This is a genomic window from Mesorhizobium sp. BHscii, assembly GCF_053848065.1.
This window is the reverse complement of sequence record NZ_JBSPKW010000005.1, coordinates 111235-341920: the sequence shown is the minus strand read 5'-3', so window position 1 is coordinate 341920 and position 230686 is coordinate 111235. Positions and strand designations below refer to the sequence as shown.

206 protein-coding genes, 2 tRNA genes and 8 pseudogenes (2 of these 216 running past the window's edge) are annotated in these 230686 nt (G+C 62.7%); 110 read left to right on the top strand and 106 right to left on the bottom strand.

Going from position 1 to position 230686, the window contains the following annotated elements:
* A protein-coding gene (locus tag ACWTU7_RS10765; protein ID WP_029357039.1) for an ABC transporter substrate-binding protein crosses the window boundary here: on the bottom strand, positions 1-190 show its 5' portion. 1403 nt of this gene lie to the left of the window's left edge; only the first 190 of its 1593 coding nucleotides appear in the window; the start codon lies at positions 188-190; its stop codon lies beyond the left edge, outside the window.
* A 427-nt stretch (positions 191-617) separates the two neighbouring features.
* Here ACWTU7_RS10765 and ACWTU7_RS10760 point away from each other — a divergent pair, with 427 nt between their 5' ends.
* Together ACWTU7_RS10760 and ACWTU7_RS10755 are read left to right on the top strand one after the other, a co-directional pair.
* On the top strand, positions 618-2471 hold the full coding sequence (locus ACWTU7_RS10760; RefSeq protein WP_455839938.1) for a long-chain-fatty-acid--CoA ligase: 1854 nt from the start codon (positions 618-620) through the stop codon (positions 2469-2471).
* Between the two features lie 86 nt (positions 2472-2557).
* A complete protein-coding gene (locus ACWTU7_RS10755) occupies positions 2558-3217 on the top strand; it encodes a class I SAM-dependent methyltransferase (RefSeq protein ID WP_455839955.1) in 660 nt (219 codons plus the stop codon).
* A 10-nt stretch (positions 3218-3227) separates the two neighbouring features.
* Here the strand turns inward: ACWTU7_RS10755 and ACWTU7_RS10750 are convergent, their stop codons facing one another.
* Both ACWTU7_RS10750 and pgi read right to left on the bottom strand, forming a co-directional pair.
* Positions 3228-3950 carry an HAD family hydrolase gene (locus tag ACWTU7_RS10750; protein ID WP_455839937.1) on the bottom strand — a complete coding sequence of 241 codons (723 nt, stop codon included), beginning with the start codon at positions 3948-3950 and terminating at the stop codon, positions 3228-3230.
* A 5-nt stretch (positions 3951-3955) separates the two neighbouring features.
* Positions 3956-5599 (bottom strand): glucose-6-phosphate isomerase, encoded by a 1644-nt coding sequence (pgi, locus tag ACWTU7_RS10745; RefSeq protein WP_455839936.1) that lies wholly within the window; start codon positions 5597-5599, stop codon positions 3956-3958.
* A gap of 316 nt (positions 5600-5915) precedes the next feature.
* Between pgi and pdxR the strand changes: the two genes are divergently transcribed.
* Both pdxR and ACWTU7_RS10735 read left to right on the top strand, forming a co-directional pair.
* Positions 5916-7409, top strand: coding sequence for a MocR-like pyridoxine biosynthesis transcription factor PdxR (gene pdxR, locus ACWTU7_RS10740; protein ID WP_029357044.1), 1494 nt, complete (start codon positions 5916-5918; stop codon positions 7407-7409).
* A 186-nt stretch (positions 7410-7595) separates the two neighbouring features.
* On the top strand, positions 7596-9185 hold the full coding sequence (locus ACWTU7_RS10735) for a trimethylamine methyltransferase family protein (RefSeq protein WP_455839935.1): 1590 nt from the start codon (positions 7596-7598) through the stop codon (positions 9183-9185).
* 21 nt (positions 9186-9206) lie between these two features.
* Here the strand turns inward: ACWTU7_RS10735 and ACWTU7_RS10730 are convergent, their stop codons facing one another.
* Genes ACWTU7_RS10730 through ACWTU7_RS10720 form a run of 3 tightly spaced genes read right to left on the bottom strand, consistent with a single transcriptional unit; the run spans position 9207 to position 11875 of the window.
* Positions 9207-9605, bottom strand: a complete 399-nt coding sequence (locus tag ACWTU7_RS10730) for a hypothetical protein (protein ID WP_455839934.1) — start codon at positions 9603-9605, stop codon at positions 9207-9209.
* Between the two features lie 54 nt (positions 9606-9659).
* Complete coding sequence (gene chrA, locus ACWTU7_RS10725; protein ID WP_455839933.1) at positions 9660-11063, bottom strand: chromate efflux transporter; 1404 nt, start codon at positions 11061-11063, stop codon at positions 9660-9662.
* Positions 11060-11875, bottom strand: coding sequence for a chromate resistance protein ChrB domain-containing protein (locus ACWTU7_RS10720; protein WP_455839954.1), 816 nt, complete (start codon positions 11873-11875; stop codon positions 11060-11062). The genes chrA and ACWTU7_RS10720 overlap by 4 nt, the downstream gene beginning before the upstream one ends.
* 192 nt (positions 11876-12067) lie before the next feature.
* On the opposite strand from ACWTU7_RS10720, the gene ACWTU7_RS10715 reads away from it, so the two are divergent.
* Entirely contained in the window at positions 12068-12487 is a 420-nt protein-coding gene (locus ACWTU7_RS10715) for a GFA family protein (RefSeq protein ID WP_455839932.1), read from the top strand.
* 107 nt (positions 12488-12594) lie between these two features.
* Here the strand turns inward: ACWTU7_RS10715 and ACWTU7_RS10710 are convergent, their stop codons facing one another.
* Positions 12595-14400 (bottom strand): IlvD/Edd family dehydratase, encoded by a 1806-nt coding sequence (locus ACWTU7_RS10710; protein ID WP_287335649.1) that lies wholly within the window; start codon positions 14398-14400, stop codon positions 12595-12597.
* Between the two features lie 157 nt (positions 14401-14557).
* On the opposite strand from ACWTU7_RS10710, the gene ACWTU7_RS10705 reads away from it, so the two are divergent.
* The gene (locus ACWTU7_RS10705) at positions 14558-15019 is read left to right on the top strand and encodes an SRPBCC family protein (protein ID WP_455839931.1); all 462 of its coding nucleotides are present in this window, start codon (positions 14558-14560) and stop codon (positions 15017-15019) included.
* Positions 15020-15155: 136 nt separating this feature from the next.
* On the opposite strand, the gene ACWTU7_RS10700 is transcribed toward ACWTU7_RS10705, so the two are convergent.
* A complete protein-coding gene (locus ACWTU7_RS10700) occupies positions 15156-16349 on the bottom strand; it encodes an Mrp/NBP35 family ATP-binding protein (RefSeq protein ID WP_455839930.1) in 1194 nt (397 codons plus the stop codon).
* 240 nt (positions 16350-16589) lie between these two features.
* Between ACWTU7_RS10700 and ACWTU7_RS10695 the strand changes: the two genes are divergently transcribed.
* Positions 16590-16967 (top strand): VOC family protein, encoded by a 378-nt coding sequence (locus ACWTU7_RS10695; RefSeq protein WP_455839929.1) that lies wholly within the window; start codon positions 16590-16592, stop codon positions 16965-16967.
* 42 nt (positions 16968-17009) lie between these two features.
* Here the strand turns inward: ACWTU7_RS10695 and ACWTU7_RS10690 are convergent, their stop codons facing one another.
* Both ACWTU7_RS10690 and ACWTU7_RS10685 read right to left on the bottom strand, forming a co-directional pair.
* Entirely contained in the window at positions 17010-18014 is a 1005-nt protein-coding gene (locus ACWTU7_RS10690) for an anion permease (protein ID WP_455839928.1), read from the bottom strand.
* A 3-nt stretch (positions 18015-18017) separates the two neighbouring features.
* Positions 18018-18659, bottom strand: a complete 642-nt coding sequence (locus tag ACWTU7_RS10685) for a DUF47 family protein (protein ID WP_455839927.1) — start codon at positions 18657-18659, stop codon at positions 18018-18020.
* 166 nt (positions 18660-18825) lie between these two features.
* Between ACWTU7_RS10685 and ACWTU7_RS10680 the strand changes: the two genes are divergently transcribed.
* The 7 genes from ACWTU7_RS10680 to ACWTU7_RS10650 all read left to right on the top strand — a co-directional run bounded on the left by ACWTU7_RS10680 (position 18826) and on the right by ACWTU7_RS10650 (position 26612).
* Entirely contained in the window at positions 18826-19725 is a 900-nt protein-coding gene (locus tag ACWTU7_RS10680; RefSeq protein ID WP_455839926.1) for a LysR family transcriptional regulator, read from the top strand.
* A 134-nt stretch (positions 19726-19859) separates the two neighbouring features.
* A complete protein-coding gene (locus tag ACWTU7_RS10675) occupies positions 19860-20339 on the top strand; it encodes a formate dehydrogenase subunit gamma (protein ID WP_455839925.1) in 480 nt (159 codons plus the stop codon).
* Positions 20336-21892, top strand: a complete 1557-nt coding sequence (locus tag ACWTU7_RS10670; protein ID WP_455839924.1) for a formate dehydrogenase beta subunit — start codon at positions 20336-20338, stop codon at positions 21890-21892. Before ACWTU7_RS10675 ends, ACWTU7_RS10670 begins: the two co-directional genes overlap by 4 nt.
* A gap of 12 nt (positions 21893-21904) precedes the next feature.
* Positions 21905-24817 carry a formate dehydrogenase subunit alpha gene (fdhF, locus tag ACWTU7_RS10665; RefSeq protein WP_455839923.1) on the top strand — a complete coding sequence of 971 codons (2913 nt, stop codon included), beginning with the start codon at positions 21905-21907 and terminating at the stop codon, positions 24815-24817.
* 2 nt (positions 24818-24819) lie between these two features.
* Positions 24820-25650 (top strand): formate dehydrogenase accessory sulfurtransferase FdhD, encoded by an 831-nt coding sequence (fdhD, locus tag ACWTU7_RS10660; protein WP_455839922.1) that lies wholly within the window; start codon positions 24820-24822, stop codon positions 25648-25650.
* Entirely contained in the window at positions 25640-25954 is a 315-nt protein-coding gene (locus ACWTU7_RS10655; protein WP_455839921.1) for a formate dehydrogenase subunit delta, read from the top strand. The genes fdhD and ACWTU7_RS10655 overlap by 11 nt, the downstream gene beginning before the upstream one ends.
* Before the next feature lie 475 nt (positions 25955-26429).
* Complete coding sequence (locus ACWTU7_RS10650; RefSeq protein ID WP_455839920.1) at positions 26430-26612, top strand: alpha/beta fold hydrolase; 183 nt, start codon at positions 26430-26432, stop codon at positions 26610-26612.
* Between the two features lie 159 nt (positions 26613-26771).
* Here the strand turns inward: ACWTU7_RS10650 and ACWTU7_RS10645 are convergent, their stop codons facing one another.
* The 7 genes from ACWTU7_RS10645 to ACWTU7_RS10615 form a co-directional block, all read right to left on the bottom strand.
* Entirely contained in the window at positions 26772-28199 is a 1428-nt protein-coding gene (locus ACWTU7_RS10645) for a gamma-aminobutyraldehyde dehydrogenase (RefSeq protein ID WP_455839919.1), read from the bottom strand.
* A 29-nt stretch (positions 28200-28228) separates the two neighbouring features.
* Complete coding sequence (locus tag ACWTU7_RS10640; RefSeq protein WP_455839918.1) at positions 28229-29044, bottom strand: ABC transporter permease; 816 nt, start codon at positions 29042-29044, stop codon at positions 28229-28231.
* Entirely contained in the window at positions 29034-29999 is a 966-nt protein-coding gene (locus ACWTU7_RS10635) for an ABC transporter permease (RefSeq protein WP_455839917.1), read from the bottom strand. The genes ACWTU7_RS10640 and ACWTU7_RS10635 overlap by 11 nt, the downstream gene beginning before the upstream one ends.
* 226 nt (positions 30000-30225) lie before the next feature.
* Positions 30226-31224 carry an ABC transporter ATP-binding protein gene (locus ACWTU7_RS10630; RefSeq protein WP_455839916.1) on the bottom strand — a complete coding sequence of 333 codons (999 nt, stop codon included), beginning with the start codon at positions 31222-31224 and terminating at the stop codon, positions 30226-30228.
* A gap of 186 nt (positions 31225-31410) precedes the next feature.
* Positions 31411-32562 (bottom strand): ABC transporter substrate-binding protein, encoded by a 1152-nt coding sequence (locus ACWTU7_RS10625; protein ID WP_455839953.1) that lies wholly within the window; start codon positions 32560-32562, stop codon positions 31411-31413.
* 126 nt (positions 32563-32688) lie between these two features.
* Positions 32689-33615 (bottom strand): LysR substrate-binding domain-containing protein, encoded by a 927-nt coding sequence (locus ACWTU7_RS10620; protein ID WP_065005986.1) that lies wholly within the window; start codon positions 33613-33615, stop codon positions 32689-32691.
* Between the two features lie 76 nt (positions 33616-33691).
* Positions 33692-34468, bottom strand: a complete 777-nt coding sequence (locus tag ACWTU7_RS10615; protein WP_455839915.1) for a DeoR/GlpR family DNA-binding transcription regulator — start codon at positions 34466-34468, stop codon at positions 33692-33694.
* A gap of 434 nt (positions 34469-34902) precedes the next feature.
* Here ACWTU7_RS10615 and ACWTU7_RS10610 point away from each other — a divergent pair, with 434 nt between their 5' ends.
* The 3 genes from ACWTU7_RS10610 (at position 34903) to ACWTU7_RS10600 (ending at position 39624) form a co-directional block, all read left to right on the top strand.
* A complete protein-coding gene (locus ACWTU7_RS10610; RefSeq protein WP_127318217.1) occupies positions 34903-35787 on the top strand; it encodes a phosphotransferase family protein in 885 nt (294 codons plus the stop codon).
* The gene (locus ACWTU7_RS10605; protein WP_455839914.1) at positions 35784-38237 is read left to right on the top strand and encodes a GcvT family protein; all 2454 of its coding nucleotides are present in this window, start codon (positions 35784-35786) and stop codon (positions 38235-38237) included. Before ACWTU7_RS10610 ends, ACWTU7_RS10605 begins: the two co-directional genes overlap by 4 nt.
* Positions 38238-38631: 394 nt before the next feature.
* Positions 38632-39624 (top strand): class I SAM-dependent methyltransferase, encoded by a 993-nt coding sequence (locus tag ACWTU7_RS10600; protein ID WP_455839913.1) that lies wholly within the window; start codon positions 38632-38634, stop codon positions 39622-39624.
* Between the two features lie 262 nt (positions 39625-39886).
* On the opposite strand, the gene ACWTU7_RS10595 is transcribed toward ACWTU7_RS10600, so the two are convergent.
* Positions 39887-40519, bottom strand: a complete 633-nt coding sequence (locus ACWTU7_RS10595; protein WP_455839912.1) for a class I SAM-dependent DNA methyltransferase — start codon at positions 40517-40519, stop codon at positions 39887-39889.
* Between the two features lie 158 nt (positions 40520-40677).
* On the opposite strand from ACWTU7_RS10595, the gene ACWTU7_RS10590 reads away from it, so the two are divergent.
* On the top strand, positions 40678-41580 hold the full coding sequence (locus tag ACWTU7_RS10590) for a phosphotransferase (RefSeq protein ID WP_455839952.1): 903 nt from the start codon (positions 40678-40680) through the stop codon (positions 41578-41580).
* A gap of 121 nt (positions 41581-41701) precedes the next feature.
* On the opposite strand, the gene ACWTU7_RS10585 is transcribed toward ACWTU7_RS10590, so the two are convergent.
* From ACWTU7_RS10585 to ilvD, 4 genes are all read right to left on the bottom strand, one after another.
* The gene (locus tag ACWTU7_RS10585; RefSeq protein WP_455839911.1) at positions 41702-42622 is read right to left on the bottom strand and encodes a DMT family transporter; all 921 of its coding nucleotides are present in this window, start codon (positions 42620-42622) and stop codon (positions 41702-41704) included.
* 245 nt (positions 42623-42867) lie between these two features.
* Entirely contained in the window at positions 42868-43122 is a 255-nt protein-coding gene (locus tag ACWTU7_RS10580; protein WP_292183716.1) for a hypothetical protein, read from the bottom strand.
* A 112-nt stretch (positions 43123-43234) separates the two neighbouring features.
* Positions 43235-44527 carry an amidohydrolase family protein gene (locus tag ACWTU7_RS10575; protein ID WP_455839910.1) on the bottom strand — a complete coding sequence of 431 codons (1293 nt, stop codon included), beginning with the start codon at positions 44525-44527 and terminating at the stop codon, positions 43235-43237.
* Between the two features lie 232 nt (positions 44528-44759).
* Positions 44760-46604, bottom strand: coding sequence for a dihydroxy-acid dehydratase (ilvD, locus tag ACWTU7_RS10570; protein ID WP_455839909.1), 1845 nt, complete (start codon positions 46602-46604; stop codon positions 44760-44762).
* A 273-nt stretch (positions 46605-46877) separates the two neighbouring features.
* Between ilvD and ACWTU7_RS10565 the strand changes: the two genes are divergently transcribed.
* The gene (locus ACWTU7_RS10565) at positions 46878-47351 is read left to right on the top strand and encodes a VOC family protein (protein WP_455839908.1); all 474 of its coding nucleotides are present in this window, start codon (positions 46878-46880) and stop codon (positions 47349-47351) included.
* 183 nt (positions 47352-47534) lie between these two features.
* Here ACWTU7_RS10565 and ACWTU7_RS10560 read toward each other — a convergent pair whose 3' ends face one another.
* Positions 47535-49142: a peptide chain release factor 3 gene (locus ACWTU7_RS10560; RefSeq protein ID WP_455839907.1), complete on the bottom strand. Its 1608-nt coding sequence runs from the start codon at positions 49140-49142 to the stop codon at positions 47535-47537.
* A 121-nt stretch (positions 49143-49263) separates the two neighbouring features.
* Here ACWTU7_RS10560 and ACWTU7_RS10555 point away from each other — a divergent pair, with 121 nt between their 5' ends.
* On the top strand, positions 49264-50337 hold the full coding sequence (locus tag ACWTU7_RS10555) for an NAD(P)/FAD-dependent oxidoreductase (protein WP_455839906.1): 1074 nt from the start codon (positions 49264-49266) through the stop codon (positions 50335-50337).
* On the opposite strand, the gene ACWTU7_RS10550 is transcribed toward ACWTU7_RS10555, so the two are convergent.
* The 4 genes and pseudogenes from ACWTU7_RS10550 to ACWTU7_RS10535 form a co-directional block, all read right to left on the bottom strand.
* Complete coding sequence (locus tag ACWTU7_RS10550; protein WP_455839905.1) at positions 50331-51326, bottom strand: amidase; 996 nt, start codon at positions 51324-51326, stop codon at positions 50331-50333. The genes ACWTU7_RS10555 and ACWTU7_RS10550 overlap by 7 nt on opposite strands.
* Positions 51277-51705, bottom strand: a complete 429-nt coding sequence (locus ACWTU7_RS10545) for an amidase family protein (protein ID WP_455839904.1) — start codon at positions 51703-51705, stop codon at positions 51277-51279. Before ACWTU7_RS10545 ends, ACWTU7_RS10550 begins: the two co-directional genes overlap by 50 nt.
* A gap of 165 nt (positions 51706-51870) precedes the next feature.
* Positions 51871-52670: pseudogene (locus ACWTU7_RS10540) on the bottom strand (class II glutamine amidotransferase).
* Positions 52671-52684: 14 nt separating this feature from the next.
* Positions 52685-52939, bottom strand: coding sequence for a DUF6356 family protein (locus tag ACWTU7_RS10535; protein ID WP_065005999.1), 255 nt, complete (start codon positions 52937-52939; stop codon positions 52685-52687).
* 112 nt (positions 52940-53051) lie between these two features.
* Here ACWTU7_RS10535 and ACWTU7_RS10530 point away from each other — a divergent pair, with 112 nt between their 5' ends.
* From ACWTU7_RS10530 to ACWTU7_RS10505, 6 genes are all read left to right on the top strand, one after another.
* Positions 53052-53522, top strand: coding sequence for an Lrp/AsnC family transcriptional regulator (locus tag ACWTU7_RS10530; RefSeq protein ID WP_065006000.1), 471 nt, complete (start codon positions 53052-53054; stop codon positions 53520-53522).
* A gap of 84 nt (positions 53523-53606) precedes the next feature.
* Positions 53607-54092, top strand: a complete 486-nt coding sequence (gene dut, locus ACWTU7_RS10525; protein WP_065006001.1) for a dUTP diphosphatase — start codon at positions 53607-53609, stop codon at positions 54090-54092.
* 12 nt (positions 54093-54104) lie between these two features.
* Positions 54105-54761, top strand: coding sequence for an HAD family hydrolase (locus ACWTU7_RS10520; protein WP_455839903.1), 657 nt, complete (start codon positions 54105-54107; stop codon positions 54759-54761).
* Positions 54762-54846: 85 nt separating this feature from the next.
* Complete coding sequence (locus ACWTU7_RS10515; RefSeq protein ID WP_455839902.1) at positions 54847-55695, top strand: hypothetical protein; 849 nt, start codon at positions 54847-54849, stop codon at positions 55693-55695.
* A 69-nt stretch (positions 55696-55764) separates the two neighbouring features.
* The gene (locus tag ACWTU7_RS10510; RefSeq protein WP_029347760.1) at positions 55765-56568 is read left to right on the top strand and encodes an isocitrate lyase/PEP mutase family protein; all 804 of its coding nucleotides are present in this window, start codon (positions 55765-55767) and stop codon (positions 56566-56568) included.
* Positions 56565-57560: a proline racemase family protein gene (locus ACWTU7_RS10505; protein WP_455839901.1), complete on the top strand. Its 996-nt coding sequence runs from the start codon at positions 56565-56567 to the stop codon at positions 57558-57560. The genes ACWTU7_RS10510 and ACWTU7_RS10505 overlap by 4 nt, the downstream gene beginning before the upstream one ends.
* A 144-nt stretch (positions 57561-57704) precedes the next feature.
* Here the strand turns inward: ACWTU7_RS10505 and ACWTU7_RS10500 are convergent, their stop codons facing one another.
* Entirely contained in the window at positions 57705-58400 is a 696-nt protein-coding gene (locus tag ACWTU7_RS10500) for a sulfate transporter family protein (protein ID WP_029347756.1), read from the bottom strand.
* 195 nt (positions 58401-58595) lie between these two features.
* On the opposite strand from ACWTU7_RS10500, the gene ACWTU7_RS10495 reads away from it, so the two are divergent.
* On the top strand, positions 58596-59588 hold the full coding sequence (locus ACWTU7_RS10495) for an adenosine kinase (protein ID WP_065006006.1): 993 nt from the start codon (positions 58596-58598) through the stop codon (positions 59586-59588).
* 58 nt (positions 59589-59646) lie between these two features.
* On the opposite strand, the gene ACWTU7_RS10490 is transcribed toward ACWTU7_RS10495, so the two are convergent.
* The gene (locus ACWTU7_RS10490) at positions 59647-61926 is read right to left on the bottom strand and encodes an NADP-dependent malic enzyme (protein ID WP_455839900.1); all 2280 of its coding nucleotides are present in this window, start codon (positions 61924-61926) and stop codon (positions 59647-59649) included.
* A 141-nt stretch (positions 61927-62067) separates the two neighbouring features.
* On the opposite strand from ACWTU7_RS10490, the gene mutS reads away from it, so the two are divergent.
* On the top strand, positions 62068-64818 hold the full coding sequence (gene mutS, locus ACWTU7_RS10485; protein WP_455839899.1) for a DNA mismatch repair protein MutS: 2751 nt from the start codon (positions 62068-62070) through the stop codon (positions 64816-64818).
* A gap of 51 nt (positions 64819-64869) precedes the next feature.
* On the opposite strand, the gene ACWTU7_RS10480 is transcribed toward mutS, so the two are convergent.
* From ACWTU7_RS10480 to ACWTU7_RS10470, 3 genes are all read right to left on the bottom strand, one after another.
* Positions 64870-65715, bottom strand: coding sequence for an aldo/keto reductase (locus ACWTU7_RS10480; RefSeq protein WP_455839898.1), 846 nt, complete (start codon positions 65713-65715; stop codon positions 64870-64872).
* Positions 65716-65793: 78 nt separating this feature from the next.
* Positions 65794-66195 (bottom strand): CopM family metallochaperone, encoded by a 402-nt coding sequence (gene copM / locus ACWTU7_RS10475; protein ID WP_455839897.1) that lies wholly within the window; start codon positions 66193-66195, stop codon positions 65794-65796.
* 43 nt (positions 66196-66238) lie between these two features.
* Positions 66239-68743: a heavy metal translocating P-type ATPase gene (locus ACWTU7_RS10470; protein ID WP_455839896.1), complete on the bottom strand. Its 2505-nt coding sequence runs from the start codon at positions 68741-68743 to the stop codon at positions 66239-66241.
* Positions 68744-68984: 241 nt separating this feature from the next.
* Between ACWTU7_RS10470 and ACWTU7_RS10465 the strand changes: the two genes are divergently transcribed.
* Entirely contained in the window at positions 68985-71786 is a 2802-nt protein-coding gene (locus ACWTU7_RS10465; protein WP_455839895.1) for a [protein-PII] uridylyltransferase, read from the top strand.
* A gap of 46 nt (positions 71787-71832) precedes the next feature.
* Positions 71833-73446, top strand: coding sequence for a murein biosynthesis integral membrane protein MurJ (gene murJ, locus ACWTU7_RS10460; protein ID WP_455839894.1), 1614 nt, complete (start codon positions 71833-71835; stop codon positions 73444-73446).
* 18 nt (positions 73447-73464) lie between these two features.
* On the opposite strand, the gene ACWTU7_RS10455 is transcribed toward murJ, so the two are convergent.
* Positions 73465-73650: a type II toxin-antitoxin system VapB family antitoxin gene (locus ACWTU7_RS10455; protein WP_455839893.1), complete on the bottom strand. Its 186-nt coding sequence runs from the start codon at positions 73648-73650 to the stop codon at positions 73465-73467.
* 206 nt (positions 73651-73856) lie between these two features.
* On the opposite strand from ACWTU7_RS10455, the gene trpS reads away from it, so the two are divergent.
* The 3 genes from trpS to ACWTU7_RS10440 all read left to right on the top strand — a co-directional run bounded on the left by trpS (position 73857) and on the right by ACWTU7_RS10440 (position 76489).
* The gene (gene trpS, locus ACWTU7_RS10450; protein ID WP_455839892.1) at positions 73857-74969 is read left to right on the top strand and encodes a tryptophan--tRNA ligase; all 1113 of its coding nucleotides are present in this window, start codon (positions 73857-73859) and stop codon (positions 74967-74969) included.
* Between the two features lie 91 nt (positions 74970-75060).
* Positions 75061-75552 (top strand): universal stress protein, encoded by a 492-nt coding sequence (locus ACWTU7_RS10445; RefSeq protein ID WP_029347740.1) that lies wholly within the window; start codon positions 75061-75063, stop codon positions 75550-75552.
* A gap of 367 nt (positions 75553-75919) precedes the next feature.
* Positions 75920-76489 (top strand): NifU family protein, encoded by a 570-nt coding sequence (locus ACWTU7_RS10440; protein WP_029347737.1) that lies wholly within the window; start codon positions 75920-75922, stop codon positions 76487-76489.
* Positions 76490-76688: 199 nt separating this feature from the next.
* On the opposite strand, the gene ACWTU7_RS10435 is transcribed toward ACWTU7_RS10440, so the two are convergent.
* Positions 76689-77306 (bottom strand): L,D-transpeptidase, encoded by a 618-nt coding sequence (locus ACWTU7_RS10435; protein ID WP_455839891.1) that lies wholly within the window; start codon positions 77304-77306, stop codon positions 76689-76691.
* 226 nt (positions 77307-77532) lie between these two features.
* On the opposite strand from ACWTU7_RS10435, the pseudogene cueR reads away from it, so the two are divergent.
* Positions 77533-77954, top strand: a pseudogene (gene cueR / locus ACWTU7_RS10430) (Cu(I)-responsive transcriptional regulator).
* Positions 77955-77996: 42 nt separating this feature from the next.
* Here cueR and ACWTU7_RS10425 read toward each other — a convergent pair.
* Positions 77997-78323, bottom strand: a pseudogene (locus tag ACWTU7_RS10425) (GYD domain-containing protein).
* 151 nt (positions 78324-78474) lie between these two features.
* On the opposite strand from ACWTU7_RS10425, the pseudogene ACWTU7_RS10420 reads away from it, so the two are divergent.
* The 3 genes and pseudogenes from ACWTU7_RS10420 (at position 78475) to ACWTU7_RS10410 (ending at position 79565) form a co-directional block, all read left to right on the top strand.
* Positions 78475-78773, top strand: a pseudogene (locus ACWTU7_RS10420) (DUF1330 domain-containing protein).
* A 96-nt stretch (positions 78774-78869) separates the two neighbouring features.
* Positions 78870-78943 (top strand) — tRNA-Cys (locus ACWTU7_RS10415).
* A gap of 121 nt (positions 78944-79064) precedes the next feature.
* Positions 79065-79565 carry an MmcB family DNA repair protein gene (locus ACWTU7_RS10410; RefSeq protein ID WP_029347732.1) on the top strand — a complete coding sequence of 167 codons (501 nt, stop codon included), beginning with the start codon at positions 79065-79067 and terminating at the stop codon, positions 79563-79565.
* A 134-nt stretch (positions 79566-79699) separates the two neighbouring features.
* Here the strand turns inward: ACWTU7_RS10410 and nhaA are convergent, their stop codons facing one another.
* The 4 genes from nhaA to hrpB all read right to left on the bottom strand — a co-directional run bounded on the left by nhaA (position 79700) and on the right by hrpB (position 85664).
* Positions 79700-80896, bottom strand: coding sequence for a Na+/H+ antiporter NhaA (gene nhaA, locus ACWTU7_RS10405; protein WP_455839890.1), 1197 nt, complete (start codon positions 80894-80896; stop codon positions 79700-79702).
* Between the two features lie 204 nt (positions 80897-81100).
* Complete coding sequence (locus ACWTU7_RS10400; RefSeq protein ID WP_455839889.1) at positions 81101-81664, bottom strand: ActR/PrrA/RegA family redox response regulator transcription factor; 564 nt, start codon at positions 81662-81664, stop codon at positions 81101-81103.
* 64 nt (positions 81665-81728) lie between these two features.
* A complete protein-coding gene (locus ACWTU7_RS10395) occupies positions 81729-83054 on the bottom strand; it encodes an ActS/PrrB/RegB family redox-sensitive histidine kinase (RefSeq protein ID WP_455839951.1) in 1326 nt (441 codons plus the stop codon).
* A 33-nt stretch (positions 83055-83087) separates the two neighbouring features.
* Entirely contained in the window at positions 83088-85664 is a 2577-nt protein-coding gene (gene hrpB, locus ACWTU7_RS10390) for an ATP-dependent helicase HrpB (RefSeq protein WP_455839888.1), read from the bottom strand.
* Positions 85665-86083: 419 nt separating this feature from the next.
* Between hrpB and ACWTU7_RS10385 the strand changes: the two genes are divergently transcribed.
* The 13 genes from ACWTU7_RS10385 (at position 86084) to dhaK (ending at position 97055) form a co-directional block, all read left to right on the top strand.
* Complete coding sequence (locus ACWTU7_RS10385) at positions 86084-86773, top strand: PIG-L deacetylase family protein (RefSeq protein ID WP_455839886.1); 690 nt, start codon at positions 86084-86086, stop codon at positions 86771-86773.
* Positions 86774-87006: 233 nt separating this feature from the next.
* Positions 87007-88338, top strand: coding sequence for an ABC transporter substrate-binding protein (locus tag ACWTU7_RS10380; protein WP_029347721.1), 1332 nt, complete (start codon positions 87007-87009; stop codon positions 88336-88338).
* A gap of 124 nt (positions 88339-88462) precedes the next feature.
* The gene (locus ACWTU7_RS10375) at positions 88463-89410 is read left to right on the top strand and encodes a carbohydrate ABC transporter permease (protein ID WP_036267555.1); all 948 of its coding nucleotides are present in this window, start codon (positions 88463-88465) and stop codon (positions 89408-89410) included.
* The gene (locus ACWTU7_RS10370; protein ID WP_029347718.1) at positions 89407-90357 is read left to right on the top strand and encodes a carbohydrate ABC transporter permease; all 951 of its coding nucleotides are present in this window, start codon (positions 89407-89409) and stop codon (positions 90355-90357) included. Before ACWTU7_RS10375 ends, ACWTU7_RS10370 begins: the two co-directional genes overlap by 4 nt.
* Entirely contained in the window at positions 90354-90560 is a 207-nt protein-coding gene (locus tag ACWTU7_RS10365) for a hypothetical protein (RefSeq protein ID WP_029347717.1), read from the top strand. The genes ACWTU7_RS10370 and ACWTU7_RS10365 overlap by 4 nt, the downstream gene beginning before the upstream one ends.
* Positions 90561-90563: 3 nt before the next feature.
* Positions 90564-91676, top strand: a complete 1113-nt coding sequence (locus ACWTU7_RS10360) for an ABC transporter ATP-binding protein (RefSeq protein ID WP_455839885.1) — start codon at positions 90564-90566, stop codon at positions 91674-91676.
* Positions 91669-92688, top strand: coding sequence for an ABC transporter ATP-binding protein (locus ACWTU7_RS10355; protein WP_095521028.1), 1020 nt, complete (start codon positions 91669-91671; stop codon positions 92686-92688). The genes ACWTU7_RS10360 and ACWTU7_RS10355 overlap by 8 nt, the downstream gene beginning before the upstream one ends.
* A gap of 29 nt (positions 92689-92717) precedes the next feature.
* Positions 92718-93320 carry a dihydroxyacetone kinase subunit DhaL gene (gene dhaL / locus ACWTU7_RS10350; protein WP_455839950.1) on the top strand — a complete coding sequence of 201 codons (603 nt, stop codon included), beginning with the start codon at positions 92718-92720 and terminating at the stop codon, positions 93318-93320.
* Positions 93317-93706: a dihydroxyacetone kinase phosphoryl donor subunit DhaM gene (gene dhaM / locus ACWTU7_RS10345; protein WP_027151568.1), complete on the top strand. Its 390-nt coding sequence runs from the start codon at positions 93317-93319 to the stop codon at positions 93704-93706. Before dhaL ends, dhaM begins: the two co-directional genes overlap by 4 nt.
* A 21-nt stretch (positions 93707-93727) precedes the next feature.
* The gene (locus ACWTU7_RS10340; RefSeq protein WP_095521149.1) at positions 93728-94030 is read left to right on the top strand and encodes an HPr family phosphocarrier protein; all 303 of its coding nucleotides are present in this window, start codon (positions 93728-93730) and stop codon (positions 94028-94030) included.
* On the top strand, positions 94014-95600 hold the full coding sequence (ptsP, locus tag ACWTU7_RS10335; protein WP_455839884.1) for a phosphoenolpyruvate--protein phosphotransferase: 1587 nt from the start codon (positions 94014-94016) through the stop codon (positions 95598-95600). Before ACWTU7_RS10340 ends, ptsP begins: the two co-directional genes overlap by 17 nt.
* A gap of 8 nt (positions 95601-95608) precedes the next feature.
* The gene (locus ACWTU7_RS10330) at positions 95609-96034 is read left to right on the top strand and encodes a hypothetical protein (protein WP_065006028.1); all 426 of its coding nucleotides are present in this window, start codon (positions 95609-95611) and stop codon (positions 96032-96034) included.
* A gap of 34 nt (positions 96035-96068) precedes the next feature.
* Positions 96069-97055: a dihydroxyacetone kinase subunit DhaK gene (gene dhaK / locus ACWTU7_RS10325; protein WP_455839883.1), complete on the top strand. Its 987-nt coding sequence runs from the start codon at positions 96069-96071 to the stop codon at positions 97053-97055.
* 369 nt (positions 97056-97424) lie between these two features.
* On the opposite strand, the gene ACWTU7_RS10320 is transcribed toward dhaK, so the two are convergent.
* A complete protein-coding gene (locus tag ACWTU7_RS10320; RefSeq protein WP_455839949.1) occupies positions 97425-98177 on the bottom strand; it encodes a DUF2259 domain-containing protein in 753 nt (250 codons plus the stop codon).
* Between the two features lie 206 nt (positions 98178-98383).
* Here ACWTU7_RS10320 and ACWTU7_RS10315 point away from each other — a divergent pair, with 206 nt between their 5' ends.
* Positions 98384-100291 (top strand): propionyl-CoA synthetase, encoded by a 1908-nt coding sequence (locus ACWTU7_RS10315; protein WP_455839882.1) that lies wholly within the window; start codon positions 98384-98386, stop codon positions 100289-100291.
* A gap of 96 nt (positions 100292-100387) precedes the next feature.
* On the opposite strand, the gene ACWTU7_RS10310 is transcribed toward ACWTU7_RS10315, so the two are convergent.
* Entirely contained in the window at positions 100388-100702 is a 315-nt protein-coding gene (locus ACWTU7_RS10310) for a hypothetical protein (RefSeq protein ID WP_455839958.1), read from the bottom strand.
* On the opposite strand from ACWTU7_RS10310, the gene ACWTU7_RS10305 reads away from it, so the two are divergent.
* Positions 100593-101288, top strand: coding sequence for a hypothetical protein (locus tag ACWTU7_RS10305; RefSeq protein WP_455839948.1), 696 nt, complete (start codon positions 100593-100595; stop codon positions 101286-101288). The two genes, ACWTU7_RS10310 and ACWTU7_RS10305, sit on opposite strands and share 110 nt — an antisense overlap.
* A complete protein-coding gene (locus ACWTU7_RS10300) occupies positions 101260-101469 on the top strand; it encodes a hypothetical protein (RefSeq protein WP_455839881.1) in 210 nt (69 codons plus the stop codon). Before ACWTU7_RS10305 ends, ACWTU7_RS10300 begins: the two co-directional genes overlap by 29 nt.
* A gap of 296 nt (positions 101470-101765) precedes the next feature.
* Here the strand turns inward: ACWTU7_RS10300 and ACWTU7_RS10295 are convergent, their stop codons facing one another.
* The 6 genes from ACWTU7_RS10295 to ACWTU7_RS10270 all read right to left on the bottom strand — a co-directional run bounded on the left by ACWTU7_RS10295 (position 101766) and on the right by ACWTU7_RS10270 (position 109474).
* Positions 101766-104147 carry a polysaccharide biosynthesis tyrosine autokinase gene (locus ACWTU7_RS10295; RefSeq protein WP_455839880.1) on the bottom strand — a complete coding sequence of 794 codons (2382 nt, stop codon included), beginning with the start codon at positions 104145-104147 and terminating at the stop codon, positions 101766-101768.
* A gap of 268 nt (positions 104148-104415) precedes the next feature.
* Positions 104416-105312: a UTP--glucose-1-phosphate uridylyltransferase gene (locus ACWTU7_RS10290; RefSeq protein ID WP_455839879.1), complete on the bottom strand. Its 897-nt coding sequence runs from the start codon at positions 105310-105312 to the stop codon at positions 104416-104418.
* A 57-nt stretch (positions 105313-105369) separates the two neighbouring features.
* Positions 105370-106338 carry a glycosyltransferase family 2 protein gene (locus ACWTU7_RS10285; protein WP_029347698.1) on the bottom strand — a complete coding sequence of 323 codons (969 nt, stop codon included), beginning with the start codon at positions 106336-106338 and terminating at the stop codon, positions 105370-105372.
* Positions 106328-107278, bottom strand: a complete 951-nt coding sequence (locus ACWTU7_RS10280; protein ID WP_095517313.1) for a glycosyltransferase — start codon at positions 107276-107278, stop codon at positions 106328-106330. The genes ACWTU7_RS10285 and ACWTU7_RS10280 overlap by 11 nt, the downstream gene beginning before the upstream one ends.
* Positions 107278-108276, bottom strand: a complete 999-nt coding sequence (locus ACWTU7_RS10275) for a glycosyltransferase family 2 protein (protein ID WP_455839878.1) — start codon at positions 108274-108276, stop codon at positions 107278-107280. The genes ACWTU7_RS10280 and ACWTU7_RS10275 overlap by 1 nt, the downstream gene beginning before the upstream one ends.
* Before the next feature lie 25 nt (positions 108277-108301).
* Positions 108302-109474 (bottom strand): glycosyl transferase family 1, encoded by a 1173-nt coding sequence (locus ACWTU7_RS10270; RefSeq protein ID WP_455839877.1) that lies wholly within the window; start codon positions 109472-109474, stop codon positions 108302-108304.
* A gap of 309 nt (positions 109475-109783) precedes the next feature.
* On the opposite strand from ACWTU7_RS10270, the gene ACWTU7_RS10265 reads away from it, so the two are divergent.
* From ACWTU7_RS10265 to ACWTU7_RS10250, 4 genes are all read left to right on the top strand, one after another.
* Positions 109784-111073 (top strand): glycosyltransferase, encoded by a 1290-nt coding sequence (locus tag ACWTU7_RS10265; RefSeq protein WP_095517315.1) that lies wholly within the window; start codon positions 109784-109786, stop codon positions 111071-111073.
* Positions 111074-111222: 149 nt separating this feature from the next.
* Positions 111223-111540 carry a hypothetical protein gene (locus ACWTU7_RS10260; protein WP_455839876.1) on the top strand — a complete coding sequence of 106 codons (318 nt, stop codon included), beginning with the start codon at positions 111223-111225 and terminating at the stop codon, positions 111538-111540.
* Between the two features lie 89 nt (positions 111541-111629).
* A complete protein-coding gene (locus tag ACWTU7_RS10255) occupies positions 111630-111782 on the top strand; it encodes a hypothetical protein (RefSeq protein ID WP_455839875.1) in 153 nt (50 codons plus the stop codon).
* A gap of 245 nt (positions 111783-112027) precedes the next feature.
* Positions 112028-112822 (top strand): family 16 glycosylhydrolase, encoded by a 795-nt coding sequence (locus tag ACWTU7_RS10250; RefSeq protein WP_455839874.1) that lies wholly within the window; start codon positions 112028-112030, stop codon positions 112820-112822.
* A 74-nt stretch (positions 112823-112896) separates the two neighbouring features.
* Here the strand turns inward: ACWTU7_RS10250 and ACWTU7_RS10245 are convergent, their stop codons facing one another.
* From ACWTU7_RS10245 to ACWTU7_RS10220, 6 genes are all read right to left on the bottom strand, one after another.
* Positions 112897-113976: a glycosyltransferase gene (locus ACWTU7_RS10245; protein ID WP_095517317.1), complete on the bottom strand. Its 1080-nt coding sequence runs from the start codon at positions 113974-113976 to the stop codon at positions 112897-112899.
* A gap of 126 nt (positions 113977-114102) precedes the next feature.
* Positions 114103-115434, bottom strand: coding sequence for a UDP-glucose dehydrogenase family protein (locus ACWTU7_RS10240; RefSeq protein WP_029347687.1), 1332 nt, complete (start codon positions 115432-115434; stop codon positions 114103-114105).
* A 61-nt stretch (positions 115435-115495) separates the two neighbouring features.
* A complete protein-coding gene (gene exoK / locus ACWTU7_RS10235) occupies positions 115496-116365 on the bottom strand; it encodes an endo-1,3-1,4-beta-glycanase ExoK (RefSeq protein WP_455839873.1) in 870 nt (289 codons plus the stop codon).
* Positions 116366-116528: 163 nt separating this feature from the next.
* Positions 116529-116927 (bottom strand): hypothetical protein, encoded by a 399-nt coding sequence (locus tag ACWTU7_RS10230; RefSeq protein WP_455839872.1) that lies wholly within the window; start codon positions 116925-116927, stop codon positions 116529-116531.
* 264 nt (positions 116928-117191) lie between these two features.
* Positions 117192-118205 carry a glycosyltransferase family 2 protein gene (locus ACWTU7_RS10225; protein WP_455839871.1) on the bottom strand — a complete coding sequence of 338 codons (1014 nt, stop codon included), beginning with the start codon at positions 118203-118205 and terminating at the stop codon, positions 117192-117194.
* A 429-nt stretch (positions 118206-118634) separates the two neighbouring features.
* On the bottom strand, positions 118635-118907 hold the full coding sequence (locus tag ACWTU7_RS10220) for an exopolysaccharide production repressor exox (protein ID WP_287335776.1): 273 nt from the start codon (positions 118905-118907) through the stop codon (positions 118635-118637).
* A 602-nt stretch (positions 118908-119509) separates the two neighbouring features.
* Between ACWTU7_RS10220 and ACWTU7_RS10215 the strand changes: the two genes are divergently transcribed.
* From ACWTU7_RS10215 to ACWTU7_RS10205, 3 genes and pseudogenes are all read left to right on the top strand, one after another.
* Positions 119510-120184 carry a sugar transferase gene (locus ACWTU7_RS10215; RefSeq protein ID WP_455839870.1) on the top strand — a complete coding sequence of 225 codons (675 nt, stop codon included), beginning with the start codon at positions 119510-119512 and terminating at the stop codon, positions 120182-120184.
* A 172-nt stretch (positions 120185-120356) separates the two neighbouring features.
* Positions 120357-121565: a polysaccharide biosynthesis/export family protein gene (locus ACWTU7_RS10210; protein WP_455839869.1), complete on the top strand. Its 1209-nt coding sequence runs from the start codon at positions 120357-120359 to the stop codon at positions 121563-121565.
* 518 nt (positions 121566-122083) lie between these two features.
* A pseudogene (locus tag ACWTU7_RS10205) lies at positions 122084-122238 on the top strand (acyltransferase); the annotation flags it as partial.
* 44 nt (positions 122239-122282) lie between these two features.
* On the opposite strand, the gene ACWTU7_RS10200 reads toward ACWTU7_RS10205, so the two are convergent.
* Positions 122283-123545, bottom strand: a complete 1263-nt coding sequence (locus tag ACWTU7_RS10200) for an O-antigen ligase family protein (RefSeq protein ID WP_455839868.1) — start codon at positions 123543-123545, stop codon at positions 122283-122285.
* Between the two features lie 352 nt (positions 123546-123897).
* Between ACWTU7_RS10200 and ACWTU7_RS10195 the strand changes: the two genes are divergently transcribed.
* The 3 genes from ACWTU7_RS10195 (at position 123898) to ACWTU7_RS10185 (ending at position 127238) form a co-directional block, all read left to right on the top strand.
* Complete coding sequence (locus tag ACWTU7_RS10195) at positions 123898-124932, top strand: TIR domain-containing protein (RefSeq protein WP_455839867.1); 1035 nt, start codon at positions 123898-123900, stop codon at positions 124930-124932.
* A gap of 164 nt (positions 124933-125096) precedes the next feature.
* Positions 125097-125849, top strand: a complete 753-nt coding sequence (locus ACWTU7_RS10190) for an SDR family NAD(P)-dependent oxidoreductase (protein WP_455839947.1) — start codon at positions 125097-125099, stop codon at positions 125847-125849.
* Positions 125850-125900: 51 nt separating this feature from the next.
* Positions 125901-127238: a glucoamylase family protein gene (locus ACWTU7_RS10185; protein WP_455839866.1), complete on the top strand. Its 1338-nt coding sequence runs from the start codon at positions 125901-125903 to the stop codon at positions 127236-127238.
* Between the two features lie 137 nt (positions 127239-127375).
* Here ACWTU7_RS10185 and ACWTU7_RS10180 read toward each other — a convergent pair whose 3' ends face one another.
* A complete protein-coding gene (locus ACWTU7_RS10180; RefSeq protein ID WP_455839946.1) occupies positions 127376-128812 on the bottom strand; it encodes an aldehyde dehydrogenase family protein in 1437 nt (478 codons plus the stop codon).
* Between the two features lie 175 nt (positions 128813-128987).
* Between ACWTU7_RS10180 and ACWTU7_RS10175 the strand changes: the two genes are divergently transcribed.
* Positions 128988-130019, top strand: a complete 1032-nt coding sequence (locus ACWTU7_RS10175; protein WP_455839865.1) for a hydroxyacid dehydrogenase — start codon at positions 128988-128990, stop codon at positions 130017-130019.
* Between the two features lie 27 nt (positions 130020-130046).
* Here the strand turns inward: ACWTU7_RS10175 and ACWTU7_RS10170 are convergent, their stop codons facing one another.
* The 11 genes from ACWTU7_RS10170 to ACWTU7_RS10120 all read right to left on the bottom strand — a co-directional run bounded on the left by ACWTU7_RS10170 (position 130047) and on the right by ACWTU7_RS10120 (position 143529).
* Entirely contained in the window at positions 130047-130532 is a 486-nt protein-coding gene (locus ACWTU7_RS10170; RefSeq protein WP_455839864.1) for a hypothetical protein, read from the bottom strand.
* Positions 130533-130635: 103 nt separating this feature from the next.
* The gene (locus ACWTU7_RS10165) at positions 130636-133437 is read right to left on the bottom strand and encodes a nitrate reductase (RefSeq protein ID WP_455839863.1); all 2802 of its coding nucleotides are present in this window, start codon (positions 133435-133437) and stop codon (positions 130636-130638) included.
* Between the two features lie 2 nt (positions 133438-133439).
* Complete coding sequence (gene nirD, locus ACWTU7_RS10160) at positions 133440-133769, bottom strand: nitrite reductase small subunit NirD (protein ID WP_455839862.1); 330 nt, start codon at positions 133767-133769, stop codon at positions 133440-133442.
* Between the two features lie 63 nt (positions 133770-133832).
* Complete coding sequence (nirB, locus tag ACWTU7_RS10155; RefSeq protein WP_455839861.1) at positions 133833-136283, bottom strand: nitrite reductase large subunit NirB; 2451 nt, start codon at positions 136281-136283, stop codon at positions 133833-133835.
* A 19-nt stretch (positions 136284-136302) separates the two neighbouring features.
* Entirely contained in the window at positions 136303-137544 is a 1242-nt protein-coding gene (locus tag ACWTU7_RS10150) for an MFS transporter (RefSeq protein WP_455839945.1), read from the bottom strand.
* 115 nt (positions 137545-137659) lie between these two features.
* Complete coding sequence (locus tag ACWTU7_RS10145) at positions 137660-137851, bottom strand: hypothetical protein (protein WP_236392143.1); 192 nt, start codon at positions 137849-137851, stop codon at positions 137660-137662.
* Positions 137852-138248: 397 nt separating this feature from the next.
* Entirely contained in the window at positions 138249-139046 is a 798-nt protein-coding gene (locus tag ACWTU7_RS10140) for an ABC transporter ATP-binding protein (RefSeq protein WP_455839860.1), read from the bottom strand.
* A gap of 10 nt (positions 139047-139056) precedes the next feature.
* A complete protein-coding gene (gene ntrB, locus ACWTU7_RS10135) occupies positions 139057-139953 on the bottom strand; it encodes a nitrate ABC transporter permease (protein WP_455839859.1) in 897 nt (298 codons plus the stop codon).
* A gap of 66 nt (positions 139954-140019) precedes the next feature.
* The gene (locus tag ACWTU7_RS10130; protein WP_455839858.1) at positions 140020-141336 is read right to left on the bottom strand and encodes a CmpA/NrtA family ABC transporter substrate-binding protein; all 1317 of its coding nucleotides are present in this window, start codon (positions 141334-141336) and stop codon (positions 140020-140022) included.
* 352 nt (positions 141337-141688) lie between these two features.
* Positions 141689-142927 (bottom strand): CmpA/NrtA family ABC transporter substrate-binding protein, encoded by a 1239-nt coding sequence (locus tag ACWTU7_RS10125; RefSeq protein ID WP_455839857.1) that lies wholly within the window; start codon positions 142925-142927, stop codon positions 141689-141691.
* 2 nt (positions 142928-142929) lie between these two features.
* Positions 142930-143529, bottom strand: coding sequence for an ANTAR domain-containing response regulator (locus tag ACWTU7_RS10120; protein ID WP_455839856.1), 600 nt, complete (start codon positions 143527-143529; stop codon positions 142930-142932).
* Between the two features lie 365 nt (positions 143530-143894).
* Here ACWTU7_RS10120 and ACWTU7_RS10115 point away from each other — a divergent pair, with 365 nt between their 5' ends.
* Entirely contained in the window at positions 143895-144167 is a 273-nt protein-coding gene (locus ACWTU7_RS10115) for a hypothetical protein (RefSeq protein ID WP_455846510.1), read from the top strand.
* 510 nt (positions 144168-144677) lie between these two features.
* Here the strand turns inward: ACWTU7_RS10115 and ACWTU7_RS10110 are convergent.
* Positions 144678-144929: a hypothetical protein gene (locus tag ACWTU7_RS10110; RefSeq protein ID WP_455839855.1), complete on the bottom strand. Its 252-nt coding sequence runs from the start codon at positions 144927-144929 to the stop codon at positions 144678-144680.
* A gap of 397 nt (positions 144930-145326) precedes the next feature.
* On the opposite strand from ACWTU7_RS10110, the gene ACWTU7_RS10105 reads away from it, so the two are divergent.
* The 3 genes from ACWTU7_RS10105 to ACWTU7_RS10095 all read left to right on the top strand — a co-directional run bounded on the left by ACWTU7_RS10105 (position 145327) and on the right by ACWTU7_RS10095 (position 147118).
* Entirely contained in the window at positions 145327-146094 is a 768-nt protein-coding gene (locus ACWTU7_RS10105; protein WP_455846513.1) for a class I SAM-dependent methyltransferase, read from the top strand.
* Between the two features lie 188 nt (positions 146095-146282).
* Complete coding sequence (locus ACWTU7_RS10100; protein WP_455839853.1) at positions 146283-146582, top strand: KTSC domain-containing protein; 300 nt, start codon at positions 146283-146285, stop codon at positions 146580-146582.
* Positions 146583-146608: 26 nt separating this feature from the next.
* Complete coding sequence (locus ACWTU7_RS10095; protein ID WP_455839852.1) at positions 146609-147118, top strand: DUF2243 domain-containing protein; 510 nt, start codon at positions 146609-146611, stop codon at positions 147116-147118.
* A 748-nt stretch (positions 147119-147866) separates the two neighbouring features.
* Here the strand turns inward: ACWTU7_RS10095 and ACWTU7_RS10090 are convergent.
* Entirely contained in the window at positions 147867-148049 is a 183-nt protein-coding gene (locus ACWTU7_RS10090) for a hypothetical protein (RefSeq protein WP_455839851.1), read from the bottom strand.
* An 89-nt stretch (positions 148050-148138) separates the two neighbouring features.
* On the opposite strand from ACWTU7_RS10090, the pseudogene ACWTU7_RS10085 reads away from it, so the two are divergent.
* Positions 148139-149010: pseudogene (locus ACWTU7_RS10085) on the top strand (ATP-dependent DNA ligase).
* 23 nt (positions 149011-149033) lie between these two features.
* Here ACWTU7_RS10085 and ACWTU7_RS10080 read toward each other — a convergent pair.
* On the bottom strand, positions 149034-149246 hold the full coding sequence (locus tag ACWTU7_RS10080; RefSeq protein WP_455839850.1) for a hypothetical protein: 213 nt from the start codon (positions 149244-149246) through the stop codon (positions 149034-149036).
* Positions 149247-149775: 529 nt separating this feature from the next.
* Here ACWTU7_RS10080 and ACWTU7_RS10075 point away from each other — a divergent pair.
* The gene (locus ACWTU7_RS10075) at positions 149776-150093 is read left to right on the top strand and encodes a hypothetical protein (RefSeq protein ID WP_455839849.1); all 318 of its coding nucleotides are present in this window, start codon (positions 149776-149778) and stop codon (positions 150091-150093) included.
* Positions 150094-150264: 171 nt separating this feature from the next.
* Here the strand turns inward: ACWTU7_RS10075 and ACWTU7_RS10070 are convergent, their stop codons facing one another.
* Both ACWTU7_RS10070 and ACWTU7_RS10065 read right to left on the bottom strand, forming a co-directional pair.
* A complete protein-coding gene (locus ACWTU7_RS10070) occupies positions 150265-150474 on the bottom strand; it encodes a hypothetical protein (protein WP_455839848.1) in 210 nt (69 codons plus the stop codon).
* A complete protein-coding gene (locus tag ACWTU7_RS10065; protein WP_455839847.1) occupies positions 150452-150658 on the bottom strand; it encodes a hypothetical protein in 207 nt (68 codons plus the stop codon). The genes ACWTU7_RS10070 and ACWTU7_RS10065 overlap by 23 nt, the downstream gene beginning before the upstream one ends.
* A gap of 148 nt (positions 150659-150806) precedes the next feature.
* Here ACWTU7_RS10065 and ACWTU7_RS10060 point away from each other — a divergent pair, with 148 nt between their 5' ends.
* Together ACWTU7_RS10060 and ACWTU7_RS10055 are read left to right on the top strand one after the other, a co-directional pair.
* On the top strand, positions 150807-150962 hold the full coding sequence (locus tag ACWTU7_RS10060) for a hypothetical protein (RefSeq protein ID WP_455846509.1): 156 nt from the start codon (positions 150807-150809) through the stop codon (positions 150960-150962).
* Positions 150947-151177, top strand: a complete 231-nt coding sequence (locus ACWTU7_RS10055) for a hypothetical protein (protein WP_455839606.1) — start codon at positions 150947-150949, stop codon at positions 151175-151177. The genes ACWTU7_RS10060 and ACWTU7_RS10055 overlap by 16 nt, the downstream gene beginning before the upstream one ends.
* Before the next feature lie 138 nt (positions 151178-151315).
* On the opposite strand, the gene ACWTU7_RS10050 is transcribed toward ACWTU7_RS10055, so the two are convergent.
* Positions 151316-151391: transfer RNA gene (locus ACWTU7_RS10050), tRNA-Ala, on the bottom strand.
* A gap of 170 nt (positions 151392-151561) precedes the next feature.
* The gene (locus tag ACWTU7_RS10045) at positions 151562-151951 is read right to left on the bottom strand and encodes a TIGR02300 family protein (protein ID WP_095517696.1); all 390 of its coding nucleotides are present in this window, start codon (positions 151949-151951) and stop codon (positions 151562-151564) included.
* 195 nt (positions 151952-152146) lie between these two features.
* Between ACWTU7_RS10045 and aroA the strand changes: the two genes are divergently transcribed.
* From aroA to rpsA, 4 genes are all read left to right on the top strand, one after another.
* On the top strand, positions 152147-153505 hold the full coding sequence (gene aroA, locus ACWTU7_RS10040) for a 3-phosphoshikimate 1-carboxyvinyltransferase (protein ID WP_455839607.1): 1359 nt from the start codon (positions 152147-152149) through the stop codon (positions 153503-153505).
* A gap of 189 nt (positions 153506-153694) precedes the next feature.
* Positions 153695-154207: a hypothetical protein gene (locus ACWTU7_RS10035; RefSeq protein WP_455839608.1), complete on the top strand. Its 513-nt coding sequence runs from the start codon at positions 153695-153697 to the stop codon at positions 154205-154207.
* The gene (gene cmk, locus ACWTU7_RS10030) at positions 154204-154848 is read left to right on the top strand and encodes a (d)CMP kinase (RefSeq protein ID WP_455839609.1); all 645 of its coding nucleotides are present in this window, start codon (positions 154204-154206) and stop codon (positions 154846-154848) included. Before ACWTU7_RS10035 ends, cmk begins: the two co-directional genes overlap by 4 nt.
* 206 nt (positions 154849-155054) lie before the next feature.
* Positions 155055-156752, top strand: coding sequence for a 30S ribosomal protein S1 (rpsA, locus tag ACWTU7_RS10025; RefSeq protein WP_029347639.1), 1698 nt, complete (start codon positions 155055-155057; stop codon positions 156750-156752).
* A gap of 92 nt (positions 156753-156844) precedes the next feature.
* Here the strand turns inward: rpsA and ACWTU7_RS10020 are convergent, their stop codons facing one another.
* The 3 genes from ACWTU7_RS10020 to ACWTU7_RS10010 all read right to left on the bottom strand — a co-directional run bounded on the left by ACWTU7_RS10020 (position 156845) and on the right by ACWTU7_RS10010 (position 160139).
* The gene (locus tag ACWTU7_RS10020; protein WP_029347638.1) at positions 156845-157552 is read right to left on the bottom strand and encodes an SDR family NAD(P)-dependent oxidoreductase; all 708 of its coding nucleotides are present in this window, start codon (positions 157550-157552) and stop codon (positions 156845-156847) included.
* Positions 157553-157713: 161 nt separating this feature from the next.
* Positions 157714-159294, bottom strand: a complete 1581-nt coding sequence (locus ACWTU7_RS10015; RefSeq protein WP_455839610.1) for a 5-guanidino-2-oxopentanoate decarboxylase — start codon at positions 159292-159294, stop codon at positions 157714-157716.
* Positions 159291-160139, bottom strand: a complete 849-nt coding sequence (locus ACWTU7_RS10010) for a dimethylarginine dimethylaminohydrolase family protein (protein ID WP_455839718.1) — start codon at positions 160137-160139, stop codon at positions 159291-159293. The genes ACWTU7_RS10015 and ACWTU7_RS10010 overlap by 4 nt, the downstream gene beginning before the upstream one ends.
* Before the next feature lie 219 nt (positions 160140-160358).
* On the opposite strand from ACWTU7_RS10010, the gene ACWTU7_RS10005 reads away from it, so the two are divergent.
* From ACWTU7_RS10005 to ACWTU7_RS09975, 7 genes are all read left to right on the top strand, one after another.
* The gene (locus ACWTU7_RS10005) at positions 160359-161171 is read left to right on the top strand and encodes an ABC transporter ATP-binding protein (protein ID WP_095517697.1); all 813 of its coding nucleotides are present in this window, start codon (positions 160359-160361) and stop codon (positions 161169-161171) included.
* Between the two features lie 54 nt (positions 161172-161225).
* Complete coding sequence (locus tag ACWTU7_RS10000; protein WP_029347631.1) at positions 161226-162020, top strand: transporter substrate-binding domain-containing protein; 795 nt, start codon at positions 161226-161228, stop codon at positions 162018-162020.
* Positions 162021-162211: 191 nt separating this feature from the next.
* A complete protein-coding gene (locus ACWTU7_RS09995) occupies positions 162212-162877 on the top strand; it encodes an ABC transporter permease (protein WP_287335773.1) in 666 nt (221 codons plus the stop codon).
* Positions 162877-163689 carry an ABC transporter permease gene (locus tag ACWTU7_RS09990; RefSeq protein ID WP_455839611.1) on the top strand — a complete coding sequence of 271 codons (813 nt, stop codon included), beginning with the start codon at positions 162877-162879 and terminating at the stop codon, positions 163687-163689. The genes ACWTU7_RS09995 and ACWTU7_RS09990 overlap by 1 nt, the downstream gene beginning before the upstream one ends.
* 35 nt (positions 163690-163724) lie before the next feature.
* A complete protein-coding gene (locus ACWTU7_RS09985) occupies positions 163725-164726 on the top strand; it encodes an Ldh family oxidoreductase (protein ID WP_029347626.1) in 1002 nt (333 codons plus the stop codon).
* A 333-nt stretch (positions 164727-165059) separates the two neighbouring features.
* On the top strand, positions 165060-165512 hold the full coding sequence (locus tag ACWTU7_RS09980) for a DoxX family protein (RefSeq protein WP_029347625.1): 453 nt from the start codon (positions 165060-165062) through the stop codon (positions 165510-165512).
* Between the two features lie 118 nt (positions 165513-165630).
* Entirely contained in the window at positions 165631-166605 is a 975-nt protein-coding gene (locus tag ACWTU7_RS09975) for a complex I NDUFA9 subunit family protein (RefSeq protein ID WP_455839612.1), read from the top strand.
* A 15-nt stretch (positions 166606-166620) separates the two neighbouring features.
* On the opposite strand, the gene ACWTU7_RS09970 is transcribed toward ACWTU7_RS09975, so the two are convergent.
* Entirely contained in the window at positions 166621-167991 is a 1371-nt protein-coding gene (locus tag ACWTU7_RS09970) for a cytochrome P450 (RefSeq protein WP_095517369.1), read from the bottom strand.
* A 323-nt stretch (positions 167992-168314) separates the two neighbouring features.
* On the opposite strand from ACWTU7_RS09970, the gene gyrB reads away from it, so the two are divergent.
* Together gyrB and ACWTU7_RS09960 are read left to right on the top strand one after the other, a co-directional pair.
* On the top strand, positions 168315-170786 hold the full coding sequence (gene gyrB / locus ACWTU7_RS09965) for a DNA topoisomerase (ATP-hydrolyzing) subunit B (protein WP_455839613.1): 2472 nt from the start codon (positions 168315-168317) through the stop codon (positions 170784-170786).
* A gap of 251 nt (positions 170787-171037) precedes the next feature.
* Positions 171038-171955, top strand: coding sequence for a hypothetical protein (locus tag ACWTU7_RS09960; protein WP_455839614.1), 918 nt, complete (start codon positions 171038-171040; stop codon positions 171953-171955).
* A gap of 105 nt (positions 171956-172060) precedes the next feature.
* On the opposite strand, the gene ACWTU7_RS09955 is transcribed toward ACWTU7_RS09960, so the two are convergent.
* From ACWTU7_RS09955 to ACWTU7_RS09905, 11 genes are all read right to left on the bottom strand, one after another.
* Complete coding sequence (locus tag ACWTU7_RS09955) at positions 172061-173566, bottom strand: hypothetical protein (RefSeq protein ID WP_455839615.1); 1506 nt, start codon at positions 173564-173566, stop codon at positions 172061-172063.
* A 169-nt stretch (positions 173567-173735) separates the two neighbouring features.
* On the bottom strand, positions 173736-175133 hold the full coding sequence (locus tag ACWTU7_RS09950; protein ID WP_455839616.1) for an NAD(P)(+) transhydrogenase (Re/Si-specific) subunit beta: 1398 nt from the start codon (positions 175131-175133) through the stop codon (positions 173736-173738).
* 6 nt (positions 175134-175139) lie between these two features.
* Complete coding sequence (locus ACWTU7_RS09945; RefSeq protein ID WP_029347614.1) at positions 175140-175565, bottom strand: NAD(P) transhydrogenase subunit alpha; 426 nt, start codon at positions 175563-175565, stop codon at positions 175140-175142.
* Positions 175565-176836: a Re/Si-specific NAD(P)(+) transhydrogenase subunit alpha gene (locus ACWTU7_RS09940; protein WP_455839617.1), complete on the bottom strand. Its 1272-nt coding sequence runs from the start codon at positions 176834-176836 to the stop codon at positions 175565-175567. Before ACWTU7_RS09940 ends, ACWTU7_RS09945 begins: the two co-directional genes overlap by 1 nt.
* Before the next feature lie 85 nt (positions 176837-176921).
* Entirely contained in the window at positions 176922-177146 is a 225-nt protein-coding gene (locus ACWTU7_RS09935) for an aa3-type cytochrome c oxidase subunit IV (protein ID WP_029347610.1), read from the bottom strand.
* A 188-nt stretch (positions 177147-177334) separates the two neighbouring features.
* Entirely contained in the window at positions 177335-177484 is a 150-nt protein-coding gene (locus ACWTU7_RS09930) for a DUF3096 domain-containing protein (RefSeq protein WP_065006071.1), read from the bottom strand.
* A 190-nt stretch (positions 177485-177674) separates the two neighbouring features.
* Positions 177675-178454 (bottom strand): N-acyl amino acid synthase FeeM domain-containing protein, encoded by a 780-nt coding sequence (locus ACWTU7_RS09925; RefSeq protein ID WP_455839618.1) that lies wholly within the window; start codon positions 178452-178454, stop codon positions 177675-177677.
* Positions 178455-178602: 148 nt separating this feature from the next.
* Positions 178603-180915: a putative bifunctional diguanylate cyclase/phosphodiesterase gene (locus ACWTU7_RS09920; RefSeq protein WP_455839619.1), complete on the bottom strand. Its 2313-nt coding sequence runs from the start codon at positions 180913-180915 to the stop codon at positions 178603-178605.
* Positions 180916-181048: 133 nt separating this feature from the next.
* Positions 181049-184528 (bottom strand): indolepyruvate ferredoxin oxidoreductase family protein, encoded by a 3480-nt coding sequence (locus ACWTU7_RS09915; RefSeq protein WP_455839620.1) that lies wholly within the window; start codon positions 184526-184528, stop codon positions 181049-181051.
* Positions 184529-184749: 221 nt separating this feature from the next.
* Positions 184750-185280, bottom strand: a complete 531-nt coding sequence (locus ACWTU7_RS09910) for a hypothetical protein (protein WP_065006075.1) — start codon at positions 185278-185280, stop codon at positions 184750-184752.
* Entirely contained in the window at positions 185273-185881 is a 609-nt protein-coding gene (locus tag ACWTU7_RS09905; RefSeq protein ID WP_455839621.1) for a CGNR zinc finger domain-containing protein, read from the bottom strand. The genes ACWTU7_RS09910 and ACWTU7_RS09905 overlap by 8 nt, the downstream gene beginning before the upstream one ends.
* A 150-nt stretch (positions 185882-186031) precedes the next feature.
* Between ACWTU7_RS09905 and ACWTU7_RS09900 the strand changes: the two genes are divergently transcribed.
* From ACWTU7_RS09900 to ACWTU7_RS09885, 4 genes are all read left to right on the top strand, one after another.
* On the top strand, positions 186032-186937 hold the full coding sequence (locus ACWTU7_RS09900; protein WP_065006077.1) for a branched-chain amino acid ABC transporter permease: 906 nt from the start codon (positions 186032-186034) through the stop codon (positions 186935-186937).
* Positions 186938-187314: 377 nt separating this feature from the next.
* Positions 187315-187899: a TRAP transporter small permease subunit gene (locus ACWTU7_RS09895; protein ID WP_065006078.1), complete on the top strand. Its 585-nt coding sequence runs from the start codon at positions 187315-187317 to the stop codon at positions 187897-187899.
* The gene (locus tag ACWTU7_RS09890; RefSeq protein ID WP_455839622.1) at positions 187896-189665 is read left to right on the top strand and encodes a TRAP transporter large permease; all 1770 of its coding nucleotides are present in this window, start codon (positions 187896-187898) and stop codon (positions 189663-189665) included. The genes ACWTU7_RS09895 and ACWTU7_RS09890 overlap by 4 nt, the downstream gene beginning before the upstream one ends.
* A 19-nt stretch (positions 189666-189684) precedes the next feature.
* Positions 189685-190707, top strand: a complete 1023-nt coding sequence (locus ACWTU7_RS09885; RefSeq protein WP_455839623.1) for a zinc-dependent alcohol dehydrogenase family protein — start codon at positions 189685-189687, stop codon at positions 190705-190707.
* Between the two features lie 62 nt (positions 190708-190769).
* Here ACWTU7_RS09885 and ACWTU7_RS09880 read toward each other — a convergent pair whose 3' ends face one another.
* Positions 190770-191879: a TRAP transporter substrate-binding protein gene (locus ACWTU7_RS09880; protein ID WP_455839624.1), complete on the bottom strand. Its 1110-nt coding sequence runs from the start codon at positions 191877-191879 to the stop codon at positions 190770-190772.
* A gap of 289 nt (positions 191880-192168) precedes the next feature.
* Between ACWTU7_RS09880 and ACWTU7_RS09875 the strand changes: the two genes are divergently transcribed.
* Positions 192169-192942 (top strand): gamma-glutamyl-gamma-aminobutyrate hydrolase family protein, encoded by a 774-nt coding sequence (locus ACWTU7_RS09875; protein WP_455839625.1) that lies wholly within the window; start codon positions 192169-192171, stop codon positions 192940-192942.
* A 21-nt stretch (positions 192943-192963) separates the two neighbouring features.
* On the opposite strand, the gene ACWTU7_RS09870 is transcribed toward ACWTU7_RS09875, so the two are convergent.
* The 5 genes from ACWTU7_RS09870 to ACWTU7_RS09850 form a co-directional block, all read right to left on the bottom strand.
* Positions 192964-193362 (bottom strand): hypothetical protein, encoded by a 399-nt coding sequence (locus tag ACWTU7_RS09870; RefSeq protein WP_455839626.1) that lies wholly within the window; start codon positions 193360-193362, stop codon positions 192964-192966.
* A gap of 83 nt (positions 193363-193445) precedes the next feature.
* Positions 193446-194429 carry a 2-hydroxyacid dehydrogenase gene (locus ACWTU7_RS09865; protein ID WP_455839627.1) on the bottom strand — a complete coding sequence of 328 codons (984 nt, stop codon included), beginning with the start codon at positions 194427-194429 and terminating at the stop codon, positions 193446-193448.
* Positions 194426-195448 carry a LacI family DNA-binding transcriptional regulator gene (locus ACWTU7_RS09860; protein ID WP_084831271.1) on the bottom strand — a complete coding sequence of 341 codons (1023 nt, stop codon included), beginning with the start codon at positions 195446-195448 and terminating at the stop codon, positions 194426-194428. Before ACWTU7_RS09860 ends, ACWTU7_RS09865 begins: the two co-directional genes overlap by 4 nt.
* Positions 195449-195570: 122 nt before the next feature.
* Positions 195571-196455, bottom strand: coding sequence for a DMT family transporter (locus ACWTU7_RS09855; protein WP_455839628.1), 885 nt, complete (start codon positions 196453-196455; stop codon positions 195571-195573).
* 153 nt (positions 196456-196608) lie between these two features.
* A complete protein-coding gene (locus ACWTU7_RS09850) occupies positions 196609-197016 on the bottom strand; it encodes a DUF2000 family protein (protein ID WP_455839629.1) in 408 nt (135 codons plus the stop codon).
* A gap of 35 nt (positions 197017-197051) precedes the next feature.
* Between ACWTU7_RS09850 and ACWTU7_RS09845 the strand changes: the two genes are divergently transcribed.
* Positions 197052-197930 (top strand): AraC family transcriptional regulator, encoded by an 879-nt coding sequence (locus tag ACWTU7_RS09845; protein ID WP_455839630.1) that lies wholly within the window; start codon positions 197052-197054, stop codon positions 197928-197930.
* Positions 197931-197946: 16 nt separating this feature from the next.
* Here the strand turns inward: ACWTU7_RS09845 and ACWTU7_RS09840 are convergent, their stop codons facing one another.
* A complete protein-coding gene (locus ACWTU7_RS09840; RefSeq protein ID WP_455839631.1) occupies positions 197947-198417 on the bottom strand; it encodes a MarR family winged helix-turn-helix transcriptional regulator in 471 nt (156 codons plus the stop codon).
* Between the two features lie 217 nt (positions 198418-198634).
* Positions 198635-199360: an intradiol ring-cleavage dioxygenase gene (locus ACWTU7_RS09835; protein WP_455839632.1), complete on the bottom strand. Its 726-nt coding sequence runs from the start codon at positions 199358-199360 to the stop codon at positions 198635-198637.
* 197 nt (positions 199361-199557) lie between these two features.
* Here ACWTU7_RS09835 and ACWTU7_RS09830 point away from each other — a divergent pair, with 197 nt between their 5' ends.
* The 4 genes and pseudogenes from ACWTU7_RS09830 to ACWTU7_RS09815 all read left to right on the top strand — a co-directional run bounded on the left by ACWTU7_RS09830 (position 199558) and on the right by ACWTU7_RS09815 (position 202584).
* Positions 199558-200616: a CobW family GTP-binding protein gene (locus ACWTU7_RS09830; RefSeq protein ID WP_065006088.1), complete on the top strand. Its 1059-nt coding sequence runs from the start codon at positions 199558-199560 to the stop codon at positions 200614-200616.
* Positions 200617-200688: 72 nt separating this feature from the next.
* Positions 200689-200966 (top strand): annotated as a pseudogene (locus ACWTU7_RS09825) (type II toxin-antitoxin system TacA family antitoxin).
* Positions 200963-201488: pseudogene (locus ACWTU7_RS09820) on the top strand (GNAT family N-acetyltransferase). The pseudogenes ACWTU7_RS09825 and ACWTU7_RS09820 overlap by 4 nt, the downstream one beginning before the upstream one ends.
* Before the next feature lie 121 nt (positions 201489-201609).
* Positions 201610-202584 carry a WD40 repeat domain-containing protein gene (locus tag ACWTU7_RS09815; RefSeq protein WP_455839633.1) on the top strand — a complete coding sequence of 325 codons (975 nt, stop codon included), beginning with the start codon at positions 201610-201612 and terminating at the stop codon, positions 202582-202584.
* Positions 202585-202595: 11 nt separating this feature from the next.
* On the opposite strand, the gene ACWTU7_RS09810 is transcribed toward ACWTU7_RS09815, so the two are convergent.
* Complete coding sequence (locus tag ACWTU7_RS09810) at positions 202596-203048, bottom strand: hypothetical protein (RefSeq protein WP_455839634.1); 453 nt, start codon at positions 203046-203048, stop codon at positions 202596-202598.
* Between the two features lie 166 nt (positions 203049-203214).
* Here ACWTU7_RS09810 and ACWTU7_RS09805 point away from each other — a divergent pair, with 166 nt between their 5' ends.
* The 3 genes from ACWTU7_RS09805 to ACWTU7_RS09795 all read left to right on the top strand — a co-directional run bounded on the left by ACWTU7_RS09805 (position 203215) and on the right by ACWTU7_RS09795 (position 206844).
* Positions 203215-204597, top strand: a complete 1383-nt coding sequence (locus ACWTU7_RS09805) for an aspartate aminotransferase family protein (protein WP_455839635.1) — start codon at positions 203215-203217, stop codon at positions 204595-204597.
* 49 nt (positions 204598-204646) lie between these two features.
* On the top strand, positions 204647-206032 hold the full coding sequence (locus ACWTU7_RS09800) for a glutamine synthetase family protein (protein WP_455839636.1): 1386 nt from the start codon (positions 204647-204649) through the stop codon (positions 206030-206032).
* 71 nt (positions 206033-206103) lie between these two features.
* Positions 206104-206844, top strand: a complete 741-nt coding sequence (locus ACWTU7_RS09795; RefSeq protein WP_455839637.1) for a UdgX family uracil-DNA binding protein — start codon at positions 206104-206106, stop codon at positions 206842-206844.
* A gap of 2 nt (positions 206845-206846) precedes the next feature.
* Here the strand turns inward: ACWTU7_RS09795 and ACWTU7_RS09790 are convergent, their stop codons facing one another.
* From ACWTU7_RS09790 to ACWTU7_RS09770, 5 genes are read right to left on the bottom strand one after another with little or no spacing between them, the layout of a single operon-like run.
* Positions 206847-208112, bottom strand: coding sequence for a glycerate kinase type-2 family protein (locus tag ACWTU7_RS09790; RefSeq protein WP_455839638.1), 1266 nt, complete (start codon positions 208110-208112; stop codon positions 206847-206849).
* A complete protein-coding gene (locus ACWTU7_RS09785) occupies positions 208109-208612 on the bottom strand; it encodes a heme-degrading domain-containing protein (RefSeq protein ID WP_029347573.1) in 504 nt (167 codons plus the stop codon). The genes ACWTU7_RS09790 and ACWTU7_RS09785 overlap by 4 nt, the downstream gene beginning before the upstream one ends.
* A 47-nt stretch (positions 208613-208659) precedes the next feature.
* The gene (locus ACWTU7_RS09780) at positions 208660-209394 is read right to left on the bottom strand and encodes an aspartate/glutamate racemase family protein (RefSeq protein ID WP_455839639.1); all 735 of its coding nucleotides are present in this window, start codon (positions 209392-209394) and stop codon (positions 208660-208662) included.
* Between the two features lie 20 nt (positions 209395-209414).
* Positions 209415-210740 carry a guanine deaminase gene (gene guaD, locus ACWTU7_RS09775; RefSeq protein WP_455839640.1) on the bottom strand — a complete coding sequence of 442 codons (1326 nt, stop codon included), beginning with the start codon at positions 210738-210740 and terminating at the stop codon, positions 209415-209417.
* A gap of 2 nt (positions 210741-210742) precedes the next feature.
* Positions 210743-211960 (bottom strand): urate hydroxylase PuuD, encoded by a 1218-nt coding sequence (locus ACWTU7_RS09770; RefSeq protein ID WP_455839641.1) that lies wholly within the window; start codon positions 211958-211960, stop codon positions 210743-210745.
* A 139-nt stretch (positions 211961-212099) separates the two neighbouring features.
* On the opposite strand from ACWTU7_RS09770, the gene ACWTU7_RS09765 reads away from it, so the two are divergent.
* The 3 genes from ACWTU7_RS09765 to ACWTU7_RS09755 all read left to right on the top strand — a co-directional run bounded on the left by ACWTU7_RS09765 (position 212100) and on the right by ACWTU7_RS09755 (position 215386).
* A complete protein-coding gene (locus tag ACWTU7_RS09765) occupies positions 212100-213020 on the top strand; it encodes a LysR family transcriptional regulator (protein WP_455839642.1) in 921 nt (306 codons plus the stop codon).
* Positions 213021-213095: 75 nt separating this feature from the next.
* Positions 213096-214118, top strand: coding sequence for an LLM class flavin-dependent oxidoreductase (locus tag ACWTU7_RS09760; protein ID WP_455839643.1), 1023 nt, complete (start codon positions 213096-213098; stop codon positions 214116-214118).
* Positions 214115-215386, top strand: coding sequence for an LLM class flavin-dependent oxidoreductase (locus ACWTU7_RS09755; RefSeq protein ID WP_455839644.1), 1272 nt, complete (start codon positions 214115-214117; stop codon positions 215384-215386). The genes ACWTU7_RS09760 and ACWTU7_RS09755 overlap by 4 nt, the downstream gene beginning before the upstream one ends.
* Before the next feature lie 25 nt (positions 215387-215411).
* On the opposite strand, the gene xdhC is transcribed toward ACWTU7_RS09755, so the two are convergent.
* The 4 genes from xdhC to uraH form a co-directional block, all read right to left on the bottom strand.
* Positions 215412-216482 (bottom strand): xanthine dehydrogenase accessory protein XdhC, encoded by a 1071-nt coding sequence (xdhC, locus tag ACWTU7_RS09750; protein WP_455839719.1) that lies wholly within the window; start codon positions 216480-216482, stop codon positions 215412-215414.
* 73 nt (positions 216483-216555) lie between these two features.
* The gene (gene xdhB / locus ACWTU7_RS09745; RefSeq protein ID WP_455839645.1) at positions 216556-218904 is read right to left on the bottom strand and encodes a xanthine dehydrogenase molybdopterin binding subunit; all 2349 of its coding nucleotides are present in this window, start codon (positions 218902-218904) and stop codon (positions 216556-216558) included.
* Entirely contained in the window at positions 218904-220385 is a 1482-nt protein-coding gene (gene xdhA / locus ACWTU7_RS09740) for a xanthine dehydrogenase small subunit (protein WP_455839646.1), read from the bottom strand. The genes xdhB and xdhA overlap by 1 nt, the downstream gene beginning before the upstream one ends.
* A gap of 3 nt (positions 220386-220388) precedes the next feature.
* Positions 220389-220763: a hydroxyisourate hydrolase gene (gene uraH / locus ACWTU7_RS09735; RefSeq protein WP_029347558.1), complete on the bottom strand. Its 375-nt coding sequence runs from the start codon at positions 220761-220763 to the stop codon at positions 220389-220391.
* A gap of 192 nt (positions 220764-220955) precedes the next feature.
* On the opposite strand from uraH, the gene puuE reads away from it, so the two are divergent.
* The 9 genes from puuE to ACWTU7_RS09690 all read left to right on the top strand — a co-directional run.
* Positions 220956-222389, top strand: a complete 1434-nt coding sequence (gene puuE, locus ACWTU7_RS09730) for an allantoinase PuuE (RefSeq protein WP_455839647.1) — start codon at positions 220956-220958, stop codon at positions 222387-222389.
* 47 nt (positions 222390-222436) lie between these two features.
* The gene (locus tag ACWTU7_RS09725) at positions 222437-223300 is read left to right on the top strand and encodes a bifunctional allantoicase/(S)-ureidoglycine aminohydrolase (protein ID WP_455839648.1); all 864 of its coding nucleotides are present in this window, start codon (positions 222437-222439) and stop codon (positions 223298-223300) included.
* Positions 223297-223800 carry an ureidoglycolate lyase gene (locus tag ACWTU7_RS09720; RefSeq protein ID WP_029347553.1) on the top strand — a complete coding sequence of 168 codons (504 nt, stop codon included), beginning with the start codon at positions 223297-223299 and terminating at the stop codon, positions 223798-223800. The genes ACWTU7_RS09725 and ACWTU7_RS09720 overlap by 4 nt, the downstream gene beginning before the upstream one ends.
* Positions 223800-224393 carry a nucleoside deaminase gene (locus tag ACWTU7_RS09715; protein WP_455839649.1) on the top strand — a complete coding sequence of 198 codons (594 nt, stop codon included), beginning with the start codon at positions 223800-223802 and terminating at the stop codon, positions 224391-224393. Before ACWTU7_RS09720 ends, ACWTU7_RS09715 begins: the two co-directional genes overlap by 1 nt.
* 83 nt (positions 224394-224476) lie before the next feature.
* Positions 224477-226462, top strand: a complete 1986-nt coding sequence (locus tag ACWTU7_RS09710) for a CocE/NonD family hydrolase (protein ID WP_455839650.1) — start codon at positions 224477-224479, stop codon at positions 226460-226462.
* A 156-nt stretch (positions 226463-226618) separates the two neighbouring features.
* Entirely contained in the window at positions 226619-228205 is a 1587-nt protein-coding gene (locus ACWTU7_RS09705) for an ABC transporter substrate-binding protein (RefSeq protein WP_029347549.1), read from the top strand.
* A 16-nt stretch (positions 228206-228221) separates the two neighbouring features.
* Positions 228222-229181 carry an ABC transporter permease gene (locus ACWTU7_RS09700; RefSeq protein ID WP_029347547.1) on the top strand — a complete coding sequence of 320 codons (960 nt, stop codon included), beginning with the start codon at positions 228222-228224 and terminating at the stop codon, positions 229179-229181.
* A gap of 10 nt (positions 229182-229191) precedes the next feature.
* Positions 229192-230016: an ABC transporter permease gene (locus ACWTU7_RS09695; RefSeq protein ID WP_287333039.1), complete on the top strand. Its 825-nt coding sequence runs from the start codon at positions 229192-229194 to the stop codon at positions 230014-230016.
* Positions 230016-230686, top strand: partial view of an ABC transporter ATP-binding protein gene (locus ACWTU7_RS09690; RefSeq protein WP_455839651.1) — the beginning only. Its footprint extends 982 nt past the window's final position; only the first 671 of its 1653 coding nucleotides appear in the window; it begins with the start codon at positions 230016-230018; its stop codon lies beyond the right edge, outside the window. The genes ACWTU7_RS09695 and ACWTU7_RS09690 overlap by 1 nt, the downstream gene beginning before the upstream one ends.

Below are 230686 nucleotides of genomic sequence, written 5' to 3'. Positions count from 1 at the left end.
GTTCGAACTCGACCAAGCGCGAATAGATGGTGCGCGACGACGCGTCGAAGTCGTTGCCACCGCTCCACGGCGACGGGTCGAAGCCGGCCGGCGACGCCTCCGAGCAGTAGACCAGCTGTTTCGCATTGGCCATGCCGCCGAGGACGCTTGCGGCCAGCAACGCGGCCGCAAAAGTCAGTTTCTTTTTCATGAAGGACTCCCTGATGTTCTTCCAAGCCCCTCTATCAGGCTCGCGAAGCGCGCATATAAGCACCGTTTTTCCGGCTTTGGAACACCCCGTTTGCCTACCCCATGGGAAGCAGAATTTAGTTCTACTGAATCCTCTAAAAAGAGAATGAAATGTCAATTTCTGCCGATCACGGTATTATTAACGACCGCATTTTTTTATTGATCTTCAACCCGGCGTTGGTGAGGAACGGCGACCATCGGCTTGTCATTGGCGCGGGATTTCTTTCCAGTCTTGCCGCAGGGTCAGACTTGCACGGCTGCCGATAGTCGCAATAGATAGATGGCAAGCTGGATTTCCTGGATGCCGGCAGCAGCGGAGGACGTCTCTGTCATTCGGAGGCAACGCGGCGGGCAAGCAGAGACAATAAGAACAACCGAGGGAGGGACAGGTGGCAAAAGCACCAAGGACAACGGCCCCCGCGAAAGCGAGGGCCAAAACTGCCGCAAAACCGGCCAACTCCGACAAGCCAAAGGCGCCGACGGCCAAAGCCGTTGCCAAGCCGAAAGCGGCACCGACATCGACTTCGAAGCCGGGTCCGGCCGAGAGATTGCCGAAAGCAGTTGGCGCCGGATCGCCGGAAAGGCCTTGGCTCAAGAGCTACCCGAAGGTCGTTCCTGCCGAGATCGGCGCCCTGCCCTTCGGCTCCATCGGCGATCTGCTCGCCGACGCCTGCAAGCAGTATGCCAGCCGGCCGGCCTTCACTTGCATGGGCAAGACCATCACCTATGCGGAAGTCGAGCGGCAATCGGCCGCCTTCGCCGCCTTTCTGCAGTCTACGGGACTGCAGAAAGGCGCACGCGTGGCGGTGATGATGCCGAACGTGCTGCAATATCCGGTGGCGATGATGGCAGTGCTGCGTGCCGGCTATGTCGTGGTCAACATCAACCCGCTCTACACGCCGCGCGAGCTGGAACATCAGCTCAGGGATTCCGGCGCTCAAGCCATCGTCATTCTCGAAAATTTCGCCAACACCTTGCAGGCGGTGATCGCCAAAACGGCTGTCAAGCATGTCGTGGTCGCGGCGATGGGCGACATGCTTGGCGGCCTGAAAGGAACGATCGTCAATCTCGTCGTGCGCCGCGTGAAGAAGATGGTCCCGGCCTGGTCGCTGCCGGGCCATGTCAAGTTCAACGCGGCGTTGAAAGCAGGCACCGGCATGAATTTCAAGCCGGTGAAGGTCGCTGCCGACGATGTCGCCTTCCTGCAATATACCGGCGGCACCACCGGCATCTCGAAGGGCGCGGTACTGCTGCACAGCAATGTGCTGGCCAATGTGGCGCAGAACGCGCTCTGGATCGAGGACGCCTTCACGGTCAAGCCGAAACCGGCGCATCTCAACTTCATCTGCGCGCTGCCGCTCTACCATATCTTCGCGCTGACGGTGAACGCACTGATGGGCATGCAGCTCGGCGGCCAGAACATACTCATTCCCAATCCGCGCGACATTCCCGGCTTCGTCAAGCAACTCGGCAAATATCCGATCCACATCTTTCCAGGCCTCAACACGCTGTTCAACGCGCTGCTCAACAATGAAGATTTCCGCAAGCTGGACTTCAAGCCACTGATCCTGACGCTGGGTGGCGGCATGGCGGTGCAGAAGGGTGTTGCCGAACGCTGGAAGGCGTTGACCGGCTGCCCGGTCACCGAGGGCTACGGGCTTTCGGAAACCTCGCCGGTGGCCACCGCCAACACATTCAGCAATGGCACCTTCACCGGCACGATCGGCCTGCCGCTGCCCTCGACCGAGATCGCCATCCGCGACGACGACGGCAACGATTTACCGCTCGGCGAAGTCGGCGAGATCTGCATACGCGGACCGCAAGTGATGGCCGGCTACTGGAACCGGCCGGACGAGACCGCCAAGGTGATGACCAAGGATGGTTTCTTCAAGTCGGGCGACATGGGCTTCATGGACGAGCGCGGCTACACCAAGATCGTCGACCGCAAGAAGGACATGATCCTGGTGTCCGGCTTCAACGTCTATCCGAACGAACTCGAGGAAGTCGTGGCCCTGCATCCGGGCGTGCTCGAAGTGGCGGCGATCGGTGTGCCGGACGAGCATTCAGGCGAAGTGCCGAAGCTGTTCGTAGTCAAGAAGGACCCGTTGCTGACCGCTGAGGTGCTGACCGTCTATTGCCGCGAGAACCTGACCGGCTACAAGCGGCCAAAATACATCGAGTTTCGGACCGAACTGCCGAAGACGCCGGTGGGCAAGATTCTGCGGCGGGCGTTGCGGGTATAGGGATAATTTTGGGCGATTGCCTTACTGTAGATGACACGGTGGACACGCTTTCCCGTCACGATCCGCAGACATTCATCAAGGCGAACATGCGTATCGCCCCTGTTCCTGCGCTTCCCGAAATCCGGCTTTATGCAACGCACCCCGCGAGCGGTCTGTGGCGGCTCACGCATCAAGAAGGACAAGCAGCCGAGCCGGAAGAAGAAGGAACCGAAGCCGACGAGGACGGGCCCGAGCCGCAGCCACCTTACTGGGCCTATGCCTGGGCCGGCGGCGCGGTGCTTGCCCGCTACATCCTCGATCGGCCGGAGTCCGTGGCCGGGCTTCGCGTGCTCGACCTCGGCGCCGGGTCGGGCCTCGTCGGCATCGCCGCGGCAAAGGCCGGAGCGCGCGAAGTGCTCGCGTCCGAGATTGACCGCAACGGCGTCGCCGCGCTCGGTCTCAATGCGGCGGCGAACGGCGTCGCAATCACAGTCGTCGGCCAGGACATCACCGCTGGTCCGCCGCCGCCGGTGGATGTCGTGGCAGCCGGCGACTTGTTTTACGGGCAAGATCTCGCCGACCGGGTTATCCCCTTCCTCGACCGCTGCCTGGCCGCACGCATCAATGTGCTGATCGGCGACCCGGGCCGGGCCTACCTGCCCCGCTCGCGGCTTCGGCTGCTGGCCGAATACCGCGTGCCGGATGTCGGCGAAGCAAAAGGCGCGGCGATGAAGCCGAGCGGTGTCTTCTCGTTCGAGCCGGAGTAGCCCTGCGAGTTCAGGTCGTCTCCTTGACCCTTGCCGAAAGAAAGTCGGGCAGGTCGGCAACCGAATCCAGAATGACGTCGGCGATCTGCGATAGCGATTCCCGCGTGCCGGTGCCGGAGAGCACGCCGATTGCCAGACCGCAGCCGCCGGCCCGCGCCATCTCCAGATCGTGGCGATTGTCGCCGACCATGGCGATCGCGGTCGGCCTCAGGCCGGTAAGGTCCGAGAAGGCAAGGATCGTATCCGGCGCCGGTTTCGGATTGGCCACCGCGTCGTAACCATAGGCGGCTTCGAACAGCTGCGCGACGCCGAGCGTCAGCAATGTCTTTTCCGCGCCAGTGGTCGAATCGTTGGTGGCGACGCCGAGCCGGTAGGATTTCCTGTGAAGAACACCGAGCGTCTCGACGATGCCCGGCAGCGCCACCGCCATCGCCGAGCCCTGCACCGAGGTGATCTCGTTGAAGCGGGCGACGGCAAGCATCTGGTCTTCATCCGACAGGCGCGGAAACCAAAGCTCGACGACATCCATGTTGGTGCCGGAAGCAAAGATGGAGTCGGGCTTGAAGCGTTTGGTGGCGAAATCGTAGCCCGCCGCGGCAAGCAGCCTGTCGGCCTTCCAGCGGTCGCCCTCCGACGCATCCATCGCCATGAAATCGGCAACGCCGAGCCATGTTGCGTTGAAGTCGACAAGCGTACCGTCCTTGTCGAACAATATTCCTTTGATCTCGGCCAAGCCGCTTACTCCGATCCGCGCAGTCGGTGGATGTGTTCCACCAGCCCGGCGGTCGAAGCGTCCCGCTTTGCGGCATTCTCCTTGCCCTCCACGACAGGCAGCAGTCCGGTCGCCAGTTCCTTGCCCAGTTCGACGCCCCACTGGTCGAAGGAATTGATGTTGAAGAGCGTGCCTTCGACGAAGACGCGGTGCTCATAGAGCGCGATCAGCCGTCCGAACGTATGCGGATCGAGTTGTCTGTAGAGGATCGTCACCGAGGGCCGGTTGCCGGAGAAAACGCGGTGCGGGGCGATCCTGTCGACCTCGGCGGGCGCCATGCCTTTCGCCAGCATCTGCGCGCGCGCTTCCTCCAGCGTGCGGCCCTTCATGAAAGCCTCCGACTGCGCCAGGCAGTTGGCGAGCAACAGATCGTGGTGATGCTTGAGGTCCGGCTCATGGCCGATGGCCGCTGCGAGGAATTCGACCGGAATGAAATCGGTGCCCTGGTGCAGCAGCTGGAAGAAGGCGTGCTGGCCATTGGTGCCGGGCTCGCCCCAGACCAGTGGGCCGGTTGGCGTGGTCACAGCGCCGCCGTCGAGGGTGACGCTCTTGCCGTTCGATTCCATGTCGAGCTGCTGCAGATAGGCCGGCAGCCTCGACAGGCGCTGATCGTAGGGGATGACGGCGCGAGCGGGGTATTTACAAATCACCCGATGCCACCAGCCGACCAGCCCCATCAGCGCCGGCAGGTTCCTGGCCAGCGGCGCAGTCTGGAAATGCTCGTCCATCGCATGCGCGCCGTCGAGAAAGGCGCGAAAATTCTTCGGGCCGACGGCGATCATCACCGGGAGGCCGATCGCGCCCCAGACCGAATAGCGTCCGCCGACCCAGTCCCAGAAGCCGAAGACGCGGTCGGACGCGATGCCGAACTTGGCCACCAGCTCCAGCGCCGTCGAGACGGCGGCGAAATGCTTGCCGACCGCTTCCTTGCCGAGCGCCTTCTGCACCCATTCGCGTGCCGTCTCGGCATTGGTCATCGTCTCGACCGTGGTGAAGGTCTTCGAGGCCACGATGAACAGCGTGGTTTCGGCGGAAAGGCCCATCAGCGTGTCGTGGATATGAGCGCCGTCGATGTTGGACACGTAGTGCGTGCGCGGCCCGTCGTGATATGGCGCCAAAGCCAGCGTCGCCATGGCCGGGCCAAGGTCGGACCCGCCGATGCCGATGTTGACGATGTCGGTGATCTTCTTGCCTGTGGCGCCGGCCGCCTTGCCGGAGCGCACGGCATCGGCGAAGACGCCCATCGCGTCGAGCACGGCGACAACCTCGGCCTTCACATCCTGACCGTCGAGCACGATGCCCTTGCCGTTCAGGTTGCGCAGGGCGGTGTGCAGCACGGCGCGGCCTTCGGTGACGTTGATCTTCTTGCCTGAGAACATCGCGGCGCGCCGGCCTTCGAGATCGGCGGCTCCCGCCAGCTTCTCCAGCATATCCATCGTCTGCGCATCGACCGCGCATTTCGACCAGTCGAGCAACAGGTCGCCGTCGGTGGCGGAGAATTTTTCGAAGCGCTGCGGATCGGCGGCGAAAGCCTCGCGCATGCTGCCCGATCTGGCCGCACGGTGATCGCGCAGGGCGTCGAGCTGTTTTTGAAAGGACGATTGATCCACTGCCTCACTCCGAGCCTTGAAATCCCAACATAACAGACCGGATGTTTCCGGCGCGTGTCGTCGCGTCCAAACTATCTAGCCGAAATCAACTGGTTTCAATGCGCAGCGATGACGCACGGCGTCAGGCCAGGGGATGACGCGTTGCGTCACGCTGGGATGACGCGTTGCGTCACGCCAGGGATGACGCGTTGCAGCGAAGGATCACTGGCGTAAATCCCAGCGATCAGAAAAATTGATTGGCGCAACAGCTTGTGCCACCGGTACATTCGACTGGTCCAGCCAAGTGAAAAAAGCTGGCCATCGAGGAACATCTTCCATGCCACAGCGAAACGACACGGCCATATGGTCCGGCCTGTTCCGGATTTCGGCGGAATCCGGCCAGACCCTGCAGGCACAGATCCGTCAAGCGATCGTCGCCGCCATCCTCGACCGGCAAATCGCCGCCTCGATGCCGCTTCCGTCCTGCCGGATCCTGGCCGAGAAACTCGGCGTGGCGCGCGGCACCGTGGTGCTGGCCTTCCAGCAACTCGTCGACCAGGGTTTCCTTGTGGCGCGCGAACGGCGCGGCCATTTCGTCAATCCGGACGTGCTGGCGACGCCGGCCAAACCGCACCAGAAGGCGCCCGACCAGGCCAATGAGATCGACTGGAAGGCGCGCCGACAGATCGCGGCCAGCGACATGCCGCCGCCGGCCAAGCACGACAACTGGATCAAGTCGTCCTACCCCTTTGTCTATGGCCAGTTCGATCCGGCACTGTTCCCGACCGCCGAGTGGCGCGAGTGCAACCGCATGGCGCTCGCCGTGCTCGAGATCCGCAACTGGGCGTCCGACATGGTCGACCGCGACGATCCGCTGCTGATCGAGCAGATCCAGGCGCGGCTGTTGCCGCGGCGCGGCATCTTCGCCAACCCCGATGAGATCATCGTCACGCTCGGCGCGCAGAATGCGCTCTACATGCTGGCGACGCTGCTGATGACCAAAGGCTCCAAGGTCGCCATGGAAGACCCCGGCTATCCCGACGCACGCTCGATCTTCCGGCTGGCGGGCGCCGACGTCACACCGGTCCCGGTCGACCACTCCGGCATCGTAACCGCTTCTATTCCCAGTGATTCCGGCTTCGTCTTCGTGACGCCCAGCCACCATTGCCCGACCATGGTGCCGCTGTCGGCGGAGCGCCGGCAGGACCTGCTGGCGCGCGCCAATCGTCACAACCAGATCATCATCGAGGACGGCTATGACAGCCAGCTTCTGGACGAAGCGCCGCAGCAGGCGCTGAAGAGCCTCGACCGCTCGGGCCGCGTCATCTATGTCGGCTCGATGTCGAAGACGCTGGCTCCGGGCCTTAGGCTCGGCTACATCGTGGCCTCGGCCGGGCTGATCTCCGAGCTTCGCGCGCTACGCCGCTTCATGCTGCGTCATCCGCCGGCCAACAACCAGCGCGCGGTCGCACTGTTCTTGTCGCTTGGCCACCATGAGGCGCTGGTGCGGCGGCTGTCGAGCGCTTTCGACGAACGGCGCAAGCGTCTGATCCATGCAATTTCCGCTTTCCTGCCGGAGTGGCGCTCGACCGATTCCGCCGGTGGCGCGTCGCTCTGGCTCGAAGGGCCGCGCGGCACCGATTCGCGCGGGCTGGCCGAGGCCGCTGCCTCGCGCAGCGTCATCATCGAGCCTGGCGACCGCTTCTTCGACCGCACCGAAAAGCCGTCGCGCTTCATGCGGCTGGGCATCTCCTCGATTGCGCTGCAGCACATCGAGCCCGGCATCCGCGAACTGGCGACGGCGGCCGGGCGCAGGCCGGCGGCGGCTTGATGCCTCGGTCGGGGCGTGACAGAGACCGGCCGCCATTCTTTAGCGCTCTGGCATATGTGACGGGACCGTCTGGCTCATAGGCTGCACCAATGCCGGCGGCATAGTTCGAGGCATAAGGGGACGAAGCACGCCGATGGTGGACCAACCACCGCCGCCCGCTTCGCAGCTAAAGGTGGAGTGCCTCCCATGTCAGTGGCTGTTGAGAAGCCGGATATGCCCTCGGACCAACGTTCGCGGCGTTCCGGGGGGCGCGAAGCGCGCCGCGCCATGCGGGCGGCGCCGCTTGCCGACGATATCAAGCCGGTGCGCGCCGGCCTCGAAGGCGGAAGCTACGGGCCGCTCAGCGAAAACGACCGCGAGCGCATCCACGAAGCGGTGCTGACGCTGCTTGAAACGGTCGGCTTCGCCAATGCTATCCCATCCTGCATCGAGGCGCTGACCAAGGCCGGCGCCACGCTCGGCGAGGACGGCCGCATTCGTTTTCCGCGCGCGCTCGTCCTCGACACCATCAAGAAGGCCGCACGCCACTTCACCCTGCATGGCCAGGATCCCAAGCACGACATGCTGATCCAGGGCAAGCGCGTGCATTACGGCACGGCGGGCGCCGCCGTGCATCTGGTCGACGTCGAGAAGCGCGAGTATCGAGAGTCGCTGCTGCAGGACATCTATGACGCGGCCCGCATCGTCGAAGGGCTCGACAACATCCATTTCTTCCAGCGGCCGATGGTGCCGCGCGACATTCCCGATCCGCTCGACATGGATTTCAACACGCTCTACGCCTGCGTGATGGGCACGTCGAAGCATGTCGGCACGTCGTTCACGGTGCGCGAGAACGTCAAGCCGGCGCTCGACATGCTCTACGCCATTGCCGGCGGCGAAGAGAATTTTCGCGCGCGGCCTTTCGTCTCCAATTCGAACTGTTTTGTGGTGCCGCCAATGAAATTCGCCGAGGACGCTTGCGGCGTGCTCGAGGCCTGCGTCGAAGGCGGCATTCCGATCCTGTTGCTGTCGGCCGGCCAGGCAGGCGCCACAGCGCCGGCGGCGATCGCCGGCGCGGTGGTGCAAGCGGTGGCCGAAGTGCTCGCCGGCCTCGTCTATGTCAACGCCATCAAGCCGGGGCATCCGGCGATCTTCGGCACCTGGCCGTTCGTCTCGGATCTCAGGACCGGCGCCATGTCAGGCGGTTCGGCCGAGCAAGCGGTACTGACGGCTGCCTGCGCCCAGATGGCGCAGTTCTACGACCTGCCCGGTGGTTCGGCCGCCGGCATGACGGATTCGAAACTGCCTGATATCCAGTCCGGTTACGAAAAGGGCATCACCGACGTTATGGCGGGCCTTGCCGGCCTCAACCTCGTCTACGAATCGGCCGGCATGCACGCCTCGCTGCTCGGTTTCTGCCTGGAAAGCCTGATCATCGACAACGACATGCTTGGCCATTGCCTGCGCTGCGTGCGCGGCATCGAGGTGACCGATGAGTCGCTGTCGATAGACACCATCGCCGACGTCTGCCTGAAGGGGCCGGGTCACTATCTCGGCAACGAGCAGACACTGCGGCTGATGCAGACGGAATATTTCTACCCGGCGGTTGGCGACCGGTTTTCGCCGAAGGAGTGGAACGAGAAAGGCAGGCCCGACATCTTGCAGCGGGCGATCATCGAGAAGAAACGCATCCTCGCCGAGCGCTTCCCGCGCCATGTCCCGAAGCTGGTCGACGACAAGTTGCGCGCCCGCTTCGGCAATCTTATCCATCTGCCGCGCAGCGGCATGGGCGGCTGAGAACGCTTCTCGTCAAAACGGTCAGTCGGTCCTCAACCCATAGCGCTCGACGACCTCGCCACTGATCAGCTTGGCATGCAGCGTCATCAGTATGATTTGCGCATCGAAGCTGTCGCCGGCCTCAAGTGCCGCCTCCAGCCGGCGCTCCGCATCCAGCCTATGTTGAAGGCCGTTGGATTGCTCGAATGCTTCCGGCCCGGCAACACAATAGCCAAATAGCTGCGCCACCGCTGGATAGGCTTGTAGTGGCGGCTCGTCAGACCAGTGGTCCTTCATCAGATTGACGATGGTGAGCTTTGCTCCCTCCGGCACAAGGGCGGGATGAAGGTCGACGCCGCGTAACGCGGCGTCGAGTTGCCTGAGGTCGCCTGATCGGCCGAACATTCCGAGGAAGCCTGGGGAAGAGCGTTGTCTCGCCATGATGTTCCTATCCGAATGCCCGAACTACAATGAAGCGACGGCTGCACGCAGCCGCTATCCACTCGCCGCCAGCAACAAAACACCGGCGAGGGCCGATCCCGCAAGCGTCGGCAGCATGCCGATCTTCAGCTTCAGAATGGCGATCATGGCAGCACACGACAGCAGGGCCGCGCGCCAGTCGATGGATGAGAGCACCGGCACGTCCATTCCAAGCCCGATGTTGCGCACTTCGCCGAAGATGACGTGCAAGCCGAACCACAGAGCGAGATTCATGATGACGCCGACGACGGCGGCAGTGATCGCGGTCAGCGCCGCCGATAGCGCCTTGTTGCCGCGCAGGGCTTCGATGTAGGGCGCACCGAGGAATATCCAGAAGAAGCAAGGCGTGAACGTCGCCCATAGGGTGAGCATCGCCCCAAGCGATCCTGCAAGCAGCGGGCTCAACGATCCGGATTGGCGGAACGCCGCAAGAAAGCCGACGAACTGCAGGACCAGAATGAGCGGACCAGGCGTGGTTTCGGCAAGCCCGAGGCCATCGACCATTTCACCGGGTGCGAGCCAGCCGAAGGACTCGACCGCTGCCTGCGCGACATAGGCAAGGACCGCGTAAGCGCCGCCGAAGGTGACGACCGCCATGACGCTGAAGAAGCCACCGATCTCAGTCCACACGCTGGTGGATCCGGTGAACGCCCAGATCAGCAGCACGGGGCCGAGCCAGATCGGCAGCCAGATCGCAATGATGCGCGGCGCATGCCATCGTGTCGGCCTGGTGTGGGCCAGCTCGCCGCGCTCGAACATCAGGTCGACCGCGCCCTTGATGTCGGGAACCGCGTCTTTGCCGTGTGCCGCACCGGAAAAAAGGGCCGGCGCAACACGGTTTCCAATCCAGCCCGTCACGCCGGCAAGCAGGATGATGAGCGGAAACGGCAGGTTCAATGCATAGATGGCAATGAAGGCGGCGAGCGCGATCGAAACCATGACCCGGTTCTTCAGGGCCCGACGTCCGATCCGGATCATCGCCTCGATCACGATGGCGAGCACGGCCGCTTTCACCCCGAAAAACAGCGCCTCGACGAGGGGAGCGTCGCCGTATAGCGCATAGAGGATGCTCAAGGTGAGCATCACAAGCGCGCCCGGCGCGACGAACAGGATACCGGCGACCAGGCCGCCGATCGTCCGGTGCAACAGCCAGCCGATATAGATGGCGAGTTGCTGGGCTTCAGGGCCGGGCAGCATCATGCAGTAGTTCAACGCATGCAGGAAACGTTGCTCGCCGATCCAACGCCGTTCCTCGACCAATTCCTTGTGCATGAGCGCGATCTGGCCGGCCGGCCCGCCGAAGCTGAGCAGGCCGATTTTCGCCCAGAGCTTTACGCCTTCGCGGAAGGTTGGCGCAGCCGGCGCTTCGACGATCTCGCCCCCCGAAGCCTCCGTTCCGTCAGAAACCGGGGCGCTCATGGCTTGCTCACGCTTGGCCAGTTGTGCGTCTCCTCGGTGGCGTCGCGGCACCATCGGTAAAACGCATCGTAGAGCAGCATGCCTGCCTCCAGCTGTTCCAGATCGTCGCGAAACATCCGCGACAGGCCAAGCGAGGCGGCCAGGAATCCGGCCGCCTGGGGAACCAGATCGAGACTTGCAGTGTCGGCTGCGCGCACAATCATGGCTAGGCGATCGAGCGGTTCGGATTCGAGCCCGAACTCTTCGATCATCGTGTCGAAGGTGCAGCGTTCGCCGCGGTGCGACCAGAACACATTGTCGATGTCGAAAGGCACGGCCTGAAAGCGATCCGCAGTGGCCAACACTTCGGCCGCCTCGACAAAGAGAAAAACAGCGCTCGGATCGATGAAACGCCGGATCAACCAGGGGCAGGCGATGCGATCGACCTTCGGGCGGGCCCGCGTCACCCATACGGTGCGGCCATTTCCATCGCGGGGCGGCAACTTGCCGGCATCGACCAAAAGCCCCTTGGCATCGCGCCAGGCCTCGAAGCCACCTTCGAGGGATTCGGCACTGACGCCCTCATGCCGCAGCCATGCGGCCACGCCTTGCGAGAGCTTTTGTCCTCTTTGGCAGATGACCGCCACTCGGCTGCCGGCGTATTCGGACGCCCAGGTAGAGACGGTTTTGAAATCACGCCGGCTTGAGGCCGGGAGCAGGCGCGGATCGGCGTTGTAATCATCTTCGATACGAACATCGACGATCGCGGGCGCACCCGGCAGACCAATCAGACGGGATAGTTGCGATACGGTGATAGCGGTTGTCGACGGCATGGCGTCCACCTCCTTGACAGAGAAGCTTGGACGCGAACGTTGGGCTGACGCCTCACGGGGTCGTCGCGATGCACCCCTTGCCATGATCGTGGATTTGTTGCGCCCGCTTGTCAAGCGTCATGCCTGAAGCAAAGGATGCTCCGGCTCCGGCGGCCGGTTTGGCGGAGTCAGAACACGTCTGGGAGGAAAACCATGAAAAAGACCTATCACGGCAGCTGCCATTGCGGTGCGGTGCGTTTCGAAGCCGAAATCGACCTCGCCGAGGGTATCCGCAAATGCAATTGCAGCTTCTGCTGGAAACTCGGCTACCGGAAATCCTTCGCAGCCTATGAAGCCGTGCGGGTGACGGACGGCCGCGACCGGATGCGGGAATACAAGGCGACGCCGTCGAACTGGCCGGAAGGCGACATCAACCACTATATGTGCCCGAACTGCGGCGCGAATTTTCTCTCGCGCGGCTATCTCGACTTCATGGGCGGGAACTTCTGGGCGGTGAACGTCGCCTGCCTCGACGACGTCACCGAAGAGGAACTCGCCGCAGCACCAATCGTCTACGAGGACGGCAAGCGCGACAGGCAGGACCAGGCGCCGGAGATCACAGGATATTTGTGAGCGGCGACTTCAGGCAGGCCAGGGCAGAACTGCGCTATAGGACTGACGGCGGCTTGATCCCGAACAAGCCGCCGGTTGCCCGTTGCGGAAAGCGCCCTGCCCGGCGTTCAGTGATTGTCCCGCGGCACGCCGCGGGTGTGCGCCACATCCTGGTATTTCACCGCCGGCTTCAGCACCATGCCTTCGGAAAACTGGTCGACCATGCCGCGCTGGATCTCCTGCCACGGCGTCTGGTGCTTGGGGTAGTGATAGCCGCCACTGTTCTGCAGCTCGGCGCGACGGCGCGTGATCTCGTCGTCGGTGACGAGAATGTCGGCGGTGCCCTTGCGCAGGTCGATGCGGACGCGGTCGCCGGTCTTCAACAGCGCAAGCCCGCCGCCTATGGCGGCTTCGGGCGAGGCGTTGAGGATTGACGGCGAGCCCGACGTGCCCGACTGGCGGCCGTCGCCGATGCAGGCCAGCGCATGAATGCCCTTCTTGATGAGATGGGCCGGCGGCTGCATGTTGACGACTTCGGCGCCGCCCGGATAACCGATCGGACCGGCGCCGCGCATGAACAGGATCGTGTGCTCGTCGATGCCTTGCGCCGGATCGTCGATGCGGGCGTGGTAGTCTTCGGGCCCGTCGAAGACCATGGCGTTGCCTTCGAAGGCCTCGGGGTCCTTCGGGTTCGACAGATAGCGTTCGCGGAATTCGGGCGAGATACCGCTGGTCTTCATAATCGCCGAATCAAACAGATTACCCCTAAGATTGATGAAGCCGGCATTGACTTTCAGCGGCTCGGCGACGGTGCGGATGACATCGAGATTCTCGTTGACGGCCCCACTGCAATTGTCGCCCATCGTCTTGCCGTTGACGGTCATGGCGTCGGGATGGGGCAACAGCCCGGCCTTCATCAGTTCGGCCACCACCGCCGGCACGCCACCGGCATGATGATAATCCTCGCCGAGATATTCGCCCGACGGCTGCAGGTTGACGATGAGCGGTATTTTGAGGCCGACCTGCTGCCAATCGTCATTGTCGAGCGGCACGCCGAGATGGCGTGCGATGGCGTTGAGGTGGATCGGCGCGTTGGTCGAGCCGCCGATGGCCGAATTGACGACGATGGCATTCTCGAAGGCCTGTCGGGTCATGATGTCGGAGGGCTTCAGATCCTCATGCACCATGTCGACGATGCGTTTTCCCGTCTCATAGGCGATCTGGCCACGCTCGCGATAGGGAGCGGGGATCGCGGCCGAGCCAGGCAGCTGCATGCCGAGCGCCTCGGCCAGCGAATTCATCGTGGTGGCGGTGCCCATGGTGTTGCAATAGCCGGTGGACGGCGCCGAGGAGGCGACGATGTCCATGAACTCGTCATAGCCGATTTCGCCTGCCGACAGGCGCTGGCGCGATTCCCAGACGATGGTACCGGAGCCGGTGCGCTTGCCCTTGTGCCAGCCGTTCAGCATCGGGCCGACCGACAGCGCGATAGCCGGAATGTTGACGGTGGCCGCTGCCATCAGCAGGGCCGGCGTCGTCTTGTCGCAGCCGATGGTGAGCACGACGCCGTCGAGCGGGTAGCCGTAGAGCACCTCGACCAGGCCGAGATAGGCGAGGTTGCGGTCGAGTGCGGCGGTTGGGCGTTTGCCCGTCTCCTGGATCGGGTGGCATGGGAACTCGAAAGGGATGCCGCCCATCGAGACGATGCCCTCGCGCACGCGCTTGGCCAGCTCGATATGATGGCGATTGCAGGGCGACAGATCCGAGCCGGTCTGGGCGATGCCGATCAGCGGCTTGCCCGACATCAGTTCGGCACGCGTCAGCCCGTAATTCAGATAGCGCTCGAGGTAAAGCGCCGTCATCCCCGGATTGTCGGGATTGTCGAACCACTCCTGCGAGCGAAATTTCTTTTTCTGCGTGGGGGCGCCGGCCATCATGGTCTCCGTATTTGTATGACAAATCGATATGACAACGCGCGAGAGCAGGCAAGAGGCACGCGCCATCCGATTCCGGACTTTGGTGCGATAGACATGCGTCTACCCTCACGCTAGACCGCATCGGGGCCTGTCAGTTTGTATCCTGGAGATTTTGATGGCTTTGGTGATCGAAGGCGAGGAACGCATCGCCGCACCCCTGCAAAAGGTGTGGGAAGCGCTGAACGACCCGGACGTTCTGAGGCAGACCATTCCGGGCTGCCAGAGCCTCGAAAAGAAGTCGGACACCGAGATGGGAGCGACCGTGGTAGTCAAAATCGGCCCCATCAAAGCGACGTTCAACGGCGAGGTGACGCTGGGGAACCTCAACCCGCCGCATTCCTACACCATCCAGGGCGAGGGCAAGGGTGGCATCGCCGGCTTCGCCAAAGGCGGCGCCGATGTGACCCTGACCGCCGATGGCCCGGAGGCGACGATCCTGAGATATGCGGCCAAGGCCGACGTCGGCGGAAAGATCGCCCAGCTCGGCAGCCGGCTGATCGAATCGACATCGAAGAAGCTTGCCGGGCAGTTTTTTTCGTCGTTCGGCGAGAAGGTGGGCGGCTCCCCTCCCCCTTGAGGGGAGGGTGCCTCGCGAAGCGAGGCGGGAGGGGTCACCTCAACTGCCCCGACCTTCAACTGAGGCTAAGAGAGGCGGAGCGCGTTGCCGCGGACCCCACCCGGCCCTGCGCCACCCTCCCCTCAAGGGGGAGGGATCACTCGAACACGATGCTCGGCACGGCGGCTTCAGCCGCGCCGCGTTCTTCGTTGACCCTGCCCCAGACGTTCGAGGCGATGTCGCGGTAGATCTTCGCCTCGGCGCTATCGGGCTTCGAGACCACCACCGGCGTGCCGGCATCCGAGCTTTCGCGGATGCCCATTTCGAGCGGCACTTCGCCGAGGAAGGTGACGCCGAGACGCTCGGCCTCGCGGCGCGCGCCGCCATGGCCGAAGATGTCGTAGCGCTTGCCGGTGTCGGGGGCGAGGAAATAGCTCATATTCTCGACGATGCCCAATACCGGCACGTCGACCTTCCTGAACATGTTGAGGCCTTTCCGGGCATCGATGAGGGCCAGGTCCTGCGGTGTCGAGACGATAACGGCGCCGGCCAGCGGCACCTGCTGGGCCATGGTCAGTTGCGCATCGCCGGTGCCGGGCGGCATGTCGACGACGAGCACATCTAGCGGACCCCACTCGACCTCGCGCAGCATTTGCGTCAATGCCGACATCACCATCGGCCCGCGCCAGATCATCGGCGTCTCCTCATCGACGAGGAAGCCCATCGACATGACCTTCAGGCCGTAATTCTCCATCGGCTTCAGGACTTTGCCGTCGACGGTCTGCGGCCGGCCATGGATCTTGAGCAGCCGCGGCATGGACGGGCCGTAGATGTCGGCGTCGAGCACGCCGACCCTCAGGCCTTTGGCGGCGAGGCCAAGCGCGATGTTGACGGCAGTGGTCGACTTGCCGACGCCGCCCTTGCCGGAAGCGACAGCGATAATCGCCTCGATGCCGGGCACGCCGCGCTTGCCCTGGCTGTGCGAGGCCGGAGCATGCGGGGCCGGACGTGGCGCGGCAGCGGGTGCGGCCGGCGGCGCGGGCCTGGAGGCGGGTCTCTGCGGAACCGGAGCCTCCATGCCGCCACCTTTCCTTTCCGCCGTCAGCGCAACCACGGCGCCGGCGACACCGGGGATCGCTTTGACGACACGCTCGGCGGCGGCACGCAACGGCTCCATCTCCTGGGCCCGGGCAGCCGGCACCGTGATCGAGAAGAAGACCTTGGAATCGGCAATGAAAATCTCGGAAACCATGCCGAGGTCGACGATGTTGCCGGTGAAGTCCGGTCCGTTGACCGTCTTCAGGCGCTCGATGACGATTTCCTTGGTAACGTTTCCCTGGACGGCGGGCATCAGCTTTTCCTCTGCTTTCCGCTTGAGATAATGCAGTTCCCGAACATAACCAAGCGGCGGAACGACACGCACCGGGCATGACATCAAAACTCGCGTCTGCTCGTAGGGATTTGCGGGAGGCGAAACGTCCTTACGGAAGAGGCACGCCGATAGCGCAAGCTGCGGTCGCCGGAAGACGAAGCAGCCCTATCTTGTTGCAGGGCTTCGGACGTGCTCGCCAGCAAGGAAAGGAGACCAATCATGCTCGCAAACAGCAACGCAACGGCCAATCTCGCGGTGAAGGACCTGGCCAAGGCCAAGGCCTTCTATGAAGACGTTCTGGGGCTGACGGAGCTTCACAACGAGGGTGGCGAACTGATCGTCTACAAATGCGGCGACACCAGCATCAATGTGTATCACTCGAAATTCGCCGGAACCAACAAGGCGACGGCGGTGACCTGGATGGTCGGCGACGAAATCGAAAAAATTGTCAGCGGGCTAAGGTCGAAAGGCGTTGTTTTCGAACATTACGACATGCCTCACACAACGGTCGAAGGCGACATCCACCTCGGTCACGGCATGAGGGTCGCCTGGTTCAAAGATCCAGACGGTAACATCCTGAACCTTGTGGACAGGTAGATTTCGCTCTGCCGCACCCATGCGACCCAACCGCCACCCACGTCACGTCGGCAGGCTGACCGCGAAGTAGGTGAGGGCCGAAATCGCAGCCGTGGCCGGCAGAGTGACAATCCAGGCGATGACGATGTTGCCGGCGATGCCCCAACGCACGGCCGAGACGCGGCGGGCGGCGCCGACACCGATGATGGCGCCGGTGATCGTATGCGTCGTCGACACCGGAATGCCGAGCCAGGTGGCGGCGAACAGGGTGATCGCACCGCCGGTCTCGGCGCAGAAACCCTGCATCGGGTTCAGCCGGGTGATCTTCGAGCCCATCGTGTGGACGATGCGCCAGCCGCCGAACAATGTGCCCAACGCCAGCGCCGCCTGACACGTGATGACGACCCATAGCGGCACGTAGAAATTTTCTCCAAGCATGCCCTGCGAATAGAGCAGCACGGCGATGATGCCCATGGTTTTCTGTGCGTCGTTGCCGCCATGGCCGAGCGAATAGAGCGAGGCAGAAACGAACTGCATGACGCGGAACGTGCTATCCACGGCAAATGGTGTCTTGCGCACGAATACCCAGGAAACTGTAAGGATCAAGACAAGCGCCAGCAGAAATCCGGTCGCCGGCGAGAGGACGATGGCCGCAATGGTCTTGCCGAGCCCGGTCCAGACGATGGCGCCGCCGCCTGCCCTTGCAACGCCGGCGCCGACCAGTCCGCCGATCAGCGCATGCGAACTGCTGGAGGGGATGCCGACGAGCCAGGTGACGATGTTCCAGACAATGGCGCCGACAAGCGCGGCGAAGATCACCCCCGGGGTGACGATGGTGGCGTCGATGATGCCCGTTCCTAGCGTCTCCGCAACATGAAGACCGAAGAACAGGAAGGCGATGAAATTGAAGAAGGCCGCCCACAGCACCGCATTGTGCGGCCTCAGCACACGCGTGGAGACGATGGTGGCGATGGAGTTGGCGGCATCGTGCAGGCCGTTGAGAAAATCGAAGAACAGCGCAACGGCGATGAGCCCGACCAACACGGGAAAGGCGATGGCGGCTTCCATTGGCTAAACGTTCTCGATGACGATGCCGCTGATCTCGTTGGCCACGTCCTCAAAGCGATCGACCACCTTTTCCAGCTCGCCATAGATCTCGCTGCCGATCAGGTAGGCCATCGGGTCGCTGCGGCCATGTCTCTTGAACAGGTCTTTCAGGCCCTGCTCGTGCAGATCGTCGGCCCGGCCTTCCGCGCGCATGACCTCTTCCGCGATCGCGTTGAGGCGCACGCTGTGGGCCCCAATCTTGCTGAGCAATGGGATGGCCTCGGCGATCAGCTTGGCTGCAATGACGATGATGCCGCCCATTTCCTGCATCAGCGGGTCGAATTCCTTCTTCTCGAACAGCTTCACCGTCTTGACGGTCTTGTGCATCATGTCGATGGCGTCATCCATCGACTGGATCAGGTCCTTGATGTCACCACGATCGAAAGGAGTGATGAACGAGCGCCGCACAGAAAGCAGGACTTCCGCGGTGATGTGATCGGCCTGGTCTTCAAGATCGATGATCTTCTGGCACCAGCGATCGATGTCCTTGCCCTGGAGAAGCTGCTCGAGTGCCTCGGCGCCATCGACCACCGTACGGGAGTGTTGCTCGAACAGGTCGAAGAAACGATCTTCGCGCGGCAGCAGTTTGCGGAACCAGCCCAGCATGTTCAATCTCCGGTCGCCCCACGATCTTATTTCACCCACATAGCGCCGCATGCCGCCTCCGGAAACAGTAAGCCGGCTGAAAGATGTGGATGCAGCCGATTGCACGTGCGGCTTGCGGTGGCACGCAATTTCCCCGACCTTGTGCGCGACGCACCGGACAGATGGCATGATCGACAAGCTGGAATTCTTTATCGCGCTGGCCAGGGAAGAGCATTTCGGCCGAGCGGCGGAGGTGTGCGGTGTCACGCAGCCGACGCTTTCGGCCGGCATCAAGCAGCTGGAGGGCCAGCTCGGCGTGATGCTGGTATTACGCGGATCGCGCTTTCAGGGGCTGACGCCGGAGGGAGAGCAGGTGCTGGTGTGGGCGCGCCGCATCGTCGGCGACACCCGCACGATGCGCGAGGAGATGCGGGCGGCGCGTCACGGCCTTTCGGGGCGCATCCGTATCGCCGCCATCCCGACAGCTCTGGCTATGGTGGCGCGGCTGACGACACCTTTTCGGGCAAAACATCCCGGCGTCACCTTCTCGGTGCTGTCGCGCACCTCGATCGAGGTGCTGTCGCTGCTCGGCAATTTCGACATCGACGCCGGCATCACCTACCTCGACAACGAGCCGCTGGGGCGGGTGACCAGCGTGCCGCTCTATGACGAGCGCTATCAGCTGATCACCGCGGTCGGAAACCCCTATTCCGACCGCGACAAAGTGACATGGGCGGAGCTCAGCCAGCTGCCGCTCTGCCTGCTGACGCCCGACATGCAGAACCGCCGCATCATCGACCAGCATTTGGCCGAAGCCGGCACGCAGGTGCGGCCGACGCTCGAATCCAATTCGATGATCGTGCTGTTCTCCCATATCCGTACCGGCAAATGGTCGTCGATCATGCCGCTCAACCTATCGGAAACATTCGGCTTTTCCGAGCCAATCCGGGCCATTCCGATTGTCGAGCCGGATGCCAGCCACACCGTCGGGCTGGTGGCGACGCCGCGCGAGCCGCACACGCCGCTGGTCTCGGCGCTGCTGGACGAGGCGATGGCGTTGGCAGACGATTTCCGCGCCCGCCACTGAGCTAGAGATTGCAGGCTGAACGGCATCGATAGAAGATTTCTATCGAGCAACGGATCAGCTTTATTGATTTGGTGGGTTTCCTCTGATTTTTTAATCACTTAGCGGAAGATTACTACGACCAGGGAGGGCGCTGCATGACAATGCAGCCTGCAAGTACCGAGATCGCGTCGCGCACGGCGGTGATCGTCCAGGAGCTGAAGGGCCTCGAAGGCCCGCTGTTGCCGATCCTCCACGGCATCCAGGAAGAGTTCGGTCATGTGCCGCAGGACGCGCTGCCGGTGATCGCCGAGGCGTTGAACATCTCCAAGGCGGAGGTGCACGGCGTCGTCACCTTTTATCATGACTACCGCCGCCACCCGGCCGGGCGGCATGTGCTGAAGCTTTGCCAGGCGGAAGCCTGTCAATCGATGGGCTCGGACTGGATCGCCGCCAAACTCAAGCAATTGCTGGGCATCGGCTTCCACGAGACGGCCCGCGACGGTTCGGTGACACTGGAACCAGTCTATTGCCTCGGCCTTTGCGCCTGTGCGCCATCGGCAATGCTGGACGGCGAGGTGATCGGCCGGCTCAATGACGAAAAGCTCGACGAGATCGTTGCCGAGGTACGTTCATGATCCCGCGCATCTACATTCCCGGCGATTCCGGCGCCCTGGCGCTCGGTGCGGAGAAGGTCGCCAAGGCGGTTCGTGCGGAACTGGCCGATCGCGGCATTGAGGCCAAGATCGTGCGCAATGGTTCGCGCGGCGCTTATTTCCTCGAGCCGATGGTCGAAGTGGCGACAGATAAGGGCCGCGTCGCGTACGGGCCGGTGAAGCCTTCCGACGTCAAAAGCCTGTTCGACAGCGGCTTCCTCACCGGCGGCTACCACAAGCGCTGGCTGGGCGCACCCGACAAGATCCCGTTCCTGGCCAAGCAGACGCGCCTGACTTTCGCGCGTTGCGGCGTCACAGATCCGTTGTCGCTCGACAATTACAAGGCGCATGGCGGGCTGAAGGGCTTGCAAAACGCGGTGGCCATGACGCCGGCCGATGTCGTCAGCCAAGTGACCGAGTCCGGCCTGCGCGGACGTGGCGGCGCCGGCTTCCCGACCGGCATCAAATGGAAGACGGTGCTCGATACCACGGCCGACCGCAAATATATCGTCTGCAATGCCGACGAGGGTGATTCGGGCACATTCGCCGACCGCATGATCATGGAAGGCGACCCGTTCGTGCTGATCGAAGGCATGACCATTGCCGGCATCGCGACGGGCGCTACCAAGGGTTTCATCTATATCCGCTCGGAATATCCGCACGCGGTAGCGGTCATGCAGAAAGCCGTCGCGATCGCCCGCAAGGCCGGCCTGCTCGGCCTCAACGTGCTGGGTTCTCCAAATACCTTCGACATGGAAGTCCGTGTCGGTGCCGGCGCCTATGTCTGCGGCGAGGAGACCTCGCTGCTCGACAGCCTCGAAGGCAAGCGCGGGCAGGTGCGAGCCAAACCGCCGCTGCCGGCGCACAAGGGCCTGTTCGGCAAGCCGACGGTGATCAACAACGTCATCTCGCTGGCTTCGGTGCCTGTCATCATGGATAAGGGCGCAGCCTTCTACAAGGATTTCGGCATGGGCCGTTCGCGCGGCACCATCCCGATCCAGATCGCCGGCAACGTCAAATATCCCGGTCTCTATGAGGCTGCGTTCGGCATGACGCTGGGCGAGATCGTTGATGATATCGGCGGCGGCACCGCGACAGGACGTCCGGTCAAGGCCGTGCAGGTCGGCGGCCCGCTCGGCGCCTATTTCCCGCGCGCGCTGTTCGATACGCCGTTCGACTACGAAGCGTTCGCCGCCAAGGATGGACTGATCGGCCATGCCGGGATCGTCGCGTTCGACGACAGCGCCGACATGCTGAAGCAGGCGCGCTTCGCCATGGAATTCTGCAGCATCGAAAGCTGCGGCAAGTGCACGCCCTGCCGCATCGGCTCGACGCGCGGCGTCGAGGTGCTGGACCGGCTCGCCCAGAACATCGAACCCGAGAAGCAGATCGCGCTGGTCACCGACCTTTGCAACACGATGAAGTTCGGCTCGCTTTGCGCTCTGGGCGGCTTCACCCCTTATCCGGTGATGAGTGCACTCAACCATTTCCCCGACGACTTTCGGCCGACGCCGGTCGCCGAAGCAGCGGAATAGGAGCGGACAGGTATGAACGCGGCATTCGACATCAAATCGCTGGTCCAGGAAATCGACTACGGCACGCCCGCTTTGGAAGCGGAACAGCAGGTGACGCTGACGGTCGACGGCAAGTCGGTGACCGTGCCGGCGGGGACCTCGATCATGCGCGCTTCGATGGAAGCGGGCGTCGAAATCCCCAAACTCTGCGCGACCGACATGCTGGACTCGTTCGGCTCCTGCCGGGTCTGCCTCGTCGAGATCGATGGACGCGGCGGTACGCCGGCCTCTTGCACGACGCCGGTCGGCGAAGGCATGGTCGTGCACACGCAAACCGACCGCCTCAACGCCATCCGCCGCGGCGTGATGGAACTCTATGTCTCCGACCACCCGACCGGCTGGAACGAGAAGGCCGGCACAGGCGCCAGCGAGTTCGACAAGGTCGCCAACACGGTCGGTCTGACCGAGAACCGCTATGGCGTTGACGGCCGCAACCACGTCAAGCAGGAGAACGGCGTAGCGCCCGGCCATGGTTCGCTGGCTGTCGACTACATCGCCCGCGATGAATCCAATCCTTATTTCACCTATGATCCCGCGCAATGCATCGTCTGCTCGCGTTGCGTGCGGGCCTGCGAGGAGGTGCAGGGCACCTTCGCGTTGACCATTGAGGGCCGCGGCTTCGAATCACGCATGGTCGCCGGCATGCACGAGGATTTCATCGCTTCCGAATGCGTATCCTGCGGCGCCTGCGTGCAGGCCTGCCCGACCGATGCGCTGCGCGAGAAAACGGTCCTTGCCAAGGGCCTGCCGGAGCGCTCGGCCGTCACCACCTGCGCCTATTGCGGCGTCGGCTGCTCGTTCAAGGCCGAGGTCAAGGGCGACGAGGTCATTCGCATGATGCCCTACAAGGAGGGCAAGGCGAACCACGGACATTCCTGCGTGAAGGGCCGTTTCGCTTACGGCTATGCGACCCACAAGGATCGCATCCTGTCGCCGATGATCCGGGAAAAGATTACCGACCCCTGGCGGGAGGTGAGTTGGGAAGAGGCGATCGCCCATACGGCCAAGGAATTCCGCCGTATCCAGTACCAGTATGGACGCACCGCGATCGGCGGTATCACCTCCTCGCGTTGCACGAACGAGGAAACCTATCTCGTCCAGAAGCTGGTGCGGCAAGGCTTCCGCAACAACAATGTCGATACCTGCGCGCGCGTCTGCCATTCGCCGACCGGCTACGGGCTCGGCCAGACCTATGGCACCTCGGCCGGCACGCAGGATTTCGACTCCGTCGATTACACTGACGTCGCCGTCATCATCGGCGCCAATCCCGCTTCCGCCCATCCGGTGTTCGCCTCGCGGCTGAAGAAGCGGCTGCGCCAGGGCGCCAAGCTGATCGTGCTCGATCCGCGTCGCACCGAGATGGTCAAGTCGGCACATATCGAAGCGGCCTATCACCTGCCGCTGAAGCCCGGCACCAATGTGGCGGTGCTGACGGCGCTGGCGCATGTCATCGTCACCGAAGGTCTTTTCAACGAGGCCTTCGTCCGCGAACGCTGCGACTGGGCGGAGTTCCAGGACTGGGCTTCTTTCGTCGCCTTGCCGGAAAACAGCCCAGAAACCGTCGGCAGATTGTCCGGCGTCGATCCCGAGCTGATCCGCGGCGCGGCGCGTCTCTATGCCACCGGCGGCAATGGCGCGATCTATTACGGCCTCGGTGTGACAGAACACAGCCAGGGCTCAACCACGGTGATGGCGATCGCCAACCTCGCCATGGCCACCGGCAATATCGGCCGGCCGGGCGTCGGCGTGAACCCGCTGCGCGGCCAGAACAATGTGCAGGGCTCGTGCGACATGGGCTCCTTCCCGCACGAACTGCCCGGCTATCGCCATATCTCCGGCGAAGCCGTGCGCGACATCTATGAAAGCCTGTGGGGCGTGAAGCTGGACGATGAACCGGGCCTGCGCATTCCCAACATGCTGGATGCCGCCGTCGACGGTAGCTTCAAGGGCATCTACATCCAGGGCGAGGACATTCTGCAGTCCGACCCTGATACCAAGCATGTCGCGGGCGGTCTTGCGGCGATGGAATGCGTCGTCGTGCACGATCTCTTCCTCAACGAGACCGCGAACTATGCGCATGTGTTCCTGCCGGGCTCGACCTTCCTCGAGAAGGACGGCACCTTCACCAATGCCGAGCGCCGCATCAACATGGTGCGCAAGGTTCTGGAGCCAAAGGCGCGCTACGCCGACTGGGAGGCGACGCAGGAGCTTGCCCGCGCGATCGGGCTGGACTGGAACTATCAGCATCCTTCCGAGATCATGGAGGAAATCGCCAAGACGACGCCAAGCTTCGCCAACGTCTCCTTCGAGCTGCTCGACCGTGTCGGATCGGTGCAGTGGCCCTGCAACGAGAAGGCGCCGCTCGGCACCCCGATCATGCATGTCGATGGTTTCGTGCGCGGCAAGGGTAAGTTCATCCGCACCGAATATGTGGCGACGGATGAGCGGACCGGGCCGCGTTATCCGCTGCTGCTCACCACCGGCCGGATCCTCTCGCAGTACAATGTCGGCGCCCAGACGAGGCGCACCGAGAATGTAATGTGGCACGCCGAGGACCGGCTGGAGATCCATGCGCACGACGCCGAGAACCGCGGCATCCGCGAAGGCGACTGGGTGCGGCTGGCGAGCCGTTCCGGCGAGACGACGCTGCGCGCGCTGATCACCGACCGGGTGTCGCCGGGCGTCGTCTATACGACCTTCCATCACCCAGACACGCAGGCGAATGTGATCACGACCGACTTCTCGGACTGGGCAACCAACTGTCCGGAATACAAGGTCACCGCCGTGCAGGTGGCGCCGTCCAATGGCCCGACCGACTGGCAGAGGGACTATAACGAGCAGGCCCGCCAGAGCCGGCGCATCGCCCCGCTGGAAGCGGCGGAGTAGTCTTGGCCGCGCGCCGCAAAGCAACGACGCAGATATCGCGGCTGGCACACCGCGCCAGCGGCACTGCGGCCGTCAACCGCATGGTGCCGGAAGAGACGCCGGTGGCGTTCTCCTTCGCCGGCACCACGCATGCGGTGATGATGGCGAGCCCGGCCGACTTCGAAGATTTCGCGCTCGGCTTCTCGCTCACCGAGGGCATTATCGCTGCGCCAGAAGAGATCGAGGCGATCGAGGTCGAGGATCTCGGCGCCGGGATCGACATCCAGATCCGGTTGAAGGACCGGGCCAACGCGCGCTTCCAGGCGCGGCGCAGACGGCTCGCCGGCCCCGTCGGCTGTGGGCTATGCGGTATCGAGTCGATCGAGGAAGCGATGCGTTCGGTCGATGCGGTCGGTTCGTCCAAGCTTACGCTTGGTGTCGAGGACATCACCCGCTCGGTCAAGCTCTTGTCGAAGGTGCAGCCGCTGCACACGGAGACCGGAGCGGTACATGCCGCCGGCTTCTACGTGCCCGGCAAGGGCATCGTCATGGCGCGCGAGGATGTCGGCCGCCACAACGCCCTGGACAAACTCGCCGGTGCGCTGGCGAAAGCCGGTATCTCAGGCGCGTCGGGCGCGGTCGTGGTGACGTCGCGTGTCTCGGTGGAGATGGTGCAGAAGACGGCCGCCATCGGTGCTGCCATCATCATCGCCGTTTCGGCGCCGACCGCCCTTGCCATCCGCACGGCCGAGACCGCCGGAATGACGCTGGTGGCGCTGGTGCGCGGCGATGATTTCGATATTTTCACCCACCCTGACCGGGTGGTTTGCGGAGTTGCCAAGCATGTCGCATGACGAGGACCACATCACCAGCACCAGGGAAAAGCTGGTGCGCATGGCCAACCAGATCGCGGCCTTTTTCCATTCCAAACCGCGCGAAGAAGGCATTGCCGGCGTGGCCGAGCACATCAACAAGTTCTGGGAGCCGAGGATGCGGCAGCAGTTCTTCGAGATGCTGGACAGCGGCACCGAGAATTTCGACGAGCTCGTGGTGGCCGCTTCGGCCAGGATCAAGCGACCAAAGACGCCCGAGCAGGCTGACATGAGCCTTGGCTACACCCAGCCTACGCAGGCCGAAAGCGCGGGCCCGCTGAAATAGCCTAAAGCGCGTCGCATTTGAACAGATTCATGCGACGCGCTTTAACTTTTTGTTTTTGGCGCATGTCGTTATCGCAAAACCGCTGCGCACTTTTGCGCGACATGCACTAGGAGCCGCCAAAGGGTCCTATATTCCAGTCCTCTAAACTTTGGCTGCCGCAAACGGCTTGGCTCTGCTATGGTTGACGATAGGAAATCGTCTGGCCGGGCGGGGTCGTTGCGTGAGGCCGATCGAGACCAGATATGCCCGTAGCGGTGACGTGCGGATCGCCTATCAGGTGGTCGGCCGGGTTCGTTCGATCTCGTTTTCGTGCCGGGCTTCATTTCCAATCTCGACCTGCACTGGGAAGACGAAGGCTAGAGCCGGCTGCTGAAGCGGCTTTCAGCCTTCTCGCGGCTGATCCTGCTCGACAAACGCGGCACCGGTCTGTCGGACCGCATCGATACTAATCACCTACCTAGCCTTGAAAACACGCATGGACGACGTGCGCGCGGTGATGGGCGCCGCCGGCAGCAGGCGTGCGGCATTACTCGGTGCTTCGGAAGGCGCGCCGATGGCGATGCTGTTCGCCGCCACCTATCCGGAGCGGATGCGGGCGCTGGTGCTCGAGCTTCGACGGACCAGCGCGCGCCATACGCTGCGCGGTGGCGCTGCGTGATGCGGCACAGGGGATCGGCGTGGCCAGCGCGCAGAGCGTGCATGTTGGCGAGATTGAATCGCGCGGGCCGCCAACGGGGCTGACCGCGCGCGTGACGATGCAGCTCGCCGCCCAGGCCGCCCGCGGCAACATCCTGGCCGTCAACGGGAAGAAGGGAGACTACCCGTGCGCAACCATCACATGGCGGACGGCCGTGTAGTCTTCCAAGGCATATAGTGACATGTCCTTGCCGTAGCCGGACTGTTTCAGCCCGCCATGCGGCATCTCATTGGTCAGCATAAAATGGGTGTTGATCCAGGTGCAGCCATATTGCAACCGAGCGGCTGTCGCCATGGCGCGCGAGACATCCTTGGTCCACACCGAGGACGCGAGGCCATAGTCGCTGTCATTGGCCCAGTTCACCGCCTCGTCGACCTCGGAAAAGCGGGTAACGGAGACAACCGGCCCGAATACTTCGCGGCGCACGATCTCGTCTTCCTGCAGCGCGCCGGCGACGACGGTTGGCTGGTAGAAGAAGCCGGAGCCCTCGCCCGGCTTGCCGCCGGTGGTGATCTCGATGTGCTTCAGTTCCGAGGCGCGCTCGACGAAGCTCGAGACGCGGTCGCGCTGGCGACGTGAGATGAGCGGCCCGATCTCGTTCTCGGTGTCGTCGGAGCGGTTGTATTTGATGGTCGAGACGGCGGAGGAAAGGTCGGCGACGAGCTTGTCGTAGATCTTCTTGCCGGCATAGATGCGGCAGGCGGCAGTGCAGTCCTGGCCGGCATTGTAGTAGCCGAAGGCGCGCAGGCCATTGATCACCGCGCCGAGGTCGGCATCTTCGAAGACGATGACCGGCGCCTTGCCGCCGAGTTCGAGATGCGTGCGCTTGACCGATTTGGCTGCCGCCTGCAGCACCTTCTTGCCGGTGGCGACGTCGCCGGTGATCGAAATCATGTTGACTTTCGGGTGGTTGATCAGCGTGTTGCCGACGCTGTCGCCGCGGCCGAGCACAACGTTGACGACACCTTCCGGCAGGATTTCAGCGAGGATCTTCGCCAGCTTCAGCGAGCTCAGCGGCGTCTGCTCCGAAGGCTTGAAGACGACGGTGTTGCCGCCGGCAATCGCCGGCGCCAGCTTCCAGGCCATCATCATCAGCGGATAGTTCCAGGGCGCGATCGAGGCGACGACGCCGATGGCATCGCGGCGGACCATCGAAGTGTGACCGGGGATGTATTCGCCGGCGACCTGGCCGGGCATCGAGCGGACAGCGCCGGCAAAGAAGCGGTAGCAGTCGACGATCGCCGGGATCTCGTCGTTGAGCACGGCATTGATTGGCTTGCCACAATTGAGCGCCTCGAGGGCAGCGAAATCTTGTGCCGCGGCCTCGACGCGATCGGCGATTTTTAGGAGATAACCGGAGCGCTGCGCCGGTGTGGTGCGCGACCAGGTGACGAAGGCCTTTTCGGCCGCCAGCACCGCTGCCTCGATCTGCGCCTGGCTCGCTTCGGGCAGGTTGAGGATGGTCGCCCCGGTCTTCGGATTGAGGATTGGTTCCTCGGTTTCGGTGCCCTTCTCGAATTTCGAGCCGATCAGCATCTTGGTGTCCATGGAAGTCTCTCCCTTATGGATTCTTGACGTCATTTGCCCGAACCGGCGATCTGGTCGCCGTCGCGGGTGAGGTAATAGGCGACGAGGATGGGCAGCAGCGTCACCAGCACGACGACCATGGCGACGACATTGGTGACCGGGCGCTGGCGCGGACGGATCAGTTCTTCCAGCATCCAAATCGGCAGCGTCTGCTGCTGGCCGGCGGTGAAGGTGGTGACGATGACCTCGTCAAACGACAGCGCGAAGGCAAGCATGCCGCCGGCGAGCAGGGCGGTGGCGATGTTGGGCAGCACGACATGGCGGAAGGTCTGGAAGCCGTCGGCGCCAAGGTCCATCGATGCCTCGATCATCGAGCCGGAGGTGCGGCGAAAGCGGGCGACAGCGTTGTTGTAGACAACGACGACGCAGAAGGTGGCGTGGCCGAGCACGATCGTCCAGAACGAGAACGGAATCTCGGCCAGCGAAAAGGCTGAACGCAGCGCGATGCCGGTGATGATGCCGGGCAGCGCGATCGGCAGGATGACCAGCAGCGAGATGATTTCGCGGCCAAAGAACTGTGTTCGCGACACGGCGGCCGCGCAGAGCGTGCCGAGGACCAGGGCGACGAGCGTCGAGATAGCGGCGACACGCACTGACAGCGACAGCGACTGCCACACGTCCGGGCGGTTCCAGGTGACGGCGAACCATTGCGTCGTCAGCCCCGGCGGCGGCCAGACGAAGCTCCTTTCCTCGGTCGTGAAGGCATAGATGAAGATCAGGAATATCGGCAGATGCAGGAACAGCAAGCCGCAGGCAGCGGCGATCTTCAGGCCGAGAGGAGCGGATGGTGAGCCATCAGAGCGCATCGAAGGCCCCCATGCGCTTGGCGCCCCAGAGGTAGAAGCCCATGATGACGATGGGCACCACGGTGAAGGCGGCGGCGAGCGGGATGTTGCCGGCGGTGCCCTGCTGCGAATAGACGGCCTGGCCGATGAACAGCCGCGAGGTGCCGATGATCTGCGGGATGATGTAATCTCCGAGCGTCAGCGAGAAGGTGAAGATCGAGCCGGCGACGATGCCCGGGAGCGCCAGCGGGAACAGCACGTTGCGGAAGGTCTGGCCGGGCGAGGCCCCGAGATCGGACGAGGCCTCGACCAGATTGCCGGGCACGCGCTCGAGTGCCGCCTGCACCGGCAGGATCATGAAGGGCAGCCAGACGTAGACGAAGACGATGAAGGTGCCGGTGGACGACACCGACAGGGAATTACCGCCGACGATCGGCAGCGACAGCCAGGCATCGAGCAGCCATAGAAGATGCAGCTTGGCGAGCAGCCAGGTCAGGATGCCTTCCTTGGCGAGGATGAGCTTCCAGGCGTAAATCTTGACCAGATAGCTCGACCACAGCGGCAGCATGATGCCGAGATAGAACAGCGCCTTCCAGCGGCCGCGCGCATAGCGCGCCGTGTAATAGGCGATGGGAAAGGCGATGATCGCGGAGGCGAACGTGACCAGGGCCGCCATCGTCACCGTGCGCAAGATGATGTCGAGATTTGCGGCCTGCAGCAGATCGCCATAGGTCTTCAGCGTGAATTCACGGTTGATGAGGCCGGAGAATTCGTCGATCGAGAAAAAACTCTGCAAGAGCAGTGCGAACAGCGAGCCGATATAGACGATGCCGAGCCACAGCACCGGCGGCAGCAGCATCAACAGCAGCAGGAGCTTGGGCCTGCGCCAGAACAGGTCCGACAGCGCGCCGCGCAAGCCGCGCGCGCGAGGAAGGAGGGCTGGGGCAGGTTTTGCCTGGGCCGCGGTCAGAGTCATGGTTTCTTCGACCGGTTGCGTTCCTTCGCGCCCCCCTCTGTCCTGCCGGACATCTCCCCCACAAGGGGGAAGATCGGATCTCGCGACCACTTTCGCCAATCACCAACGTTGCAGAAGAGGCGCCACTGGCGAAGCTGCCGATCTCCCCCCAAGTGGGGGAGATGTCCGGCAGGACAGAGGGGGGCGCCGTGAAGCGCCTTGTCTTGGCTATTAGCGACAGTTGCCATCATGCCGGCTCGTCCATAAGATGCAAATGCTCGCGGTTGAAGGTGAGCACGACCGCCTCACCTTCCTTCGGCAAGGCGGCACCGGCCGGCACGATCGCGTGCAGGCGCAAGCCGTCGGCGTCGAGCGCCAGTCTGGTCGTGGCGCCGAGATAATTGGTCGAGACGAGACGAGCGGCAACGCCATCGCCCTTCGCCGCCCGGCCGATGCGAATGGATTCAGGGCGCAGGCTGCCCCAGCGATGCTGGCCGGAATAACGCTGGACGAAATCCGGCGGCAGCACATTGGACGAGCCGACGAAATCGGCGACGAAGCGCGTCTTCGGGCGCTGGTAGATGTCCTCCGGCGTGCCGATCTGCATGATCTTGCCGTCGTTGAAGACGGCGACGCGATCGGCCATCGACAGCGCCTCGCCCTGGTCGTGGGTGACGAAGACGAAGGTGATGCCGAGCGCCTTCTGCAGCGACTTCAGCTCCTCCTGCATGTTCTCGCGCAGTTTGAGGTCGAGCGCGCCAAGCGGCTCATCGAGCAGAAGCACCTTGGGCTGGTTGACCAGCGCGCGGGCGAGCGCGACGCGCTGGCGCTGTCCGCCAGAAAGCTGGCTGGGACGCCGGGCGCCGTAGCCGGGAAGCCGGACCAGCGAGAGCGCCTCCTCCGCCGCCTTCTGCCGCTCGGGCTTGCCGACGCCCTTGACCATCAGGCCGTAAGCGACGTTGTCGAGCACGTTCAGATGCGGGAACAGCGCGTAGTCCTGGAAGACGGTGTTGACGTTGCGGCGATAGGGCGGGACGCCTTCGGCGCGTTCGCCGAAAATGGAGATCGACCCCGATGTCGGCTGCTCGAAGCCGGCGATCAACCGCAGGCAGGTCGTCTTGCCGGAACCTGAAGGTCCAAGCATGGCGAAGAACTCGCCCGGCGCGATATCGAGGTCGACCACGTCGACGGCGCGCACGCTGCCGAAATGGCGCGAGACTCTGGTGAACGAAACGGCGGACGTCATGGGCTGTCCCAGGCTGATCAAATTCAGGCGACGGCGCTGCCCCTCATCCGCCTGCCGGCACCTTCTCCCCGTATAGTGACGGAGAAGGGGCTAGCCGCAACGCTCGCGATCCCCCTCTCCCCGTTCTTCACGGGGAGAGGGTAAGGGTGACGGCAGGGCTGCGCTCTCACAACGAGCGAGACGAACTCACCGCCCGCCGATGACGCCGATATAGTCCGACACCCAGCGATAGTAAGGCACGCACTGGTCCTGGGTGGCGCACTTCGACACCGGCGTCTTCCAGAACTTGATTTTTTCGAAGTTGTCGTAGCCGTTGGTCTTGCAGCCTTCGTCGCCGAGCAATTCGTTGCCCTTGCAGGCAGCCGGCACCACTGGGAGCGAACCGAACCAGGCGGAGACATCGCCCTGCACTTTCGGCGACAGCGAGTGCTCCATCCACATATAGGCGCAGTTCGGGTGGGCTGCGTCGGCCGCCAACATGGTCGTGTCGGCCCAGCCGGTGACGCCTTCCTGGGGAATGGTCGAAGCGACGGGCTTCTTGGCGGCAATCAGCGTGTTGACCTGATAGGGCCATGAACCGGAGGCGACGACGCCTTCGTTCTGGAAGTCATCGACCTGGATGGCAGCGTCATGCCAGTAGCGTCCGACCAGCGTGCGTTGGACGCGCAGCAGATCGAGGGCGGCCTTGTACTGATCCTCGGTCAGCTCGTAGGGATCCTTGATGCCGAGCTCCGGCTTGTGGAACATCAGATAATTGGCAGCGTCGGCGATGTGAATCGGCCCGTCATAGGCCTGGACGCGGCCCTTGTTCGACTTGCCGTCAGGCAAGGTCATCTCCTCGAAGACGACGTTCCAGCTCTTCGGCGCTTCCTTGAACACCTCAGTGTTGTACATCAGCACATTCGGTCCCCACTGGTAGGGGGCGCCGTAGTGGACGCCGCCAACCGTGAACCACGACGCATCCTTCAGCCGGTCGTCGACCGTGCTCCAGCTCGGGATGAGATCGGTGTTGATCGGCTGGACCCGCTTGCCGGCGACGAGGCGCAGCGAAGCGTCGCCCGAGGCGGTGACGAGGTCGAAGCCGCCCTCATTCATCAGCGCGACCATCTCGTCGGAGGTGTTGGCGGTCTTGATGTTGACCTTGCAGCCTGTGTTCTTCTCGAAAGACGTGACCCAATCATAGTTCTTGTCGGTTTCGCCGCGTTCGATGTAACCGGGCCAGGCGACAATGTTGACCTGGCCTTCGCCCTTGCCGAGTTCCTTGACTTGGCCGATCGCCTGGCCGGAGAAGGCCAGCGCGACCGTCAATGCAGTGCACGACTTCAGGAATGAGTTCATCATCGATCTCCCATTTGAGGGGCCGCACTCTCGCGGCGGCTTTGGTCCCTGATTGTGAAAGTGCTGTGAAATTTCCGGTTTCGCAAATTCATTTATCAGAATGGCGATATCGATTTTTCCGATAGATTAACGACCAATCTTCTCCGGCCGCTGACGGACCATCCGCTGCGACTGTGCAAGCCCGATGAAGTCGCGCGCGGCCTGGGGCAGGCCGGAGCCGCGCCGCCAGACCGTGCCGACCTGAACAACCGGCAAGGAGCCCGAAATATCGCGCGATTCGATGCGGTCGCCTTCGAGCGACCATGGCCGGTAGACGAGGTCGGGCAGCAGCGCCACGCCGGCGCCGGTAGCGACGAGGCTGCGCACCGCTTCGACCGAGCGGGTGCGGAAGGCGACGTGCGGCTTAGCGCCGATCGCCGCCAGCAGTTTTCCGGTATTCTCCTCGATCTCGTCGACGGTCAGCATGATCAGCGGCTCCGAGGCGATATCGCCAATGCCGATGATGTCGGCGCCGGACAGCGGATGGCCAAGCGGCAGCCATAGCCGATAGGCCGAGACTTCGAGAATTTCGGACTGCAGGGCGGTGCGGTCGCGCAGGTTCGAGGTGACCATGACGGCGATGTCGAGCTTGCCGCCGATCAGCAGATGTTCGAGGTAATCGCCATTGTCCTCGATGGCCGAAATCTCAACGCCCGGATAGGCGCGGCGATAGCGGGCGAGAAGGTCCGACAGCACATAGCCGGCGACCAGCGAAGTGACACCGAGTTGCAGCCGGCCGCCCGCCGCCGCTTGCTCGCCGAAGAAGGCGCGGCGCGCGTCGGAAACGTCGGCAAGTATCTTTGTCGCGTGGCGCAGGAACTGATGGCCCTTGTGGGTGATGTTCAGGCCGCGCGGATGGCGCTCGAACAGTTCGACGCCGAGATCGCCTTCGAGCTCCTTGATCGCCTCGGTGACCGATGATTGCGAGATGGACAGATTCTGCGCAGCACCCGAGACCGTGCCTTGCTCGGCGACGGCGATGAAGAATTGCAATTGGCGGATTGTGAAGGCCATCGCCGAACTAAACACCGGGACAGCAAGGAAGAAAAGCCGCCGATCTCAGGCTCACCGCTTTACTGCTCTGGCCAGGTCAGGTCCCGCTATCGTCACCGGCAATGCTGAGCCGTGCGCCCGCTTGCCCAAGGGCGGAGGCGATGGCGCGCGGCGGCGGCCGATCGGTGACGAGTTCGGAAAAACCGTCGAGGCCGCAAACCTGGACGAGGCCCTGGCGGCCGAACTTGGTGTGGTCAGTGATGACGAGCGAGCGCTGGCCGCGCGACAGCACCATGCGGGCGAATTCCGCCTCTTCCAGATCATAGTCCATCACGCCCGTGACGGCATCGACCGCACCGGTGGAGATCACCGCATGGCTGACGGAAAAGCGGCTGACGAATTCGATGGCCGAGACGCCGAAGGCGGCGCCCGAATCGCTGCGCAGTTCGCCGCCGGCCATATAGACCTTGTTGCCGTTGACGGTGGCCAGCGTGCGGGCGATATCCGAAGAGTTGGTGACCACCGTCAACCGCCGGTGGCCGAGCAGCTCGCGGGCTAGGAAAGATGTGGTGGTGCCGGTGTCGAGCATGATCGATTCGCCGTCGCGGATGGTTGCGGCAACCAAGCGGGCAATGGCGCGCTTGGCATCGGCATTCTCGCGCATGCGCCGCTCGAATGGCGCCTCGCCGGCCATCGACGGCAGGCCGACGGCGCCATGCATCTTCAGGATCGAACCGTCAGTGGTCAGCGGCTTGACGTCGCGGCGCACGGTCTCCAGCGAGACGCCCAGCCGGTCGGCCAGGCTGGCGATGGTGACGGTGCCCTCTTCCTGCAGGACACGCAGGATTTCGCCATGTCGTTTGGAATGGATCATCGGGTTCGCCCAATAGGATTGTTGCGCTACTGACTGCTTCTAAGGCAAATCGGCCACAGTTCGCAAGGAATCCTAAAGCATTCGGGCAAGAAGACACAAAAAGCCACAAGTTTTCGTTGACAAGCCGGATCACATGGCGTGACACTGGCTCGTGACAGGCTCGGAACTGCCACGGGAGAACGATGGCAGAGCCGCACCAAAATTCGCCTGCCCGAACGTCTGGAAAATCGTCTGACGTAAGGGAAAAGGACTGTTTCGAATCCGCGGGGGCGGATGCCGGCGTCGAAGAACCCGGCACAGGGGCTCGTCGGTGCGGTGCGGGATACCGATCCTGGCATCCCGCACCGACGAGATTTTCGCATTGCTCCCTCCTGCCGGCCGCCATCTTTGTCTCGCCCGCGGCGTCTTGAACCCCGCCAACGAGGGATGAACCTGTGACCGCCGAAGACCGCATCCGCGCCCTGCCCTGCTGGACCGGCAGCATCGAGATTGCGCCGCTGCCGGGCGGCCTGAGCAACGCCAACTATCTGGTCAAGGACGCAGCTGGGCGGCATGTCGTGCGCTTTGGCCAGGACTTTCCATTCCACCACGTCTTTCGCGAGCGCGAGGTGATGACCGCGCGCGCGGCGCACGCCGCCGGCTTCGCGCCTGCGGTCCACCATTCCGAGCCCGGCATCTTGGTGACGGAATTTCTCGGCGCCAAGACCTATGTCGCGGAAGACGTACGCGCCAATATCGGCCGCGTCGCCGCCCTGATGCGCGGCTTCCATCGGGAGATGCCGAATCATGTCTCCGGCGCCGGTTTCATGTTCTGGGTGTTCCATGTCATCCGCGACTATGCGCGCACGCTGGAGGAAGCCGGCAGCCGCATGCGAAGCGAGTTGCCGCGGCTGCTGACGCTTGCGGACGAACTCGAACGGGCGCAGAAACTGCTGCCGATCGTCTTTGGCCACAACGATCTCTTGCCGGCTAATATTCTCGACGACGGCCATAGACTGTGGCTGATCGACTTTGAATATGCCGGCTTCAACACGGCGATGTTCGACCTCGCCGGCGTCGCCTCGAACGCCAGCATGAACGACGAGGAGTCCTTCGCCTTCCTGACTGCCTATTTCATGAAGGAGCCGGACGAGGCGATCCGCCGCTCGCATGCGGCCATGCAATGCGCATCGCTGCTGCGCGAGGCGATGTGGAGCATGGTTTCCGAACTTTATCTCGACGCGCCCGGCATCGACTACGTTGCCTATACCGACGAAAACCTGACCCGGCTCGATGCCGCGCTGGAAAACTACCGAACGAAATACGGACAGAAATCATGACATTGCCCGCTCACGCCGAGATCGTCGTCATCGGCGGCGGCATCATCGGCTGTTCGACGGCCTATCATCTGGCGCGTGACCACAAGGCCGATGTCGTGCTTTTGGAACAGGGCAAACTGACTTCGGGCTCCACATGGCATGCGGCGGGGCTGGTCGGCCAGTTGCGGTCTTCGGCCTCTATCACCCGCGTGCTCAAATATTCGGTCGATCTCTACAAGGGGCTGGAAGCCGAAACCGGGCTGGCCACCGGCTGGAAGATGACCGGGTGCCTCAGGCTCGCTACCAATGCCGACCGCTGGATCGAGTATAAGAGGCTGGCGACGACGGCGAAAAGCTTCGGCATGGATATGCAGTTGCTGTCACCGGCCGAGGTCAAGACAATGTGGCCGCTGCTGGAGGCCGGCGATCTCGTCGGCGCCAGCTGGCTGCCGACCGACGGGCAGGCAAGCCCTTCCGACATCACGCAATCGCTGGCCAAAGGCGCGCGCATGCATGGCGCCAGACTGTTCGAGGATGTCCGCGTTACCGGCTTCGACATGAAGGATGGCCGCATCACCGCGGTAAAGACCAACAAGGGGGATATCGCCTGCGGCAAGGTGGTGAACTGTGCCGGACAATGGGCGCGGCAGGTAGGCGCCCTTGCCGGCATCAACGTGCCGCTGCAGCCGGTGAAGCACCAGTACATCGTCACCGAAAGAATAGACGGGTTGGCGAGCGATGCGCCGACGATCCGCGACCCCGACCGCCGCATTTATTTCAAGGAGGAGGTCGGCGGGCTGGTGATGGGCGGCTATGAGCCGAACCCGCAAGCCTGGACGACCGGTCTTCCCGGCGACGATGTCCCTGATGACTGGGAGTTCCGGCTGTTCGACGACGATTACGATCATTTCGAGCAGCATATGAACCAAGCGATCGCGCGGGTTCCGGCGCTCGAAACCGTCGGCGTCAAGCAGATGATCAACGGGCCGGAGAGTTTTACGCCGGACGGCAATTTCATTCTCGGCGTGGCGCCCGAATGCGCCAACATGTTCGTCGGCGCCGGCTTCAACGCCTTCGGCATCGCGGCGGGCGGCGGCGCCGGCTGGGTGCTGGCGCAATGGGTGGTCGACGGCGAGGCGCCACTCGATCTGTGGGTGGTCGATATCAGACGCTTTTCCGACCTGTACCGCGACCGGCAATGGGTCCGCGACCGCACGCTGGAAGCCTATGGCAAGCACTACACGATCGGCTTCCCGCATGAGGAGTATGTCACGGGCCGGCCGCGGATCGTGTCGCCGCTCTATGAACGGCTGCAAAAGCACCGCGCCGTGTTCGGCTCCAAACTCGGTTGGGAGCGGCCGAACTGGTTTGCGCCCGAAGGCGTCGAGCCGAAGGACATCTATTCGATGGGCCGGCAAAACTGGTTCGCGCCGGTCGGCGACGAGCACCGGCACGTGCGCGAGAACGTCGGAATTTTCGACCAGTCGTCCTTCGCCAAATACGAAATGACCGGTGCGGATGCGCTGAAGGCGCTCGACTGGATCTGCGCCAACGACGTCGCCAAGCCGGTCGGCCGGCTCACCTACACGCAGCTTCTCAACACGCGCGGCGGTATCGAGGCCGACTTGACCGTGGCGCGGCTCGGCGAAGAACGATTCTACGTCGTCACCGGCACCGGTTTTAGGACGCATGATTTCTCGTGGATCGGCGACCATGTCGGCAGCGAGCTCGACGTGACGCTCACCGATGTCACCGAGGATTTCGGCACGCTTTCGCTGATGGGGCCGCGCGCCCGCGACGTGCTGGCTGCGGTGACCGATGCGGACGTGTCGAACACCGCTTTCCCGTTCGGACATGTGCGGGAAATCTCCATCGCCGGCCACACAGTTCGGGCGCTGCGCGTCACCTATGTCGGCGAGCTCGGCTGGGAGCTGCATGTGCCGATCGCGGCGACGGGCGAAATCTTCGACGCGCTGATGGCGGCGGGCGAGAAGCACGGCATTCGCCCGGTCGGCTACCGGGCGCTGGAATCGCTGCGGTTGGAAAAAGGCTACCGCGCCTGGGGCTCCGACATCACGCCCAATGACACGCCGCAGGAGGCCGGCCTCGGCTGGGCGGTGAAGCTTCGCAAGAATACCGATTTTCTCGGACGGCGGGCGCTGGAAAAGATCAGCGGCGCTGCGTTGAAAAAACGCTTTGCCGGCTTCACGGTCGAAGATTGCGAGGTCGTGCTGCTCGGGCGCGAAACGATCCTGCGCAACAGCGAGCCGGTCGGCTACCTGACCAGCGGCGGCTATGGCTACACGGTCGGCAGGAACATCGGCTACGGCTATGTGCGCAACGCCGATGGCGTCAGCGACGATTTCCTCGCCTCCGGCGACTACGAGCTGGTGGTGGCGATGGAGCGGACGCCGGCAAAAATCCATCTCGAGCCGCTTTACGATCCGGCGGGAGCAAGAATCAGAGCCTAATGCATGTCGCGCAAAAGTGCGCAGCGGTTTTGCGATAACGACACGCATAAAAACAAGAACCTAAAGCGCGTCGCATGAATCCGTTCAAATGCGACGCGCTTTAGACCAGCTCACGCGCAGAACGAGGCCGCGGCTCGGCACGGTGTCCGCCTCGCCCGGCATGGAGACATAGGGCGACGTCTCCTCGGCACGCGTGACGACGCGCTTCGTCTCGAGGTCGGCGACCGCGCGGCAAAACCGGCGCCTATAAGCACCGAGCTTGAGTCCGTACGTCAGATCGAGAACCGCTCTAGGGTTACTGAGATAAAACGCTATTCACTTTTCCTGAAACTTGTCTAGCGTTTCACCTGGATTCTACACATTCGAGACTGTTTTTCTATGACGAGGGCACAATATGCAAATAAACGAAATCAAGGAGAAAAAGCAGAAGATTATCGAAAGGTTCGGCCCCTGGACGGCAGGTTCCATCCATCTGGCCGATCAAATTGACACGTTCGATGAGCCGCACTGGGACGCCCGATTGAGGCGCTTCGTGCAGATCGCTGCAGATCTTGCGGGGAAGCCGTTGGAGAAGCTTCGCGTTCTGGACCTGGCGTGTCTCGAGGGGCAATACGGGATCGAGTTCGCGCTCCATGGGGCCGACGTGCTCGCCATCGAGGGTCGGGAGGCGAACCTTGAGAAGGTGCACTTCGCTAAGGAGGTACTCTCCCTGGACAACCTCGAACTCGCCCTAAATGACGTGCGCAACCTCGACGAGGAGCGCCATGGTCGTTTCGATGTTGTTCTATGTTTGGGGATCCTTTACCACTTGGATACTCCGGATGTCATGGACTTCGTGGAGAGAATCTCGAAGGTTTGCGGAAAAATATCAATAATCGATACCCATATCAGCCTCAGCGACGAAGCGTCGTACACTTGGAAGGGGAAGACCTACTGGGGCAGGTATAGCAAGGAACACGATACTGATGCGACCTCCGAGGAGAAGCTGGCAGCGCTCTGGAACTCGCTTGACAACCCGAAGGCCTTCCTCTTCACGCGTGCATCGCTCTGCAACCTACTCCGACACGTGGGCTTCACGTCCGTCTACGAGTGCTTGAACCCCTACGAGTATCATAATCCCAAATGGCCGCTGGCTGCAGAAGGGGACAGGCATGTCGTCTGGAGGGATCGCATCACCCTGGTTGCTATCAAAGGGCGGAGTCAGCCACTGCTCTCCTCGCCCATTACGGACGCATCGCCCGAGATCGATCGCCCCGAAAGGCCAGAGTATATCGAGCAGCTCCCGTGCATTACCGGAGTGCGCAGAAGGTCGAGAGGTCTGCGGTCGCGATTGAGCAGGTTCCTGCCCGGCCCTGTGAAGGCAGTGCTGAGGAGGATAATCCAATGAAATGTCGGACAGACGCCGGCGTTGACGCACCTTCACCGACGGCTGCAAGCCGCCTGACTTCCCGGAGGCGTAAAGGAGGTCGGCTCTTGGGCACTTTTGATACTGCTGGCGAAGTCGGAAATAAGCCCAGTTCGGGGGCAACATGTTGCTTGTAAACTCGGGCTGTCAATTGTCTAGCCGCGGCCAAATTGGCTTCGCCAGCAGTATCACTTTTGGTGACATCGAGCGCACGGGAACCTTAACGAGGGGAATGGAAGAATGATCAGTTCACGCGCAGAACGAGGCCGCGGCTCGGCACGGTGTCCGCCTCGCCCGGCATGGAGACATAGGGCGACGTCTCCTCGGCACGTGTGACGACGCCCTTCGCATCGAGGTCGGCGATCCGCGCGGCAAAACTGGCGTCCCACAGCGTTTTCTTGACCGTCAGCACGATTATCCCGCCCGGCCGGCAAATGCGGATCAGTTCGTCGAGCCCCTCGGCGCCGACATGGCCCGAGGTGAAGACGCCGGCCGATATGATCCCGGCATAGGCATTATCGGCGAAAGGCAGCGGGCCGCCGAGCGCCAGGCAGTGAAGCGCCGAATAGACGCCCTTGCGCTCCGCTTTGGCCAGCATGCCCGCCGAGATGTCGAGTGCCTCGACCTGCGGATAGCCCGCGATCTTCAGCCACTCGCCGATGAGCCCGGTGCCGGCACCGGCATCGAGGAGCGGTGCCGCGCCGCGCGGCAAGTGGCGGGCAAGCAGGGCGAGGCAGATGGTCGGATGGCGATAACCGGCCGCCGACATGTCGGCGTCGTAGGTGTCGGACCAGCGGTCGTAGAGCGCCGCCACTTCTTCAGGCCGCTTCGCTGCATAGGCCGCGGCGAGCGCGCCTTCATTTTTCCTGTCCGCCATCGCAGTCCCGTCCGCAAAATCAAAGTGCAGCAGCGTCCTTCCGCGTCCGATAGGACCGTGCGGCGCTGGAGTGAATCGCATGCCGCCGATGATAGCCAAACGGCGAAATTTGTGGAACCGTCGTGGCCACAAATAAAGACGCAAAGAGGGCGGAAGCGATGGTGGACGAGGAAGCACGTGCGGCGCTTGCAGTCATTCCGGGGCTGGCCGGTTACGAGGGACCCTTGGAGCGGCTTGGCGGCCTCACCAACCTCGTCTTCAGGGCTGGAGATGTCTGCCTGCGGATTCCCGGCAAAGGCACCGAGGAGTATATCAATCGCGCCAACGAGGCGGTGGCGGCGCGGGAAGCCGCCAAGGCCGGCGTCAGCCCCGAGTTGCTGCATGTCGACGGCGAAACAGGTGTGATGGTGACGCGCTTCATCGCCGGCGCCGAGACGATGTCGCCGGAAAAATTCAAGACGCGGACGGGCAGTCCGGCGCGCGCTGGCAAGGCCTTTCGCATGCTGCACACATCCGGCGCGGTGTTTCCCTTCCGCTTCGAGCTGTTTGCGATGATCGACGACTACCTGAAGGTGCTGTCGACCAAGGCCGTTGCCCTGCCCGCCGGCTATCACGACGTGGTACGCGAGGCGGAAAGCGTGCGCTCGGCGCTTGCCGCGCATCCGCTGCCTCTTGTCGCCTGCCACTGCGATCCGCTGTGCGAAAACTTCCTTGATACGGGCGACAGGATGTGGATCGTCGATTGGGAATATTCCGGAATGAACGATCCGCTCTGGGATCTCGGCGACCTCAGCGTCGAAGGACAATTCGACATCGCGCAGGAGGAAGAGATGATGCACGCCTATTTCGGTGGCGAGCCGACGCCGGCGGAGCGGGGCCGCGTCGTCATCTACAAGGCGATGTGCGATCTCTTGTGGACGCTGTGGGGGCTGATCCAGCTTGCCAACAGCAATCCGGCCGACGATTTCCGCGCCTATGCCGACGGTCGCTTTTCACGCTGCAGAGCACTAATGGAGACGGCCGATTTCTCAAGGCATCTGACGGCGGTGCGCGCGGGTTAGGCGCCAGAAATCTGGAACCTTAAAGCACGCCACGTGATGGGATTCACGCGGTGTGCTTTAAGTCCTTGTTTTTATGCATGTCGTTGCCCCAAAACCGCTGCGCACTTTTGGGCGACATGCATTAGTTGACGCCTTTCGGCACGTTTTCCGGCGGCACAGTGTCCACCACCTTCTGGCGATGGAAGATGAACAGGCCGGCCAGTACGATGATGGCCGAGCCGATCAGGATGCGCGGACCGGGCATGTCGCCGAAGAAGGCCAGCCCGAAGATCACGGCCCACAGCAGCAGGCTGTAATGCAACGGCGCCAGCGTCGACGCCGGCGCCAGCTTCAGCGCCCTGGTGATCATCAGATGCGCGCCGCAGGAGACGATGCCAAGAAGCAGCATGGCGCCGAAATCGAGCGAGGACGGCGTCTGCCAGTTGCCGATGGTGAGAAACCCGCCGACCAGCAGCGTGCCGATGGTTTGCCAGGTAACCAACGAGGTGTCGCTGGTGCCACGCAACCGCCGGTTGAGGATGATGGCGAAGGCGAATGAAATGCTTCCGGCCAGCGCGAAGGTCGACGACAGCGAAAACGCGGCCGAGGACGGTTTGAGCATGATCAGCACGCCGCAGAAGCCGACCAGGATCGCCATCCAGCGGCGCCAGCCGACCTTTTCACCGAGCAACAGGTGCGACAGCGCCGCCACGTAGATCGGTCCGGCCATGTAGAAGCTCATGACGTCGGCGAGCGGCAGGTAGACGACGGCGGCATAGAACAGCGCCGTGTCAAGCGTGGTCATGACGACGCGCAAGACCTGCAGTTCCAGGCGCTCCATGCGGAACAGATTGGCCGCACCTTGACGCGCGATCATCGGGCCGAGCACGAAAAACGCGCCGATGGAACGGATCAGCACGACCTGGCCGACGGAAAAGCTGGTGACCAGCCATTTGCCCATCGCATCGTTCAACGCAAACAGGAAATCGCCGGCCAGCATCAGCAGAATGCCGGCCAAAAGCACATTCCTGATCGTCGAATTCTGGGCTGGTGGCTGTGCCATGCCGATGTCGCTTCCTCCCGCATGAAAGCTCGGTAAGCAGCGTCGTAGACGCAAGCAGCCGCTTTGACGAGCGGAAATCGGAAACCCCGGCCGGACCAGAGCCGGAAATCGGCTAGGCCTACACTAGGGCGGCGGACTTTCAAATCGAATCGTACCGCCGCTCCATCTTTTTATTGGAGCATCGAATTTTCCCAAAACCGGTACCCACTTTTGGGTGCGATGCTCTAGATCGCCGCTTGAACGGCCTACTTTGGCCGTGACCGAATGATGACCGGACGATAGATCACCGGCCGGTCCCAGGGATCGAAAACCGACGCACTTCTCAGCTCAGCGCGGCGCGCCAGATCGATGCGCTGCAGACATTCGGCGAAGGCATCATTTTTTCTGACGAAGCCGTAGGACCGGCATTTCGCCTCGTCCGCGGCACGACGGTCTTCGGCCGTCATGCAGCCTGCACAGGTCGCCGCCAACGCGACCACCGTAGCCGTCTTGTACCACATGGTGGCTTCCTCGACATAAAACTGGAGGTTGATTGTAGACTTGCGGTCAGGACCTATCAATCTGATCGACGCGCGGCCTGATGCAGGTCCAACGTCTTATTGGGCCTGCCAACTATTGGACATGAAGTGGCGGGCGATGCCTGCGGTTCACCGTTTCCGGCCGTCCCGCGATCGAAAGCCGAGTTTCCTGCCTGGCCCGCTCGGCCACCACCTTGCCCCTGGCGATGACGCAGAGGCGCTCGGGACGCAGGCGCAAGGCCTCGACCGGGTCGCCGGCATCGAGGACGACGAGACTGGCGCGCTTGCCGACCGCCAGGCCGAGATGGTCGAGGCCCATGATGGCGGCGTTGACGTTGGTGACCATGTCGAAGCAGCGCGCCATGTCGGCCGGGCTCGACATCTGGGCGACGTGAAGGCCCATGAAGGCGACGTCGAGCATGTCGGCGGTGCCCAGCGAATACCAGGGGTCGAGCACGCAATCCTGGCCCCAGCCGACGCGGATGCCGTGGGCAAGCATTTCCTTAACCCGCGTCAGGCCGCGGCGTTTGGGGAATGTGTCGTGCCGGCCCTGCAGCATGATGTTGATCAGCGGATTGGGGATCGCCGAGACGCCTGCCTCGGCGATCAGCGGCAACAGCTTCGAGACATAGTAATTGTCCATCGAGTGCATCGAAGTGAGATGCGAGCCGGCGACCCTGCCCTGCAGGCCGAGGCGTTGCGTCTCATAGGCCAGTTGTTCGATATGGCGCGACAGCGGATCGTCGGTCTCGTCGCAATGCAGGTCGACCATGAGGCCGCGTTCTGCCGCGATTTCGCACAGTTCCGTCACCGAACGCGTGCCGTCGGCCATGGTGCGCTCGAAATGCGGAATGCCGCCGACGATGTCGACACCCATGTCAAGCGCCCGGATGGTGTTATCGCGCGCCGTCGGCGAGCGATAAAACCCGTCCTGCGGGAAGGCGACCAGTTGCAGGTCGATATAGGGCGCGACCGTTTTCTTCACATCGAGCAGGGCTTCGACCGCCAGCAGCCTGGTATCGCAGACATCGACATGGGTGCGGATGGCGAGCAGGCCCATGGTGACAGCCCAGTCGCAATAGGCGAGCGCGCGCTCGCGCACCGCTTCGTGCGTCAACAGCGGCTTCAGTTCGCCCCACAGCGAAATGCCTTCCAGCAGTGTGCCCGACGCGTTGATGCGCGGGATGCCCAGCGAGAGCGTGGCGTCCATGTGAAAATGCGGATCGACGAAAGGCGGCGAGACCAGATTGCCATGGGCGTCGATCGCCGTGCCTGCGGTAACGTTCAGCTCGGGCTCGATGGCCGCGATCGTCTCGCCGACGATGCCGATATCGGCGATCGTGCCGTTGGGCAGCATGCCACCGCGGACGATAAGGTCGAAATCCATCTGAAGCCACCTCGTTCAAAAAGCCGTTTCTTTCCGTGCAGCGTGCTGCCGCAAGGCGGACCCTCCAGGCGCGGTTCTTCCTTCTCCCCTTGTGGGAGAAGGTGGCCGCGAAGCGGCCGGATGAGGGGTGTTCCAGCTTGGCACCGACGGCACTCCGTCCAGCACCCCTCAACCGTCTTGGCGCTACGCGCCAATCCACCTTCTCCCACAAGGGGGAGAAGGAAAAGCGAACCTATTCCGGCACATACCTTACCGCACCCTTGGCAGCACTGGTCGCCATTGATGCATAGGCGCGCAAAGCCATCGTCACCTTGCGCTCGCGCTTTTCCTCTGGTTTCCAGGCGGCAGCTCCCTTGGCCTCCATCGCTGCGCGGCGGGCGGCCAGTTCGGCATCGTCGACGGCAAGCCGGATGGTGCGGTTCGGGATATCGATCTCGATCGTGTCGCCCTCATGCACCAGCCCGATCAGCCCGCCTTCCGCCGCCTCGGGAGAGGCATGGCCGATCGACAGGCCCGAGGTGCCGCCGGAAAAGCGGCCGTCGGTGACCAGCGCGCAAGCTTTGCCGAGGCCCTTCGATTTCAAATAGCTGGTCGGGTATAGCATTTCCTGCATGCCGGGGCCGCCGCGTGGCCCTTCGTAGCGGATGACGACGACATCGCCGGCCTTGACCTCGTTGGACAGGATCGCCTTGACGCTGGCGTCCTGGCTTTCGAACACCCTGGCCGGGCCGGTGAATTTCAGGATCGATTCATCGACGCCCGCGGTCTTCACGATGCAGCCGTCCAGCGCAAGGTTGCCCTTCAGCACGGCCAGGCCACCGTCCTTTGAAAAAGGATATTGGGCCGAGCGGATGACACCCTTCTCCCGGTCGAGATCGAGTTCGTCCCAGCGGCGATCCTGGCTGAAGGCGACCTGCGTCGGCACGCCGCCCGGGGCCGCCAGAAAGAAGTCGCGGACATTCTGGCTTGACGTGCGCGAGATATCCCAATGGTCGAGCGCTTCGCCGAGCGTTCGCGTATGTACGGTCGGCAGGTCGCGGTTGATCAGTCCGGCGTTATCGAGCTGACCGAGGATCGCCATGATGCCGCCGGCGCGGTGGACGTCTTCCATGTGCACATCCGCCTTGGCGGGGGCAACCTTGCATAACACCGGCACCTTGCGTGACAGTGCGTCAATGTCGTCCTGATCAAAATCGATCTCGCCTTCATGCGCGGCAGCCAGGATGTGCAGCACGGTGTTGGTCGAGCCGCCCATGGCGATGTCGAGGGTCATGGCGTTCTCGAAGGCGCCTTTCGAGGCGATGCTGCGCGGCAGCGCGGTGTCGTCGTCCTGCTCGTAGTAGCGCTGGGCGAGATCGACGATCAGATGGCCGGCCTCGACGAACAGCCGCTTGCGGTCGGCATGCGTGGCCAGCGTCGAGCCGTTGCCGGGCAGCGAAAGCCCGAGCGCCTCGGTCAGGCAGTTCATCGAATTGGCGGTGAACATACCTGAGCAGGAGCCGCAGGTCGGGCAGGCCGAGCGCTCGATGGTCTTGACGTCCTCATCGGAGACCTTGTCGTCAGCAGCCGCGACCATGGCGTCGACCAGATCGAGCGCCTGCGTCTTGCCGGCGAGCACCACCTTGCCGGCTTCCATCGGCCCGCCGGAGACGAAGACGGTCGGGATGTTGAGGCGCAGCGACGCCATCAGCATGCCCGGCGTGATCTTGTCGCAATTGGAGATGCAGACCATCGCGTCGGCGCAGTGGGCATTGACCATGTATTCGACCGAGTCGGCGATGAGCTCGCGCGACGGTAGCGAATACAGCATGCCGTCATGGCCCATGGCGATGCCGTCGTCGACCGCAATGGTGTTGAATTCCTTGGCGACAGCGCCGGCCTTTTCGATCTCGCGGGCAACCAGCTGCCCAAGGTCCTTGAGATGGACGTGGCCCGGCACGAACTGAGTGAAGGAGTTGACCACCGCGATGATCGGTTTGCCGAAATCGGAATCCTTCATGCCGGTGGCGCGCCACAGGCCGCGGGCGCCGGCCATGTTGCGGCCATGTGTGGTGGTGCGGGAGCGATAGGCGGGCATAGACTGTCCTTGCTGTCTGCGCCGCGCCCGGACAGGCGCGGAAAACCGGAATTGAGCGGCGTTATATACGCCGCGGTCTGCTCTGGCCACGGTTTTGCGATGCGCCGGGATCTTGAGCCAAAGACGGTAAGCCGGCCCAGGCAGTAAAAAAGTCAGAGGTGCTGTCGGATTATGTTTTGCCCGAGCGTCCTTGGGCAGACGGCGCGGACGGGCATCAATCGCCAGCCGGCCGTTTTACGAGTGACAACAAAAACCAGCCCGAGGAGCAAGCAAATGCAAAAGATCACCCCCTGCCTGTGGTTCGACGACCAGGCCGAGGAGGCCATGAACCATTACATCTCCATCTTCAAGAACTCGAAGGTGCTGAGCGTGATGCGCTGGCCCAAGGGCAGCGGCGATCGTGAGGGCAAAGTGCTGGTAACCTATTTCGAGCTCGACGGCGTTCAGTTCCAGGCGCTCAACGGCGGGCCGCAATTCAAGTTCACCGAGGCAGTCTCGCTGTCCATCGACTGCAAGACGCAGGAGGAGGTCGACTATTTCTGGGACAGGCTCATCGAGGGCGGTGGCGAGCCCAGCCAGTGCAGCTGGCTGAAGGACAAATTCGGCGTCTCCTGGCAGGTCGTTCCCGAGCAGTTGCCGAAGCTGCTGCAGGACCCCGACACGGAAAAGGCCGGCCGTGTCATGCAGGCGATGATGCAGATGACCAAGATCGACATCGCCAAGATCGAAGAGGCGGCCAGGGGGTGATCGAGCCGTCCGATCTTCCCTTCTCCCTTTGTTGTGGGAGAAGGTGGCCGAGCGAAGCTCGGTCGGATGAGGGTGTTCCAGCTTGGCGCCGCCGGCACTCTGTGCAACACCCCTCATCCGGCTCGGCTCTCCGTGTCAATCCACCTTCCCCACAAGGGGGGAAGGGAAGGCGCTGAGTCTAGTTCAAGCCGCCTTGTCGCGGACCTGGTAATCCTTGACCGCGGCGAAGCGAATCGCCTTCCAGCGCTCGGCCTCGTAGTTGAGCGAAAAGGCGTGCTGGGCCAGGAACACCGGGTCGTTGTCGAGATCGCGGGCAATGTCGCCGCGATGCGCCTCGATAAAGCGATGCACCTCGGCCTTGTCGTCAGCCGATATCCAGCGGCACACGGAAAAGCGCGACATCTCGAAATCGACGGGCAGCGTGTATTCGAAGTTCAGCCGCTCCTTCAGCACGTCGAGCTGCAGCGCACCGACGACACCGACGATGGCCGGTGAACCATCCTCCGGCGAGAACAGTTGCACGACGCCTTCCTCGGCCATCTGGTGCAGCGCTTCCTTCAGCTTCTTGGCCTTCATCGCGTCGCCGAGGCGAACGCGGCGCAGGATTTCCGGCGCGAAGTTCGGCACGCCGCGAAACAGGATCTCCTCGCCCTCGGTCAGCGTGTCGCCGATGCGCAGCGTGCCGTGATTGGGGATGCCGACGACGTCGCCGGCGAAAGCCTCGTCGGCGGTGACGCGGGTGCGAGCGAAGAAGAATTGCGGCGCAGACAGGCTCATCGGTTTTCCCGTGCGCACCAGCTTGGCCTTCATGCCGCGCTCGAGCTTGCCCGAGCAGACGCGGACGAAGGCGATGCGGTCGCGGTGGTTGGGATCCATGTTGGCCTGAATCTTGAAGACGAACGAGGTCATCTTGTCCTCGGTCGCCTCGACCTTGCGGGTATCTGCCTCCTGGGCGCGCGGCGGCGGCCCGTAGGCGCCAAGCGCCTCGATCAGGTCGCGCACACCGTAATTGCGCAGCGCCGAACCGAAATAGACCGGCGTCAAATGACCCTCGCGGAAGGAATCGATGTCGAGCCGACGGCAGGCTTCGCGCGCCAGCTCCAGCTCCTCGATAAAGCCTTCGCGCTCGTTTTCCGGCAACAGGCCGGCGACGCGGTTGGAATCGGGACCGTTGACCGGCGTGCGGTCCTTCTCGGCGTCGCCCTTGCGTACCGCGTTCAGCGCCAGATGATAGGTACCGGAAAAGGTTTTGCCGCGGCCGATCGGCCAGGTGATCGGCGCGGTGTCCAGCGCCAGCTTCTGCTCGATCTCGTCGAGGATCTCGAACGGGTCGCGGCTTTCGCGGTCCATCTTGTTGACGAAGGTGATGATCGGGATGTCGCGCAGCCGGCAGACTTCGAACAGTTTCAGCGTGCGCGGCTCGATACCCTTGGCGGCGTCGATGACCATGACCGCCGCATCGACTGCCGACAGCGTGCGATAGGTATCGTCGGCGAAATCCTCGTGGCCGGGCGTGTCGAGCAGGTTGAAGACGTTGTCCTCATACTCGAAGGTCATCACCGAGGTGACGACCGAAATGCCGCGCTCGCGCTCGATCTTCATCCAGTCCGACCGGGTCTGGATGCGATCCTTCTTGGCCTTGACCTCGCCGGCAAGCTGGATGGCGCCGCCGAACAAAAGCAGCTTTTCGGTCAGCGTCGTTTTGCCGGCGTCCGGATGCGCGATGATCGCGAAAGTGCGGCGGCGCGCCACCGCGTTCGTGATGTCTTCAGCCAATTTATGGAATCCCATGTGGTGCGCGGGCTTCTAGCAGCGCTTTTGCAGCCTGTCGAACAATTTTGGGCGGATGGCCGGTCTTGAGATAGGGTCGCCGCAACGACATCAGAAGACCCGATTCGACAAAGGACCATCCATGAGCGCAGCCAAGCAAGTCATCGTCGTCGGCGCCGGCATCATCGGCGCGTCTGTCGCCTGGCATCTGGTGAAGGCCGGCGCGAACGTAACGGTGGTTGCCGACAGCGGCGCCGGCGGCGCCACGCCGAATTCCTTTTCCTGGATCAATGCCAGTTGGGGCAATCCAGAGCCGTATTTCCGGCTGCGTACCCGTTCGATGGCCGAATGGACGCGGCTTGCGCATGACGTGTCCGGCATTCCGTTGGAATGGTGCGGCGGCCTGTGCTGGGACCTGCCGCCGGCCGAGTTGGAAGCCTATGCAGTCGAGCATTCTGCCTGGGGCTACGGCATCGAACGCGTCGACCGCATGGGAGCCGCACGGATAGAGCCCAATTTGACCAAGCTTCCCGATTTCGCCCTTCACGTGGCAGAGGAGGGCGTCGCCGAGCCGGTCGCGGCCACGCAGGCGCTGCTGGTGGATGCCGAGCAGCGCGGCCTGCGGGTGATGGGCGGAACGGCTGTGACCGCGTTGGTGCAGACCAATGGCAGGATTACCGGCGTGGATATGTCAGGCGGACGGATCGTTGCCGACGAGGTGGTGATCGCAGCGGGCGCCGGCTCTCCGGCAATTGCGGCGACGGCTGGGTTAAAACTGCCGATCGAGACGCCGCCCGGCCTGATCGTCCATTCACGCCCCTACGAAAAGCTGCTCAACGGCTTGGTGATCGGCGATCGGCTGCACATGCGCCAGACTGCCGAGGGCCGCATCATCGCCGGCTCGGATTTCGGCGGCGCCGATCCGGGAATGGATGCCGCAGCCACCGGTCGCGAGCTGTTTGCGGCGATGAAGAGCATGCTGCGCGACGCCGACCGGCTGGAACTGGATTTCCACTCCGTCGGCTATCGGCCGACGCCGATCGATGGCTTTCCGATCATCGGACGGGCTGAAGGCCTGAGCGGCCTTTATGTCGCGGTCATGCATTCCGGCATCACACTGGCCCCAGCCGTCGGCCTGTTCGCCGCCCGGGAAATCCTCGACGACGCGCGCGACCCGCTGCTTGAGCCGTATGGGCTGACGCGGTTTGCTCAATAGCCGCGCGGACGGCGAAAACCGCCGCTCAGCAGCGCTATTGCCGTGGCGACGCCGAGCAGCCGCGCTTCCGACCAGCGGCGGCCGACCAGCTGCAGGCCGATGGGCAGGCCGTCGCGGTCCTGCCCACAGGGCATCGACAGTGCCGGCTGGCCGCTGTAGTTGAACACCGCGCCGTAGGCCGGCAGCATCCAGTAGCTCTGCTCCCTGTCATCGACCTTGATCGGTGTTCCCGGCTCGCAATGCGGGAAGGCCGTGGTCATGGCGACGGGGCAAAGCAAGACATCGCAACCTTCGAAAAAACGGTCCCAGGCAAGAATTGACTGGTCGCGGCGGGCGAGCGCCTCGAACCAGCGCGGGACCGGTGTCAGTTCTTCTGGCGGCTCCGGCTGCGCAGCCTCCAGCATCATGCCGATCAGCGCGCCGCCTTGCGTCAGATCGTCATGCAGGTCGAGCGTCGGCAGTCTTGCTTCCTCGACAGTCGCGCCTGCAGACTGAAGCTCCCTTGCCAGATTCTCGACCGCGGCCCTGATCTCGCCGGCCACCGGAAACCCCGGAAAGGCCGGCGCGAAAGCGATGCGCAGGGTCTTGAGATCAAGCTTCGGCATGTCCTCGACAGGCACCGGCGCAAGATCTGTGTCGCTGCCATCCGGCCCTGCTATGATCCGCAGGATCAGCGCCAGATCTTCGACGTTGCGGGCCAGCGGACCGATACAGGACATCAGCCGCACGCTGCGCGGCGCACCGGTGGGATCGGGAAAGACGCCGGCCAGGGAGACGCGGTGCTCGGTCGGCTTGAGGCCGTAGACGCCGCAAAAGGCTGCAGGCAGGCGGATCGAATCCTGCATGTCGGTGCCGATCTCGAATGGTGTCATGCCGGTGCTGAGCGCTGCCGCGGCGCCGCCGCTGGAGCCGCCGGCGGTGCGCGATAGATCCCAGGGATTACTGGTGCGGCCAAACAGCGGATTGTTCGACTGCCAGTCGCCCAGCATCGTTGCGACATTTGTCTTGCCGCACCAGCACGCCGCCGGCCGCCTTCAACCTGAGAACGACCGGGCTGTCTTTTCTCGCCACATAGTCGGCAAAGGCCGGGAAGCCGACCGTGGTCTTTATGCCTGACGTTTCGTGCGTGTCCTTCAGCGTGAACGGCACACCGTGGAGCGGCCCGACAGCGTCGCCGCGCGCCTGGGCTTCGTCGGCTTTCTTCGCTCGAGCGCGAGCCCCTTCCCTGTCGAGCGTGACGACGGCGTTGACCGCCTCATTTTGCCTGTCGATCTCAGCCAAATGCGCGTCCAGCGCTTCCACGGCGGAAATCTTGCGGTCGCGGATCGCGGCGGCGAGTTCGATGGTCGAGGAAAAGACGAGGTCCATGACGAATGCTCCGGCTTGCTAGCGGCGCCAGCCTCACCAAATGGCGGGCTACGGCGCGTCTTCAAGCCGAGTTCAGCACTCGAGTAAAGGCGGTGCTTGATCGGAATTGCGCTGCGAGGCCTGCTGAGGGGACTGTCCCGCGATGTTGCCGGGATAGCGAGGGATCTACACGGCCAGCGCCAGTCTTACCGGTTCCGGCGCAAACGGGCGAATGGTCATGCCGTCTCTGGTGATGGTGACGAAGCTAGAGGGCGGGATCGGCTGCCAGTCGCCGCCATCACGGTCGAAAGGCTCCGACATAAGGCATCGCCCGCCGCCATTGCCGAAGACGGAGGTGTAGAGCGTCGGCGCGTGGGCATCGGACGCATAGCGCACCGCATGGAGCGATTCGCCGCCCGACAGGGCGGCGGTAAGTCTCAGCGCCGGTTCGAAGCCGGCCCGGCGCGAGGCGTCCATAACGCGGCTGGTGGCGCGGAGAACAGCGCCCTCCGCATCACCCGACAGCCCTTCGTCGATCATCAGGAGAAAGAAGAGTTCGGAATCGGTGGTGCCTTCGCGCTGGGCGAAGACCGCGTCAGACAGCGAATTTTCCAGCGCGCGGCGGATTGTTTCGAAGCCACCGATCCGGCCGTTGTGCATGAACGACCAGCGGCCGGCAGTGAAGGGATGACAGTTCATGCGGCTGGTGGCGCCGCCGGTCGAGGCGCGCACATGGGCAAGGAACAGGCTGGACCGGATCTGGCGACACAGGCTCTTCAGATTGGGATCGGACCAGGCCGGCAGGATGTCGCGATAGAGACCCGGTTCGGGCCGGTCGCCGTACCAGGCGAGGCCAAGCCATCGCCATTGGTCGGCGACCTGGCTTCCTGGGCGCAATGACTCTGGGCGATGAGCGAATGGCAGGGCGCCGTGACGATGTCTTCGAGGAAAACCGCTTCGCCAAGATAGGCCGCCCAGCGGCACATCGCTTAATCTTCCCTCAGGCGCGATCCATGAAAGCCGCAGGCTCCTTGATCGCGTGTGTGCCTCTGTTGTGCGTGCGCTCATAGAGCTCGCGAACGATTCGGCTGGCCGTGGTCTCAAACAGAAACGGCAAGAAAGCGTGAATGAGCGCGGCGAACGCTGCCATGAACAGGCGCGAGCAGAACCACGCCGCGAAGGCCATATGGCTGAAATAGGTCTCGCCCACCTTGGCCGGGTGCGAGGTAAAGAGCCTTGCAAGCCGTATCGTCATGGTGTCCTCCTACCGGGAAAAGCCCCGATGCTGAGTATTCTGGCACGAGCTTTTGGTTCATCGGTCCCAAAATATCCTTGTATTTTGCCAATCATTGGGACAAACATCCCACATGCCGCTGGAAATCGATGAGATCGACCGAAGATTGCTGGCCGAGCTGCAACGCGACGGTACACTGTCGGTCGACCAACTGTCGGAAAGGGTGTCGCTGTCGCGCAACGCCTGCTGGCGCCGGGTCAAGCGGCTGGAAGAAGACGGCGTGATTACCGGCCGGGTGGCGCTGGTCGATGCGGACAAGCTCGGCCTCGGCCTTTCGGTGTTCGTCCTGATCCGGACCTCCAATCACGATCCGAACTGGCTGCAAAAATTCCGGGCGGCAGTCACCGGTTTTCCCGAGATCACCGGCGTCTACCGGATGTCCGGCGACCTCGATTATGTGCTGCGTGCCCGCGTCGCCGACGTGAAGGCGTATGACCGGCTCTATCAGCGACTGATCGCCAAGGTGGCGCTGTCGGATGTTTCGGCCTCCTTCGTCATGGAGGAGATCAAGGAAACGACGGTCGTTCCCGTAGAACTGCGCTGAAGTGGAACTGCGCTGAAAGAAAGCCGTTGATAGCATTGCCGCCGAGTTGACCGAATCGGCGTTGGTAGCGATAGGATCAGCCTCATGCGCGCAGCCCTCTATACTTCCTCCGTCATCGGTCCGGCCGTCGGCTTCGTCAGGCTGCCGCATGGCGAGGGCCTGCCGCTTCCCGCCTATGAAAGCCCGGGCGCCGCCGGCATGGATCTGCGCGCCGCGGTGCCGGACGACCGGCCGCTGCTGATCCTGCCGGGAAAACGCGCGCTGGTGCCGACCGGACTGATCCTGGAGATCCCGGAGGGCGTGGAAGGTCAGGTCCGGCCGCGCTCGGGCCTCGCCTTCAAGCATGGCCTCACCTGTCTCAACACGCCGGGCACCATTGACAGCGACTATCGCGGCGAGGTCAAGGTGCTGCTGATCAATCTCGGCGACGAAGATTTCGCAGTGACGCGCGGCATGCGGATCGCCCAGATTGTCTTTGCGTCCGTGATGCAGGCGACGGTCGAGGAGCGCACATTGGCCGGCGGCACGGCGCGCGGCTCGGGCGGCTTCGGATCGACCGGCACGGCCTGATGAGCATAGTGAATGAGAATACCCAAACTCGTCATCTTCGATTGCGACGGGGTTCTGGTCGACACCGAGAACCTGGCCAATCGACGCCTCGCCGAATGGCTCAGCACTGCCGGCTACCCGGCCAGCTTCGAATATTGCCGTAAGAATTTCTCCGGTCGCTCCATGGTATCGGTGCAAAAGGAGGTCGAGGCGACCGGCGTGAGCCTCGGCGCCGATTTCGTCGAGAGTTGGAACGCCGGCCTGCCGGACCTGTTCGCGCATGGCGTCGAAGCCGTCCCCTATGTCAAGGAGTTCGTCGAAGCCGTGCACGCTGCCGGCATCGCAACTTGCGTCGCTTCATCGGCACGGGTTTCGAAAATGCACATCACGCTCGGCCAGACCGGGCTGCTGCAGCTGTTCGAGCATGCGCTGTTCAGCTCGACCATGGTTTCGCGCGGCAAGCCGTTTCCCGACCTGTTCCTGCATGCTGCAGGCACGATGGGCTTCGCGCCCGCCGATTGCATCGTCATCGAGGACAGCGTCGCCGGGACGCTAGCCGGCATTGCCGCCGGCATGCGCGTATTTTCCTACTACGGCGACCCGCATTCCGACCGCGACGGCCTGACCGAGGCCGGCGGCATCCTGTTCGACGACATGCGCGAACTTGCCGGGCTGGTGCCGATCCACTGATCTGATCTTCAGGCTTCCCATCCGGCTGGATGCCTCGGTCGTCCGTGCTAGTTTGCGAACGTTCGACAGTGGGAGGCGCCAGCATATGAATTCCATCCTGCTTCGCTTCATTCTCGCCTGGTTGCTGCTGCCGTGCCTGTGGACTGCGGCCGGCGCCCAAGGCGTCAGTTTCCCGGACCTTGGCAGCGCCGTTCCCGGCCACAAAGACACGATCTATCTCGACCTCGCCAGGATGGTCATTCCCGATCTGGCGGCGGACAAGGACGGCTTCTATCGGGGCTCCATGCCGATCGAGATGCGCCATATCGAGGGTCCGGATAGCGGTGGCTCGCCGCCCGTAACGTCGGGCTTTTCCGATGCTGGCGTGCTCCAGATCAAGGCAGACGGCAAGGATCGGCTGGCCATGCTGTTCGACCTCGGGAGCTCCTCCGACAGCGCCGAGGGTTTTGCGGTGCTGGCGCTCTACGATCTTGCCAGCAGGCCGAGACTGCTCGACGCTGTCAATGTCGCCGTCGACCGGAGCACCTACTTCCGCGATCCCGGCAAGCTGCCGATCGGGCCCAGCGATGACGCCATCATCACCCTGAGCACGCATTTCAATTCGAGCCAGGGCTATGTAAGCACGCCGCTGATCCTGGTCCGCGACGACAGGTTCGAACTGATCGACATGATCTACACGTTCGACGAGTCACTGTGCGCCTACAAGCGCACGCAGGAGTTGGCGTTTCAGACCATTGCGGACGGCCAGCCCTATGCGGCCATCAAGGCGACGGTGACCGATGCCACCGTGCCGAATGGCGAAAGCTGCGGCGAACCGGCGCCCGAGCCTTCCTCGCGCGACATCTCGGTCACCTACCATTGGGACGGGACCGCATACGTCAAGGAGTCCGACGCACTGGACAAATTGGCAGGAGAGAACGCCAATCGCTTCTGAGCCAATCGCATTCGTTTGCCCGGCGGGCAGTGGCGGGATAAAATGCGCTTCGCACTCTGGGGAGCATCCATGGACAAGGGCAAAATCTTTCGCGACCTGCACAGCTCGATCTTCGTCATGCCCAACCCTTGGGACGTCGGCACGACGAAACTGCTGGCTTCATTCGGTTTCAAGGCGCTGGCGACGACCAGCGCCGGCTTTGCCTTTTCGCGCGGCCTGCCCGACGGCGCGGTGACCTTCGAGGCTATGATCCACCACTGCCGCGAGGTGGCGGCGGCAACCGGCCTGCCGGTCTCGGCCGATCTCGAAAAGGGCAAGGGCGACAGCGCGACAAGTGCATCCGAAACCATCTTCGCGGCCGAGGCCGCGGGCCTCGCCGGCTGCTCGATCGAGGACCACACCGGCGAGCCCGACAAGCCGATCTATGATTTTTCGCATGCCGTCGAGCGCGTCGCCGCCGCAGCGGAGGCGGCACGGGCGCTGAAGCACGATTTCGTCTTCACCGCGCGGGCTGAGAATTTTCTATGGGGCAAGCCCGACATCGACGACACGATCAAGCGGCTGCAGGCCTTCGAGAAGGCCGGCGCCGACGTGCTCTACGCGCCGGGCATCAGTGACATCGAAACGGTGCGAACCGTCTGCTCGGCGCTGACCAAGCCGGTCAACGTCATGGTGAGGCCCGGCTTCACCATCGCCGATCTTTCCCTGGCAGGCGTCAAGCGCATTTCGCTCGGGCCCTGGCTGACCAATTTCGCCTTCGGCATGCTGGAGACGGCGGCGCGCGAGATCCAGCAGGACGGCACCTTCGGCTTCACCCGCACCGCCATGCCTTTCGGCAAGCTGCAGGCGTTGTTTGCCGAACCCAACGCATGACGCTCACCGTCGTCGACATGCACACCGGCGGCGAGCCGCTGCGGATCGTCACCGGCGGCTATCCCAAGATTCCTGCAGGCACGATCCTGGAAAAGCGCGCCTATGTGCGCGACCACCTCGATCATCTCAGGAAGATCCTGATGTTCGAGCCGCGCGGCCACTACGACATGTATGGCGCGCTGCTGGTGGAGCCCGACCTGCCCGGCGCCGACCTCGCCGTGCTTTTCATGCACAATGAGGGCTATTCGACGATGTGCGGCCACGCCATCGTCGCGCTCGGCCGCTACGCCGTCGATGAGAGGCTGGTGGCGCGGCAGGAGCCGGTGACGACAGTCAATATCGAAGCGCCGTGCGGGCTGGTCGTCGCCTCGGTCGAGGTGCAGGGCGGCAAGGCCGGCGCGGTGTCGTTCGAAAGCGTGCCGGCCTTTCTGTTCGCCCGCGACCAGGAGATCGAATTGCCGGGCTTCGGTTCGATCGGCTTCGACATCGCCTATGGCGGCGCCTTCTATGCGCTCGCCGATTGCCGCCAGTTCGGGCTGGAATTCGGCAGGAACCGCGTGCGCAATTTCGTCGATGCGGCGACAATGCTGACCGGGAAACTGAAGGCCGAGTTTCCGCTGTCGCATCGCGACCATGCCGACCTTGCCTTTCTCTACGGCACCATCCTGACCGACGGACAGGACGCATTTTCCGATACCCCGACCAAAAACATCTGCGTCTTCGCCGAGGCCGAGGTCGACCGTTCGCCGACCGGCTCGGGCGTCACTGCGCGGCTGGCGGCAATGCATGCCAAGGGCGAAATCGCCGGCCAGACGCGGCTGTTCGAGAGTGTTGCAGGCTCGCGCTTTTCCGGCAGCGTGGCGAGGACCGCGAAAGCCGGGCTGCATGACGCCATTATCGCCCGAGTCGGCGGCCGCGCCTACTACTGCGGCCGGGCCGAATTCATCGTCGAACCCGACGACGAGTTGGGACGCGGTTTTCTTTTACGCTAGCGCCGGGGGTGTGCTGAGATTCGGGTCAGCCCGTGCTGAGAACGGTGGGTTCCGAGAACCGGAACGGAGCGTAACGTTTGGGTGCTTACCGGAAGCACAGGAACCGCCATTCGCAAGCCGGCATCACCCGAATATCAGCACCCCCTAAGCCGCTTCCCGCGCACTGATCGCCTTGTGCAAATGCACCATCATGGCGGCGGCGAAGAGCGGCGTCAGAAGGTTGAGCAGCGGCACGGCGAGGAAGGCAGCGATGACCAGCCCGGCGAGGAACACCGTGACGGCATGTTTTTTGCGCAATGCCCGTGCCTCGGCCTCCGGGCGAAAACGCATGGCGGCGAACTCGAAGAACTCACGCCCCAGCAGATAGCCGTTGACGATGAAGAAGGCAGCGATGTTGATGCCCGGCACCAGCAGAAGCAGCAAGGCCACGATGTTGCCGACGATGACGACGCCGAAGAATCTTATCGCCAGCACCATCGAGCGCAGTGCCGGCATGGCGCGGCCGGGCGGGTCATTGGGATAGTCGGTGCGCTCGACCACTTCGGCGACGTCGTCGAGGAACAGGCCGGCGATGATCGCCGTCACCGGCGCGATCAGCAGCGCCAGACCCAACGCAAGACCGATACCGGCGACGATGAAGCCCAGCCATCCGGCCCAGGACGGCAGGCTGGGCAGCCATGCGTCGATCCATGGCCAGGCCAGCCATTCGAACAGGCCCTCGATGGCGAACCACAGCGCGGCGAGCGCCAACAAGGTCAGGCCCAGCGTTTTTGCGAACACCGAGCGGAATTCGGGCGAGAACAATCGGCTGGCGGCGGCGCGGGCGGCGCTAGAGATCACGGCGTTTCCAATTCCATGGCTGGTATCTCCGAGGCAGGCGGAGACAGGCAAGACACAGGCGGACAGCGCGTTGCAGCGCATCTGCCGTTCGACGAGATTAATAGATCCCGACCCTAGGCAAAGCCGCATCAAATCGCTAGACCCGCCCGCGGCCGGCGTGCCAGAAAGCCGGTGGTTTTCGCGGAGACATCATTGATGCCGAACTATGACGTGCTTTGTATCGGTAATGCCATCGTCGACATCATCGCCCAGTGCGACGAGGCATTTCTGGAAACGAACGGCATCATCAAGGGCGCGATGAACCTGATCGACACGAGGCGCGCCGAGCTCCTTTACAGCCGCATGGGCCCGGCCATCGAAGCCTCCGGCGGCAGCGCCGGCAACACAGCGGCAGGTGTCGCCAGCTTCGGCGGTCGCGCCGCTTTCTTCGGCAAGGTCTCGAACGACACGCTCGGCGAAATCTACGCCCACGACATGCATGCGCAGGGCGTCGCCTTCGACACCAGGCCGCTCAACGGCGAACCGCCGACGGCGCGCTCGATGATCTTCGTCACGCCGGACGGCGAGCGCTCGATGAACACCTATCTCGGCGCCTGCGTCGAGCTCGGGCCGGAGGATGTCGAGGCCGACAAGGCCTCGGGCGCCGCCGTCACCTATTTCGAGGGCTATCTGTGGGACCCGCCGCGCGCCAAGGAAGCGTTCCGGCAGACGGCGAAGCTCGCCCATGCCGCCGGGCGCGAAGTGTCGATGACGCTGTCGGATTCGTTCTGCGTCGACCGCTATCGCGACGAGTTTCTGGAGCTGATGCGCTCAGGCACCGTCGACATCGTCTTCGCCAACAGCCACGAGATCAAGTCGCTTTACCAGACCGCCTCCTTCGACGAGGCGCTGGCGCAGATCCGCAAGGACTGCAAGATCGCCGCCGTCACCCGCTCGGAAAAGGGCTCGGTAATCGTGCGCGGCGACGAGACCGTCACCATCGATGCGACCAAAATCCGCGAATTGGTCGACACCACCGGCGCCGGCGACCTCTATGCGGCCGGCTTCCTCTACGGCTACACGCAAGGGCGCAGCCTGAAGGATTGCGGCGACCTCGGCTCGCTCGCGGCCGGACTGGTCATCCAACAGATCGGACCAAGGCCGCGGCAGAATTTGCGCCACGAGGCTGAGCAGGCAGGGCTGCTGTAGGGCTCGACGTCGTCTCTTCCTTCTCTCCGTTATGGGAGAAGGCAGAGACGTCCGCTCCTCACGCCCCCGCCGTATACGCCGCGATCGCCGCCATGTTGACGATGTCGCTGTCCTTGGCGTTGAGCGAGACGATCTGGACCGGCTTGTCCAATCCGACCAGCAGCGGGCCGATGACCGTCGAGCCGCCGAGTTCCTGCAGCATCTTGGTCGAGATCGAGGCCGAGTGGAAGGCCGGCATGATCAGCACATTGGCAGGGCCGGTCAGCCGGATGAACGGGTATTGCGCCATGGCGCGCGCATTGAGCGCCACGTCGGCGGCCATCTCGCCGTCATACTCGAAATCGACGCGCCGCTTGTCGAGGATGCGCACCGCTTCCTGGACGCGCTCTGAGCGCTCACCCTGCGGATGTCCGAAGGTGGAATAGGCGAGCATGGCGAGCCTTGGTTCATAACCCATGCGGCGGGCAAAGCCGGCGGCTTCCTCGGCGATGTCGGCGATCTGTTCGGCATTGGGCATGTCGTGCACGGCGGTATCGGCGACGATCACGGTTCGGCCCCGCGCCAGCACGATCGAAACGCCAATGACGCGGTGGCCGGGCTTGGCGTCGATGACACGGCGGATGTCGTCGAGCGCCGTGGAGTAGTTGCGGGTGACGCCGGTGACGATGCCGTCGGCATCACCCAGCGCCACCATGCAGGCGGCGAAATGGTTGCGGTCGTTGTTGATCAGGCGCTGGCAGTCGCGAAACAAGAAGCCCTTGCGCTGCATGCGCTCGTAGAGATAGTCGGTGTAGACGCCATTGCGGCGCGACAGCCTGGCGTTGATGATCTCGATGCCTTGCTTGTTCAGCTCGATGCCGGCGTTCCTGGCGTTCTCCTTGATGATGTCGTCGCGGCCGAGCAGGATGGCGGTGCCGAGCCGCTGGTTCACGTAGGAGACGGCGGCGCGCATCACCTGCTCCTCCTCGCCCTCGGCGAAAACGATGCGCTTGGGCTGGCGGCGCACGCGGTCGTAGATGCGCTGCAGGGTCGAGGCGATCGGATCGCGGCGGGCGGAGAGCTCCTGCGCGTAACGGTCGAGGTCGAGGATCGGCTTGCGCGCGACGCCGGACTCCATCGCTGCCTTGGCAACCGCGATCGGAATGGCCGAGATCAGGCGCGGATCGAACGGCACCGGGATGATGTAGTTGGGGCCGAATTTCGGCCGCATGCCCTGGTAGGCGGCGGCGACGTCGTCGGGCACATCCTTGCGCGCCAGTTCGGCCAGCGCCCGCGCCGCGGCGATCTTCATGTCGTCGTTGATGGTGGTCGCCCGCACGTCCAGCGCGCCGCGGAAGATGTAGGGGAAGCCGAGCACGTTGTTGACCTGGTTCGGATAGTCCGAACGCCCGGTGGCCATGATGGCATCGGTGCGGATTTCGGCGACTTCCTCCGGCGTGATCTCCGGATCGGGATTGGCCATGGCGAAAATGATCGGCTTCTCGGCCATCGACTGCACCATCTTGGTGGTCAGTGCGCCCTTGGCGGACAGGCCGAGAAACACGTCGGCGCCGTCCAGCGCCTCGGCTAGCGAGCGCGCGTCGGTCTTGACGGCGTGCGCCGACTTCCACTGGTTCATGCCTTCTGTGCGGCCCTGGAAGACGACGCCTTTGGTGTCGCACAGAATGATGTTTTCAGGCGCAAAGCCCATTGCCTTCATCAGCTCGATGCAGGCGATGCCAGCCGCACCCGCGCCGTTGCAGACCATTTTCGTGGTCTTCATGTCGCGGCCGGTGATTTCCAGCGCGTTGATCAGGCCGGCGGCCGAGATGATGGCGGTGCCGTGCTGGTCGTCGTGGAAGACCGGTATGTCCATCAGTTCGCGCAGCCGCTGCTCGATGATGAAGCATTCCGGCGCCTTGATGTCTTCCAGGTTGATGCCGCCGAAGGAGGGCCCGAGGAAGCGCACGCAGTTGATGAACTCGTCGGCATCCTCGGTGTCGACCTCGAGATCGATGGAATCGACATCGGCGAAGCGCTTGAACAGCACCGCCTTGCCTTCCATCACCGGCTTGGCGGCCAGCGCGCCGAGATTGCCGAGGCCGAGGATGGCGGTCCCGTTGGAAATGACCGCGACCATATTGCCGCGCGCCGTGTAGTCGAATGCGCGGCTGGGATCCTCGGCGATGGCGAGGACCGGAACCGCGACACCCGGCGAATAGGCGAGGCTCAAGTCGCGCTGGGTGGCCATCGGCTTGGTGGCGACGATCTCCAGCTTGCCGGGACGGCCCATGGCGTGGAATTCCAGCGCCTCCTGCGCACTGACGGAGGGCCCGGGGTTTTCGGTTTTCCTGGCCATGATGCTTTCGATTTCCTCACCCGTGCAGCACCTCGTCGAGACGGGCGCAATGCTTTCTTTTGTGGAACGTTCGGGATTAAGGCTACACTTCGCCGCTGTAAACCGCCAAGCAGATAGCTCGGGAATTTTGGAAGCAGCTTCTTGAACGACGAAACGCCCATTCGCAGCGACAGCGCTACGCCGGCCTTTGCGCCGGCGACGCCGATGATGGAGCAGTATATCGAGATCAAGGCGGCGAACCCGGATTCGCTGCTGTTCTACCGCATGGGCGATTTCTACGAGCTGTTCTTCGACGACGCCGAGAAGGCGAGCCGGGCGCTCGGCATCGTCCTGACCAAGCGCGGCAAGCACCAGGGCCTCGACATCCCGATGTGCGGCGTGCCGGTGCATGCCGCCGACGACTACCTGCAGAAGCTGATCGGACAAGGGTTCCGCGTCGCCGTCTGCGAGCAGATCGAGGATCCGGCCGAGGCGAAGAAACGCGGCGGAAAGTCGGTGGTGCGCCGCGACGTGGTGCGGTTGGTGACGCCCGGCACCATCACCGAGGACAAGTTGCTAGCGCCGTCGGAATCGAGCTTTTTGATGGCGCTTGGCCGGGTCAAGGGCGGGGCCGAGCCAAGAGGCGGGGAGCGCGGCAGCGCGACAGGGACCCAAGGAAGTTTTGCGCTGGCCTGGATCGAGATCTCGACCGGCGCCTTCCGCGTTGCCGAGACCACCGCAGACCGGCTGCTCGCCGATGTCTTTCGCGTCGACCCGCGCGAGCTGATTGTCGCCGAGCCGGTGTTTTACGATCCCGAGCTGAAACCGGTGTTCGACGTGCTCGGCCGGGTCGCCAATCCGCAGCCGCCGAGCCTGTTCGACTCGGCATCAGCCGCCGGGCGCATCGCCCGTTTCTTCGAGGTGGCGACGCCGGACAGTTTCGGCGCGTTTTCCCGCGCCGAGCTATCGGCGATCTCAGGCGCTATCGCTTATGTCGAAAAAACGCAGAAGGCCGAGCGGCCGCCGCTGTCGCGGCCCGAGCGCGAGGAGCAGGGTTCGACGCTGTTCATCGATCCGGCGACACGCGCCAATCTGGAGCTGCTGCGCACCCTTTCCGGCAGCCGCGAGGGCTCGCTGTTCAAGGCGATCGACCGCACGGTGACCGGCGGTGGGGCGCGACTGCTCGCCGACCGGCTGATGGCGCCGCTGACCGATCCGGCAGCAATTGGTGCAAGGTTGGATTCGGTGTCGTTCTTCCGGTCGGAGACACGACTGTGCCAGGCGGTGCGGGCGAGCCTGAAGAGCGTCGCCGACATGCCTCGCGCCCTGTCGCGGCTGGCGCTCAACCGCGGCGGCCCGCGCGATCTCGGCGCGCTGCGTGCCGGGTTCGAGGCTGCCGGCACTATTGCCGAACTGTTCGGGGCGACCGCCCTTCCGCAAGAACTGGCGGCGGCGCTGGCGGCGATCGAGGCGCTGCCACGTCCGCTGGCCGAGCATCTGACGCAGGCGCTCAGTGACGAGCTGCCGCTGCTCAAGCGCGACGGCGGCTTCGTCCGCAGCGGCTACCACGTTGAGCTCGACGAAATGCGGGCACTGCGCGATGAATCGCGCAAGGTGATTGCCGGGCTGGAGCGCTCGCTGATCGAGGAAACCGGCATCCGCTCGCTGAAAATCCGGCACAACAATGTGCTTGGCTATTATATCGAAGTCACCGCCAACCACCATGCGATCATGACGAGCAGCGATGGAGCGAAGGCGCGCTTCATCCATCGTCAGACCATGGCCAATGCCATGCGCTTCACCACGACCGAACTCGCCGAGCTGGAATCGAAGATCGCCAATGCCGCCGACCGGGCGCTGGCGATCGAGCTTGCCGCCTTCGACAGGCTGACGGCGGAAGCGGTCGGCCAGGCGGACAAGATCCGCGGCGGCGCAGAAGCGCTTGCCGTGCTCGACGTGTCGGCGGCACTTGCGCTGCTTTCCGAAAGCGAAGCCTGGTGCCGGCCCGTGGTGGACGCCAGCCTCGCCTTCGCAATTTCGGGCGGACGGCATCCGGTGGTGGAACAGTCTCTGCGGCGTTCGGGCGAAGGATCGTTCGTCGCCAATGATTGCGATCTATCGCCGGAAGGCGATGCCAAGAACGGCGCGATCTGGCTGCTGACCGGCCCCAATATGGGCGGCAAATCGACCTTCCTCAGGCAGAACGCGCTGATCGCCATCCTCGCCCAGACCGGCTCCTTCGTGCCGGCGGCATCAGCCCATATCGGCGTCGTCGACCGGCTGTTTTCACGTGTCGGGGCCTCGGACGATCTGGCGCGCGGCCGCTCGACCTTCATGGTCGAGATGGTCGAAACGGCGGCGATCCTCAACCAGGCCGGCGAACGCGCGCTGGTGATCCTGGACGAGATCGGCCGCGGCACAGCTACCTTCGACGGCCTGTCGATCGCCTGGGCGGCGGTCGAGTATCTGCACGAGAAGAACCGTTGCCGGGCGATCTTCGCCACCCACTTCCACGAGATGACGGCGCTGGCCAGCAAGCTCGCTCGGCTGCACAACGTCACCATGCGGGTCAAGGAATGGGAGGGCGACGTGGTCTTCCTGCACGAGGTCGGCAAGGGTGCCGCCGACCGCTCCTACGGCGTGCAGGTGGCGCGTCTGGCCGGCTTGCCGGAAGCGGTGGTCGGGCGGGCCAGGGAAGTGCTGCACCAGCTGGAAGCGGGCGAGGTTTCGGGCAAGGCAAACCGGCTGGTCGACGATCTGCCGCTGTTTTCGGTGGCGGTGAAACGAGAGGCGCCGAAGCCGGCAAAGAGCGATGGACTGAGCGCGGCGCTAGGGGAGATCAATCCCGACGAGATGACACCGAGGGAGGCGCTGGAAGCGCTGTATCGGCTGAAGGGAATGGCGGGGAAGTAGTCAGGCTTCGTACGATAGCGCAGGGAACGCGACCCTAGCTCCTGCGCCACCTCAAATCATCTGCAGCCCGCGCTTGCGGGTCGGTGGCGGGAAGGCACGGTCGATTTCTGCGGAATCTTCCGAGGTGAGCTCGATGTCCAACGCAGCGACATTCTGGCGGACATGCTCTTGCCTGCCGGCCTTTGGGATGGCGATGACGCCGTCCTGTGCCATCAGCCAGGTCAGCGCCAACTGAGCCGCCGTGGCATTATGGCGGGCGGCGATGGCTTCGACCGTGGTATTGCGCGCCAATACGCCCTGATCGACCGGCGAATAGGCCATCAGCGGAATGCCGCGTTGCCGGCTCCAGGGCGCAAGGTCGAATTCGGGGCCGCGCTGGGACAGATTGTAGAGGATCTGGTTGGTCTGGACGCTGTCGCCGGCCGGCAGGCTGACCAGTTCCTCCATCTCATGGGTGTCGAAATTGCTGACGCCCCAGTGGCGGATCTTGCCGGCCTTTTTCAACGCGTCGAAGGCCTCGACCGTTTCCGCCAGAGGCAGGCTGCCGGGCCAGTGCAGCAGATAGAGATCGATACGGTCGGTGCGCAGATGCCTGAGGCTTCTGTCGCAGGCCGCCGGAACGCCGATGCGCGAGGCGTTGGACGGCAGCACCTTGGAGACCAGGAACACCTCGTCGCGGCGCCCGGCAATGGCATCCGCCACCACCTCCTCGGCCCCGCCGCTGGCATACATTTCGGCGGTGTCGATCAGCGTCATGCCGAGATCGAGCCCGAGCTTCAGCGCGTTGACCTCATCGGCATGGCGGCTGAAATCCTCGCCCATCTTCCACGTGCCTTGACCCAGCACGGGAAGGGCTTCGCCCGAGGGCAATGTGGTGGTTCTTATCGTTGATGGCATGGCGCGCTCCAGTCGACGCCCGATGGCAGCACACCCTTCGGGAGAAATCCACCCGGATTTCCCGCGAGCTGCCTGGTGCTACTCCACCGGATGGGCGGCCAGCCAATCCTGCATCTGCTTGATCTCGGCTTCCTGCGCCGCGATCACCGCTTCGGCCATTTTGCGCATTTCCGGATCCTTGCCATTGGCAAGCTCGACCTTGGCCATGTCGATTGCGGCCTGATGATGCGGGATCATGCCGCGGGCGAAATCGACATCGGTATTGCCGGAAGGTTCGATCGCCATCATGGCGGTGTGCATCTTGTCCATCGCCGCCTTGTACCCGTTGGTCGAGGGGCTTTGCGCGCCCATCGCGCCCACGTCGTGCGCCCCCTTGTCGTGTTTCATCTCCTGGGCTTGCGACGGAATGCTTTCGAGGAAAACGGCAAGCAGCATTCCGGCCGCCATCAGCAGCAGCACGATCTTCTTGGCCAAGGTCATTCATGATCTCCTTTTTGAACGAATTTCTATCTGGAGGCTTGGCTCAGAGTCTCAACGTCCTGAGCCGCAACGCGTTGGTGATGACCGAAACCGAGGACAGGCTCATCGCCGCTGCCGCAATCATCGGCGACAATAGCGTGCCGGTGAGCGGATAGAGCACGCCGGCGGCAACTGGCACGCCAAGCACGTTGTAGAGGAAGGCGAAGAACAGGTTCTGGCGGATGTTGCGGATCGTCGCCTGGGCGAGCGTGCGGGCCCGGACGATGCCGTTGAGATCGCCCTTGACCAGCGTGATCCCAGCGCTTTCGACCGCTACATCGGCGCCGGTGCCCATGGCGATGCCGACATCGGCGGCGGCCAGCGCCGGCGCATCGTTGACGCCGTCGCCGGCCATGGCGACGCCGGCGCCCCTGGCGCGCAATTCCTCGACCAGCTCACTCTTCTGTTCCGGCAGCAGGCCGGCACGCACCTCGTCGATGCCGAGTTTGCTGGCGATGGCTTTCGCCGTGCGTTCGTTATCGCCGGTCGCCATGATGATCTTGAGGCCGCGGTCGTGCAGCGCCTTGATCGCTTCTGATGTCGTTGCCTTGATCGGGTCGGCGACGGCGACGATGCCGGCCAGTTTCTTGCCGACGGCGACGAACATCGCGGTCTTGCCTTCGGCCTGCAGCGCTTCGGCGCTGGTCGAGATGGATGCGATATCGATGCCGAGATCGGCCATCATCGCGGCGTTGCCGAGCGCGACGTTCTTTCCCGACACCGTGCCGGAAACGCCCTTGCCGGTCACCGCCTCGAAACCGCCGACGTCGGGAATCTTTACCCCGCGTTCACGGGCGCCTTCGACGATCGCCTCGGCCAGCGGATGCTCCGAGCCTTTTTCGAGGCCGGCGGCAAATGCCAACAGATCATCCTGCGTTATGCCTTCGGCCGCGACGAGGTCGGTCAATCTCGGCCGGCCTTCGGTCAATGTGCCGGTCTTGTCGACGATCAGCGTGTCGACCGAAGCAAAGCGTTCGAGCGCCTCGGCATCCTTGATCAGCACGCCGGCATGCGCGCCGCGCCCCGTGGCGGTCATGATCGACATAGGCGTGGCAAGCCCCAGCGCGCAAGGACAGGCGATGATCAGCACCGAGACCGCAGAGACGATGGCAAAGACCAGGCTGGGTTGCGGCCCGAAGATCGCCCAGGCGATGAACGCAACAATCGCAACCACCACGACGGCCGGGACGAAATAGAAGGAGACGCGGTCGGCCAGACCCTGGATCGGCGCGCGCGAACGCTGCGCCTTGGCGACGAGCTCGACGATCCGCGCCAGCGTGGTTTCGGCGCCGATCCTCTCGGCGCGCATGATCAGCGAACCGTTCTTGTTGAGCGTGCCGCCGGTAAGGGGGTCGCCTTCGGTCTTTTCGACCGGCAGCGGCTCGCCTGACAGCATCGATTCGTCGATGGAAGAGCGGCCTTCCAGCACGATGCCGTCGACCGGCACGGCATCGCCGGGGCGGATGCGCAGGCGATCGCCGGCCTTGACCGTGTCGAGCGGCACGTCGTTTTCGGAACCGTCCTCGCCGATCAGCCGCGCGGTCTTCGGCGCGAGGTCGAGCAGCGCGCGGATCGCCGAGCCGGTCTTCTCACGGGCGCGCAACTCCAGCACCTGGCCGAGGAAAACCAGCGCCACGATGACGGCGGCCGCCTCGAAATAGACCGGCACCGTGCCCTCATGACCGCGGAACTGGTGCGGAAATATATCCGGGAACAGCGCGGCGACGACGCTGTAGAGATAGGCCGCACCAACGCCGAGCGAAATCAGCGTCCACATGTTGGGGCTGCGGTTGAGAACCGAATCCCAGCCGCGATGGAAGAAAGGGAATGCCGCCCACAGCACAACCGGGCTGGCCAGCGCCAATTCCACCCAGATCTTCGCCGAATCCTCGATGAAGGCGCTAAACGTCACGCCGAGCATTGGCGCCATGGCGAATATCAGCAATGGCACCGACAACACGGCGCTCACCCAGAACCGCCTCGTGAAGTCGACCAGTTCCGGGTTCGGCCCCTCATCGCCGGTCGGCACGCCCATCGGCTCCAGCGCCATGCCGCAGATCGGGCAGGCGCCCGGCTTGTCGCGGACGATTTCGGGATGCATCGGGCAGGTGTATTGTGTGCCTTTCGGCATCGCCTGCGGCTCTGGCTTGTCGCCAAGATACTTTGCCGGCTCCGCCTCGAATTTCCCCTTGCAGCCGGCCGAACAAAAATAGAAGCCCTGGCCTTCATGCCGGGAAAAGTGCTTCGCGGCGGCGCGGTCGACACGCATGCCGCAGACCGGGTCGGTGGCGGTAAGGTACTTTTCCGGCTCGGCCGTGAATTTTGAACGGCAGCGCTCGCTGCAGAAATGATAGAGATGGCCGCCATGCTCGGCTGTCGGCTTGCCGGCGGCCGGATCGACGGTCATGCCGCAGACCGGATCGCGAATGACGGCGTCGGCGACGGACGGAACAGCTTTTGCCGCGCAGCAGCCGCTATGGGCGTGATGGTCATGGTCGGAATGCGTCATGCGGAAATGCCCCTGTGTCTCGGTTCTGAAACGGAGGTAGTGCTTCCAGTGACTGGAAGGTCAAGGACCAATTTCTGTTTTTCTTGCCGAGGCGCGCGCCAAACCGCCGGCGGACAATCCCGCATCCAGCCGCCGCCGCATGCATCGACGACTCCGTGGAGAGCGTGTCCGTCCGCCCCATACCCAGCGCCGCGAAAACGCGCTATAGACGCCGCCAAAATGGCGAGGCCGAACGGCACTTATGGCAAGAATCTCTCTAAAGCTCGATGAACTGATCGACAGCCAAGCCTTGCGCTGCGAGATGACGGCGCTGACCGCGGCCACGGCAGGCGACGGCTCCGGCAAGGCTGCGCGCGCCGGTGTTCTCCAGCTTCTCAAGGGCAGGCTGACCGCCGGCCGCAGCATCGCCGAACGCATGCTGATGGACGACGGCAGTGGCACCGCCTGCGCCGCCCGGCTGTCGCATCTCATGGACGAGATCATCCGCGCGCTCTACGATTTCGCCGCCAGCCATGTCTATCGCGTCAAAAACCCGTCATCGGCCGAACGCATGGCCGTCGTCGCAGTCGGCGGCTATGGCCGCGGCACGCTGGCGCCGGGATCCGACATCGATCTCCTCTTCCTGCTGCCCTACAAGCAGACGCCATGGGGCGAGCAGATCGTCGAATACATGCTCTACATACTTTGGGATCTGGGGCTGAAGGTCGGCCACGCCACCCGCAACATCGACGAATGCCTGCGGCTGTCGCGCACCGACATCACCATCCGCACCTCGATCCTGGAAGCGCGTTTCCTGTGGGGCGAGCAGAAGCTCTATGACGAGCTCTTGCAGCGTTTCGACCGCGAGGTGGTGCGCACGACCGGGCCCGAATATGTGCAGGCCAAGCTTGCCGAACGCGACGAGCGCCATGCCAAGGCCGGCGAAAGCCGCTATCTGGTCGAACCCAACGTCAAGGACGGCAAAGGCGGCCTGCGCGACCTGCAGACGCTGTTCTGGATCGGCAAGTATTTCTACCGGGTGCGCACCGGCGAGGAGCTGGTCGACAAGGGCGTCTTCACCGGCACCGAATACCGGGAGTTCCAGAAGGCCGAGGATTTCCTGTGGGCGGTGCGCTGCCACATGCATTTCCTCACCGGCAAAGCCGAGGAACGGCTGCATTTCGACATCCAGCGCGAGATCGCCGAGCGGCTGGGCTACACCACACATCCAGGCCTGTCGGCGGTCGAGCGCTTCATGAAGCATTACTTCCTCGTCGCCAAGGATGTCGGGGATCTCACCCGCATCTTCTGCGCTGCACTCGAGGAAGAGCAGGCCAAGCATGTGCCGGGCTTCAACCGCATCTTCCTCACGTTCTCGCGTCGCAAGCGCAAGCTTGCCGGCACGTCCGATTTCATTATCGACAACCATCGCATCAACGTCGCCGACGACCTGGTGTTCGAGCGCGATCCGGTCAATCTCTTGAGGCTGTTCTGGTTCGCCGACAAGCACGCGCTGGAATTTCACCCCGATGCGCTGAAGCTGCTGACCCGTTCGCTCGGCCTCGTCGGCAAGGCGCTCAGGCGCGACGAGGAAGCCAACCGGCTGTTCCTCGACATATTGACGTCGGACCGCAATGCCGAACTCAATCTCAGGCGCATGAACGAGGCGGGACTGCTGGCAAAGCTGATCCCGGATTTCGGCAAGATCGTCGCCATGATGCAGTTCTCGATGTACCACCACTATACGGTGGACGAGCACCTGATCCGCTGTATCGGCGTGTTGGCCGAGATCGAGCGTGGCGACGGTGAAAAGATCCACCCGCTCGCCCACACGCTGATGCCGGGGCTGAAGAAAAGCCGCGAGGCGCTCTACGTCGCGGTGCTTTTGCACGACATCGCCAAGGGACGGCCCGAGGACCATTCCGAGGTGGGGGCCCGGATCGCGCGGCGCATCTGCCCGCATATGGGGCTGTCGGCGGCCGACACCGAAACAGTTGCCTGGCTGGTCGAGAACCACCTCGTCATGTCGATGACGGCACAGACCCGCGATCTCAACGACCGCAAGACAATCGAGGATTTCGCCGCGATCGTGCAGTCGGTCGAACGGCTGAAGCTGCTGCTCATCCTCACCGTCTGCGATATCAGAGGCGTCGGGCCGGGCGTCTGGAACGGCTGGAAAGGCCAATTGCTGCGCACGCTCTACTATGAGACCGAATTGCTGTTGACCGGGGGATTTTCGGAAGTGTCGCGCGCCGAGCGAACGGCGGCGGCACGCGAGCGGCTGGCCGAAGCGCTTGCCGATTGGTCCGAAAAAGCCCGCAAGCGCTATGTCGGCCTGCACTACGAGAACTATCTGCTGACGGTCGATCTCGCCGACCAGCTTCGCCACGCCGAATTCATCCGCGAGGCGGATGCGGCGGGCAAGAAGCTCGCCACGATGATCAAGACCCATCAGTTCGAGGCGGTGACCGAGATCACCGTGCTGGCGCAGGACCATCCCCGCCTGCTTTCGGTCATTGCCGGGGCATGTGTGGCGGCCGGCGGCAACATTGTCGACGCGCAGATCTTCACCACCGCCGATGGCCGCGCGCTGGACACCATCCTGATCTCGAGGGAATTCGACCGCGACGAGGACGAACGCCGCCGCGCCGGGCGCGTCGGCCGCCTGATCGAGGATGTGCTGTCGGGCAAGAGCTGGCTGCCGGAGATGATCGAGAAGCGCACCAAGCCGCGGCGCGGCGCCAAGGTCTTCCGCATCCCGCCGCGCGCCGAAATCCGCAACACGCTTTCGAACCGGTTCTCGGTGATCGAGGTCGAGGGGTTGGATCGGCCGGGCCTGCTGTCCGAGATCACCGGGGCGTTGTCCGACCTGTCGCTCGACATCGCGTCGGCACACATCACCACCTTCGGCGAAAAGGTCATCGATACCTTCTATGTCACCGATCTCACCGGCCAGAAGATCGACAGCCCGACGCGCATGGCCGCCATCCAAAACAGGCTGGTCGCGGTTCTCGAAGGCACCGTGCCGGAGCGCGGCGGCAAGGGCAAGGCCGCGGCCGAGTGACAACCACCATTTATTTGTCCCAATCCTGCAGGCAGTCTCCAGACGCATGAGCCTTGTCAAAAAGTTCGCGACGGTCGCTTCCGGCACGCTGATGAGCCGTGCCCTCGGCTTCGGCCGCGAGATGCTGATGGCGGCCGCACTCGGCACCGGGCCGATTGCCGACGCCTTCAACGCTGCGTTCCAGTTTCCCAATACCTTTCGCCGGCTGTTTGCCGAAGGCGCCTTCAATGCCGCCTTCGTGCCGCTGTTCGCCAAGGAAATCGAGACCCACGGCACCGATGGCGCCAAGCGCTTTTCGGAAGAGGTGTTCGGCGTGCTGTTCACGGCGCTGCTGGCGCTGACGATCGCCATGGAACTGGCGATGCCGCTGATCGTGCGCTACCTGGTGGCGCCGGGCTTTGCCGACACGCCGGGAAAGTTCGAGATGACCGTCCGGCTTGCGACCATCATGTTTCCCTACCTGATCTGCATGTCGCTCGGCGCCATGATGGCCGGCATGCTGAATTCGCTGCGCCGCTATTTCGCCGCCGCGGTGGCGCCAGTGTTCCTCAACATCATCCTGATCGGCGTGCTCGCCTATTCCTGGCACAAGGGATCGGACGCGCGCACCGTCGGCTTCGCGTTGGCCTGGGGCGTACTGGCGGCGGGGCTGGTGCAACTGGCGATCGTCTGGGTGGCGGTGCGCCATGCCGGCATCTCGATCGGTTTCCGCAGGCCAAAGATGACGCCCAATGTCAAGCGGCTGCTGATCCTGGCGCTGCCGGCGGCAATCACCGGCGGCATCACTCAGATCAACCAGCTGATCGGCACCGCGATCGCCTCGGCGCAGGACAGTGCGGTGTCGTCGCTCGCCTATGCCGACCGTATCTACCAACTGCCGCTCGGCGTCGTCGGCGTCGCCGTCGCCATCGTGCTTCTGCCCGAACTGTCGCGGGCGCTGAAGTCAGGCAATCTGATCGAAGCGGCCAATCTGCAGAACCGGTCGGTGGAGTTCACCTTGTTCCTGACCTTGCCGGCGGCGGCGGCACTGCTGGTCATGTCGGAGCCGATCGTGGGGCTGGTCTACGAACGCGGGGCATTTGCCGCCAACAACTCGACGCCAATCGTGGCGGCAATCCTGGCATTCTTCGGCTTGGGTTTGCCGGCCTTTGTGCTGATCAAGGCGTTCACGCCCGGCTATTTCGCCCGCGAAGACACGCGCACGCCGATGATCTTCGCCGCCATCTCGGTGGCGGTGAACATCACCACCGCGCTGACGCTGTTTCCGCAGATGGGCGCGCCGGGCATCGCCGTCGCCTCGGCCGTCGCCGGCTGGGTCAATGCGCTGATGCTGCTCGGCGTGCTGATCCGGCGCGGTCACTGGGGCCGCGACGTACCACTCATGAGACGCATCCCACGGCTGGTGCTGTCGGCGGCGGTGATGGGGGCGGCGCTCTATTTTGCCGAGCACTGGTTTGCCGCCCAACTGGCCTCGGGCTCACCGCTGGTCGTCAAGGCTACGACGCTTCTCGCGCTGGTTGCCGGCGGAGCGTTGCTTTATTTCGTCACCGCCTTCGCCACCGGCGGCGCCGATTTCGGCATGATCCGGCGGAATGTCAGGCGGAAAGGATCGCCGCCTGTCGGTGAGTCGAACGATAGCGGCTCTGTCGACAAGCATTAGTCTTCACAGGACAGTTGGTCATAGACCAAGCGCGGCAGCGGGGCGCGCTTGCTTGCTAAGCTCAATCCCGAACTCGGCCCGAAGCCGTGCCGCCGTTTCCAGCAGCGTCTCTCGATTGCGCCAGCGCTCAACAGCTTCACGCATGGCAATCACAATCGCCTCGGTGATGCCGACGCCTTCGACCTTGACGAAGGCTCGCGTCAACCTGTCCGTCGGCCTGTCAAGCCGAGCGACAAGCGCAACAAGCGCGATGCCTCAAACAGTATGGAACAAGCAATCTGGCCCGAAGCGATTCTCCCCGCCGTGCTAGCCGACAACCTCTTGATCCGCTCCCCGCTCTCGTCCATAAGCGCGCCGTCGAAAGACTTTCGCCGCGTGCGAAACGGCCCTCCACAAGCCAGGGAAACACCATGACTGACCCCAATCAGCCCGCCTTCAATCAGCCTGCCTTCAATCAGCCTGCCTTCAAGCCACTTGTCTTTTCCGGCGTCCAGCCGACCGGCAACCTGCATCTCGGCAACTATCTCGGCGCCATCAAGAAATTCGTCGCCCTGCAGGACACCTCCGATTGCATCTATTGCGTCGTCGACCTGCATTCGCTGACCGCGCAGCTTGTCCATGACGATCTCAAGGACCAGACACGCTCGATCACCGCGGCGTTTCTCGCCTCCGGCATCGACCCGAAGAAGCACATCGTCTTCAACCAGTCGCGGGTCATGCAACACGCCGAGCTTGCCTGGATCTTCAACTGCGTGGCCCGCATCGGCTGGATGAACCGGATGACGCAGTTCAAGGACAAGGCCGGCAAGGACCGCGAGAATGCATCGCTCGGGCTGCTTGCCTATCCGAGCCTGATGGCGGCCGACATCCTCGTCTACCGCGCCACCCACGTGCCGGTCGGCGATGACCAGAAGCAACATCTGGAGCTGACACGCGACATCGCGCAAAAATTCAACAACGACTTTTCGGACCGCATCGCCGGCCTTGGCGTCGGCGTCGAGATGAAGGTCGGCGAGGAGACGGTGAACGGTTATTTCCCGCTGACCGAGCCGATCATCGGCGGACCGGCGGCGCGCATCATGTCGCTGCGCGACGGCTCCAAGAAGATGTCGAAGTCGGACCCGTCGGATCTATCGCGCATCAATTTGACCGATGATGCCGACAGCATCTCGAAGAAGATCCGCAAGGCCAAGACTGACCCCGAGGCATTGCCAAGTGAATTGGACGGCCTTGCCGGCCGGCCGGAAGCCGAAAACCTGGTCGGCATCTATGCGGGTCTGGCCGAGATATCGAAGGAGGCGGTGCTGAAAGAGTTCGGCGGCCAGCAGTTTTCGGTGTTCAAGCCGGCGCTGGCCGACCTTGCCGTTGAAAAGCTGGCGCCGGTCGCCGGCGAGATGCGCCGCATTTCCGACGACCGCGCATATGTCGACGCGGTGCTGAGGGATGGCGGCGAACGGGCCGGCGCCTTGGCCGAGGCGACGATGAAGACGGTGCGCGACATCATCGGCCTGCTGCAAGGCTGATCTGCACCCAACATCGCTGCATCCGCCGGGTCGCTTGCGGCCGGGCTGTGGCGGTGGCAGATTGCGACCGAAACCATCGAACAGGGTGAATATGGTCTCCAAACGCCTAAGCCGCGAAGCCGGCCATCGCCGCAAATTCCTGGCGATCATCGACGACACGCCCGAATGCGAGCGGGCCGTCGCCTACGCCTCGAAGCGCGCGCAGAGCACCAGCGGCGTGCTTGTGCTGCTCTATGTGATCGAACCGGACGATTTCCAGCATTGGCTGGGTGTCGAGAAGATCATGCGCGAGGAGGCCACCGCCACCGCGCGGGCGGCGCTTGATGCGTACGCCAACAAGGTGCGCCAAAAGCTCGGCATCGAGCCGGAACTGGTGGTGCGCGAAGGCAAGCCGACGGAAGAGATCCACAAATTGATCGAGGAAGACCAGGATATCGCCATCCTCGTGCTGGCGGCCGGCGCCGGTAAAGAGGGCCCGGGGCCATTGGTCGGCGCGGTCGCCGGCAAGGGCGCCGCCTTTCCCATCCCGGTGACGGTGGTGCCGCAGAACCTGTCGGACGAAGAGATCGACAGCCTCGCCTAAGGTATGTTGATATTCAGGTGATGCCGGACTGCGAATGGCGGTTTCCTGCGCTTTCGCTGCTCACGTACCCAAAAGTACGCTCCGCTCCGGTTCTCGGAAGGCACCCAGTCTGGTCGCTTCGCGCCCGTCTTCGACTCCGACGCGGCCTGACCTGAATCTCAACACACCTTGGAGCAAAATCCCTAACCTAACGCAAAATCAAAGTGCTGAGCGTCCTTTGCGCCTCCAATTGAACGCGCGGCGCGGTAGAAGAAAATTCATGCTCTCGGGCGGCCGTTCCGGCGATGGCTTTGGCTTGAATGTCCCGCCGATAAGGCCTATTTAGAATTATTCCAAACTATCTGCCCGAATGGGCACGGAGACATCCATGTTCATCCAGACCGAATCGACGCCAAATCCGGCGACATTGAAGTTCCTGCCCGGCAAGGAAGTGCTTGTCGAAGGCACCGCCGACTTCCGCGATGCCGACAGCGCCGCTACGGCTTCGCCGCTGGCCGGCCGGCTGTTCGAGATCCCCGGCGTCACCGGCGTCTTCTTCGGCTATGATTTCATCACCGTGACCAAGGACGGGCCCGACTGGCAGCATCTGAAGCCGGCGATCCTCGGCGCCATCATGGAGCACTTCATGTCCGGCGCGCCGGTGATGGCCAAGGCAGGCCCCGCTGCCGAGACCAGCCAGACCGGTGAATTCTACGACAAGGCCGACGAGGAATTGGTCATCACCATCAAGGAACTGCTCGACACGCGGGTGCGCCCGGCCGTCGCCCAGGACGGTGGCGACATCACCTTCCGCGGCTTCGAGAACGGCACCGTGTTCCTGCACATGAAGGGCGCCTGCGCCGGCTGCCCGTCATCGACGGCGACGCTGAAGCACGGCATCCAGAACCTGCTCCGGCATTTTGTTCCCGAGGTGCAGCAGGTCGAACAGGTCTCTTAGAGACCCGGCTCAAAGAACGCCAATCCGCCTTCGCGCGATAGCCAGGGCAATCGCTTCGGGTTTGCGCTGCCAGGATCGACAACTGGTCTTTTGTCTAAAGCGATTGTTCTGGCGCGATAACAAAAAACCGGGCCAAAGTGCCCGGTTTTCTGTTCTGCGACGTCCATTTGTTGCCTAGACGGTCCGCGTATGAAAGTTTTTACAAGACTATCACTTTAGCGCCGACCGAGGTGCGGTCGTAAAGGTCGATAATGTCTTGATTCATCAGCCGAATGCAGCCCGACGACATCGCCTTGCCGATCGAGTTCCACTCCGGGCTGCCATGCAGCCGGTAGCCCGAATCGCCGCCCTTGTTGAACAGATACAGGGCGCGCGCGCCGAGTGGGTTGGTCAATCCCGGCTCCATGCCGCCGGCAAACTTGGCGAGCTCCGGCTGGCGCTTGATCATCGCCGAAGGCGGCGTCCAGGTCGGCCATTCGCGCTTCAGCGCGATACGGGCGGTGCCGCGCCATTCAAAACCCTCGCGGCCGACGCCGATCCCGTAACGCATCGCCTCGCCGCCGCCCATGACATAATAGAGAAACTTGTTCTGCGTATCGACGACGATGGTACCCGGCTTTTCATCGGTGGCGTAGCTAACGACCTGCCGGCGATACTTGAACGGCACCTTTTCGATCGGAATGCGCGGCAGTTGATAGCCCGCATCGGTCATCGGGCCATAGTTGTTGGTGAATATCTGCGAGCCGATGGTGCTGCAACCAGCAATAGCCGTCGACAGCGCAAATGCGGCGACGATCGCGAATGACTTCATGCGCATGAAAAGGTCCGATGCCCCGCCCGAAATAGAGCGGCTCGAGACGGCCGCTTTGTCGCCATCATTCATGCTGGCATTTGCTTTGGTTGCCAAGCGCGCGATGCCGATATGCAGGGGCTTACATGCCGGTAAGTCCTCAACTGTGGCTTTTCGGCAACGGCGATCGTAAGATTATGTAGGAAATTCAATGGGGCGGCCCGCCAAGCCGCCGGAAGTCAAGGAACTCATCATGAATGTCGGAGATGCCGCCCAGCGTTCCGGCCTGCCGGCCAACACCATTCGCTACTATGAGGAGATCGGCCTGATCCGGCCGCAGCGCGCCGGCAACGGCTACCGCGACTATTGCGGCGACGACATCCACCGGCTGACTTTCCTGCGCCGCGCGCGCAATCTCGGCTTTCGATCGACGACTGCCGCCAGCTGATGGCGCTCTACCGGGACCGCAGCCGCGCCAGCCATGACGTGCGCGAGATCGCCGCCGCGCATGTGACTGCAATCGAGGAGAAGGTGCGCGAGCTGCAGTCGATGCGCTCGACCTTGCAGAAGCTGATCCATGCCTGCCACGGCGACGACCGGCCGGACTGCCCGATCCTGGAGGATATTGCGGGGGCTGCGCAGGCTGGAGATAAAATCGCTTCCGCGGCGGCATGAGCGACTAGCCTCCGACACTCCGCGAGGCCGCAAAGGGGGCCCTTACGACCCCGGCGGGCGATACCGGATCGACCTTGCCTTCCCAAGCGCTTGCATCGTCTCTTCGACGCTTAGGAGGACGGTGGTCTCGTACGAGCTGAGCGCCCCGCCCGCACCGATAGCCAGCATGACAGATGCCATCGAAACGTTGTCTGGAGCCTCCCATAGATTCCAGCCATCGTGCTCTCCGAAGGCGTACCAGAATCCGTGTAGCTATCCGCCCACCGACTCGATGTAGGTGCGGGCTGCCTCGCGTCTATCCTCGGGGTTTTCGATCAAGCGCGCCCAGGTTTCGGGCGTATAGCTGAATTGCGTGAGATACATCGGCATGGTTCGTCTCCTCCCAGAGCTGCCCCCAACGAATGTAGTAAAGCGCCCGATACAGGGAGAGGCGAGTCGTTTCCGAGGCGTAGTACCGCTGGCTTAGTTGTGGGGCCGCTAATGGAGCTGCTTCACTGGCTTTCTTCAAGGAGTAAGGCCAATGGCAGCGTATCTCATTGCTGATGTAGACATAACCGATGCCGCCGTTTTCGAGGAATACCGCCGGGATGTGCCAGCAACCGAAGCGCGCTATGGGGGACGGTACATCGCTCGTGGCGGAGCCACCAAAGTGCTGGAAGGCGATTGGGAACCTCATCGCCTGGTCATTGTCGAGTTTCGGACATGGCCTCCCTCATGGCATGGTACGGCTCTCCAGAGTACAGCCGGCTCAAAGCTGTCCGTGAACGCTGTTCAAAGACGAGGATCATTGCTCTGGAGGGCGTGATCCCCGCTGGGTAAAGGCCGGGTTTGCTAACCGGATAATCGCCCAGAGAAAGGACATCCGGGCGTCGACAGGTTGACTAAGCGCTGATGGATTAGGCATAGAGGCAACAAGGTCTGAGGGCGGGACGGTGACGCATCGGTCTGCAAAACCGACGTAGTGGGTTCAATTCCCACTCAGACCTCCAGCCGCCCACTGGCGCTGATTTGTTCCGCTGTAGTCGATTGTTTCCCGTTGGGTTTGTCAGCCAGATAATCGCCTGAAGAAAACGGGTTCAAACCGTGAACAAAGTCTGGCATGGTGCTCCCATGCCAATCATCTCGCCTGTCCCTCTCAACCCCCTTATCGACGGCCGTCAGTCGGAGCGCGCCATGCTCGTGCGGCGCGGCGTGCAGCGGCTGCTCAAGGAGATGGGCGCGCATGTGCTGCCCGAACTGTCACTGGCGACCGGGCGTCGCGCCGACCTCGTCGCGCTGACCCGGCAGGGCGACATCTGGATCATCGAGATCAAATCCTCGATCGAGGATTTCAGGGTCGACCGCAAATGGCCGGACTACCGGCTGCATTCGGACCGCTTCTTCTTCGCCACGCATCCCGGCGTGCCCTCGGAGATCTTTCCCGAGGAATGCGGTTTTATCCTTTCCGACGGCTATGGCGCCGAAATCCTGCGCGATGCGCCCGAGCACCGCATGGCGGCGGCGACACGCAAGGCGCTGATGCTGAGGATCGCGCGGGCCGGTGCATCGAGGCTGCTCGCGGCGGAACTCGCCGGCGTCTCGGTGCCGGCGCTGGAGGGGGAGAGTGAGTAGGGTTTCAACGTCGGGCGCCTGTCCCTCACCGGCTCTGACTTCGCGGATGTCGCGCCCCCTCTCCGTCCCGGCTTCGCCGGGCCACCTCTCCCCCGCTTCGCAGGGGCGAGGAACCCAAGAGCTGCAAACCGTCTCTACTCTTCTTCCTCGTCCGCCCCATTCGCAGCCGGCGCCACCAGCAGCACGGCGGCGCCGAGTATCGCGGCGATGAAGGAGCCGGCAAGGATGCCGACCTTGACCGCGTCCTGCAGCTCGACATTGCTGGCGAAGGCGAGCAGGCCGATGAACAGGCTCATGGTGAAGCCGATGCCGCAGAGCAGCGAAATGCCGATCATGTGCAGCCAGCCGGCATTGACCGGCAGGTCGGCGAAGCCGAGCCGGATGGCAAGCGCGGAAGAACCGAACACGCCGACCAGCTTGCCGGCGACGAGGCCGGCGGCGACTCCCAGCGTCAGCGGCTCGACCAGGGCGGCTGCGCTCAGGCCGGCGAGCGAAACGCCGGCATTGGCGAAGCCGAAGATCGGGATGACGACGAACGGCACTATTCTGTGCAGGCCGTGCTCGAGCCGGTACAGCGGCGAATGGTCGAGATCATGCCCGATGCCCGGGGAGACTTTCGAAGGTATGGTCAGGGCCAGCGCCACGCCGGCGAGCGTGGCATGGACGCCCGATTTCAGCACCAGCACCCACAGGACGACACCGAGCAGGATGTAGGGCACCAACGTCAGCACCTTCATGCGGTTGAGCACGATCAGCAGAGCAATGACCGCGATGGCGGCGCCGAGATAGACGAGCGACAGGCCGGTCGTGTAGAACACCGCGATGATGATGACCGCGCCGAGGTCGTCGATGATGGCGAGCGCGGTGAGGAATACCTTCAGCGACCCCGGCACGCGGCTGCCGAGCAGCGACAGCACGCCGAGCGCAAACGCGATGTCGGTGGCGGTCGGGATCGCCCAGCCGGACAGAGCGGCCGGGTTGTCGCGGTTGATGGCGACATAGACAAGTGCCGGCACCAGCATGCCGCCGGCGGCGGCGATGCCGGGAAGGGCGCGCCGTGGCCAGGTCGAGAGCTGGCCATCCAGCATCTCGCGCTTGATCTCCAGGCCGACCAGCAGGAAGAACACGGCCATCAGGCCGTCATTGATCCAGTGCGATACGCTGAGCGGTCCGAGATAGGCGTGAAGGGCGTCGAAATAGGCTTCGGCCAGCGGCGAATTGGCGACGATCAGGGCCAGTGCCGCGGCTGCCATCAGGACGATGCCGCCTGCCGCCTCGCTGTCGAGGAATTCGCGAAAAATGGAGACCGGCCGTTGCTTCTGGTCCTGCATGTCGTCTCCGTCGCGTCGCCTACCCGCCGGCAGGGCCAACATCACCCGATGCGATGATGCGCAAACACCAATGGCAGGGGCAAGTCTCTACAGCGCTGCGTATCCTTTGGGGCGCGCAAAGCACGCTGTAGCACTTTGAGTTTGCGCGTGATCCCCAGCGAAAACCGATTCCGCCATTCGCCGACACGAACCTTCGGTCAGGCGTCAGCGCGGCGCGCGCTTGGCCAGTATCCGCTGCAGCGTGCGGCGATGCATATTAAGCCGGCGCGCGGTCTCGGAGACATTGCGGTCGCACATTTCGTAGACGCGCTGGATGTGCTCCCAGCGCACGCGGTCGGCCGACATCGGGTTTTCAGGCGGTGCGGCGCGTTCGCCCGCCGTGCGGGTGAGTGCGGCGAAAATGTCGTCGGCATCGGCCGGCTTCGACAGGTAGTCGATGGCCCCCAGCTTCACCGCCGTAACCGCGGTGGCGATGTTGCCGTAGCCGGTGAGGATGATGGCGCGGGCGTCGTCGCGCTTCTCGCGGATGGCGGCAACGACGTCGAGGCCGTTGCCGTCGGCGAGCCGCATGTCGACGACGGCATAGGCGGGCGGGTTGGCGCGCGCCTTGGCCACCGCCTCCTCGACGCTCTCGGCCGTCTCGACCACGAAACCCCTGGTTTCCATGGCGCGAGCAAGGCGCGTGAGGAACGGCTTGTCGTCGTCGACGATCAGCAGCGAGGTGTCCTCGCCTTCAACTATTGCGCCAATCGTTTCGTCGCCGTTCATCGTCTTCTAAATTCCTGCTGCCCGATTTTTACGCAGATATAGTTTTGGAGCGCTATTGTCCAATTCAAGCCGTGTCAAACATGGTGGCCGAAGCCGATTCAGGGTTGAGGAAGACGCTGCGCGGCCACGATATCTGCACGATGGCGCCCTCGCCCGGTTCGTTTGAATTGCGGAAATCGAGCGTGGCCCCCGAGCGTTCAAGCAAGGTCTTGGCGATGAAAAGCCCCAGACCCAGGCCGCCGCCGGCCTCGGTGCCCTGGCGCGTCGACATATAGGGCTCGCCGATGCGGTCGATGATTTCGGGAGGGAAACCCGGCCCGTCGTCGGTGATCGAGAAGGTGACGGCGGCCTCGTTCCAGCTCCAGCGCACGGTGACGCTCTTACGGGCAAAGTCGACGGCATTCTCGACCAGATTGCCGAGGCCGTAGATGACGCCGGGATTGCGCCGCCCGACCGGTTCGGGGCCGATGCGCTCGCCAGGGCGAAGCTTGATCGAGATGCCGAAATCGCGGTGCGGGGCCGTCATCTCCTCGACCAGCGAAGTTAGCGGCATGCGGGAGAGATGCGCCTCGGCCTCCGAAGACAGGCTGGTCAGGCGCTTGAGGATTTCGCGGCAACGCTCACTCTGCGAGCGCAGCAGCGTCACGTCCTCGCCGTATTTTGGATCGTTGCGGAGCGCCTTCTCCATCTCCTTGGCGACAAGCGTGATGGTGGCAAGCGGCGTGCCCAGCTCATGCGCGGCGGCGGCGGCAAGGCCGTCCAGTGCCGACAAATGCTGCTCGCGCTGCAGCACCAGCTCGGTGGCGGCAAGCGCGTTGGCGAGCAGCCGGGCTTCCTCGGCCACGCGGAAGGCATAGATCGCGGTGAAGGCGATCGAGGAAAACACCGCCATCCACATGCCGGCGACATAAATGAACGGCATCTCCAGCGGCGCGCCCTCGTACCAGGGCAGCGGCAGATGGAAGAACACCAGCAGGCTCGCCGCCACCATCACCAGCGCGCCGAGGATGGCGGTCAGGCGCAGCGGCAGCGACGTCGCCGAGATGACCACGGGCACGGTGACCAGCACTGAAAACGGATTGGTGAGGCCGCCCGTCAGGTAGAGCAGGCCGGCAAGCTGCAGGCTGTCGATGGTCAGGATGGCGAAAGCCGGCAGCGGGGTCAGCCGATGCGCCGCCGGATAGCGGAAGGTCAGCAACAGGTTCATCCAGGCAGAACAGGCGATCAGCGCGAAGCAGGGACTGACGGGCAGCGGGAACTTCAGCCCATAGGCAACGACGATAACCGCCAGGCTCTGGCCCACGATGGCAAGCCAGCGCAGCCTGATCAGCGTGTTAAGGCGCAGCCGCTGGCTTTGCTGGAAGTCGGGCGCCCGCAGGATGTTTATCATGGCCAAGGATTTATAGCCGGAAATGGGTAAAGGCTAGGTCCCCCGCGGTTTGGCGCGGCTGGTGGCTGTGGCGAGAAGCGGGTTCTCCGGCCAGACGTGCTTTGGGTAACGACCACGCATGTCGGCCCGCACATCGGCCCAGGAGCCGCGCCAGAAACCGGGCAGGTCGCGGGTCGTCTGGATCGGCCGGTGCGCCGGCGATAAAAGCTCGAGCGTCAGCGGCACGGTGCCACTGGCGATCGCGGGATGGCGGTCGAGACCGAACAACTCCTGGACGCGGATCGCCAGCACCGGCCATTCGCCATCATAGCGGATCGGCACGCGGCTGCCGGACGGAGCGTCGAAATGGGTCGGCGCCAGTGCCTCGATCCTGCGCTGGAGATCGTGCGGCACCAATGCCATAAGGCCGGCCGAAAGCACGCCCGGATCGATCGCCGCAAAGGACGCCGCGCCGGAGAGATACGGCAGCAGCCAGTCGTCGAGGCTATCGTCGAGCGCGGCGTCGGAAACATCGGGCCAGGGCGGGCCGAGGCCGCGATGCAGCCAGCCGAGCCGTTGACGCAGCGTTTCAGCCTCCTTACCCCACGGCAAAAGCGACAGCCCGTGTTGGCGCAAGCCGTCGAGGATGGCGCGATCCGCCTCAGTGCCGGCCGGCGGCGGCAGCATACGTTCGGACACCGTGATGGCGCCAAGGCGAACGGTTTCGCGCGCGCGCACCGCGCGCCTGTCGCGGTCGAAGCTGGTTTCACGGCTTGTCTCGATTTTTTGCGCAAGCGTAGCGCGAATGTCGGTCTCATTTATCGCCGCTGCTGCCGTGATGCGGGCGTTCTGCGCCTTGCCCTGCAGATCGGCGACGACGAGCCAGGCCGCGCCCGCCAGCGGGTCGGCGGCGTCGAGCATGGCGCCCGAACCGTTGGCCAGCACGAAACGGCCGCGCTCGCCGCGCGCCTTGGCGACGCGATCCGGCCAGGCATGGATGAGGAGCGCGCCGGCCCTACGCTCCCCCTCGAGGGGAGGGTCGATCCGCGAAGCGGAGCGGGGTGGGGGATCGGGCACGCCATCGGCGATACCACCCCGTCTCCCTCGCTTCGCTGCGCTCGGCTCGCTCGCCAGCCCTCCCCTCGAGGGGGAGGCGGAGGCCTGTTTCGCCAATCGCTCGGCGAGCTGCCGCGCGGCGGTGGCGCGCGGCGATCTTTCGGATCGGAACCGCATCAGCCGCCGTTCGAGGTCGGCGCCATCGCCGCCAAGGCCACGCTCGGTGAGCAGCACGGCGAGCATGGCCGCTTCGAACGCCTGGCCGGTCTTTGCCGCGTCGGCGACCATGTGGGCCAGCCGCACCGGCAGCGCCAGCCTGCGCATCGCAGCACCCGATTCCGTCAGGCGCCCTGCCTCGTCGATGGCGTCGAGCGCACGAAGCAGCGACCTTGCCTCGTTGAGTGCTGGGGCCGGCGGCGGATCGAGGAACGAAAGGCTCACCGGGTCGACGACACCGAAGGCGGCGCAATCGAGCATCAACCCCGACAGATCGGCTTCGAGGATTTCCGGCGGGGTGAAGGCGGGAAGCGCCGCCGTCTGCTCTGCCCGCCACAGCCGGATGGCGACGCCCGGCTGCGTGCGCCCGGCGCGGCCGGCGCGCTGGTCGGCCGAGGCTTTGCTGACCCGCACCGTCTCCAGCCGCGTCAGGCCGCTGGCCGGTTCGTAGCGCGGCAGGCGCGACAGGCCGGAATCGATGACGACGCGCACGCCGTCGATGGTGATCGAGGTCTCGGCGATCGAGGTCGCCAGCACCACCTTGCGGCGGCCGGACGGCGCCGGCTTGATCGCGGCGTCCTGCGCCTTGTTGTCGAGCATGCCGTAGAGCGGCACGATATCGGTGTCGGCACTGACGCGGCCTTGCAGCCGCTCGGCGGTGCGCTCGATCTCGCGCTGGCCGGGCAGGAAAGCGAGCACGCTGCCGCTCTCATCGGCAAGGGCCGTGCGGATCGCCTTGGCCATGGCGTCTTCGATGGCGATGCCGGCCGGCCGCTCGTCGTAGCGGATGTCGACGGGAAAGGCGCGGCCTTCGCTCTCGATCACCGGGGCGCCGGAAAGCAGCCGCGAGACTCGCCCGCCGTCAAGCGTCGCCGACATGACCAGCAATCGCAGCTCGGGCCTCAGCGCACCTTGCACGTCGAGCGCCAGCGCCAGCCCGAAATCGCCGTCGAGCGAACGCTCATGGAACTCGTCGAAGAATACCGCCGAGACACCGGGCAACTCCGGATCGTCGAGGATCATCCGCGACAGCACGCCTTCTGTCACGACGAGGATTTTGGTCCTCGCAGAAGTGCGGTTTTCCATGCGCATGGCGTAGCCGACTGTTTCGCCGGGTTCCTCGCCGAGCAGTTCGGCCATGCGGCGGGCGGCAGCGCGGGCAGCGAGCCGGCGCGGCTCGAGCAGAATGATCTTTCCCGTGCCGAGCCATGGCGCGTCGAGCAGCGCCAGCGGCACCAGCGTCGTCTTGCCGGCGCCGGGCGGCGCCACCAGCACGGCGCTGTTGCCTTGGCCGAGCGCTTCGCTGAGCGCCGGCAGCACGGCGGAGACCGGAAGCTCCGGCAAGGGTTTTCTGGTCATTGTTCCAAGGATGCATCCATCCAATTGCGGCGGATTCGCAGCGCCCGCATATCAGCGGTGGCGGTCGCCGCGCAACTCAAAGCCGGGTCCGCGAGAACGGGTTCCAGCGCACCGTGCCGAGCCTCACATCCTCGCGCACCATCGTCAAAAAGGCCGAAGCCGCCAATGACGGCGAGGCCGACAAGCGACAGAAGACCTGGCGACAGAAGATCTGGCGACAGAAGATCTGGCGACAGAAGATCTGGATATTTCTGAAGAACGCGCCCAGGATCACTGGCCCGAGTATCTGCGAATAATGCGTCGGCGCGATCCGCCCAGGCTTTTGACAACGGCATCGTTGCATGAACAGCTTGCATAGGGGAGCTGGGCGAGCAGAATTCCGTTCGTCCACGTTATTCCAGTTCCAGGGAGAACGCACAGTGAAGATACTGGCGCTCGGTGCGCATCCGGACGATATCGAGATCTTCATGTTCGGTACGATGGCGGCCTATGCCGCACAAGGCGCAGAATTGGTTTTTGCAATAGCCACGGACGGCGCCAAGGGCGGGAAGGGCGATCCGGAATTACTCGCCCGCGCTCGCCGCGAGGAAGCGGCTGTGGCGGCGGACCTGCTTGGCGCAACTCCGCACTTCCTCGGCTTTCCGGATGGCGCGCTGGTTGCCGATGCCGCGCTGATCACGGCGCTGAAGGCGCTGATTGGCGACCTGAAGCCAGATCTGGCGATCACCCATGCGCCGAACGACTACCATGGCGACCACCGTGCGCTGTCGGACGGCCTGCGCATCGCGGCATCCTTCACTGTCCCGGTGCTGCATGCCGATACGCTCGGTGGCACCGGCTTTTCGCCGACGCATTATGTCGATATCTCCGGGCATTTCGAGCTCAAGGCGATGGCGATCCGGGCGCACCAGTCGCAGGACCCCGAACGTTTCGTCGATGCGGCGCGCACGCAGAATGCGTTTCGCGCCGGCCAGTGCAATGGCGCGGCCGGTTCCTTCGCTGAGGCCTTCCGCTTCGAACCGATCTTCCCCTTCGCCGATATCCGCGCCCTGCTGCCGCCGGCCCCAGTGATCCGGCCGGTGACGGTGAGCACGAAAATGGTCAAGTGAGCCGGCGCCCGCGCGCCGGACGATCTGACACCCGCCATTTCTGAACCAAGCAACCCATGCGCCATGCTGCAGCGCAGCGACGAATTCGCTTGCCTTGTTTAGTAAAAATTGCATCACTAAACAAATTACTAAACACCCGACGCTCAACCGCGTCGCCATGTTTGGACCCCTGAGGAGGGGGGTTGAGGTTTTGAAACCGTCATCCGGACGCGTTTCGTAAATGGGAGGAAGGCATGAAATCGACCTTGAAACTGACGTTGGGACTGACCTCGGCGATGTTTGCGTCGACCGCCGTTTCGAACGTCGCGCAGGCGGAAGATCTGACGCTTTGCTGGGCAGCTTGGGACCCGGCCAACGCGCTTGTCGAATTGTCCAAGGATTTTACCAAGGAAACCGGCATCGGCATGAAATTCGAGTTCGTGCCGTGGACCAACTATGCCGATCGCTTCCTCAACGAGTTGAATTCGAAGGGCAAGCTGTGCGACCTGATCATCGGCGACAGCCAGTGGATCGGCGGCTCAGCCGAGAACGGCCACTACGTCAAGCTGAACGACTTCTTCGATAAGGAGAAGATCAGCATGGACGACTTCGTGCCGGCGACCGTCGTCGGCTATTCGGAATGGCCGAAGAACTCGCCGAACTACTGGGCGCTGCCGGCCATGGGCGATGTCGTCGGCTGGACCTACCGCAAGGACTGGTTCTCCAAGCCGGAACTGCAGAAGGAATTCAAGGAAAAATACGGCTGGGATCTCGCCGCGCCGACGACCTTCGACCAGTTGAAGCAGATCGCCGAGTTCTTCCAGAAGCGCGAGATCGACGGCAAGACGGTCTATGGCGCGTCCATCTATACCGAGCGCGGCTCCGAAGGCATCACCATGGGCGCCATGGACGTGCTCTACAGCTTCGGCTTCAACTATGAGAATCCCGACAAGCCCTACGAGATGGACGGCTTTGTCAACTCCGAGAAATCGGTGAAGGGCCTGGAGTTTTACAAGGCGCTCTATGACTGCTGCACGCCTCCCGGGGCCTCGAACAGCTACATGGGCGAAGGCGTCGACGCCTTCAAATCCGGCCAGGTGGCGATGCACATGAATTTCGCCTTTACCTGGCCCGGCCTGCAGAAAGACGAGAATGTCGGCGGCGACAAGATCGGTTATTTCGCCAATCCCAAGGGACCCGACGGCGATCAATTCGCCCAGCTCGGCGGCCAGGGCATTTCGGTGGTGTCCTATTCCGACAAGCAGGAGGCCGCGCTCAAATACATCAAGTGGTTCGCCAACAAGGACGTGCAGGCCAAATGGTGGTCGCTCGGCGGCTTTTCCTGCCTCAACGCAGTCGTCAAGGATCCAGGCTTCCCGGCCAGCCAGCCTTACGCGCAGACCTTCCTCGACTCCATGGCCATCGTGAAGGATTTTTGGGCAGAGCCCAGCTATGCGCCGCTGCTGCAGGCGTCGCAGAAGCGCTTCCATGACTATGTCGTCGCCGGCCAGGGTTCGGCCAAGGATGCGCTCGACGGCCTGGTCAAGGACTGGACCGAGGTCTTCCAGGACGATGGCAAGATGTAGTTGGGGCAGATGTAATCGGCTCCTCCCGAGCCATGCCGCGTGTCCCGTGCCGCCCTTGGCACGGGACACAGTTCAGATAAATTTCCATTGTCGAGACGACCAAGTGACCGAAGCGGGACTGACCATGCTCAATCGGACTGCGGACAGCGTTGCCCGGGCTACGCCTGAGCCGTTGGCCCGCAAGGTCCGGGGCATCAGCGACAAGGGCCTCGCCTGGCTGTTCATCTCGCCGACGATCCTGTTGCTGCTCGCCATCAACATCTTCCCGCTGTTCTGGGCGATCTATCTCTCCTTCACCAATTACCGCGCCAATCGCCCCAACGAGGTGGTCAGGAACGTCGGGCTTGCCAATTACAAACGCATCCTCGGTGACCAGGACATCTGGATCGCCATGCAGACGACGGCGCATTTCGTGTTCTGGACCATCCTGCTGCAGACGCTGATCGGCTTCACGCTGGCTTGGCTGATAGACCGGAAGTTTCGCGGCCACGCCTTCTGGACGACCATCATTCTCGTGCCGATGATGCTGTCGCCGGCAGTTGTCGGCAATTTCTGGCGCTTCCTCTACGAGCCGCAGATCGGTCTGTTCGCCTATGCCGTCTCGTTCGTCACCGGCATTCCGGCAACGCAGATCGGCATGCTCTCCAACGTGTCGCTGGCGCCGTGGTCGATCGTCATCGTCGACACCTGGATGTGGACGCCTTACGTGATGCTGATCTGTCTCGCCGGGCTGCGCTCGATCCCCGAATACATCTATGAGGCGGCCGAGGTCGACCGCGCCTCCAACTGGCGGCAGTTCTGGTCGATCACGCTGCCGATGGCGCTGCCCTTTATCATGCTGGCGGTGCTGTTCCGCGGCATCGAGAACTTCAAGATGTTCGACATGGTCAACCTGCTCACCGGCGGCGGACCGGGCTCGACCACCGAAGTCGCCTCGATCACGCTGAAGCGGCAGGCCTTCGAAAGCTGGCGGACGGGTTATTCCTCAGCCTTCGCCATCATCCTGTTCGTTGCGGTGTTCGGGCTGGCCAATATCTACGTCAAGGCGCTTAACAAGGTGAAGCAGAGATGAGCCTGACGTCAGCCCATTCAGTCGTCGCACCCTCGGCCACGTCGAAGCGCGTCGCCGGCACGATCATCGTGCTTTACGCGCTGATCTCGATCGTGCCGCTGCTGTGGATCTTCGCCACCAGCTTCAAGACGCCGCCGGATTCGATCGCCTATCCGCCGAAGATCCTGTTCCAGCCGAGCCTCGAGGGCTACTGCAATCTGTTCTCGACCCGCACCCGGCAGACACCGGAATACATCAACTCGCTGGGACCGGCGACGGGCGTCTGCGACGAGACAGTGCGCAAGCGCAACATGGTGATCGCCGGGCCGTCCAACTTCATGCCGCGCTTCATAAACTCGCTGATCATCGCCTTCGGCTCGACCTTCTGCGCGGTGTTCCTCGGCACAATGTCGGCCTATGGCTTCTCGCGCTTCAAGGTGCCGTTGGCCGACGATCTGCTGTTCTTCATCCTGTCGACGCGGATGATGCCGCCGATCGCGGTCGCTATTCCCATCTACCTGATGTACCGCGAGCTCGGCCTGTCGGACACCGCACTCGGCATGATCCTGCTCTACACGGCGGTCAACGTGTCGCTGGCCGTGTGGCTGCTCAAGGGCTTCATCGACGAGATCCCGCGCGAATATGAAGAAGCGGCGATGATCGACGGCTATACGCGGCTGCAGGCCTTCTGGCGCACCGTGCTGCCGCAGGCGACCACCGGCATTGCCGCGACGGCCATCTTCTGCCTGATCTTCGCCTGGAACGAGTATGCGTTCGCCGCACTGCTGACCTCGGGCACGGCGCAGACCGCACCGCCCTTTATCCCGACCATCATCGGCGAAGGCGGCCAGGACTGGCCGGCCGTCGCCGCGGGCACGACGATCTTCCTGGTGCCGATCCTGGTGTTCACCATCCTGCTCCGCAAGCAGTTGCTGCGTGGCATCACCTTCGGCGCGGTGCGCAAATGAGCCTGACCCAACCCGCAAAACGCAAGTCGCGCTGGCCGGCATGGGCGAGGCGCGGCCTGATGGAGAATATCGCGACGGTGATCATAGCCATTGGCTTCCTGATGTTGTTCCAGCCCTTCGCGCTGTCGCTCTATACTTATTCGTTCATCACCATGCTGGCCGGCACGGCGATGTTCATAATCGTCTCGAAATTTCCGGAGTAGACGATGGCGGAGATCAGGGTCGAGCATCTGAGAAAGGCATTCGGCGATTTCGTCGCCGTGCAGGATTCCAGTTTCGTCGTTAGAGATGGCGAGTTCTTCGTCATGCTGGGACCGTCGGGTTGCGGCAAGACGACGACCTTGCGCATGATCGCCGGCCTGGAATTGCCGACCGGCGGCAAGATCCTGCTTGGCGGCGAGGACGTCACCATGCGGCGTGCCCGCGAGCGCGACATCGCCTTCGTCTTCCAGCTGTTCGCGCTCTATCCGCATATGAATGTGCGCAGGAACATCGGCTTCCCGCTGCTGGCGCAAGGCATGCCAGGCATCGAAATCCGCCAGCGCGTCGAGGAGACGGCGAAGCTGTTGCGCATCGACCATCTGCTCAACAAATCAGTCTCCGGCCTTGCCGGCGGCGACCGCCAGCGCGTGGCGCTCGGCCGCGCCATCGTGCGGCGGCCAAAATGCTTCCTTATGGACGAGCCGCTCGGCACGCTCGACACCGAATTCCGCGATCTCATGGTCCATGAGCTGCGCGAACTGCACAACCGCATCCATGCCACCACCGTCTACGTCACGCATGACCAGATGGAAGCGATGTCGATGGCCGACAAGATCGCGGTGATGAACCATGGCGTCATCGAACAATTCGGCACGCCACGCGAAATCTACGATCGGCCGGCGACGATGTTCGTCGCCGATTTCATCGGCTCGCCGCCGATGAATTTTCTCGGCTTTGGCGGCGGGCTTTCAAAGGGCGCCAGGGAGATCGTGGTGCAAGGCGCCAAGGTGGCAGTGCCGGAGGTGCGCGAGGATATCGCGTCGACCGACATGGCGCTCGGCATCCGGCCGGAACACATCCGTTTCGACGACGGCTCGAAGCTGCGCGGCGCCATCTATGGCACCGAATATCTCGGCACCACGCAGATCGTTGCGGTGGAGACATCAGGCGGCATCATCAAGGCGCGGGTGCCGGCCGAAATCCGGCTCAATGCGGGCGACCATGTCGGCCTGGCGCTGAGCAGCGCACGGCTGTCGCTGTTCGAGAAGGGATCCGGCCGCGCGGTGCGAACCGCAATCCATGACGCGGCCTCCCAGGGAAAAGCGCATCATGGCTGACGTGCACATCAAAGGCGTGACAAAAGCCTTCGGCGACCATGTCGCCGTGGACACTCTCGATCTGCACGTCGCCGATGGCGAATTCGTCGTGCTGCTCGGCCCGACCGGGGCCGGCAAGACGACGACGCTCCGGCTTGTCGCAGGATTGGAACGGCCGGATACGGGCTCAATCCATATCGGCGGCCGTGATGCGACAATGTTGTCGCCGGCCGAGCGCGACACCGCCTTCGTCTTCCAGCAATATTCGCTCTATCCGCATCTGTCAGTCTACGACAACCTGGCCTTTCCGCTGCGCTCGCCGGCGCGGCGGCTGAGCGAGGACGAGGTGCGCCGCCGCGTCGAGGATGTGGCCAAGATGGTGCGTATCCACCACAAGCTCTCCAACCGCTCCACCAAACTTTCCGGCGGCGAGATGCAGCGCGTCGCCATCGGACGCGCCCTAGTGCGCAAGCCCTCGATCTACCTGATGGACGAGCCGCTGTCGTCGCTCGATGCCAAGCTGCGCGCCGATCTCCGGCTTGAGCTGAAGCGCATTCAGGCCGAGGTCGGCGCTACCATGCTTTATGTCACGCACGACCAGATCGAAGCGATGACGATGGCCGATCGGATCGGGATTCTCGCCGATGGCGTTCTGGTGCAGATCGGCACGCCGCGGACGATCTATTCCGAGCCGGCAAACCTTCATGTCGCCGCAAGGCTCGGCCAGCCGGCGATCAATCTGTTGCCGACCGGCCTGCTGCCCGATGGCGACATGCCGGCGGGAACCAGGACGATCGGTGCGCGTACAGAACATCTGTCGATCGGCAAGGCATCGAACGGCCCCGCCGACGGCGTTGTTGACTGGGTCGAACATCTGGGCGACCAGAATCACCTGCATGTGACGGTGGGAAGCAAAAAGCTGGTGACGCTGACCGACCCCGACACGCAATTGGAAAGAGGCGACAGGGTGGCTATTCGTTACCGGGCGCCGCTGTTCTTCGACCAGGCCGGCAACAGGATTGCAAACCGATGAGCCCTGGGACGCTGGACAAGACTGGGACGATGGACAAGGTTGACCTGAAGACGCTGATATCAGCCACCGCCGACACGATTGCAGCTCACGCGGACGAGCTGACCGCGCTCGACCAGGCGATCGGCGACGGCGACCATGGGCTCAATATGAAGCGCGGCTTTGAGGCGGTGCGAGCTGAGGCCGAGGCGTTCGCGGCAAAGCCATTGCCGGAGGCGCTGAAGGCGATCGGCACCAAGCTGGTGATGACGGTCGGCGGGGCGTCGGGACCGCTGTTCGGGACGCTGTTCATGGCGCTCGGCAAGGGGATTTCCGCTGAGCCGGATCACGCCAATCTGGCGGCGGCTTTCGGTAAGGCAATCGAGGCGGTGGCAGCCAGGGGCAAGTCGCAGGTCGGGCAAAAGACCATGCTCGACGTGCTGAAGCCGGTGCATGACGCCCTGCTGCAGGGAAAAACCGGGGTGGAAATCGCCGATGTCGCGGACAATGCGGCCGCTGCCACCGTGCCGATGAAAGCCTTGCGCGGACGCGCCTCGTTTCTCGGCGACCGCTCGATCGGCCATATGGATGCCGGCGGGCGCTCGGTCGCGCTTTTGGTGCGGGCCGTCGTCGAAAGCATCGAGGGGCAAGCATGAGCAATGTCGGCATCGTCATCGTATCGCATTCACCGCTGGTCGCCGAAGGCACGGCCGATATGGTGCGCCAGATGGTCGGCGACGAAGTGCCGCTTGCATGGTGCGGCGGAAACGGCCATGGCGGGCTGGGAACCAATGTCGAGGCGATCATGGGCGCCATCGACAAGGCCTGGTCGGAGGCGGGCGTCGCCATACTTGTCGATCTTGGCGGCGCCGAGACCAACAGCGAGATGGCGGTCGAGATGATCGGCGAGCCGCGCGCGCACAAGATCATCGTCTGCAATGCGCCGATCGTCGAAGGCGCGGTGATGGCGGCGACGGAGGCGTCCGGCGGCGCCTCGCTCAGGGAAGTGGTGGCGACGGCACACGAATTGTCGCCATCGTGAATGAACAGGAATTTTGACAGCATGTCCGCATCCGCCGAAGCCACAGTCCTGATCACCCATGAGGTCGGTCTGCATGCGCGCCCTTCGGTGAAGTTTACCAAGCTCGCCAAGACATTTTCAGCCGAAGTCGAAGTGGCGCTCGCCGCCAACGGGCCTTGGTTCGACGCCAAGAGCATCGTCAAGGTGATGGCGGCCAAGGCGCCGAAAGGCACGGTGCTGCATATCCGAGCGAGGGGTGACGGCGCCGGCGAGGCGGTCGGCGCGCTAGTCGAGCTGGTGCGGCGCGACTTCGACGAGGGCGTGGACCATGCCCGAACCGCTTAGGCTGAAGGGGATTTCGGCTTCGGCCGGCTATGCCGAAGGGCCGCTGTTCAACCTCGATCCGGTTGTCGCGCGCTATAACCGTAAAGCGACCGCCGCTGACGAGAGGCTCGCGCTCGGAACGGCAATCAAGGCAGCGACCGGCCGACTTGCCACGCTCGTCGAAGCGACCGAGGGCGATGCAGCCGAAATTCTCGAATTCCAGCTCGCCATGCTGGAGGACGATGCACTGACCGGCCCGGCCTTTGCCGCGATTGCCGTCGGCCAGCCGGCCGATACGGCATGGCGGCAGGCGCTCGACGCCGAAATTGTGGGCTACGAGACGTCCGATCAGGACTATTTCCGGGCGCGCGCCGCCGACATACGCGACATACGCGACCAGGTGCTGCGTACACTGACCGAAGAGAGCGAGGCTGCGGCGCCGGCAGGAGCCATCTTCTATGGCGAGGACATCGCGCCGACGCGCTTTCTCGAAACCGACTGGAGTTCCGGCGGCGGCATTGCGCTGAAAGCGGGCAGTGCCGCCAGCCATGTCGCCATGCTGGCGCGCTCGCGCGGCGTGCCGATGATCGTGGGGCTCGGTGCTTCGCCGGCTCATCTTGCCGGCGTCGCCCTGCTTGATGCCGAGCATGGCGGCATCATATTGGCGCCATCAAGGGCAGAGGTCGAGGCGTTCCGGCGAAAATCGTCCTCTTTCGCGGCACGTCGCGACCGGGCGGAAACTTTTTTGACCCGGCCGGCAGTGACGAATGCCGGGACGGCGGTGCGGGTGCAGGTCAACATCGCCGATCCGTCCGATGTCGACAGCATCGATGTCTCGACCTGCGACGGCGTCGGGCTAATGCGGACCGAATTCCTGTTCGGCAAGACGCTGCCGGATGAGGAAGCGCAATATCGAGCTTACCGCAAAGTGCTCGAATGGGCTGAAGACAGACCGGTGACAATTCGTACCGTCGACGCCGGCGGCGACAAGCCGGTGCCGGGCTTCACCGTCGACGAGGGCAATCCGTTTCTCGGCCTGCGCGGCATCAGGCTATCGCTGGCACGGCCGGAGGTTTTTCGGGTACAGATCCGGGCGCTGCTGCGCGCCGCCATTCATGGCAATCTCAAGGTGATGTTCCCGATGATCGCCGTTGTGGACGAATATCAGCGTGCCGCCGCCCTGTTCGCGGAAGAGAAGGCCGCGCTTGCCGCGCGCGGCGTCGCGCAAAAAATGCCGCCGCTCGGCATCATGGTCGAGGTGCCATCGGTGGCGATCGCTCCCGAGGCTTTTGCCGAGGTCGCTTTCTTGTCGATCGGCTCGAACGACCTGACCCAGTATGTGATGGCGGCGGCGCGCGACAATGCTTCGGTTGCGCATCTCAATTCGATCAGGCATCCGGCCGTGCTTCGGCTGATCGCCTCGGTTGCGGCATTCGGCCGCGCGCAAAAGATTCCGGTCAGCTTGTGCGGCGACGCCGGCGGCGATCCGGCGGCGATCCCGGCGCTGATCGAGGCCGGCCTGCGTGACCTTTCCGTGGTTCCCGCCCAACTCGCAATGGCCAAGGCGGCCATTGCGGACGTTTCGATCTAGGCGCGGGCATGGCCGAGAAGACACCCGAACCCGGCTCCGAAGAGGCGATCCGCGCCTATAAGATGATCCTGTCGCAGGTCCTCGACCAGCGCCCGTCCGGCATGCGCCAGCGCTTGGCCGATGCGCTCGGCAAGCACCGCAGCTTCGTCACGCAGATTTCCAGCCCGGCCTATTCGATCCCGATCCCGTCGAAACATTTGCCGGCTATTTTCTCCGTCTGCCATTTCAGCCCGGCCGAACGCGACCATTTTCTTGCCGCCTACCATCAGGCGCATCCCGGAAAAATGTCGGTGGCATCAGGCATGCGCAAGACGCGGCATGTCTCGCTGATCGTTCCCGATTTCGGCGACGACAAGCAGAATGCAGCGCTCGACCGGGCGGTCAACGATTTCATCCAGAAAATAACCAGCATCGCCGGCAAGGGCGGGACATAGTCGCGCCACGCCTGGCCATTTCGGAAGGACGGTCATGAAGAAATTTCTGAATTCGGTCGACACGGTGCTGGCCGAAAGCCTCGACGGCTTCGTCGCCGCGCACTCCGACATACTGGTGCTGGGCGACGATCACAAATTCGTTCGCCGCAAGGCGCTCAAGCCCGGCAAGGTGGCGCTGATTTCCGGCGGCGGCTCTGGCCACGAACCGCTGCATGGCGGGCTGGTCGGCCATGGAATGCTGGACGCCGCCTGCCCCGGTCAGGTGTTCACCTCGCCGACGCCGGACCAGATGCTGGCGGCTGCAGAGGCGGTCAACACCGGCGCCGGTTGCCTGTTTATCGTCAAGAACTACGAGGGGGATGTGATGAATTTCGAGATGGCCGCCGAAATGTCGGAGGGGGTCATGCAAGTGGTGACCAATGACGACGTCGCGGTCGAGAACTCCTCCTACACCACTGGCCGGCGCGGCGTTGCCGGCACCCTGGTGGTCGAGAAGATCGTCGGCGCCGCAGCCGAGCAAGGCATGGCACTGAAGCCGTTGAAGGCGCTTGGCGAACGCGTCAATACCGCAACGCGGTCTATGGGCGTTGCGCTGACCAGCTGCACCGTACCGGCGGCCGGCAAGCCGACCTTCGATATCGGCGACGGCGAGATGGAGTTCGGCGTCGGCATTCATGGCGAGCCCGGCCGCCGCCGCGACACGTTGAAGAGCGCCGATGCCATCGCCGAGGAGATCTGCTCGGCAATCCTGGGCGATCTGCGCGACAGGGCGAAAGGCCCGGCGCTGCTTTTCATCAACGGCTTCGGCGGCACGCCGCTGATGGAGCTCTATCTGATGTACAACAGCGCCCGGAAAATCTTCGGGAGCAACGGCGTGACGGTCACTCGCTCACTGGTCGGGTCCTATGTGACATCGCTCGACATGGCCGGCTGCTCGATCACGCTGACCATGTTCGACGACGAGACGACCGCATTGTGGGACGCACCGGTGCATACGGCTGCGCTGCGCTGGGGGATGTAGAACCGCCAACACCTCGCTGCCGCTTACAACAAAGTGGCGGTCAAAAAGCAAAGCCGCTTCAGTCTGCGAAGTGGGCCTTCGCAAGGACTCCCAACAACAGTCGGTGACAAAACTGTCATGCTCTATCCCGAGCATTATCAGGCCAGTGTGGTGGAGTTAGGCACAATGTTGCTTTGTTTACCTTTGGTAAGGTAAGGAATCCGGCGATTTTGGGAAGGCAGAACATGCGTTACAATTGGGATCGAGCGCCGACGGGTTTCGAACGTCACAGAAAGGCGCTGGCCGCTGCCTTGCTGATCGCCGGCGGTGTCGGCCTCGTGCTCGCGGCGCTGCCGCTTTAGAACCGTATTTGAGCGCAAGCAGCGCTTTTCAACGCAGCTGGCCGGTCACGGCGATAAAGCGGCGGTCCAGTCCTTCAAATCCCTGGCTGAAGCGTTGCACGAGCACGGCAAGCACTGCCGGTTTGCCGTCGGGGGTGAATGCATAGGATTCCGACAGGCTGTAGGAGGTCGGGCAATTCCTCGAGCCGGGCACGGTCTTGTCCTCATGCAGCAGTTGGAACGGCTTGCCATCCTGTGCCTGCAGCGTCACGCGGAAACCGAACGCCTTGCCGGCCGTGGCGCCTTGCTGCTCGTCGAAACTCGACGAGCAATCCATCGTGCTGTCGGCAAGAATCTGGTCGAGCTGGATGATCGAGATGCCGAGCTCGTCATAGGTCGGCGAAAGCCATTTCTGCGAGACCTGCTCGAGGCGCGCAATGTCTTGGTAAGCGACCATGTCGTCCGGAAAGGTGAACCTGTCCAAGGCCGTCCGCTCGCCGCGCGCCGCTATGGCATATTGGGCGAGGATCGGCGCCGCCTGCGCGGCAGCCTGTGCCCTCGCCTGATCGAGAGTGAGCGTCGCCTCCTCGGTTTCGTCGACGATGCGGATCGGTTTGCCGCCGACGAACTCATCGGTGCGCGTGTCGATGATGTCGATCTCCGACCAGCCAGAATCCGAAGCGCCGGCATCGAGCGTGCCGTACTGTTCGAAGGCGAAGTACGTACCGTCCGGCGAAAAGCCGATAATGCGCCGTGCCGCCGCATCGCCGGCCTGAGCGGCGGAAGCGACCATCAACAGCATCGCGGCCAATAAGGCAGATCCAACCTTGCATCGCAACTTCATTGCGCCTTGCCCCAATTATGACCCCAGACCCCAATTATGACCCGAGACCATCGTGCCGGGTATTTGCGACCAAGGCGAGAACGCCAAAAGACGAAATTGCATATGCTTGCAAAAACAGCATACGCTATTTCAAAGACATCAGACATTCCTGGGGAGGAAGCCGGATGGCGTCACGCTACCACGAGGTCTATGACGGCTGGAAACGCGACCCGGAAAAATTCTGGGCGAATGCGGCCAAAGCCATCGACTGGTTCACACCGTTCGACACGGTCTTCGATCCGAATGCCGGCGTCTATGGGCGCTGGTTTGGCGGCGCCTCCTGCAACACCTGCTTCAACGCCGTCGACCGCCACCTGGCGGCTGGCCGCGCCGATCAGATCGCGCTGATCCATGACAGCGCGATTTCAGGCACGATCAGGAAATTCACCTATGCCGAACTGAAACGCGAGGTGGTCGCGCTGACGTCGGTGCTGAAGAACCGCGGCGTCCAGAAAGGCGATCGGGTCATCATCTATATGCCGATGGTGCCGGAAGCGGCGTTTGCCATGCTTGCCTGCGCCCGCATCGGCGCCGTGCATTCGGTCGTCTTCGGCGGCTTTGCCTCGCACGAGCTCGCCACGCGCATCGACGATGCCAGGCCGAAGCTGATCATTTCCGCCTCTTGCGGCCTGGAGCCCGGGCGCGTCGTCGCCTACAAGCCGCTGCTCGACAAGGCGATCGAGATGTCGCGGCACAAGCCCGAGGCCTGCCTCATCCTCCAGCGCGACCAGCTGCCCTGCGAGCTCAGGGAAAACCACGACATCGACTATGCCGACGCCGTCGCCCGCGAGCGGGCCGCAGGCGCCAATGTCGACTGCGTTCCAGTGCTCGCCACCGATCCGCTCTACATCATCTACACCTCCGGAACGACCGGCCAGCCCAAGGGCATCGTGCGCGACAATGGCGGCCACATGGTTGCGCTGAAATGGTCGATGGAGAACGAGTTCGGCGTCAAGCCGGGCGAGGTGTTCTGGGCGGCTTCCGATGTCGGCTGGGTGGTCGGCCATTCCTACATCGTCTACGGCCCGCTGCTGCATGGCTGCACGACCGTCATGTTCGAAGGCAAGCCGGTCGGCACGCCCGACGCCGGCACCTACTGGCGGGTGATCGCGGAGCATGGCGTCGTCGCGCTGTTTACCGCGCCGACCGCCTTCCGCGCTATCAAGGGACAGGATCCCGGGGGCGAATTCGTCCCGAAATACGACCTGTCGAAATTCCGCACACTGTTCCTCGCCGGCGAGCGCGCCGATCCGGAAACTATCAAATGGGCGGAGCAGAAACTGAGCGTGCCGGTAATCGACCATTGGTGGCAGACCGAGACCGGCTCGCCGATGACGATCAACCCAGCCGGATTGGGCCTGCTGCCGGTGAAATACGGCTCGCCCGGGGTGCCGATGCCCGGCTACGACATCCGTGTGCTCGACGATGCCGGCCACGAAGTGCCGCGCGGCACGTTGGGCAATGTCGTGGTCAAGCTGCCGCTGCCGGCCGGCTGTCTGCCGACGCTGTGGAATGCCGATGACCGGTTTCGCCAAGCCTATCTCGATGAACTCCCCGGTTTCTACAAAACGGCGGATGCCGGCATGATGGACGAGGACGGCTATTTGTTCGTCATGGCCCGAACCGACGACATCATCAATGTCGCCGGCCACCGGCTTTCGACCGGCGCCATGGAGGAGGTGCTGGCCGCGCATCCAGACGTTGCCGAATGCGCCGTCATCGGCATCGCCGACGCGATGAAGGGCCAGGTTCCGCTCGGCTTCGTCGTGCTGAATGCGGGTGTCGCGCGTGACACCGGCACTATTGAGACCGAGGTGGTCACGCTGGTGCGCGAGCGGATCGGCCCGGTCGCCGCGTTCAAAACGGTGGTGACGATCAAGCGCCTGCCAAAGACGCGCTCCGGCAAAATCCTGCGCGGCACCATGCAGAAGATTGCCGACAAGGAAGAATGGACGATGCCGGCGACCATCGACGATCCGATCATTCTCGACGAAATCACCGCAGCGCTGAAGAGACGCGGAATCGGCCTGTAAAGACATCGGAGCATCGACAGCGCGCCCGGTAGCCAATTGGCCATTGTGCAATGCAGCAAATCGCCATCCAGTTTTGTCGGGGTCGCCCACCGACGATTACGCATGGCTCAGCAAAAAACCACATTTGGCGGCGTCGACATACTTCGATTTCTCGCCGCAGTCCTCGTGATGTTCTACCACTATGGTTACTGGGTGTGGGCCTTTCCCGCCGGCGTTTCGGCACGGGCCACCGGCGGCATCCCGCCGCATCCGGAACTGGAGATGCTCGGCTCCGGATGGGGGCGTACAGGTGTTTTTCGTCATCAGCGGCTTCGTCATCGCCTTCAGCGCCGAAAACTCGACCGCCTTGCGGTTTTTCGAGGCAAGGGTGAGGCGGCTGGCGCCGGCGGTCTGGATCTGCGCGCCGGTCACCGCGGCGGTGCTGCTCCTCGTCGGGCTCAGCTGGCCGACGGATGCCGTGACCCGGCGCGTTCGCACGGCATTGTTCGCTCCCTACTCGCCCTGGGTCGACAGCGTCTATTGGATGCTCGGCATCGAGATCGCCTTTTACGCCGTCGTCTGGACCTTGCTGTGGCTGGGCCGCTTCCATCTGATGGAGGTGGTGGCCATCGTGATCGGCCTGATCAGCACGCTCTTCTGGTGCCTGTATTATCCGCTCGACTGGTCGGAGTTTGCCGAGACGCGTTGGTTAGCCCTGCTGCTGGTGCATCATGGATGCTTCTTTGCGACGGGCGTGATGATCTGGCTGATGCGCTTCAAGGCGGTGACGCCGTTCCGTCTTGTCCTCTGCGCGCTGTTTCTAGCCGGCTGCGTCCTGCAGATCGCCAGTTCGGTCGATGTTCACACCTTAGGTCGAAGAGCAGATGCCATACGCGCCACCGATCGTCTTCTTCCTGGTTGCCATAGCCCTGATGGCATGGTCGTTGCGGCTCGACCTGTCCTGGCGCGGCTGGCGCCGGATTGGCCTGATGACCTATCCTCTCTATCTGATCCATGATGTCGTCGGCGCGGCCATTCTCGGCGCCCTGATGCGTGCGGGAGTGCCGTACCTGCTTTCGGTGGTCATCGTCGGCGCGACCATGATCGCCGCGAGCTGGCTGATTGCGATCGAGGCCGAACCGCGAATCCGGCTTCTGCTCGACCACACGATCGTCCGCTACCGTCTCAAGGCGGCGTAAGCGGGCCCGGTTCCTGGCTGCAAACGTCCTGCGGTGGGAATGTGCGGCGCGAAGCATAGTGCCCACGCCTTTTGCGCGACCCGTCGCGGCTCGGCGACCTCTACTGGTCAAGCGAGGAGATCGACCCGTACCTAAGAGACATATTCTCCGCCGATCTTACCGGCTCTTGCGCAGGGCTGCCGGTCATGGTCTGTTCGAGGGGCATTCGTGTTCGCTCACGCCGGCTCAGGCCCGGTATCGGCCTGGCCGCGCAGGACGCCACGATCTGCTCAACATCCCTTCCTAATATACCGGCCTCAGGTGTTTGCTTTCGTCCGCGCTTCCGATTTTTCCAGATAGTAGGACGAATATCTGTCGAAGAATTTTTCCGAGCCGCCGATCGATCCATACTTCGCCAGCTTCTTCAAATCGACCTTGTTGAGGACCACGCCGACGATCTTGTTGGCGATATAGGGTTCCGAACTCAGTATGGATTGCACCATCGCACGCGGCGTGCGCCCCCATTCGGTTACGAGCACGAAGCCGTCGGCAAGCGGAGCAAAGGCCTTGGCATCGACCACGGGGCCGAGCGGCGGCAGATCGACGATGATGTACTCGAAGGTCTCCTTGGCATTGTCGATGAAACGCCGCATCCCGGCCGACGATAGAAGCTCGCTGGTGTGCGAGAAATGACCGCGCGGCACAGCCGGGACAATCGCCAGCTTGGTCTGCCGGTCGATCTTGCCGACGGACTGCCAGGTCTGCCCGCTCACTACCGCCTCCATCAGGCCTTGCTCGGCCTCCATGCCAAGGCTGCGGCTGAGGCCGGGTTTGCGCAGGTCGCCGTCCACCAGCAGGGTTTTCGACCCGTTGGCAGCAAGCAGTCCGGCCAGATTCGCCGCCACGGTCGACTTGCCCTCACCGGGAAGAACCGAGATCACGCCAATGACCCGGCTGCCTTGCCCTTCCATCACGACGTCGAAGGCAATCTTGGCGCTGCGAAGCGTTTCGGAAAACATCGATGCCGGGGCGTCGATGCTCACCCGCATGCGCGCGCGTCTTTCAGCGGCCGACGGTGATTGGGCCGTTTTGATGTCCGCCTGACCGTCATCGCGCTTGTCGTCCTTGGCGACCTTGCTGCCAATGATCGGCAGGTAGCCGAGGAATTTGAGGCCGACGCGATCGCGAACGTCTTCGCCGGTCCTGAAGAACCGCTCCCTGAATTCATTCAGGCCACCAACCCCGGCCCCCATCATCACGCCAAGCACAAGCGAAAGTCCCAGCACTATGGACGTGCGCGGGGTTGCCGCGGACTGCGGCAGCGTCGCGTCCGAGATGACGCGGATCTTGCCAACCGGGAAGGATTGCTGCTGGGAGGCTTCTTCGTAGCGGCCAAGGAACGTCTGATAGAGCGTCGAGAGCGCCGTTGCCTTCTGCTCGAGTTCGCGCAGCTTGACCTGCGACTGGTTGTCGATGGAACTCTTGCCCGCCGCTAACGCGACATTTGCGCGGAGCGCCGTCTCGCGCGCGAGAGCAACTTCGTATTCGTTGCGGTAGCCTTCGGTCAACTGCTTCAGCTCGCCGAAAATCTGCGCTGATATGTCGGCCTTTTCCTTGGCAAGTGCGACCGCCTGGGGATGCTCAGCCCCGAAATTGGCTTCGATATCCTGCTGCCGCTTGGCGACAGTGAGATAGCGGGTCTTGAGCGTTGAAATGATCGAGTTGCTTGGCTGGTCGGCGGATATGGCGGCATCCCTGAATGCGTTGTCCGAACCGCTTTCGACGATCGACTTGTATTGCTGGTAGCGGGCGCTGGCGCGGGCGGTATCGGCCTGCGCCTCAATGAGCTGGCCATTGAGGTCCGACAGTTGCTTGTCGCTGATCAACTGGCCGTCATCGACGGCCAATCCGTGTTCGGCCCTGAACTTCTCGACGGCGAGCGACGCTGCCTGGGAACTTTCACGAAGCTCCGTCAGCCGGCCTTGCAGCCAGACCGCCGCGCGCTCGGTCGCATCGAAGCTCGCATCGAGCTGATCCGCGAGGTAGGCGTCTGCGTAGGCTTTGGTGATCGCGGTCGCAAGTGCGGGATCCGTCGCTTGATAAGCGATGGAGATCACATAGCTTCGACCGATGCGCTCGGCCTGCACTTCGTTTTGCAGTTTGAGGATCGCGTAATCGCGGCGTGACGAGGCAATCATCGCGTCACGCGTCGCCGGATCAAGCTGGGTGACGTCGGTGGTGCCCACGGCGGGGCTGGGACGGAAGTACCGGATCACGCCGCGCACAAAGCCGGCCGCCTTCGACACGGCCGATGTGGGAGGATACAAGAAAGCGTCGTTCTGATCGAGCTTCTGCTTGTCGACGACCACCGCCGCCAACCTCGCCGAGTGAAGAATTTCGATCTGGCTCAGAATGGCGGAATCGGTCTGCATGCTGACCGACGCCGCCGACACCTCGTCAACGACCTTATTCAAGCCTTCGTCGATAAGCACGCGGCTGGTCGCCATGTAGGTGGGAGGCGTGGTCTGCAAATAGAGCACGCCCAGAAAAAGACCGATGGCAGCGCATGCCGCAACCACCTTTGCCTGCCTTGCTGCCATGCTGAGCAAGCGCTCGACATCGATGAAGTCGTCGGCGCTGACTGCGTCCGAACTCGGCAATGGTTTCCTCTTGTCGAGAGGAAAATTGGCATAATTCATCTTCGGTCCAATTCTACTTTGCATCTAGAGCGGCGGTCCCTCAAGTCGACCTGTGCCGCCGCTCTATCTCTTGTTTGAGCATCGGATTTCCCAAAACCGCCTCTACTTTGGGTCCGATGCTCTCGTTTGCAGGCGCTGAAGCAAGATCGGGAGCATCAGCACATATACGACGCAAGCTTCATGCCCGACAACGCGAAACCCGGGCTGCCAAGCGCATCGGCATATCTTGCGTCACCGTCCATATGCTAATGCTCCCAAAAAATGGGCATTATGCGGCTTCCACCCGGCGCTCATGCGACCGGACAAACTCCTCAAGCATCTCGAAGATTGGCCCCTTCATGTCGTCACGCGCCAGCGCGAAGGCGATATTGGCTTGGATGAACCCTTCCTTCGAGCCGCAGTCGAACATCCGGCCGTTGAAGGGCTGGGCAAAGAAAGCCTGGCTCTTCGCAAGGCGAACCATGGCGTCGGTCAGCTGGATTTCGTTGCCGGCGCCGCGCTGCTGATTGCCGAGCAGCGCGAATATCTCGGGCTGCAGGATGTAGCGGCCGTTGATGTAGTAGTTCGACGGCGCATTGGCTGGAGCCGGCTTTTCGACCATGGCGGTGACCTCGAAGCCCGAGCCGACATCGGCGCCGCAGCCGACAATGCCGTATTTGCTGGTCTCGGTCGGATCGCAGCGCTCGACGGCGATGACGTTTCCGCCGGTCTGTGCATAGAGGTCGGCAATTTCAGCGAGACATCCACGCCCGCCGAAGGACACCATGTCCGGCAACAGCAATGCGAAAGGTTCATCGCCGATGACTTCCCGGGCGCACCATACCGCATGGCCGAGACCTTGCGGCGACTGCTGCCGGATGAAGCTCGTCGCACCAGCCACGGGAAGCAGGCTTTCGAGCGCCTGAAGCTGCGCCGTCTTGCCGGTCTGCTCCAAAGTCCCGATCAATTCTGGATGCAGGTCGAAATAATCCTCTATGACTGCCTTGTTGCGGCCCGTCACGAAGACAATGTGCTCGATGCCGGCTTCGAACGCCTCGTCCACCGCATATTGCACGACAGGCCTGTCGACGACCGGCAGCATTTCCTTCGGCATCGACTTGGTCGCCGGCAGGAATCGCGTTCCAAGCCCCGCTACCGGTATGACTGCCTTCCTGACTTTTTTCATTGCATATTCCTTCTGAGGAGATCGACTTCACCCTGTCGCAGGCCGCGAAAACTGTTTTCACCTGCCTGCACCTTTCACCTCCCCCGCACCCACGGCAAATTGTGCCGCCACCCTTCGCAGCCGAACGGCGATCGGCATGCTCATATGCCGAACGGCCGCCGGATCGCTGAGCGCCGTCCACACCGCCTTGAGCGGGGACCGCGCCTTGATGTGCTGGACAAGCGACAGGAACGACGCCGCCTTGCGCAGGCTGCGTGTGCGCCTTGCGAAAGCGGCCTCGGCCTTGGCGTCCATCGAATGGGTTCTGGCGAAGGCGAGATCGGCCTTGCGCATCGCCTCCACGTGATGAAGTTCGAGCACGCGGGAAATGGAGCCGGTCCGGATATGGTAGACGTAGCCGGTCGTCGGCTCGACCACACATTTGCCGCCCTTGGCCAGAGCGCTGGCCAGCAGGATGTAATCTTCGCCGATGATCAGGCCCTCGTCATAGCGAAGCCCGTTTTCGTTCAGGAAGCGTCGCTGGAAGATCGGCTTGAGATAGCCGAGATTGAACCTGGATTCGAAGACCACATTGCCGGCGATATAGTCCGCTAGCGAGATTTCACTTAAGCCCTCGAGATAGTCGGCCGGGAACATCGTCTCTTCGGCAACGCCGTCCTCGCGAACGACCTGGAGATTGTCGACCGCGATCTCGGCGCCCGCTTTCTCCGCGCGGTCAATCATGGTGCAGATCCGCCCGGGATAGATCGCGTCATCGGAATCGAGGACCGCGACCCACCGGCCGCGGGCAAGCTCAAGGCCGGCATTCCTGGCGCCGCCGGGACCACGGTTCTGTGCAAGGGCGACGACGCGCACGATATCCTCGGGGTAGGATCGCGCCAGATCGAGCGTCCGGTCGCGCGACTGATCGTCGACGACGATCACCTCAACGCTGACATCGCGCTGGGCGATGGCGCTGGCGATCGCCCGCTCGATGGTCAGCTCCGCATTGTAGGCGGCAATGACAAAGGTGACGTCAGGCTGCACGCTTGCCCCCTTCCTGCGGCGATGGCAGGCCGTATTGGCGGATTTCACGCACACCGACGAGACCGCTCACGACGCCGACATGCATGATGCCGCGAAGCACGCTGCGGTTCCTGCGCACGGGATTGATGGCGACCGGGATTGCCAATGCGAAACAGTAGACCGCCTTTGCCGAGGCGAGGCCGACTTGCCTGACCAGCGCGAGGCCACTCGCGTCGCGCCCCAGGAGGTGCCCATGCGTCTGCCCGACGCGGAACCGGCGGCGGCGGAGCCAGTCGAATGCGGCCCTGGCGCGCGGCACCACTTCATCGACCCAGGCTTGCGGCGAAAAGGCGATGCGACCGCCGGCCTTGACCATATGGTCGAAGAATTCGGTGTCCTCGCCGCCGGTCTGGCCACGCGCCAGGCTGAATCGCCGGCCTCGGAGGCTGTCGGCGCCCATCCTGAGCAGGACGTTGCAGGTGTAGCCGGTGCGGATCTCGCCGCCCACCCAGACCGGCAGGGTGGAGTGAAAATCGCCGCGGCGCATCCAGGCGGGCGCATCGGGCCGATAGCGCGCCCGCACCGGTCCGAGCACGGCGGCAGCGCCACTCACTTCCGCCGTCGCAACCAGTTCGGCGAGCCATCTGGACGATGCCGTTTCGTCATCGTCGAGGAAGGCGACGAAATCCGCCATGCTGGCGTCGAGGCAGGCGTTGCGGGCGATCGAGATGTTGCGCGCCGGGCAATGACGATAGCTGATCGGCAGCTTCAACGTCTCCGCCAGCGTCGCCACCAGCAACTCGGCCGTCGGCCCGTCATCATTGTCGGCGACGATGACGCGGATGTCGAATCCCGAAGGCACCTCCAGGGCGGCTATGGAGCGAAGCGTGTCGGCAAGCTCCGGCCGCCGAAACGTGCAGACGCAGATGTCGATGCTGCGGTTTTTTTCGGCCACACCCATCACGCTACCTTCCTACTCTGTGATCGCGGTCCAAGCAGTTGCAGCCAGAAGCCAACGGACCAGCCGAAATGCATGACCATCGCCGAAATCCCAGCAAGCGCATTGTCCGGATTGCGCTGGCTGATGGCAGTCCACACGCCATAGCCGAGACAAACCGACGCCCACACCAGAAGCGGCACGACCGCCAACCAATGCACGAAGAAAAAGGCAGAGAGGAGGACAACGGGGAACACCAGAAGCGGCACCATCTGCCGGACCTTCGGTATCATGCGGTGCTTGAGAACGTTCTTTGCGCGGCCGCGGCCATAGCCGAGATACTGGAAATACAGGCCGGCGAGCGACGCGCGCGGGTAATAGATCATTTGCGTCTTGCCGCTCATCCAGATTCGGTAACCGGCCTGACGGAGCCGATAGTCGAACTCCGCATCCTCGTTGTGGCTGAACGTCTCGTCATAGCCGCCCACCGCCTTGAAGGCCGATATCCGCATCAGCGCATGGTGGCCGTGGTCGACCCACTCGCCCGCTGAGAGATGCCGGTGCTTCGAGCCGCCCGTGCCGAGCTTGGAATTCTGTGCAGCCGCCACCGCTTTCTGCACCGTGCCGCTGCCGCTGGTCAGCATGGAGACGACGACCGAATCGGCGCCGGTGGCCAGCGCCTCCTCGACCAGCCGATCGCAATAGTCGGGGGGATAGCCGCCATGCGCGTCGATGCGAATGAGATATTCCGCTCCCTCGCCGTAACTGGCAACGGCGAGATTGATCGCCGCGCTCTGGAGGCGCTTTTCATTGTGAAGAAGGATGATCCGCGGATCTTTCCCGGCAATCTCCTCGACGATTGCCCTCGTGCCGTCCGTGCTGCCGCCATCGGCAACGACGATCCGGGCACCGAGCCTCTCGGCCGACGGTCGAAGCTCATGAACAAGCGCACCGATGTGAGCCGCTTCGTTCAGGCACGGAATCACGATCAGGCTGGGCGCAAGCTTTTCGGTTGGCATCATCGGCCCATGTCCATCGATAGCCATCCTAAGCCAGTGCCTGGGCAGCATACGGACCCTGCACAACCGTCAACCCGCGAAGCTTTTCGACGAGCGCCCGGCAATCGCTGCGATCATGGCTCCAGGTTCGCGGATTGCGGGCAAAAACACGCGCCCGCAATTTCCCGAAACGATGCTCGTCCATATCCCCCAGGGCGGCTTCGAGTGCCTCCGGCGTGGCTTGAGGCAAAAGCACGCCTATACCCTGCCGGTCGAGGAACCGGCCGGTTTCGGTGTTGGCCATCGAGATCGGCACGGCGCCGAAGCGGCAGCCCTCGTAGAGACGGTTGGGCAGCAGCCATTCGGAATTCAGCCCATGCTCGAAAAAATCGATGGCCCAGGAGAAATGGACCTCGCGGTAGATCGTGGCCATATCCTCGGGGTTCCGATAGGGCCCGCCAAACGAAAGCCAGGGCTCGGCTTCGACAAAACCGTGAAAATCCGGAAATTCGGAAAGCGCCGGGCGGCCCCTGAGGATGATTTCGAAGCGACCGTCGAGCCGTCGGGAAAATTCGGCCAGAAGCTCCAGGGAGCGGCGGCACCGGAGCGCACCGAACCAGCCGATCCGCCAAGGCGGAGCGACGGGATCATCCGCCACTATGCGATCATCCCGCGCAACCGCGGCAGGCTCGAAATATTTGTTCTCAAGCAGCTCGACCGGCGCGGCAATCTGCCCAAACGGCTTGAAATAATTGGCGATAAACGCCGGCGAACTGGTCACCAGCAGCTTTACATCCCTGGCCAGATAGCGTTCCGCGCCGCGCATCGCCTTACCCAAAAAGTCGCCGCGAAGCACAAGGCGATGAATGTCGAGGCACTCGTAGACGATCGGCACCGTCGCCTGGAACGCCGATCTGGCACGCCGGGCAAGCGCCAGCATTTCCAGATTGCGCGCGATGATGAGGTCGGGTCTTGGCATTGAGCCGAGCTTCGAGCCGATCGAGACCGCCGCCTTTGTGACTGCTGCCAACCGCTGGGCGAATCGGCCGTCGCGCGTCGCGCCAAGGTCGATCGGGCGCAAGCCTTCGACGTCGGCGACCGGGCTTGCTGTCCGACGGAAGCCCGCCAGTGTGACCTGGGCGCCACCTGCCTTAAGCATTATGATCCGCCGGCGCACTGCCGGGTCGGAGACGTCGTGTACCAAGTACAAGACATGCAGCATGAAAACTCGACCGCTGTTGGCCCGCCCACAGGGATGCTAGTACAGCTCTTGCTGCATCGCAACATTTTTGGTGCTATGTAGCGGATTTAGCGGTTGTCGCGCACCGCACAAACATTAGGCCGCGCGAATGTTCTATTGCGTTGCAGCAAAAAATCGGTTTTCATATGACGAGAAGTTGGTGAGAATTGGGGCCGGGGGGTTCATGCGCTTGTATTTGGTTCCAGTGGAATTGCAGGATTTGGCAGTTCTGCGCCCATAGGGCAGTTCGCTAAAATCCCCTATCCCGCTGTTTGGATACGGTGGTTAGGCATGGCCAAGTCTCTTCGTATTGCCGTCTATAACGACAAATATCCGACCAGTTTCGTTACGCCGCGCGTCTCCAGACATACAATCCTGCGAAAGCGGTTCCTACCGTTCAACCTGGTCTCGTCGAAGTTGGAAGGTGTGACGTTGATCGAGCCTGCCCTGTCCGTCGACGTGGTGCATGCGTTCAACCGGATCCCGGTCAATTCTTCGAAATTCATCATCTCGTTCGAATCCCATTTGCCGCGTCAGTTCGCCCTTCGCAAGCGCGGGCCGATGGCTCGTTACCTGGCGTCGCGGATTGCGAACCCCGGCTGCCGCCGCATTATTGCCTTGTCGCATTTTGCCCGCAGGTGTTTTCTGGGTCAGCACGCCGACAATCCGAACGTAAGCCTTCTGACGGAGAAGTTGATGGTCCGCCATCCGAACATCGTCGTGCCTGCCGTGGAAGATGCGATGCTTGAGAACACCGCGGAGGAACTTGTGCTGACGTTCGTCGGCGCCCATTTTGGCCGTAAGGGCGGCTGCGTCGCGGTCAAGATCGCGGAAAAAGCAATAGAGCAGAATTTGCCTATCCGAGTGAACATCGTTTCGAGTCTGCAGGTAGGCGGCGGCATATGGACGGATCCGACAACTCCAGGATTCTTTGACCAGTATATCAAGTTGCTCGACCTGAAGAATGTCCAGCATTATAGCGCGTTGCCAAACCATTCGGTGCGACGATTGTTGCGCCATTCGCATTTTGGTATCCTAGCCACCTTCGGCGATACATTTGGATACTCGGCGATAGAATCGATGTCGGAACACACCCCGGTTCTCGGAACGGGGGTCTGTGCCCTGCCTGAATTCCTGGAGGATGGTGTCAACGGAATCTCATTACCCATGAGACTCAACGATCTCGGCAATTGCTGGAATCCGGGATACAACTCGCGCGGCGAGGCGAAATTTGCCCAATACTTCCAGGATGAGGTCGAGCGCCTCGCTTGCCTGTCCATCGAACGATTGAAGACATATATTGGTCAGCCGAAGCTGATGGCGCCACTGCGACGTCAAGCCCGGTGGACGGCAGAGATCATGTTTGCCGCGGAACCGGCGGGCGCATTCCTCGATGCGCTTTACGACCGTGTGGCGTTGGAGCGAACCAAAGAACCTGTGCAACTCGACCCGGCCCTTGATGCTTCATCTCCGGAAGCCTTGCCGCTTGAACCCGACAAGCAGAAGATATCCCCGCGCCACGGTGGCACGCCGGCAGCATCGCTCAGCGTCTTGCCACCCCGGATGGCCTGGCGTGCATGAACGCTCGACGGCTATCGCAGTCGTACCTCACGAGAGCGTGAGAATCGGATTGGGTTGCCATTGTAATTTGGCGTGCTGAGCGGCGGAGATCGTGCTCCTTCCTGGGATTCGGATAGCCTACTGTCGCTCCGAATTTCCGGGCTGTTTTGTTGCGTTGCAACATTTTTGATGCGGTGTCGGGAAATCGCCATATCGTTGTGGGAAGCTGTGAAGCTACTGCCGGCGCGGACGCCGCCCGCGCCGGCACCGAGCGAGGTGAAGTGAATGCGCGCACCGGCAAAATCACCGCTCTGCACACTGAAAAACCGGGTCGACGCGGACCCGCATACGAGAAATTCCTGAGCGAGGCGCTGCCGCTGTTTGGCCCGACCCGCAAGATCGGATGGCTGGTCACCAGCCGGCTTGAGAAATACCGCACCACACGGAAGCATGGCTCCAAAAGCACGACATCAAATACGACAAGCTGATCATGCTCGAACTGCCGAGCAAGGCGGAGCGGCAGCGGCTTGGCGTGCATGGCAATTTCAAGGCCGATTTCTAGCGCAAGTCCGATGCCATGCTGTTCATCGAAAGCGAGCACCAGCAGGCCCTCAAGATCGCCGAGCTTTCCGGCAAACCGGTGCTGTGCGTGGAAACGCATCTGGTCATCCCGACTCGCTGTCGCTGCCTGCACTTGGACGGATCGCCCGCAACTTTCCAGGCAGTTTGAAACAGATGAATTCGCAGGAAGGGCGCAAGACGGCCATCAAGATCGTCGCGCGCAGGCTGCTTGGCGAACGCGGCTATAAGACACTGAAGAGCCGGGTCAAACGACCGGCTTAGATGTCGAGCCAAAACTGGGGCCAAGGGACATCATGCCGCCGATTTCACCATTTACGGTGTGGTTCGCCGGTCACCACGAACGGCCATCATGAGCCGTCGGGAAAGCTGGAATCTGCCATCGGAGATAGACGCATGAATTTCACACGCAGACAACTGTCGGCTCTTCTTGCTACCTCGGCAGCATTGCAACTGGTTCATAGTCGAGCCGTGGCAGAGAGTGTTGCCGCAGGAGACGCGGAAGCTGCCGTTGACGAGCTTCCGGATTGGTCAGCGGTCAAGCTCCAACTTTGGAAGTATAACAATCCCTTCGTGCCATCGCAGTGGGGCGAGCCCAAGCTCGGAGGTTATGACTGGAAGGCGGCGAACGCCAAAATCGTTGACGGCGCGCTTCAGCTTACTGTCAGCGAGAAAGCTTCCGCACAGGTCGTAGCCGGCGGTAAATCGGACTTTTCATCGGCAAGGTGGGAAGTGGATGTCACTCTCCCGACGATGAAGCCAGGGCTTGTTGCAGCTCCGCTTTGGACTTTTAACGACAAAGCCCATGAGGAAATCGATTTTGAATTCGTGGGCACGAAAGGACTACAGCTCAATGTTTGGGCAAACGTCGACAATCAGCACAAGAGCGTTTGGCTAAAGTGGATCCAACTCGGCGACCTCTCGGGGAAAAGATACCGCCTTGGCATAGAATACGAGGCGGGAAAACGTGTTGCTTTCCTCATTGACGGCAAAGAAGCTGCCGTGGTTACGCCGGCTGACACTCTGGGCGGTGCCTTTCCGAACAAGCCCATGAAGGCGTACTTCGATCTATGGGTTGCGGCAGGCGCGGTGATGGACGCAGGTTGGGCCGGCAAATGGGAGCCGATGCCGGCGTCGGACAAACTTGTCATGACAATTCATGGCTACAGGCGAACTGATGTCGATCAGTGAGATTGCAATTCATCCGACCGCTGCGCAACCTCAGTTCAAGCCTCAAGCGCATGCTTTTGGGCGACATGCATTAATCAGGCGGCTTGGCGCGAACCCTGTTGGGCCGCCCGGTCGAGCATCGAAAAGAAGGTCGCGAACTGACGTTCAGGATCCAGCGCCGGCCGCTCGGAAAATTCACGTGCCGCCGCCGAGAGCCGTTCATATTCCTGGCTGTCGTTCCACAGCCGCCTGATCGCCGCGACCCAGTCGTCGAGCGGTGCGTCATAATCGAGCACCACGCCACCGGCGCCAATCGCTTCCGGCAGGCCGCCGCGCCGGGACCCGACGACCGGAATGCCGCTGCAATGGGCCTCGGATGCCACGCGCCCCCAGGCCTCTTCCCATTTGCTGGGCGCCAGCAGGATCTTGGTCCGGCTATAGACCGTCTTCATGTCGCTGGTGCGGCTTTCCAGCCTGACATTGCGCAGCGGCGCGATGGTCCGTTCGATCTGTGCCCGGTGGTCGTCGTCGAGCTTCCAGCTTTCGACGAACAGGAACGGAATTTCGGAGCATTGGCCGGCAATGCGCACCGCGAGTTCGAACCCTTTTTCATTGTAAGGGTTGATCAGCGTAACAAACTCGCCTGTCGTCGGCGTGCTGTAGAGCTCGGGATTGATGGTCGGCGGTATGACCGTCGAATCGATGTCGAATTTTGCCTTGTAGGTGCGCGCCGTGAACTCGGAATTCGCGATATAAAGCGCCGAATGCAGCTCTCGCAGATCCCCGCCCAATTCGTGGAATTCGACGTTCCGCAGATAGACGACCAGCGGCACGCCAAGCGCCTGCAGCGCCTTTCCGATCGGCACCGATTTGTGGCACTGCACGACGGCGACGTCGGGATCGAGCCTTTCGACGGCAAAGCGCGCCGCTTCCCAGGGAAACCACGCCCGCACCACAGGGTAACCGGGATAGCTGTCGATGACGGCGCGCTGCCTCAGAAGCTTCATCTTGGCGCGCGCCTTGTAGCCAAAGACGCCCTGGCCGAACAGCGCGGCAAGCACTGATGCCTCGTGGCCATGTTCAAGCAACTGTTCGGCCAGATGGTGGGTGCTGGATTGGACACCGCCGCTGAATTGGGGAGTGTAACCGTTGCCACCTGCAAAAAGGACTTTCATGCGTCCGGCTCCTTGTCGCATTCTGGGTTTGTTCAAAGGCGGTTTACGAAGGCAGAAGATATCCATCAGTTCCCGCCAGCCTCCGTCGTGTCCCGCTGTCATGGCAACAGGCTTTCCCGCATGATCTCACGCCGCCATCCTGCCGATGCTGTGATATTCGATGCCGTAGCGAGCGATGACCTTGGGGTCGTAGAGATTTCGGCCGTCGAAGATGATCGGCGTGATCAGCGCATCCTTCATCGCGTCGAACGACGGCGCCTGGAAGTTCTTCCACTCGGTTGCGATCATGAGCGCATCGGCGCCACGCAGCGCTGCCTCCTTGGTCCCGCACAAAAGCAGATCCTCGCGCAGTCCGTAGATGGCCTGGCATTCCTGCATCGCCTCGGGATCGTAAGCCTGCACTTTGGCACCGGCCTTCCAGAGCGCTTCCATCAAGACACGCGCCGGCGCCTCGCGCATGTCGTCGGTATTGGGCTTGAAAGCGAGGCCCCACAGCGCAAAGGTCTTGCCCTTCAGATTGCCCTTGAAATAGCGGTTCACCTTGTCGAACAGGACCGACTTCTGTTCGTTGTTGCGTTCCTCGACCGCGCGCAGCAGCTTGGCATCGAATTTGACGCCTTCGGCAGTCTTGATCAGGGCGCGCACGTCCTTGGGGAAGCATGAGCCGCCATAGCCGAGGCCCGGATAGATGAAGTGGTAGCCGATGCGCGGATCGCTGCCGATGCCCTTGCGGACCTCCTCGATGTCGGCGCCGAGTTCCTCGGCCAGGTTGGCCATTTCGTTCATAAAGCTGATCTTGGTCGCCAGCATGCAATTGGCCGCGTATTTGGTGAACTCGGCGCTGCGCACATCCATCACGATCATCTTTTCGTGGTTGCGGTTGAACGGAGCGTAAAGCTCACGCATCACTGCCTCGGTATCCTCGCTGCCGGTGCCGACGATGATGCGGTCGGGCTTCATGCAGTCGGCCACCGCGGAGCCTTCCTTGAGGAATTCCGGATTGGAGGCGACGTCGAAACCCAGATCCTCGCGGCCGCGCGCCTTCAGCGTCGCGGCGATCCTGGCCTTTATCTTCTCGCAGGTGCCGACCGGCACGGTCGACTTACCGACGACGATCTTGGGCGCGTCCATCTCCCGGCCGATGGCCTCGGCAACGGCCAGCACATATTTGAGGTCGGCAGAACCATCCTCGCCCGGAGGCGTGCCGACAGCGATCATCTGGATCTGGCCATGCTTGACGGCGGCCGCGGCATCGGTGGTGAACTTGATGCGGCCGGCCGCGTGGTTCTCCTTGACGAGGTTTTCGAGCCCGGGCTCGAAAATCGGGATGAGGCCCTGATTGAGCCGCTCGACCTTTTTCACGTCGATGTCGACGCACACCACCTGGTGTCCGACTTCGGCAAGCACCGCCGCCTGCACGAGACCGACATAGCCAATTCCAAAGACCGTCAAATTCATTTGGTTTCATTCCTGTTCAAGACTTCGGAGCGCTTTCGGTCCGGCCGGTTCAGATTAGTCTTTACTTTATGCTGCATGCCAGCGATTCCGGAAACTGGCATGGCTGGCCTAGCGCCGTGAATGCGACACGGTCCACTTGCATGATGAGTTTTCGACCCGGATCCGAAAACGGTCCCATCCAGTTCTTCAGCGTGTCGCTGCCCCACAGGCTGAAGAATATCTTTTGCGCATGAGTGGGCAGCTTTGCCGGATCTTTGATCGTGTTCACCAGTTGGCCGTTGACGTACCAGCGCAGCCTGTCCTTCTCCCAGACGAAGGCGTAGTCGTTAAAAGCCTTGTCGGTACCGCCAGCTACATCCACCAATTTCTCGTTCTTGCCCTTGCCGGCAATGTAGGCGTTGACCTGCACCTTGGAGGTGTCCTTCGTCAGCACCTCGAAGTCGATTTCGTCATGCGGCTGCTTGTCAGTGGGGCCGATGTAGGTGAAGAAGGCGGCATTGATGCCGGAGCCCGCATCGGTTTTCATCCGCGCCTCATAGGTGCCATAGCCGAAGCGCTGCTTGGTCTGGACCTCGCCGCAGGCAAAGTCGCGATCCTTTAGCTTCCGCTTTTCGAAACCGAGCGTCAGCATGCCGTCGGAAAGCCGGACCTGGCTTTTGGACCAGGTGCAGTTCTGGTGCTTGCCGTTCGTCCAGCCGTCGGCAATGTACCAACGCGCACGATCGAAGCTGGTGAAATCGTCGACGAACGATGGCGCAGTCGGGATGTCCTGCGAATGGGAAGGGGTCGGGCCTGCAACCAGGCTGCCGAGTGCGAGCAGCAGAAACGCGCCGCCCGAACATAGCTGCCTCAGGTTCCCTTGCCTGATCGAGCGCGTGAGCGGCCTGCCGCCGGTTGCGCGGGTGGACGTGCTTTTCGGATCCGCGTTCATACCAAACTCACCTTTGTGCTGCGCCCCCAACCCAAAGTCGACGCTCAAACCATGACGAAACGAGCTGACCTTGACCTTCTGCCAGTACCTTCCTTGTGCTTGCCTTAACTTGCCCAGTGACACCAAACCTCCTGCCTGTGGGCCCATCCAGGGATCTTGAAGTTCACCCCGTGCCGTCGGCCGGCTTGGCGAAATCTGCCTTGGCGGTCGAGCTACGCTGGGCGCTTTCGTCGAAGATTGCATCCAGCGAATGACGGAGATCCTTCATCAATTCGTTCTGGCGCGCGAGCGCCGCGATGCGCCGCTCGTAGTTCAGAATCGACTTCGTCAGCTCGCTGACCTCGGAGGATCTGCTGGAAGAGGCCGCCCCATTCTCCATCGCCTCGACCAGGAAGGCCGCGTTGGTGGCCTTTGTCCGGTAGCGATTCTCAAGGCCGTTTTTCTCCGCCTCGACCTCGGCTGCGATCTGGTCTAGCAGCTTTGCCAGGCGGTCAAGGCGCGAGATGTCGGTCTGCCTGTCTCGAGCCGGATCCCTTGATCTGAAGCCAAATATCGAGGCCATGCGCTTAGTTTCCTGTCATAGCCAGCCTAAGGCTATCCCTGTGCCCGTCCGGCCAAAAAAGTCTTGTCGCATCGTCCAGCTCCTCTGACAGGAGGACATTTTCGTGCCGATTCAAACAGCCAATCAAAATTGCTGCACCGCAACATACATGCCATCCCCAAAGCGAGTAGGCAACCACTATCCGGCGAATCGGCAATTCGCATCACTTTGAAGCGTGGTAAGGACCTGTTGACATGATCGGCATGGCGCCGGTTGCGGACCAGCTCAAGGCTTGCCGACCGGGCTGGTTGCGGCCATGAGAAAGCGCAGCGGCGGCACAGGCTGCTTCGAGGCAAAGCCGGCGCGGCGAAACAGCGCATCCAGCTTGTCGGCGGCCACGCCGCGAAGGATGGGGATGAGGTTGGATTGGCTGGCCAGGGCGTAGGCCGCAGCCGATGTCAGCCCCTGCTCGTTCTTCACGTCGAGGAAGTTTCGCAACCGATATTTGTCGCGTACCTGCCGTTCGTGCCTTCTGAGCACGGCCTTAGAGCCTTCCGGCAAACTATCGATCGTCAGCAGCGCCAGATCCGCGTCGGCCAGACGCTTGAGGTCCTGCGTCTTGTGCTGGCCGCTCAGCGAGTCCGCGCGAACGATCGCGCCATAGCCGCAGGACCTGATGACTTTGAAGCGCGCCCCGCAAGCAACCGCGCGCGCGTAGAGTTCATAGTCTTCGCCCAGCCGCAGGTTTTCGTCATAGCGCAGTCCATGTCGGTCAAGAAAATCGCGGCTGATCACCGGTTTGAGGAAACCCAACTCACCTCTCTGCACACGGCGACTGGAGATGTTGCCTTCGATGAAACGCTCGAAATCGAGAAATTCCGGATCGGCCGAAAACCGCGGAGCGGTGATTTTCGAGACGTCGGTCGCCGCATCGTCCCTGATCATCATGATGTTGTCGGCAGCGAAATCCCAATCGGCGCTGGCGAACAACTCGCGAAATCTGCCCTCGAGAAAAAAATCGTCGGCGTCCAGAATGCTGATGAACGGCGATTTGGAGCTGGCGATCGCGGCGTTGCGGGCGAAAGAAGGACCACCGTTGACGTCGAACCGGATGACGGAAAGCCTGCCGCTGCCATCGTCGGCCGCCCGAGCGACTTTCGCGGTATCGTCAGTGGAGGCGTCATCGACGACGACGACTTCGGCCACCTCCGGCTCGCGCAATGCCGATGCAATGGCAACTGGAATTGTCCGCGCCGCGTTGCGGGCGGCGATGATCACGCAGACCTGGGGTTCTGTCATCAATTCGCCTCTCGACTGCACAGGTAGCTCCGAACTTCTCGCCGCCCCCGGTTTGATGTCCAATGCAGCTCTCGTTCTCACTGACTGTCCGGCTGTTCGAAAAAAGCGCCAGCCGGCGCTTATGCTGCAAGTGCGAAGCAAAGCATCGTTAAAATCAGTCGCGCCGTCCAGTCTTTCCTGTCGGTGTCGTCATGGCGCAAATCGATAGAGCGGTGAAATGCCCGCGGATAGACGGACCGCTTCGCAAACCGTCCCTGCCCATTCTGGATGGAGCCGTCAGCGCAGTCGAATCGCTGATCACCAAGTCGATCGACAGAGTTTAGGCATATTAGGATCCGCAGCTGAAGGAAAAATCCGGAAGCCGGTTGTCCAGGATGCTGTCGGGCGAGCAGTCCGCCAGCAATCCGGCCGACGCTTTCTGTCGTCAGGTCAGTGCAGGCTTCTCCTGGCACTGAACTTCTCGCCGTCGGCCACTTCGGTCGAACTCAGCGTTCGCTCGGCATCGCGAATCTTAGCAGCCGAGGTCGGTGAATTTCTGACAACCATGACGAAAACCAGCAGAAAGTAGCCCAGCTGGATGACAATGGCGCAGGCTATAGCGCGAAAAAGCGTTGTGCCTAGCGAAGCGCCGTCGAGATAAGACCAGGCGACCACAATCGCCAGAGCGAAAATCATGCCGACAATGAATTTTGGTAGCGACATACCCGACAGCCCGTCACCGTGCTCGGGCAAAAGTCGATGATCGACCCGCCCCGAGCCCCCTTCGCCATGCGAGCTTGTTGAGGCCGCTCGCTTATTTGGCCGGTCGCTTCCGGCCTTCCCACGCTGTCCATACTCTGACAGAAACAATTTGCAATTCTATTAAGGTGTGCAATAGCGGGCAAGGCCAACCGCAAATTATTTTGGATAAGTTCGCGGGATCGACTCTGCCATGTTGCGATGCACACATCGACATCGCGACCAGTCACTCGGTATGGACTCAATCCAGTAGGAGCTACAATATTAATCAGTACTTTACTTTAAAGTCGCTCTATAACTTACAAAACTACAGCACGACAATGCTCAAAGACGCGGCACAAAGAGCGATTCGCCGCAAATCAGCCTCAAAAAGGCACTAAATTTTTCAAGATTGCCCAAAATTTGCCTCGAACTCACCACAAAGGCCAACATTTGTGCAGGATCGGTTTATTATTTAGTCAATTCATGACGTGATTATTTCAGGCGCTCAAGAAATTGTGTGTTGCGATGCAGCATTTTTTTGATATCGTGCGGTAAACCATCCGTTCAACGTATGGAGTTTACGCATGAGGGACGCAGCCAAGCCGGCCGACGCGAATTTTTCGCAGGCCGGTATCGATTTTCCACCGATCGGCGGCCTGCTCAAACGCAGCTTCGATATTGCGGGTTCACTGATTGGCCTGGTTGCTCTCAGTCCACTGTTTGTAATGGTCGCGCTGCTTGTCAAATTTTCCGACGGCGGGCCGATTTTCTACGGTCACAGCCGGATCGGTCGGGGAGGACGGATTTTCCCGTGCCTAAAGTTTCGCACCATGGTTCAGGATGGCGAACGGGTGCTGGCGGCATATCTTGCCGCCAACCCGGAAGCCAACGCCGAATGGGTAGCCACCCGCAAGCTCAAGAACGACCCGCGCGTCACGCGCGTCGGGGCCGTGCTGAGGAAGCTCAGCCTCGATGAACTGCCGCAGATCATCAACATCCTCCAGGGTGACATGAGCCTTGTCGGTCCTCGCCCCGTGGTGCGAGACGAGCTCGAAATTTATGGCAGTTCGGCCGTTTATTACCTGAAATCGCGCCCCGGACTGACCGGACTCTGGCAGGTCAGCGGCCGCAATGACGTTTCCTATGACAGCCGCGTCGCATTCGATCGCCACTATGTCGAGAACTGGTCGCTGGTCGAGGACATTCGCATCATCATCAAGACCGTGCCTGCCGTCTGGATGTCGCGGGGCTGCTACTGACCGGCCGGGAGCCGGTTCTGTGTGGAAGAGTGACTGTCCAGATGCCAACCATTCTGCAGCAAGTTTCATCGGGCGGGGCTAAAGCGGATCGGAAAACGTACAGTTGAAAACAGATATCCTCGAAATCTCCTGCGCCGGCATTGCTAGCAATCGCATGCGGCGGATGCGGCTTATGACCGCTTGCCTCGCGCTGGCGCTCACCATTCCCCAACTCGCCGCCGCCGATGAGTATCGCCTCGGATCGCAGGACAAGCTGACCATCCGCGTGGCCGAATGGCAGACCGTTGAAGGCACGTTCCGAGACTGGACGGCCGTCAACGGAGAGTACACAGTCGGCCCGGCCGGGACATTGTCCGTGCCGTTCGTCGGCGAAATGCCGGCATCCGGCAAGACCACATCCGAGATCGCGGCAGCGATCGGCCAGGCGCTCCAGCGCAAGCTCGCCCTGGCGGACCGGCCGGAAGCCTCCGTCGAAATGGCGGAGTACAGGCCATTCTACATTTCCGGGGAGGTCCAGACGCCTGGCCAGTATCCCTACGTGCCTGGTCTGACCGTCCTGAGGGCGATGAGCATCGCCGGCGGTGTCCGGCGGGCCCCCGAAGGACAGCGGTACGACCGCGACATGATCAATGCCAAGGGCGATTTTGACGTTCTCGAAGACCAACGGGTCCGGCTGATCGTCAGGCGCGCGCGCATCGAAGCGGAGATGGCGGACAAGCCGACATTCGACGTGCCGAAGGAGGTGGCCAACGATCCGAAGGTGGCAAGCGTCGTTGCGGACGAGATGGCGATCCTGACGGCCGATCAAAAGAAGCTTAAACTGCGCCTTCAGGCGCTCGACGATTTGAAGAAGCTACTGCAGAGCGAGATCGATTCGCTGCAGAAAAAGATCGTCAACCAGCAGCGGCAGGTCGACCTGGCAAAGGAACAGCTCAGCGGCATCGGCTCGCTGGCGCAGAAAGGCCTTGTCGTCAACACGCGGGTTCTGACTTCGCAACAAACGATCGCCGACCTGGAAGGCCAGATCCTGGATTACGACACGGCCATCCTTACCGCCAAGCAGTCGATCAGCAAGGCCAATCAGGATGCCATCGACCTGGAAAACACTCAGAATGCGAGCCTCGCCGCCGACCGGCAACAGGTAGAAGCCGATCTCAGTGCGACGATGCTCAAGATGAACATGCAAACCGGCCTGATGGCCGAAGCCATGTCGGGGAACCCGGCGTTACAACGCTATCGCGACGGTGAAGAGCCAACGATGTCCTTTGCCCTGGTTCGGGTGGTCGACGGCAAGACCAGCGAAATTGCCGCCAGTGAAGACACGCCCGTGCTGCCCGGGGACGTGATCAAGGTGAAGCTGGCGCCAATGGCTAGCCAATAGAACTCGAGCGATCGAATACCCCAACGTCAGCTGACGCTCAAAGGGAGCGTCATGCCGAGGCCGTCCGCATAGATGCACGCTTCTCGGCGAAAAGTGCCAATCGGTGGGGGAAGCGTGGTGAATATCTATCGTGCTAAAAGGTATATTAAAGGCGCAATAATTACATTCATCTGGGCAGTGAGAGGTATCGAAATATCCGATCGAGTTTCGGTACTTGGTGTCTCGCCTCATGTAGCAGGAAAAGGCAATTTTAGATTTGGCTCTCGCGTTTCGTTTCGAGGGCTTGGGTCACGTTCCTGGTTTCATGCACGCCGGAACGCAAGTCTGTCAATTGGCTCTAGATCTTTTATAAACAGCGGAGTCACGATCGACGCATCTGTCGCAGTAAGCATCAGAAAAGGATGCCTTATTGGCGATTCGGTTGTAGTCCAAGACTCAAACTATCATGAGGTTGAAGAGGGTGCCGGTGTTAAAGCGAAAGCTGTCCTGATTGGGGATAATGTTTGGATAGGCCGAATTCAACAATCCTGCCTGGGGTCGAATCGGGGATCATAGCGTAATTGGAGCTGGCTCTGTGGTCACCAAACGTGCACCCCCGCGAAGCCTGGTTGCAGGAAATCGCGCCCGAATAATTCGCGAAATTGTGGCGCCCCAAGATTACATTCGTTTTTGAGGTAATTTTAACGAACGAAATCAAGGTGACATTCTGCGCTTTTCTTAGCCCTTTGCGGTTTCTGGTTCCGCGAGGCTCGCCGCCGTCCACCGAGGGCGGGCGACAGGCACCTTCACCAGTTTGAAGTAGCTGTAATACAGAAGGAAGGAGCCCATAATGTAGGGGTTGAGGGTCTCGACCTCGACGAAGGACCGGATGAACAGAAGCATCATCACGCCGGCAAGAATCACAGATTCGGCCTGCCACGTCCTGAATATCAACGCCGATATGTGGCCCCACAGCGTGCGCACGATGATCAGCGAAATCAGCGTCGCCCCGACATAGCCAAGCTCGACGAGCGCTTCGACATAGGTGTTGTGGAAGTGGAAGCCGCTTCGGGTCGTGATGTAGAATTCGTTCCAAAGCCGTTCGGCCTCGGCGAAACCCTGCACCCAGTAGCCCGCGTAGCCGACGCCGAGGATCGGCGCTTGCTGCGCCGCACGCCAGCCCTGCTCCCAGAGATAGGTCCGTCCGGTGAGCGTGGAGTCTTTTCCGAAGACGCCTAGGACGAAATCCAGAAGCCCCGCAAAGGCAACCGCGGTGACCGCGACCAGCCCGCATGCGCCGACCAGGAAAATCACCCGTCGGTAGCGGAGCGAAAGCTTCTTCGCCATGGCAAGCAGAGCGACCAGAGCGAGAACTGCCGGTATCGAAGCCATCGAGGTGGCTGAATGCGAAATGACCAGCAGATAGGCCGACAGGACGAGGACGGGCGCCGTCAAGAAAAGGCTGATCCGGCCGCGCCTGAGAAAGGTCAGCAAGACAACGCAAAAGTAGATGCCAAGGGAGGCGACAAAGCCGATCTGGTTCTTGGAGCTGAATGCGCCGACGAAATTATACGTCCCGTCGAGGCCATCATACGAATAACCCCCGACCATAAGCGAGTAGAGCAGGACGAGAAAGATCCCGATCAGTGAGCCTATTGTCAACGTCCGAACGCTGACGGTGCGCGCGGCGATATAGGCGCAGGCGATATGGGAGCAATACTGGATCGCCGTCCTCAACGTGATGCCGGGAGCATCCGACCAGAACACCGAGAGGCAGACGTAGATTGCAAACGCCAGTGGCAGCCACGCGCTGGAGGCATGTCGCAACAGCCGCCGGTAATCTACCATGATCAGGGGAAGCCAGACCGCATAATAGGCCAGGATCAGGATCTGGCCGAAAAGGGAGGAGTAGGAGAACGCCCAAATGGAGATGGCGACAGCAAATGTGCCATAGACCGTGCTCTTCTCCGGGTCGACCAACAGAGATTTTGGTATCTTCATCTCGGTAGCGAATTCCCGTCCATGCAGTTCAATGCCGATTCGCGTTCGCGCCAGGCGCGAACGCTTCCATTGTGCAGTGCAATATAACCCATCCCCTGCAGCCTGTCACCCAAATGAGGCGAAACAGCCACAAGGACGCCCCCGGGAAGGCGGTAAAAGGCCGCGACAGTGTGGCAAGAACCGAGCATCCAGGCCGGCTTCTGGCTCTAAACATTGTGAGCGCCTCGGCATCACGGTCAAGAGCCATCGCCGCCGGATTCATGAGAAGCTCGGCCATCGCGCGGAACTGTTTTCGCAGTTCTTTCAGCACCGGACCGAAAAATAGCAGCCGGCATTCCTTGCATCCGTTGCAATGAATGAGGCCCTCCGCGTACGCTATGGCGGGGACAACCAGACGATGGCCGCAGGGATAATTGCAGACGCTGGCGGTCCCGATCTGCTGGGCTGGAGCAAACGGATGGACAAACCTCGAATCTTCCTGGGCTCATCGGGGAAGCAGAAAAAACTGCTGCAGGCGCTGACACGCGGTCTTGAAGACATCGCGTATGTGGAACCCTGGACGACATCCTTCAATCCCGGGACAACCACACTGGAGCGCCTCCTTGAGCTTACGCGTGAAGTCGACTTCGCTGCTTTTGTGTTCGCCCAGGACGACTGGACGAGTGCAAGCCTGACGGCATCACCTGCTCCTGTATCCGCTCAAGCTTCTCCGCGAGACAATGTGGTCTTCGAAGCCGGCCTTTTCGGCGGTGTCCTCGGAATGCGCCGAACGTTTATCCTCCATGCCAACGGTTCCAAGCTTCCAAGCGATCTCCTCGGCCTGACGTCCGTGAGGTACGGCGAAGCGACAACCGCCGCCGAGATGAGAGCGGTCAACCAAAAGCTGCGAAAAGCGATCGAAAATGAGGGCCGCGCCGCCCGAATAGAGGGTCTTTGGTGGCAGTTTTCCCTGTCGGAGCGGACCGTGAAGGAACCTTCCGCGGTGAGCCTCCTGCGTATCTCGCGAGACCGCGATGGTGCGCTGGAGCTAGCCGGCCGCTCATGGCAAGAGAATGGCAGTCTGTCCGCGAGATACTGGAGCGAAGCGGTAAAGGAGAGAAAGGAGCCTGCCGGCATCTTCTACTTTTGGAATGGAGAACGGCCCTTGGACGCGAACGCGTCGCAGTTGTACGGGACAGGAGAGATCCGGCTGGAGTCCGCCGATCGCGCGTCCGGGTACTTCACCACACGAGCCGACACACAGCCAAAACTGAACGCCCGCACCTCCGGTGTCTATCTGCGCGCCGAGCCGGAGGACTTGAGCATCCTGGACGGGCGCGACAACCAGCGACGAGTAGAGCTGATCGCGGAGCGGCTGGACCATTGGAAATCGATCAAGAACGTCTGAACCCGGTGCGCGCGGCGTAACTCCAGCTAGCCCGACGCTCTAGCCCTGCCGCGGCTTTTCCTACCGCCTCGTGGCCCACCATGAACCTGTTCGGAGCTTCAGCCTCTGGCTTGAACTTCTCCGCCATTGACTTCACATTCGCCGCCGATTGGGAGGAAGAGCACATGCCGATGAGTTTTGCGGGACGGTTTGCCGGGCGGTCGGCCGTGATCACTGGTGGCGCGTCCGGAATCGGCCTGGCTGTCGCGCTAAGAATCGCTGAAGAGGGCGGGCGCGTTTGCGTCTGGGATCGCGACCCCACCCAGATCGAGCAGGCCAAGGCTGTCATTGCCGATTTGCATAGCGTGACTGTCGACGTCGCCGATGCCGTGGCGGTCGAACAGGCCGCCCGGCAGACGATCGATGCCCTTGGCGCGGTCGATATCATGGTCACCAGTGCGGCCATCACCGGACCGAACATGACGACCTGGGACTATTCGGTGGAGGATTGGCTCCGGGTCATCGACATCAACGTCAACGGCGTCTTCTACTGCAACAAGGCGCTGGTTCCGCACATGCTCGAGCGCAATTACGGCAGGATCGTCAACATCGCTTCGATCGCCGGCAAAGAGGGAAACCCGAATGCCTCTGCCTACAGCACCTCCAAGGCGGCGGTGATCGGCCTGACCAAGTCTCTGGGCAAGGAACTGGCCAAGACCAAGGTGACGGTGAACTGCGTCACGCCGGCGGCGGTGCGCACCGCGATTTTCCAGCAGATGAGCCAGCAGCACATCGATTTCATGCTGTCGAAGATACCGATGGCGCGGTTTGGCGAGGTCGAGGAAGTGGCGGCGCTGATCTCGTGGATCGCTTCCGAGGAATGCTCCTTCACCACGGCCGCCGTTTTCGACGTTTCCGGCGGCCGGGCCACCTATTGAAGCAAGTCGGGCGATCTACCGCCAAGGCCGCCAGACTGGAGTTCCCGTCGCTTGCTTAGCGTCGAACCTCGACTGTCCGACGAAGACCTGCTCGACCGCTTCCAGTGCGCGGCCTTCGGCTATTTTCTGGAAACCGTGAATCCGGAGAACGGGCTGGTTGCCGACACCTCGCGGCCAAATTGGCCGGCAAGCATCGCGGTCGTCGGCTTCGCCCTGTCCTGCTATCCGGTCGGGGTCGAGCGTGGCTGGATGACTCGAGATGCAGCCGTAAAGGTGACGCTTGCCGCACTGCGCTTCTTCTGGAACAGCCGGCAAGGCAATGGCGACGACGTCACCGGCCACAAGGGTTTCTATTACCATTTCCTCGACATCCGGACCGGCCTGCGCACCTGGCGATGCGAATTGTCGATGGTTGACACTGCGCTTTTGATGGCTGGCGTGCTCGTGGCTGGCGCCTATTTCACGGGCGACAATGACGAAGAAACCGAAGTCCGCGAACTGGCGGAAGTCCTCTACCGGCGCGTCGACTGGCGATGGGCGCAAGGCAGCAATTCGACCTTGCGACAGGGCTGGAAGCCGAAGAGCGGCTTTCTGCGTTATGGCTGGGAAGGCTACAACGAAGCGACCATGCTCTACGTTCTGGCAATGGCCTCCCCGGACAAGCCAGCCTCGGACGACAGTTATGCCGGCTGGACGGCGACATATCGATGGGAAAACATCGACGGCTACGACGTGCTCTATGGCGGTCCGCTGTTCATGCACCAGTTCTCGCATGCCTGGATTGACTTCGACGGCATCCGGGATGCGTTCATGCGGGAGAAGAACTCGGACTATTTCGAAAACAGCCGCCGCGCGACCTACCTTCATCGGGATTATGCGCGGCACAACCCCTCTGGCTACGACGGCTACGGCGAAGGACTTTGGGGCCTTTCGGCGGGTGACGGACCCGGCAACTTCCGCGCGAAGATCGAGCGGCGACCGCGCAAATTTTCCGGCTACGCGGCGCGCGGCGCACCGTTCGGCCCCGACGACGGAACGATAGCGCCGTGGTCGTATCTCGCATCGCTGCCCTTCGCGCCGGAAATCTGCCTGCCGGCGCTGCGCCACCTCAGAGAACGCCACCCTGAGGTGGTCGACAGTTTCAGGGTGCCGAGCGGTTTCAACCCCACGCTGGCGAACCGGCGGAAGTTCGGGCCGAGCGGCTGGATATCGGATGCGCATTACGGACTGGACCAGGGTATCGTCGTGCTGATGATCGAAAACCACCGCTCGCGCCTGATCTGGGACCTGATGCGGTCGAGCCCGCATATCCGTCGCGGCCTGTGCAAGGCCGGGTTCAGCGGCGGCTGGCTATCGCAGCCGGCGAACCCTAAGGACCGTGCTGAATGACGGCTACCGCCCAGCTGTCGCTGTCGTGTCGGATACTAAGATGTTCGCCCTTCCCAGCAACTCGCGCTTGCTGGGAAGGGAGTCACTGGCCTGCTCGCATGTTCGATTTCATTTGGCCCGGCAAGTCACCGGCATGATTAGCCGGCGAACGTGTAGGCGGTCTTCACCGTGGTGTAGAACTCCGCCGCGTAGCGGCCCTGCTCGCGCGGGCCGTAGCTCGATCCCTTGCGGCCGCCGAAAGGCACATGGAAATCGACGCCCGCCGTCGGCAGATTGACCATCACCATGCCGGCCTCCGAGTTGCGCTTGAAATGCGTGGCGTGCTTGAGGCTCGACGTGCAGATGCCCGACGTCAGCCCGAACGGCGTGTCGTTGGCCACCGCCAGCGCCTCGTCATAGTCCTTGACGCGGATGACGTTGGCCACGGGCCCGAAGATCTCCTCGCGCGAGATGCGCATGGCGTTGGTGGCTTGCGTAAACAGCGCCGGTTGCAGGTAGAAGCCGCGGGTTTCGCGATCGAGCCGCTCGCCACCGAAGGCCAGGTCGGCGCCTTCCTGGCGGCCGATGGCGATATAGTCTTCGTCCTGTTTCAACTGGCTCTGGTCGACCACCGGTCCGATCTGGGTTTTGGCATCGAGAGCGTCGCCGACGGCCAGCTTGCCCAGGCGATCTTTCATCGCGTCGACGAAGCGGTCATGGATGCCGTCCGTCACCACCAAACGGGACGATGCCGTGCAGCGCTGGCCGGTCGAGAAGTATGCGCCATTGATCGCGCAGTCGACGGCGACCGCAAGATCTGCATCGTCGAGCACGACAAGCGGGTTCTTGCCGCCCATTTCGAGCTGGAACTTGCGCATGTGCTCTACGCTGGCGGCAGCTACGCGCTTGCCGGTGCCGACCGAGCCGGTGAAGGTGATGGCATTGAGGTCAGGGCTGTCGAGCATGGCCTGGCCGACGACCGAACCCTTGCCCATGACGAGATTGAGCACGCCTTTCGGCAGGCCGGCGCGGTGCAGGATGTCGACAATGGTCCAGGCGCTCTCCGGAACCAACTCGGCCGGTTTGAAGACAATGGTGTTGCCGTACGCCAGGGCAGGAGCGATTTTCCACGCCGGAATGGCGATCGGGAAATTCCACGGCGTGATGATGCCGACGACGCCGACCGCCTCCCGCGTGATTTCGACACCGACGCCGGGCCGCACGCTTGGAACCAGCTCGCCAGACAGGCGCAGCGTCTCACCAGCAAAGAAATCGAAGATCTGGGCGGCCCGCACGGTCTCGCCAATCCCCTCGACCAGCGTCTTGCCTTCTTCGCGCGCCAACGCCCGGCCGATTTCATCTTTACGCGCGGTGATCTCGTCCGACGCCTTCCTCAGCACCGTATGGCGTGCCAGCAGGCCCGATCGGGACCAAGCCGGAAATGCCGCTTTCGCCGCCGCGATGGCCTGCCGGGCCTGCTCGGCGTCCCCCGACGCATATTCGCCGACCACATCGTCGAGATTGGACGGGTTGATGTTGCGGGAGCCGGCGTCGCCCACCCACTCGCCATCGATGAGGTTCTTTCGAAACGGGATCATGTCGCTGTCTTCCTTGTCGTCCTTCGATTGCCGTCTATCTGGACCACCGGCCGCCACACCGCAAGGCCGCCGGCGGCAAAGTTCTCTTGCTCGACAGGCATGTGCTAGGTGTCGAGGCGGTAAAAGTTGATTCTAGTGTTGTGCGACGCGGATCGCACCGGGAGGAACCGCCATGTCCGACAGCGTGTTGCCGCTGGTGATCAGCGCGCCCGAGCCGCGCACGCTCGACCTGATTTTCACGCCCGAGGCACTGGCGAGATTCCGCGCCAAATATCGTATCGTCGAAACGTCGCCAGAAGGCGTAGCGGCCCTGCCGGCCGACGTGCTCGCCGAGGCGCGCTACATCGTCGGCCAGCCGCCGATCGCGCCGGAGACGCTCGACAAGATGCGAACACTGCGCTGCGTCTTCAATGTCGAGAGCAACCTCATCAACAACATGCCGTATGAGACGCTTTTTTCGCGCGGCATCCATGTTGTTACCACCGGCCTGGTCTTTGCCGAGCCGGTGGCCGAGCTCGGCCTTGCCATGGCGCTCAATCTCGCCCGCGACATCGTCGACGCTGACCTCGCGTTTCGTGAGGGCAAGGAGCTGTGGGGCGGCGACGGCAACCGGACGGCGCGGCTTCTGTCCGGCGCGGATGTCGGTATCATCGGCTTCGGCGATCTCGGCCGCGCGCTGAACCGGCTGCTGTCGGGCTTTCGCACGCGGACCAAGGTCTTCGATCCGTGGCTGCCGCCGTCGATCCTCATCGAGAACGGCGTCGAGCCGGCTACGCTCGACACGGTTCTGTCGACCAGCGATTTCGTCTTCGTCGTCGCTTCGGTGACCAGCGAAAACCAAGGGTTTCTCGGCGCTGACGCCTTTGCCAGAATGCGCACTGGAGCCGCGTTCATCCTGCTCAGCCGTGCCGGTGTGGTCGATTTTCCGGCGCTGATGGACGCCGTTCGCAGCGGCCACATCGTCGCCGCCAGCGACGTGTTTCCGGAAGAGCCACTGGCGCAGGATCATCCCGTGCGCACGCTGCCCGGCTTCCTGCGTTCCGCCCACCGGGCCGGCGCGCTCGACATCGCTTTCAAGCGCATGGGCGACATGGTGCTGGAGGACATGGACCTGATCGACCGCGGCCTGCCGCCGATGCGTTCGAAGCGGGCCGAACGCGAGACCGTTTCGCGAATGCGTTCGAAGCCAGTCGACAAGAACTGAGCCGCAAGCCAGCGCCTGCATCGGTTCTCAGATGGCGAACGACCAGAACAGGCAGGCCAGTGTCGCAGCGGCGAAGACGACGAAGAACAGGCTTCTCAGCAGGATATTGCGGCGCAACTCGTTCATGGAAAGATGGCATCCGACGACTGCTGCGACAAACAGGAAGCGCCAGTTCAGCAGCGCCGGCAAGATGTTGCCCCGATCGAAAGCCCATCTGGCAGCGAAACAGCCAATGATGGCCGCGAACAACACGATGACTGTCCAGAAGATCGCATCCGCGGCGTTCGTCAGGACGACGCCGGCGGCTCTGATCGGCAGGATCATCATGAGCAGCGCGCTGAAGAAGTAGACTGATGCAAGCGGGATAAACGTTCCGGCATCGGCGACGTCGTCCAGGCGTTTTGCGCCGATCGCACCATAGGGATAGCCATGCCTGGCCACTGCCAGGCTGAGCGCCATCAGCAAAGCCGTCAATATGGCGACCAATGCGAATGAAGTGAGGGCTTTGCTCATAAGGGTCCTGTTCGGAACGAATCGAATAAGGACGTTGGTAGCCCATGGTTTGTAAATTGCTGGTAAGCGTCGAGGCCCGGCGTGACAGAGTTTCTCGACGCCCTCACTCCGCCGCTTGAAGGCGTCGCGCCTCAATGATGGTCCTGATCTCGGCGCGGCAAGAGCCGCAGTTGGTGCCGGCATGCAGGGTGGCGCCGATCGCCTCGACGCTGGTGCAGCCGCCGCGTACTGCCTCCGCGATCTGATTGGCGCCGACCCCGAAACAGGAGCAGACGACGGCGCCACGATCGACGGTATTGCCGCCCGGCCGCCCGGCTACGATCGCCAGCCGCCCGCGCCGATCGGCATGGTCCGCACTCAACTGCTCCACCGCCCAGCTGCGCGACACCGCGACCGGCTTGGGAGCAAGATAGAGCGCGCCAGCCAGCCGGCTGCCGGCGAAGCGGGCAAAGCGATAGCGCCCGCCGGCGACATCATGATAGGCGAGCGTCTCGCCTTGCGCGTCCGCGCCAAAAAGCGAAGCTGCGAAAGCCGACCAATCCCGGCCAGCTTCCAGTGCAAGCTCGAGGCGCCAGCCGGCGGCGCAACGGGCGAGGCTCCAATAGTCGGCGTCGATCGAGCCCGGCCGTTCGGCAAGCACGGCGAAGCCGAAGGCGGCGGCAGCAAAGCGTTCCACGCGGGCGGCAACATTCTTCGAGGCCGGCTGGCCTGAAATCGCATCGGTGATGGGCGCCACCAGTGCATCGACGCGAGCACGCGCTGAGAACTGGTCCGTCCAGTGCATCGGCACGAAGACTGATCCCGGCCGCTGCCGCGCTGTCACCAGCGCGCGAACCAGCACCTCGGCGTGCCCAGTCGAGACGCGCACGATGTCGGCATCGCCGATGGCGAGGTGCTGCGCATCCAGCGGATGGATTTCGGCGAAGGGCTCGGCCATGTGCTGCGACAGCCGCTGGCTCTTGCCGGTCCGCGTCATGGTGTGCCAATGGTCGCGAACCCGCCCGGTGTTGAGGATCAGCGGATAATCCGGGCTGGTGCGGATGTGTGCGGTCGGGTGAATGGCGATGAAACGCGCCTTGCGGTCGGGCGTGTAGTAGCCGCCATTGGCGAAGAAGCGGATACCCTCCCCCTTGAGGGGAGGGTCGGCGAGCGAGCTTTGCGCAGCAAGGCGAGAGAGCCGGGGTGGGGTCGGAGAGGCTCCACGCACCCCACCCCGTCCCGCTTGTTTCGCTTCGCTCAACGCGCGCGCCGACCCTCCCCTCGAGGGGGAGGGTGAGGCCGGTGCTGGCCATTGGAATGGCGCCAACTCCTCGTAGGTCTCCGCGTCAACACCGGCGTACGCGCCTATATCAAAATCGCGGGCGCCGTCATTCTCGAAGGCCGACAGCGCTGCATGTTCAGCGAAAATCGCGGCCGGCGACGCATACGAAAACGCCTCGGCAATCCCCATCCGCTTGGCCACTTCGGCGATGATCCACCAATCGGCTCTTGCCTCGCCGGGCACCGGCAAAAAGGCGCGTTGGCGCGAGATGCGGCGCTCCGAATTGGTTACGCTGCCGTCCTTCTCGCCCCATGCGGCGGCGGGCAGCCGGACATGGGCGTGGCGGACCGTGTCGGTCATGGCCAGCACGTCCGACACCACGACAAATGGGCAGGCCTTGATCGCCGCCTCGACGACATCGGCATCCGGCATCGAATCGACCGGGTTGGTCGCCATGATCCACAGCGCCCGGATACGCCCGTCGGCCACCGCCTGGAACATCTCGACCGCCTTCAGGCCGGGTTTTTCGGCGATGGCCGGCGCGCTCCAGAAGCGCTGCACGCGGCCGCGGTGTTCGGGGTTTTCGATCTCCATATGGGCGGCCAGCATGTTGGCCAGGCCGCCAACCTCGCGGCCGCCCATGGCGTTGGGCTGGCCGGTCACCGAAAACGGCCCGGTGCCGGGCTTGCCGATGCGGCCGGTGGCGAGATGGCAATTGATGATGGCGTTGACCTTGTCGGTGCCCGAGGACGACTGGTTCACGCCCTGGCTATAGACGGTCACCGTTTTCGCCGTCGCGGCAAACAGGCTGTAGAAGCGGACAAGCTCGTCCTCGCCGAGGCCCGTGGCCGCGGCGATGCCGGCAAGGTCGAGCGCGGAAGCGGTAATCGCGCCTTCGAAGCCCGTGGTATGTGCAGCGATATAGGCGCGGTCCAGAGCGTCATTCTTGCCAAGATAGGCGAGCAGGTCGGTGAACAGCGCGACGTCGCCATCGGCCGCGATCGCCAGATGCATGTCGGCGATATCGGCGGTCATCGTACGGCGCGGATCGATCAGCACCACCTTCATCTCGGGCCGTTTTTCCCGGGCCGCGGCAATGCGCTGGTAGAGCACCGGGTGGCACCAGCCGAGATTGGAGCCGACCAGCACGATCAGATCGGCAAGCTCCAGATCCTCGTAACTGCCCGGCACGGTGTCGGCGCCGAAGGCGCGGCGATGGCCGGCAACCGACGAAGCCATGCACAGGCGCGAATTGGTGTCGATATTGGCCGAGCCGATGAAGCCTTTCATCAGTTTGTTGGCGACATAATAGTCCTCGGTCAGCAACTGGCCGGAAACGTAGAAGGCGACCGCGTCGGGGCCGTGCTCGGCAATGGTTTGCGAGAAAGTCGAGGCGACGAGGTCGAGCGCTTCGTCCCAGCCGGTGCGGCGACCGTGGATCTCCGGATAGAGCAGCCGGCCGTCGAGATCGATCGTCTCCGCCAGCGCCGAGCCCTTGGAACAGAGCCGGCCGAAATTTGCCGGATGGTCTGGGTCGCCGCGAACGGTTATTTCGCCATCCGCGGCGACCTTCGCCAGCACGCCGCAGCCCACCCCGCAATAGGGGCAGGTGGTCCTCACCTCGCGCGCCTCGTCGTTGTTCATGCTCAGGCCGCGCGGCTGGCCAGCGCTTCCAGCGCAATGAACAGACGCTCGCCCTCGATCCGCACCGGAACGGTGCGCACCGCACCTTCATCGGCGCCGAGCGCCTTGCCGGTCTCCAGGGAGATCACCCAATTGTGCAGGGGACAGGTCACCGCCGCGCCGTGGACGATGCCCTGCGAGAGCGGCCCGCCCGTGTGCGGACAATGGTCCTCGATTGCGAAGACCTGGTCCTCCGCGGTGCGGAAGACGGCGATCTTGCCTTGCGGCGTGGCGACGCAGCGCGCGCCGCGGCGCGGAATGTCCGATATCGAGCCGATTGATACCCAGTTCATCTGCCTCATCCTTTGCGCGTGTTCTTAACCGAAAACCGGTTTCCACTTTTCGGGAACACGCGCCTACTCCGCCGCCTGCGCGAAACCGACCGAAGCCATCGGCCGGAATTCGTGCTTGTCCTTGCCGGAAACGCGTTCCGACCACGGGTCGACCTGCGCGAATTTTTGCGAAAAAACGAAGCGGTCGAAATACGCCTTGCGCTTCCCGCCATCGTCCATGATCTGGCGCTTAATCTCGGCAACGCCGATGCGCTTGGCCCATTTGTAGATGCGCTCGAGATAGCGGCCCTGTTCGCGATACATCTGCGTCAGCGCCACGATATGCTGCAGCGCCTCGTCTTCGGTCTTGACCAGGCCGAGCACCTCGGTGCCCTTAATGTCGAGGCCGGCGGCACCGGCGAAATGGATCTCGTAGCCTGAATCGACGCAGATCACGCCGACATCCTTGCAGGTTGCTTCCGCACAGTTCCTAGGACAGCCCGAGACCGCCATCTTGACCTTGGCGGGAGTCCATGACCCCCACATGAATCTTTCGATGCGGACGCCGAATCCCGTCGAATCCTGCGTGCCGAAGCGGCACCAGTCCGAACCGACGCAGGTCTTCACCGTGCGCAATCCCTTGGCATAGGCGTGACCGGAGACGAAGCCGGCCTGGCCGAGATCGGCCCACACCGCAGGCAGGTCTTCCTTGCGGATCCCCAGCATGTCGATGCGCTGCCCGCCGGTGACCTTGACCATCGGGATCTCGAACTTGTCTACGACGTCGGCAATGGCGCGCAGTTCGGCGGCATTCGTGACGCCACCCCACATGCGCGGCACCACCGAATAGGTGCCGTCCTTCTGGATGTTGGCGTGGACGCGCTCGTTGATGAAGCGCGACTGGTAGTCGTCGGCATACTCGTCCGGCCAGTCGCAGACGAGATAGTAATTGAGCGCCGGCCGGCATTTGGCGCAGCCGCAGGAGGTGGTCCATTCCAGTTCCTGCATGACGGCGGGAATGGTCTTCAGGCTCTTGGCCTTGATCAGCCGACGGACTTCGTCATGGCCGAGCGTGGTGCAGCCGCACATCGGTTGCACGGCCGCCGGATTGTATTTGTCGCCGATGGTCAGCACCATCAGCTTCTCGACCAGACCGGTGCAGGAGCCGCAGGAAGCGGAAGCCTTGGTGTGGGCACGCACGTCGTCGAGCGAGGTCAGGCCCTTGGCCGTGATCGCGCCGGTGATCTTTCCCTTGCAAACGCCGTTGCAGCCGCAGATTTCCGCATCATCCGGCAAGGCTGCAACGGCCGCCATAGGGTCCAGGGAGGCGCCTCCCTGGTATGACTGGCCGAAGATAAGCGTGTCGCGCATTCCCGATATATCGGTCTGCTTCTTCTTGAGGTCGTTGAACCAGGCGCCGTCGGCCGTCTCGCCATAGAGCACGGTACCGATGATGCGGTCATCCCTGAGCACCAGCCGCTTGTAGACGCCGGCGGCGGCATCGCGCAGCACGATCTCCTGGCGGTCCTCGCCCTCGGCGAAGTCGCCCAGCGAGAACAGCTCGATACCGGTGACCTTGAGCTTGGTCGGCGTGTCCATATGGACGAAAGCCGCCGCCTCGTTGCCGGCAAGCTGGCTGGCGGCGACGCGCGCCATCTCATAGAGCGGGGCGACCAGCCCGTAGACCTGGCCGTTGACCTCGGCGCATTCGCCGAGCGCGTAGATGTCGGGATCGTTGCTGCGCATGCCGGCGTCGACGACGATGCCGCGGTTAACGGCAATGCCGGCTTCTTTCGCCAGCGCCGCATTCGGCCTGATGCCCACCGCCATGACGACCAGCGTCGCCGGGATGATGGTTCCGTCAGCGAGTTCCACCTGCTCGACCTTGCCCTTGCCTGTGATCGCCTGGGTGTTGGCCTTGGTGATGACCTTGATGCCGCGTTGTTCGACGGCGCGCTGCAACAGATAGCCGGCAGCCGGATCGAGCTGGCGCTCCATCAGCGTCGGCATGACATGCAGCACGGTGACGTCCATGCCTTGCGAGTTCAAGCCCGCCGCCGCTTCCAGCCCGAGCAGGCCGCCGCCGATGACCACGGCCTTGGCCCGCGACTGGGCGGCAAGCAGCATGGCCTGGACGTCGTCGAGATCGCGATAGGTGAGCACGCCCGGCAGATCGTGGCCGGGCACCGGAATGATGAACGGCACCGAGCCGGTGGCGATAACGAGCTTGTCATAGGGCTCTGTGACGCCGTGGTCGGAGGTTACGGTCTTTGCCGTCCGGTCGATGGCGGCGATCTTGTGGCCCTTGTAGAGGGTGATCCCGTGCTTGATGTACCAGCCGTCGCCATGGATGATGATCTCCTCATAATCCTTTTCGCCTGACAGAACCGGCGACAGCATGATGCGGTCGTAGTTCACGCGCGGCTCGGCGTTGAAGATGGTGACCTGGTAGAGGTCCGGCGCCTTTTCCAGCAGGTGCTCAAGCATGCGCCCGGGGGCCATGCCGTTGCCGATGATGACGAGTTTTTCGGTCATGTCCTGATCCACTCCGGTCTCACTCAGCCGCGTAGGAAAGGCCTGAAGCTTCGGCGGCGGCCGCGCGCTCCATCCGCCGGATGCTGAGGTGCATCCAGGCAAAGCAGGTGGCGACGATGACGAAGAGCAGCATGAAGCAGCTCGACCAGACGCCGGTGAGGTCGTTGAGTGCGCCGAAGGCGATTGGCAGGATAAAGCCGCCGAGTCCGCCAATCATGCCGACAACGCCGCCGACCGCGCCGACACTCTGCGGGTAGTAAGCCGGGATGTGCTTGTAGACGGCGGCCTTGCCAAGGCTCATGAAGAAGCCGAGCACGCAGGCAACGGCTATGAAGGCGAGCGGGCCGATCTCGAAATGGAAGGCGATCGGCCCGCTGACGCCGCGCACGACGTAGTCTGCCGAGGGGAGAGACAGAACGAGAGTCGCGACGGCACTGACCGCGAAGGTCCAGTAGAGCACGGTGCGGGCGCCGATCCGGTCGGAAAGCACGCCGCCATAGGCGCGGAAGATACTTGCAGGGATCGAATAGGCCGCGCCGATCATGCCGGCGGTCGCGATGCCGAAGCCGTAGACGCCGATCAGGTAGCGCGGCAACCACAGCGACAGCGCCACGAATGCGCCGAAGGCGAAGAAATAATAGAAGGCGAAGCGCCAGACCTGTACGTTCTTGAGCGGCGCGAATTCCTGCAAGAAGCTTCTCGCGGGCGCTGCCTTGCCGGCGCGGCGCTCGCGGATGACCGGATCGTCGCCGGTCGTGAACCAGAAGACGGCGGCCATGACGACGAGTGCTGCCGCCCAGATCAGCGCGACCGACTGCCAGCCCCAGGAGAGAAGCACGAACGGTGCCAGGAACTTGGTGACCGCGGCGCCGACATTGCCGACACCGAAAATGCCAAGCGCCGTGCCCTGCTTGCCGGCCGGGAAGAAGCGCGAGACATAGGCGACACCGACGGCGAAGGAGCCACCGGCGAGCCCAACGCCTAACGCGGCGACCAGCATCTGTCCGTAGGTGTGCGCAAAAGCGAGCAGGAAGGTCGCGACCGCCGCCGCAAGCATGGTCGCGGTGTATACCAGCCGTCCGCCAAAATGGTCGGTCCAGACACCGAGCACCATGCGCACGAGCGAACCGGTGAGGATCGGCGTGCCGACCAGCAGGCCGAACTCCGTCTCGTTCAGCCCAAGGTCCTGCTTTATGCGCACGCCGATGATTGAAAATATCGTCCACACCGCGAAGCAGACGGTGAAGGCGATGGTGGACATCACAAGCGCCTGCCGGGGAGCATTGTCCTGGCTGGGCGCGGCTGGGAGATTTGCGGTCAACGTCTGGCTCCGGTTTGCGGCGTGGGAGGCACCGCGGATGTTTGTGGGTGAATGATCAGCGGCGCGGCATCGGTGCGTGCAACGAGACCGGGCTCGCCACGGTCAGGTCCTTGCTTTCCGTCTTGGCGCCGACGGGAAACAGCAGGAGCGCGGCGGTGAACAGCGCCGCAGTCAGCGCGCTGCTGGCCAGAAAATCGCGGCGCGTGAAGTCCGCGAGGGACGCGCCAGTTCCGATCCGTTTCGTCATTGTCGTCTCCGGTTGGGCGCCGCTGGGACCAGCGCCGTCGATCGCGTAAAAACAAAAAAGCCGCCGGTCAGGTCTTTGCGCGTCCGTCCATCCGGGATCGCGTATTGACCTGAGCGGCAGCTTTGCCTGTGGCGCCCGCCATTGGACGCCGTGTCACTTGGCCCTTGCGGACTTACATTCTGAAAAGCAGGAAGCGTGCCAATTCGACAGCGCTCCAGATTATCGAATGAAATCAATGTGAACCGCAGCCGCGCGATTTTTGACCAAGCCCGGCGGCGGATCAAAGATTAGTCAGAATGCCTGGCACAGCAGCATAATATTTGTGCAATGCGGTAGATTGCCCATTGCCGATGCAGATTGCCAATTGTAGATGATGATGCGTTTTTCGGTCATGGCCTTACTCCGCGGCTTCGACGAACCGGTGGCGTTCGTAGAGGAACTTCAGCACCGTCTCGCGGCAGCGCAGGAAGGTCCGGTCGGAGGAAAGCTCGATGCGGCGGCGCGGCCGGGCCAGCGGCACGGCAAGCACCTCGCCGATGGTCGCCGCTGGACCGTTGGTCATCATGACGATGCGATCGGACAACAGCACCGCCTCGTCGACATCGTGCGTTATCATGATCGTCGTCGAGCCAAGCCTCGAATGGATATCCATCACCGCATCCTGCAGATGGGCGCGCGTCAGAGCGTCCAGCGCACCGAAGGGCTCGTCGAGCAGCAGGATCTTCGGCTCCATGGCCAGCGCGCGGGCGATGCCGACGCGCTGCTTCATGCCGCCCGATATCTCGGCGGGCCGCTTGTCCCTGGCATGCGCCATCTGCACGAGGTCGAGATTGCGCATGATCCAGTCATGCCGCTCGGCCTTGGTCCTGGTCGAACCGAACACCTTCGACACCGCCAGATTGATGTTCTCGTAGACGGTGAGCCACGGCAAAAGGCTGTGGTTCTGGAACACCACGGCGCGCTCGGGTCCGGGGCTGTCGACCTCCTTGTCCTCGAGCAGCACGGCGCCGGCTGAGACTCTGGTCAGCCCGGCGATCAGGTTGAGCAAGGTCGACTTGCCGCAGCCGGAATGGCCGATGATCGAGACGAATTCGCCTTTGTCGATGGTCAGCCGGATGTCCTTCAGCACCTCGCTGACCTGGCTGCTGCGGGCGAAGAATTTGTCGATATGGTCGAGTTTCAGGTAGGCCGTCATCGCCCTCTCCTCACTTTGCCGTTGTGCCGCGGGTGACGAAGGCGCCGACCGCCGCGACCAGGCGGTCGAGGCAAAAGCCGGTGACGCCGATATAGGCGAGCGCGACGATGATGTCGGGCAGCCGCGACGAGTTCCAGGCATCCCAGATGAAGAAGCCGATTCCGACGCCGCCTGTCAGCATTTCGGCGGCGACGATGGCAAGCCAGGACAAACCGATGCCGATGCGCAGGCCGGTGAAGATGTAAGGCGCCGCGGCCGGCACCATGATCTTCACGAAGAACTCGATCTGGTTGAGCCTGAGGATGCGGGAGACGTTGCGATAATCCTCTGGAATGTTGCGGACGCCGACGGCGGTGTTGATGATCACCGGCCAGATCGAGGTGATGAAGATGACGAAGATCGCCGATGGGCTGGAATCGCGGAAGGCGGCCAGCGACAGCGGCAGCCAGGCGAGCGGCGGCACGGTGCGCAGGATCTGGAACACAGGGTCGAGGCCGCGCATCGCCCAGATCGACTGGCCGACCAGCGCGCCGAGCGCAACGCCGACGATTGCAGCCAGGCCGAAGCCGATGGCGACGCGCTGCAGCGAGATCAGCACCCGCCAGGCCAGTCCGATATCCTGCGGGCCATTGTCGAAGAACGGATGGGCGATCAGATCGTAGGCCTCGTTCCATACCTGGCTGGGTGGCGGCAAGCTGGCGTTGGGCGACGAGCAGGCGATCTGCCAGATGACGAGCATGACGACGATGACGACTGCCGGCGGCACCAGCGTGCTTGCCAGCTTGCCGGCGATCGCGGCGGGATCGAAGCGGCGCCTCACCTTGGCGGTGAAAGCTATGACCTCTGCGGGCTTGGCAGGCGTAGGGAACGCCTTCACCTTGGCGTCCTCGATGGCTTGGATAGACATTTTCGCAAAAAGCTCCTTGAGCATTGGAGTGACAGGCGGCGCCACTGGCGCCGCTTGCCGGCGACGTCAGGCCGATGCCTTGATCTTCAGGCTGTCGAGATAGGCGGACGGATTGGCCGGATCGAAGATCTTGCCGTCGAAGAAGGTCTCGACGCCGCGCGATAAAGACGCCGGGATGTCGGCCGCAGCGACGCCGAGGTCCTTGGCCGCCTCGCGCCACAGATCCTCGCGATTGACTTGATCGACTAGCGCCCTGATGTCGGTGGTCGCCGCGAATTTGCCCCAGCGGATGTTTTCGGCGAGGAACCAGCTGTCGTGGCTCTTGAATGGATAGGACACGCCGCCCTTCCAGAACTTCATGTAGAGGTCGGTGCCGGTGGCGACGCGGTCATTGCCGTAGTTGATGTCGCCCTTGAGGCGACCGATGATGTCGGCGGTCGGCACGTTCATCCATTGCCGCTTGCCGATGATGGCCGCCATCTCGTTCTTGTTTTCCATGGCTTCGCACCATTGCTGGGCTTCCATGACGGCCATCAGGATCGCCTTAGTGGCGTTCGGGTTCTTGTCAATGAAGGCGGCGCGCAGGCCGAGCGCCTTTTCCGGATGGCCTTTCCAGAGTTCGCCTGTCGTGGTGGCGGTGAAGCCGACACCCTGATGGACGAGTTGCTCGTTCCACGGCTCGCCGACGCAGAACACGTCCATATTGCCAACCTTCATGTTGGCGACCATTTGCGGCGGCGGCACGACGATGGTCGAGACATCCTTGTCGGGATCGATGCCGCCGGCAGCCAGCCAGTAGCGCAACCAGAGATCATGAGTGCCGCCCGGGAAGGTCATGGCGGCCTTCACCTCTTTGCCCTCGGCCTTCTTGGCCGCGAAGGCGTCCTTCAGCTTGGAGGCATCGAGGCCGACGCCGGTGCCGGCATATTCCTGCGCGACGGAAATCGCCTGGCAGTCGTAGTTGAGCCGCGCCACGATCGCCATCGGCATCGGCTGGTTGTTCTGCGTCACCTTGCCGGTATGCATCAGGTAAGGCATCGGCGTCAGGATATGGGCGCCGTCGATGCCGTTGGCTTCGCCGCCGAGCATCAGATTGTCGCGTGTCGCGCCCCAGGAGGCCTGCTTGAGCACCTCGACATCGGGCATGCCGAATTTTTCGAACAGGCCCTTCTCCTTGGCGATCATCAGCGGCGCTGCATCGGTCAGCGCGATGAAGCCTAGCTTGGCGCCGGTGACTTCCGGCGCTGCCGTCGCCGCATAGGCGCCGGACGGCAGCAGCGCGCGTGCCGCCGCCAGCGTTGCCGCGGTGGCCGCGCTCATCATCAGGAAATCGCGGCGCGTTACACCCTTGAGGGCGGACTGGGTTTTGATGCGTTTCGTCATCGTCATCTCCGGTTGGGCGCGGCTTGGGATCTGCGCCGTCGATTGCGTCTTCGACCAAACAATAAAAGCCGCCGGCCAGGCCGCTGCGTCCGTTGATCCGGATCGCGTGTGACCTGAGCGGCAGCTTTGCCTGTGGCGCCCGCCATTGGACGCCGTATTCCGTGGCCTGAAGGCCTATGGCTTACTATGCAGGAACCGTGCCAGCTGGAAGAAGCGGCGGATTAAGCAATAAAAACAATCGAGCGCGTGGGCGTAAAGGCTGGAGCGCCGGATTGTCGATGCTCATGCGGCAGTCACGCCATTGTGCAGTAGCACAAATATTGTTCAGTGCACGATAGTGCGCAAGGAATGCTCAACTCGTCGGCATCGCCCAGTCGCGGATAGCGAGATAGTCGTCGATCCTGTCGGGATCGAAGATGCGGCCGTCGAAGAAACCATCGGGACCGAGGACGAGGCTGGCGCCGGCCGAGCCCACCGGGGTGGCAGCGGTCAGGGCACCCTCGACCTTGGCGTTGGCTCCCGGCAGGGCGACGCCGAGCGGCTTCAACGCGGCGCGATAGAGGTCGGGCCGGTAGGTGTCGCGCGCGAGCGCCATGTGGGCAGCGCTGTGCTTGATCTGCCCCCAACGGACCATCTGCGTGTAGAACCACAGCGCATGGCTCTTCCAGGGGAAATTCGCCGCCTTGCCGAAAGGCAGAAAGAAGTCCTCGACGGTCAGTTCCGCGCCGCCGCCCAGCGCAAGATGTCCGGTCAGGATCGGCATCTGCAACGCCGGCGAAACGCCGAGGAAGGAAGGCTGCGCCATCAACGCGGCCAGTTCGCCGCGGTTTGCCGGATCCTGGCACCAGCGCGCAGCGTGATGGAGCGCGCGCAGCAGGGATGAAAGGGCTTCGGGGTGTTTTTCGGCCCAGGCCTTGCGCACGCCGACGACTTTTTCGGGGCTGGTCTTCCAGATAGCGGCTTTGACCGTGGCGATATGGCCGGTGCCGGCGACAACCGAGACGCTGTTCCAGGGTTCGCCGGCGCAGTAGCCGTCGATCCTGCCGGCGGCGAGTGCGTCGGCCATGAAGGGCGGCGGCACGATGACGATTTCTATTTCGCGCGACGGATCGATGCCGCAGGCCGCGAGCCAGTAGCGCAGTTCGAAATTGTGTCCGGAGTGCGGATGCACGACCGCAAAGCGCAGCGCGTCGCGACCGGCATTTGCCCGTCCACGGATCAGCGCTCCCAAGGCCTTGCCGGCTCGCGCCGGATCGAGGTCGGGCAAGGCGCCGTGCGCGGCCATGCCCGCCCAGACCACTTTCGAAACCGTGACGCAATTGCCGCCCAGTCCCAGCGAGAACGGCACGATCGTATCGGAGGCGAGTGGCGTGAGCCCCAGATTGCAGGCGATCGGCATCGGCCCCAGCATATGCGCCAGATCGAAATGCCCGATCGCGATGCGGTCGCGGATGTTGGCCCAGGATGTCTCGCGACTGAGCGTTAGGTCGACGCCTTCGCGCGCGGCAAAGCCGATCTCGCGCGCTGCGACAAGAACCGCGCTGTCGAAGAGCGGTATGAAACCGGCATTGATCTGGTGTTCGGCCGCCATGCTCAACTCTCTCCAGGATTCATAAGGCCTGCCGCCGTCACTAGGCTCTGCGCGATTTCGCTGATCTTGCGGTTCTGGTTCATGGCGGTCTTGCGCAGAAGCGTGTAGGCCGCGTCCTCCGACAGGCCGCGCGACCTCATAAGGATGCCCTTGGCGCGGTCGATGACCTTGCGGTCCTCCAATTCACTGCGGGCTTCTTCCAGTTCGCGCGCCATCCGCGAGAACGCGTTGAAGCGGCTGATCGCCATATCGAGGATCGGCTTGACGCGCTCCTGGCGCAGCCCGTCGACGACATAGGCGGAGACCCCCGCTGCCACCGCAGCTTCGATCGAAGCCTGATCCGACCGATCGACGAACATGGCGATCGGCCGCTTCACGACGCGCGACAGCTGGAACATGTTTTCAAGCATGTCGCGGTTGGGATTTTCGAGGTCGATGACGATTACGTCCGGTTCGATCTCGGCGATGCGCCGCGCTATTCCGGCAACGTCGTGAACGACCGTGACCTGCTCATGCCCGGCCTCCCGCAACCCCGCCTCAATGATGGAGGCGCGGATGTGGTTTTCGTCGATCACCAGGACGGTGAGGGATTTCCGGATCATGCCGCATTTTGCGCACGCCGCGCGATTGTGCAATGCGGCATGTTGAGAATTGACGCAGTTATCGCTTCGGGGACTGCCATATGTTCGCGGAGATGACCCGTTAAGCTTCTTCAAATACCTTTCGTAGGGTCTACTTTGCTTTTCTATCGCCTGCGCTATCTTTCAGTTTGCGAACCTTGTCTCGCTGGCTAGAAGATTGGAGGTTTCCATGGATCGGCGATCATTTTTGACAGGAATGTTTGGCATTGCTGGGGCAGCAGCCCTTGCGAGCGCAGTTCGGCCCATCGACGCGGTAGCCGGCGTACCGGGCGCCCGAAGTGGAATCCTCGATGAACTCGACGCGGCGGATACGGAAGCCTTCGAGGATGAAGATACTCAAGCGGAGCCGGTCCGCCATCGGCGGTGGCACCGCAGGCGGCGGCGCCGGCGGCGCGCTTGGAGAAGGATCTGTCGTCGCGTCTGGCGAAATGGCCTTCCGCGCAGACGGTGCTTTCGCCGGCGTGTTTGGGTTTGGGCCTGGTATTATTAGCAGTCAGTGTGCTGAAACCCTGGTGATTGCCGGGGTTTTCAGCTTCAGGCTAGCCGAAATACAGCGAAATTTTTCAAGGGACCCGCCCGAGTTGTCGGCCTGCGAGTGATAGGCAGGCCTACAACGACTAATTTTCCCAAGAGAAAAATGGTGGAGCCAATCGGAATCGAACCGACGACCTCGTGAATGCCATTCATAAGGCCTGAGTTTCGTTCTGTTTCCGTTCGTTGCACCCTGTTTCCATGTTTTCAACGCAAATCAGCTACGGTGTTTCCGACTGTATCGCGCTGTTTCCTTTTTTGGGGGTGCCCTGGGGTGCCCAAGCGCAAAAATCAGGTTGCGGAAATGGCCCACGGCGAAAGCGCTGTCAAAATCACCAAACGGACGGTTGACGCCATCTAGGCCAACGGGACCGACTTCTATGTTTTCGATAGTGAGTTGATCGGCTTCGGCATCCGCGTTCGGTCCACCGGGGCAATGTCCTACATCGTGCGATATCGCGCCGGCTCGGGAAGCAGCGCGCCGTCAAGCGCGTGACCATAGCAAGGTATTGCTCCTCAAGCTGCCAGCCTTGGGCCTTATCAGCCCCGGCTTTAGAAAACTGCCACCAGCCGCTCCGCTACCCTCCGCTACCGGCCCAAATGCCTAACGCGGAAAGCTCGGCAATGTCGCCATAGATCATCGAACCTTTGACGAGAAAACACTTGTCTCCGAGGACTTCGTAGAGTGAGCTTGATGCGGTGCAAACCGGCAGGTTTCTCTCATTGGCGTACGTCCCGAGAGTCGCGGTTTCGACCTTGCGGTCCTTGGCTTGGGCATAGCCGATGCTGATCGCGACGATGGCGATTGCAATGAGAGTCGTCTTGCGCATATTTAGCCTTTTGAGCCCAGCGCGCTCCTTGGGGCAGCAAAACCGCCACGCATCAAAGTAGCACCGCCCCATGATGGACTTCATCCATCGATTGGATGACGCGGGCTCATCTATATGACCTCGCGCTTGACGAAGCCGCCGACCGCGCTTCGATCGCCCCTTGGCCAAGCGAGACCGCGGAATTGGCCAGAAGGTTCCCGCAATTCGGGTTGCTTTAAAGAAACATTCGGCCTCGCTTTGCGTTCGGCTCTAAGGAGCTGCTCTATGAGCAAGGATGATAGCAAGGGAAGGCCGGGTAGCGGGTCTGTCGTCCCGTTTCTTGCCCGGCGATTGGCCAAGGAAGTTGACCTTGTGTTGCGATCAACACTCCAGGAGCAGCTTGCAGTTGCATTTGAGCGTGCTCTGGAATCCAGCTTTTGTGGCCGCCGACCAAAATGGGACGCGGCAGACCATGGCTGGAATGGAAAGTGTTCTTTATGATCTCCCTTGGCTCTATGATTTAATGGTTCCCCCGAGCCGGTGCGAGGCTTTCTACCGAAATTTGGCCCGAGAACATGGCGGGCCAATTCTGGAACTCGGCTGCGGTACAGGCCGACTAAGTATACCGTTAGCCTCAGACGGCCACGAGGTTGTCGGGCTAGATGCATCGCGCTGGATGCTAGGGACCGCTGCCATAAAGGCCGGTTCAGCAACTCCCCACCTACATTTTGTTCATGGGGACATGCGCCTATTCGGCTTCCCGCAAAAATTCTCACTCATCATTGCGACCTGCAATACCCTTGGGCACCTGACAAATGATGTGGATTTGTCGGTAGTGCTTAACAGAGTTGTCGACCATCTTCAGCCGGGTGGAATTTTTGCGTTCGACATCGTTAATCCTGATCTGAGGGAACTCGCCTCTCCCCTTAAGGAGAAGAGACGCGACAGAGAGCTGATCGCCTATGATCCGATAAATCAGGTGGAGACGGTCAAGCTGACACGTTCGTCTAGTAAACAGCGAGTGGCGCTTGCACCAATGCGATTGCGAACATTCTTTCCCAAGGAGATACCGCCGCGCCTCAGTTTGGCTGGGATGGAAGTCCTGTGGCGTTTCGGTGATTTCGACGGCAGGGAACTCACTTGCGAAAGTTCGAACCAGGTCTTTGTAGCGCAGCGTACTCAATGAAGCTTCGAGAGGAGAGTGCGGCGCATCTACAGTTCCTATGCTGCCGCACAGGGCAAGAAACGCGGCAAACGCCGGAACTTGCCATTGGCTGTCGGGGAGCGCTCGCGCTCGCCCTAGTGTTGGCGCTGTTGTTTTGGCTGACAGGCTCGTCATAACGGCGGTTGCCAAGCTCGCGGCTATGCCTTCGCATGAAGCGTGAATGGACTTGGAACACGTCGTCACCTAGATCGTTGACTGCCGTCATGCCATCCACCTCGATACGCAAATCGGAATATGATCCGGACAGCAGAACCCTCTCGGTGTGGTTCGTGGCGAGCGGCAAACGGTACGAGTTTGAGGACGTGCCGCCGGAAACCTTCGCCGCGTTCAAAGCGGCCTTTGCCAAGGGCCGCTACTTCAACGACCACATCCGCAATCACTTCCGGTACCGTGTAGCGCCTACTAATGGGGACCTCGTTGTGGCGCGCGTTAGGAACAGACAAGTCTAGCTTGACGACGGCACGGAGCCTCACCAATGACCACCAGCCCCCGAAAAGAGCCTAAATTTCCTGCTTCGGCCGGTATCCTTCTAGGGTTAGGCCTAGGCGGCTTTTTCGACGGGATCGTGCTCCACCAAATTCTGCAATGGCACCACATGATCACAAGCGCGGGCTATCCGCCCAACTCTATTGAAAATCTGAAGCTGAACACGATGTTGGACGGATTCTTCCATGCCGCCACTTATATCTTCACTGTGCTTGGCTTGGTCGTTCTGTGGAATAGAGCAAGAAAGCCTCACTTTTGGTGGTCGGCCAATCTGCTTTTCTGGACGATCTTGATCGGATTCGGTCTCTTCAATTTGATCGAAGGAGTTGTTAATCATCAGATCTTGGGACTGCATCACGTAAATGAGACCGTTCCGCGCGATCTATGGATCTTTTGGGACATCGCCTTCCTAGTTTGGGGCGCGGTAATGCTGGCCGGCGGCTTTGTGCTCTATCAAAATTCCAAACAGGACCGTTTTGACGAAGTTCGCCGAACTTAACGGACAACGGCGCCCGCTTTGCTCAACAGTGCTCCGGTGGCCACGACTTTCCTTGCGGCTTCTGGTTCTTCTTCAGTATCCGGGCCTCGCGCGGAGGAAGAACTGTTTCGGCGTCCAAGCTACCGCTGGGACGGTAGCCGGCCGCCCCCGCTATAATTTGTCCGGAGTAGAGCCCGTAAAAAAGGTGCGGCGGGCTTTTTTGCTCGTCCGGGTGGAACCCGATCTGGCGACAATCGTTCGGTGCGGCAACACTGCACCATGCCGTCAGATCGGAGCAACAATGCGGGAAAGGCAAACCTTCACCGATAGAGAAAAACAAGAGAGAAAGGAGCGCACGTCAGATGCTGCGCGGGAATTGATCGAGGTCGAGCGCACGGCACGAGATGCAAAGACAGCTCGGCTCCGGGAGGAGCGATTGAAGGCCGCAACTGCTTTTCCGGAGGCTTCGGCTGCAGAACCGACGCCAGCACCGAAGAAGCGCAAGACAGCGACGGCCCGATAGCTCTCTTGTCGAACGGCTCTTCTCATTCGTTCGGACGTTGCGGGTCTTCACGGACACGTCAATCTTGAAGCTGGCGGGGCTTGACCCCAACCTGGACTCTCTTCCGATGCCCGCTGGCTCCAGCTAGCGGGCTTTTTTGCGTTTCCAGGTTACAGGTTTTTCAAGGGAATGGCCGGAGCCTCTTGGGGTTTGGGGGGCAGGTAGAGACGCCGGCCATGCAGGAAGAGGTCCGTCGGCGCGGCATGCCTAGGCGTCCATTTCCAGCCGATCGTGCACCGGCATGTCATGCCAGATCACTTGCCTGAGATCCCGCATATCGACCGGCTGCGCACAGATCGGGCAGATGTAAAAATGGTCGCCTTCGTTCTTGGGCGGGTCGCCGTGACGCCTGCTGGTGATCGGCGGGCCTAGGTCGGATAGCTTGGTCATCTCCCCTAAACATTCATTTTTGCTAAAATGTTCCGGAACTGAATCCGCGCGTCGGATTTGAGTCTCGTCCGTGGCGGTGGGGTTTCAGTATGCGTAACGGTTCCGGCGATGGCCGGCTGCAGTTCATCGAACCGCTCATGCCAACCCTGGTCGACAAGCCTCCGGAGCGCGACGCCTGGAGCCATGAGGCCAAGTTCGACGGCTACCGTTCGCAGATCATCATCGACGACGCCGGAGTTCGCATTTTCACCAGGCGAGGAATGGGACCGCGAAATACCCGACGCTCGCTGCGACCGCTGCAACGCTTGATGTCGAAGAACGCCATTATTGACGGCGAAATAGTCGTGCTCAACGAAGCGGGACTGCCTTTGCGGAATTGCGTAAGGCCATTACGCGGCGCCAGCACGACCTCTATTTCGTCGCCTTCGATCTTCTGCACCTCAACGGCCATGATCTGCGTGACATGGCGCTGGAGGAACGCCGCGATATCCTCGCTGCCATCCTCCCGTCTGATATTCGCATCCAGTTCAGCCAGGATCTGCCTGGCCACGCGAAGGCGATCTTTCACCTGGTCGACCAGGCCGGCCTAGAGGGCATGGTCTCCAAACGCCGGGACAGCAAGTCTCGCAGCGGCCCGTCGACCAACTGGCTGAAGGCGAAATGCTTCGCCGTTGGCGAGTTCGAGCTGCTGGGCGTTGAGCGCGAGGCCGGCAAGCCGGCATTCGCTCTCATGGGCGAGATCGGCACGCGCAAATATGTCGGATCGGCCTTCATCAATTCGAGCCGGGCGATCCGCGAGCGCCTGTGGAAGCGCGTCCAGGAGCATGCGGGGCCGCCGCCGAAGGGGATGGAGCGGCCGGCGACGCAGTGGGTCAAGCCGGGGCTGATCGGCCGCGTCAAGCACCTGCGCGGCGAGGAAGACCTTCGGCATGCGTCACTGCAGGATTTTCGGGAGGAATGAGGACAGACAGACCACCCCCGCTGCTAGGCCTTCAGCCCGCCGTCGGTACTAGGGGGATCGATCTTCACTAAGCGGTGTGCGGCCTCGATCAGACGCCGTTGCGCTCGGAGCCTGCTGCACAGCGCGATGTTCTCGGCCAGCATTTCTTCTGAGCGTTCAAGCGCGAGCTCGGTCCGGTTGATCCGTTCCCTGGCATTGGCCATCGCGATTTCGTAGGGTTCCATGGTGTTCGTCATGATTACCAACTCCGGGCGGACCGGATCGTTCCCTCGAAGTTCAGCACTGGACTCGCCATCGGTGAGCATCCCGATCGCTTGGCAATGGGGTGCTGTGACCTAGCAATGTGGCAACAGGGACCATCCTCTTTCGCGCCGCAAACTCAATAACCAAATAGGACAGGCCGGCGAGGGTCCTGAGGAGAAGGACTGTTATCAGATAGCTGAGGCCGATCCGCTCCCCGCACGAGTGCGCTGCAAACTATCCGTCGGCAAGTCTCAGTTCCAATCGCAGGCCTCCCCAAACTGCTGCAAGATTTTGGATGCTAGAGTGGCCGGCCGGCGCGCATCATGGCGCGCGCGATGGCGAGTTGCATCTCGACCTTGGCGTTTTCCTTTTGCGTCATGTTGTCGGCGGCGCAGCGAGCGCATCGGTAGTGGGTCAGTTTGAAATTCCGCCCTGATCACAATAGTAGTTCGCGGACCTTACAAGAAGCGTTCGGATGTCTTAGAAGTGGGCAAATGATCCGCTATCGGCGGCAGGAGGCGCATGAAACAAACGCTATTTGTACTAATCTTCCTTTTGCCCTTCCACGCAGATGCGACCGAATTTAGCACCATTAAAGGTAGAGGCTTTGGTTGCCGATCGCTTCAAGATTTTGAGACAGCGGTGAGCTTTGCGAAGCAAGGAAATCAACCTGCGTTCCTGAAATTTTTGCTTGCCAAGATAAATTCCCACGCCTGCGTGACGCTCAAGCCGGCGATGCGGGTCATGCTTGAAAAGCATGGCGAATTAGGCCGAACCTGCGTAAGGCCCGATGGTCAGATCGACTGCTACTGGACAAATAGCAATATACTGCCGAAGTGACCCGATTGGGGATCTAAAATTCAAAGTGGCCCACTACCAGCGCATCACCTCGCCGCGCGCCCATCCGGCATCGACCAACAGTCGACAATGGCCTGAAATCCCGGCTCCATCGCCTCCTGGCAGTCTATCTCCCGGTCCACGTAATCGTGATGACGCCTTGCTCTTTGATGATCACAGATAGCGCTCCCCTTCACTTCGGTGTTCGAAGCAGTGCAGCGGCTGCCTAGGCCTGGCGAAGCCCCAGCCGGCGTGCTTGCCGCACCCAGGATGCTCGCATAAATGATGCTGGACGCCTGGCGCGGTCACCTCTGGCCTCGGCAGGCGAATTTCATCGCTCAAAGCGCATGCTCCGCAGGTTTCACATTGGTGGAAAGATTCCATAGCGCGTCTTGACGATCAAGGAAAATGTTCCTTTTTTGTTCTTATGGCGCATGATCCGATTGATACCCTTGGCAAGGCGACCCGGCACAACATGCTGGTCAAGGCGGAATGCAGCTGCGGTAATGTCCGCTACCACCGCTCGGCCGATCTGATGATGGTGTTCGGCGGCGGCAGAGATCCACAAGCCTCAATTTCAGCTGCGATCGGTGCAAGCCGTCGATCAAGATCACGCTTTTGGAAGTGCATCCGGAACATCTGCCGAAACGTCTCATGATCCACAAGCCGATGAAGGTCGGCGGCAAGATCGAGTGGTTCGTCGAGCGGTTCCGAGGATGAGCGAACGTCTAAAGGTCCGGTTCGCCTATCAACGCGGCTGGCAAGTAGTGGACGGCAGCGCGATCCTGAGCACGTTCGACAAGAAGGAGGATGCCTTCCGGTTCGTACTCAACCGTGGCGCCCGCGCCTGGCTGCAATGGTCAGGACGGTGATCGGCGGGCAGTCACCACCCTATGACTTTGCCGCACAATTCCAGCAGGACAGCGTCGGCCGCATCATGAAAAGAACGCACGGGTCGGAATCAGGGACCTGGTTCTGGACATGCCATGAAAGCGGTGCGCGCGGGACGGTCCAAACCAAGGAGGAAGCCGTCATCGAGGTCGAGCGCGCCTACACTCGCCGGATCGTCAAGACGGACTGGCCCTAGATCCAGCCCATTCTGGGAACCATCGATTAAAAGGCCGAAATTGTTCGCGGGGGTGCCCCGGGGGTGCCCGAGGCTGCACCAGGCAATAGAAGCGGCCGGGGCCGCTTTGCTAAGCTTTTGTATTCGCTAGGAGAAAACTGGTGGAGCCAATCGGAATCGAACCGACGACCTCTTGAATGCCATTCAAGCGCTCTCCCAACTGAGCTATGGCCCCACTCCGGCAGTCTACCGGCGCCGTTGCCGGCGAAGAGATCCGGCGCGGGTTGAGACCGCGCCGTTAGTGCAGCGGCTTCTAACCCCGCCTTCCGTCAATATCAAGCCTTCAAGAGCCGCTTTTTATTAAGACGCCGCGAAAGTCGGCAGGCGCTTGCGCCAGAGGCCCGATCAGACTTCGTCGTCGTCGTCGCCGACGCCGATCATGTCGGCGACATCGTCGTCTTCTTCCTCTTCGTCGGCGAGGAAAGTATCGTCATCCTCGTCACCGAGGTCCACATCGTCCTCGTCATCGCCGAGATCGGGAAGATCGTCGGCTTTCGCATCCTCGTCCGCCTCTTCGAGCGAGACGACCTCGACGCCCTCTTCCTCCTCGGAGTCCACTTCCTTCTCGGCAACTTCCTCTTCCTCCTCGAGGGCGGCGATCTTGCCTTCCTCGAAATAGGAACGCGGGTAGCTCTTGCCGGTATAGGGCGAGACGATCGGATCCTTATTCAGGTCGTAGAATTTTTGACCCGTCTCGGGGTCGATGCGTTTGGTGCCAAGTTCGGGTTTTGCCACTGCAAGCCTCGTCGATGAAAGTTTGGTCCCCATAACCACAGTTTGCGGCGCTGTCAAAGCCTAAAGCCAGCGTCATAAATCGCCGCGTTGAGCGACCTCTTGCAAGGGGATGACCATTTCCGTCCGCCGTGATACGAGACCGCCCAAACCAAAAGAAAAAGGCCGGCCACCGGCATTTTCACGCAGGGAAAAGCCATGTCGCATACTGCCGCCCCGAAACCGGCCACCGCCCGCAAATCGTCAGCGCTTTCAGGCGCGGCGCGGGTGCCCGGCGACAAGTCGATCTCGCACCGCTCGTTCATGTTCGGCGGCCTCGCCTCCGGCGAGACCCGCATCACCGGCCTGCTGGAAGGCGAGGACGTGATGCGCACGGGCGCCGCGATGAAGGCAATGGGTGCGCATATAGAAAAGCTCGGCACCGAGTGGGTGATCCGCGGCACCGGCAACGGCGCGCTGCTACAGCCGGAAGGTCCGCTCGATTTCGGCAATGCCGGTACCGGCTCGCGCCTCACCATGGGCCTGGTCGGCACCTACGACATGGAAACGACCTTCATCGGCGACACTTCGCTGTCCGGCCGGCCGATGGGCCGCGTGCTTGAGCCGCTGCGCCAGATGGGCGTGCAGGTGCTGAAGGCGACGCCCGGCGACCGCATGCCGATCACGCTGCACGGGCCCAAGCACGCCGCACCCATCACCTACCGCGTGCCGATGGCCTCGGCGCAGGTGAAGTCGGCGGTGCTGCTCGCCGGGCTGAACACGCCCGGCGTCACAACCGTCATCGAGCCGGCAATGACGCGCGACCACACCGAAAAGATGCTGAAGGGATTCGGCGCCAATCTGTCGGTCGAGACCGACGAGCGCGGCGTGCGCCACATTTTCATCGAGGGCCAGGGCAAGCTCACCGGCCAGACGATCGCTGTGCCGGGCGACCCGTCCTCGGCCGGCTTTCCGCTGGTGGCGGCGCTGATCGTGCCGGGCTCAGACATTACAATCGAAAACGTGCTGATGAACCCGACCCGGACCGGGTTGCTTTTGACGCTGCAGGAAATGGGCGCCCGGATCGACATTGTCGACCCGCGCAATGAAGGCGGCGAAGATGTCGCCGATCTGCGGGTGCGCTATTCCGAGTTGAAGGGGGTCACCGTGCCGCCCGAACGGGCGCCGACGATGATCGACGAATATCCAGTGCTTGCTGTCGCCGCCAGCTTCGCCGAGGGCGAGACGCTGATGCAGGGACTGGAAGAGCTGCGGGTGAAAGAATCCGACCGGCTGTCGGCAGTGGCCGAAGGACTGAAGCTCAACGGCGTCGACTGTACCGAGGGCGAGGCCTCGTTGGCGGTGCGCGGGAAACCCGGCGGCAAGGGGCTCGGCCGGCACCCCAATGGACGCAACACCGTCGTCCAGACCCATCTCGACCACCGCATCGCCATGAGCTTTCTGGTCATGGGGCTGGCAACGGAAAAGCCTGTGACCATCGACGACCAGGCGATGATCGCGACCAGCTTTCCGGAGTTCATGGGGCTGATGAAGGGGCTGGGCGCGGAGATTGAGTGACAGTACGCTATCGCTGCGAATTTTCACGTTCAGAACCAAGCCAGTCCTGGCTGTGATCTTGTGACTGACTTTCGATTTCTTTGTATGCAACGGCGCAGGCGGTAAAGAAATGGCTAGTCCTGATTTTCAGAAGCCGGGAACCAAGGGCCCTCATTGGCAAAGGCAAGCAGACGGAACTTTCTGTTCTGCTTGGACAGGTCCTCCAAAACCCGGGTCGTCAATGCCGATCAACTCAACAGCCTCATCGAGATCCAGAATCGCGAATGGGCGATTGTGTTGTTGACTCTTATTCCTCTGCTAATGTTCATCGCGCTCTGGCTTGCAGGCCGGATGGCGGGCATCTGGGTTCTCCTTGCTGCAGCTGTCTGGATTGCTTTTAACCATTACATCCATCGCAGGTTGCGAGCCCAGGCCGGAGCCATTCTCTCCACCCCGCTGTCTCACGATGAGCTTGTTTTTCCAAACGTGCCGATCGACCTAATAGCTGCCGGGTTAGCAAGATCGGTTCCGCCGTATTTGCGTAATTTCTGCCTGATTATGTCGATATTGTTCGCTGGAAGCAGTGCAGTCACCCTGGTCGATGGCATGGCTCATCTAACTCTTGGTGCGCAGGAGATGAACCCGATCGTCAGCGCTTGTGGATTGGCGATCTTTGGCCTGCTGTCCCATCTTTTTTGTCGTGCCCGAAAGCTACGCCTTTGACCTTCACCATCGCCATTGACGGCCCCGCGGGCGCAGGCAAAGGCACCCTTGCCCGCCGGGTCGCCGACCACTACCGGCTGAACCTGCTCGACACCGGCCTCACCTATCGCGCTGTGGCCCATGCGCTGCTTCGGCTCGGTCTGCCGCTTGACAATGTCTCAGCCGCCGAGACCGCTGCCCGCCAGGTCGACCTGGCCAAGCTCGACCGGTCGGTGCTGTCGGCGCATGCGGTCGGCGAGGCGGCTTCGAAAGTGGCGGTGTTCCCTTCGGTGCGGCGCATACTGGTCGAAAAGCAGCGCGAATTCGCCAAGGCGCCGCCGGGCGCCGTGCTCGACGGCCGCGACATCGGCACCGTCGTCTGTCCCGACGCCGACATCAAGCTCTATGTGACGGCCAGCGCCGAAGTGCGGGCAGAGCGGCGGCTGGCCGAGATCGAGAGCATCGGCGGCACCGCCGATTTCAACGAAATCCTCGCCGATATCCTGCGCCGCGACGAGCGCGACATGGGTCGCGCCGACTCGCCGCTGAAGCCTGCCGCCGACGCGCACTTGCTCGACACCTCGGAAATGGCTATAGAAGCCGCGTTCCTGGCGGCCAAGGCGATCATCGACGATGTTCTGGCCAAGAGAAACAAAGCCTGAGCTGGGTTTTCCTTCCGCTGCCGATTGCCGGCGGCGAAAAGATATCCATATCGGGCACGAACCAGCCTGCCAGCATTTTTCATGCGCCGGAATTGCCGCTTAGGCGGCCAAGGGCTTTTCTGAAGCCCGGAACGCCGGCAGGCCAACCGCAACGCTAACCCACGGCGCCCGTCCCGCTTGAGATGCGGGGCATTCCAGGAGAAACTATGTCAGTTGCAAACCCTACTCGCGATGATTTCGCGAGCCTGCTCGAAGAATCATTTTCCGCCGGCCATTCCGGCGAAGGCCAAGTCGTCAAGGGCACGATCACCGCGATCGAAAAGGACATGGCTATCATCGACGTCGGCCTCAAGGTCGAAGGCCGCGTGCCGCTGAAGGAATTCGGCGTCAAGGGCAAGGACTCGACGCTCAAGGTCGGGGACACGGTCGAGGTCTATGTCGAGCGCATCGAGAACGCGCTTGGCGAAGCGATGCTTTCCCGTGAAAAGGCCCGCCGCGAAGAGAGCTGGGTCCGTCTCGAAGAGAAGTTCACCAAGGGTGAGCGCGTCGAAGGGGTCATCTTTAACCAAGTCAAGGGCGGCTTCACCGTCGATCTCGACGGCGCCGTGGCCTTCCTGCCGCGCAGCCAGGTCGACATCCGCCCGATTCGCGACGTCTCGCCGCTGATGCACAATCCGCAGCCTTTCGAGATCCTCAAGATGGATCGCCGCCGCGGCAACATCGTGGTGTCGCGCCGTACCGTGCTCGAGGAAAGCCGCGCCGAACAGCGTTCGGAAATCGTGCAGAACCTCGAAGAAGGCCAGGTGGTCGAAGGCGTCGTCAAGAACATCACCGATTATGGTGCGTTCGTCGACCTCGGCGGCATCGACGGCCTGCTGCATGTCACCGACATGGCATGGCGCCGCGTCAACCATCCGACCGAAATCCTCAACATCGGCCAGACGGTCAAGGTGCAGATCATCCGCATCAACCAGGAAACCCACCGCATCTCGCTCGGCATGAAGCAGCTCGAGAGCGATCCGTGGTCCGAGATCGGAACGAAATTCCCGATAGGCAAGAAGATCAAGGGCACCGTCACCAACATCACCGACTACGGCGCATTCGTCGAGCTGGAGCCGGGCATCGAGGGCCTCATCCACGTTTCGGAAATGTCGTGGACGAAGAAGAACGTCCATCCCGGCAAGATCCTGTCGACGACGCAGGAAGTCGATGTGGTGGTGCTCGAGGTCGATCCGGCCAAGCGCCGCATTTCACTCGGCCTCAAGCAGACGCTCGAGAACCCGTGGCAGGCTTTCGCCAGCAGCCATCCGGTCGGCAGCCAGGTCGAGGGCGAGGTCAAGAACAAGACCGAATTCGGCCTGTTCATCGGCCTCGAAGGCGATGTCGACGGCATGGTCCATCTTTCCGACCTCGACTGGACCCGTCCGGGCGAGCAGGTGATCGAGGAGTACAATCGCGGCGACATCGTCAAGGCGCAGGTGCTCGACGTCGACATCGACAAGGAGCGCATCTCGCTCGGCATCAAGCAGCTGGCCAAGGACACGGCCGGCGAGGCGGCGACTTCAGGCGAACTGCGCAAGAACGCGGTCGTCACCTGCGAGGTCACCGGCGTCAAGGATGGCGGTCTGGAAGTGCGGCTCGTCGAGAGCGGCATCGAGACCTTCATCAAACGCTCCGACCTCAGCCGCGACCGCGACGAGCAGCGCCCAGAGCGCTTCACGGTCGGCCAGAAGGTCGACGCCCGCGTCATCGCCTTCGACAAGAAGACCCGCAAGCTGCAGGTCTCGATCAAGGCGCTGGAAATCGCCGAGGAGAAGGAAGCGGTCGCCCAGTACGGCTCGACCGATTCCGGCGCTTCGCTGGGCGACATCCTGGGTGCCGCGCTGAAGAAGCAGGGCAGCTAAAGATTGGTTGCTGCCGCATTTCGGTGCGGCTGTGACGAAAAACCCCGCCGGAGCGATCCGGCGGGGTTTTCTTTGGTCGATGACCTGTTGTGTCAGGCCCTGCCGTAAAGCGGCACCAGCGTGCCGCTCATCGCCAGATTGGCCGGCGAAGCGAGATAGGCAATGGCCTCAGCGGCCGCTTCGAGGCTGACCCATTTGCTGAAATCGGCGGCCGGCATGTCTGCCCTGGTGGCCGGCGTGTCGAGCGTCGAGGGCGCGACCGCGTTGACCAGGATTCCTTTGCCCTTGAGTTCTTCCGCCATCGCCACCGTCATTGCCGCGACCGCCGCCTTGCTGGCGCCGTAGGCGACCATGCCGGAACCGCGCCGAAGGTCGAGCCCGGCGCGCGCCGTGACATTGACGATGCGCCCCGACACTGAAGATTCCAGCATCGAGCGGATCGCCGCGCGGCAGCACAGGAAGGTGGTACGGGCGTTGGTATCCATCATTTCAGCAAAGGACGCGGGCTCGATCTTCTCGACCGGCGCAGCGGTGAAACCGCCGGCCAGATGGATGGATGCCCACAAATCGGTAACGCTGGCATAGAACGCATCGACCTTAGCGGGATCGGCGAGATCGACATTGTGCGCCAACCTGACGCGCTCATGTGCCGGGAAGGGAAAATGCGCGGGCGCGGCAGCATGGGCATTGGGCACATGGCAGACCGCACCCTGCTCCAGCAGTTTGCCGACAACCGCGCCACCGAGCGCTCCTGTGCCGCCGGTCACCACAACATGCCTGCCGTCCAGTGTATCCGTCATCTTCGACCGCTCCAGTCACTCATATGCCGCGCCGCCGCCGAAGGTCGCGCCTTTCGCGAGATCACTCAACCGAAATCTCGATGACACAGTGTCGTTTACGCGCCTCAAGCCGGCGGCCATCCGACGAGGATCGCATCCCCAAGCAGACGCTGCCACAGCACTCAATCGACAGGGATCTCGATAACATACGGCAGTCCGGTCGCCCGCGCGCGCTGGAGTGCGTCCGCCAGATGACCGATGCCGGCAAGCCGCTCGGCGGCAATGCCATAGGCCTCGGCCAGCTTGCAGAAATCAGGCGGCGCCGGCGAGACGCCGACCGGCTCGACGCCGACATCGAGCATCGAGGTTTCGATTTCGCGATAGCCGCGATTGTTCCAGACGACGAAGATCACCGGCGCTGAGGCGTCGAGCGCGGCGCCCAGTTCCGGCAGCGTGAACTGGAAACCACCGTCGCCGGTGAGACAAACGACCGGCGCATCAGGCACGGCAAGGGCCGCACCGATCGCCGCCGGCGGACCATAGCCGAGCGCGCCGAAGCCGGTGGCGGCGTTGAACCAACTGCCCGGTCGATCGTGATCGTAATAGAGGTTGGCGGCATAGACCGGCTGGGTCGAATCGCCGACGATAATCGAGCCCGGCAACGCATCGCGGATCGCCTCGACGGCTCGTGTTTGCGCCTGGAGGCTCGGGCTGATTTCGGCGAAGGCCGCTTGCCTCGTTGCAGCGGCGCGAGCCGGACCGTCGTCCGATGGCGGCTGGCCCTTGCCGATTTCGGCAAGCAGCGCCTTGAGTGCTACGCCGCAATCGGCCTGGATCGAAATCCGGGCCGGCCGGCGGGCAAGCTGGTCGGCGCCGATGTCGATGCGGATCAGATTGGTCGGCAGGACAAAGCCGCCGTCGCTATACCCATCATAGTCGGTCGGGCCGAATTCGGTGCCGGCGGCAATGACCAGATCGGCCTCGGCCATCAGCGCACGCACCGCCTTCAGACTCGGGCTCGCTGGCACGCCAAGCGGATGGCGATGCAGCAGGCCGCGGGCATTGGCCGTCTGGACAACCGGCGCTCCCATCCTTTCGGCGAGACGCTTCAGCGGCGCGTCGGCTCTCTTGGCGCCGCCGCCGGCGAGGATCAGCGGGCGGCGGGCAGCCGCGCAAAGCCTTGCCGCCTCCGCTATCGCCGCCGCATCCGGTTCGGGCGGCGCGACATTGGTCAGCAAAGCTGCGATGCCGTCGGCCGGCTTGACCATGATGTCGGTCGGGATCTCGATATGGACCGGACCGGGGCGCGATGACGAAAACAGGGCGAAGGCGCGGGCAAGCACGCCCGGCAGTTCGTCGGCGTCGGTGACACGGTGCGAGAAGAGCGCCACCTTCTCCATCATGCCACGCTGGTCGGGGAGTTCGTGCAGATGGCCGAGGCCCTTGCCCAGCGTCGGCGTGGCATTGACGCCTGAGATCACCAGCATCGGAACCGAATCGGCGCGGGCCTGGCCCATGGCGGTTATGGTGTTGGTTAGTCCCGGTCCGGTGATGACGAAGGCGACGCCAGGCTTGCCGCTGGCGCGCGCATAACCGTCGGCCATGAAGCCGGCGCCCTGCTCATGACGCGGGGTGACGTGGCGGATTTTCGAGCGCGCCAGCCCGCGATAGAGTTCGACAGTATGCACACCCGGAATGCCGAAGACCGTGTCGACGTCATGGGCTTCGAGCAAAGTGATGAGCGCTTCGCCGACTGTCGTCATTGTCTGAGCACCGGACGTGTGAGGCAAGTCGGTCCGCCCTCGCAGGCAATGCACAGCGCGTCCGCCTCGAAGGTTGAAACCCTGCAGCCGGCGGCCGCCATGGCCGCCGCCGTCTTCGGGAAGCCGGCAACGGCGATCACCTCGCGCGGCGCGGTCGGCAGCACATTGAGGCTGAGACCGTTGGAGGCGAAGAACTCCTCGGCGTCGCCCTCGACCAGGCGAATGCCGCGCGCCCGCAGCATCTGGTAGAAGGCAGCCGGCAAAAGCGGTGCATAGACCAGCGCCAGATCGTCGGCGAGCGGACTGATCACCGACATCAGATGCAGGCAGGCCTCCTCGCCATGCCAGAGCGGCAGGTCGTAACCATAGACCTGGATACCCTTGGGTGTTAGCAGGTTGGCGAGTTGCTGGATGCCATCCTGGTTGGTGCGCACGCCGCGGCCGACGGCCAGCGTCCGAGAATCCACCCAGACGCAGTCGCCGCCCTCGACTTGGCCGGGATGCTCGATGCGGCCGAGGATAGGCACGCCCATGCGCTTGTAGGCCGCCTCGTGCAGGCCGGGCTCAGCCAGGCGCAACGCCTTGCCCATGGCAAGAATGATGGCGCCGTGGTCGGTCATCAGTGAAGGATCGTGTGTGAAGACGGAATCGGCAAGCCCGTCATCGGCGTCGGTCAGCCATTCGATCTCGGCGCCGGATGCCAGAACCAGCGTCGTCAGCGCCTGATGCTGGGCGGAGGCCTTTTGCGGATCGAAGCCAGGACCATAGTGCCATTCCGATGCTTTGGCGCGAGGCATGGCGCTTGCGGCGGACCGCATCAGCACGCGCTGCAGGGGCCCGGCCATGGACTGCGACCCGTATGCTTTACCCACCAAGTGCTCCTGAAACATCCCATTCAGCCAATAGCCACTCAGCGAGCCGCGATCAATGGTCCAAAAAAGCATGGTTGACGGAGGCAAGCGGAACGGTCCATCTTGAGAATGAGAAGTCTGTCCAGTGATGGTAATGGGTAAAAAGTTCCAGCAGCGACGGGTCCAGCCGCTTCGTGAGGCACCCCAAAGGTGATAGCGCAAGGCACGGCCCCCGCCCTGAAGTACACGGCGCAGAACGACGCCGCCGAAGCCATCCATGTCGAGAACCTGCATAAAAGATTCGGCGAACTGCATGTGCTGAAGGGTGTTTCGCTGTCGGCGCGCGACGGCGAAGTCATCGCCATCATCGGTGGCAGCGGCTCGGGCAAGTCGACCCTGCTGCGCTGCATCAATTGCCTGGAGAACCCGACCAGCGGAATCGTCCGCGTCAATGGCGAGGAGATCCGGATGAAGGCCGACAGTCACGGCCACACCGTTCCCGCCGACCGCAAGCAGATCGAGCGCATCCGATCCAAGCTCGGCATGGTCTTTCAGAATTTCAATTTGTGGAGCCACATGACGCTGATCGAGAACGTAATCGAGGTTCCGGTGCATGTTCTCGGCGTCAAGCGCGACGTGGCCATCGCCGAGGCCGAAAAGCTGCTCGCCCGCGTCGGGCTGGCCGAAAAGCGCGATGTCTATCCGGCCTATCTGTCGGGCGGCCAGCAGCAGCGCGCGGCCATCGCCCGGGCGCTGGCCATCAATCCGCGCGTCATGCTGTTCGACGAGCCGACCTCGGCGCTCGACCCGGAACTGATCGGCGAGGTGCTGAAGGTGATCGGCGATCTGGCGCGCGAGGGCCGCACCATGGTGCTGGTGACCCACGAGATGAAGTTCGCCCGCGAAGTCGCGACGCATGTCGTCTACCTCTACAACGGGTTGGTCGAGGAAGAAGGGCCGCCGGAGCAGATCTTCGGTGCGCCCAAATCCGAAAGGCTGAAGCAGTTTCTGCGCAATGTTGGATGACTTGCGAGAAAAGCAGACGGGAACGTCAAACCAAAAAACGGGAGAAATGAAAAAATGAAGCCTTTTCTCAAAACGGCGCTCGCGGCCACGCTGATCGCGTTGTCGGGCGCATTTTCGGCAAGCGCCGAACAGATCAAGGTGGGTTTTTCGCCTGAAGCCTATCCGCCGTTTTACTCGCAGGATGCTTCCGGCAACTGGGGTGGCTGGGAAGTAGACATCGTCAACGCCATCTGCAGCGAAGCCAAGCTGGATTGCGTATTGACGCCAATCCCGTGGGACGGCCTTATCCCGGCGCTTAAAACCAAGAAGATCGACGCGATTATGAATTCGATGTCCATTACCGACGAACGCAAGAAGGAAATCGATTTTTCGGAGAAATACTACAATACGCCGACTGCGGTGATCGGCGCCAAGGATCAGAAATTCGATGCGACGCCAGAGGGGCTGAAAGCCAAGATTATCGGCGTTCAGGCGTCCACGGTGCACGCTGCTTACGCCAAGAAGCACTTCACCGATGCTGCCGAGATCAAAGAATACCAGACGCAGGACGAGGCAAATCAGGATCTCGCCGCCGGCCGGATCGATGCCACTCAGGCCGATTCGATCGCGCTCGACGCATTTTTGAAGTCGGATCAAGGCAAAGCGTGCTGCGACCTCAAAGGTTATGTCGCACCGGACCTTGAAGTGCTCGGGCCTGGCGTCGGCGCCGGCGTACGTCAAGGCGACACCGGGCTCAAGGACAAGCTCAATGCCGCAATCAAGGCCATCCGCGCCAATGGCAAGTATGCCGAAATCACCAAGAAGTACTTCGACTTCGACATCTACGGCGAAGAGTCGCAGTCCAACTGACGGCAGCGGCATCAAGCCGGGCATGCCTAGCCGCCATCGTCGCGATGGCACGTCCGGCTTGATACATCATTGGCGCCTCAACCCGGAAGTCCAGGGGACATAAGCTGAGCGACGTTCTCGCCACCATCTTCGGAGCCAGTTCGCTGGAATTGCTTTCCTTCCAGCCGCCGAACGGCAGGGGTCTCAGCCTTCTGCATGGGTTGGCAAACTCCGTCGGAATTGCTTTCGGCTCCTTTGGAGTCGGTCTCGTGATCGGCGTCGGCGGCGCTTATGGCAAGCTCTATGGCGGGCCGGTGGCCCGTGACCTGCTGGAAGTCTACACCACCGTGGTCCGCGCCGTGCCCGAACTGGTGCTGATCCTGCTGCTTTATTTCGCTGGTACCGACCTCATCAACCAGTTGCTCACCGCGCTCGGCCATGCCGCAATCGATATCAACGGTGTTGTCGCCGGAATAGGCGTGCTCGGGGTCGTGCAGGGCGCCTACTCTACCGAAGTCTTGCGCGGCGCGATTCTCGGCATTCCGCAGGGCCAGATCGAAGCCGCGCGGGCGTATGGAATGCCCCCCGGCCTGCTTCTCAGGCGTATCACGCTACCTGCGATGCTCCCCTTCGCCATCCCAGGGCTGGCAAATCTGTGGCTGATCGCCACCAAGGACACCGCGCTTCTCGCGATCGTCGGCGTCAATGAACTGACGCAAACCACACGGACGGCAGCCGGCGCGACGAAGGCTTATTTCACCTTCTTCATGGCGGCGGGCGCGCTCTATCTCGTTCTGACCCTCGTCTCCAACGTCGTCATCGGGCGTGTTGAGCGCTGGGCGCGACGCGGCATGCCTTCGATCGCGGGAACTCACTGATGGCGGCTGCCGAAACCCCGGTCATTAACGCCGCCGCCCGAGCTTCGCTCTGGATGCGGCCACATCGGATAGCGCTGATCCTGATCGCGCTGCTTATCATATTGGCGTCGATTTTCCTCATGCGCTGGGATTGGCTGCCCGCCTATCTGCCGCTGGCTTTGCAGGGCATATGGCGGACCATATGGCTGCTGGTGGTGACGTCGGCTCTGGGCATCGCGCTCGCTATCCCCCTCGGCCTCGCGCAGGTGATCGGCCCGCCGATTCTGAGCGTTCCGGCCAAGGTGTTCTGCACGGTTATTCGTGGTACGCCGCTGCTGCTCCAGCTCTGGCTGCTTTACTTCGGACTCGGCTCGCTGTTTCCACAATTTCCGTGGATACGCGAGTCGTTCCTCTGGCCCATTCTCAGGCAGGCATGGCCCTATGCGGTTCTTTCGCTGACGATTTCCTATGCTGGCTACGAAGGCGAAGTAATGCGTGGCGCCTTCGCAGGCGTACCGAAAGGTCAACTCGAGGCGGCCCGAGCTTTCGGCATGAGCCGTTGGAAAATGTTCAGGCGAGTATGGCTTCCGCAGGCGATCCACCGGGCGCTGCCGACGCTGGCCGGCGAAACCGTTCTCCAGCTGAAGGCAACACCGCTGGTGGCGACCATAACCATGGTCGACATCTATGCCGTAGCCTCGAGGGTGCGCCAGGATCTGTTCGTCACCTACGAACCCTTGCTGCTTCTGGCGTTGGTCTATATGGCCATCACCGGTATCCTGGTCTTCGGCTTCCGCCGGCTCGAGGCGCGGATTCCGAACCGGCTCGGCTGACATCGAGACAGTTTCACGAATTCAGGACTTACGAAATGCAACTCAGTCTCGACCAGGCGACAGGGCTGTGCCGGATGGCGGCGCTCGGCGCCGGCGCCAATGAAGAAGCGGCGCAGTCGCTTGCAGCCTCCATCGTAGCGGCCGAGGCGGAAGGGCTGTCGACGGTCGGGTTGTCGCATTTCATCGACTATCTCGAAGCGCTGGAGGCCGGCCGCATCGACGGCAAGGCCGAGCCGGTCATCACTAGGCCGGCCTTGGCGGTCTATCTCTCTGACGCGAGAGGCGGTCTGGCGCATACCGGCTTCGACCGCACCATCGACGATCTCGCCAAGGCGGCGCGCCTGTTCGGCGTCGCTATCTTTTCGCAGAAGAACGCCTATACATGCGGCGCGCTCGGTTATTTCACCGGGCGGCTGGCCGCGCAGGGGCTGGTGTCCTTTGCCGCGACCAACGGACCGGCCGTGCTTGCCGGCTCGGGCTCGGTCAAGCCGGTCTATTGCACCAACCCGATGTCCTTCGCCGCGCCCGCGGCCGACGAAACGCCGCTGGTCATCGACCAATCGTCGAGCGCCACTGCCTTCGTCAACATCCGCAAGGCGGCCGAGGACGGCAGAAAAATTCCAGAAGGCTGGGCACTGGACGCGAGCGGCAACCCGACCACTGATCCCGCCGCCGCCATGAAAGGCGCGATGCTGGCCTTCGGCGGCCAGCGCGGCGCCAACATCGCGCTGATGGTCGAAGTGCTGGCGGCTGGCCTGTCGGGCGCCAACTGGTCGCTCGATGCGCCATGGTTCAGCGGCGGACCGGACAGTCCCGGAACCGGCCTCTTCGTGCTGGCCGTCGAGCCTAAGCTGCTCGATCCGGATTTCGAGAAACGCATGAAGGACCAGCTCGAACGGTTGCGCCGCCGCTACGGAGTGCATGTGCCCGGCCGTGCCCGGGCCGAAGCGGCGGAGAAGGCGGCAGCACGGGGCATTACGGCTCCGAAAGCCGTGGTGCAGCGCATCTCCGAATTCGCCGCCCGGTATTCTTCCTAAAAAGTTTGTCTGCGATTTTTTCGCCGCCGTTGAACCTTTTTGCGCGGTGCCGCGACCAATGCCTGTCCGGGGTGGGGTTTGCCCGGGCGGTGACATCCGGTCGAATGTCCAGGGCTGGGGCGGGCGTCTCACGCCGTCCTGATACCGTCTCAGGTCAGGCCGCCTCGTCGGACCCTGACTCCGACCTTGGAAGTCACCCCGAAAACCCCGCTTCGGCGGGGTTTTCTGCGTTCTCTCGCATCTGGTCAGTTAACACGCCTTTTCAACTTTTGTTCATTTGACTTTGACTGAGGTGGTCGGGTGTTTGCGCGAAGCAGCAAAAGAGGAGCCCCAATGTCCGCAAGCACCGACAACTCCAGAAGAAGCCTTTTCGTCCCAGCCCTTGGCAGCCTTTATGCGGCGCTGCACACCACCTCTGAAACCATCCTGCGTGCCGTAGCCGGCATCTTCCTCACCATTCATGGTTCGCAGAAGATCACCGATCCGTTTGGCGCCGCCGAGATGGTCGAGGGCCTCGGCTTCTATCCGGGCGCATTTTGGTCCCTGCTCTTGGCATGCACCGAGTTCTTCGGAGGCATTTTCATCGCCATAGGTCTCTTGACCCGACCGGCCGCCTTCGCCGGAATGTTCGTGCTTCTGGTCACCGTCTGGTTCCATTGGGTCACTATGGGCGAGGGCTTTTCGGGCGCCGAAAAATCGCTGCTGTGGGCGGCGATCCTGTTCTTCTTCGTCATTCGCGGCGGCAACCGCCAATCGGTCGACGCACGCATCGGCAGGGCGTTCTGACGCGGTCGAAACAAGGTCTCCGGCGACTTATCGTCGCCCTTTGCCTTTGGCGCGAAACGGATTAAGAAACGGCTTCAGTCAAGCACCAGTAAATCTGGAAACTGCGCCGGAGCCAGCAATGACCGAAATCCTGCAGACCCCAAAGCTCGTCGTCGTGTTCGGCGGTTCCGGCTTTGTCGGCCGTCACGTCGTGCGGGCGCTGGCCAGGCGCGGCTACCGCATAAGGGTCGCCTGCCGCCGGCCCGATCTCGCCGGCCATCTGCAGCCGCTCGGCAATGTCGGCCAGATCCAGCCGGTGCAGGCCAATGTTCGAGTGCGCTGGTCGGTCGACCGCGCCGTGCAAGACGCCGATCATGTCGTCAATCTGGTGGCCATCCTGCATGAGAGCGGCCGGCAGAAATTCACCTCCGTCCACGAATTCGGCGCACGCGCCGTCGCCGAAGCGGCGCGCGCCGTCGGCGCTGGCCTCACCCATATCTCGGCTCTGGGCGCCGATCTGAACGCGCAATCGGACTACGCGCGCACCAAGGCGCTCGGCGAAAAAGCGGTCCTGGAAACGATCAGCGATGCCGTCATCTTGCGGCCGTCGATCAATTTCGGGCCGGAGGACAGTTTCTTCAACCGGTTCGCCAATATGGCGCGCTATTCGCCGGTCCTGCCGCTGATCGGCGGTGGGCAGACCAAATTCCAGCCGGTCTATGTCGGCGATGTCGCCGAAGCGGTGGCGCGCTCGGTCGACGGCAAAGTCCAGGGCGGCCGGATCTATGAGCTTGGCGGGCCGCAGGTGCTCACCTTCAAGCAATGCATGCAGGAAATGCTTGCCATGATCGACCGCAAGCGACTTCTGGTGTCGGTGCCTTGGTGGGTGGCGAACATGCAGGCATCGATTCTCGGGCTTTTGCCCAATCCACTGCTGACCAAGGATCAGATCCTGCAATTGCGCGAGCACAACGTCGTGTCGGAAGCGGCCACCAGGGAAAACAGGACGCTCGCCGGTCTCGATATCCAGCCGCAGTCGATCGGCAGCATCCTGCCCAGCTATCTCTGGCGTTACCGGGCCGCGGGCCAGTTCCAGCGCAAGACGGCGGCCTAGCCAATCAGGCGCTCACTAAAGGCGCCGCGTGACCTGCATCGGCAGGCCGCCCTGCGGTTGCGTCGTCAGTTTCTGCACCGGCCACGGCTTAGTCTCGGCGGTGGTGTCGAAGCGGAAACGCGACAGCATGATCGCCAGAGCGATGATCGCCTCCTGCATGGCAAAGCTGGCGCCGATGCAGACGCGAGGACCGGCGCCGAACGGTAAATACTGGAAGCGGTCGATCTTCTCGCGATTTCCCGGATGGAAGCGTTCGGGCATGAACGCGTCGGGCCGCTCCCACAGCTTGCGATGGCGATGAACAACCCACGGCATGACCAGCACCGCGGCGCGCCTCGGTATATAGAGGCCGTTCCAGGTTTCGGGTTCGATCGGCTCGCGGTTGATCGACGGCGCCGGCGGATAGAGCCTGAGCGCTTCGTCGAAGGCGGCGCGGGTGAACGGCATGGCGTCGAGCCACTTTGTCGGATCGGACTCGCGCGCCAGCACCGCGTCGATCTCGCGCTCGATCTTTTCGCGCTCCCAAGGCGCTTCGGCCAAGCAATAGAGCGTCCACCCAAGTGCACGCGCCGTGGTCTCATGGCCGGCACCGATGAAGGTGATGATGTTGTCCTCGACCTCGGCGCGCGTCAGCCCGTCCGGTCCCTCCGCCTTGAGCAAAAGCGTGAGAAAATCCTGCGGCACCTTGTCCGGATCGCGCTTGACCCGCTCTTCGCGCATCTTGACGGTGTCGGTGACGATCTTGCGGAAATAGGCCATGGTCTTGCGGCCGCGGATGCGGGTCAGGCGCGGCAGCCAATCGGGCGCCCGCAACAGATCGAGCGGATCAACGCGGCCCATGGTCTCGAACAGCCGGTCGATCTCCTTGGCGAAGCTGCCCGGCTCACCTGATATCTCACCGGAAAAGAGCGTCTCGGCCAGGATGTCAAAGGTAAGCAGCGTCATGTCATGGGCGATGTCCGACGTGCCGCCGCCCTCATAGCGCGTGACGAACTCCCGTGTGCGCCTCAGCATCGGCTCGGCAAAACCGAAGATGTGCCGCGGCGTGAACACCGGCGCCATCGCCTTGCGCGAGCGCCTCCATACCTCGCCCTCAGCGGTCAGCAGGCCGTCGCGCAGGATCGGCCGCAGGATCATCTGACGCACCGTCGCCATCTTGTAGTTTTTCGCATTGTCGACCAGCACGTGGCGAATGAGGCCGGGGTCATTGGCGATGACCAGCGGCCCGCCGATGCCGGTCACCGAAATCCAGGGTTCGTTGTAGGTCGGCTCGCCCCACAGTTCGAGCGGATTGCGATAGACGATGCGGATCATCTCCAGCGTCGAAGGCGGCGAGGTACGCGGCTTCGGTGCCGGCGGGACGAATGGGGCGGGCTGACTGTCCATGGCGTGCTCCGCTGGTCACCTCAATGTAGTGGCTGGCAAGGCAAGCGTCCATGTCGCCGGCCTCTCCGGAATGTAACCGGGGCACTGGAAAGTACCTGATTGCCGGAACAGGGCGGCCTACTCTTGTTGCCGCCGCTCTGTTCCAAAACCGATCCACTTTTTGGGTCCGATGCCATGGCCGGCCGAGCGTGCTCTTCTTCCATTCGGAAATGCTTGCAAACCTTGGAAAAACCGCCTTTTGCACTTATATCTAGGACATCAAAGACGCGCGATTCGGAGCCGATTTCTGCGCTGGATGTGCGGCATCAATCAGACAGGTTTTCATGAGCGATCAGATCGACAACGCCAACGGCGCTGAGGCCGAGTACGGCGCCGATTCCATCAAGGTTTTGAAGGGGTTGGATGCCGTCCGCAAGCGGCCTGGCATGTATATCGGCGATACCGACGACGGGTCGGGCCTGCATCACATGGTCTACGAGGTCGTCGACAACGCCATCGATGAAGCGCTGGCCGGCCATGCCGACCTTGTCACGGTAACGCTCAACCCCGATGGTTCGGTGACGGTGATCGACAATGGCCGCGGCATTCCGACCGATATCCACACCGGCGAAGGCATTTCGGCGGCCGAAGTGATCATGACGCAGCTGCATGCCGGCGGCAAGTTCGACCAGAACTCCTATAAGGTGTCCGGCGGTCTGCACGGCGTCGGCGTCTCGGTAGTCAACGCGCTGTCGGGCTGGCTGAAGCTGAAGATCCGCCGCAACGGCCAGATCTACGAGATGAGCTTCACGCACGGCAATGCCGACGCGCCGCTGAGGGTCACCGGCACCTACGAACAGCGCAAGGTTGCCGGCACTTATGAGGGGCGCAGCGGCAGCGAGATCACCTTTTTCCCGTCAGCCGAGACGTTCACCATGGTCGAGTTCGACTTCGGCACGCTGGAGCACCGGCTGCGCGAACTCGCCTTCCTGAATTCTGGCGTGCGCATCGTTCTGACCGATGCCCGCCATGCCGACGTCGTGCGCCATGAGCTGCACTATGATGGCGGGCTGGAGGAGTTCGTCAAATATCTCGACCGCGTCAAGAAACCGCTGATCGACAAGCCGATTGCGATCAAAGCCGAGCGTGACGGCATCACCGTCGAGGTCGCTATGTGGTGGAACGACAGCTACCACGAGAACGTGCTGGCCTTCACCAACAACATTCCGCAACGCGACGGCGGCACGCATCTTGCCGGCTTTCGCGGCGCGCTGACGCGCCAGATAACCGGCTACGGCGAATCCTCGGGCCTCACCAAGAAGGAGAAGGTGGCGCTGATCGGCGACGATTGCCGCGAAGGGCTGACGGCCGTGCTGTCGGTCAAGGTTCCCGACCCGAAATTCTCCTCGCAGACCAAGGACAAGCTGGTCTCGTCCGAAGTCCGTCCGGTGGTGGAAGGGCTCGTCAACGAAGCTCTCGGCACCTGGCTCGAAGAGCACCCGACCGAGGGCAAGGTGGTCATCGAGAAGGTCATCCAGGCGGCAGCGGCGCGCGAAGCCGCGCGCAAGGCGCGCGACATCACCCGCAAGAGCTCGCTCGGCGTCACCTCGCTGCCCGGCAAGCTGGCCGACTGCCAGGAACGCGACCCGGCGAAGTCCGAAATCTTCATCGTCGAGGGCGACAGCGCCGGCGGCTCGGCCAAGGGCGGCCGTTCGCGTCAGAACCAGGCCATTCTTCCCCTGCGCGGCAAGATCCTCAATGTCGAGCGGGCTCGCTTCGATCGCATGCTAGGCTCCGACATGATCGGTACGCTGATCACCGCGCTCGGCACTTCGATCGGCAAGGACGAGTTCAACGCCGACAAATTGCGCTATCACAAGATCATCCTGATGACCGACGCCGACGTCGACGGCGCCCACATCCGCACCTTGCTGCTGACCTTCTTCTTTCGGCAGATGCCCGAGCTGATCGAGCGCGGCCATCTCTATATCGCCCAGCCGCCGCTCTACAAGGTGACGCGCGGCAAGAGCTCGCAATACCTCAAGGACGAAAGCGCCTTCGAGGAATTTCTGATCGGCTCGGGGCTGGAGGAGGCGTCGCTTGCGCTCAGCACCGGCGAGGTGCGGGCCGGACAGGACCTGCGCAGCGCCATCGACGATGCGCTGGCGGTGCGCCAGCTGATCAACGGGCTGCACACGCGCTACAACAGAGGCGTGGTCGAGCAGGCCGCGATTGCCGGCGCGCTCAACCCGGACGTTTTCGCCGATCTCGGCCGGGCCAACGCCATGGCCGATCGCGTCGCCCGGCGTCTCGACATCATCGCCGAGGACACCGAACGCGGCTGGACGGGCCGCATGTCGACCTCAAACGAAGGGATCGGCGGCTATGTGTTCGAGCGCACGGTGCGCAGCGTCAAGGAATTCGCGCATCTCGATCTCGCGTTGATCAACTCGGCCGACGCTCGCCAGATCGACCGCTATGCGCCTCGCCTCGCAGAAGTCTATGGCGAGCCGCCGGTGCTGCGCCGCAAGGATGTGTCGGAAACCATCTCGGGACCGCTGGCGCTGCTCAACGCCGTGTTTGCCACCGGCCGCAAGGGCTTGACCATGCAGCGCTACAAGGGCCTCGGCGAAATGAACGCCGAGCAGCTCTGGGAAACCACGCTCGACCCGAATGTGCGCTCGCTTTTGCAGGTCAAGGTCAATGACGCGACGGACGCCGACTCGCTGTTTTCGCGGCTGATGGGCGACGAGGTCGAGCCCAGGCGTGAGTTCATCCAGGAAAACGCGCTGTCCGTCGCCAATCTGGATATTTAAAGCCCAGGCCGGACGCTCAATTTCGAGCGCTCGAGACATCGTTGGTGGACCTAGGCCTGCCAATGATGTCTGCTGCATCGCAACAAAGGTTCACTGAGGGCCCGGTCGGAACGGAAAGGCTTCCAAGGCATTGTGATTGATCACAATCGCCGCAGGAGGCACTCATGGGACGTGGCATTTTGCTCTGGCTTCTCGGAGTCCCGATTCCGATCATTATTCTTATCATGCTTTTCGCACGGTAGGGGGCTGACATGCAGTCAACCCTATCGGCTGTCGACGTTTCCGCACCGACGGAATCCTCTTCCACCGCTGTCAGCTGGGGGCCGATCGTGGCCGGCGCCTTTGCTGCCTCGGGGCTAACACTGATCCTGATGTTGCTCGGCTCCGGGCTCGGGCTAACCATGGTTTCGCCGTGGTCCGGCTTGAGCACATCGGTCACAACTTTCGCGGCCTCCACCGCCGCGTGGCTGATCATCGTGCAGTGGCTGTCGTCGGCTGCCGGCGGTTATCTTGCCGGGCGCCTGCGCACCAAATGGGTCGGCGTCCACACCGATGAAGTCTTTTTCCGCGATACCGCCCACGGCTTCCTCGCCTGGGCGCTTGCAACGTTGCTCGTCGCCGGCGTACTCGGCTCGGCGCTTTCCGCAGCTGTCGGAACCGGCGTCCAGGCCGCTTCGACAGTCGCGTCGGGCGCGGCAATGGGCGCTTCGGCAGGTGCCACTGCAAACGCCGGAGGCGCCGCGACCGACAACGCAACGTCGTACTTCGTCGATGCATTGTTCCGCCCGGCCGATGCGGCCAGGCTTGCTGCCGCCAACCCAGAGAGCGATGCGGCGGCGACGGCGCAGGCTTCGCGCATTTTGATCGCGAGCGCAGCAGCAGGAGAAGTGTCTGCCGACGACAAGACCTATCTGTCGCAGCTGGTGGCTGCCCGAGCCGGGCTGTCGGAACCGGATGCCAGGGCTCGTGTCGATGCCGTGCTTGCCAGGGTCGAAGAGGCGAAGGTTCAGGCTCAGCAGGCTGCCGATACCGCCAGGAAAGCCGGTGCCACCTTCGCGCTGCTTGGCGCACTGTCGCTGGTTGTCGGCGCTTTCATCGCAAGCGCCGCGGCAGCCCTTGGCGGCAGGCAGCGCGACGACGAGGAGGCGGTCTTCCTGACCAACCGCTGATCAGTGCTTGACGGTTTCTTCTATGCAGGGACACTGCCCCTGCATAGACATGCTGTTTCGATGGGGTGATTGCCAGCGCCGGTTCACCGAAACGAGCGCCGGCTCTTACTTTCCGGCAAAAACCGTGGACACCGCCTGGCTTGGCTCCAGTTTGCGGCCGAGATCGACGGCGTCGCGCAGCACCTCGAGATGCGAGCGCGGCGGCGTTCCGGCCGCTGCGGCGACCTCGACGCCGGTCGCCTTCAGCGACCAATAGAGCCTGTGGGTGAAGATGCGGCCAAGCGAACTGCGCAGCTCGACCTGAATGTTCTCCACGCCGGGGCCGAAATTTTCCGCCATCGGTCCGGAGATCGGGTCGCCCGTCAGCCAGCCATTGCCCCTGTCGAAGATGTTGGTCCAGCGCGTCGCGGCAAATACAGCGCCATGATGCACCGCCCGCTGCGGCCTGCCCGAACGGCTGCGCCCTTCCTGATAGAGGACGGTTCCACCGGCCGCCGTATCGGCGATTGGCGGACACGCCGAGAACAGCCGCTCAGCGATGCCGCGCCTGAATTCGGCGAGATTGTAGGTCACCAGAAATTCGCTGTGGGTCAGCGGGCTGCCGAGCGTGACGAAATCGCTGATCTTCCACGGCAATGGATGATCGTCGTCCCTGGCGCGGAGCTGGCGATAGAGTTCCCATTGATCTCGCCGGAATCCGGAGAGGTCATCCAAGCTGTCGGGCCACGCAGAACCATCGGCGTTGAGCGTAGCGCTGTCGACGGCGCGGATCGCTTTCAGTCTCGCCTTGTCGCGGACCGCTTCCAGCTTTCGCGGCCTGAAATCAGCCCACAATATCTGCAGCAGATCATAGGCGATGATTGATCCCAGGCTGTGTGAGACCAGCACGATGCGGTCGTATGTATCGTCCATCATGAGACGCCTCAGCAGCGTCAGGCCACGGTCGCGGACAAGCGCGCGCTTCTCGACCGTTGCCGCTTCAGCACGGACATAGGCGGCCACATCACCGAAATAAGGAAGACCGAACCGGTCCACCGACCAGACGACGAACGAGGCCAGGATCGTGACGAGCATGCCCGTGGTCCAGGAAATATACCCTTGCAAGGCCGAGGTCGCGAGCACGAGCGCCGCGCCCAATACTGTTATGACGGCCAGAAGCGTAACGACATAGAGCCCGCGGGCGTCGCGCGGGATGTCGGCGGGCTTGCGCCAGAGCAGATTTGTCACCCAGGCCGCAAGCCGGCCCCGCGTCGTGCCTTGCGTGATGTCGGCCCAGTAAAGCTCGTAGAAATCAGTGCGGCGGCCATCGACATCGTAGGGGGTGGTGATCCGGCGAAGCTCGTGCGAGTTCGTGCGGCTGTCAGGCGTGATCCAGCTCTGGTTGATCTTCGAGCCGGCGGGACCGCCCGAATCGGCGACACGGGCGTAAAACGGCACGCGAGCAGGGTCGTGACTCCAAACAGCCTGAACAAATTCCCTCAGCGTGCCCATGGGTCGCTGTTCGCCCATGCCATGCACGATCACCACAGCCTGGCTGAGCTTGCGCGGCGCCTTTCCCGAGGCCGGCGGGCTGGTCTTGGTCGGCGACGCAACAGGATGAGGGTCGGACACCAGTGCCTCCGTTTGCTGACAAAGCCCGGAACAGAATTCGTTCATCGTAGCGCTGAAACCGGCATGGGAGCAAAGGCGCTGCAGGCCGGACGTTCAAGTCAAGAAAAACCCGGCGCGGAGCCGGGCTTTTTTCCGAGCAATTAGCGGTGCACTGGACCGCGAATCCGGATCAATGATCCATGGCCTTGACGATCTCCTCGGTCATCTTCTTGGCATCGCCGAGCAGCATCATGGTGCCGTCCTTGTAGAACAGCGTGTTGTCGATGCCGGCATAGCCGGAGCCGAGCGAGCGCTTGACGAACAGGCAGGTGCGGGCCTTGTCGACGTCGAGGATCGGCATGCCGAATATAGGGGAGCTCTTGTCATCCCGGGCGGACGGGTTGGTGACGTCGTTGGCGCCGATGACATAGGCGACATCGGCCTGCGCGAATTCAGAGTTGATATCCTCGAGTTCGAACACTTCGTCGTACGGCACATTGGCTTCGGCAAGGAGGACGTTCATGTGGCCGGGCATGCGGCCGGCGACCGGATGAATGGCGTACTTCACGTCGACACCATTGGCCTTGAGCTTGTCGGCCATCTCGCGCAGCGCATGCTGCGCCTGGGCGACCGCCATGCCGTAGCCCGGCACGATGATCACCTTCTGCGCGTTCATCATCAGATAGGCGGCATCATCGGCCGAGCCCTGCTTGACCGTGCGCTCGATGCCGTCGTCGGCAGCGGCGGAAGTCTCGCCGCCGAAGCCGCCGAGGATGACCGAGATGAATGACCGGTTCATGCCCTTGCACATGATGTAGGAGAGGATCGCGCCGGACGAGCCGACCAGCGCGCCGGTGATGATCAGCGCCAGATTGCCGAGCGTGAAGCCGAGGGCCGCAGCCGCCCAGCCCGAATAGGAATTCAGCATCGAGACGACAACCGGCATATCGGCACCGCCGATCGGGATGATGAGCAGGACACCAAGGACAAGCGATGCCGCCACGATCAGCCAGAACACCAGCTTGGACTCGCTGGTGACCAGCAGCACGATCAGCACGATCAGCGCGATGCCGAGGGCGGCGTTGATGAAATGGCGGCCGCCGATCATGATCGGCTTGCCCGTCATGCGACCGTCGAGCTTGAGGAAGGCAATGACCGAGCCGGTGAAGGTGATGGCGCCGATAGCGACGCCGAGGCTCATCTCGATCAGCGCCTGGGCGTGGATGTCGGCAACCGTGCCGATGCCGAAGCTTTCCGGCGCATAGATGGCGGCGGCCGCCACCATGACGGCGGCAAGACCGACGAGCGAATGGAAGGCGGCGACCAGCTGCGGCATCGAGGTCATGGCGATGCGCCGCGCGGTGATCGCGCCGACCGAGCCGCCGATCAAAAGGCCGAGCACGATGAGGCCGAAGCCCCCCGCCGAAGGGGTCGCGAGCGCCAGCGTGGTCGCAATGGCGATGCCCATGCCGATCATGCCGTACATGTTGCCCTGACGGCTCGTGGTCGGGTGCGACAGGCCGCGCAATGCCAGGATGAACAGGATGCCGGAAACCAGATAGAGGAAGGAGGCGAAGTTGGCGTTCATGTCGCTCTACTTGTCCTTCTTCTTGTACATCGCCAGCATGCGCTGGGTGACGAGAAAGCCGCCGAAGATGTTGACCGAGACCAGCATCAGCGCGACGAAACCGAAGCCGGTGGCGATGCCGGACGCCGAGATGCCGACGGCAAGCAGCGCGCCGACGACGATGACCGAAGAAATGGCGTTGGTGACGGCCATCAGCGGCGTGTGCAGCGCCGGTGTGACCGACCAGACCACGTAATAGCCGACGAAGATTGCCAGGACAAAAATGGCAAAGCGGAAGACGAACGGATCGATCGCCCCGCCGGACAGCGCGTGCGCGGCGTCGCCCGCCGCATCGGTGCCGCCTGGAGCTGTGGCCAGATCCTGTACAGCGAGACGGACGGCGGCGGTCGCCTGATCGAGCTGGTCAAGGGCTTTCTGCAAGGTCTGGTCCATCACGCGATCCCTTTCGGCTTGTTAGCGAGCGACTTGGGTGCGGCAAGTTTCCTGGATATGGCAGCTTTCTTCGGCGCGGCCGGTTTTTCTCCAGCAGCGGGCTTCGCAGGCTCGGCCGAGGCGATCATCACCGCCGGCTTGCCGATAAAAGCCGGATGCACAACCTGCCCGCCATCAGTCAGCATCGTCGCCTTGACCAAGTCGTCGTCGCGGTTGATGGCAAGCGTCTTCGTGGTCTTGTCGACCAGTGTCTCGACGAACGCAAAAAGGTTCCTGGCGTAGAGCAGCGAGGCGGAGGCCGCGACGCGGCCCGGTACGTTGAGATGGCCGATGATTTTCACCCCGTTGGCCGTGGTCACCACCTGCCCGGGCACGGCGCCTTCGACATTGCCGCCACGTTCGACCGCGAGATCGACGATCACCGAGCCCGGCTTCATCGAGGCGACCATCTCGGCTGAAACCAGCTTCGGCGCCGGACGGCCGGGGATCAGCGCGGTGGTGATGACGATGTCCTGCTTGGCGATGTGCTCGGCGGTCAGCGCCGCTTGCTTGGCCTGGTATTCCCTAGACATTTCCTTGGCGTAGCCGCCCGCCGTCTCGGCCGCCTTGAACTCCTCATCCTCGACCGCCAGAAACTTTGCGCCAAGCGAGGCGACCTGTTCCTTGGCTGCGGGGCGCACGTCAGTGGCGGTGACGACGGCGCCAAGCCGCCTTGCAGTTGCAATGGCCTGCAGGCCGGCGACGCCGACGCCCATGATGAAGGCTTTCGCCGCCGGCACCGTGCCGGCCGCCGTCATCATCATCGGCAGCGCCCGGTCATATTCGGCAGCCGCGTCGATCACCGCCTGATAGCCGGCGAGGTTCGCCTGGCTGGACAGGACGTCCATCGATTGGGCGCGCGTGATGCGCGGCATGAACTCCATCGAGAAGGCGGTGGCGCCTGCCCTTGCCAGAGCATCGACGGCAGCATCGTTGCCATAGGGATCCATGATGGCGATGACGGCAGTGCCCGGGCGATAGACCTTCAGCTCCGCCTCATCAGGCCGGCGCACCTTCAGCACCACATCGGCCTTGGCGACATCGGCGGCCTTACCGATCACAGCGCCGGCCTTACCGAACTCCTCGTCAGGAATGCGCGATGCCGTGCCGGCGCCGCTTTCGACGATCACGTTGAACCCCAGCCCCGCCAGCCGCTTCACCGTGTCGGGCGAGGCAGCAACGCGCGGCTCGTTCGCATCGAGCTCACGAGGGATGAAAATCGTCTGTCCCACCGCATGATCCTTTCGGCTGGAACCTGTCTGCGCAGGACGCCGGCCGGACTTCCGGCGATGTCACGGGCAAGGGGTTTTGAAGAATTTACCGGAGAATGAAAGCGCCGAGGGCGAGGATCAGAACGAAAAGGACAAATGCCGAGAAGAAGCCGCCCGCAAAGAAGCCGAAAGCCATTGCCAGAAGCACGGCGGCGCAAAACAGCGACCCGTATTTGGCGAGCATGACAAAGCCGGCATAGGTGCGGTCGTGCTCGGCATAGTCCATCTTCGCGCCTAGTTCGACAGGACCGGTCGGCGAGTGATCAGCCATAGGAATACCCCTTCGAAGACATCTTTCAGGCACATAGCGAAAAGCCAGGCCGAGGGCAATGGCGCTATTGCCGCATCGCTGGAGACAACAGCCTCAAAGGAAAGTTGAAGCTGCCCGATACAGAGAGATTGTTCCTGAGGTGACCGTGGCTGCCGCCTTGCACTTCCTTGCGGCTGAAGCTTGTCACATCAACCGGCAAGCTGCGGAAACAGCCCGAGCAGGCCAACGACGATCAGATAGAGCGCGACGATGTAGTTGAGGAGTCGCGGCATCACCAGAATCAGCACGCCGGCAATCAGCGAGATAAGCGGAGTGAGTGCGAGCGTGGAAATGGTCATGTCGTTTCCTTTCGATAGGATTGCCGCCAACGCTATGCGGGTCGACGTCGTTCATGCGCCACCGGCGCGCTTGCCAGAACGCCGAAGCGGCCGGAAAGCTCCATGGCCAGGCTGCAAAGTTGCCGAATGACTTGCCTTGTTTAGGTGCATGTAGTTGTTCCAAAACCACTGCGCTTTCGGGCGACGTACATCAGGCGGCTTCGCGAAAATACTTGGCTGTGGGCAGGATGGTCAGCGGCGCGAGTTCACCGACGTTGGGCATGTCGAACAGCATGCGCTGCTCCATCGGAGTCGAACGGAAGAACGGGAACCGGGAGAGGGACCGCTCGCGGATCGCATTGACGTCGGCACGGTAGAGCACGACCTTGTTGTAGACGCCGGGATAGGCGCGGGCCTCGCTGATCTTCTCGGAATAGTAGATCCGCTTGTAGAAGCCGGCGTGGTCCTCGCGAATGGTCGACAGGCAGTAAGGCGCGTTGAAATGGAAACACGCCATGCCGGCGAGCCGCAATGTTAGGTAGGGAATTTGCGGATAGACGCGTGACCAGTCGGGGTCGGAGGCGAACCGGCTGGGACAGATGAAGCTCAGTCCCTCGGCCAGCATCGGCATGACGATATCGCCGAAAGCCTTGGTGGAAGGCGACATCGGCGTCGCCAGCGTGACGTGATGGATGCGCAGCGTGCTGACGAGTTCCTGGTCGATGTAGACGCCGAAACGAAAGACATTCGGCGCGTCGTCGAGCTCGTCGTGAATGGTATGGTTCTCGTTGTCGGGCACCATATCGTTGGAGCGATACGACTTGTAGCGCAGTCGGTAAATGTCCTCGAGGTCTTCGCCCTTGTCGCAGCGACGGTATTCCGTCCGCTCCAGCATCGCCGAAACATTCCAGGCAAAGCTGGACATAGTGTCGGACGCATCACTCCGGTCCGCACCCGCCGCCTGGCGAGGCGAAATCAACTCAACAACCATAAACTCAATCCCCGGAACTGCCGCCGCTATCAACACTACGGCAGGGTCGTAAGATGTAAAGATGAAAACAAGATAGAGATCGTTTACCAGCTCTTAAGGTTAACGATTGTAAAAATTATACTAAAGTACGAGATTTCTTCCATGAAAATCAGCGATGCGTGGCCTTCCTGGCCGTCTTGATGTCCTTGGCGAAGGGCCAGACCGTGCTGGACATGGTCTCGATACCGGACGCGCTTAGCGCCGAGCCGAACAGGAATCCCTGAACCAGGTCCGGCTTGACCTGCAAGGCCAGGATCTTGAGCTGCTCGAAAGTCTCGACGCCCTCGACAGTCACCGAAAGCCCCAGTGGCCGTGACAGATTGACGATGCCCTTGAGCAGTTCGAGCGAACGGCTGTTCTGGGTAACGTCCATCAGGAACGAACGGTCGATCTTGATCTTGTCGAGCGGAAGTTTGTGGAGATAGCTCAGGCTCGAATAGCCGGTGCCGAAATCATCGAGCGCGATGCGCACGCCAAGCCGCTTCAATTCCTCGATATACTGACGCGTCAGCGACTTGTCGTCGAGCAGTGCCGTCTCGGTGACCTCGATCTCCAGTCGGCCGGCGGCGAGACCGGAACTGGCGAGCGCATGGCGAACCTTCTCGATAACGTCGCGGTTGCGGAAGTCCTTGGCCGAGAGATTGACCGAGACACTGGTCTGTGCGGGCCATTTGGCGCATTCGGTGCACGCCGCATGCAGGACGAAGGTGCTGATCTCGGAAATGATGCCCATTTCTTCCGCCAGCGGAATGAAGATGCTGGGCGAAATTGGTCCGAGATCGGGGTGGTCCCAACGGCACAGCGCCTCGCAGCTGGCTATGCGCATCGTGCTCATCGCCACGATTGGCTGGTAGACCACCCGCAACCCCTTGCTTTCTACCGCGGTGCGCAGATCCGCCTTCATCAGCTGACGGTTGCGGAAAGCGACCTCCATCGACGCCTCGAACAACCGCCAAGTATTCTTGCCGAGTTCCTTGGCCTTGTAGAGCGCGAGGTCCGCCTTGACGATCATGGCGTCGACATCGGTATCCCTGACCCTCGACAGCACCGCGCCACCGCTGGCCTGGATGCGCAACCCATGGCCGGCGACGTCGACCTCGCCCTGCAGCTCAATGAAAATCTCGTCGATTTGGCTGGACAGATGGCTCTCGTCCTCGACGCGGTCGAAGAAGATCATGAACTCGTCGCCGCCGAAACGGCTGACGGTGACGCCTGGTCCGGCGACCGCCGCCAGCCGTTCAGCGACGGCGTAGATCAATCCGTCGCCAACCGGGTGGCCAAGCGTGTCGTTGACGCTCTTGAAGTCGTCGAGGTCGAGCACAGCGAGCCCGCAGAGACGCTCGAGGTCACCGGATGCCATGGCCTCTCCGATCAGCTCGTGGAAGTAGGCGCGGTTGGGCAGGCCGGTGAGGTTGTCATAGCGCGCCATGAAGCGGATCTTGTCTTCCGCCTCAACGCGGGCCGTCACATCCTCGAAGGTGATGACCCCCAGTTCCTGGCTGCCTTCACGCGCCGAGAACTCGTAGTGCTGGCCGTTCGCGAGCGAGACGAGAACCTTGCGGTCGCGGCCCTCGCGCAGGGCGCGCGTAAGCTGGGCTTCGATGTAGCGGCAGTCCTTCGGCGCCAGCATGCCGCCGGCAACGCCGCGCATCAGCAGACCGTGAATCGATCGCCCGAGCAGCGCGTCGGGCGATTTGAGCGACATCAGATGCGCGGCTTCGGCATTGGCCACCGCCACCCGGCCGTCGGGGCCGAGCATGACAAGGCCATGCGACATGGTGTTCAGCGCCCGATTGAAGCGCTGGGCAAGGCGGTTCGCCTTCTTCTCCTCCGACACCGCCGCAAAAAGCACATCGCGCACCGTATTGGCGAATTTGCGGATCGCGAACAGGAACGGCGCTGACAGCAGGCCAAGGAGGACATGATAGATATCGCCGCGCAGCAGGAAGCCCAGCGAGATGGGCCAGGTCAATGCAAGAGTCAGGATGGTCACCATGCGCGGCGAGCCGTAGTTGCGGCCGGCAATGGAGGTCGCGGTCGCCAGCGTCAGGCAGACGGAGGCGATCTCGGCGAAATCGTCGCGCGCAAAGTAGATGCCGAGCAGGCAAAAAGCCCCGAGCGTAAGCCCATGCATGGAGCCGTAGAGTATATAGTCGTTTTCGCGCTTGTGCGCTTCCTCCCAGGTCGTTGGTGATGGCAAGCTGTTGTATTTTTGGAAATTTCTCATGCGGAATATGCCGACGAGAACCATCGCAATCGCAACAACCAGGTAACGCGGATCGCCGTTCTTCCACCAGACAAGGCCGATCAGGAAGGTTTGCGCGAGAATGCCGATCGAAAGCGTCACCCCGTCGCGAAACAGAGTTTCCACGAACGGGATATAGACGTCGACCGGAATCTCGTTTTTTCTTTTCAGATTCACGCCTGAATCCCAACCCTGGGGAGCCAAGCTGTGTCACATTCGCCTTAAGAAAGATTTAGAGAGGCCGTTCCGGGCTTTGCCGTCAGTCGGTTGGCGCCGGGAAGCTACCCTTCAAACAAACAAGGCATATCGATTACTCGGCGGCCTGGAGTTCCGGCCGAACGGGCATTTTTGCCAGGCGATCGAGCAGCCTTAGGCGTTCGCCAGCGGCCTTTTCGGCACTGGCCTGCCTGACGTGACCATAGCCGCGAATGAGCGCCGGCACCGAGGCAAGCGCGGCCGCAGCCTCGACCTTGCCTGCCGCCAGCGCGCGGGCGACAAGCTCCAGATCGGCCTCGTACTGCGCAAGAAGCTGCCGTTCCATACGCCTTTCGGAGCTGTAGCCGAACACATCGAAGACCGTGCCGCGCAAGCCTTTCATCGCTGCCAGCAGGCGGAACCCCTCCACCATCCAGGGACCGAAACTCGACTTCCTCGGCTTGCCGTCCTTGCCGCGCCTGCCCATCATCGGCGGCGCGAGATGGAATTCGAGCTTGTCGTAGCTTTGGAACTGCTTGCCCAGCTCGGCGGCGAAGGAGCCGTCGGTGTAGAGCCTCGCCACCTCGTATTCGTCCTTGATCGCCATCAGCTTGAACAGGTTCCTCGCAGCGGCCTCGGTCACATCAGTCGAACCGGGCATCGCCCTTGCTTCGGCCTTGCGCAGCGCGGCCAGTCTGTCGGCGTAGCGCGTGGCATAGGCAGCGTTCTGATAAGCGGTGAGGAAGGCGACGCGGCGGGCGATAATGTCGTCCAGCGTTTCGACGACAGCGGCGTTCTGTGCAGCCGTGCCCGGCTGGGCAACGAGGCCGCGCACGAAATCCGGCTGGTGGGCGGCGCGGCGGCCCCAGCGGAAGGCTGAGACGTTCATCGCCACGGCCTGGCCGTTGAGTTCGATCGCCTTTTCGACTGCCTCGGCCGACAGCGGCAAGCCGCCATGCTGGAAGGCGAAGCCGAGCATGAACATGTTGGCGCCGAGCGAACTGCCGAACAGCGCGGTGGCGGTGCGGGTGGCGTCGAAGAAATGCGCCTTGTCGTCGCCGGCGGCAGTGCGGATCGCCTTTTTCAGCCGCTCGACAGGCAGCGAGAAATCCGCCGACCGGGTAAACTCACCGGGCATGATCTCGGCGGTGTTGGCGAGGAAGATCGTGTGGCCCTCACGCACCGCGGCGAGCACCTTTTGAGCGCCCGACACGACGAGGTCGCAGCCGAGCACAAGGTCTGCCTTGCCGGCCGAAACGCGGATGGCGTGGATATCGCCCGGGCTGCGCGCGATGCGGACATGGGTGAACACCGAGCCGCCCTTCTGGGCAAGGCCGGCCATGTCGATCATGCCGCAGCCCTTGTCTTCGAGATGGGCCGCCATGCCGAGCACCGCGCCGATGGTGACGACGCCGGTGCCGCCGACGCCGTCGATGATCGCCGCCCAGCCCTGTTCGCCCAGCGGAAATTCAGCGGGCGCGGGCACGCCGTCGAGCGGATCGGTCGTGCCGGCAATACCCTCGGCCTTCCTGATCTTGGCGCCATGCACGGTGACGAAGGACGGGCAGAAGCCGTTGATGCAGGAGAAATCCTTGTTGCAGCTCGACTGGTCGATCCTGCGCTTGCGGCCGAATTCGGTCTCGACCGGCTGGATCGACACGCAATTCGACTGCACCCCGCAATCGCCGCAGCCTTCGCAGACCAGTTCGTTGATGAAGACGCGCTTGTCGGGATCGGGGAATGTGCCGCGCTTGCGGCGGCGGCGCTTTTCGGCGGCGCAGGTCTGGTCGTAGATCAGCACGGATGTGCCCTTGACCGCGCGCAATTCGCGCTGGACGAGGTCGAGATCGTCGCGGTGATGGATGGTGGCGCCGGCGGGGAATTCGACCTTGCCGGTATATTTGTCCGGCTCGTCGGTGACGATGGCGATCCGCTCGACGCCCTCGGCCCGCACCTGCCTGGCGATCATGTCCACGGTCAGGCCACCCTCGTGCGGCTGGCCGCCGGTCATGGCGACGGCGTCGTTGTAGAGGATCTTGTAGGTGATGTTAGCGTCGGTCGACAGCGCGAAGCGGATCGCCAGCGCACCAGAGTGGTTATAGGTGCCGTCGCCGAGATTCTGGAAGATGTGGTTGCGCTTCGAGAACGGCGCCTGGCCGACCCATTGCGCGCCCTCGCCGCCCATGGCGGTGAAACCAACGGTGTTGCGGTCCATCCAAAGCGCCATGAAATGGCAGCCGATGCCGGCGGCGGCGAGCGAGCCGTCGGGCACCTTGGTCGAGGAATTGTGCGGGCAGCCGGAGCAGAAGAAGGGCGTGCGCGAGGCGATGTCTGACGTGTCGGCGAGCGTCGCCTGGAATTGGCGAAGTTTTGCCACTCGCGCGGCAATCTCGTCCGACGGACCGATCGTTCGCAAAATTCTCTCGCCGAGCGCGATGGCGATGTCGTTGGGATCGAGCGCGCCCTTGGCCGGGAACAGCCCGTCGCCGCGCTCGTCCTTCTTGCCGACGATGACCGGCTGCATGGCGGTGCCGTAAAGGTTTTCGCGCAGTTGCACCTCGATCAGCGAGCGTTTCTCCTCGACGACGACGATGGTGTCGAGGCCGCGAGCGAAGTCGGCGATGTGTTGCAGGTCGAGCGGCCATGGGCAGCCGACCTTGAACAGCCTGATCCCGATGCGATTGGCGGCGGCCTCATCGACGCCGATGTCTTCCAGCGCCTGGCGGACGTCAAGATAGCTCTTTCCGATGGTGACGATGCCAAGCTTCGGGGCACGTCCACCGGAATAAACGATCCGGTTCAGCCCGTTGGCATGGATGAAGGCCGAAGCGGCGGCGCGCTTATATTCATGCAGCCGTTCCTCCTGGCCGAGCATGTCGATCTCGTTGCGAATGTTGAGGCCGCTAGGCGGCATATCGAAGTCCGGGACGACGATATCAAGCCGTTCGAGTGCGGCATCGACCGAAGCCGTCGACTCGATGTTGTCCTTGACGCATTTGATCGCCGCCCAGGTGCCGGCGAAACGCGACATGGCAAAGCCGTAGAGCCCAAAGTCGATGATCTCCTGGACCCCGGCCGGATTGAGGATCGGCACCATGGTGTCGACGAACAGGAATTCGGTCGCGTGCGCGTTGGTCGAGGATTCGGCCATGTGGTCGTCGCCCATCAGGGCAAGCACGCCACCATATCTAGACGAGCCGGCGAGATTGGCATGGCGGAACACGTCGCCGGATCGGTCGACGCCCGGTCCCTTGCCGTACCAGACCGAAAAGACGCCGTCATGCGTGCCCTCGCCCAGCAACTCGGCCTGCTGCGATCCCCAGCAGGCCGTGGCCGCGAGTTCCTCGTTGAGGCCGGGCTGAAAGACGATGTCCGACTGGGCGAGCTGCTTCCTGGCCTTCCAAAGCTGCATGTCGAGGCCGCCGAGCGGCGAGCCGCGATAGCCGGAGACGAAGCCGGCGGTGTTCAGGCCAGCCCGGCGGTCGCGCGCGCGCTGCATCAGCAGCATGCGGATGACCGCCTGCGCGCCGGAAAGGAAGATGCGCTCCTTCCCCAGGTCGAACTTGTCGTCGAGCGCGACATCATGCAGCGTCATCAGGCATTTCCCTCTGCGGAGGCCACACTTCGAGCACAGCCAGCGTCGGAGTCGGATGCTGCAGTGTTTCTCCCCTTGCCGGGCAGGTCAAACAAAATCGAAGATGCCAGATGAGGCGCAACAAACGATCCGTGCGCGGCCGTGTGGCGCCACGAAACGCCTGTCGGGGAGGATGGCCGAGCACGAAAATTCCGGCGGCGGTCAGTGCCGCTGGTGACGCATCATGCAGCCTTTGGGCAACTGGGCTTCGGTTCGCCGGGCAGCTTGCCGTCGACATGGCCGGCCAGGTCCTTGTTGAGCTCGTAGACTGGCCCGACCACGAGAGGCCGGTCGGGCAGAACCGACTGGTCGAGCGAGGACGTCAGTGTCGTCTCGAAACTCTGCAGTAATTTGCCGCTGCGATCCTCGATGCGGATCGACACGGTATAGGGCTTGTCCTTTACGACGCAGGTGAGCGGCGGGCTGGTCAGCGTCACATGCGGCAGCTTCGGCCATATTTTCTGGGTGACGATGATCGGATCACCACCGGCCGGGTTCTGGAAGGAGACCACGGCGACCTGTCCCTCGCCCACCGGCCGCAACGGATTGAGGGTGATGACATAGGTGGCGATGCCCAGCCGGTAATTGAACTCGAACAGCTTCCCGGAAATGGCGAACAGCTGGTCCTTGCCGGAGTCACGGCAGGCGCCGAGCGCGGCCACCGCGAACAACGCTGCGACGACAATCATCGCGCGCGAGTATCTTTTAGACATTGGTGATCTCCCTCGCCGCGGTCCGGCGGCGATAGTATCGGTTTGCCTTCTGTCGGTTGCCGCACACCGCCATGTCGCACCAGAGGCGGCTGGAATTGCGGCTTTTGTCGACAAACAGCCAGCTGCAGTTCGGACATATCCTCAGCCTGGCGATTGTGTCGCCGCGCAGCAGCGACAGCGCCGAGACCGCAAGCGCCGCCTCGAAGGCAATCGGCGTCGCCGGATTGCCGAACGGTTTTCCGGGCCTCCCGATTTCGGTGCGGCTTTGGGCGAGTCCGTCGGCGCAGGCTTCAAGGAATTCAGGCATGTCTCCGGTAGTGATCGCACCTTTCGAAACCGCGCGGCGAAACAGCCGATCGGTCGTCTCCCTGATCGACAGCACCACCGGCGCGATCTTTTCAGGCGCCGGCGCTTCGAGCGGCCTGCCGCCGAGCTCGGCGGCGCGAAACCCGCTCGCCGCTTCGGCAAAGCGGGCGATCTCCGCCGGATCTTTGAGCCGGTCGAAGCTTTTCTCCGGATCGTTCCGCAAGACGACAGTGTTCGCCGTGTCGAGCGCAAGCAGGCCACCGGTGAAGCGGTGCGGAGTCCAGGATACTACCATATGGCGAATCTAACCGATAAATCGCATTTGACAAGTTAGATTCCGGGTGCAACGCTCGTCACGGAGGCGATCGCCATCGCCTTGTCTTGAGAACGTCGTTCGTCCCAAACCGCTGCGCCCCGATTGCGGGGCATGCATCGAGGACATTGCATGCTCTATTTCTTCCAGCAGGTTCTGAACGGGCTGCATTCGGGCGCGCTCTACGCATTGCTTGCCTTCGGCTACGTGCTGACCAACGGCATCCTGCACCGGACGAACCTTGCCTATGGGGCGCTGTTCGCCTTTTGCGGGCATACGATGATCCTCACCGCGGCGTTCGGCTATCAGGTGCTGTGGCTGACGCTGTTTGCATCCGTCGCGCTCGGCGTAGCTGCGGCGTTCCTTTATGCGGCGCTGCTCAGCCGTGTCTTGTCGCGAAGCATCTTCGAACCATTGGCCGACCGCTCGCCCAACGCCATCGTGGTGACGACGCTCGGCATATTGCTGGCCCTGTCGGAAGCCAGCCGTATCGCCGCCGACACCCATGATCTTTGGCTGCCGCCAATGCTGGCTCAGCCCATCATTTTTGCGCGAGGGGCCAATTTCAATGCCACGCTGACGCTCATCCAGTTGCTCGACTGCGCTGTCGTCGCGGCAACTATCGGGCTCGCCGCCTGGGCGTTTGCCCAATCAAGCTTCGGCCGGCGCTGGCGCGCCGTGTCCGACGATCCCAGGGCGGCAGCGATGTGCGGCGTCGATGTTCGCGCGGTGCTTCGGCGTGCGGTGCTTTTCGGCGGCCTTTGCGCGGCACTGGCCGGCGTGCTCGCCGCCTTCTACTACGGCAACATCAGCTTCGGCACAGGGTTGGTCTACGGGCTGAAAATCCTCTTTGTGACGGCTGTGGGCGGCTATCTCTCGCCGTTGCGGGCAGCACTTGGCGCTGCCGCTTTCGGCATGGCCGAATCGCTGTGGGCCGGCTATTTTCCGCTCGAATGGCGCGATGGCTGGATGTATCTGTTCCTCGTCGCCATGCTGGTGCTGATCGGCACCGGCCGCGATCAGGGCAAGATCGCCTGACTGTACCAAGCCTGGGTAGACTTTGGTTGCATGACGTCTACAGCGCGCGCGTCCTCTCGGACGCGCAAAGGACGCTGTAGCACTTTGATTTTGCGCATGATCCCAGGGAAAATCGATTCCCATTTTCGGGGTCATGCGCCGGGTCAGGCGGCTGCTTCGCCCCCTTCCTCATCTCAAAAGCCCCCTTCCTCACTTCACAAGATTGTTTTAGTCGGTCTGCCCTGTGTTGACCCGCCGGGCCACGCACGGCATACCGTTGGGCCACATCGAGGCGGCGGAAAACAAGCGGGATGGCGCGCCGCTGATACTTTGAAGCACGCAACGTGCTTTCCGAAAATCGACACCGATTTCGGGCCGATGCGTAAAGGGAGGAATGCATGGCAGGGCTTCTCGCTCTATCCAGAACCATTGATCGTGTGAACGAATTCATCGGCAGATGGGTGTCGTGGCTGATCCTGCTGGCAATCCTGGTCAGCGCCGCCAATGCGGTCATCCGCAAGACGTTCGACATGTCATCGAACGCCTGGCTGGAACTGCAGTGGTATTTGTTCGGCGCCGCCTTCATGCTGGCCGCCGCCTACACGCTAAAGCAGAACGACCATATCCGCATCGACATCGTCTACGGCATGTTCTCGCGCCGCGTGCAGCACTGGATCGACCTTCTCGGCCATCTCTTTTTCCTGATGCCGTTCGTCACCCTGATGGTGATCTATTTCGTTCCCTATGTGTCGCTGTCGTTTCGCAGCGGCGAAATGTCTAACAATTCCGGCGGGCTGATCATCTGGCCGGCAAAGGCGATCCTGCTGGTCGGCTTTTTCCTGCTCGCGCTCCAGGGTATCTCCGAGATCATCAAGAAGATCGCCATCATGCGCGGCGACATGGACGATCCCACCCCGTTCATATCGGTCCATGAGCAGGCCGAACTCGAAGCGAAGGCGCTCGCCGAAGAGGTGCGCTCGTGATCGAGTTCATCGCCCAGAACATGGCGCCGATCATGTTCGCCTCGCTGGTCATCTTCCTGCTGATCGGCTACCCGGTCGCGTTTTCGCTCGCCGCCAACGGCCTGCTGTTCTTCTTTATCGGTGTCCTTCTGTCGCCCTATTCGGGCGGCTCGATCAATCTCGCTTGGCCGCTGCTGCACGCACTGCCGGACAATTTCTACGGCAGCCGGGTGATGTCGAACGACACGCTGCTAGCCATCCCGTTCTTCACGTTCATGGGCATCGTGCTCGAACGATCGGGCATGGCCGAGGACCTTCTCGATACGATCGGCCAATTGTTCGGACCGATCCGCGGCGGCCTCGCCTATGCCGTGATCTTCGTCGGTGCGCTGCTTGCCGCAACCACGGGTGTGGTGGCTGCTTCCGTCATCGCCATGGGCCTGATCTCGCTGCCGATCATGCTGCGCTACGGCTATGACCGCCGTGTGGCGTCCGGCGTTATTGCGGCGTCGGGCACGCTCGCCCAGATCATCCCGCCCTCGCTGGTGCTGATCGTTCTGGCCGACCAGCTCGGCCGCTCGGTTGGCGACATGTATGCGGGCGCGCTGATCCCGGGGCTGATTCTGACGAGCCTTTACACGATCTACATCGTGATCATGTCGATCGTCCGGCCGAAGTCGATGCCGGCCCTGCCGCTGGAGGCCCGCACACTCGGCCACGGTGTCCTGTCGCTGCTGGTCGCGGTGTTGGCGGCAGTCGTGGTTTCCTACGCGGCCTATCGCTATCTTGCGCCCTCGCAGGGCCAAAACGCCGACATCCTCGGCGCCACCATCGGCGTGATCTTAATCTACGTTGTGGCGATCGCCGACCAGCGCCTGAAGATCAACATGATGTCTCGGCTGGCGCAGCAGGTGATCATCGTGCTGATTCCGCCGCTGGCGCTGATCTTCCTGGTGTTAGGCACCATCTTTCTCGGCATCGCCACCCCGACCGAGGGCGGCGCCATGGGCGCCGTCGGCGCGCTGATCATGGCGGCGATGAAAGGGCGGCTGTCGCTGGACGTGATCAAGCAGGCGCTGGCGTCGACGACGCGGCTGTCGTCCTTCGTGCTGTTCATCCTGATCGGCGCGCGTGTGTTCTCGCTCACCTTCTACGGCGTCAACGGCCATATCTGGGTCGAACACCTCCTGACATCGCTGCCGGGCGGCGAAATTGGCTTCCTGATCGGGGTGAACATCCTCGTCTTCCTGCTCGCCTTCTTCCTCGACTTCTTCGAGCTCGCCTTCATTATCGTGCCGCTTTTGGCGCCGGCCGCCGACAAACTCGGCATCGACCTGATCTGGTTCGGCGTGCTGCTCGGCGTCAACATGCAGACCAGCTTCATGCATCCACCCTTCGGCTTCGCGCTGTTCTACCTGCGTTCGGTCGCCGCCAGGGTGCCCTATCTGGATCGCCTCACCGGCAAGCAGATCGCACCGGTGACCACCGGCCAGATCTATTGGGGTGCGGTCCCCTTCGTTTGCATCCAGGTCATCATGATCGGCCTGACCATCGCTTTCCCGCAGATGGTGATGCACTACAAGGGCACGCCAGTCGACCCGGGCACGATCGATTACCAGGTACCGGAAACGCCGGGCCTGTCGCCGCTTGGCACACCGCCGGCGGATGGCGCGGCGCCGACTGTGCCTGCACCGGACCTGTCGCAGCCGCCGAGTTTCGGTGAAACGCCGCCTGCCAAGCCAGCAGCGCCAGCACCCGATCTGTCCCAACCACCGAGTTTCAATTGATGCCGGAGGTTCAACAGACATGAAAGCGGTGCGGCTGGAGGGCGTAGGCAATATCGCCCTGCGGGAGGTCGGCAAACCGGCCGCCGGGCCGGACGATCTCCTGGTGCGGATCGAGGCATGCGGCGTCTGCGGAACCGACCGGCATCTTTTCCATGGCGAATTTCCCTGTACGCCGCCGGTGACGCTCGGACATGAATTCTCCGGGATCGTCGAAGCGATTGGAACCGCTGTGTCCGGCTTTTCGGTAGGCGATCGCGTCACCGGCGATCCCAACATCGCCTGCGGGAGCTGTCCCCACTGCAATGCCGGTCGCATCAATCTTTGCCATAATCTGATTGCCATCGGCATCCGCCGCGACGGCGGCTTCGCCGAATATGTCGTGCTGCCCCAGAAGCAGGCCTTCTCCCTTCCGAAAGACCTGAAGCCGACGCATGGCGCGTTCTGCGAGCCGCTTGGCTGCTGCCTGCATGGCTTGGACCTGGCGCAGATCAGACCCGGCTCCTCGGTCGCCGTGCTTGGCGGCGGCGTGATCGGCCTGCTCACCGTGCAGCTGGCGAGGCTTGCCGGCGCGACGACAATCATCCTGTCGACGCGGCAGGCCTCGCGGCGTGCCCTCGCCGAAGAATTGGGCGCAACGGCGACGGTCGACCCAAGCGCTTGCGATATCATCGACACGGTCGTCGGTGCGTCGGGCCTGATGCCAGGCGGTGTCGATGTGGTGTTCGAATGCGCTGGCGTAAGAGAGACAGTCGAGCAATCGATGCGGCTGGCCAAAGCCGGCGGTACGGTTGTCGTCGTCGGCGTGATGCCTCAAGGCATGAAGGCCGAGTTCGAACCTTTCGACCTGTTGTTCCGGGAATTGAGGGTCCTGGGCTCGTTTCTCAATCCGTTTACGCATCGCCGGGCCGCCGATCTCATCGCCTCGGGTGCGATCGAGATCGACAAGCTCATCTCACGGCATGTGACGCTTGAGGAGGCGGCTGCGGTGATCGCCAATCCGCCTGCGCCAGGCGAAGTCAAGGTGCTGGTTGTGCCGCGCTGATCCGCCAATCGAAGTGTGACGGCGCCACGCGTCCCGAAGAGCGCGTGGCGCGGTAACTGTTGTCAGAGCTTGCCGGTGCGCTGCTGGACCATCATGAAGGTGTCGTAATTGTACTCGGCCACCTGCGCCCAGAGATAGTGCTCCTTGCGGAACGCCTTGATCGAGTCCCAGATCTTCTTGAACGGCGCGTTCGAGGCTTCCATCTCGGCATAGACCTCGTTTGCCTTTTCGAAGCAGGCTGCCAAAATTTCCGGGCTGAACGGGCGCAATTTGGCGCCCCCGGACACCAGCCGCCTCACGGCCGCAGGATTCAGAAAGTCGTATTTCTGCAGCATGTTGGCGTCGGCGGCCTGCGCGGCGGTGTGCACCAGCGCCTTATAGGCCGGTGAAAGCTCTTCGTATTTCGCCTTGTTGAACATCAGATGGACGGTCGGCCCGCCTTCCCACCAGCCGGGATAATAATAATTCGGCGCGACCTTGTAGAATCCGAGCTTCTCATCGTCATAAGGGCCGACCCACTCGGCGGCGTCTATGGTGCCTTTTTCCAGCGCCGGATAGATGTCGCCGCCGGCGATCTGCTGCGGCACCACGCCGAGCCTTTCCACCACTTTGCCGGCAAAGCCACCGATGCGCATCTTGAGGCCCGAAAGGTCGGCGACGGTGTTGATCTCCTTGCGGAACCAGCCGCCCATCTGCACGCCGGTATTGCCGCCCGGCAAGCCAAAAAGGCCCTGCGTGGCGAGAAACTCGTTGAACAGGTCGATGCCGCCGCCGTGGTAATGCCAGGCATTGATGCCGCGCGCGTTGAGCGAGAACGGAACCGCAGCGCCCAGCGCCCATGTCGGGTCCTTGCCCCAATAATAATATGCCACCGTATGGCAGGCCTCGACGGTGCCGGCGGTGGTGGCGTCCGCGGCCTGCAGGCCGGGCACGAGTTCACCTGCGGCGAAGACCTGGACCTGGAAGCTGCCGTCGGTTGCCTCCGCAAGCATCTTGGAAAAGACCTCGGCGCCGCCGTAGATCGTGTCGAGAGATTTCGGGAAGGACGACGCCAGGCGCCATGTCACTTTCGGATTGGATTGCGCGATAGCCGGCGCGGCAAGCGCTGCTGTAGCCGCCGCGGCGCCCACACCGGTCGCGCCGGCCTTGCGGATGAATGATCGACGATCCATGAAGTCCTCCCTATTGGATCAATAGACCGACGTTCGGGAAATGCTCTGTGCCCCGGATCGGCTTCGCGGCAGACAATACACGGGCAAGAAGTCGAGTCCAGCCATGGCAGCCGGTTTTGCCGGCGGCGTTTCCGCAAAACTCGCGGCGCGAACGCACTTCTTGCAACTTAAGTCTAACGCCGTTTCCGTGGACCATGCGACATGCCGAACTTGTCATGGCAAAGCCCCTTCGGATCGCCTATTTTAAAGGCAGAATATGTCCCTGCACTGAATGGAACCCGGATCAAAAATGCAGCAGCCGCTCGTCGCCATATCGACCGACGTCCGCCAGTTCGATAACTACACCTGGCATGCCGTTCCGCAGCAATATCTGGAGGCGGCGCTTTCGGGCGCCGGCGTATTCCCGGTGCTGGTGCCGTCCTTCGGCGACCGGCTCGATTTCGACGAACTCCTGTCATCGGTCGACGGCGTCATGGTCACCGGTTCGAAGTCCAATGTGCATCCCTCGCTCTACGGCGGCGATGCCAGCGAGGCCAATGGTCCCTACGATCCTGCCCGCGACGCGACGACGCTGCCGTTGATCCGCAAGGCAGTGGAGCGCGGCGTGCCGCTGCTCGCCATCTGCCGCGGCATCCAGGAAATGAATGTGGCGCTGGGCGGCACGCTGGCCACAGAGATTCAGGAGCGCGAGGGATCGCTGGACCATCGCGCACCGGCGAGCGACAATCAGGACGAACGCTTCGCCATCCGCCAGTCCATTTCGATCAAGCCTGGCACCTGCCTCGCCGGCGTCTTCGGGGTGGGCGACATTATGGTCAATTCGGTGCACCGCCAGGCCATCGACCGGCTCGGCCCGAAGCTGCAGATAGAGGCGGTCGCCACTGACGGCACGGTCGAGGCGGTTTCGGTGCGGGACGCCCGTGCTTTCGCCGTCGGCGTCCAGTGGCATCCCGAATACTGGGTCAAGTCGGACAGCATCTCAGCAAGGATATTCCGCGCCTTCGGCGACGCGGTGCGCCTGCACGCCGCAGCGAAATCCGGCACGCGGGCCGCCGCGGAATAGTTCAGCGGTGAGACGTCAACATTAATCGCTGCCGGCCGCCAGCGACAGCAGCGGCAGGGCTGGCGCGTAGGATTCATAACCGTCGCCGTCGGCGACGCCGAAAGTGACGATCGGGTCGATGCCGTTCGCGCTGAAGGTGACCGTGCCGTCATCCTGCTCACGCCAGAATTTCGCGCGCTCGATGCCGGGCAAGACCCGGCGGCAATTCGCAGTGACCGTCAACAGCGACAGGCCATGCGAAATCTCAGTGCCGCGCTTGACCGCGCAGGAGGCTTCGTCGCCATTGGCCACCAGCCTGTAGTCGTCGGACGACGGCGTTGGCTCATCGGCGGCTGTGCGGCCTTCGCCGCTGCCGCCGTGAAACAGCTGAACGCTGCCGAACAGCGCGGCCACCGCCATCAATGCAGCAAGTGCTTTCATCTGCGTTCTCCGGGTGTTTGGCGAAAGATATAGAATGATTTCAAAGCGTTAAGCCATAGTTAACAAATAAGAAAGCGTGCTACTCAGCTGCGCGCCTTGACCTTTTCCGTTTCCGGCACCGGCGTCAGCGCCCTCCCTTCCGAAAACCAGGAAATCAGATTGTCGACGCACAGATCGGCCATGGCGCGGCGGGTATGTTCCGAAGCCGAGCCGACATGCGGCAAAAGCGAGGTGTTGGGAGCGGCGAGCAGCGCCGGCGGCACGTTCGGCTCATCGGCGAAGACGTCGAGCCCGGCAGCTGCGATGGTGCCATTGGCCAGGGCTGCGGCAAGAGCTGCCTCGTCCACCGTACTGCCGCGACCGATGTTGACGAAGACGCCATTCGGGCCAAGCACCGACAGGATCTCGGCGTTGACCGCCTTTTCCGTCGAGGCGCCGCCGGGCGCCACCGAGATCAGCGTATCGACCGCCTCGGCAAGGCCTTTCAGCGTGCCGTGGTATTCGTAGGCCAGGCCTTCGACGCGGCGCCGATTGTGATAGGCGATCGGCAGCCCAAAGGCCTCTAGCCGGCGCGCAATGGCGAGACCAATGCGGCCCATGCCGAAAATGCCAACGCTGCGACCGCGCAAAGTCAGCCGGCTTAGCGGATAGTTGCCGTTGCGTGCCCAACTGCCGTCGCGCAGCCAGGTCTCGGCGCGCGGCAGATCGCGGATGGTGTTGATCAAAAGCCCGATCGCCGTGTCGGCGACCTCCTCGGTCAGCACGTCAGGCGTGTTGGTGACCATGACACCGAGCTGTGCTGCGTGACGGGCATCGACCGAATCATAGCCGACGCCGAAATTGGCGATGATCTCGAGGTTCGGCAGCGCGTCGATGAGGGCTGCGTTGATCCCGCCAAAGGCGGCAATGCCGCGCACCGTCCGGCGCAGCTCGTCGGTGACCAGCGACGCATCGGCCCGTTCGATCCAGACGCGGCTGAACGTCCGGTCGATGCGACCGACCGCATGATCATTGAATTGGCCCGGCACCAGAATGGCGACCGCTTGCTGCTGTTCGGCTTTTGTCATTCACGCTCCACCGGTTTGCCGGTCGACTGGCGCACATGCAGTTCCGGCTTGATCAGTTCCTGCGACGGCCGCACCATCTGCCCATTGAGCTTGTCGAGCAGCGCGCTGGCTGCGCGGCGGCCGACTTCACGCTGGCCGTTCCACACGGTGGTCAGCGCCGGCGTCGCGATCGCCGCCTCCTCGAGATCGTCATAGCCGGTGACGGAGATGTCAATGCCCGGCACCAGCCCGGCGCGTGCAATACCGTTCATCAGGCCGATGGCGACGAGGTCGTTCCAGCAGCAGGCCGCGGTCGGCTTGTCCTTCAGCGCAAGGAACTGCCCGGCGGCCTCGAAGCCGGCCTGCTTGGTGCGCGGACCGGCGATGCGCCAGGACGGCCTGACCGCCAGCCCGGCCGCCTCCATAGCGTTGACATAGCCCTGGTAGCGATCGCGGCCGGTCGAGGTCTGGTCGGTGCCGCCGATCATGGCGATGCGCTTATGGCCGAGCGAGATCAGATGGTTGGTGGCAAGCCCAGTGCCGTAGGCATCGTCGCCGCGAAACACCGGCACGTCGGCGCCTTCGACGGTGCGCGCGATCAGCACCGCGGGCAGGCCGTTTTCCTCGGCCATGAATATGTCTTCGGGCGGCGTGCCGATGGCCGGCGACATGATGACGCCGTCGGCGCCGAGCTGCAAAAGCGTGTCGATGAAGGTGCGCTGCTTTTCGAGCTGGTCGTAATGGTTCGACAGGATGAAGGTCTGCCGGCTGCGATCGAGCTCGCTTTCGATCGAGCGCAGTATCTCGGCGAAGAACGGGTTCATGATGTCGTGAACGACGACGCCGACGATGCCCGAACGCGAGGTGCGCAGGCTGGCGGCACGGCGATTGTAGATATAGCCGATGGCGCGGGCATGTTCCTTGATGCGGTCGCGGGTGTTTCCGGCAACCAGCGGACTGTCGCGCAGAGCCAGCGAGACCGTGGCCGTGGACACACCGAGCGCATCCGCGATCGTCGAAAGCTTGATCTTCTGTGCCAGCGCCTTGCGCTCCCCCGACGATCTAGAGCTGAACCATGATCTCCAGCGAAAACCGGATTCCACTTTCGGGATCATGATCTAAACAGTTTAAACGCGGCCTTATGCCACCCTTCCGGAACAAATCAAAGTTTTTTTGCCAGCGCTTCCACCTCGACGTCGAGGGCGGCGCGGTTGCGCACGCGAAGCCGGTGCTCGCGATGGACGATATAAAGGCCGCTAGCGACGATGACGATCGCCCCGACGAGCGTCCAGCGGTCGGGAAACTGGTTGAAGACAATCCAGCCGGCAATGATCATCCAGATCATCTGTGAATAGGGATAGGGGGCCAATGCCGTGGTGGTGGCAAGACGATAGGCCTGAACCAGGAGCCAGTGGCCGATTGCGCCAAAGACGCCAAGCATCAGCAGGATGAACCAGTGCCAGCTATCCTGCGGCAGCGAAAGCGAAAACGCCAGCACCGGCAGGAGAAGTACGGCCGGCGCCAGCGCCGAAAAGAGAATGAGGCTCTCCGAGGTTTCCGTGGCCGACATGCGCCGCGTCATGATGACGTAAAAACAGTTCGACAGCATCGAGCCGAGCGCAAAGAGATGGCCGACGCCAAAGACGCCAACGCCTGGCCGGGTGATGATGAGGACGCCGACGAAGCCGCTCAGGATTGCCAGCCAGCGCCGCCAGCCAGCCCATTCACCGAGCAAAGGACCGGCGATTGCTGTGATCACCATCGGCGCGAAGAAATAGATCGATGTGGTTTCGGCCAGCTGCAAGGTTCGCAGCGCCATGACGTTGCAAATGGTCGATCCGAACAGGAAGGCGCCGCGCAGGATATGCGCCGGCAGATTGCTGGCGCGAAAGCGCGCCGGCTCGCGCCATCCGCGCAGAAAGACACCGACAAGCACGACATGGACGGCGAAGCGAGCCCAGGCGACGATCAGCGCCGAGACGCCGGCCATGACAAGATATTTGCTGCTGGTGTCGAGGAAGGTGAAAAATACATAGACGGAAAGCATGCAGAGGATCGCCGCCGGAGGCGTCGCGCTTTCGTCTTGTCTTGGGAGAGCACTCAATTTCAGGCCGGATGGAAGCAGGGCAGAGCCCTACCTTTGAGGCAATTGTCACCTGCCGGCAAGCCAGAGGAGGCTGACAACAGCTGACTACGTGCACTAGGGATGCATACGGGCGCCCCTGGTGATCTTGTCGACAAGCTTCTTTTCGGCACGCACCGCGATGCCGACGACCTTGGCGTCATCGGGTGCGAATTCGGCAAAGACGGCGCGGTTCGCCGCGTCGTGGCCGGTCGAAAACATTTCGTCGACGTAGAGCGAGGTCGTCACACCGCGGTCCAGCGCCCGCCGGTGGATCGCACTGAGCGTCGGGCGATCGGCCGAAAGCACGATGACCGGCTGGATCGAGAGCGGATTGTAGATATTGCCGGCGCGGTCGCGATAGGGTTCGCCGATGATGTCGCTATACTGCGCAACGATACGGCTGGTCAGGAAGGCGGTGACATTGAGCTTTTGCCAGACGGGAAGGTCGTCCTGCAGCACGATTGCAAATTTCGTGTCGAACATGAGACATTTGCCATTCGAGGTTTGTGAGTGAAGCGATGTCACACAGTCTAGATGGCGAGGCCTTCCAAGGTCTTGGACGTTTGTGCGTTGACGCGGCTGAGAACTGCGTCATCTCGGCACCCGATTCCGCCGGCATGGAGCGTATCGAGGCCCGGTTCCACGGCAGCGCGTTCGATCTCCATCGTCACGATACCTACGCCATCGGCGTGACGCTGCATGGCGTCCAGAGTTTCCGTTATCGCGGCGCGTCGCACCATAGCCTGCCCGGCCAGATTATCGTGCTCCATCCCGACGAATTGCACGACGGCGGTGCCGGCACCGAAGAGGGCCTGCGTTACAGGATGCTTTATCTGGAGCCGTCCGTCGTGCTGGACTGCCTTGATACGATCGACGCATCGCTGCCTTTCGTCAGGGATGCCGTGCTGACGGATCCTGTCTTCCGCACGAGGCTGCTTTCGGCGCTGGGGCCGTTGGACCAGAAGCTGGACGATCTGTTTGTCGCCGACTTCATTGCGCAGGTGATGCAAAGCCTGGCACGGCATGCAGGCCTGCCGGCGAAACCGATCCCAAGGACAGCATGGCGCGCAGCCAGCCTGGCGCGCGACTATCTGGAAGAGAATGTTTTCAGTATCGTCCGCTCCGACGAGCTGGAGGCGATCACCGGGCTGGATCGCTACGCCCTATCGCGGCATTTCCGTGCTGCCTTCTCCACCAGCCCGCATCGCTTTCTCTTGATGCGCCGGCTTCAACGAGCACGCCGCATGATCGAGGCAAGCGAGCCACTGGCGCAGATCGCGATAGCGGCCGGGTTCAGCGACCAAAGTCATTTCAACAGGCACTTCAAGAAAGCGTTCGGTGTCACGCCGGGCCGCTGGTCGGCATTGGTCCATGGATCGTCAGCAGCCGCTGCCTGATGGCGTCAGCCGCTGATCATTCGTCGGCGTCGATCTCATCGTCGACGAGAACCATCTCGCCGTTCGAGAGGTTCGCCTCAACGCGGGCGAGCAGCTTGAACAGCGCCTTCTGGTCCTTTTTATCGAGACCCTTCAGCGCCTGCTTCTCGGTCTTCTTCACCGATTTCTCGATGGCATGAATGATTTCGCGGCCCGTGTCGGTCAGAAAGATATGGGCCTGGCGGGCATCGGCGGAAGAGGCGCGCTTTTCCAGGAAGCCCTGCGCCTGCAGCCGGTTGATGGTCTTGGTGATGGTCGGCGGGCGCACACCGAGGCGACCGGCAAGATGGCCGGGCGTCTGCCCGTCCTCACGGTCGAGCGCGAGCATGATCTGGTCCTGACCGGCATAGAAGCCGTGCCCTAGAAGCCGCGCCGCCAGCGCAGTACGTGCCAGCCGCGCCGCCGAATGCAGCCGGCTCATTGTCGCAGTCTTGTCCGCCTTGGCCATGGTCATCCCTCTTCGGCCGAACCGGTGCGGACAGCATAGAGGCAGCCGCCCGGTTGGCAATCGACGATCAAAAGATCCGGCTTTGCAAAACAGCTTTGCCGGCAAGCAATGCGGTGTCCGCCGTGGCTAATGCCAGATGTTTATTTCAGTTAGATGACAAACGACTTTTCGGTAGAGGTGGACGCTTGCAGCAGGAGCACTCCACACACGACGAGACTCAACCAGCCTTCATCGCAACGATCATCAAGGCTTGGTAGGCGTCCGCCACCTCGCGCAGCGCCGCCTGCGACAGCGGCCCAGCGCGCCGCGCGATACCGTCCCTGGCATTCGACGTATCGCGCTTGCCGGACCGGTCGGTGTAAGGCGCGACAGTGGTGAATATCTGCTCGCTCAGACTATCGGGGAAAAACAGCTGGCCGGTCATCACCGAATTATCGTTGGGGAAGACCTTGAAGTGGATGTGGGTGGTGCGGCCGCGATACCAGCCGGGATAGATGGTGGCGAACGAGACGATACCGCTCTCGTCGGTCTTTTGCCAACCGCGCAGAAAACTCTGGCCTGACGTATCGACGTCCTGGCCGTCGCCTTGTCCCGGATAGCCTGAATAATGCCCTTGCGCGTCGCAATGCCAGATGTCGACACGCGCGCCGGCAAGCGGTCGGCAGGCCGCGTCGACCACCTGCAGCCGCACATTGAGAGCAATGCCCGCTTTGCCTTCGATGATATCGGCGCGCTGGAGCCTCGGGTCGAAATAGAACGGCCCCTCGGTCGCTTCCGGCGTGATCGCGCAAACGCCGGCACCGCTATCGAACAGGGCAAGCCCGGCATAGGGCGAGGCCTGCTGAGCCAGCGCGATGCCCGGAAGGAAGACGCCGCCGCCGGCGCTGACGGCAATGAAGCCGAGCGCCTGACGCCGGCTCAACGGGGACGGTTTGTCGGACATTCGGCGCCTCTTTTGGTTTCTTTCGAGCAAGCTGCCTTGTTCTTATCTAGGCAGTGAAATCCGCCAGCGCCAATGAAAGTTCAGCGATGTTGGGAAAGCCCGGCAATGTTTGCGACGTGTTTGGCCCATCGGTTTGCCGCGTGCAAAAGCACGGCGCACATCCTATATGGAGCCAACAATCCTTTTCGAGGCCCAACATGAGCGATGCACAGACGACGCAGATCCCCGTAACCGTTCTCACCGGCTATCTCGGCGCCGGCAAGACGACGCTGCTCAACCGCATCCTTTCGGAAAACCACGGCAAGCGCTACGCCGTCATCGTCAATGAGTTCGGCGAGATCGGCATCGACAACGAGCTGATCGTGGAATCCGACGAGGAAATCTACGAGATGAACAATGGCTGCGTCTGCTGCACGGTGCGCGGCGACCTGATCCGCGTTGTCGAGGGCCTGATGCGCCGGCCGGGCCGTTTCGACGCCATCGTGGTGGAGACGACCGGCCTCGCCGATCCGGTGCCTGTGGCGCAGACCTTCTTCATGGACGACGATGTGCGCTCCAAGACCAGGCTCGACGCCGTGGTGGCGCTGGTCGACGCCAAGCACCTGCCGTTGCGGCTGAAGGATTCCCGCGAAGCCGAGGACCAGATCGCCTTTGCCGATGTTGTCGTGCTCAACAAGACCGATCTCGTCACGCCGGAGGAACTGAGCAAGGTCGAGGCGACGATCCGCGCGATAAACCCGGCGGCCAGGATTCATCGCACCACCCGCGCCGGCCTGGCGCTGTCCGAGGTGCTCGACCGTGGCGCCTTCGATCTTTCCCGAGCGCTGGAGAACGATCCGCATTTCCTCGAGGCGCATGACGACCATGATCATCATGACCATGACCATCACGATCATGATGGGCATCATCACCATGACGGGCATGACCACCATCATCACACGCACCCTTCCGATATCCATGACGTGACGGTGCAATCGGTGTCGCTGCGCGGCGGCGAGATGGACCCGAAGAAGTTCTTCCCGTGGATCGAGAAGATCACCCAGATGGAAGGCCCGAACATCCTGCGGCTGAAGGGCATCATCGCGCTCAAGGGCGATGACGAGCGCTACGTTATCCAGGGCGTCCACATGATCATCGAGGGCGACCACCAGCGCGCCTGGAAGGACGGCGAGAAGCACGAGAGCCGGCTGGTGTTCATCGGCCGCGAGCTCGACGCCGAGCGCCTTAAGAAGAGCTTCGACGCCTGCCAGGCGTAACGGACCGAATAGGGGTGGTTACTGCCTTCTGTACACATATCATGTGTACAGAAGTGCAAAAGAGGACAGATTATGTCCAGATCCGCCGACAATAAAACCGAACGTTATCAGATACGCATTCCACCGGCGCAGAAGGCGATCATCGCCCGCGCAGCTGCGCTGTCGCACAAGGACATGGCCGATTTCATCCTCGACAAGATCGTACCCGAAGCGCAGGCGTGATCGAAGCTGCCGAGGTGATGAGGGCGTCCAACCGCGACTTCCCACGCATCCTTGACCTACTTGAGAACCCGCCGAAACCCAATGCTAGGCTGCGAGCGGCGACCGCTGCCTTGCCGGATACTGTGTGACGCTTCCGTTCTGGCACGAGGAGTCGATTGCGAAACGCCACGATCGGGCTTCTTTCGGTTGCGGGTGATGCGCAGATGAACGATTTTCTGCGGCGGTTCGCACGGCAGAGCCACGATCAGAACGCGGCCAAGACCTTCTGTGCAATCGACAACGCGGCTTCGGACCGGCTCCTCGGTTTCTATACAATCGCCCCTTCGCTGTAGCTCATGAAGCAGTGCCCGACGCCATGACGAGAGGCTTGGCGCGACACGAGGTTCCGGCTTCAAGCTTGCCCGGCTTGCGACCGCCCGCGCCGTCGCCGGGCAAGGGCTCGGAGGTCAGCTGCTAGCCGCCGCAGCGTTGCGCTGCCTGCCGCTTGCAGGTGGGGGCGGCGGCATCCTGCTCATCATCGACGCCAAGAACGAGCGGGCAGCACGGTTGTATGCCAGCTATGGTGCCGAGAGCCTCCAAGGCCAGGATTTGACCTTGGTGATGCCATGGCGACCTTCGCAGCTGGTCTGCGGGCCAAGGGACTGTTTTGACGATCGGAGTCGCCACAATTGTGGTTTCGATGCAGATCCTCATGGTTGCCGGAACCGCAAACGTCGAGTAAGCCGCCTGAACCGCCCCTGCAATCCCGTCTAGCTGTGAACCACGATAGCCATGCCCACAGTCGCCCCACTTGATCTCCAGGGTCATTGCATCGCCGCCGTCTTCCTTGGCGACGTACCGCATTTCGCACTGGCCGACGGCACAATCCATCGGCTGGACCATGGCCACAAGACGGCGCAGGCCAATGACGGGCTGCTCGCCGCGTTCCACGATGCGGCCAACGACCGGCTGATCACCGGCGGCGAGGACGGCAAGATTTTTTCGGTTACCGCCGGCGCCAATGCGGCAGAATTGGCAAGCGCCGGGAAAAAATGGATCACCAGCGTCGCCGCCGGACCACAAGGCGCCGTCGCCTATGCCTCGGGCAAAATCGCCTTTGTGCGCTTTGCCGACGGCAAGACTAAAGAATTCATGCATCCGCGTTCGGTCGAAGGGCTGGCGTTCTCGCCCAAGGGCATGCGCTTCGGCGTCGCCCGCTACAATGGCGCGACGCTGCATTTTCCGGCGGCGGACGGCAAGCCAGTCGAGCTGGAATGGGCCGGCGCCCATACCGGCATCACCTTCTCGCCGGATGGCGCCTTCCTCGTCACCACCATGCAGGAGAACGCCCTGCATGGCTGGAAGCTGGCCGACGGCAAGCACATGCGCATGAGCGGCTATCCTGGCAAAGTCAAAAGCCTGTCGTGGAGCGCCAAGGGAAAATGGCTGGCCAGTTCCGGCGCACCGGCGGCGATCGTCTGGCCGTTTTCGGGCAAGGACGGGCCGATGGGCAAGGCGCCGCTGGAACTCGGCACGCGCGGCAACGCCATGGTGACCTCGGTCGCCTGCCATCCGAGCCAGGATGTCGTCGCCGTCGGCTATGACGACGGCATGGTGATGGCGGTGCGTTTCGCTGACGCCAAAGAGGTGCTTCTGCGCCGACCGGGCAAGGGCGCCATCACCTCGATGATGTGGGATAGGGAGGAACGCCGCGTCGCCTTCGGCAGTGCCGCCGGCGATTGCGGCGTCATCGATATTTCCGCATAACCGGGAGTTCTCTACTCGGCCCCGCAGGAGACTTTGCCGGTCAACGCGGCAGGCATGCCATCGCCACCCGTGTCAGCCGTGCCCTCATAGATGGCGAGCGAATAGCGCCCGTCATAGGTGCCTTCTTCACTGGACTTGGTCACGATCGTCAGTTCGACAGAGCTGTAGGTGTTTGCGACCTCGTGCTCGCGATAGACGAGCAGCCGCAATTCCTTGCCGTCGAGCCAGTATTGCGTGAGGTTGGAATCCTCGAACACTGTCCTGCGCAAATCGTCGCCGACGGGTCTGCCGAGAATTTCGAGATCGCCGCGAAAATTGAACGTTGGACCGCCCATGCCTCTGGTGACGCCGGCTCCGACCTGGAATTTCACCGCTGCATCCTCGGCCGAGCACCAGATGCCGCCGGTGGCGAAGGCCGAGCCGGCCGATAACAGCAGCGTTGTTGCACAGAAGATCGTCCGCATCTTTTCTTTCCCCAGCCACAAACCCTATCCGCATTGATGCTGGAGGATGCCCTCAGGTCAAGCGCCCGTCCTCTTCACCGTGGCCGCTGAACCAATGCAGGACAGCTGGGCGGCCAATTGCGGTTCCGGACGCCGATTGGCAGAGTGACGTATGAGAGGGACCTTCATGCATACAATCGACCATTTAAAGACTTCCATCGGCGGCATCAGCACTGCCCGCATCGCCGACTTGCGCGAGACCGAGGCCGAAGCCTTCCGCAAGGCAAGGCCGAAATCGGCAGCCAAGGTCGGCAAGGGCCTGCCGGGCTTCTTCGGCGGCGTGCCGATGCACTGGATGAACGACTGGCCGACGCCGTTTCCGATCCTGGTCGACAGCGCCAGAGGCGCCACCATCACCGATATCGACGGCAACCGGCTCGACGATTTCTGCCTCGGCGACACCGGCTCGATGTTCGGCCATTCGCCGCCGCCGGTCGCGCGCGGCATCCGCCGGCAGGCCGGACACGGCCTCACCTACATGCTGCCTTCCGAAGATGCGGTGGCGATCGGCCCGTTGCTGCAACAGCGCTTCGGCCTGCCGTTCTGGCAGATCGCGACGACGGCGACCGATGCTAATCGCTTTGCGCTGCGCGTCGCCCGCACCATCACCGGCCGGGAAAAGATCCTGGTCTTCAACGGCTGCTATCACGGCTCGGTTGACGAGACGATGGTGCGGCTGGTCGGCGGCAGACCGGCCAACCGGCCGGGACTGGCCGGCGAATTCCGCGACCTGACCCGGACGACCGATGTCATCGAGTTCAACGATGTGCCGGCACTCGAGGCCGTGCTCCGGAATAAGGATATCGCCTGCGTCATCACCGAGCCGGTGCTGACCAATTCCTGCATGGTGCTGCCCGACCCCGGCTTCCACGAGGCGCTGCGGCGTCTCACCCGCGCGGCCGGCACCCTGCTGCTGATCGACGAGACGCACACGATTTCGACCGGTCCGGGCGGCTACACCGGAAGACACGGCTTGGAGCCGGACCTGTTCGTGCTCGGCAAGCCGATCGCCGGCGGTGTGCCGGCCAGTGTGTGGGGGATGAGCGAAGACGTCGCCACCCGCTATGCCGACTATATCAGCGCCAAGGAACCAGGCTATTCCGGCATGGGCACGACGCTCTCGGCCAATCCGCTGCAGTTCGCGGCGATGCGCGCCACGCTCGAAGAAGTGATGACCGACGGGAATTATGCCCATATGGACCATCTGGCGCGGCGGCTCGACGCAGGGCTGACCGCCGTCATCGACCGTTACCGCCTGCCTTGGCATGTTGCCCGAGTTGGCGCCCGCGTCGAGTTCATCTGCGCGCCTGGCCCGCTGAGGAATGGCGGCGAGGCGGAAACAGCGCACGCGCCGGAGCTCGAAGCGGCTATCCATGTCGCACTTGTCAATCGCGGCGTGCTGATTGCGCCGTTCCACAACATGATGCTGATCTCGCCGGCGACCAGCGCCACCCAGGTCAGCCGCCTGATCACCGCCTTCGGCGCGGTTGCGGCAAGGCTCGCGGCATGAGACAAGCTTGCACATGAGAGAAGCGCACAAGCAAATTTTGAACGCCATTATGACATCACCTTCGGGCTCGACGCCTGCCGAGGCGCAGAAATTTCTCGACGCCCATCCCGAAATCGAAGCGTTCGACATCGTGCTGACCGACGCCAATGGCATCGGGCGTGGCAAGATCGTGCGCCGGCACGAACTGATGAGCATCTTCGAGGGCGGCCGGCACATGCCGATCTCGATCCTCGGCCTCGACATTACCGGCGAGGACGTGCACGAGACTGGGCTGATCTGGACGACCGGCGACGGCGATCTCAGAGCATGGCCGATTCCCGGTACGCTGGTACCGCTGTTCGGCACACAGCCGCCGCGCGGCCAGGTGCTGATGGCGATGTACCATCTCGACGGTCAGCCCATGTCCTCCGACCCGCGGCTGGCGCTGGCCCGTCAGGTGGAGATACTGGCGGCCAAGGGCCTGCATCCGGCCGGCGCCTTCGAACTCGAATTCTTCCTGCTCGCCAACGAGCGCGACGCCGACGGCAAGGTGCAGCCGGCGCACGCGGTGCTCGACGGCCGACGCTCGGCCAAGACCGAGGTCTATTCCGTCGACCATCTGCACGGTATGGAGCCGCTGTTTTCCGACATCTATGCCGCGGCCAAGGTGCAAGGCATTCCGGCCGAGACGGTCATTTCCGAATATGCGCCCGGCCAGTACGAGCTGACGCTGAACTATCGCCAGGACGTGATCCGCGCGGCCGACGACCTTGTCATGCTGAAGCGGCTGGTGCGGGCACAGGCGCGCCGCCACGGCGTCACCGCTTGCTTCATGGCCAAGCCGATCGAGAAATATGCCGGCTCTGGCATGCATTTCCATGTCTCGCTGCGGGACAACGCCGGCAAGAACGTCTTCACTGAGGCTAGCGGCGAGACTTGGTCCTTGCCGCTGCTGCGCGGCCTTGGCGGCCTCATCCAGACCATGGCCGAATCGATGCTGGTGTTTGCGCCGCACGCCAATTCATGGCGGCGTTTCGTTTCGCAATCCTATGCGCCGGTGGCGCCGACCTGGGGCGTCAACAACCGCTCGGTGGCGCTGCGCGTGCCGGCGGGTGATGCGAAAAACCGGCGTATCGAGCACCGGCCGTCGGGCGTCGACGCCAACCCCTATCTGGTAGCGGCAACTGTGCTGGCCGGCATCACTAAGGGTCTCGACGAAGGCCTCGATCCCGGCCCCGAAACCACCGGCAATGGCTACGAATCGGCAATCACGCGCACGACCATGCCGGTGGACTGGCGCGCCGCGATCGAGGCCGCGCGCGCGTCAACGTTCCTCAAAGGCGCACTGGGCGAAGACCTGCACCGTACATTTGTGGCGATCAAGCAATCCGAATATCTGCGCGTGGCGCGCACGGTCAGCGAACTGGATTATCATCTCTATCTGCACGAGGTGTAGGCAGCGCGTTGTCGGCCATCCGCCGGTGAAGGCGCAGGCGTGTGTAATTTCAACGGAACCTTCCGCGGGCTTTGCTCATTGCGTGTCTGATCGCAGCAGCGGACAAGGCCGCATCAGCCATGATCGCCAGGATGCAGACAAATCCCACGCCACGCCACGCTAAGGTGCAGGCAAGACGCTGGCCGAAGCCTGAATTGCCTGAGACGACGGAAGGCGACGACGCAAGATCTATTCCCGAACTCAGCGAAGTGGCGAAAGCCTGCCGCCGCTGCCCGCTTTGGCGCAATGCAACACAGACCGTGTTCGGCGAAGGGCCTGACAAGGCCAAGGTGATCTTCGTCGGTGAACAGCCTGGCGACCAGGAGGATTTGGCCGGCAAACCCTTCGTCGGGCCGGCGGGCAAGGTCTTCGACGCCATCCTTGAGGATGCCGGCGTCGACCGGTTGAAAGTCTATGTCACCAACGCGGTCAAGCATTTCAAATTCGAGCCGCGCGGCAAGCGGCGCATCCACTCCAAGCCAAATGCCGGCGAGGTGCAGGCCTGCCGCTGGTGGCTCGACAAGGAGCTCGAAATGATCAAGCCCAATCTGGCGGTGGCGCTCGGCGCAACTGCGGCGCAGTCGCTGCTCGGCAAGGTCGTGCCGATCATGAAGATGCGCGGCGAGGTCGTGGAGCGCGACGATGGCCTGCGTGTGTTCGTCACCATCCACCCGTCCTTCATCCTGCGCATTCGCGAGCCGGCGGACAAACAGGCCGAGCGCGAGCGGTTCCTGCAGGACATGAAGGCGGTAAGAAAGTTGATGGCGGCCTGAACCTATCTGATCAGGATCGCCCTTAGGTCATTGACATTCGTTCCGGTCGGGCCGGGCATAAAAAGATCGCCGACGGCGTTGAATGCCGTCCAGGCATTGTTGCCGGCGAGCATGGCCTTAGCATCGACGCCCGTCGCCCGCATCCGCGACACCGTCGAGCCATCGGCGAAGGCGCCGGCATTGTCCTCAGAGCCGTCGATGCCGTCGGTGTCAGCGGCCAGCGCGTGGATGCCATCCATGCCGCTGATGCCGATAGCGAAGGCGAGCAGGAACTCGCTGTTACGGCCGCCCTTGCCTTTTGCCCGCAAAGTCACCGTCGTCTCTCCACCAGACAAGACCAACACGGGAGTTCGGAAGGGCCGGTTGCGCGTCGCGACTTCGCGGGCGATCGCAGCGTGGACACCGCCGACCTCGCGCGCCTCGCCCTCGATGGAATCGGAGAGGATGACCGCCTCGATGCCATGGCGCCTGGCTTCGGCTGCAGCCGCTTCCAGCGATACGCCGGCCGAGGCGATCAGATGCACTTCGTTGCGCGAAAAACGCGAATCGTCGGCGCGCGGCGCATCTGCGGCCGGCGAATTGATATGCGCCATCACCGCAGCCGGCAGTTTCATGCCATAGGCGGCGATCGATGCCAGCGCCTCTTGGCGGCTGCCCGAATCGGGAACGGTCGGACCGGAAGCGACCAGCGCCGGATTGTCGCCCGGAATGTCGGAGACGACCAGCGACATGACCTTGGCCGGATAGGCGGCCGCGGCCAATCTACCGCCCTTGATAATGGAAACATGCTTGCGGATAGTGTTCATGGCGGCGATCGGCGCGCCGGAGGCGAGCAGCGCCTCGTTGACGGCGATCTCGTCGGCCAGCGTCAGACCTTCCGCGGGCGCCGGCAGCAGCGCCGAGCCCCCGCCGGAAATGAGCGCCACGACCAGATCATCGTCGGTCAGCCCCTGAACTTTTTCGAGCAGCCGGCGCGACGCTTCGAGCCCTGCGACGTCCGGCACCGGATGCGCCGCCTCGATGATCTCAATGCGCTGGCATGCCGCAGCGTAGCCGTAGCGGGTGACGACCAGCCCTTCGATCGGCCCGTCCCACACCTTCTCGAAAGCCGCCGCCATCTGCGCCGAACCCTTGCCGGCACCGACGACGATGGTGCGCCCTTTCGGCCTTGCCGGCAGGTGATCCCTGATGGTCCTCTGGGGATCGGCAGCGGCGACGGCGGCATTGAAGATGGCGGTGAGGAAGGTCTTGGGATCGATCTCGGTCATTTTGCTTCCGGCGGCAGTGCCAACTCGCACCCGTCGACGCCGAGATGGCTGCACAGCGCATCGACGACGACGCCGTGATCCTCGCGCTCCGGCAGGCCCGAGACCGCGATCACACCGATCACACCGGCGCCCTTGACCGTGACTGGAAAACCGCCGCCGGCCAGCACGTAGTCTGATATGTCGAGCCCCTCGCCCGGCTTGAAGCTGCGGTCGGGACGCTGCTGCTCCAGCACCATGCGGTAGGTGCTTTTCAGGAACCGCCGCACTACGTTGATCTTGCGCCGCGCCCAATCCGGATTGGAGGCGTTCGAGCCCGGCATTGCCGCGTAGAACAGCGGCCGGTCGAAGGTTCTGATATCGACGATGATCGGCAGATTCTCGGCTAGTGCCCGGTCGCGGATCGCCGAGCCGATCTTGAAGGCGACAGCCTCATCAAAGGCCGGGAAGACAAGCTCGGCTTCCTGTTTCTGGATCAGAGCGATATCGTCCGCAACGGCCATGTCGTTCCCCTGTCAACCCCACGCTTTGACCGATGGTTGCCGCCGGGTCAAGCCTCGGATGCTTCACGCGGATCCGTCTCCAGCGCCAGATCGACCGCGGCCTCGGCATGAAGAACCGTTACGTCGAAGGCTGGCACAGGATAGTCGTCCGTGTCGAGCAGAAGCGGCAGTTCGGTGCAGCCGACGATGATCGCTTCCGCGCCCCGGGCCTGGAGATCACGCGCCATTTGCAGGAGCGCCGCCTTGGAGGCGTTCTTGACGGCGCCCAAGGTCAGCTCGTCAACGATGATCCGGTGCAGAGCAGTGCGCTGCTCCTGTGGCGGCGTGATCACGTCGAGGCCATGACGGTCCCTGAGCCGTTGCCTGAAGAAATCCATCTCCATCGTGTATCGGGTTCCCAAAAGTCCGACGCGCGAGAAACCCCCGTTGCGGATCGCAACTGCAGTCGGATCGGCCAGGTGGAGCAACGGAATACCAATCGCCGCCTCAACCTGATCTGCAACCGAGTGCGGGGTTACCGCCGTGATTATCACGAAGTCTGCCCCGGCCCTTTCCAGGCACCGCGCGGCCTCGGCAACTCTTTCACTGACGCTATCCCATCGACCCATGGAAGCCATGGTGTTAAGTTCGTCGAAATCGAGCGTGAACATCACGGAGCGCGCATTGTGATGGCCGCCAAGCCGGCGATGTGCGGCCGCGTTCAGCAGCCGGTAGTAGAGGGCGCTCGACTCCCAGCTCATTCCTCCGACCATTCCGATCAGCTTGGACTGGCGCACTGTCATGCTTGAACCCACCGATTACTTCATAGCCCGACGTTAAGTCCCAGATCGCTTTTCATCGCACGTCCGGCGACATAGACCTCGCGCACGGCGCGGTCGTCGCCCTGTGTTTGCAGCAGAAACAGTTCCTCCGCCAGCGTGTCCGCGGTCTCCATCCGCAGCCGCATGGCCGGCGTGGCGCGGGCATCGAGGACGATGATGTCGGCATCGCTGCCTTGGTCGAGCGTGCCGACTTTTTCCACGACCGACAGCGCCTCGGCATTGCCGCGGGTGAGCTGCCAGAACGACTGGAACGGGTTGAGCTTCTCGCCGTTCAGCGCGATCACCTTATAACCCTCATCCATGGTGCGCAGCATCGAGTAATTGGTGCCGCCGCCGACATCGGTGGCGGCGGCGATCCGGAGGGCTTTGTCACGCGTGCGGTAGCGCTGATAGTCGAACAAGCCCGAGCCGAGGAACAGGTTCGAGGTCGGGCAGAACACGGCCACCGAGCCCGTGTCCGAAAGCGCGTCCGCCTCGCGTTCCGACAGATGGATGCAGTGGCCGAATAGGCTTTTGCGCCCGAGCAGCCCATAATGCTCGTAGACATCGGTATAGTCGTGTGCCTGCGGATAGAGTTGCAGCGTAAAGGCGATCTCGGCGTGGTTTTCCGACAGATGCGTCTGCATGTGCAGATCGGGATATTCGCGGCAGAGGGCGCCCGCCATCTCCAGTTGCTCGGGTGAGGAGGTGATGGCGAAGCGCGGTGTGATGGCATAGTGCTGGCGCCCCTTGCCGTGCCATTCGGCGATCAGCGCCTTACTGTCGTCATAGCCCGACTGCGCTGTGTCGAGCACGCCCTCCGGCGCGTTGCGATCCATCATCACTTTGCCGGCGATGTTCAGCATGTTGCGGTCATGCGACTCGGTGAAGAACGCTTCGGCCGATTCCCTGTGGACCGAGCAATAGGCGGCGACTGTCGTCGTGCCGTGGCGCACCATCTCGTCGAGGAACAGCCTGGCGATGCGGCGGCCATGCTGTGCGTTCTGGAATTTTGTCTCCTCGGGAAAAGTGTAAGTGTTCAGCCAGTCGAGCAGTTCCGCGCCATAGGAACCGATGACCTGCATCTGCGGAAAATGCGCATGCGCGTCGATGAAACCAGGCAGCAGCAGGTGCGGGCGGTGGTCGATCTTTTTTGCGCCTTCATCAACTTTTTTCTCGACGTCGGCGTAGGCGCCCGCGGCAACGATCCTGCCGTCGCGGAGCAGCAGGCCGCCGTCGTCCTCGTAGCGCCAGGCGGAATGATCGTCGACGGTCTCAGGCCAGCGCAGAAAGGACAGCGTGCGGCCGCGCAGGAGCGTGCTGGTCATGCTTATTTCCCTGCCTCCTCGAACCATGCCACCAGCAACGCCCGTTCCTTGTCGGTGATATGGGTGACGTTGGCGGGCGGCATCGCGTGGCTACGGCCGGCCTGCAGGTAGATCTCGCGGGCCTGCTCGGCGATACCGGCGTCCGTGTCGAGCATCACACCTTTCGGCGCGTGATAGATGCCCTCGTAGGATGGCTCCCGCGCATGACACATCGAGCAGCGGCCAAGCACCGCGTCGCGCACTGCGGGAAAGTGCGCCGAGGCGACATAGACCTGTGCCGCCGAGGACGCCTTGACTTCGCCGGTCAGCACTTTCGGCACCGTTGACAGCCAGATAATGATGACGAACAGGACGGCGGCAGCCAGCCAGGTCCAGGTCGGGTTACCCTTGCGCGCATGCATGGTGTTGAAATAGTGCCGGATCAGCACGCCGATGGTGAAAACCAGCGAGGCGATCACCCAGTTGAACTCGGTGCCGAACGCCAGCGGGTAGTGGTTCGACAGCATCAGGAACAAAACGGGCAGCGTCAGGTAATTGTTGTGCAGCGAGCGCTGCTTGGCAATCTTGCCGTATTTCGGGTCGGGCTTGCGGCCGGCGATCAGGTCGGCGACGACGATCTTCTGGTTCGGGATGATGACCATGAAGACATTGGCCGACATGATCGTTGCGGTGATAGCGCCAAGATGCAGGAAGGCGGCGCGGCCGGTGAACAGGTGGGTAAGACCCCAGGCGATGAACACAAGCACGCCATAGAGCACCAGCATCAGGCCGGTGTCGCTGTTGCCAAGAGGCGAACGGCATAAAAGATCGTAGACCACCCAGCCGACGCCGATCGTCGCCAGTGACAGCACGATGCCTGTAGGCACCGACATGGCAAGCACATTGGGATCGATCAGGAACAGGTCCGCCCCCGCATAGTAAACCACGCACAGCATGGCAAAGCCCGACAGCCAGGTGGCGTAGGATTCCCATTTGAACCAGGTCAGGTGCTCGGGCATTTCGGCCGGCGCCACCAGATATTTCTGGATGTGATAGAAGCCGCCGCCATGCACCTGCCATTCCTCGCCGAAGGCGCCGACAGGCATGCCCGGACGCTGGCGCAAGCCAAGATCGAGCGCGACGAAATAAAAGGACGAACCGATCCAGGCTATGCTGGTGACGACATGCAGCCAGCGCACGGCGAAACTCAGCCAGTCCCAGAAAATTGCGAAATCTAACATTGAAAAGTCGTCCCTGCCGATCGGCTAACTTTACGGACTGGAGCGCAAACGGAAAGGGCCGAGCTGCACGATGACTTTCAAAAAAAAATGGAAAATACTAGGGTTATCCCTACGCAGCCGTATGAGAGCCCTAAGCCGCATGGCCTACCTCGACAACATCGCCGTTTTCGTCCGCGTCGTCGAGCTTGGCAATCTATCGGCGGCGGGCCGCGACATGCGCATTTCGCCGGCGGTCGCCTCCAACCGCATCAAGGAGCTTGAAAAGCACCTTGGTGTCAGGCTGTTCAACCGCACGACGCGGCAATTAATGCCGACCGAGCACGGCACGGTGTTCTACTCCGGCGCCAAGCAGGTGCTTGAGGCGGTCAACGAGGCGGAGGCCGCGGTCAGCGCGTTGTCAGGCCAGCCGCGCGGCACCATCAAGGTGACAGCGCCGCTCGGCCTCGGCCGGCGGCTGGTGGCCTCGGGCATCCCAGATTTCCACGACAAATACCCTGATATCGAGGTGCGGCTGAGGCTTTCAGACCACAATGTCGACATTATGAAGGAAGGCATCGACGTTGCCTTCCGGCTCGGTATCATCGAGGACTCCAGCCTCAGGATGCGCGGCATCATGGAGTGCGAGCGGGTGCTGGTGGCGGCGCCGAAATATCTTGAGGCGCGCGGTGAGCCGACCGAACCGCAGGAATTGATCGGCAAGAAGCACGACTGCCTGATGCTTCGCTATTCCGGCGCGCGCGAATACGTCTGGACGCTGCAGACGGCTGACGGCCCGCGGAAATTCGAAGTGCATGGGCCTTATGACACCGACGATGGCGACGTGCTGACCGGCTGGGCGCTGTCCGGCCGCGGCATCATCAACAAGCCGCGCTTCGAGGTTGAGCCGTTCATCCGCGACCGGCGGCTGAAGGTGATCCTGCCCGACACGCCGCCGACACCGGTGCAGTTCGCCGCCGTCTACCCGCACAAGAAGCTGCAGGACCCGAAGGTGCGGCTGCTGCTCGATTTCATGGCCGAGCGCTGCCAACGGCTGATCAAGGATATTCTGGCAGGCAAATGATCGCCGGCTGGCCGGTTGCGTCCCGTCAAGCCGGCGAAGATAGTCCCTGCGGAATTCACTCACCAGGGAAGACCGATGGCCAGCGGTGCCAAAATGCATCTCGCCGTTTCACTGTTTCCGGAAAGCGCTCTTTCCCCTCCGTCCGACGCCGGTCCGGATTTCACTCTTTTGGCCCGGTTTGTGCAAAAGGCCGAGACGGCCGGGCTGGATATGGTGCTGCTTGCTGATTCCGCGCCGGCTGCAGGCGGCGACGCACCGAACCGGCAAGTGCCCTTCGAAGCGACGACCCTGCTGGCAGCGCTTGCGACGATTACCAGCAGGATCGGCCTCGTCGCCGCGGCGTCGACGGTCGCCCACCAGCCCTACAACCTCGCGCGCCGTTTCGCATCGCTCGACGTCATCAGCCATGGCCGTGCCGGGTGGCACGCAAGCATGGTCCCCGATCCGCGCGAGGCGACCAATTTCAGCCGTCCGGAAGGGTTTTCCCGCGAAGATTTCCGCCGACGCGCGGAAGAATTCATCGGGATCGTGCGGGGCTTGTGGAGAGGTTGGGATGCGGATGCCCTGCTGTTCGACCAGCGCGGCGGCCGCTTCTTCGATCCCGAAAAGATGCACCTGCTCGACCACAAGGGCGAGTTTTTCTCTGTGCGCGGGCCACTGAACGTTGCACGCTCGCCGCAGGATATGCCGGTGCTCGTCATGTCAGGCCTGTCGGAGCCCGACATGGAGATCGCCGCCCGCTTCGCCGATGTCATCCTGCTGGACGAGCCATCGATCGCGGGCGCGAAGCCCGACGATCTGAAGCGCCACGCGCTTGCGTTCGGGCGCAGTCCTGGCGCGACAAAGGTGCTGATGACCGTCGCGCCGGGTGCTGACATGGCCGCCAAGCCGGACCTGATCGCGGATAGGCTCGAAGAGCCCTTCCGATCGAAAAGCTGCGATGGTTTCAACATACTCATGCCACCGGCGCTATCTGTGCTCGACGATTTCGTCGACCTCGTGCTGCCGGAGCTTCGCCGTCGCGGCCTTCTCCGGTCGGATTATCCCGGCGCGACGCTGCGCTCCCATCTCGGACTTGCTGGGGGAGATGAACGATGACCGCCCATCGACGTCAGATGAAGCTCGGGGCGTTCCTGTGGGCAACAGGCCACCACATTGCCGCCTGGCGCCACCCAAAAGCGCATGTGACGGCAGGCGTCGACATCGAGCACTACATCCAGCTGGCGCGAACGGCGGAGGCGGCGAAATTCGACATGATCTTCTGCGAGGACGCCGCCGGCGTGCGCGAGGCCGATATCAACATCGCCAGCCAGACGTCACGCTCGATCGGCTTCGAACCGATCAGCCTGCTTTCGGCTCTCGCGGCCCAGACCAGCCGCATCGGCCTCGTATCCACGGCATCGACGAGCTATACCGAGCCTTACGGGTTGGCGCGGACCTTCTTGTCGCTCGATCATCTGAGTGGCGGCCGTGCCGGCTGGAACCTTGTCACCTCCGCCAGCCACATCGAAGCTGCTAATTTCGGCGCGACCGGCCTGCGCCCGCACGCCGACCGTTATGAGCGCGCGCGAGAATTCGCTGCCGTGGTTACCGCACTCTGGCAAGGCAAGCTGGACGGGGTTTCCGGACCTGGTCACGACGGCAGAAGCTTTTCAGTGCGGGACCCACTCGATCTGCCGCGCTCGCCCCAGGGCGCACCGGTCATGGTTCAGGCCGGAGCATCGGACGAGGGCAGGGATCTTGCCGCCCGGACCGCTGATGTCGTGTTCACGGCAGCGCAGACATTCGAGGAGGCGAAGGCCTTCTATGATGATCTCAAGGGGCGTCTGGCAACCTATGGGCGCGAGCCGGATGACATCAAGATCATGCCGGGCGTCGCACCGATCGTGGCGGCAACCGAAGCGGAAGCCACGGCCAAATATGAGGAGCTGCAGGAGCTGATCCCCGACGATGTCGGCGTGGCGTTGCTTTCCAGCTATCTCAGCACTTCCGATCTGTGGCGCTATCCCATAGATGGGCCGCTGCCGGAGCTGCCGGCCAGCGAAGGCATGCAGAGCCGGCAGGCGCTGGTCATCGAGCAGTCGCGCCGCGACAACCTTTCGATTCGCCAGCTTGCCCGCCATTTCGCCGGCGCTCGCGGCCACTGGCGCGTCGTCGGAACGCCGGCCCAGATCGCCGACGAGCTCGAGGCACGCTTCGAGGGTGGCGCGGCAGACGGCTTCAACGTCATGCCGTCCTATTTTCCTGGCGAGCTTGATGCCTTTGCCGTGCTTGTCGTGCCGGAGCTGCAGCGGCGCGGCCTGTTCCGCACCGACTATGAAGGCAGCACGCTGCGCGACCATCTGGGTATGAAACGGCCGATGTGAGCAGCAGGCTGTGGGCGCTTGGCTGTCAGCCGGCCATTGCCTTGCCACGAGAGGCGGGGTGCGGAGCGGCTGACGCCGTGGCATGCGCGGCCAGCGCCGTCATGATCTCGGCGGCGGCCAGTGCCGCGATCACCTGCGGGCGCTTGTCCTTGACCGTTTCGCCGCCGATCGGCGAGACCAGGCGGGCAAATTCCGCCTCGCTGCCGTCCGTTGACTTCAGGAACCAGCTCCTGAACGTCGCCTTTTTGGTCTTCGAGCCGATCATGCCGACATAGGCGGCATCCCGGCGTTTCAGCGCCTCGGTGGCGATCAGGAAATCCAGCGCGTGGTCGTGGGTGAGGACGACGAAGGCGCTCCCGGGCGGAGCCTCGCGCACCACAGCCTCGGGCATTGGCGTCAGGCTGGTTTCGACCGTGTCCGGCATGCCCTCCAGCGCCTCGACCCGCGTCTCGACAACGACGACACGGACCGGCAGCAAGGCCACCGCCGAGGCCAACGCCTGGCCGACATGACCACCACCAAAGATGTAAACATGCGGCAGTTGAGCCTCCTCGGCTTCCGCGGCCGCAATCAGCTCTTGCGCCAACGCAGCGTCGACCAGCCGGATCGACACCTCGACCCTGCCGCCGCAGCACTGGCCGATTTCGGGTCCGAGCGGGATATCGAGCGTGGCGCTGACATCCTTCCCCCTTGAGGGGAGGGCGGCGGCGAAGCCGTCGGGTGGGATCGCCGCGGCAGTGCTCGAAGCTCTGGCGATGCCTTCTGAGACGACGCCCTCTGGCCGCTTCGCGGCCTGCCCTTCGCTATGGCTCCGGGCGTTCGTCGCTGAAAAAGCCAAATCGTTGGCTTTTTCTCGGCCATTGGCCGACCTCTCCTCACCCCCCTCAACGGGGGAGAAAAGCATCTGCCGCGCCTTGTCGATTGCCATGTATTCGAGTTGGCCGCCGCCGATCGTGCCAAAACTTGCCGCGCCCGAGACGAGCATGAAGGCGCCCTTCTCGCGCGGCGTCGAACCTTTTGTCCCGGCCACCTCGACCAGGGCGACCCGGCCGGCGTCGGCAAGAAAGGCTTTCAAGCTTTGCACTTTCGAGGTCATCATTCGCATTCCCTATCGGGAAATATAGAGTTTTCGGCCTGAATTGCACGCTTTCTGGGATTCCAAAGACTGGTCACGTGCTGGTCTTGGCTTCCCTCTTCAGCCGTTCGATCGCCATCAGCACACGCTCCGGCGTCGCCGGTGGATCGAGGCGCGGGCAGATCCGGTGGTCGGCAACGCTCGCCACCGCATCCGACAGAGCATGCAGTACCGACATGCCGAGCGGGAGCGGCGGCTCGCCGACCGCCTTGGAGCGGTGCACCGTCGGCTCGTGCGCCTCAGGCCAGTCGGCCAGCGTCACGTTAAAGATCTTCGGTCGGTCCGAGGCCAATGGGATTTTGTAGGTCGACGGCGCATGGGTGCGCAGCCGGCCCTTGTCGTCCCACCAAAGTTCCTCCGTCGTCAGCCATCCCATGCCTTGGATGAAGCCGCCCTCGACCTGGCCGAGGTCGATGGCGCGGTTCAGCGAGCGGCCGGTCTCGTGCAGGATGTCGGTGCGCTCGACCATGTATTCGCCGGTCAGCGTGTCGACCGACACTTCCGAGCACGCGGCGCCGTAGGCGAAATAATAGAAGGGGCGACCCTCGCCCTTGTCGCGATCCCAGTGGATTTTCGGCGTCTTGTAGAAGCCCGCCGCCGAAAGCTGGATGCGGGCCATGTAGGCCTGCCTGACGAGATCGGCGAAGGCGATCTCCTGGTTGCCGATGCGCACCCGGTTGGGCAGGAACAGCACCTGGTCGCGCGGCACCTGGTATTTTTCGGCGGCGAAATTGGTCAGCCGCTCTTTGATCTGCCGGGCTGCGTTCTGCGCCGCCATGCCGTTGAGGTCGGAACCTGACGACGCGGCGGTCGCCGAGGTATTCGGCACCTTGCCGGTCGTCGTTGCGGTGATCTTGACCTGGTCAAGGTCGATCTGGAACTCTTCCGCCACAACCTGCGCCACCTTGACGTAGAGGCCCTGCCCCATTTCGGTGCCGCCATGGTTCAGATGCACCGAACCGTCGGTGTAGACATGCACCAGCGCGCCGGCCTGGTTGTAATGCGTAGCCGTGAACGAGATGCCGAATTTGACCGGCGTTAGCGCCAATCCGCGCTTGATGAAGCGGCTGTTGGCGTTGAAGGCTTCAATGGTGCGGCGACGCCGCGCATAGTCGCAACTCGCCTCCAGTTCGGCGACGACGCGGTGGATGATGTTGTCTTCGACCGTCTGGTGATAGGGCGTGACGTTGCGGTCTGAGGTGCCATAAAAGTTCTTCTTACGGATCTCGAGCGGGTCCTTGCTAACGGCAAAGGCGACCTCGTCGATGACGCGCTCGGCCCCGACCATGCCTTGCGGCCCGCCGAAGCCGCGGAAGGCGGTGTTCGACACGGTGTTGGTGTAGAGCGGTGCCGATTGCGCATGAACCGCCGGCCAGAAATAGGTATTGTCGCAGTGGAACAGCGCGCGATCGGTGACCGGGCCTGAAAGGTCCGCCGAGAAGCCGCAGCGCGCCGCGAACATGAAATCGACGCCGAGAATATTGCCCTCGTCGTCGAAGCCAACCTCGTAATCGACCAGAAAGTCGTGGCGCTTGCCGGTGGCGATCATGTCGTCGTCGCGGTCGGGCCGGATTTTCACCGCGCGGTGGTGTTTTTTCGCAGCAATCGCCGCGAGCGCGGCAAACTGGTTGCCTTGCGTTTCCTTGCCGCCAAAGCCGCCGCCCATACGGCGGATCTCGACCGTGACGGCATGGCTTGGCACGCCGAGCGCATGGCTGACCATGTGCTGGACTTCGCTCGGATGCTGTGTGGAGGAAAAAATCGTGACGTCCTGATCCTCGCCGGGAATGGCCATGGCGATCTGGCCTTCGAGATAAAAATGGTCCTGACCGCCGATGCGCATTTTTCCCTTCAGCCGGCGCGGCGCCGCTTTGATCGCAGCCGCTGCATCGCCGCGCCTCAGGGTCAGCGGCGGCGTGACCAGCTTGTCCTTGCTGGGATCGAGCACGCCGACGTCGGTGACGAAAGGCAATTCCTTGTATTCGACCTTGGCCAGCCTTGTGGCGCGGCGCGCCTGCTCGCGCGTTACGGCGACGACGCAGAAGATCGGCTGGCCAAAGAATTGTACCTTGCCGTCGGCCAGCACCGGCTCGTCGTGACGGCCGGTCGGCGAAATGTCGTTTTCACCCGGCACGTCGCTCGCCGTCAGCACGTCGACGACACCGGGTGCTGCGCGCACCGCCGACAGGTCCATGCTGGTGATGGTGGCGTGCGTGGCCGTCGAAAGCCCGAGGCAGCCATGCAGCGTGCCTGCCGGTTCCGGCATGTCGTCGATATAGATGGCCGTGCCACGGACATGCTTGTGCGCGGAATCATGGCGCTGGTCGGTGGCAACGCCGCCGGAGATTTTTTGCGCCTTGAGGTTGGGAGCGTGCGTGGTCATTACGCCGCCTCGTACCGCGATATTTGGATCGGCGCCTTGGTGCCGCTGGTCTCGGCGAAGAAGCGCAACAGCAGGTTCCGCGCTGCCAGCGCCCGGTATTCGGCGCTCGCTCGCATGTCGGTCAGCGGGGTGAAATCTTTGGCGTACTCGGCCATCGCCACCTCGACCGTCGCCTCCGTCCAGGGCTTGCCGAGAAGCGCCTTTTCCACTCCAAAAGCCCGCTTCGGCGTTGCCGCCATGCCGCCATAGGCGATGCGGATATCCGTCACCATGCCGTCGCTGGCCAGGGTCAGCAGGAATGCGCCAAGTGCTGCGGTGATGTCCTCGTCGCGACGCTTGGTGATCTTGTAGACCGCAAACTTCCTGCCTTTCGCGGGTACCGGGACATGCACGGCCTCGACGAACTCGCCCGGCTGCCGGTCCTGCTTGCCATAGGCGATGAAGAAATCTTCGAGCGGGATCGTCCGCCGCTTGTTGCCCCGGCGCAGCGTCAGCCGCGCACCGAGTGCAATCAGCGGCGGTGGCGTGTCGCCGATCGGCGAGCCATTGGCGATGTTGCCGCCGATCGTACCCATATTGCGCACCTGATCGCCGCCGATGCGATCGAACAGCGGCCCGAGCGCCGGGATGCGTTTCGCCAGCGTCGAAAACGCCTCCGTATAGGTGACACCGGCCCCGATCGAGATGACGCCCTTATCTTCGGAAATCGCGCAGAGCCCGTCGAGATTGCCGATGAAGATCGCCGGCGAAATCTCACGCATATGCTTGGTCACCCACAGGCCGACATCGGTCGAACCGGCAACGATGGTGGCGCCCGGCTCCTTGTCCAGCACGGCGGCGAGGTCGTCGGCATCGGCCGGCACGACCAGCCGCTGCTTGCCGGCGCCGATCTCGATGCGCTCGCCGTCTTTCATGGCCGCAAGCTTCTCGGCGATCGCATTGCGCTCCGCAGCCAGCGGGTCCTTTGCCGCCTTGCCGTAGCTGGAGATGGCACGCGCGGCGCGGACGACCGCCTCGTAGCCGGTGCAGCGGCAGAGATTACCCTGCAGCGCCTTTTCGATGGCCGCATCCGACGGCTCCGGCGACCGCATCCACAGAGCGTAAAGCGACATGACGAAGCCCGGCGTGCAGAAGCCGCATTGCGAGCCGTGAAAGTCGACCATGGCCTGCTGCACCGGATGCAGCCTATCGCCGTCGCCACGCAGATGCTCGACTGTCACGACATGCGTGCCATCGAGCGAACCGAGGAAGCGGATGCAGGCATTGACGCTTTCATAGACCAGCCGGCCGGCTGAGAGCCTTCCGATCAGCACGGTACAAGCGCCGCAATCGCCTTCGGCGCAGCCTTCCTTGGTGCCTCGCAGCGTGCGCTCGAGCCGCAGCCAGTCTAGCAAGGTCTCCTCAGGCGCGACCCTGGTCAGCGCAACATGCTCGCCATTGAGGATGAAGCGTATCTCATTGCGTGTCTTGAGCCCGGCCATGTGTCAGCTCCCTCGATAAGTCGAATAGCCGTAGGGCGATATAAGCAGCGGCACATGATAGTGCACCAGCTCGGCCATGCCGAAGCGGATCGGCACGCTGTCGAGGAAGGCCGGTTCCGGCAGCCTCAATCCCTGCCGGCGCAGATAGTCGCCGGCCGCGAAGACCAGCTCGTATTCGCCGGTGCGGAATTCCGCGTCGGCAAGCAGCGGCGCGTCACAGCGGCCGTCGGCATTGGTGACCGTCGTCTTCAGATGCGTCCGCATATCGTCGTTGATGCGGTAAAGCTCGATCGACAGACCTGCCGCCGGCCGGCCGGTCGCGGTGTCGAGGACATGGGTCGTCAGACGTCCGCCTTCGGCTTTCGACGTTTCCGCCACTGGCTGCTCCCATCCCGGTACAGTCGAACATGCCCGGTACAGCCGAACATGTTTGACGAATTGTGCGCCAATTAAAGGCGATGCATAAGTCCCGGTCGAGCGGAGTGCTGCAAAAACACTTTCAAAATTTTCGGGGGAATGCGCAAGCGGCGCTTTCGACTATCCTGATCACACAATCCGGCAGGAGCAACGATGCGGTACGAACGAGACATGCGCGGCTACGGCGCCAATCCGCCGGATCCGAAGTGGCCTGGCGGGGCGCATGTCGCAGTGCAGTTCGTCGTCAATTACGAGGAAGGCGGCGAGAACTGCGTCCTGCATGGCGACAAGGCTTCGGAAGCCTTCCTGTCCGAGATCGTCGGCGCCGCGCCCTGGCCCGGGCAGCGCCACCGGAACATGGAATCGATCTACGAATATGGCGCCCGCGCCGGGTTCTGGCGATTGCTGCGCCTGTTCACCGAGGCTGAGGTACCGGTCACCTGCTACGGCGTCGCCACAGCGCTGGCGCGCTCGCCCGACCAGGTCGCAGCGATGCAGGAGGCCGGCTGGGAAATCGCCTCGCACGGGCTGAGATGGATCGACTACCGCGACCATGCGCCGGAGGACGAGCGCCGCGACATGGAAGCGGCGATCCAGCTGCACTACGAGGTCACTGGGGCGCGGCCGGCAGGCTGGTACACCGGCCGCACGTCGATCAACACCGTGCGGCTGGCGGCGGAAGAAGGCGGCTTCGACTATGTGTCGGACACTTATGACGACGAACTGCCTTATTGGTTCGAGCATGACGGGCCGGACGGGTCGGCAAAGCCGCAGCTCATCATCCCCTACACGCTCGATGCCAACGACATGCGCTTCGCCACGCCGCAGGGCTTCAACTCGGGCGACCAGTTTTTTGCCTATCTCAGGGATAGTTTCGACACGCTCTACGCCGAGGGCAAGGCAGGCAGGCCGCGCATGATGAATATCGGCCTGCACTGCCGCCTCGTCGGCCGGCCGGGCCGGGCCGCGGCGCTGAAGCGCTTCGTCGACTACGTCAGATCGCACGACAGGGTCTGGTTGGCGCGGCGCATCGATATCGCCAGGCACTGGCAAGAAACCCATCCGTTCCGGCGGCCGGCGCTGCGCCCGTCGAAAATGGAGTTCGAGGCCTTCGTCCATGCATTCGGTGGCGTGTTCGAGCATTCGCCGTGGATCGCCGAACGCGCCTACGAGTTGGAGCTCGGCCCAGCGCATGACAGCGCCGGCGGTCTCCACAATGCGCTGTGCCGTGTCTTTCGCGGCGCCAGCGAGGCCGAGCGGCTCTCCGTGCTCAAGGCCCATCCCGACCTTGCCGGCAAACTGGCGCAGGCCAAGCGGCTGTCGGCGGAATCGACGAGGGAACAGGCTTCCGCCGGGCTCGACGCGCTGACCGACAAGGAGCGGGAGTTGTTCTCCAAACTCAATGCCGCCTACGTCGCTTCCTTTGGCTTTCCCTTCATTATCGCGGTGAAAGGCAAAACCAAGGCGGAAATCCTGGCAGAGTTTGAGGCGCGCATCGGCAACAGCCACGACGTTGAATTCGACACCGCCTGCAAACAGGTCGAGCGCATCGCACTGCTCCGCCTCAGGGACATGCTTCCACAATAGCCTTGGCTTCCGCGATAGGCTTTGGCTCCGCAATAGGCTTTGAACTCATGGACACGATCAAGATGGCCGACCGATTCTACTACGCGCCGCAGGGCGGCCACCCCGGCCAGAGTGAGCTGCTGACCGGCCGGGCTGTCTTCACGGAGGCCTATGCGGTCATTCCAAGGGGCGTGATGCAGGACATCGTCACCAGCGCCCTGCCATTCTGGGAAAAGACCCGCGTCTGGGTGCTGTCGCGCCCGCTGTCGGGGTTCGCCGAGACGTTTTCGCAATATATCGTCGAGGTCGCGCCCGGCGGCGGCAGCGACCGGCCTGAACCGGATGCCGGCGCCGAAGGCGCCTTGTTCGTGGTTGAGGGCGAGCTGACCGTTTTGCTGGCTGGCGAGAAACATGTCCTGCAGCCGGGTGGCTTTGCTTTCCTGCCGCCGGCCAGCGGATGGACCGTTCGCAACGAGAGCGGTGCTGCTGTCCGCTTCCACTGGATCCGCAAGGCTTACGACGCCGTCGAGGGCATCGATGTCCCGCAAGCCTTCTTCGCCAAGGAACGAGACATCGCGCCCACGCCGATGCCGGGCACCGAAGGCAGATGGGCGACGACGCGCTTTGTCGATCCGGCCGACATGCGCCACGACATGCACGTCACCATCGTCACGCTTGAGCCGGGCGCGGTCATCCCGTTCGCCGAGACTCATGTGATGGAGCACGGGCTCTACGTGCTGGAAGGCAAGGCGGTCTACCGCCTCAACCAGGACTGGGTCGAGGTCGAGGCCGGCGACTATATGTGGCTGCGCGCCTTCTGCCCGCAGGCCTGCTATGCCGGCGGTCCCGGAAAATTCCGCTACCTGCTTTACAAGGACGTCAACCGACATGCCAAGCTTGGCGGCGCCGGCGTCGCGAGGCGCGCGCCATGACCCGAATCGTCGCCCGGCCGCTGACCCGCGAGACCTTCGCCGAATTCGGCGACGTCATCGATATGGGCGGCGACAATCACTATCCGATCAATGGCGGCAAGGCCGAGCGCTATCACGACCTCGCCACCGCCGAAGCGTTGGGGCCGAATGCGCGCGTGCTGATCTCCATGGTGCGCGGCACGCCTTACGATTTTCCGCTGAAGCTCACCATGGTCGAGCGTCACCCGTTCGGCAGCCAGGCTTTCATCCCGCTGTCGCCACGGCCGTTCCTGGTCGTCGTCTGCCATGATGGCGACGACGGCCCTGGTGAGCCGCACGCCTTCATCACCGCGCCCGGGCAAGGCGTCAACTATCCGCGCAATCGGTGGCACGGCGTGCTGACGCCGATCGGCGAGGCCCAGGACTTTCTCGTCGTCGACCGCGGTGGCGACGGCTCCAATCTCGAAGAGTGCCATTTCTCGCACGCCTACGAGATCGATCTCCCCGACGGGACCGCCTGATGGCCGACGTCTCGCTGATCGATCGCCTGCTCGACGTGATCGAGCACGACATCATACCGAAGACCACCGAAGGCGTCGCCCACGGCAATAAGCTGTTCGGCGCGGCGATCCTGAGAAAGGATGATCGCTCGCTGGTGCTCGCCGAAACCAACAACGAGACGGAAAGTCCGCTCTGGCATGGCGAGGTGCATTGCCTAAAGCGGTTCTATGAAATGCCGAAGGCCGAGCGCGTCGATACCAAGGACGCGATCTTCCTCGCCACGCACGAACCCTGCTCGCTGTGCCTGTCGGCGATCACCTGGACCGGCTTCGATAATTTCTACTATTTGTTCAGCCACGAGGATTCGCGCGACAGCTTTGCCATCCCTCACGACCTGAAGATCCTGAAGGAGGTCTTCACCCTCGACCCCGGCGGCTACAATGCCGAGAACGCCTATTGGAAGAGCTTTTCGATCCGCAAACTGGTGCGGTCGCTGGCCGAGACCGAGCGCCCGCGGCTGGAAACGCGGATCGGCAAGATCTCGGCGCGCTATGACGAACTGTCCAGCGCTTACCAGGCAAGCAAGGCCGAAAACGACATTCCGCTGAGTTGACGCGGATTGACCAGCCGAATTCGTTGGCTGGCCCACGACGCGGCAGGCTCGGGCTCCATCATGCGGCCAGCCAGGAGCACCGCATGAAAACCGTCACTGAATTTCCCCGCAAGGTCGTCGAATTTCCTGACATGGGCATCGTCATGCCGGATGGCTGCCGGCTGTCGGCGCGGGTATGGATGCCGGCCGATGCTGCCGACGATCCGGTGCCGGCGATCCTCGAGCACCTGCCCTACCGCAAGCGCGACGGCACGATCTTTCGCGATCAGCTGACGCATCCCTATTTCGCGGGCCACGGCTACGCCTCGATCCGCGTCGACATGCGTGGCAATGGCGATTCCGAAGGGCTGATGGATGACGAATATTCCGAGCAGGAATTGCAGGACGCTTGCGACGTGATTGCCTGGGCGGCGGCCCAGCCCTGGTGCAATGGCAGTGTCGGCATGATGGGCATCTCCTGGGGCGGCTTCAACTGCCTGCAGACGGCTGCCAAGCAGCCGCCGGCGCTAAAGGCAGTCATCAGCCTGTGCTCGACCGTCGACCGCTATGCCGACGACATCCACTACAAGGGCGGCTGCCTGCTGATCGAGAATTTCGGCTGGGCCTCGACCATGCTGTCCTATTCCTCGCGGCCGCCGGATCCGCTGCTGGCCGGCGACGTCAGGTGGCGCGACCTGTGGCTGACCCGGCTGGAGAACCAGCCCTTCCTGGCGCCGCTGTGGCTGAAGCATCAGCACCGCGACGCCTATTGGAAGCGCGGCTCGATCTGCGAGGACTATTCGGCCATCCAAGCTGCGGTGCTGTCGATCGGCGGCTGGCATGACGGCTATCGAAATACCATTTCCCATCTCGCCGCCAATATCGAGGCGCCGGTCAAAGGGATCGTTGGTCCCTGGATCCACAAATACCCTCACTATGCCGCACCCGAACCGCGCATCGGCTTCCTGCAGGAGGCCTTGCGCTGGTGGGACCGCTGGCTGAAGGACATCGACACCGGCGTCGAGGGCGATCCGGCCTACCGCGCCTATGTCATGGACAGCGTCCGCCCCGCACGCTGGCATCCGGAGCGGCCGGGCCGCTGGGTCGCGGAACCGGTGTGGCCGTCGTCTGATATCAAGACGCAGGAAGTCGAGCTGATCGCAGAAGGCAGCAAGCCGATCATAGTGGCTTCACCGCAAAGCTGCGGCCTTGCCGGCGGCGAATATTTTCCCTTCACGTTCGGCCCGGAATTGCCCGGCGAGCAGCGCCCCGACGATGCACTATCGGTGTGTTTCGACCAGCCGGCGCTGACTGAGGCGATCGACATTGTCGGCGCACCGGAAGTGCTGGTCAGGGTTTCGTCCGACCGGCCTCAAGCGAACATCGCCATCCGGCTGTGCGATGTGCATCCCGACGGCGCATCGGAGCTGATCTCCTACGGCGTGCTCAACCTGACGCACCACAACTCGCACGAATTCCCGCAAGCGCTGGTGCCGGGCGAAACCGTCAGCGCCCGGGTGGTGCTCGACCAATGCGCCTATCGCGTGCCATCAGGCCATCGCCTGCGTATTGCCGTTTCGAACGCCTACTGGCCGATGATCTGGTCATCTCCGGAACCGGTCCGGCTCGACCTGACGGCGGCGACGCTGAAATTGCCGCTGCGCCCGCTGGCGCAATGCGATGAAGTCACGTTCCCCACGCCCGAGGCAGCATCGCCTTGGGCGACCGAAACGATCCGCGCTGCCAATTCCGAACGTCATGTCGATCGCGACGAGAAGACCGGAATTGTCACGCTTTCCATCGTCGACGATTTCGGCGAGGTGCGCGATCTGGAGCATGGCCTCGCCAATGGCAGCATCGCGCGAGAGACATGGGCGATCCATCCCGACAATCCGCTGTCAGCGTCGGGCAAGACGCATTGGACGCAGACGCTGTCGCGAAATGGATGGTCGGTGCGCACCGAAACCTTCGCCGAGATGCGGTCCGACGCGCAAAACTTCATGGTTAACGCCAGAATCGAAGCCTATGAAGGCGAGAAACTGGTTTTCGAGCGCAATTTCGAAGAGAAAATCCCGCGCGCTCTGCTTTGAGCGCTTATGCGGATTGGTCCAATTGCGACGTACGATTTACGCCACGGCATGTCGCATTCGGTCTTGCTTACGGCGTTCCGTTGCGGTCATTATTCTCCTCACAAGAAACGATAAAAAACGACCACAAGGTCGAACCAACAGAGTGAGGAACTCAACATGTCGAACGAACTGGAATTTCTTAGCCGGCGCGTCGCATCCGGCAAACTGAGCCGTCGTGATTTTCTCGGCCGGGCGGCAGCACTCGGCGTCACCGCGACGTTCGCCAACTCGCTGCTTTCAAGCGCGGCGCGCGCCGCGGGTCCGGTCAAGGGCGGCACGCTGAAGGCCGGCCTGGTCGGCGGCGAGTCCACCAACAGCCTCGATCCGGCCCTGTTTATGACCCAGGTGCCGTTCGCCTTCGGCAAGATGTGGGGCGAACTAATCGTCGAGCTCTCCCCGGACGGCAGTCTCGAGAACCGCATTGCCGAGGAGATCGGCTCGTCGGACGACGCCAAGGTCTGGACGCTGAAGATCCGCGACGGCGTCGAATTCCACAATGGCAAGACGGTGACCGCCGAGGACGTGGCGGCGACGCTCGAACGCCATTCGGACGAGAAATCGAAGTCGGGCGCGCTCGGCTACATGAAGGGCATCGAGAGCATCAAGGCCAGCGGCAAGGAAGTCGTGCTGACGCTGAAGGAAGCCAATGCCGACCTGCCCTATCTGCTCAGCGACTACCATTTGATCGTCCAGCCCAATGGCGGCAAGGACAAGGCCGATGCCGGCATCTCGGCCGGACCCTACAAGATCACCATCAACGAGCCCGGCGTGCGCCATGGCGGCGAGCGCTTTGCCAATTACTGGCAGGGCGACAAGATGGGCCATGCCGACCAGATCGAGATCATCGTCATCAACGATGCCACTGCGCGCACCTCGGCCTTGCAGGGCGGCCAGGTCAACATGATCAACCGCGTCGAGCCGAAGATCGTCGACCTGATCAAGCGCCTGCCCGGCGTCACCATCCGCAACCATGCGGGGCCGGGTCACTATGTCTTCATCATGCACTGCGACACAGCGCCGTTCGACAATAACGACCTGCGCATGGCGCTGAAGCTGGCGATCGACCGCGAGGAGATGCTCGACAAGGTTCTCAGAGGCTATGGTTCGCTCGGCAACGACTTCCCGATCAATGCGTCCTATCCGCTGTTCACTGAGATCGAACAGCGCAAGTATGATCCCGACAAGGCCAAGTTCCATTTCAAGAAGTCAGGTCACGACGGCGCGGTGCTGCTCAGGACCTCGGACGTCGCCTTCCCCGGCGCCGTCGACGCTTCCCAGCTCTTCCAGCAGAGCGCCGCCAAGGCCGGTATCCAGATCGAGCTCAAGCGTGAACCGGGCGACGGCTACTGGAACGAAGTCTGGAACAAGCAGCCCTTCTGTGCCTCCTACTGGGGCGGCCGCTCGACCCAGGACCAAATGTATTCGACCGCCTATCTGTCGACGGCCGACTGGAACGATACGCGTTTCAAGCGCCCGGATTTCGACAAGATGGTGCTGGCGGCCCGCGCCGAGCTCGACGAGACCAAGCGCAAGGCGATGTACCACGACATGGCTGTCCTTGTGCGCGACGAGGGCGGCCTGATCCTGCCGATGTTCAATCAGTTCATCGACGCGACGGGCGCCAAGGTCGCCGGCTGGGTCGACGATCCGCATCAGGAACTGATGAACGGGTACGCTCTGGCAAAGTGCTGGCTCGAAGCCTGAGCCTGGCCTTGCGGATATGTCCTCACCCATCATGAAACTGGTGGCCCAGCGCATTGCGCTGGGCATTCTCCTGCTGTTGGCCGTATCGGTCCTGATCTTCGCCGGCACCCAGATCCTGCCCGGCGACGTCGCCCAAGCTATTCTCGGGCAGTCGGCGACACCGGAGTCGCTCGCCAATCTGCGCGAGCAGCTCGGCCTCAACGATCCGGCCTTCATCCGCTATTTCCGCTGGCTCGGCGGCGTCGTGACCGGCGATCTCGGCACCGCCATGTCGAGCGGGCAGGATATTGCGGCGTCGATCAAGGGGCGGTTGTGGAACACGCTGTTCCTCGCCTTCTGGGCGGCGGTCGTGGCCGTGCCGCTGGCGATCGTCCTCGGCCTGATCGCGGTGCGTTACCGCAATGGCTGGGTCGACAAGCTGATCTCCGGACTGGCGCTTGCCTCGACCTCGTTTCCCGAATTCTTCATCGGCTACGTGCTCGTCTATTTCTTCGCCGTGAAATACCAGATCTTCCCCGGCATCTCGACAGTCTATGACGGAATGCCTTTCGGCGAGCGCATGCAGGCGATCATGCTGCCGGCGGCGGCACTGACGCTGGTGGTGCTCGCCCACATGATGCGCATGACGCGCGCCGCTATCCTCAATGTCATGCAATCGGCGTATGTGGAAACCGCCGAGCTCAAGGGGCTTTCGGCATTCGCCGTCATCCGCAGGCATGCCTTTCCCAATGCGATTGCGCCGATCATCAACGTCGTCATGCTCAACCTCGCCTATCTGATCGTCGGCGTCGTCGTGGTCGAAGTGATCTTCGTCTATCCGGGCATGGGCCAATATCTCGTCGACCACGTCACCAAGCGCGACGTGCCGGTGGTGCAGGCGGTCGGCCTGATCTTCGCCGCTGTCTACATCAGCTTGAACATCATTGCGGACATAGCGGCGATCGTCGCCAATCCGCGTCTCAGACATCCGAAATAGGGGAGCGGGCATGCTCGACATAAAACGCATCCCCATCCCTGCGCTGATCGGCCTGGTGCTGACGGCGCTGTTCGTGCTGGCAGCGATCTTCGCGCCCTGGATCGCGCCGTACGGCAATGGGGAGATCGTCGGCGATGTCTGGGGACCGATGTCGGCGACACATTGGCTGGGCACCGACAATCTCGGCCGCGACCTTCTTTCGCGCATGATCTATGGCGCCCGCGTCACGCTGTTCATCGCGGTGCTGGCCACCGCGCTGTCCTTCTCGCTCGGCGCAATCCTTGGCTTCTCGGCGGCGGTTTTCGGCGGCTGGTTCGATACGCTTATGTCGCGCCTTGTCGATCTCCTGATGTCGATCCCGACGCTGATCATGGGCCTCGTCGTGCTGTCGGTGCTGCCAACCAATCTGGTGACGCTGATCCTGGTCATGGGCATTCTCGACTCGACCCGCGTCTATCGCCTGTCGCGGGCGGTCGCCGTCGACATAAACGTCATGGATTTCGTCGAGGCGGCCAAGCTGCGCGGCGAAGGCAGCATGTGGATCATCTTCCGCGAGATCCTGCCCAATGCGTTGTCGCCGCTGGTTTCGGAACTCGGCCTCCGCTTCATCTATGCGGTGCTGTTCCTTTCGACGCTGTCCTTCCTCGGACTTGGCGTGCAGCCGCCTAGCGCCGATTGGGGCGGCATGGTCAAGGAAAACAAGGACGGCATCGTCTTCGGCATAGCGGCGGCACTCATCCCTGCGGCGGCGATCGCGATGCTGGCGATTTCCGTCAACCTCGTCGCCGACTGGGTGCTCAACCGCACGACAAGCCTGAAGGGAGGGCGCGGATAATGGCTGACCAGCGAGCAAAGTCCGTGCTGCTCGACATCCGCAATCTGCGCATCGAGGCCACGGTGTTCCCGCCGGGCGAGCCGCCGAAGAACATCGTGCTGGTCCATGATGTGTCGCTGACGCTCGAGAGGGGCAAGGTGCTCGGCCTGATCGGCGAGTCCGGCGCCGGCAAGTCGACCATCGGCCTGGCGTCGATGGGCTATGGCCGCGGCGGCGTGCGCATCACCGGCGGCGAGGTCATACTGAACGGCCGCGACATCCTCAAGGGCGGCAAGGAGGGCTTTCGCAAGCTGCGCGGCCGCGAGGTCTGCTATGTCGCGCAATCGGCTGCCGCCGCCTTCAACCCGGCGCACAGACTGATGGACCAAGTGGTCGAGGCGACGCTGCTGCATGGCACGGCGACACGGGCCGCGGCCGAAAAACGCGCCGTCGCGCTGTTCAAGAAGCTCAGCCTGCCGAACCCCGAAAGCATCGGCGAGCGCTTTCCGCACCAGGTGTCCGGCGGCCAGCTGCAGCGCGTGATGACGGCGATGGCGCTGTGCTCCGAGCCCGACCTGATTGTCTTCGACGAACCAACCACGGCGCTCGACGTGACGACGCAGATCGACGTGCTGGCGGCGATCAAGGACGCCATCCGCGACACCCATGTCGCGGCGCTCTACATCACTCA

Coding starts and splice junctions, on each gene's coding strand:
- gyrB (WP_455839613.1), top strand. CDS start 168,315: ATGAGCGATCAGATCGACAACGCCAACGGCGCTGAGGCCGAGTACGGC.
- ACWTU7_RS10690 (WP_455839928.1), bottom strand. CDS start 18,014: ATGGAAGCCGCCATCGCCTTTCCCGTGTTGGTCGGGCTCATCGCCGTT.
- ACWTU7_RS09855 (WP_455839628.1), bottom strand. CDS start 196,455: ATGCTTTCCGTCTATGTATTTTTCACCTTCCTCGACACCAGCAGCAAA.
- pdxR (WP_029357044.1), top strand. CDS start 5,916: ATGCCACAGCGAAACGACACGGCCATATGGTCCGGCCTGTTCCGGATT.
- ACWTU7_RS10200 (WP_455839868.1), bottom strand. CDS start 123,545: ATGAAGATACCAAAATCTCTGTTGGTCGACCCGGAGAAGAGCACGGTC.
- ACWTU7_RS10490 (WP_455839900.1), bottom strand. CDS start 61,926: ATGGCCAGGAAAACCGAAAACCCCGGGCCCTCCGTCAGTGCGCAGGAG.
- aroA (WP_455839607.1), top strand. CDS start 152,147: ATGTCGCATACTGCCGCCCCGAAACCGGCCACCGCCCGCAAATCGTCA.
- ACWTU7_RS09805 (WP_455839635.1), top strand. CDS start 203,215: ATGCATACAATCGACCATTTAAAGACTTCCATCGGCGGCATCAGCACT.
- ACWTU7_RS10715 (WP_455839932.1), top strand. CDS start 12,068: ATGAAAAAGACCTATCACGGCAGCTGCCATTGCGGTGCGGTGCGTTTC.
- ACWTU7_RS10755 (WP_455839955.1), top strand. CDS start 2,558: ATGCGTATCGCCCCTGTTCCTGCGCTTCCCGAAATCCGGCTTTATGCA.
- ACWTU7_RS10710 (WP_287335649.1), bottom strand. CDS start 14,400: ATGGCCGGCGCCCCCACGCAGAAAAAGAAATTTCGCTCGCAGGAGTGG.
- ACWTU7_RS09705 (WP_029347549.1), top strand. CDS start 226,619: ATGTCGAACGAACTGGAATTTCTTAGCCGGCGCGTCGCATCCGGCAAA.
- guaD (WP_455839640.1), bottom strand. CDS start 210,740: ATGACCAGCACGCTCCTGCGCGGCCGCACGCTGTCCTTTCTGCGCTGG.
- ACWTU7_RS10575 (WP_455839910.1), bottom strand. CDS start 44,527: ATGGATTTCGACCTTATCGTCCGCGGTGGCATGCTGCCCAACGGCACG.
- ACWTU7_RS10315 (WP_455839882.1), top strand. CDS start 98,384: ATGGCGTCACGCTACCACGAGGTCTATGACGGCTGGAAACGCGACCCG.
- ACWTU7_RS10670 (WP_455839924.1), top strand. CDS start 20,336: ATGATCCCGCGCATCTACATTCCCGGCGATTCCGGCGCCCTGGCGCTC.
- ACWTU7_RS10720 (WP_455839954.1), bottom strand. CDS start 11,875: ATGCCGTCGACAACCGCTATCACCGTATCGCAACTATCCCGTCTGATT.
- exoK (WP_455839873.1), bottom strand. CDS start 116,365: ATGAACGCGGATCCGAAAAGCACGTCCACCCGCGCAACCGGCGGCAGG.
- ACWTU7_RS10195 (WP_455839867.1), top strand. CDS start 123,898: ATGAATGAGGCCCTCCGCGTACGCTATGGCGGGGACAACCAGACGATG.
- ACWTU7_RS09980 (WP_029347625.1), top strand. CDS start 165,060: ATGTCCGCAAGCACCGACAACTCCAGAAGAAGCCTTTTCGTCCCAGCC.
- ACWTU7_RS09925 (WP_455839618.1), bottom strand. CDS start 178,454: ATGGTTGTTGAGTTGATTTCGCCTCGCCAGGCGGCGGGTGCGGACCGG.
- ACWTU7_RS09910 (WP_065006075.1), bottom strand. CDS start 185,280: ATGTCTAAAAGATACTCGCGCGCGATGATTGTCGTCGCAGCGTTGTTC.
- ACWTU7_RS10550 (WP_455839905.1), bottom strand. CDS start 51,326: ATGCTGGGCGACTGGCAGTCGAACAATCCGCTGTTTGGCCGCACCAGT.
- ACWTU7_RS09780 (WP_455839639.1), bottom strand. CDS start 209,394: ATGACAGTGCGCCAGTCCAAGCTGATCGGAATGGTCGGAGGAATGAGC.
- ACWTU7_RS10680 (WP_455839926.1), top strand. CDS start 18,826: ATGATCGACAAGCTGGAATTCTTTATCGCGCTGGCCAGGGAAGAGCAT.
- ACWTU7_RS09835 (WP_455839632.1), bottom strand. CDS start 199,360: ATGTCCGACAAACCGTCCCCGTTGAGCCGGCGTCAGGCGCTCGGCTTC.
- ACWTU7_RS09970 (WP_095517369.1), bottom strand. CDS start 167,991: ATGGACAGTCAGCCCGCCCCATTCGTCCCGCCGGCACCGAAGCCGCGT.
- xdhA (WP_455839646.1), bottom strand. CDS start 220,385: ATGGCCGGGCTCAAGACACGCAATGAGATACGCTTCATCCTCAATGGC.
- ACWTU7_RS10070 (WP_455839848.1), bottom strand. CDS start 150,474: ATGGAATCTTTCCACCAATGTGAAACCTGCGGAGCATGCGCTTTGAGC.
- ilvD (WP_455839909.1), bottom strand. CDS start 46,604: ATGCCCGCCTATCGCTCCCGCACCACCACACATGGCCGCAACATGGCC.
- ACWTU7_RS10000 (WP_029347631.1), top strand. CDS start 161,226: ATGAAGCCTTTTCTCAAAACGGCGCTCGCGGCCACGCTGATCGCGTTG.
- ACWTU7_RS09715 (WP_455839649.1), top strand. CDS start 223,800: ATGGCCGACGTCTCGCTGATCGATCGCCTGCTCGACGTGATCGAGCAC.
- ACWTU7_RS10585 (WP_455839911.1), bottom strand. CDS start 42,622: ATGGCACAGCCACCAGCCCAGAATTCGACGATCAGGAATGTGCTTTTG.
- fdhF (WP_455839923.1), top strand. CDS start 21,905: ATGAACGCGGCATTCGACATCAAATCGCTGGTCCAGGAAATCGACTAC.
- ACWTU7_RS09710 (WP_455839650.1), top strand. CDS start 224,477: ATGAAAACCGTCACTGAATTTCCCCGCAAGGTCGTCGAATTTCCTGAC.
- ACWTU7_RS10355 (WP_095521028.1), top strand. CDS start 91,669: ATGGCTGACGTGCACATCAAAGGCGTGACAAAAGCCTTCGGCGACCAT.
- ACWTU7_RS09850 (WP_455839629.1), bottom strand. CDS start 197,016: ATGTTCGACACGAAATTTGCAATCGTGCTGCAGGACGACCTTCCCGTC.
- ACWTU7_RS10580 (WP_292183716.1), bottom strand. CDS start 43,122: ATGTGGTACAAGACGGCTACGGTGGTCGCGTTGGCGGCGACCTGTGCA.
- ACWTU7_RS10515 (WP_455839902.1), top strand. CDS start 54,847: ATGAATTCCATCCTGCTTCGCTTCATTCTCGCCTGGTTGCTGCTGCCG.
- ACWTU7_RS10735 (WP_455839935.1), top strand. CDS start 7,596: ATGTCAGTGGCTGTTGAGAAGCCGGATATGCCCTCGGACCAACGTTCG.
- ACWTU7_RS10400 (WP_455839889.1), bottom strand. CDS start 81,664: ATGAACGGCGACGAAACGATTGGCGCAATAGTTGAAGGCGAGGACACC.
- ACWTU7_RS10565 (WP_455839908.1), top strand. CDS start 46,878: ATGCAAAAGATCACCCCCTGCCTGTGGTTCGACGACCAGGCCGAGGAG.
- ACWTU7_RS10320 (WP_455839949.1), bottom strand. CDS start 98,177: ATGCTGTTGATGGTCGCTTCCGCCGCTCAGGCCGGCGATGCGGCGGCA.
- ACWTU7_RS10170 (WP_455839864.1), bottom strand. CDS start 130,532: ATGAGCAAAGCCCTCACTTCATTCGCATTGGTCGCCATATTGACGGCT.
- ACWTU7_RS10190 (WP_455839947.1), top strand. CDS start 125,097: ATGCCGATGAGTTTTGCGGGACGGTTTGCCGGGCGGTCGGCCGTGATC.
- ACWTU7_RS10495 (WP_065006006.1), top strand. CDS start 58,596: ATGCCGAACTATGACGTGCTTTGTATCGGTAATGCCATCGTCGACATC.
- ACWTU7_RS09985 (WP_029347626.1), top strand. CDS start 163,725: ATGCAACTCAGTCTCGACCAGGCGACAGGGCTGTGCCGGATGGCGGCG.
- dhaM (WP_027151568.1), top strand. CDS start 93,317: ATGAGCAATGTCGGCATCGTCATCGTATCGCATTCACCGCTGGTCGCC.
- ACWTU7_RS10210 (WP_455839869.1), top strand. CDS start 120,357: ATGACCGCTTGCCTCGCGCTGGCGCTCACCATTCCCCAACTCGCCGCC.
- ACWTU7_RS10075 (WP_455839849.1), top strand. CDS start 149,776: ATGAAACAAACGCTATTTGTACTAATCTTCCTTTTGCCCTTCCACGCA.
- ACWTU7_RS10120 (WP_455839856.1), bottom strand. CDS start 143,529: ATGATCCGGAAATCCCTCACCGTCCTGGTGATCGACGAAAACCACATC.
- hrpB (WP_455839888.1), bottom strand. CDS start 85,664: ATGACCAGAAAACCCTTGCCGGAGCTTCCGGTCTCCGCCGTGCTGCCG.
- ACWTU7_RS09885 (WP_455839623.1), top strand. CDS start 189,685: ATGAAAGCGGTGCGGCTGGAGGGCGTAGGCAATATCGCCCTGCGGGAG.
- ACWTU7_RS10445 (WP_029347740.1), top strand. CDS start 75,061: ATGGTCTCCAAACGCCTAAGCCGCGAAGCCGGCCATCGCCGCAAATTC.
- ACWTU7_RS10365 (WP_029347717.1), top strand. CDS start 90,354: ATGAGCCTGACCCAACCCGCAAAACGCAAGTCGCGCTGGCCGGCATGG.
- ACWTU7_RS10535 (WP_065005999.1), bottom strand. CDS start 52,939: ATGACGATACGGCTTGCAAGGCTCTTTACCTCGCACCCGGCCAAGGTG.
- ACWTU7_RS10730 (WP_455839934.1), bottom strand. CDS start 9,605: ATGGCGAGACAACGCTCTTCCCCAGGCTTCCTCGGAATGTTCGGCCGA.
- ACWTU7_RS10340 (WP_095521149.1), top strand. CDS start 93,728: ATGTCCGCATCCGCCGAAGCCACAGTCCTGATCACCCATGAGGTCGGT.
- ACWTU7_RS09975 (WP_455839612.1), top strand. CDS start 165,631: ATGACCGAAATCCTGCAGACCCCAAAGCTCGTCGTCGTGTTCGGCGGT.
- ACWTU7_RS10300 (WP_455839881.1), top strand. CDS start 101,260: ATGACCTATCCTCTCTATCTGATCCATGATGTCGTCGGCGCGGCCATT.
- ACWTU7_RS10140 (WP_455839860.1), bottom strand. CDS start 139,046: ATGACGGCCTACCTGAAACTCGACCATATCGACAAATTCTTCGCCCGC.
- ACWTU7_RS09830 (WP_065006088.1), top strand. CDS start 199,558: ATGAGCGATGCACAGACGACGCAGATCCCCGTAACCGTTCTCACCGGC.
- ACWTU7_RS09725 (WP_455839648.1), top strand. CDS start 222,437: ATGGACACGATCAAGATGGCCGACCGATTCTACTACGCGCCGCAGGGC.
- murJ (WP_455839894.1), top strand. CDS start 71,833: ATGAGCCTTGTCAAAAAGTTCGCGACGGTCGCTTCCGGCACGCTGATG.
- ACWTU7_RS10055 (WP_455839606.1), top strand. CDS start 150,947: ATGGTCAGGACGGTGATCGGCGGGCAGTCACCACCCTATGACTTTGCC.
- ACWTU7_RS10435 (WP_455839891.1), bottom strand. CDS start 77,306: ATGCGCATGAAGTCATTCGCGATCGTCGCCGCATTTGCGCTGTCGACG.
- ACWTU7_RS09815 (WP_455839633.1), top strand. CDS start 201,610: ATGCCCACAGTCGCCCCACTTGATCTCCAGGGTCATTGCATCGCCGCC.
- ACWTU7_RS10240 (WP_029347687.1), bottom strand. CDS start 115,434: ATGAATTTGACGGTCTTTGGAATTGGCTATGTCGGTCTCGTGCAGGCG.
- ACWTU7_RS10330 (WP_065006028.1), top strand. CDS start 95,609: ATGGCCGAGAAGACACCCGAACCCGGCTCCGAAGAGGCGATCCGCGCC.
- ACWTU7_RS10685 (WP_455839927.1), bottom strand. CDS start 18,659: ATGCTGGGCTGGTTCCGCAAACTGCTGCCGCGCGAAGATCGTTTCTTC.
- ACWTU7_RS10600 (WP_455839913.1), top strand. CDS start 38,632: ATGCAAATAAACGAAATCAAGGAGAAAAAGCAGAAGATTATCGAAAGG.
- puuE (WP_455839647.1), top strand. CDS start 220,956: ATGCGGTACGAACGAGACATGCGCGGCTACGGCGCCAATCCGCCGGAT.
- ptsP (WP_455839884.1), top strand. CDS start 94,014: ATGCCCGAACCGCTTAGGCTGAAGGGGATTTCGGCTTCGGCCGGCTAT.
- ACWTU7_RS09875 (WP_455839625.1), top strand. CDS start 192,169: ATGCAGCAGCCGCTCGTCGCCATATCGACCGACGTCCGCCAGTTCGAT.
- ACWTU7_RS10245 (WP_095517317.1), bottom strand. CDS start 113,976: ATGAAAGTCCTTTTTGCAGGTGGCAACGGTTACACTCCCCAATTCAGC.
- ACWTU7_RS10625 (WP_455839953.1), bottom strand. CDS start 32,562: ATGAACTCATTCCTGAAGTCGTGCACTGCATTGACGGTCGCGCTGGCC.
- nhaA (WP_455839890.1), bottom strand. CDS start 80,896: ATGCAGGACCAGAAGCAACGGCCGGTCTCCATTTTTCGCGAATTCCTC.
- ACWTU7_RS10520 (WP_455839903.1), top strand. CDS start 54,105: ATGAGAATACCCAAACTCGTCATCTTCGATTGCGACGGGGTTCTGGTC.
- ACWTU7_RS10655 (WP_455839921.1), top strand. CDS start 25,640: ATGTCGCATGACGAGGACCACATCACCAGCACCAGGGAAAAGCTGGTG.
- ACWTU7_RS10295 (WP_455839880.1), bottom strand. CDS start 104,147: ATGAATTATGCCAATTTTCCTCTCGACAAGAGGAAACCATTGCCGAGT.
- ACWTU7_RS09840 (WP_455839631.1), bottom strand. CDS start 198,417: ATGGCCAAGGCGGACAAGACTGCGACAATGAGCCGGCTGCATTCGGCG.
- ACWTU7_RS09870 (WP_455839626.1), bottom strand. CDS start 193,362: ATGAAAGCACTTGCTGCATTGATGGCGGTGGCCGCGCTGTTCGGCAGC.
- ACWTU7_RS09845 (WP_455839630.1), top strand. CDS start 197,052: ATGTCACACAGTCTAGATGGCGAGGCCTTCCAAGGTCTTGGACGTTTG.
- nirB (WP_455839861.1), bottom strand. CDS start 136,283: ATGACCGAAAAACTCGTCATCATCGGCAACGGCATGGCCCCCGGGCGC.
- ACWTU7_RS09785 (WP_029347573.1), bottom strand. CDS start 208,612: ATGGCCGTTGCGGACGATATCGCTCTGATCCAGAAACAGGAAGCCGAG.
- ACWTU7_RS10505 (WP_455839901.1), top strand. CDS start 56,565: ATGACGCTCACCGTCGTCGACATGCACACCGGCGGCGAGCCGCTGCGG.
- ACWTU7_RS10510 (WP_029347760.1), top strand. CDS start 55,765: ATGGACAAGGGCAAAATCTTTCGCGACCTGCACAGCTCGATCTTCGTC.
- ACWTU7_RS09950 (WP_455839616.1), bottom strand. CDS start 175,133: ATGAACGCCAACTTCGCCTCCTTCCTCTATCTGGTTTCCGGCATCCTG.
- ACWTU7_RS10700 (WP_455839930.1), bottom strand. CDS start 16,349: ATGCCCGCCGTCCAGGGAAACGTTACCAAGGAAATCGTCATCGAGCGC.
- xdhC (WP_455839719.1), bottom strand. CDS start 216,482: ATGACCTCGAAAGTGCAAAGCTTGAAAGCCTTTCTTGCCGACGCCGGC.
- ACWTU7_RS10395 (WP_455839951.1), bottom strand. CDS start 83,054: ATGATAAACATCCTGCGGGCGCCCGACTTCCAGCAAAGCCAGCGGCTG.
- ACWTU7_RS10095 (WP_455839852.1), top strand. CDS start 146,609: ATGACCACCAGCCCCCGAAAAGAGCCTAAATTTCCTGCTTCGGCCGGT.
- ACWTU7_RS10480 (WP_455839898.1), bottom strand. CDS start 65,715: ATGCCATCAACGATAAGAACCACCACATTGCCCTCGGGCGAAGCCCTT.
- ACWTU7_RS09755 (WP_455839644.1), top strand. CDS start 214,115: ATGACCGCCCATCGACGTCAGATGAAGCTCGGGGCGTTCCTGTGGGCA.
- ACWTU7_RS09990 (WP_455839611.1), top strand. CDS start 162,877: ATGGCGGCTGCCGAAACCCCGGTCATTAACGCCGCCGCCCGAGCTTCG.
- chrA (WP_455839933.1), bottom strand. CDS start 11,063: ATGAGCGCCCCGGTTTCTGACGGAACGGAGGCTTCGGGGGGCGAGATC.
- ACWTU7_RS10530 (WP_065006000.1), top strand. CDS start 53,052: ATGCCGCTGGAAATCGATGAGATCGACCGAAGATTGCTGGCCGAGCTG.
- ACWTU7_RS10015 (WP_455839610.1), bottom strand. CDS start 159,294: ATGACGACAGTCGGCGAAGCGCTCATCACTTTGCTCGAAGCCCATGAC.
- ACWTU7_RS10275 (WP_455839878.1), bottom strand. CDS start 108,276: ATGATGCCAACCGAAAAGCTTGCGCCCAGCCTGATCGTGATTCCGTGC.
- ACWTU7_RS09760 (WP_455839643.1), top strand. CDS start 213,096: ATGGCCAGCGGTGCCAAAATGCATCTCGCCGTTTCACTGTTTCCGGAA.
- ACWTU7_RS10115 (WP_455846510.1), top strand. CDS start 143,895: ATGAAGATACTCAAGCGGAGCCGGTCCGCCATCGGCGGTGGCACCGCA.
- ACWTU7_RS09865 (WP_455839627.1), bottom strand. CDS start 194,429: ATGACAAAAGCCGAACAGCAGCAAGCGGTCGCCATTCTGGTGCCGGGC.
- ACWTU7_RS09800 (WP_455839636.1), top strand. CDS start 204,647: ATGACATCACCTTCGGGCTCGACGCCTGCCGAGGCGCAGAAATTTCTC.
- ACWTU7_RS10640 (WP_455839918.1), bottom strand. CDS start 29,044: ATGCGCTCTGATGGCTCACCATCCGCTCCTCTCGGCCTGAAGATCGCC.
- ACWTU7_RS10090 (WP_455839851.1), bottom strand. CDS start 148,049: ATGACCAAGCTATCCGACCTAGGCCCGCCGATCACCAGCAGGCGTCAC.
- ACWTU7_RS09960 (WP_455839614.1), top strand. CDS start 171,038: ATGCAGTCAACCCTATCGGCTGTCGACGTTTCCGCACCGACGGAATCC.
- ACWTU7_RS09945 (WP_029347614.1), bottom strand. CDS start 175,565: ATGGACCAGACCTTGCAGAAAGCCCTTGACCAGCTCGATCAGGCGACC.
- ACWTU7_RS09770 (WP_455839641.1), bottom strand. CDS start 211,960: ATGTTAGATTTCGCAATTTTCTGGGACTGGCTGAGTTTCGCCGTGCGC.
- ACWTU7_RS10265 (WP_095517315.1), top strand. CDS start 109,784: ATGGCCAAGTCTCTTCGTATTGCCGTCTATAACGACAAATATCCGACC.
- ACWTU7_RS10270 (WP_455839877.1), bottom strand. CDS start 109,474: ATGCTGCATGTCTTGTACTTGGTACACGACGTCTCCGACCCGGCAGTG.
- ACWTU7_RS10280 (WP_095517313.1), bottom strand. CDS start 107,278: ATGGGTGTGGCCGAAAAAAACCGCAGCATCGACATCTGCGTCTGCACG.
- trpS (WP_455839892.1), top strand. CDS start 73,857: ATGACTGACCCCAATCAGCCCGCCTTCAATCAGCCTGCCTTCAATCAG.
- ACWTU7_RS10125 (WP_455839857.1), bottom strand. CDS start 142,927: ATGGCGGCCGAACACCAGATCAATGCCGGTTTCATACCGCTCTTCGAC.
- ACWTU7_RS10560 (WP_455839907.1), bottom strand. CDS start 49,142: ATGGGATTCCATAAATTGGCTGAAGACATCACGAACGCGGTGGCGCGC.
- copM (WP_455839897.1), bottom strand. CDS start 66,195: ATGACCTTGGCCAAGAAGATCGTGCTGCTGCTGATGGCGGCCGGAATG.
- ACWTU7_RS10225 (WP_455839871.1), bottom strand. CDS start 118,205: ATGACAGAACCCCAGGTCTGCGTGATCATCGCCGCCCGCAACGCGGCG.
- ACWTU7_RS10695 (WP_455839929.1), top strand. CDS start 16,590: ATGCTCGCAAACAGCAACGCAACGGCCAATCTCGCGGTGAAGGACCTG.
- ACWTU7_RS10555 (WP_455839906.1), top strand. CDS start 49,264: ATGAGCGCAGCCAAGCAAGTCATCGTCGTCGGCGCCGGCATCATCGGC.
- ACWTU7_RS10620 (WP_065005986.1), bottom strand. CDS start 33,615: ATGGCCTTCACAATCCGCCAATTGCAATTCTTCATCGCCGTCGCCGAG.
- ACWTU7_RS10650 (WP_455839920.1), top strand. CDS start 26,430: ATGGACGACGTGCGCGCGGTGATGGGCGCCGCCGGCAGCAGGCGTGCG.
- ACWTU7_RS09810 (WP_455839634.1), bottom strand. CDS start 203,048: ATGCGGACGATCTTCTGTGCAACAACGCTGCTGTTATCGGCCGGCTCG.
- dhaL (WP_455839950.1), top strand. CDS start 92,718: ATGGACAAGGTTGACCTGAAGACGCTGATATCAGCCACCGCCGACACG.
- ACWTU7_RS09720 (WP_029347553.1), top strand. CDS start 223,297: ATGACCCGAATCGTCGCCCGGCCGCTGACCCGCGAGACCTTCGCCGAA.
- ACWTU7_RS10020 (WP_029347638.1), bottom strand. CDS start 157,552: ATGACGGATACACTGGACGGCAGGCATGTTGTGGTGACCGGCGGCACA.
- nirD (WP_455839862.1), bottom strand. CDS start 133,769: ATGAACTGGGTATCAATCGGCTCGATATCGGACATTCCGCGCCGCGGC.
- ACWTU7_RS09930 (WP_065006071.1), bottom strand. CDS start 177,484: ATGACCATTTCCACGCTCGCACTCACTCCGCTTATCTCGCTGATTGCC.
- ACWTU7_RS10100 (WP_455839853.1), top strand. CDS start 146,283: ATGAAGCGTGAATGGACTTGGAACACGTCGTCACCTAGATCGTTGACT.
- ACWTU7_RS09905 (WP_455839621.1), bottom strand. CDS start 185,881: ATGGTAGTATCCTGGACTCCGCACCGCTTCACCGGTGGCCTGCTTGCG.
- ACWTU7_RS09915 (WP_455839620.1), bottom strand. CDS start 184,528: ATGACGCTGCATGATGTCGCGCTCGACGACAAGTTCGACCTGGGGAAG.
- ACWTU7_RS09900 (WP_065006077.1), top strand. CDS start 186,032: ATGCTCTATTTCTTCCAGCAGGTTCTGAACGGGCTGCATTCGGGCGCG.
- ACWTU7_RS10220 (WP_287335776.1), bottom strand. CDS start 118,907: ATGTCGCTACCAAAATTCATTGTCGGCATGATTTTCGCTCTGGCGATT.
- dut (WP_065006001.1), top strand. CDS start 53,607: ATGCGCGCAGCCCTCTATACTTCCTCCGTCATCGGTCCGGCCGTCGGC.
- ACWTU7_RS10630 (WP_455839916.1), bottom strand. CDS start 31,224: ATGACGTCCGCCGTTTCGTTCACCAGAGTCTCGCGCCATTTCGGCAGC.
- ACWTU7_RS10370 (WP_029347718.1), top strand. CDS start 89,407: ATGAGCCTGACGTCAGCCCATTCAGTCGTCGCACCCTCGGCCACGTCG.
- ACWTU7_RS09880 (WP_455839624.1), bottom strand. CDS start 191,879: ATGGATCGTCGATCATTCATCCGCAAGGCCGGCGCGACCGGTGTGGGC.
- ACWTU7_RS10380 (WP_029347721.1), top strand. CDS start 87,007: ATGAAATCGACCTTGAAACTGACGTTGGGACTGACCTCGGCGATGTTT.
- ACWTU7_RS09695 (WP_287333039.1), top strand. CDS start 229,192: ATGCTCGACATAAAACGCATCCCCATCCCTGCGCTGATCGGCCTGGTG.
- ACWTU7_RS10635 (WP_455839917.1), bottom strand. CDS start 29,999: ATGACTCTGACCGCGGCCCAGGCAAAACCTGCCCCAGCCCTCCTTCCT.
- ACWTU7_RS10175 (WP_455839865.1), top strand. CDS start 128,988: ATGTCCGACAGCGTGTTGCCGCTGGTGATCAGCGCGCCCGAGCCGCGC.
- ACWTU7_RS10360 (WP_455839885.1), top strand. CDS start 90,564: ATGGCGGAGATCAGGGTCGAGCATCTGAGAAAGGCATTCGGCGATTTC.
- ACWTU7_RS10130 (WP_455839858.1), bottom strand. CDS start 141,336: ATGACGAAACGCATCAAAACCCAGTCCGCCCTCAAGGGTGTAACGCGC.
- ACWTU7_RS09790 (WP_455839638.1), bottom strand. CDS start 208,112: ATGACCGAGATCGATCCCAAGACCTTCCTCACCGCCATCTTCAATGCC.
- ACWTU7_RS10605 (WP_455839914.1), top strand. CDS start 35,784: ATGACATTGCCCGCTCACGCCGAGATCGTCGTCATCGGCGGCGGCATC.
- ACWTU7_RS10230 (WP_455839872.1), bottom strand. CDS start 116,927: ATGGCCTCGATATTTGGCTTCAGATCAAGGGATCCGGCTCGAGACAGG.
- ACWTU7_RS10150 (WP_455839945.1), bottom strand. CDS start 137,544: ATGTCCACCATCGCCTTCACCGTCTGCTTCGCGGTGTGGACGATATTT.
- ACWTU7_RS10255 (WP_455839875.1), top strand. CDS start 111,630: ATGCTGTTCATCGAAAGCGAGCACCAGCAGGCCCTCAAGATCGCCGAG.
- ACWTU7_RS09935 (WP_029347610.1), bottom strand. CDS start 177,146: ATGGCTGATCACTCGCCGACCGGTCCTGTCGAACTAGGCGCGAAGATG.
- rpsA (WP_029347639.1), top strand. CDS start 155,055: ATGTCAGTTGCAAACCCTACTCGCGATGATTTCGCGAGCCTGCTCGAA.
- ACWTU7_RS10545 (WP_455839904.1), bottom strand. CDS start 51,705: ATGGACCTCGTCTTTTCCTCGACCATCGAACTCGCCGCCGCGATCCGC.
- ACWTU7_RS09895 (WP_065006078.1), top strand. CDS start 187,315: ATGGCAGGGCTTCTCGCTCTATCCAGAACCATTGATCGTGTGAACGAA.
- ACWTU7_RS10675 (WP_455839925.1), top strand. CDS start 19,860: ATGACAATGCAGCCTGCAAGTACCGAGATCGCGTCGCGCACGGCGGTG.
- dhaK (WP_455839883.1), top strand. CDS start 96,069: ATGAAGAAATTTCTGAATTCGGTCGACACGGTGCTGGCCGAAAGCCTC.
- ACWTU7_RS10410 (WP_029347732.1), top strand. CDS start 79,065: ATGCCAATCATCTCGCCTGTCCCTCTCAACCCCCTTATCGACGGCCGT.
- ACWTU7_RS10250 (WP_455839874.1), top strand. CDS start 112,028: ATGAATTTCACACGCAGACAACTGTCGGCTCTTCTTGCTACCTCGGCA.
- ACWTU7_RS10705 (WP_455839931.1), top strand. CDS start 14,558: ATGGCTTTGGTGATCGAAGGCGAGGAACGCATCGCCGCACCCCTGCAA.
- ACWTU7_RS09765 (WP_455839642.1), top strand. CDS start 212,100: ATGGCCTACCTCGACAACATCGCCGTTTTCGTCCGCGTCGTCGAGCTT.
- ACWTU7_RS10375 (WP_036267555.1), top strand. CDS start 88,463: ATGCTCAATCGGACTGCGGACAGCGTTGCCCGGGCTACGCCTGAGCCG.
- ACWTU7_RS10165 (WP_455839863.1), bottom strand. CDS start 133,437: ATGAACAACGACGAGGCGCGCGAGGTGAGGACCACCTGCCCCTATTGC.
- ACWTU7_RS10465 (WP_455839895.1), top strand. CDS start 68,985: ATGGCAAGAATCTCTCTAAAGCTCGATGAACTGATCGACAGCCAAGCC.
- ACWTU7_RS10010 (WP_455839718.1), bottom strand. CDS start 160,139: ATGGCCGGGCCCCTGCAGCGCGTGCTGATGCGGTCCGCCGCAAGCGCC.
- ACWTU7_RS10110 (WP_455839855.1), bottom strand. CDS start 144,929: ATGCGCAAGACGACTCTCATTGCAATCGCCATCGTCGCGATCAGCATC.
- ACWTU7_RS10645 (WP_455839919.1), bottom strand. CDS start 28,199: ATGGACACCAAGATGCTGATCGGCTCGAAATTCGAGAAGGGCACCGAA.
- ACWTU7_RS09700 (WP_029347547.1), top strand. CDS start 228,222: ATGTCCTCACCCATCATGAAACTGGTGGCCCAGCGCATTGCGCTGGGC.
- ACWTU7_RS10440 (WP_029347737.1), top strand. CDS start 75,920: ATGTTCATCCAGACCGAATCGACGCCAAATCCGGCGACATTGAAGTTC.
- ACWTU7_RS10595 (WP_455839912.1), bottom strand. CDS start 40,519: ATGGCGGACAGGAAAAATGAAGGCGCGCTCGCCGCGGCCTATGCAGCG.
- ACWTU7_RS10060 (WP_455846509.1), top strand. CDS start 150,807: ATGAGCGAACGTCTAAAGGTCCGGTTCGCCTATCAACGCGGCTGGCAA.
- ACWTU7_RS10470 (WP_455839896.1), bottom strand. CDS start 68,743: ATGACGCATTCCGACCATGACCATCACGCCCATAGCGGCTGCTGCGCG.
- ntrB (WP_455839859.1), bottom strand. CDS start 139,953: ATGTCTATCCAAGCCATCGAGGACGCCAAGGTGAAGGCGTTCCCTACG.
- xdhB (WP_455839645.1), bottom strand. CDS start 218,904: ATGACCACGCACGCTCCCAACCTCAAGGCGCAAAAAATCTCCGGCGGC.
- ACWTU7_RS10590 (WP_455839952.1), top strand. CDS start 40,678: ATGGTGGACGAGGAAGCACGTGCGGCGCTTGCAGTCATTCCGGGGCTG.
- ACWTU7_RS10215 (WP_455839870.1), top strand. CDS start 119,510: ATGAGGGACGCAGCCAAGCCGGCCGACGCGAATTTTTCGCAGGCCGGT.
- ACWTU7_RS10615 (WP_455839915.1), bottom strand. CDS start 34,468: ATGATCCATTCCAAACGACATGGCGAAATCCTGCGTGTCCTGCAGGAA.
- ACWTU7_RS10145 (WP_236392143.1), bottom strand. CDS start 137,851: ATGACGAAACGGATCGGAACTGGCGCGTCCCTCGCGGACTTCACGCGC.
- ACWTU7_RS10290 (WP_455839879.1), bottom strand. CDS start 105,312: ATGAAAAAAGTCAGGAAGGCAGTCATACCGGTAGCGGGGCTTGGAACG.
- ACWTU7_RS10080 (WP_455839850.1), bottom strand. CDS start 149,246: ATGACGAACACCATGGAACCCTACGAAATCGCGATGGCCAATGCCAGG.